This is a genomic window from Testudinibacter aquarius (assembly GCF_004342725.1).
Classification (GTDB): domain Bacteria; phylum Pseudomonadota; class Gammaproteobacteria; order Enterobacterales; family Pasteurellaceae; genus Chelonobacter; species Chelonobacter aquarius.
On sequence record NZ_SMCP01000005.1, the window covers coordinates 1 to 229,277 of the forward strand.

The 229,277-nt window shown below is 44.9% G+C and carries 246 protein-coding genes, 1 tRNA gene and 1 pseudogene (1 of these 248 running past the window's edge); 100 read left to right on the forward strand and 148 right to left on the reverse strand.

Going from position 1 to position 229,277, the window contains the following annotated elements; translation table 11 throughout:
* Window positions 1–251: 251 nt before the first annotated feature.
* Together EDC16_RS06015 and EDC16_RS06020 are read right to left on the reverse strand one after the other, a co-directional pair.
* A complete protein-coding gene (locus tag EDC16_RS06015) occupies window positions 252–941 on the reverse strand; it encodes a CidB/LrgB family autolysis modulator (protein ID WP_416069088.1) in 690 nt (229 codons plus the stop codon).
* A 47-nt stretch (window positions 942–988) separates the two neighbouring features.
* Window positions 989–1,402: a CidA/LrgA family protein gene (locus tag EDC16_RS06020; protein WP_132966438.1), complete on the reverse strand. Its 414-nt coding sequence runs from the start codon at window positions 1,400–1,402 to the stop codon at window positions 989–991.
* Window positions 1,403–1,516: 114 nt separating this feature from the next.
* Between EDC16_RS06020 and EDC16_RS06025 the strand changes: the two genes are divergently transcribed.
* From EDC16_RS06025 to EDC16_RS06040, 4 genes are all read left to right on the forward strand, one after another.
* Complete coding sequence (locus EDC16_RS06025; protein ID WP_132966441.1) at window positions 1,517–2,020, forward strand: thermonuclease family protein; 504 nt, start codon at window positions 1,517–1,519, stop codon at window positions 2,018–2,020.
* A gap of 39 nt (window positions 2,021–2,059) precedes the next feature.
* A complete protein-coding gene (locus EDC16_RS06030; RefSeq protein WP_132966443.1) occupies window positions 2,060–3,280 on the forward strand; it encodes a cysteine desulfurase in 1,221 nt (406 codons plus the stop codon).
* A 1-nt stretch (window position 3,281) separates the two neighbouring features.
* On the forward strand, window positions 3,282–3,674 hold the full coding sequence (locus EDC16_RS06035) for a SufE family protein (RefSeq protein WP_132966445.1): 393 nt from the start codon (window positions 3,282–3,284) through the stop codon (window positions 3,672–3,674).
* Between the two features lie 315 nt (window positions 3,675–3,989).
* A complete protein-coding gene (locus EDC16_RS06040) occupies window positions 3,990–4,817 on the forward strand; it encodes an SDR family NAD(P)-dependent oxidoreductase (protein WP_132966447.1) in 828 nt (275 codons plus the stop codon).
* A 38-nt stretch (window positions 4,818–4,855) separates the two neighbouring features.
* On the opposite strand, the gene EDC16_RS06045 is transcribed toward EDC16_RS06040, so the two are convergent.
* Genes EDC16_RS06045 through EDC16_RS06055 form a run of 3 tightly spaced genes read right to left on the reverse strand, consistent with a single transcriptional unit; the run spans window position 4,856 to window position 8,659 of the window.
* Window positions 4,856–5,035 carry a YnbE family lipoprotein gene (locus EDC16_RS06045; RefSeq protein ID WP_132966449.1) on the reverse strand — a complete coding sequence of 60 codons (180 nt, stop codon included), beginning with the start codon at window positions 5,033–5,035 and terminating at the stop codon, window positions 4,856–4,858.
* 17 nt (window positions 5,036–5,052) lie between these two features.
* Window positions 5,053–7,809, reverse strand: coding sequence for a YdbH family protein (locus tag EDC16_RS06050; RefSeq protein ID WP_132966451.1), 2,757 nt, complete (start codon window positions 7,807–7,809; stop codon window positions 5,053–5,055).
* A 25-nt stretch (window positions 7,810–7,834) separates the two neighbouring features.
* Window positions 7,835–8,659 (reverse strand): hypothetical protein, encoded by an 825-nt coding sequence (locus EDC16_RS06055; RefSeq protein ID WP_132966453.1) that lies wholly within the window; start codon window positions 8,657–8,659, stop codon window positions 7,835–7,837.
* A gap of 94 nt (window positions 8,660–8,753) precedes the next feature.
* Between EDC16_RS06055 and gloA the strand changes: the two genes are divergently transcribed.
* The 10 genes from gloA (at window position 8,754) to EDC16_RS06100 (ending at window position 14,595) form a co-directional block, all read left to right on the forward strand.
* A complete protein-coding gene (gene gloA, locus EDC16_RS06060; protein WP_132966455.1) occupies window positions 8,754–9,161 on the forward strand; it encodes a lactoylglutathione lyase in 408 nt (135 codons plus the stop codon).
* A 145-nt stretch (window positions 9,162–9,306) separates the two neighbouring features.
* The gene (gene rnt / locus EDC16_RS06065) at window positions 9,307–9,927 is read left to right on the forward strand and encodes a ribonuclease T (RefSeq protein WP_416069091.1); all 621 of its coding nucleotides are present in this window, start codon (window positions 9,307–9,309) and stop codon (window positions 9,925–9,927) included.
* A gap of 86 nt (window positions 9,928–10,013) precedes the next feature.
* Window positions 10,014–11,372, forward strand: coding sequence for a Na+/H+ antiporter family protein (locus EDC16_RS06070; protein WP_132966459.1), 1,359 nt, complete (start codon window positions 10,014–10,016; stop codon window positions 11,370–11,372).
* Window positions 11,373–11,849: 477 nt separating this feature from the next.
* Window positions 11,850–12,113, forward strand: a complete 264-nt coding sequence (locus EDC16_RS06075) for a hypothetical protein (protein ID WP_132966461.1) — start codon at window positions 11,850–11,852, stop codon at window positions 12,111–12,113.
* A gap of 81 nt (window positions 12,114–12,194) precedes the next feature.
* Window positions 12,195–12,470: a hypothetical protein gene (locus EDC16_RS06080; RefSeq protein WP_132966463.1), complete on the forward strand. Its 276-nt coding sequence runs from the start codon at window positions 12,195–12,197 to the stop codon at window positions 12,468–12,470.
* 12 nt (window positions 12,471–12,482) lie between these two features.
* Window positions 12,483–13,076, forward strand: a complete 594-nt coding sequence (locus tag EDC16_RS06085) for a hypothetical protein (RefSeq protein ID WP_132966465.1) — start codon at window positions 12,483–12,485, stop codon at window positions 13,074–13,076.
* A 5-nt stretch (window positions 13,077–13,081) separates the two neighbouring features.
* Window positions 13,082–13,477, forward strand: a complete 396-nt coding sequence (locus EDC16_RS06090) for a hypothetical protein (RefSeq protein WP_132966467.1) — start codon at window positions 13,082–13,084, stop codon at window positions 13,475–13,477.
* Window positions 13,478–13,654: 177 nt separating this feature from the next.
* Window positions 13,655–13,810, forward strand: coding sequence for an SMI1/KNR4 family protein (locus EDC16_RS12920; RefSeq protein ID WP_368656014.1), 156 nt, complete (start codon window positions 13,655–13,657; stop codon window positions 13,808–13,810).
* A gap of 112 nt (window positions 13,811–13,922) precedes the next feature.
* Complete coding sequence (locus EDC16_RS06095) at window positions 13,923–14,255, forward strand: hypothetical protein (RefSeq protein ID WP_132966469.1); 333 nt, start codon at window positions 13,923–13,925, stop codon at window positions 14,253–14,255.
* A gap of 61 nt (window positions 14,256–14,316) precedes the next feature.
* Window positions 14,317–14,595: an immunity protein Tsi6 family protein gene (locus EDC16_RS06100; RefSeq protein ID WP_132966471.1), complete on the forward strand. Its 279-nt coding sequence runs from the start codon at window positions 14,317–14,319 to the stop codon at window positions 14,593–14,595.
* Between the two features lie 102 nt (window positions 14,596–14,697).
* On the opposite strand, the gene cysB is transcribed toward EDC16_RS06100, so the two are convergent.
* The 9 genes from cysB to rplY form a co-directional block, all read right to left on the reverse strand.
* Window positions 14,698–15,669 carry an HTH-type transcriptional regulator CysB gene (cysB, locus tag EDC16_RS06105; protein ID WP_132966473.1) on the reverse strand — a complete coding sequence of 324 codons (972 nt, stop codon included), beginning with the start codon at window positions 15,667–15,669 and terminating at the stop codon, window positions 14,698–14,700.
* 20 nt (window positions 15,670–15,689) lie between these two features.
* Window positions 15,690–16,775 (reverse strand): 23S rRNA pseudouridine(2605) synthase RluB, encoded by a 1,086-nt coding sequence (gene rluB / locus EDC16_RS06110; RefSeq protein WP_165894201.1) that lies wholly within the window; start codon window positions 16,773–16,775, stop codon window positions 15,690–15,692.
* A 39-nt stretch (window positions 16,776–16,814) separates the two neighbouring features.
* Window positions 16,815–17,435, reverse strand: coding sequence for an L-threonylcarbamoyladenylate synthase (locus EDC16_RS06115; protein ID WP_132966475.1), 621 nt, complete (start codon window positions 17,433–17,435; stop codon window positions 16,815–16,817).
* A gap of 106 nt (window positions 17,436–17,541) precedes the next feature.
* Complete coding sequence (gene rnm, locus EDC16_RS06120) at window positions 17,542–18,420, reverse strand: RNase RNM (protein WP_132966477.1); 879 nt, start codon at window positions 18,418–18,420, stop codon at window positions 17,542–17,544.
* Between the two features lie 118 nt (window positions 18,421–18,538).
* On the reverse strand, window positions 18,539–19,096 hold the full coding sequence (locus tag EDC16_RS06125) for a cell division protein ZapC domain-containing protein (RefSeq protein WP_157330527.1): 558 nt from the start codon (window positions 19,094–19,096) through the stop codon (window positions 18,539–18,541).
* A gap of 126 nt (window positions 19,097–19,222) precedes the next feature.
* Window positions 19,223–20,575, reverse strand: a complete 1,353-nt coding sequence (folC, locus tag EDC16_RS06130; RefSeq protein WP_132966481.1) for a bifunctional tetrahydrofolate synthase/dihydrofolate synthase — start codon at window positions 20,573–20,575, stop codon at window positions 19,223–19,225.
* 3 nt (window positions 20,576–20,578) lie between these two features.
* A complete protein-coding gene (accD, locus tag EDC16_RS06135; RefSeq protein ID WP_132966483.1) occupies window positions 20,579–21,490 on the reverse strand; it encodes an acetyl-CoA carboxylase, carboxyltransferase subunit beta in 912 nt (303 codons plus the stop codon).
* A 96-nt stretch (window positions 21,491–21,586) separates the two neighbouring features.
* Complete coding sequence (truA, locus tag EDC16_RS06140; protein WP_132966485.1) at window positions 21,587–22,372, reverse strand: tRNA pseudouridine(38-40) synthase TruA; 786 nt, start codon at window positions 22,370–22,372, stop codon at window positions 21,587–21,589.
* A 102-nt stretch (window positions 22,373–22,474) separates the two neighbouring features.
* Window positions 22,475–22,759, reverse strand: coding sequence for a 50S ribosomal protein L25 (rplY, locus tag EDC16_RS06145; RefSeq protein ID WP_132966487.1), 285 nt, complete (start codon window positions 22,757–22,759; stop codon window positions 22,475–22,477).
* 326 nt (window positions 22,760–23,085) lie between these two features.
* Between rplY and EDC16_RS06150 the strand changes: the two genes are divergently transcribed.
* Window positions 23,086–23,700: a DedA family protein gene (locus EDC16_RS06150; RefSeq protein WP_132966489.1), complete on the forward strand. Its 615-nt coding sequence runs from the start codon at window positions 23,086–23,088 to the stop codon at window positions 23,698–23,700.
* A gap of 101 nt (window positions 23,701–23,801) precedes the next feature.
* On the opposite strand, the gene EDC16_RS06155 is transcribed toward EDC16_RS06150, so the two are convergent.
* Together EDC16_RS06155 and EDC16_RS06160 are read right to left on the reverse strand one after the other, a co-directional pair.
* Window positions 23,802–24,263 carry an outer membrane lipoprotein gene (locus tag EDC16_RS06155; protein ID WP_132966491.1) on the reverse strand — a complete coding sequence of 154 codons (462 nt, stop codon included), beginning with the start codon at window positions 24,261–24,263 and terminating at the stop codon, window positions 23,802–23,804.
* 32 nt (window positions 24,264–24,295) lie between these two features.
* The gene (locus EDC16_RS06160) at window positions 24,296–24,889 is read right to left on the reverse strand and encodes a VOC family protein (protein WP_132966493.1); all 594 of its coding nucleotides are present in this window, start codon (window positions 24,887–24,889) and stop codon (window positions 24,296–24,298) included.
* A gap of 82 nt (window positions 24,890–24,971) precedes the next feature.
* On the opposite strand from EDC16_RS06160, the gene argS reads away from it, so the two are divergent.
* Window positions 24,972–26,702 carry an arginine--tRNA ligase gene (gene argS, locus EDC16_RS06165; RefSeq protein ID WP_132966495.1) on the forward strand — a complete coding sequence of 577 codons (1,731 nt, stop codon included), beginning with the start codon at window positions 24,972–24,974 and terminating at the stop codon, window positions 26,700–26,702.
* Between the two features lie 109 nt (window positions 26,703–26,811).
* On the opposite strand, the gene yciH is transcribed toward argS, so the two are convergent.
* The 9 genes from yciH to rlmKL form a co-directional block, all read right to left on the reverse strand.
* Entirely contained in the window at window positions 26,812–27,129 is a 318-nt protein-coding gene (gene yciH / locus EDC16_RS06170; RefSeq protein WP_132966498.1) for a stress response translation initiation inhibitor YciH, read from the reverse strand.
* Between the two features lie 14 nt (window positions 27,130–27,143).
* Window positions 27,144–27,836, reverse strand: a complete 693-nt coding sequence (gene pyrF, locus EDC16_RS06175) for an orotidine-5'-phosphate decarboxylase (protein ID WP_132966500.1) — start codon at window positions 27,834–27,836, stop codon at window positions 27,144–27,146.
* Between the two features lie 79 nt (window positions 27,837–27,915).
* Complete coding sequence (gene lapB / locus EDC16_RS06180) at window positions 27,916–29,100, reverse strand: lipopolysaccharide assembly protein LapB (RefSeq protein WP_132966502.1); 1,185 nt, start codon at window positions 29,098–29,100, stop codon at window positions 27,916–27,918.
* 5 nt (window positions 29,101–29,105) lie between these two features.
* Complete coding sequence (locus tag EDC16_RS06185) at window positions 29,106–29,399, reverse strand: LapA family protein (protein ID WP_132966504.1); 294 nt, start codon at window positions 29,397–29,399, stop codon at window positions 29,106–29,108.
* 172 nt (window positions 29,400–29,571) lie between these two features.
* Window positions 29,572–29,856, reverse strand: coding sequence for an integration host factor subunit beta (locus EDC16_RS06190; RefSeq protein WP_132966506.1), 285 nt, complete (start codon window positions 29,854–29,856; stop codon window positions 29,572–29,574).
* 59 nt (window positions 29,857–29,915) lie between these two features.
* Window positions 29,916–31,586 (reverse strand): 30S ribosomal protein S1, encoded by a 1,671-nt coding sequence (gene rpsA, locus EDC16_RS06195; RefSeq protein WP_132966508.1) that lies wholly within the window; start codon window positions 31,584–31,586, stop codon window positions 29,916–29,918.
* A 99-nt stretch (window positions 31,587–31,685) separates the two neighbouring features.
* Window positions 31,686–32,369 carry a (d)CMP kinase gene (gene cmk, locus EDC16_RS06200; protein WP_132966510.1) on the reverse strand — a complete coding sequence of 228 codons (684 nt, stop codon included), beginning with the start codon at window positions 32,367–32,369 and terminating at the stop codon, window positions 31,686–31,688.
* Between the two features lie 191 nt (window positions 32,370–32,560).
* A complete protein-coding gene (locus tag EDC16_RS06205; protein WP_132966512.1) occupies window positions 32,561–33,313 on the reverse strand; it encodes a glycerophosphodiester phosphodiesterase family protein in 753 nt (250 codons plus the stop codon).
* A gap of 17 nt (window positions 33,314–33,330) precedes the next feature.
* Window positions 33,331–35,487 carry a bifunctional 23S rRNA (guanine(2069)-N(7))-methyltransferase RlmK/23S rRNA (guanine(2445)-N(2))-methyltransferase RlmL gene (gene rlmKL / locus EDC16_RS06210; RefSeq protein ID WP_132966514.1) on the reverse strand — a complete coding sequence of 719 codons (2,157 nt, stop codon included), beginning with the start codon at window positions 35,485–35,487 and terminating at the stop codon, window positions 33,331–33,333.
* 216 nt (window positions 35,488–35,703) lie between these two features.
* On the opposite strand from rlmKL, the gene pcnB reads away from it, so the two are divergent.
* Together pcnB and folK are read left to right on the forward strand one after the other, a co-directional pair.
* The gene (gene pcnB, locus EDC16_RS06215) at window positions 35,704–37,215 is read left to right on the forward strand and encodes a polynucleotide adenylyltransferase PcnB (protein ID WP_416069092.1); all 1,512 of its coding nucleotides are present in this window, start codon (window positions 35,704–35,706) and stop codon (window positions 37,213–37,215) included.
* A 4-nt stretch (window positions 37,216–37,219) separates the two neighbouring features.
* Window positions 37,220–37,711 (forward strand): 2-amino-4-hydroxy-6-hydroxymethyldihydropteridine diphosphokinase, encoded by a 492-nt coding sequence (gene folK, locus EDC16_RS06220; protein WP_132966516.1) that lies wholly within the window; start codon window positions 37,220–37,222, stop codon window positions 37,709–37,711.
* A gap of 59 nt (window positions 37,712–37,770) precedes the next feature.
* On the opposite strand, the gene EDC16_RS06225 is transcribed toward folK, so the two are convergent.
* From EDC16_RS06225 to metX, 4 genes are all read right to left on the reverse strand, one after another.
* Window positions 37,771–39,078, reverse strand: a complete 1,308-nt coding sequence (locus EDC16_RS06225) for an HlyD family type I secretion periplasmic adaptor subunit (protein ID WP_132966518.1) — start codon at window positions 39,076–39,078, stop codon at window positions 37,771–37,773.
* A gap of 12 nt (window positions 39,079–39,090) precedes the next feature.
* Window positions 39,091–41,340: a type I secretion system permease/ATPase gene (locus tag EDC16_RS06230; RefSeq protein WP_132966520.1), complete on the reverse strand. Its 2,250-nt coding sequence runs from the start codon at window positions 41,338–41,340 to the stop codon at window positions 39,091–39,093.
* Window positions 41,341–41,420: 80 nt separating this feature from the next.
* Window positions 41,421–42,683 (reverse strand): TolC family protein, encoded by a 1,263-nt coding sequence (locus EDC16_RS06235; protein ID WP_132966522.1) that lies wholly within the window; start codon window positions 42,681–42,683, stop codon window positions 41,421–41,423.
* A 142-nt stretch (window positions 42,684–42,825) separates the two neighbouring features.
* Window positions 42,826–43,914, reverse strand: a complete 1,089-nt coding sequence (gene metX / locus EDC16_RS06240; RefSeq protein ID WP_132966524.1) for a homoserine O-acetyltransferase MetX — start codon at window positions 43,912–43,914, stop codon at window positions 42,826–42,828.
* Between the two features lie 206 nt (window positions 43,915–44,120).
* Between metX and EDC16_RS06245 the strand changes: the two genes are divergently transcribed.
* The 9 genes from EDC16_RS06245 to nth all read left to right on the forward strand — a co-directional run bounded on the left by EDC16_RS06245 (window position 44,121) and on the right by nth (window position 52,457).
* Window positions 44,121–44,996: a DMT family transporter gene (locus tag EDC16_RS06245; protein ID WP_232517274.1), complete on the forward strand. Its 876-nt coding sequence runs from the start codon at window positions 44,121–44,123 to the stop codon at window positions 44,994–44,996.
* Between the two features lie 254 nt (window positions 44,997–45,250).
* Window positions 45,251–45,913 (forward strand): SanA/YdcF family protein, encoded by a 663-nt coding sequence (locus EDC16_RS06250; RefSeq protein WP_132966528.1) that lies wholly within the window; start codon window positions 45,251–45,253, stop codon window positions 45,911–45,913.
* 148 nt (window positions 45,914–46,061) lie between these two features.
* On the forward strand, window positions 46,062–46,643 hold the full coding sequence (gene rsxA, locus EDC16_RS06255) for an electron transport complex subunit RsxA (protein WP_132966530.1): 582 nt from the start codon (window positions 46,062–46,064) through the stop codon (window positions 46,641–46,643).
* Window positions 46,643–47,272 (forward strand): electron transport complex subunit RsxB, encoded by a 630-nt coding sequence (gene rsxB, locus EDC16_RS06260; protein WP_132966532.1) that lies wholly within the window; start codon window positions 46,643–46,645, stop codon window positions 47,270–47,272. Before rsxA ends, rsxB begins: the two co-directional genes overlap by 1 nt.
* Window positions 47,265–49,379 (forward strand): electron transport complex subunit RsxC, encoded by a 2,115-nt coding sequence (rsxC, locus tag EDC16_RS06265; protein WP_132966534.1) that lies wholly within the window; start codon window positions 47,265–47,267, stop codon window positions 49,377–49,379. The genes rsxB and rsxC overlap by 8 nt, the downstream gene beginning before the upstream one ends.
* Window positions 49,380–49,387: 8 nt before the next feature.
* On the forward strand, window positions 49,388–50,467 hold the full coding sequence (gene rsxD, locus EDC16_RS06270) for an electron transport complex subunit RsxD (RefSeq protein WP_132966536.1): 1,080 nt from the start codon (window positions 49,388–49,390) through the stop codon (window positions 50,465–50,467).
* A 9-nt stretch (window positions 50,468–50,476) separates the two neighbouring features.
* The gene (gene rsxG, locus EDC16_RS06275) at window positions 50,477–51,097 is read left to right on the forward strand and encodes an electron transport complex subunit RsxG (RefSeq protein WP_132966538.1); all 621 of its coding nucleotides are present in this window, start codon (window positions 50,477–50,479) and stop codon (window positions 51,095–51,097) included.
* An 11-nt stretch (window positions 51,098–51,108) separates the two neighbouring features.
* Complete coding sequence (locus tag EDC16_RS06280) at window positions 51,109–51,813, forward strand: electron transport complex subunit E (RefSeq protein ID WP_132966540.1); 705 nt, start codon at window positions 51,109–51,111, stop codon at window positions 51,811–51,813.
* Between the two features lie 8 nt (window positions 51,814–51,821).
* Window positions 51,822–52,457: an endonuclease III gene (gene nth / locus EDC16_RS06285; RefSeq protein WP_132966542.1), complete on the forward strand. Its 636-nt coding sequence runs from the start codon at window positions 51,822–51,824 to the stop codon at window positions 52,455–52,457.
* Window positions 52,458–52,503: 46 nt separating this feature from the next.
* Here nth and EDC16_RS06290 read toward each other — a convergent pair whose 3' ends face one another.
* On the reverse strand, window positions 52,504–53,112 hold the full coding sequence (locus EDC16_RS06290; RefSeq protein ID WP_132966544.1) for a riboflavin synthase subunit alpha: 609 nt from the start codon (window positions 53,110–53,112) through the stop codon (window positions 52,504–52,506).
* Window positions 53,113–53,192: 80 nt separating this feature from the next.
* On the opposite strand from EDC16_RS06290, the gene EDC16_RS06295 reads away from it, so the two are divergent.
* Entirely contained in the window at window positions 53,193–54,590 is a 1,398-nt protein-coding gene (locus EDC16_RS06295; protein WP_132966546.1) for an MATE family efflux transporter, read from the forward strand.
* An 11-nt stretch (window positions 54,591–54,601) separates the two neighbouring features.
* Window positions 54,602–55,642: a Gfo/Idh/MocA family oxidoreductase gene (locus tag EDC16_RS06300; RefSeq protein WP_132966548.1), complete on the forward strand. Its 1,041-nt coding sequence runs from the start codon at window positions 54,602–54,604 to the stop codon at window positions 55,640–55,642.
* Between the two features lie 53 nt (window positions 55,643–55,695).
* On the opposite strand, the gene EDC16_RS06305 is transcribed toward EDC16_RS06300, so the two are convergent.
* Window positions 55,696–56,130, reverse strand: coding sequence for a YcgN family cysteine cluster protein (locus tag EDC16_RS06305; protein ID WP_132966550.1), 435 nt, complete (start codon window positions 56,128–56,130; stop codon window positions 55,696–55,698).
* Window positions 56,131–56,230: 100 nt separating this feature from the next.
* Entirely contained in the window at window positions 56,231–57,913 is a 1,683-nt protein-coding gene (glnS, locus tag EDC16_RS06310) for a glutamine--tRNA ligase (protein ID WP_132966552.1), read from the reverse strand.
* Between the two features lie 180 nt (window positions 57,914–58,093).
* On the opposite strand from glnS, the gene EDC16_RS06315 reads away from it, so the two are divergent.
* The 3 genes from EDC16_RS06315 to tdeA are packed head-to-tail and all read left to right on the forward strand — an operon-like array spanning window position 58,094 to window position 62,620.
* Window positions 58,094–59,275, forward strand: a complete 1,182-nt coding sequence (locus EDC16_RS06315) for an efflux RND transporter periplasmic adaptor subunit (protein WP_132966554.1) — start codon at window positions 58,094–58,096, stop codon at window positions 59,273–59,275.
* A gap of 15 nt (window positions 59,276–59,290) precedes the next feature.
* Window positions 59,291–61,225: a MacB family efflux pump subunit gene (locus EDC16_RS06320; protein ID WP_132966557.1), complete on the forward strand. Its 1,935-nt coding sequence runs from the start codon at window positions 59,291–59,293 to the stop codon at window positions 61,223–61,225.
* 15 nt (window positions 61,226–61,240) lie between these two features.
* A complete protein-coding gene (gene tdeA, locus EDC16_RS06325; protein ID WP_132966559.1) occupies window positions 61,241–62,620 on the forward strand; it encodes a toxin/drug exporter TdeA in 1,380 nt (459 codons plus the stop codon).
* A gap of 57 nt (window positions 62,621–62,677) precedes the next feature.
* On the opposite strand, the gene cspD is transcribed toward tdeA, so the two are convergent.
* The 3 genes from cspD to topA form a co-directional block, all read right to left on the reverse strand.
* The gene (gene cspD, locus EDC16_RS06330) at window positions 62,678–62,905 is read right to left on the reverse strand and encodes a cold shock domain-containing protein CspD (RefSeq protein WP_132966561.1); all 228 of its coding nucleotides are present in this window, start codon (window positions 62,903–62,905) and stop codon (window positions 62,678–62,680) included.
* Between the two features lie 296 nt (window positions 62,906–63,201).
* A complete protein-coding gene (locus tag EDC16_RS06335; protein WP_132966563.1) occupies window positions 63,202–63,468 on the reverse strand; it encodes a DUF5339 domain-containing protein in 267 nt (88 codons plus the stop codon).
* A 346-nt stretch (window positions 63,469–63,814) separates the two neighbouring features.
* Window positions 63,815–66,421: a type I DNA topoisomerase gene (gene topA / locus EDC16_RS06340; protein WP_132966565.1), complete on the reverse strand. Its 2,607-nt coding sequence runs from the start codon at window positions 66,419–66,421 to the stop codon at window positions 63,815–63,817.
* Window positions 66,422–66,715: 294 nt separating this feature from the next.
* Here topA and msrA point away from each other — a divergent pair, with 294 nt between their 5' ends.
* The gene (gene msrA, locus EDC16_RS06345) at window positions 66,716–67,249 is read left to right on the forward strand and encodes a peptide-methionine (S)-S-oxide reductase MsrA (protein ID WP_198362762.1); all 534 of its coding nucleotides are present in this window, start codon (window positions 66,716–66,718) and stop codon (window positions 67,247–67,249) included.
* 93 nt (window positions 67,250–67,342) lie between these two features.
* On the opposite strand, the gene EDC16_RS12840 is transcribed toward msrA, so the two are convergent.
* The 5 genes from EDC16_RS12840 to EDC16_RS06370 form a co-directional block, all read right to left on the reverse strand.
* The gene (locus EDC16_RS12840) at window positions 67,343–67,477 is read right to left on the reverse strand and encodes a hypothetical protein (protein ID WP_269778489.1); all 135 of its coding nucleotides are present in this window, start codon (window positions 67,475–67,477) and stop codon (window positions 67,343–67,345) included.
* 4 nt (window positions 67,478–67,481) lie between these two features.
* Window positions 67,482–67,673 carry a DUF5397 family protein gene (locus EDC16_RS06355; protein WP_132966569.1) on the reverse strand — a complete coding sequence of 64 codons (192 nt, stop codon included), beginning with the start codon at window positions 67,671–67,673 and terminating at the stop codon, window positions 67,482–67,484.
* 168 nt (window positions 67,674–67,841) lie between these two features.
* Entirely contained in the window at window positions 67,842–68,492 is a 651-nt protein-coding gene (locus EDC16_RS06360; RefSeq protein WP_132966571.1) for a 3-keto-L-gulonate-6-phosphate decarboxylase UlaD, read from the reverse strand.
* Between the two features lie 23 nt (window positions 68,493–68,515).
* On the reverse strand, window positions 68,516–68,986 hold the full coding sequence (locus EDC16_RS06365; RefSeq protein WP_132966573.1) for a PTS sugar transporter subunit IIA: 471 nt from the start codon (window positions 68,984–68,986) through the stop codon (window positions 68,516–68,518).
* A 63-nt stretch (window positions 68,987–69,049) separates the two neighbouring features.
* On the reverse strand, window positions 69,050–70,957 hold the full coding sequence (locus tag EDC16_RS06370; RefSeq protein WP_416069089.1) for a PTS ascorbate-specific subunit IIBC: 1,908 nt from the start codon (window positions 70,955–70,957) through the stop codon (window positions 69,050–69,052).
* A gap of 256 nt (window positions 70,958–71,213) precedes the next feature.
* Here EDC16_RS06370 and ulaR point away from each other — a divergent pair, with 256 nt between their 5' ends.
* Window positions 71,214–71,975: an HTH-type transcriptional regulator UlaR gene (gene ulaR / locus EDC16_RS06375; protein ID WP_132966577.1), complete on the forward strand. Its 762-nt coding sequence runs from the start codon at window positions 71,214–71,216 to the stop codon at window positions 71,973–71,975.
* A 73-nt stretch (window positions 71,976–72,048) separates the two neighbouring features.
* Entirely contained in the window at window positions 72,049–73,116 is a 1,068-nt protein-coding gene (gene ulaG, locus EDC16_RS06380) for an L-ascorbate 6-phosphate lactonase (RefSeq protein WP_132966579.1), read from the forward strand.
* 332 nt (window positions 73,117–73,448) lie between these two features.
* Here the strand turns inward: ulaG and araD are convergent, their stop codons facing one another.
* The 8 genes from araD to yiaK all read right to left on the reverse strand — a co-directional run bounded on the left by araD (window position 73,449) and on the right by yiaK (window position 80,994).
* Complete coding sequence (gene araD, locus EDC16_RS06385; RefSeq protein WP_132966581.1) at window positions 73,449–74,144, reverse strand: L-ribulose-5-phosphate 4-epimerase; 696 nt, start codon at window positions 74,142–74,144, stop codon at window positions 73,449–73,451.
* Entirely contained in the window at window positions 74,138–74,998 is an 861-nt protein-coding gene (locus EDC16_RS06390; protein WP_132966583.1) for an L-ribulose-5-phosphate 3-epimerase, read from the reverse strand. The genes araD and EDC16_RS06390 overlap by 7 nt, the downstream gene beginning before the upstream one ends.
* Window positions 74,999–75,048: 50 nt before the next feature.
* Window positions 75,049–76,533, reverse strand: a complete 1,485-nt coding sequence (locus EDC16_RS06395) for an FGGY-family carbohydrate kinase (protein ID WP_132966585.1) — start codon at window positions 76,531–76,533, stop codon at window positions 75,049–75,051.
* A 176-nt stretch (window positions 76,534–76,709) separates the two neighbouring features.
* Window positions 76,710–77,687, reverse strand: coding sequence for a TRAP transporter substrate-binding protein (locus tag EDC16_RS06400; protein ID WP_132966587.1), 978 nt, complete (start codon window positions 77,685–77,687; stop codon window positions 76,710–76,712).
* A 33-nt stretch (window positions 77,688–77,720) separates the two neighbouring features.
* Entirely contained in the window at window positions 77,721–79,001 is a 1,281-nt protein-coding gene (locus tag EDC16_RS06405) for a TRAP transporter large permease subunit (RefSeq protein ID WP_132966589.1), read from the reverse strand.
* On the reverse strand, window positions 78,998–79,480 hold the full coding sequence (locus EDC16_RS06410; RefSeq protein ID WP_132966591.1) for a TRAP transporter small permease: 483 nt from the start codon (window positions 79,478–79,480) through the stop codon (window positions 78,998–79,000). The genes EDC16_RS06405 and EDC16_RS06410 overlap by 4 nt, the downstream gene beginning before the upstream one ends.
* A 20-nt stretch (window positions 79,481–79,500) precedes the next feature.
* Window positions 79,501–79,965: a NanQ anomerase/TabA/YiaL family protein gene (locus EDC16_RS06415; RefSeq protein WP_132966593.1), complete on the reverse strand. Its 465-nt coding sequence runs from the start codon at window positions 79,963–79,965 to the stop codon at window positions 79,501–79,503.
* Window positions 79,966–79,995: 30 nt separating this feature from the next.
* Window positions 79,996–80,994 (reverse strand): 3-dehydro-L-gulonate 2-dehydrogenase, encoded by a 999-nt coding sequence (gene yiaK / locus EDC16_RS06420; RefSeq protein ID WP_132966913.1) that lies wholly within the window; start codon window positions 80,992–80,994, stop codon window positions 79,996–79,998.
* Window positions 80,995–81,212: 218 nt separating this feature from the next.
* Between yiaK and EDC16_RS06425 the strand changes: the two genes are divergently transcribed.
* The 5 genes from EDC16_RS06425 (at window position 81,213) to EDC16_RS06445 (ending at window position 87,039) form a co-directional block, all read left to right on the forward strand.
* Window positions 81,213–82,019 (forward strand): IclR family transcriptional regulator, encoded by an 807-nt coding sequence (locus EDC16_RS06425; RefSeq protein ID WP_132966595.1) that lies wholly within the window; start codon window positions 81,213–81,215, stop codon window positions 82,017–82,019.
* A 285-nt stretch (window positions 82,020–82,304) separates the two neighbouring features.
* Window positions 82,305–83,849, forward strand: coding sequence for a sugar ABC transporter ATP-binding protein (locus EDC16_RS06430; protein WP_132966597.1), 1,545 nt, complete (start codon window positions 82,305–82,307; stop codon window positions 83,847–83,849).
* A gap of 11 nt (window positions 83,850–83,860) precedes the next feature.
* The gene (locus EDC16_RS06435) at window positions 83,861–84,928 is read left to right on the forward strand and encodes an ABC transporter permease (protein WP_132966599.1); all 1,068 of its coding nucleotides are present in this window, start codon (window positions 83,861–83,863) and stop codon (window positions 84,926–84,928) included.
* Between the two features lie 10 nt (window positions 84,929–84,938).
* Window positions 84,939–86,057 carry an ABC transporter substrate-binding protein gene (locus EDC16_RS06440; RefSeq protein ID WP_132966601.1) on the forward strand — a complete coding sequence of 373 codons (1,119 nt, stop codon included), beginning with the start codon at window positions 84,939–84,941 and terminating at the stop codon, window positions 86,055–86,057.
* 76 nt (window positions 86,058–86,133) lie between these two features.
* Entirely contained in the window at window positions 86,134–87,039 is a 906-nt protein-coding gene (locus EDC16_RS06445; protein ID WP_132966603.1) for an SMP-30/gluconolactonase/LRE family protein, read from the forward strand.
* A gap of 52 nt (window positions 87,040–87,091) precedes the next feature.
* On the opposite strand, the gene thiI is transcribed toward EDC16_RS06445, so the two are convergent.
* Window positions 87,092–88,540, reverse strand: a complete 1,449-nt coding sequence (gene thiI, locus EDC16_RS06450) for a tRNA uracil 4-sulfurtransferase ThiI (protein ID WP_132966605.1) — start codon at window positions 88,538–88,540, stop codon at window positions 87,092–87,094.
* A 155-nt stretch (window positions 88,541–88,695) separates the two neighbouring features.
* On the opposite strand from thiI, the gene xseB reads away from it, so the two are divergent.
* From xseB to dxs, 3 genes are all read left to right on the forward strand, one after another.
* Window positions 88,696–88,938, forward strand: coding sequence for an exodeoxyribonuclease VII small subunit (xseB, locus tag EDC16_RS06455; RefSeq protein ID WP_132966607.1), 243 nt, complete (start codon window positions 88,696–88,698; stop codon window positions 88,936–88,938).
* Window positions 88,931–89,854: a (2E,6E)-farnesyl diphosphate synthase gene (gene ispA / locus EDC16_RS06460; protein WP_416069090.1), complete on the forward strand. Its 924-nt coding sequence runs from the start codon at window positions 88,931–88,933 to the stop codon at window positions 89,852–89,854. The genes xseB and ispA overlap by 8 nt, the downstream gene beginning before the upstream one ends.
* Before the next feature lie 71 nt (window positions 89,855–89,925).
* Window positions 89,926–91,791 carry a 1-deoxy-D-xylulose-5-phosphate synthase gene (dxs, locus tag EDC16_RS06465; RefSeq protein ID WP_132966609.1) on the forward strand — a complete coding sequence of 622 codons (1,866 nt, stop codon included), beginning with the start codon at window positions 89,926–89,928 and terminating at the stop codon, window positions 91,789–91,791.
* 217 nt (window positions 91,792–92,008) lie between these two features.
* Here dxs and EDC16_RS06470 read toward each other — a convergent pair whose 3' ends face one another.
* Genes EDC16_RS06470 through ribH form a run of 5 tightly spaced genes read right to left on the reverse strand, consistent with a single transcriptional unit; the run spans window position 92,009 to window position 95,140 of the window.
* The gene (locus EDC16_RS06470) at window positions 92,009–92,647 is read right to left on the reverse strand and encodes a LysE family transporter (RefSeq protein WP_132966612.1); all 639 of its coding nucleotides are present in this window, start codon (window positions 92,645–92,647) and stop codon (window positions 92,009–92,011) included.
* Between the two features lie 12 nt (window positions 92,648–92,659).
* A complete protein-coding gene (locus tag EDC16_RS06475) occupies window positions 92,660–93,169 on the reverse strand; it encodes a phosphatidylglycerophosphatase A family protein (RefSeq protein ID WP_132966614.1) in 510 nt (169 codons plus the stop codon).
* A gap of 26 nt (window positions 93,170–93,195) precedes the next feature.
* Window positions 93,196–94,194: a thiamine-phosphate kinase gene (gene thiL / locus EDC16_RS06480; protein ID WP_132966616.1), complete on the reverse strand. Its 999-nt coding sequence runs from the start codon at window positions 94,192–94,194 to the stop codon at window positions 93,196–93,198.
* A gap of 44 nt (window positions 94,195–94,238) precedes the next feature.
* On the reverse strand, window positions 94,239–94,655 hold the full coding sequence (gene nusB, locus EDC16_RS06485) for a transcription antitermination factor NusB (RefSeq protein WP_132966618.1): 417 nt from the start codon (window positions 94,653–94,655) through the stop codon (window positions 94,239–94,241).
* Window positions 94,656–94,666: 11 nt separating this feature from the next.
* Window positions 94,667–95,140, reverse strand: a complete 474-nt coding sequence (ribH, locus tag EDC16_RS06490; protein WP_132966620.1) for a 6,7-dimethyl-8-ribityllumazine synthase — start codon at window positions 95,138–95,140, stop codon at window positions 94,667–94,669.
* A gap of 292 nt (window positions 95,141–95,432) precedes the next feature.
* Between ribH and potA the strand changes: the two genes are divergently transcribed.
* The 5 genes from potA (at window position 95,433) to cdd (ending at window position 100,314) form a co-directional block, all read left to right on the forward strand.
* Window positions 95,433–96,551 (forward strand): spermidine/putrescine ABC transporter ATP-binding protein PotA, encoded by a 1,119-nt coding sequence (potA, locus tag EDC16_RS06495; RefSeq protein ID WP_132966622.1) that lies wholly within the window; start codon window positions 95,433–95,435, stop codon window positions 96,549–96,551.
* On the forward strand, window positions 96,532–97,392 hold the full coding sequence (gene potB / locus EDC16_RS06500) for a spermidine/putrescine ABC transporter permease PotB (RefSeq protein WP_132966624.1): 861 nt from the start codon (window positions 96,532–96,534) through the stop codon (window positions 97,390–97,392). The genes potA and potB overlap by 20 nt, the downstream gene beginning before the upstream one ends.
* Window positions 97,392–98,159 carry a spermidine/putrescine ABC transporter permease PotC gene (gene potC / locus EDC16_RS06505; protein ID WP_132966627.1) on the forward strand — a complete coding sequence of 256 codons (768 nt, stop codon included), beginning with the start codon at window positions 97,392–97,394 and terminating at the stop codon, window positions 98,157–98,159. Before potB ends, potC begins: the two co-directional genes overlap by 1 nt.
* Before the next feature lie 82 nt (window positions 98,160–98,241).
* The gene (locus EDC16_RS06510; protein ID WP_132966628.1) at window positions 98,242–99,288 is read left to right on the forward strand and encodes an extracellular solute-binding protein; all 1,047 of its coding nucleotides are present in this window, start codon (window positions 98,242–98,244) and stop codon (window positions 99,286–99,288) included.
* Between the two features lie 105 nt (window positions 99,289–99,393).
* The gene (gene cdd / locus EDC16_RS06515) at window positions 99,394–100,314 is read left to right on the forward strand and encodes a cytidine deaminase (RefSeq protein ID WP_132966630.1); all 921 of its coding nucleotides are present in this window, start codon (window positions 99,394–99,396) and stop codon (window positions 100,312–100,314) included.
* A gap of 107 nt (window positions 100,315–100,421) precedes the next feature.
* On the opposite strand, the gene rplT is transcribed toward cdd, so the two are convergent.
* The 14 genes from rplT to EDC16_RS06585 form a co-directional block, all read right to left on the reverse strand.
* Entirely contained in the window at window positions 100,422–100,778 is a 357-nt protein-coding gene (rplT, locus tag EDC16_RS06520; RefSeq protein WP_084257409.1) for a 50S ribosomal protein L20, read from the reverse strand.
* A 40-nt stretch (window positions 100,779–100,818) separates the two neighbouring features.
* Entirely contained in the window at window positions 100,819–101,016 is a 198-nt protein-coding gene (gene rpmI, locus EDC16_RS06525; protein ID WP_034613912.1) for a 50S ribosomal protein L35, read from the reverse strand.
* A 100-nt stretch (window positions 101,017–101,116) separates the two neighbouring features.
* Complete coding sequence (infC, locus tag EDC16_RS06530) at window positions 101,117–101,662, reverse strand: translation initiation factor IF-3 (RefSeq protein WP_255296791.1); 546 nt, start codon at window positions 101,660–101,662, stop codon at window positions 101,117–101,119.
* A 420-nt stretch (window positions 101,663–102,082) separates the two neighbouring features.
* Window positions 102,083–102,280, reverse strand: coding sequence for a Fe-S cluster assembly protein IscX (iscX, locus tag EDC16_RS06535; RefSeq protein ID WP_132966632.1), 198 nt, complete (start codon window positions 102,278–102,280; stop codon window positions 102,083–102,085).
* A 19-nt stretch (window positions 102,281–102,299) separates the two neighbouring features.
* Complete coding sequence (fdx, locus tag EDC16_RS06540; RefSeq protein ID WP_132966634.1) at window positions 102,300–102,638, reverse strand: ISC system 2Fe-2S type ferredoxin; 339 nt, start codon at window positions 102,636–102,638, stop codon at window positions 102,300–102,302.
* 20 nt (window positions 102,639–102,658) lie between these two features.
* Window positions 102,659–104,515 carry a Fe-S protein assembly chaperone HscA gene (hscA, locus tag EDC16_RS06545; RefSeq protein ID WP_132966636.1) on the reverse strand — a complete coding sequence of 619 codons (1,857 nt, stop codon included), beginning with the start codon at window positions 104,513–104,515 and terminating at the stop codon, window positions 102,659–102,661.
* A 116-nt stretch (window positions 104,516–104,631) separates the two neighbouring features.
* Entirely contained in the window at window positions 104,632–105,147 is a 516-nt protein-coding gene (hscB, locus tag EDC16_RS06550) for a Fe-S protein assembly co-chaperone HscB (protein WP_132966638.1), read from the reverse strand.
* A gap of 27 nt (window positions 105,148–105,174) precedes the next feature.
* Window positions 105,175–105,498, reverse strand: coding sequence for an iron-sulfur cluster assembly protein IscA (gene iscA / locus EDC16_RS06555; RefSeq protein WP_132966640.1), 324 nt, complete (start codon window positions 105,496–105,498; stop codon window positions 105,175–105,177).
* A gap of 80 nt (window positions 105,499–105,578) precedes the next feature.
* Window positions 105,579–105,962 carry a Fe-S cluster assembly scaffold IscU gene (gene iscU / locus EDC16_RS06560; protein WP_132966642.1) on the reverse strand — a complete coding sequence of 128 codons (384 nt, stop codon included), beginning with the start codon at window positions 105,960–105,962 and terminating at the stop codon, window positions 105,579–105,581.
* Window positions 105,963–105,987: 25 nt separating this feature from the next.
* Entirely contained in the window at window positions 105,988–107,202 is a 1,215-nt protein-coding gene (locus tag EDC16_RS06565; protein WP_132966644.1) for an IscS subfamily cysteine desulfurase, read from the reverse strand.
* A gap of 36 nt (window positions 107,203–107,238) precedes the next feature.
* On the reverse strand, window positions 107,239–107,715 hold the full coding sequence (gene iscR / locus EDC16_RS06570; protein WP_132966646.1) for a Fe-S cluster assembly transcriptional regulator IscR: 477 nt from the start codon (window positions 107,713–107,715) through the stop codon (window positions 107,239–107,241).
* 115 nt (window positions 107,716–107,830) lie between these two features.
* Window positions 107,831–108,571, reverse strand: coding sequence for a tRNA (cytosine(32)/uridine(32)-2'-O)-methyltransferase TrmJ (gene trmJ / locus EDC16_RS06575; protein WP_132966649.1), 741 nt, complete (start codon window positions 108,569–108,571; stop codon window positions 107,831–107,833).
* 1 nt (window position 108,572) lies between these two features.
* Window positions 108,573–108,866, reverse strand: coding sequence for a type II toxin-antitoxin system RelE/ParE family toxin (locus EDC16_RS06580; protein WP_157330529.1), 294 nt, complete (start codon window positions 108,864–108,866; stop codon window positions 108,573–108,575).
* Between the two features lie 2 nt (window positions 108,867–108,868).
* Window positions 108,869–109,147: a damage-inducible protein J gene (locus EDC16_RS06585; protein ID WP_132966653.1), complete on the reverse strand. Its 279-nt coding sequence runs from the start codon at window positions 109,145–109,147 to the stop codon at window positions 108,869–108,871.
* 177 nt (window positions 109,148–109,324) lie between these two features.
* Between EDC16_RS06585 and suhB the strand changes: the two genes are divergently transcribed.
* Complete coding sequence (gene suhB / locus EDC16_RS06590; RefSeq protein WP_132966655.1) at window positions 109,325–110,128, forward strand: inositol-1-monophosphatase; 804 nt, start codon at window positions 109,325–109,327, stop codon at window positions 110,126–110,128.
* A 150-nt stretch (window positions 110,129–110,278) separates the two neighbouring features.
* Here the strand turns inward: suhB and EDC16_RS06595 are convergent, their stop codons facing one another.
* The 3 genes and pseudogenes from EDC16_RS06595 to EDC16_RS06605 form a co-directional block, all read right to left on the reverse strand.
* Window positions 110,279–110,752, reverse strand: coding sequence for a tetratricopeptide repeat protein (locus EDC16_RS06595; protein ID WP_132966657.1), 474 nt, complete (start codon window positions 110,750–110,752; stop codon window positions 110,279–110,281).
* A gap of 200 nt (window positions 110,753–110,952) precedes the next feature.
* Window positions 110,953–111,255: pseudogene (locus tag EDC16_RS06600) on the reverse strand (transposase); the annotation flags it as partial.
* A 177-nt stretch (window positions 111,256–111,432) separates the two neighbouring features.
* On the reverse strand, window positions 111,433–113,370 hold the full coding sequence (locus tag EDC16_RS06605) for an ABC transporter ATP-binding protein (RefSeq protein ID WP_132966659.1): 1,938 nt from the start codon (window positions 113,368–113,370) through the stop codon (window positions 111,433–111,435).
* A gap of 171 nt (window positions 113,371–113,541) precedes the next feature.
* Here EDC16_RS06605 and EDC16_RS06610 point away from each other — a divergent pair, with 171 nt between their 5' ends.
* Together EDC16_RS06610 and hxpB are read left to right on the forward strand one after the other, a co-directional pair.
* Window positions 113,542–114,399, forward strand: coding sequence for a fructosamine kinase family protein (locus tag EDC16_RS06610; protein WP_132966661.1), 858 nt, complete (start codon window positions 113,542–113,544; stop codon window positions 114,397–114,399).
* Window positions 114,400–114,402: 3 nt separating this feature from the next.
* A complete protein-coding gene (hxpB, locus tag EDC16_RS06615) occupies window positions 114,403–115,074 on the forward strand; it encodes a hexitol phosphatase HxpB (RefSeq protein ID WP_132966662.1) in 672 nt (223 codons plus the stop codon).
* Here the strand turns inward: hxpB and EDC16_RS06620 are convergent.
* Window positions 115,057–115,983, reverse strand: a complete 927-nt coding sequence (locus EDC16_RS06620; RefSeq protein ID WP_132966664.1) for a LysR family transcriptional regulator — start codon at window positions 115,981–115,983, stop codon at window positions 115,057–115,059. The genes hxpB and EDC16_RS06620 overlap by 18 nt on opposite strands.
* Window positions 115,984–116,115: 132 nt before the next feature.
* Here EDC16_RS06620 and metE point away from each other — a divergent pair, with 132 nt between their 5' ends.
* From metE to lysC (EDC16_RS06635), 3 genes are all read left to right on the forward strand, one after another.
* On the forward strand, window positions 116,116–118,380 hold the full coding sequence (metE, locus tag EDC16_RS06625; RefSeq protein WP_132966666.1) for a 5-methyltetrahydropteroyltriglutamate--homocysteine S-methyltransferase: 2,265 nt from the start codon (window positions 116,116–116,118) through the stop codon (window positions 118,378–118,380).
* Window positions 118,381–118,598: 218 nt separating this feature from the next.
* Window positions 118,599–119,591, forward strand: a complete 993-nt coding sequence (locus EDC16_RS06630; protein WP_132966668.1) for a virulence RhuM family protein/type II toxin-antitoxin system death-on-curing family toxin — start codon at window positions 118,599–118,601, stop codon at window positions 119,589–119,591.
* 95 nt (window positions 119,592–119,686) lie between these two features.
* Window positions 119,687–121,042 carry a lysine-sensitive aspartokinase 3 gene (lysC, locus tag EDC16_RS06635; RefSeq protein ID WP_132966670.1) on the forward strand — a complete coding sequence of 452 codons (1,356 nt, stop codon included), beginning with the start codon at window positions 119,687–119,689 and terminating at the stop codon, window positions 121,040–121,042.
* Window positions 121,043–121,168: 126 nt separating this feature from the next.
* Here lysC (EDC16_RS06635) and EDC16_RS12900 read toward each other — a convergent pair whose 3' ends face one another.
* A complete protein-coding gene (locus tag EDC16_RS12900; RefSeq protein ID WP_255296797.1) occupies window positions 121,169–121,303 on the reverse strand; it encodes a hypothetical protein in 135 nt (44 codons plus the stop codon).
* Between the two features lie 167 nt (window positions 121,304–121,470).
* Here EDC16_RS12900 and EDC16_RS06645 point away from each other — a divergent pair, with 167 nt between their 5' ends.
* Window positions 121,471–122,775, forward strand: coding sequence for an L-cysteine desulfidase family protein (locus EDC16_RS06645; RefSeq protein ID WP_132966672.1), 1,305 nt, complete (start codon window positions 121,471–121,473; stop codon window positions 122,773–122,775).
* A 7-nt stretch (window positions 122,776–122,782) separates the two neighbouring features.
* Here the strand turns inward: EDC16_RS06645 and EDC16_RS06650 are convergent, their stop codons facing one another.
* Window positions 122,783–124,393: a DUF2813 domain-containing protein gene (locus EDC16_RS06650; protein ID WP_132966674.1), complete on the reverse strand. Its 1,611-nt coding sequence runs from the start codon at window positions 124,391–124,393 to the stop codon at window positions 122,783–122,785.
* A gap of 136 nt (window positions 124,394–124,529) precedes the next feature.
* Here EDC16_RS06650 and EDC16_RS06655 point away from each other — a divergent pair, with 136 nt between their 5' ends.
* Window positions 124,530–125,432, forward strand: a complete 903-nt coding sequence (locus tag EDC16_RS06655) for a LysO family transporter (protein ID WP_132966676.1) — start codon at window positions 124,530–124,532, stop codon at window positions 125,430–125,432.
* A 65-nt stretch (window positions 125,433–125,497) separates the two neighbouring features.
* Here the strand turns inward: EDC16_RS06655 and EDC16_RS06660 are convergent, their stop codons facing one another.
* The 7 genes from EDC16_RS06660 to EDC16_RS06690 all read right to left on the reverse strand — a co-directional run bounded on the left by EDC16_RS06660 (window position 125,498) and on the right by EDC16_RS06690 (window position 133,435).
* Window positions 125,498–125,764 carry a chaperone modulator CbpM gene (locus EDC16_RS06660; RefSeq protein WP_232517288.1) on the reverse strand — a complete coding sequence of 89 codons (267 nt, stop codon included), beginning with the start codon at window positions 125,762–125,764 and terminating at the stop codon, window positions 125,498–125,500.
* Window positions 125,765–125,772: 8 nt separating this feature from the next.
* Window positions 125,773–126,723, reverse strand: a complete 951-nt coding sequence (locus tag EDC16_RS06665; protein WP_132966678.1) for a DnaJ C-terminal domain-containing protein — start codon at window positions 126,721–126,723, stop codon at window positions 125,773–125,775.
* A gap of 184 nt (window positions 126,724–126,907) precedes the next feature.
* Window positions 126,908–129,763, reverse strand: a complete 2,856-nt coding sequence (locus EDC16_RS06670) for a valine--tRNA ligase (protein WP_165894217.1) — start codon at window positions 129,761–129,763, stop codon at window positions 126,908–126,910.
* A 47-nt stretch (window positions 129,764–129,810) separates the two neighbouring features.
* The gene (locus EDC16_RS06675) at window positions 129,811–130,869 is read right to left on the reverse strand and encodes a PDDEXK nuclease domain-containing protein (protein WP_132966682.1); all 1,059 of its coding nucleotides are present in this window, start codon (window positions 130,867–130,869) and stop codon (window positions 129,811–129,813) included.
* A 31-nt stretch (window positions 130,870–130,900) separates the two neighbouring features.
* Entirely contained in the window at window positions 130,901–131,344 is a 444-nt protein-coding gene (locus EDC16_RS06680) for a DNA polymerase III subunit chi (protein ID WP_132966921.1), read from the reverse strand.
* Between the two features lie 238 nt (window positions 131,345–131,582).
* Window positions 131,583–131,816, reverse strand: a complete 234-nt coding sequence (locus EDC16_RS06685) for a hypothetical protein (RefSeq protein WP_132966684.1) — start codon at window positions 131,814–131,816, stop codon at window positions 131,583–131,585.
* Between the two features lie 125 nt (window positions 131,817–131,941).
* The gene (locus EDC16_RS06690; protein WP_132966686.1) at window positions 131,942–133,435 is read right to left on the reverse strand and encodes a leucyl aminopeptidase; all 1,494 of its coding nucleotides are present in this window, start codon (window positions 133,433–133,435) and stop codon (window positions 131,942–131,944) included.
* A 183-nt stretch (window positions 133,436–133,618) separates the two neighbouring features.
* Here EDC16_RS06690 and lptF point away from each other — a divergent pair, with 183 nt between their 5' ends.
* The 4 genes from lptF (at window position 133,619) to EDC16_RS06710 (ending at window position 137,320) form a co-directional block, all read left to right on the forward strand.
* Window positions 133,619–134,725 (forward strand): LPS export ABC transporter permease LptF, encoded by a 1,107-nt coding sequence (lptF, locus tag EDC16_RS06695; RefSeq protein ID WP_132966688.1) that lies wholly within the window; start codon window positions 133,619–133,621, stop codon window positions 134,723–134,725.
* A gap of 3 nt (window positions 134,726–134,728) precedes the next feature.
* Window positions 134,729–135,805: an LPS export ABC transporter permease LptG gene (lptG, locus tag EDC16_RS06700; RefSeq protein ID WP_132966690.1), complete on the forward strand. Its 1,077-nt coding sequence runs from the start codon at window positions 134,729–134,731 to the stop codon at window positions 135,803–135,805.
* 183 nt (window positions 135,806–135,988) lie between these two features.
* Window positions 135,989–136,073, forward strand: a tRNA-Leu gene (locus EDC16_RS06705).
* A gap of 245 nt (window positions 136,074–136,318) precedes the next feature.
* The gene (locus EDC16_RS06710; RefSeq protein ID WP_132966692.1) at window positions 136,319–137,320 is read left to right on the forward strand and encodes a tyrosine-type recombinase/integrase; all 1,002 of its coding nucleotides are present in this window, start codon (window positions 136,319–136,321) and stop codon (window positions 137,318–137,320) included.
* A gap of 46 nt (window positions 137,321–137,366) precedes the next feature.
* Here the strand turns inward: EDC16_RS06710 and EDC16_RS06715 are convergent, their stop codons facing one another.
* The 13 genes from EDC16_RS06715 to EDC16_RS06770 all read right to left on the reverse strand — a co-directional run bounded on the left by EDC16_RS06715 (window position 137,367) and on the right by EDC16_RS06770 (window position 144,003).
* Complete coding sequence (locus tag EDC16_RS06715; protein WP_132966694.1) at window positions 137,367–137,681, reverse strand: hypothetical protein; 315 nt, start codon at window positions 137,679–137,681, stop codon at window positions 137,367–137,369.
* Between the two features lie 14 nt (window positions 137,682–137,695).
* Window positions 137,696–138,094, reverse strand: a complete 399-nt coding sequence (ssb, locus tag EDC16_RS06720) for a single-stranded DNA-binding protein (RefSeq protein ID WP_132966696.1) — start codon at window positions 138,092–138,094, stop codon at window positions 137,696–137,698.
* Window positions 138,082–138,228 (reverse strand): hypothetical protein, encoded by a 147-nt coding sequence (locus EDC16_RS12680; protein WP_165894204.1) that lies wholly within the window; start codon window positions 138,226–138,228, stop codon window positions 138,082–138,084. The genes ssb and EDC16_RS12680 overlap by 13 nt, the downstream gene beginning before the upstream one ends.
* A gap of 122 nt (window positions 138,229–138,350) precedes the next feature.
* Window positions 138,351–138,785: a hypothetical protein gene (locus EDC16_RS06725; RefSeq protein ID WP_132966698.1), complete on the reverse strand. Its 435-nt coding sequence runs from the start codon at window positions 138,783–138,785 to the stop codon at window positions 138,351–138,353.
* Entirely contained in the window at window positions 138,782–139,060 is a 279-nt protein-coding gene (locus EDC16_RS06730) for a DUF6378 domain-containing protein (RefSeq protein ID WP_132966700.1), read from the reverse strand. Before EDC16_RS06730 ends, EDC16_RS06725 begins: the two co-directional genes overlap by 4 nt.
* The gene (locus EDC16_RS06735) at window positions 139,047–141,386 is read right to left on the reverse strand and encodes a replication endonuclease (RefSeq protein ID WP_132966702.1); all 2,340 of its coding nucleotides are present in this window, start codon (window positions 141,384–141,386) and stop codon (window positions 139,047–139,049) included. The genes EDC16_RS06730 and EDC16_RS06735 overlap by 14 nt, the downstream gene beginning before the upstream one ends.
* Before the next feature lie 2 nt (window positions 141,387–141,388).
* The gene (locus EDC16_RS06740; protein ID WP_132966704.1) at window positions 141,389–141,682 is read right to left on the reverse strand and encodes a hypothetical protein; all 294 of its coding nucleotides are present in this window, start codon (window positions 141,680–141,682) and stop codon (window positions 141,389–141,391) included.
* A gap of 125 nt (window positions 141,683–141,807) precedes the next feature.
* Complete coding sequence (locus EDC16_RS06745) at window positions 141,808–142,002, reverse strand: hypothetical protein (protein WP_132966707.1); 195 nt, start codon at window positions 142,000–142,002, stop codon at window positions 141,808–141,810.
* Window positions 141,999–142,271, reverse strand: a complete 273-nt coding sequence (locus tag EDC16_RS06750; RefSeq protein ID WP_132966709.1) for a hypothetical protein — start codon at window positions 142,269–142,271, stop codon at window positions 141,999–142,001. Before EDC16_RS06750 ends, EDC16_RS06745 begins: the two co-directional genes overlap by 4 nt.
* Window positions 142,272–142,287: 16 nt before the next feature.
* Window positions 142,288–142,539 (reverse strand): hypothetical protein, encoded by a 252-nt coding sequence (locus EDC16_RS06755; RefSeq protein WP_132966711.1) that lies wholly within the window; start codon window positions 142,537–142,539, stop codon window positions 142,288–142,290.
* 105 nt (window positions 142,540–142,644) lie between these two features.
* A complete protein-coding gene (locus EDC16_RS06760) occupies window positions 142,645–142,896 on the reverse strand; it encodes a hypothetical protein (protein WP_132966713.1) in 252 nt (83 codons plus the stop codon).
* Window positions 142,896–143,360 (reverse strand): hypothetical protein, encoded by a 465-nt coding sequence (locus tag EDC16_RS06765; protein WP_132966715.1) that lies wholly within the window; start codon window positions 143,358–143,360, stop codon window positions 142,896–142,898. The genes EDC16_RS06760 and EDC16_RS06765 overlap by 1 nt, the downstream gene beginning before the upstream one ends.
* Complete coding sequence (locus tag EDC16_RS06770) at window positions 143,353–144,003, reverse strand: hypothetical protein (protein WP_132966717.1); 651 nt, start codon at window positions 144,001–144,003, stop codon at window positions 143,353–143,355. Before EDC16_RS06770 ends, EDC16_RS06765 begins: the two co-directional genes overlap by 8 nt.
* Before the next feature lie 59 nt (window positions 144,004–144,062).
* On the opposite strand from EDC16_RS06770, the gene EDC16_RS06775 reads away from it, so the two are divergent.
* Window positions 144,063–144,374, forward strand: coding sequence for a hypothetical protein (locus EDC16_RS06775; RefSeq protein ID WP_132966719.1), 312 nt, complete (start codon window positions 144,063–144,065; stop codon window positions 144,372–144,374).
* Window positions 144,375–144,480: 106 nt separating this feature from the next.
* Entirely contained in the window at window positions 144,481–144,723 is a 243-nt protein-coding gene (locus EDC16_RS06780) for a hypothetical protein (RefSeq protein WP_132966721.1), read from the forward strand.
* Window positions 144,724–144,892: 169 nt separating this feature from the next.
* On the opposite strand, the gene EDC16_RS06785 is transcribed toward EDC16_RS06780, so the two are convergent.
* Window positions 144,893–145,144, reverse strand: a complete 252-nt coding sequence (locus EDC16_RS06785; RefSeq protein ID WP_132966723.1) for a hypothetical protein — start codon at window positions 145,142–145,144, stop codon at window positions 144,893–144,895.
* Between the two features lie 29 nt (window positions 145,145–145,173).
* Entirely contained in the window at window positions 145,174–145,356 is a 183-nt protein-coding gene (locus tag EDC16_RS06790; RefSeq protein WP_132966725.1) for a hypothetical protein, read from the reverse strand.
* Between the two features lie 122 nt (window positions 145,357–145,478).
* Here EDC16_RS06790 and EDC16_RS06795 point away from each other — a divergent pair, with 122 nt between their 5' ends.
* From EDC16_RS06795 to EDC16_RS06810, 4 genes are read left to right on the forward strand one after another with little or no spacing between them, the layout of a single operon-like run.
* The gene (locus EDC16_RS06795; protein ID WP_132966727.1) at window positions 145,479–145,871 is read left to right on the forward strand and encodes a helix-turn-helix domain-containing protein; all 393 of its coding nucleotides are present in this window, start codon (window positions 145,479–145,481) and stop codon (window positions 145,869–145,871) included.
* Between the two features lie 9 nt (window positions 145,872–145,880).
* Window positions 145,881–146,981, forward strand: coding sequence for a BRCT domain-containing protein (locus tag EDC16_RS06800; RefSeq protein WP_132966729.1), 1,101 nt, complete (start codon window positions 145,881–145,883; stop codon window positions 146,979–146,981).
* Between the two features lie 7 nt (window positions 146,982–146,988).
* Window positions 146,989–147,393 (forward strand): hypothetical protein, encoded by a 405-nt coding sequence (locus EDC16_RS06805; protein ID WP_132966731.1) that lies wholly within the window; start codon window positions 146,989–146,991, stop codon window positions 147,391–147,393.
* Window positions 147,390–147,761 carry a hypothetical protein gene (locus EDC16_RS06810; protein ID WP_132966733.1) on the forward strand — a complete coding sequence of 124 codons (372 nt, stop codon included), beginning with the start codon at window positions 147,390–147,392 and terminating at the stop codon, window positions 147,759–147,761. Before EDC16_RS06805 ends, EDC16_RS06810 begins: the two co-directional genes overlap by 4 nt.
* 153 nt (window positions 147,762–147,914) lie before the next feature.
* Here EDC16_RS06810 and EDC16_RS06815 read toward each other — a convergent pair whose 3' ends face one another.
* From EDC16_RS06815 to EDC16_RS06880, 14 genes are all read right to left on the reverse strand, one after another.
* Window positions 147,915–148,682 (reverse strand): putative phage abortive infection protein, encoded by a 768-nt coding sequence (locus EDC16_RS06815; RefSeq protein WP_132966735.1) that lies wholly within the window; start codon window positions 148,680–148,682, stop codon window positions 147,915–147,917.
* Between the two features lie 60 nt (window positions 148,683–148,742).
* Window positions 148,743–149,894 carry a phage late control D family protein gene (locus tag EDC16_RS06820; protein ID WP_132966737.1) on the reverse strand — a complete coding sequence of 384 codons (1,152 nt, stop codon included), beginning with the start codon at window positions 149,892–149,894 and terminating at the stop codon, window positions 148,743–148,745.
* Complete coding sequence (locus EDC16_RS06825; RefSeq protein WP_132966740.1) at window positions 149,894–150,328, reverse strand: phage tail protein; 435 nt, start codon at window positions 150,326–150,328, stop codon at window positions 149,894–149,896. The genes EDC16_RS06820 and EDC16_RS06825 overlap by 1 nt, the downstream gene beginning before the upstream one ends.
* A 38-nt stretch (window positions 150,329–150,366) precedes the next feature.
* Window positions 150,367–150,579, reverse strand: a complete 213-nt coding sequence (locus tag EDC16_RS12925; protein WP_368656016.1) for a GpE family phage tail protein — start codon at window positions 150,577–150,579, stop codon at window positions 150,367–150,369.
* Window positions 150,525–150,833, reverse strand: a complete 309-nt coding sequence (locus EDC16_RS06835) for a phage tail assembly protein (RefSeq protein WP_132966742.1) — start codon at window positions 150,831–150,833, stop codon at window positions 150,525–150,527. Before EDC16_RS06835 ends, EDC16_RS12925 begins: the two co-directional genes overlap by 55 nt.
* A gap of 99 nt (window positions 150,834–150,932) precedes the next feature.
* On the reverse strand, window positions 150,933–151,442 hold the full coding sequence (locus EDC16_RS06840) for a phage major tail tube protein (protein WP_132966744.1): 510 nt from the start codon (window positions 151,440–151,442) through the stop codon (window positions 150,933–150,935).
* A 17-nt stretch (window positions 151,443–151,459) separates the two neighbouring features.
* Window positions 151,460–152,632 (reverse strand): phage tail sheath protein, encoded by a 1,173-nt coding sequence (locus EDC16_RS06845; RefSeq protein ID WP_132966746.1) that lies wholly within the window; start codon window positions 152,630–152,632, stop codon window positions 151,460–151,462.
* 153 nt (window positions 152,633–152,785) lie between these two features.
* Window positions 152,786–153,238 (reverse strand): enoyl-CoA hydratase, encoded by a 453-nt coding sequence (locus EDC16_RS06850; RefSeq protein ID WP_132966748.1) that lies wholly within the window; start codon window positions 153,236–153,238, stop codon window positions 152,786–152,788.
* Entirely contained in the window at window positions 153,235–153,846 is a 612-nt protein-coding gene (locus EDC16_RS06855) for a hypothetical protein (RefSeq protein WP_132966750.1), read from the reverse strand. Before EDC16_RS06855 ends, EDC16_RS06850 begins: the two co-directional genes overlap by 4 nt.
* A 9-nt stretch (window positions 153,847–153,855) precedes the next feature.
* The gene (locus EDC16_RS06860) at window positions 153,856–154,764 is read right to left on the reverse strand and encodes a tail fiber protein (protein WP_132966752.1); all 909 of its coding nucleotides are present in this window, start codon (window positions 154,762–154,764) and stop codon (window positions 153,856–153,858) included.
* Window positions 154,764–155,333: a phage tail protein I gene (locus EDC16_RS06865; protein ID WP_132966754.1), complete on the reverse strand. Its 570-nt coding sequence runs from the start codon at window positions 155,331–155,333 to the stop codon at window positions 154,764–154,766. The genes EDC16_RS06860 and EDC16_RS06865 overlap by 1 nt, the downstream gene beginning before the upstream one ends.
* Entirely contained in the window at window positions 155,326–156,240 is a 915-nt protein-coding gene (locus EDC16_RS06870) for a baseplate assembly protein (RefSeq protein WP_132966756.1), read from the reverse strand. The genes EDC16_RS06865 and EDC16_RS06870 overlap by 8 nt, the downstream gene beginning before the upstream one ends.
* Before the next feature lie 5 nt (window positions 156,241–156,245).
* Window positions 156,246–156,587 (reverse strand): GPW/gp25 family protein, encoded by a 342-nt coding sequence (locus EDC16_RS06875; RefSeq protein WP_132966757.1) that lies wholly within the window; start codon window positions 156,585–156,587, stop codon window positions 156,246–156,248.
* Window positions 156,588–156,589: 2 nt separating this feature from the next.
* On the reverse strand, window positions 156,590–157,114 hold the full coding sequence (locus EDC16_RS06880; protein WP_132966759.1) for a phage baseplate assembly protein V: 525 nt from the start codon (window positions 157,112–157,114) through the stop codon (window positions 156,590–156,592).
* 162 nt (window positions 157,115–157,276) lie between these two features.
* Between EDC16_RS06880 and EDC16_RS06885 the strand changes: the two genes are divergently transcribed.
* Together EDC16_RS06885 and EDC16_RS06890 are read left to right on the forward strand one after the other, a co-directional pair.
* On the forward strand, window positions 157,277–157,453 hold the full coding sequence (locus tag EDC16_RS06885; RefSeq protein WP_132966761.1) for a type II toxin-antitoxin system HicA family toxin: 177 nt from the start codon (window positions 157,277–157,279) through the stop codon (window positions 157,451–157,453).
* 47 nt (window positions 157,454–157,500) lie between these two features.
* Window positions 157,501–157,914 (forward strand): type II toxin-antitoxin system HicB family antitoxin, encoded by a 414-nt coding sequence (locus tag EDC16_RS06890; RefSeq protein ID WP_132966764.1) that lies wholly within the window; start codon window positions 157,501–157,503, stop codon window positions 157,912–157,914.
* A 24-nt stretch (window positions 157,915–157,938) separates the two neighbouring features.
* On the opposite strand, the gene EDC16_RS06895 is transcribed toward EDC16_RS06890, so the two are convergent.
* A complete protein-coding gene (locus tag EDC16_RS06895) occupies window positions 157,939–161,001 on the reverse strand; it encodes a phage tail tape measure protein (RefSeq protein ID WP_132966766.1) in 3,063 nt (1,020 codons plus the stop codon).
* A gap of 70 nt (window positions 161,002–161,071) precedes the next feature.
* Between EDC16_RS06895 and EDC16_RS06900 the strand changes: the two genes are divergently transcribed.
* Window positions 161,072–161,323, forward strand: coding sequence for a hypothetical protein (locus EDC16_RS06900; protein WP_132966768.1), 252 nt, complete (start codon window positions 161,072–161,074; stop codon window positions 161,321–161,323).
* Here EDC16_RS06900 and EDC16_RS06905 read toward each other — a convergent pair.
* The 12 genes from EDC16_RS06905 to EDC16_RS06960 form a co-directional block, all read right to left on the reverse strand.
* Window positions 161,308–161,751, reverse strand: a complete 444-nt coding sequence (locus EDC16_RS06905; protein ID WP_132966770.1) for a phage virion morphogenesis protein — start codon at window positions 161,749–161,751, stop codon at window positions 161,308–161,310. The two genes, EDC16_RS06900 and EDC16_RS06905, sit on opposite strands and share 16 nt — an antisense overlap.
* The gene (locus EDC16_RS06910) at window positions 161,751–162,218 is read right to left on the reverse strand and encodes a phage tail protein (protein ID WP_132966772.1); all 468 of its coding nucleotides are present in this window, start codon (window positions 162,216–162,218) and stop codon (window positions 161,751–161,753) included. The genes EDC16_RS06905 and EDC16_RS06910 overlap by 1 nt, the downstream gene beginning before the upstream one ends.
* Window positions 162,215–162,430 (reverse strand): TraR/DksA family transcriptional regulator, encoded by a 216-nt coding sequence (locus EDC16_RS06915; RefSeq protein WP_132966774.1) that lies wholly within the window; start codon window positions 162,428–162,430, stop codon window positions 162,215–162,217. The genes EDC16_RS06910 and EDC16_RS06915 overlap by 4 nt, the downstream gene beginning before the upstream one ends.
* Window positions 162,423–162,695, reverse strand: coding sequence for an Rz1-like lysis system protein LysC (gene lysC, locus EDC16_RS12930; RefSeq protein WP_132966775.1), 273 nt, complete (start codon window positions 162,693–162,695; stop codon window positions 162,423–162,425). The genes EDC16_RS06915 and lysC (EDC16_RS12930) overlap by 8 nt, the downstream gene beginning before the upstream one ends.
* A complete protein-coding gene (locus EDC16_RS06925; protein ID WP_132966777.1) occupies window positions 162,619–162,978 on the reverse strand; it encodes a hypothetical protein in 360 nt (119 codons plus the stop codon). Before EDC16_RS06925 ends, lysC (EDC16_RS12930) begins: the two co-directional genes overlap by 77 nt.
* Window positions 162,963–163,487 (reverse strand): lysozyme, encoded by a 525-nt coding sequence (locus EDC16_RS06930; RefSeq protein WP_132966779.1) that lies wholly within the window; start codon window positions 163,485–163,487, stop codon window positions 162,963–162,965. The genes EDC16_RS06925 and EDC16_RS06930 overlap by 16 nt, the downstream gene beginning before the upstream one ends.
* On the reverse strand, window positions 163,471–163,698 hold the full coding sequence (locus EDC16_RS06935) for a phage holin (protein ID WP_132966781.1): 228 nt from the start codon (window positions 163,696–163,698) through the stop codon (window positions 163,471–163,473). The genes EDC16_RS06930 and EDC16_RS06935 overlap by 17 nt, the downstream gene beginning before the upstream one ends.
* A 14-nt stretch (window positions 163,699–163,712) precedes the next feature.
* Window positions 163,713–163,922 (reverse strand): tail protein X, encoded by a 210-nt coding sequence (locus EDC16_RS06940; protein ID WP_132966783.1) that lies wholly within the window; start codon window positions 163,920–163,922, stop codon window positions 163,713–163,715.
* On the reverse strand, window positions 163,922–164,425 hold the full coding sequence (locus EDC16_RS06945; RefSeq protein ID WP_165894207.1) for a head completion/stabilization protein: 504 nt from the start codon (window positions 164,423–164,425) through the stop codon (window positions 163,922–163,924). The genes EDC16_RS06940 and EDC16_RS06945 overlap by 1 nt, the downstream gene beginning before the upstream one ends.
* 103 nt (window positions 164,426–164,528) lie before the next feature.
* On the reverse strand, window positions 164,529–165,200 hold the full coding sequence (gene gpM / locus EDC16_RS06950; protein ID WP_132966785.1) for a phage terminase small subunit: 672 nt from the start codon (window positions 165,198–165,200) through the stop codon (window positions 164,529–164,531).
* 1 nt (window position 165,201) lies between these two features.
* Complete coding sequence (locus tag EDC16_RS06955) at window positions 165,202–166,245, reverse strand: phage major capsid protein, P2 family (RefSeq protein ID WP_132966787.1); 1,044 nt, start codon at window positions 166,243–166,245, stop codon at window positions 165,202–165,204.
* A gap of 27 nt (window positions 166,246–166,272) precedes the next feature.
* The gene (locus EDC16_RS06960) at window positions 166,273–167,109 is read right to left on the reverse strand and encodes a GPO family capsid scaffolding protein (protein ID WP_132966789.1); all 837 of its coding nucleotides are present in this window, start codon (window positions 167,107–167,109) and stop codon (window positions 166,273–166,275) included.
* A 170-nt stretch (window positions 167,110–167,279) separates the two neighbouring features.
* Between EDC16_RS06960 and EDC16_RS06965 the strand changes: the two genes are divergently transcribed.
* Together EDC16_RS06965 and EDC16_RS06970 are read left to right on the forward strand one after the other, a co-directional pair.
* On the forward strand, window positions 167,280–169,067 hold the full coding sequence (locus tag EDC16_RS06965; RefSeq protein ID WP_132966791.1) for a terminase large subunit domain-containing protein: 1,788 nt from the start codon (window positions 167,280–167,282) through the stop codon (window positions 169,065–169,067).
* Entirely contained in the window at window positions 169,064–170,113 is a 1,050-nt protein-coding gene (locus EDC16_RS06970) for a phage portal protein (protein WP_132966793.1), read from the forward strand. Before EDC16_RS06965 ends, EDC16_RS06970 begins: the two co-directional genes overlap by 4 nt.
* Before the next feature lie 838 nt (window positions 170,114–170,951).
* On the opposite strand, the gene EDC16_RS06975 is transcribed toward EDC16_RS06970, so the two are convergent.
* The 5 genes from EDC16_RS06975 to EDC16_RS06995 form a co-directional block, all read right to left on the reverse strand.
* Window positions 170,952–171,356 (reverse strand): type II toxin-antitoxin system HicB family antitoxin, encoded by a 405-nt coding sequence (locus EDC16_RS06975; RefSeq protein ID WP_132966795.1) that lies wholly within the window; start codon window positions 171,354–171,356, stop codon window positions 170,952–170,954.
* A gap of 25 nt (window positions 171,357–171,381) precedes the next feature.
* Window positions 171,382–171,561, reverse strand: a complete 180-nt coding sequence (locus EDC16_RS06980) for a type II toxin-antitoxin system HicA family toxin (RefSeq protein ID WP_132966797.1) — start codon at window positions 171,559–171,561, stop codon at window positions 171,382–171,384.
* 141 nt (window positions 171,562–171,702) lie between these two features.
* Window positions 171,703–174,795, reverse strand: a complete 3,093-nt coding sequence (locus EDC16_RS06985; protein ID WP_132966799.1) for a beta-galactosidase — start codon at window positions 174,793–174,795, stop codon at window positions 171,703–171,705.
* Between the two features lie 83 nt (window positions 174,796–174,878).
* Window positions 174,879–175,328, reverse strand: a complete 450-nt coding sequence (locus EDC16_RS06990; RefSeq protein WP_132966801.1) for a Z-ring associated ZapG family protein — start codon at window positions 175,326–175,328, stop codon at window positions 174,879–174,881.
* A 121-nt stretch (window positions 175,329–175,449) separates the two neighbouring features.
* Window positions 175,450–176,361: an AraC family transcriptional regulator gene (locus EDC16_RS06995; protein WP_165894209.1), complete on the reverse strand. Its 912-nt coding sequence runs from the start codon at window positions 176,359–176,361 to the stop codon at window positions 175,450–175,452.
* A 117-nt stretch (window positions 176,362–176,478) separates the two neighbouring features.
* Between EDC16_RS06995 and EDC16_RS07000 the strand changes: the two genes are divergently transcribed.
* The 4 genes from EDC16_RS07000 to rpsI all read left to right on the forward strand — a co-directional run bounded on the left by EDC16_RS07000 (window position 176,479) and on the right by rpsI (window position 180,103).
* Entirely contained in the window at window positions 176,479–177,618 is a 1,140-nt protein-coding gene (locus tag EDC16_RS07000; protein WP_232517294.1) for a carboxylesterase family protein, read from the forward strand.
* A gap of 20 nt (window positions 177,619–177,638) precedes the next feature.
* Window positions 177,639–179,048, forward strand: a complete 1,410-nt coding sequence (locus EDC16_RS07005; protein ID WP_132966807.1) for a sugar porter family MFS transporter — start codon at window positions 177,639–177,641, stop codon at window positions 179,046–179,048.
* 217 nt (window positions 179,049–179,265) lie between these two features.
* Entirely contained in the window at window positions 179,266–179,694 is a 429-nt protein-coding gene (gene rplM / locus EDC16_RS07010; RefSeq protein WP_132966809.1) for a 50S ribosomal protein L13, read from the forward strand.
* Window positions 179,695–179,710: 16 nt separating this feature from the next.
* Window positions 179,711–180,103: a 30S ribosomal protein S9 gene (gene rpsI, locus EDC16_RS07015; RefSeq protein WP_084257202.1), complete on the forward strand. Its 393-nt coding sequence runs from the start codon at window positions 179,711–179,713 to the stop codon at window positions 180,101–180,103.
* 68 nt (window positions 180,104–180,171) lie between these two features.
* Here rpsI and EDC16_RS07020 read toward each other — a convergent pair whose 3' ends face one another.
* The 5 genes from EDC16_RS07020 to EDC16_RS07040 all read right to left on the reverse strand — a co-directional run bounded on the left by EDC16_RS07020 (window position 180,172) and on the right by EDC16_RS07040 (window position 183,357).
* Complete coding sequence (locus EDC16_RS07020; RefSeq protein WP_132966811.1) at window positions 180,172–180,999, reverse strand: endonuclease/exonuclease/phosphatase family protein; 828 nt, start codon at window positions 180,997–180,999, stop codon at window positions 180,172–180,174.
* Window positions 181,000–181,100: 101 nt separating this feature from the next.
* Window positions 181,101–181,244, reverse strand: a complete 144-nt coding sequence (gene ykgO, locus EDC16_RS07025) for a type B 50S ribosomal protein L36 (RefSeq protein ID WP_132966813.1) — start codon at window positions 181,242–181,244, stop codon at window positions 181,101–181,103.
* Window positions 181,245–181,257: 13 nt separating this feature from the next.
* Complete coding sequence (locus EDC16_RS07030; RefSeq protein ID WP_132966815.1) at window positions 181,258–181,521, reverse strand: type B 50S ribosomal protein L31; 264 nt, start codon at window positions 181,519–181,521, stop codon at window positions 181,258–181,260.
* Between the two features lie 224 nt (window positions 181,522–181,745).
* Complete coding sequence (gene ypfJ, locus EDC16_RS07035) at window positions 181,746–182,588, reverse strand: KPN_02809 family neutral zinc metallopeptidase (RefSeq protein ID WP_132966817.1); 843 nt, start codon at window positions 182,586–182,588, stop codon at window positions 181,746–181,748.
* A gap of 43 nt (window positions 182,589–182,631) precedes the next feature.
* Window positions 182,632–183,357, reverse strand: a complete 726-nt coding sequence (locus tag EDC16_RS07040) for a TIGR01621 family pseudouridine synthase (RefSeq protein ID WP_132966819.1) — start codon at window positions 183,355–183,357, stop codon at window positions 182,632–182,634.
* Between the two features lie 47 nt (window positions 183,358–183,404).
* Between EDC16_RS07040 and cls the strand changes: the two genes are divergently transcribed.
* Window positions 183,405–184,865, forward strand: a complete 1,461-nt coding sequence (gene cls / locus EDC16_RS07045) for a cardiolipin synthase (protein WP_132966821.1) — start codon at window positions 183,405–183,407, stop codon at window positions 184,863–184,865.
* 52 nt (window positions 184,866–184,917) lie between these two features.
* Here cls and glnD read toward each other — a convergent pair whose 3' ends face one another.
* Both glnD and map read right to left on the reverse strand, forming a co-directional pair.
* A complete protein-coding gene (gene glnD / locus EDC16_RS07050) occupies window positions 184,918–187,548 on the reverse strand; it encodes a bifunctional uridylyltransferase/uridylyl-removing protein GlnD (protein WP_132966823.1) in 2,631 nt (876 codons plus the stop codon).
* Window positions 187,549–187,577: 29 nt separating this feature from the next.
* Entirely contained in the window at window positions 187,578–188,381 is an 804-nt protein-coding gene (gene map / locus EDC16_RS07055; protein WP_132966825.1) for a type I methionyl aminopeptidase, read from the reverse strand.
* A gap of 196 nt (window positions 188,382–188,577) precedes the next feature.
* Here map and erpA point away from each other — a divergent pair, with 196 nt between their 5' ends.
* Window positions 188,578–188,919 (forward strand): iron-sulfur cluster insertion protein ErpA, encoded by a 342-nt coding sequence (gene erpA, locus EDC16_RS07060; RefSeq protein WP_132966827.1) that lies wholly within the window; start codon window positions 188,578–188,580, stop codon window positions 188,917–188,919.
* Between the two features lie 118 nt (window positions 188,920–189,037).
* Here erpA and EDC16_RS07065 read toward each other — a convergent pair whose 3' ends face one another.
* Genes EDC16_RS07065 through EDC16_RS07075 form a run of 3 tightly spaced genes read right to left on the reverse strand, consistent with a single transcriptional unit; the run spans window position 189,038 to window position 192,501 of the window.
* Window positions 189,038–190,345 carry a sodium ion-translocating decarboxylase subunit beta gene (locus EDC16_RS07065; protein ID WP_132966829.1) on the reverse strand — a complete coding sequence of 436 codons (1,308 nt, stop codon included), beginning with the start codon at window positions 190,343–190,345 and terminating at the stop codon, window positions 189,038–189,040.
* Between the two features lie 20 nt (window positions 190,346–190,365).
* Window positions 190,366–192,174 (reverse strand): sodium-extruding oxaloacetate decarboxylase subunit alpha, encoded by a 1,809-nt coding sequence (gene oadA / locus EDC16_RS07070; protein WP_132966831.1) that lies wholly within the window; start codon window positions 192,172–192,174, stop codon window positions 190,366–190,368.
* Window positions 192,175–192,234: 60 nt separating this feature from the next.
* Window positions 192,235–192,501, reverse strand: coding sequence for an oxaloacetate decarboxylase subunit gamma (locus tag EDC16_RS07075; RefSeq protein ID WP_132966833.1), 267 nt, complete (start codon window positions 192,499–192,501; stop codon window positions 192,235–192,237).
* Window positions 192,502–192,938: 437 nt separating this feature from the next.
* Here EDC16_RS07075 and EDC16_RS07080 point away from each other — a divergent pair, with 437 nt between their 5' ends.
* From EDC16_RS07080 to EDC16_RS07115, 8 genes are all read left to right on the forward strand, one after another.
* Window positions 192,939–193,313 carry a YacL family protein gene (locus EDC16_RS07080; RefSeq protein ID WP_132966836.1) on the forward strand — a complete coding sequence of 125 codons (375 nt, stop codon included), beginning with the start codon at window positions 192,939–192,941 and terminating at the stop codon, window positions 193,311–193,313.
* Between the two features lie 340 nt (window positions 193,314–193,653).
* Complete coding sequence (locus EDC16_RS07085; RefSeq protein WP_132966838.1) at window positions 193,654–194,928, forward strand: HAAAP family serine/threonine permease; 1,275 nt, start codon at window positions 193,654–193,656, stop codon at window positions 194,926–194,928.
* 359 nt (window positions 194,929–195,287) lie between these two features.
* Entirely contained in the window at window positions 195,288–196,655 is a 1,368-nt protein-coding gene (locus EDC16_RS07090) for an L-serine ammonia-lyase (protein WP_132966840.1), read from the forward strand.
* A gap of 211 nt (window positions 196,656–196,866) precedes the next feature.
* Window positions 196,867–197,880 carry a 50S ribosomal protein L3 N(5)-glutamine methyltransferase gene (prmB, locus tag EDC16_RS07095; RefSeq protein ID WP_132966842.1) on the forward strand — a complete coding sequence of 338 codons (1,014 nt, stop codon included), beginning with the start codon at window positions 196,867–196,869 and terminating at the stop codon, window positions 197,878–197,880.
* A 57-nt stretch (window positions 197,881–197,937) separates the two neighbouring features.
* A complete protein-coding gene (locus EDC16_RS07100) occupies window positions 197,938–198,660 on the forward strand; it encodes a hypothetical protein (RefSeq protein ID WP_132966844.1) in 723 nt (240 codons plus the stop codon).
* Window positions 198,657–199,223, forward strand: coding sequence for a septation protein A (locus tag EDC16_RS07105; RefSeq protein WP_132966846.1), 567 nt, complete (start codon window positions 198,657–198,659; stop codon window positions 199,221–199,223). Before EDC16_RS07100 ends, EDC16_RS07105 begins: the two co-directional genes overlap by 4 nt.
* A gap of 3 nt (window positions 199,224–199,226) precedes the next feature.
* Window positions 199,227–199,736 carry an acyl-CoA thioester hydrolase YciA gene (gene yciA, locus EDC16_RS07110; protein WP_132966848.1) on the forward strand — a complete coding sequence of 170 codons (510 nt, stop codon included), beginning with the start codon at window positions 199,227–199,229 and terminating at the stop codon, window positions 199,734–199,736.
* A 45-nt stretch (window positions 199,737–199,781) separates the two neighbouring features.
* Window positions 199,782–200,078 (forward strand): YciI family protein, encoded by a 297-nt coding sequence (locus tag EDC16_RS07115; protein WP_132966850.1) that lies wholly within the window; start codon window positions 199,782–199,784, stop codon window positions 200,076–200,078.
* A 123-nt stretch (window positions 200,079–200,201) separates the two neighbouring features.
* Here the strand turns inward: EDC16_RS07115 and EDC16_RS07120 are convergent, their stop codons facing one another.
* Window positions 200,202–200,816 (reverse strand): OmpW family outer membrane protein, encoded by a 615-nt coding sequence (locus EDC16_RS07120; protein ID WP_132966852.1) that lies wholly within the window; start codon window positions 200,814–200,816, stop codon window positions 200,202–200,204.
* 400 nt (window positions 200,817–201,216) lie between these two features.
* On the opposite strand from EDC16_RS07120, the gene EDC16_RS07125 reads away from it, so the two are divergent.
* Window positions 201,217–203,268 carry a capsular polysaccharide biosynthesis protein gene (locus tag EDC16_RS07125; protein WP_132966854.1) on the forward strand — a complete coding sequence of 684 codons (2,052 nt, stop codon included), beginning with the start codon at window positions 201,217–201,219 and terminating at the stop codon, window positions 203,266–203,268.
* A 79-nt stretch (window positions 203,269–203,347) separates the two neighbouring features.
* Window positions 203,348–204,580, forward strand: a complete 1,233-nt coding sequence (locus EDC16_RS07130; RefSeq protein ID WP_132966856.1) for a capsule biosynthesis protein — start codon at window positions 203,348–203,350, stop codon at window positions 204,578–204,580.
* A gap of 19 nt (window positions 204,581–204,599) precedes the next feature.
* Here EDC16_RS07130 and EDC16_RS07135 read toward each other — a convergent pair whose 3' ends face one another.
* The 3 genes from EDC16_RS07135 to EDC16_RS07145 form a co-directional block, all read right to left on the reverse strand.
* Entirely contained in the window at window positions 204,600–206,078 is a 1,479-nt protein-coding gene (locus tag EDC16_RS07135) for a surface lipoprotein assembly modifier (protein ID WP_132966858.1), read from the reverse strand.
* A gap of 309 nt (window positions 206,079–206,387) precedes the next feature.
* Window positions 206,388–207,581 carry a transferrin-binding protein-like solute binding protein gene (locus EDC16_RS07140; protein ID WP_132966860.1) on the reverse strand — a complete coding sequence of 398 codons (1,194 nt, stop codon included), beginning with the start codon at window positions 207,579–207,581 and terminating at the stop codon, window positions 206,388–206,390.
* Window positions 207,582–207,620: 39 nt separating this feature from the next.
* A complete protein-coding gene (locus EDC16_RS07145) occupies window positions 207,621–210,335 on the reverse strand; it encodes a lactoferrin/transferrin family TonB-dependent receptor (RefSeq protein WP_132966862.1) in 2,715 nt (904 codons plus the stop codon).
* A 762-nt stretch (window positions 210,336–211,097) separates the two neighbouring features.
* Here EDC16_RS07145 and EDC16_RS07150 point away from each other — a divergent pair.
* From EDC16_RS07150 to EDC16_RS07200, 11 genes are all read left to right on the forward strand, one after another.
* A complete protein-coding gene (locus tag EDC16_RS07150) occupies window positions 211,098–212,645 on the forward strand; it encodes an ABC transporter substrate-binding protein (protein WP_132966928.1) in 1,548 nt (515 codons plus the stop codon).
* A gap of 72 nt (window positions 212,646–212,717) precedes the next feature.
* The gene (locus EDC16_RS07155; RefSeq protein ID WP_132966864.1) at window positions 212,718–213,671 is read left to right on the forward strand and encodes an ABC transporter permease; all 954 of its coding nucleotides are present in this window, start codon (window positions 212,718–212,720) and stop codon (window positions 213,669–213,671) included.
* Window positions 213,671–215,662 carry a dipeptide/oligopeptide/nickel ABC transporter permease/ATP-binding protein gene (locus EDC16_RS07160; RefSeq protein WP_132966930.1) on the forward strand — a complete coding sequence of 664 codons (1,992 nt, stop codon included), beginning with the start codon at window positions 213,671–213,673 and terminating at the stop codon, window positions 215,660–215,662. Before EDC16_RS07155 ends, EDC16_RS07160 begins: the two co-directional genes overlap by 1 nt.
* A complete protein-coding gene (locus tag EDC16_RS07165; protein WP_132966866.1) occupies window positions 215,659–216,471 on the forward strand; it encodes an ATP-binding cassette domain-containing protein in 813 nt (270 codons plus the stop codon). Before EDC16_RS07160 ends, EDC16_RS07165 begins: the two co-directional genes overlap by 4 nt.
* A 426-nt stretch (window positions 216,472–216,897) precedes the next feature.
* Window positions 216,898–219,273, forward strand: coding sequence for a hydrogen gas-evolving membrane-bound hydrogenase subunit E (gene mbhE / locus EDC16_RS07170; RefSeq protein WP_132966868.1), 2,376 nt, complete (start codon window positions 216,898–216,900; stop codon window positions 219,271–219,273).
* Window positions 219,260–219,688, forward strand: a complete 429-nt coding sequence (locus EDC16_RS07175) for an MnhB domain-containing protein (RefSeq protein ID WP_132966870.1) — start codon at window positions 219,260–219,262, stop codon at window positions 219,686–219,688. Before mbhE ends, EDC16_RS07175 begins: the two co-directional genes overlap by 14 nt.
* A gap of 5 nt (window positions 219,689–219,693) precedes the next feature.
* Entirely contained in the window at window positions 219,694–220,122 is a 429-nt protein-coding gene (locus tag EDC16_RS07180) for an NADH-quinone oxidoreductase subunit K (RefSeq protein ID WP_132966872.1), read from the forward strand.
* Complete coding sequence (locus tag EDC16_RS07185) at window positions 220,122–221,591, forward strand: complex I subunit 5 family protein (protein ID WP_132966874.1); 1,470 nt, start codon at window positions 220,122–220,124, stop codon at window positions 221,589–221,591. The genes EDC16_RS07180 and EDC16_RS07185 overlap by 1 nt, the downstream gene beginning before the upstream one ends.
* The gene (locus EDC16_RS07190) at window positions 221,588–221,965 is read left to right on the forward strand and encodes a Na+/H+ antiporter subunit E (RefSeq protein WP_157330456.1); all 378 of its coding nucleotides are present in this window, start codon (window positions 221,588–221,590) and stop codon (window positions 221,963–221,965) included. The genes EDC16_RS07185 and EDC16_RS07190 overlap by 4 nt, the downstream gene beginning before the upstream one ends.
* The gene (locus EDC16_RS07195) at window positions 221,952–222,236 is read left to right on the forward strand and encodes an MrpF/PhaF family protein (RefSeq protein WP_132966878.1); all 285 of its coding nucleotides are present in this window, start codon (window positions 221,952–221,954) and stop codon (window positions 222,234–222,236) included. Before EDC16_RS07190 ends, EDC16_RS07195 begins: the two co-directional genes overlap by 14 nt.
* Window position 222,237: 1 nt before the next feature.
* On the forward strand, window positions 222,238–222,582 hold the full coding sequence (locus tag EDC16_RS07200) for a cation:proton antiporter (RefSeq protein WP_157330458.1): 345 nt from the start codon (window positions 222,238–222,240) through the stop codon (window positions 222,580–222,582).
* Window positions 222,583–222,672: 90 nt separating this feature from the next.
* On the opposite strand, the gene EDC16_RS07205 is transcribed toward EDC16_RS07200, so the two are convergent.
* Complete coding sequence (locus EDC16_RS07205) at window positions 222,673–223,011, reverse strand: carboxymuconolactone decarboxylase family protein (protein WP_132966883.1); 339 nt, start codon at window positions 223,009–223,011, stop codon at window positions 222,673–222,675.
* Between the two features lie 129 nt (window positions 223,012–223,140).
* Between EDC16_RS07205 and EDC16_RS07210 the strand changes: the two genes are divergently transcribed.
* On the forward strand, window positions 223,141–224,064 hold the full coding sequence (locus EDC16_RS07210; protein ID WP_132966885.1) for a cupin domain-containing protein: 924 nt from the start codon (window positions 223,141–223,143) through the stop codon (window positions 224,062–224,064).
* 109 nt (window positions 224,065–224,173) lie between these two features.
* Here EDC16_RS07210 and EDC16_RS07215 read toward each other — a convergent pair whose 3' ends face one another.
* The 5 genes from EDC16_RS07215 to EDC16_RS07235 all read right to left on the reverse strand — a co-directional run bounded on the left by EDC16_RS07215 (window position 224,174) and on the right by EDC16_RS07235 (window position 228,884).
* On the reverse strand, window positions 224,174–224,449 hold the full coding sequence (locus EDC16_RS07215) for a type II toxin-antitoxin system RelE/ParE family toxin (RefSeq protein ID WP_132966887.1): 276 nt from the start codon (window positions 224,447–224,449) through the stop codon (window positions 224,174–224,176).
* A 1-nt stretch (window position 224,450) separates the two neighbouring features.
* Entirely contained in the window at window positions 224,451–224,705 is a 255-nt protein-coding gene (locus EDC16_RS07220; protein WP_132966889.1) for a type II toxin-antitoxin system RelB/DinJ family antitoxin, read from the reverse strand.
* A 186-nt stretch (window positions 224,706–224,891) separates the two neighbouring features.
* Window positions 224,892–225,809 (reverse strand): DmsC/YnfH family molybdoenzyme membrane anchor subunit, encoded by a 918-nt coding sequence (locus EDC16_RS07225; RefSeq protein ID WP_198362736.1) that lies wholly within the window; start codon window positions 225,807–225,809, stop codon window positions 224,892–224,894.
* A gap of 1 nt (window position 225,810) precedes the next feature.
* Window positions 225,811–226,431: a DMSO/selenate family reductase complex B subunit gene (locus EDC16_RS07230; RefSeq protein WP_132966932.1), complete on the reverse strand. Its 621-nt coding sequence runs from the start codon at window positions 226,429–226,431 to the stop codon at window positions 225,811–225,813.
* Window positions 226,431–228,884, reverse strand: coding sequence for a DmsA/YnfE/YnfF family dimethyl sulfoxide reductase (locus EDC16_RS07235; protein ID WP_132966893.1), 2,454 nt, complete (start codon window positions 228,882–228,884; stop codon window positions 226,431–226,433). Before EDC16_RS07235 ends, EDC16_RS07230 begins: the two co-directional genes overlap by 1 nt.
* A 232-nt stretch (window positions 228,885–229,116) precedes the next feature.
* On the opposite strand from EDC16_RS07235, the gene EDC16_RS07240 reads away from it, so the two are divergent.
* Window positions 229,117–229,277: the start of a DMT family transporter gene (locus EDC16_RS07240; RefSeq protein ID WP_132966895.1), read on the forward strand. The gene runs 739 nt beyond the window's last position; the window shows 161 of its 900 coding nt (coding positions 1–161); the start codon lies at window positions 229,117–229,119; its stop codon lies off the right edge, out of view.

Sequence of the window (229,277 nt, forward strand, 5' to 3'; positions counted from 1 at the left end):
AACGTAATGAGAAATGGGACGCTACACGCCATTTATCCACAGTATCTGTGGGTTAAAAATGTGTTTCCAAAAAAACAGGAAACACAGTTGCTACCAAGCCTAATCAAATATCTTTGTGAATAATCTAAAAAGCGATACTTTTTGAACGTTGCCTTTAAGCAACGACCCGTAGGGTGAACAAAATCCTTCATGCTTTTGTGAATCAAGAAAGTTGGTCGCCGCAAGGCGAAATAGCCAAGACCAAATACGGGTTATGCCGCCAACAAGACTAAACGAAAGACCAACGGCGCTAAAACCGAGCTGATGATGCCACATAAGACTAACGAAATTGAGCTGTAAATTCCGGCTTGTTTATCAATTTCTAAAGTGCGGGCTGTACCTAGTGCGTGGGAAACTGCGCCGATGGATAAACCGATGGCTTCGGGGTGTTTTAAACCGATTTTTTTCAGTAATAAGTAACCCAAAATCGAGCCTTGCAATCCAGCCAACACCACACCGACCGCAGCCACCGACGGCACACCACCGATGGTTTCTGCCACCGCCATCGCAATTGGCGTGCTGATCGATTTCGGTAAAATTGTCGCCACTATCTCCGCATTACCGCCTAATAACAGCGCCAACAACGCGCCGCTTAACATCGACAAGACTGATGCCGTCAGCGTGATCAGCAAAATGCTGCGCCAACGGCTGCTGATTTGCCGTAACTGCTCATAAAGCGGCAGCGCCAACGCCACAATCGCCGGCCCCAATAAGTTGTTGAGCGGCGCATTGCCCTGTATATATTGATCATAAGGAATATCTGCCAACAGTAAGACCCCAATCAATAATAGAATGGTCAATACAAACGAGTTAAACACAATCGACTTCCAGCGTTTACTGATCCAGATCGCTGCCATAAACGCCAAAATCGTTAACACAGAGTAGAGGTAAACTGCCATCATTTAAATATCTCCTGCTTATGCCTTACTTCATCACGGCTTACTTTATCTCAGCGTCGCTGCTTAATCCGTTTTCTTTCGATTTTACGGCGTAATTTGCGGATACTGTGCCGTTCGAACAGGTAATCTGCCATCAAACCGATCACCACCAGACTCAACATCGTGCTGATGATATTCGGAATCAGCAACTGCTTGGCATTGGCAAGCAACAGATCAGCGTATTTGATGATCCCGACACTGACCGGCACAAACAGCAGCGCCATGTAGCGAATCAGCAGGCTGGAACCAAAGGCGATCCACTCGACTTTAATCAATTGCGAGGTTAAACACAGAAACAGAATCAATAAGCCCCAGATACTGCCCGGCACACCGATTGGAATCAGATATTGTAGGAAAATACCCAGATACAAAATGGCATATAAAATGGCTAGCGAACGCAGCAGATTTATGATGTTTTGTTTCATTTTTACTTGAGATAACGTTTGCGATAACGGAATGATGTGCAATAATTCTCTCTCAAATTGTGATCAATGTCACCGAATTTTGCCTTTTTTGGGCGCAATAGATAAGGTTTTAAAGTGTCGATAACACGTTTTTTCTTTTTGTTTTCATTTCTGTTACTTTTTACGACAGTCGCTTACGCCAAGCCCAATGACGGCAACTCTCGCTCTAAGATTCAATGTCGGGTGATTCACATCAGTGATGGCGACAGTTTTACTTGCCTGAGCGGTAATAATAAACGCATCAAAGTGCGGTTGCTGGGTATCGATGCTCCTGAAAACGGACAACCTTATTCAGCAAAATCCAAACAGTTTCTGGCTGCATTGATTCTACAACAGAACGTAGACCTGCAAATTGAGGGGATTGATAAATTTGCGCGACGTTTAGCACGGGCATATGACGCACAACAGCGTGATATTAATTTACTGATGATAGAAAACGGTTGGGCTTGGGCATACCGTTTTTATAAAAAAGATCCACGCTACCCACAGGCGCAACAACGGGCAAAATGGCAAAGATTGGGCTTGTGGCAGGACAATAATCCGCAAGAACCGTATTTGTGGCGCAAGGCACAGCCTTGAGTTTATAATGTGAGCTCTTTTTTCAATGATGGCAGCGTTATGTTTAGATTAGAATCCGATTTCAACCCGGCGCTATTCCGCCAAGCCTTCCCTTATCTGCAAAGCTCCGCAACCTCAGTTTATCTGGATTCGGCGGCAACAGCATTAAAACCACAGGTGCTGATTGACAGCACACTTGATTTTTATCAAAGTGCGGGGTCGGTGCACCGCAGCCAGTACGATGCCGAGCAGACCGCACTTTACGAACAGGCACGCAATCTGGTCGCTGAGTTGATCAATGCGCCGTCACCAGCGGCTGTCATTTGGACTTCCGGTGCCACGCAAGCGATCAATAGCGTTGCACACGGGTTGGCACATTGGCTCGAGCCCGGCGATGAGATTGTGATCAGCGAAGCCGATCATCACGCCAATTTTGTGACCTGGTCAATGCTGGCACAACAATGTGCGGCAAGGTTGATTATTTTGCCAATCAATGATCAATGGCAGATTGAAAGTGCGGTGTTGCGCCAAGCACTGTCGCCACGCAGTAAGATTGTCGCTTTCAACATGGTTTCCAACGTTACCGGCACCGAACAACCGATTGCCGAGCTGATCAACACTGTACGCCAAAATGCACCACAGGCGTTGATTTTGCTGGATTGTGCGCAGGCGGTTGCCCATCTCAAATTGGATATTCAAGCGCTTGATGCCGATTTTTATGTGTTTTCGGCACACAAACTTTACGGCCCAAACGGCTTGGGCGTGTTGAGCGGCAAGCCTGAGTCGCTGGAAAAACTGACACCGTTGCTATATGGCGGCAAAATGGTGGATCGGGTCAGCAAACAGCAGATTAGCTTTAATCCTCTGCCCTATCGCTTGGAAGCCGGCACGCCGAATATCGCCGCAGTGATTGGTTTTGGCACAGTGCTGAATTGGTTAGGTCAATATGATCTTCAGCAGGCAGAAGCCTATGCGGTGGCGCTTGCCGAACAGACTAAAGTGCGGTTGCAACGCTATGATCACGTGCGCTTATTCAACTCGCCACAACCCAGTTCGATTGTCTGCTTTGTATTTGATGATATTGCCGTTTCTGATTTAAGCACCCTGCTGAGCGAGCAAGGCATTGCGCTGCGGGCTGGCGAACATTGCGCCCAGCCGTATTTAGCTCGGTTAGGACAAAAAAGCACCTTACGCCTTTCTTTTGCCCCTTATAATACATCGGCTGATGTAGAGGCTTTTTTCGCTGCGCTAGACCGCACTTTGACACTTTTAAGAGAATAATATGCAAAATTACTCCGATCTCGTCGAACAATTTAGTAGCTTGCCCAGTTGGGAAGATCGCTATCGGCTGTTGATTCAGCTCGGTAAAAAATTGCCAACAATTGAACACAGCGCACGGGAGCAGATGCCCTTGATTCAAGGCTGTGAAGCAGAAGTGCGGTTTGCGGCAGTGAAGCAAGCCGATGGTTATCACTTTGCCGCCTACAGTGAAGCACGCATTATGAACGGCTTGCTTTATCTGCTGTTGAGTGCGCTGCAACCGCTAAAATTAGAACAAATTCGGCAGCTTGACATCAGCGCTCTGTTGCAACAATGCGGTATTGCACAGCGCTTGAGCAGCACCCGTTTGAACGGTTTAAAACAGATCGAATCGTTGTTACACCACTTGGATTAGGGGCTGTTGCTATTTGTTTATATTTTGAGTTGTCGTTTAAAATGAGCACAATCTAGACGTAAGCCGAAATCAATAGTGGGACTATTGATGAGGGTTGCAACGACGAGTGTGCTCATTTTAAACTCAATCCAAAGGACTATGACACTTTTTCGCCACTACTTTTCGCTACTATTTTTCTCTACTACCGCGGCGTTAAAAGTCGTTCGTTCAGAATGACTAAACCTCACGACTTTTGCCTTATTTATTGGCGAAAAGAGGGGCGAAAAAGCGTCTATAGCTCCAATTATAAACAAATAGCAACAAACCCTTATAAACATGAAAAAAACCATTTTAATCACCGGCTGCTCCAGCGGCATTGGCTATGCAACCGCACTTTACCTTCAGCAGCACGATTGGCAAGTGATCACCAGTTGCCGTAAGGCGGAAGATGTGGCTCGTTTGCAGCAAGAGGGCTTGGAATGTGTGCAACTGGACATCACCGATTTACAACAAATCCAACAGGTTATACAACAGATCAGCGCAAACCGCACTTTAGATGCGATTTTCTGTAATGCCGGATACGGACAAACCGGTGCGGTAGAAGATATCAGCCACAGCGCATTACAACAGCAGTTTGAAACCAATGTGTTCGGCACTTGGGACTGCATTCGCTATGCGATGGCGGTTTTCCGTCAACAAGGTCACGGACGGATTATCGTCAACAGCAGTATTTTAGGCTTTGCCGCCATGCCATGGCGTGGTGCTTATAACAGTAGTAAATTTGCCCTTGAGGGCTTATGCGACACCTTACGTACTGAATTGCGCGGCAGCCGGATTTTTGTCAGCCTGTTACAACCCGGTCCGATCCGCAGCCGCTTTCGCCCGAATGCGTTGGCGAAATTTGAGCAACACATTGATTGGCAAAATAGTGTGCATCGCAACGCCTATCAGCAACAGTTACAGCGTTTAAATGCCAGCGGCAATGCCAATCCGTTTACCCTGCCGGCTGAAGCCTGTGCCCAAGCGGTTTTGCGCTGTCTTGAAAGCAATTCGCCCAAACCACGTTACCGCGTCACTTTCCCGACCAAACTGTATTGGTGGCTGCGTCGTCTGTTGCCGACCCGCACATTTGACTGGATGAATTGGAAAGGCGGCAACCAATAATTCGATACTCTTGGTATTTGACGCTATGATTCCGAACACTATTCGCCTAGAATTTTGCGAGTATTCTCATCCGTTTCAATTTGAATTTTATGCTCGACTTCCACATTCATATTAATGGTAATCCCCTCTTTTGGGGTTTCCAATTGAATTTTCGGCACGCAAGCGACGGTAAAAAATACAGCAAACAGCAGCCCCACGCACTGCTTCGGGTTTAACATAATAATTCCCTTTAATTTCATTGGTTTTGATTATCCTGATTCTGTTTTTGGTAAAGTCGATATTCCAGCTGCTGCTGTAGCTCTGAACCAAAATTAATAGAATCCCACAAATCAAATGCATTCTCTTTATGGTTATAATTCAAGAAGATCGGATTTTGCAGCGCATTGTTGGCTTTAATTTTCGCATTCATCAAACCGGTGCCGTCTGTCAATAGATTCACCTTGATATTCGAATCGTAAACATCCATGGTTTCCATCAAATTGGTCAGAATCCGTTCGGTAATGCCGCCGCCCTGCTCGATTTTACGTATTAATTCATCGCTTAAATGAATGCGCCAATCATTGCCCTGTTCAATCACACCATCGCAAATAATACAGGCCGAATTTTCGATCCAAAACGGCAACTTGGCATTCACTTTACCACGCATTTCTAACTGATTATATTGCATTAACTGCAAAATCTCAGCCAATTCAATGCCATTTAAGCGCAAATAGGCTGGATTATGCTGCGGCAACGAGAATTTGTCCACATTCAGTTCACCGCCTAACAGTCTTAGATGCAGCTGTGTCAATGACAGCGGATATTGACGGCTATAGGGATAATAGCCCTGTAATTGTAGTGACACATCATTTAACCGCACGCCGTTATCCAACTGCGCGATTTTGACCTCAACCGGCTGTTTTACGCCCAATTGGAAATGTTGATCCTGATAGCGGTACGGCAACGAAAAGCTGATACCGCTGATCGCGCCGTTGGGCAGCGAAATACTGCCGTTTTGAATCGCAATGTGCCCCCCGGCAACCAAACCACTCTCCGGTGTAATCGAAAATGCGGTTTGCCCACGAATCGTGCCACGTTGAATCAGCCAGTTCCAGCGCTTTGGAAACAGAGGTTGAAACACATCAGAGGATTGTTGCGGCCAGTAAATGTTACCACGTAACATACCGTCTTGATAACTGGAAAATAAGCGGATCGGCCCCAAACGATCGGCTTTCAACTCGCTTTTTAAATTCAGATCCGAGAAATCTTTTCCGTCGAGTGTCACGCTGATATCCGGCTGCAAAATTTGCCCGCCGTAATCCAAGCGAATATACGGTGTTTTCACCGATAACGCCCCGCTGATTTGCTGCTGTTGATAATCCCACAACAGGTTTTGTGACAAGGACAATTGCAAGGCGCCAACCTGCACTCCCGGCAATGCGAAGCGTTGTAAATCGCCGTCCAACAGCTGAATGTTCAGCAAGCTGTCCTGCCAAAAGCCGCGACCACGCAGATTGACCGCACTTTTCAGACTAGGTATTTTGGCGTTGCCCCAAAAATTCCAGTTCCAACGATTCGTTGCAGAGGTTTCCGACAGCTGGATCACTTCCTGTGCCGAGCGAATATTAAAAATAGAATGAATGCCGGCAATAAATTCATTCGCTCGCCCGTCAAGGCGCAAATCAATTTGTTCAAATTGTCGGGTTTTGCCCTTCAAAATCGCTTGCAACCGCCCTTTGATTCCATACTGCCCGACCACCACGCCTGCCAGAGGCAAACGCAGCTCTTCGATATCGATGTATTCAGTATTGCCGGTCATACGCAACAACGAGCCGCTTAAAAAACGCAACAACGGTCGGTATAACTCCCCTTCAAGCCGCATCGGCAGATTGGTATAAAAGATACTGTCGAAGGATTTCACTTCGCCATTGACTTGCAGCGGAATATCCAACGATTGTCGATCAATTTTGCCGTCTAATCCTTGAATCACAACCTGCCCTTTGCCTTTGTCACCGCTGGTCAGCAGCGACAACCGAAAATTGATATTCAGCGGGAAACTGTTCCAAAAAGCGCGGTTTTGAGCCGTTGGCTGTAGCTCTAAATCAAGGAAGCCATTGAGCGGTTGCGGCAGCTGTTTTGCCCAATTGAAACGGGCTTTACTGATGTGCAGTCGTCCGTTTTTAATATCGAACGGCAGCGCCAGCAGTTGATGTTGCTCCTGATCAACCACTTCATACAGCTGCAACTGTGCTTGCTGCTGCTTCCAGTTTAACGTTATGCCGCCCTGCGGAATAATCACGTCCGGCGAACGCCAGTGATAATCCAGATCAGCGCTGAGTGGTAGCTGCTCGACGCTGTCTGCCAAATCAGCAGTTAATGTCACTTGATGGTGTTGTTGTTCATCAGGCTGATAAACCAACAGTGCGGTTAATGTTTTATCAACTAAAATGCCATCCACATTTGCCAATGTATAAGCTTGCCCGTCTTGATATTCGCTTGCGCTCAATTGCAGACGCAGTTGATCATCTTGTCGCACCGCCTTAAGTCGAGTGCTGGCTGCAAGCAACCGTTGCAGCTGTGGATTGTGCTCGGCTTGGCTATTTTGCCACTCAACATCGGCAATTTCCACTTCGCCCAGTGGCAATAAGGCAAACAGGCGTGTGAGGGTGAAAGGCGGCCGCTCGGTTGTTGTCGCTTTTTGTGCGACCATCTGTTGCAAACAGCTATAGTCCAACCGCACTTGCTCAGAGAACAGTCTACGCTGTTGCCAAATAAACCGAATTGGCGTGGTTTCTGTCAGTTGACAGCCGTGTTTTAAACTGGTCAGTTGAATCTCCGGCAAGGTGACCGCTTGCCGATCAATTCTCAGGGGTTGATTCAGTTGAATTTGAAAATCCGGGGCAAGAAAATAGTTTGCCGTTTTTTGAATGCCGTTGCCAAACAACAACCAAGCAACCGTTGCCGCCAGCAACAGTAGTAAGGCGCAGCAGGCAATCAGACACTTTTTCCACATAACCAATGTTCACTCACAGTTAATTTTAGCGCGGTAAATAGGCCGACATCAGCAGCAACGGCAAACACAGGGTCAGCAACAGCAAGAGCGATAGCCAACGCAAATCCAGCATTTTTTGTTTTAAAATCAGCCAGAACAATAGGATGCCCAGCACTAAATGCAAGGCAAAATACCCGGCAAAGGCACTGCTGCTGATGGTCGGCAGCAGCAAATTAACATGCAACGCCAATAAAATACCAACACTGTAAATTGCGTTGAGTAACAACGTTAACAGCATCAAGCGCGGCAATAACGCCAGAAAGCCTTGCAAACGGTTGCGTGATAAGCGCAGTTGCCAGTTCGCCACAATCAACCCCAGCAGCAGTTGGCTGAACGGACTGTAAATTAACCCATCTTGCAACGGTAAATTCAGCAAAATCGCCACATAACAAAACATGCCCAATATACCGCAAACCGTACCAAACAACAGAATTCCGCGCTGCAAGCGAATATCCTCTTTTGGTTGCTGCCATACCGTGATCAAAAGCAGTAGTGCAGCACCGATCAACAGCGCCAATGGAATATAGCGTTTTGCTGCCATCGTACCAAGCAGCAATAAGCCAGCCCAATAAAGTGCCAACCACAAATTGACCTTAACCAAGCGAAAACGCTGCCCGTTGCAAATTTCTCCTTGCGTAAAAACCACTTGGATAATCAATTGGCAACTGAGCACGGCAAAGGAAAATATCGCAACAAAGCTCAACAAATGCTGTTGCAGATAAAAAAGTGCGGTCTCGCTGGCGAGCAACACCATCACCGGCAGCAGCGCTAAAAACACAATCCGTGATTTGTTGTCGGTTTGATCTGACATAAAATACCCAACATGATAGAATAAATCGAAATTATTGATAATACGGCATTATAATGCCATATTGCTTATTCTGTTAACCATTCAGGAGTGAATTATGCGAATTTTACATACTATGCTACGTGTCGGCGATTTGGATCGCTCAATCAAATTTTACACCGAAGCATTGGGCATGCGAGTGCTGCGTAAAAGCGAAAATACTGAATATCGCTATACGTTGGCATTTTTGGGTTACGATGATGAAGACAAAAGTGCGGTGTTGGAGCTGACCTATAATTGGGGTGTCACTGAATACGAATTAGGCACGGCCTATGGTCATATTGCTATCGGCACCGACGATATTTATGCCACCTGCGAAAAAGTGCGGTCTGCCGGCGGGAAGGTGACCCGTGAACCCGGTCCGGTCAAAGGCGGCACCACGGTGATTGCCTTTGTCGAAGATCCGGACGGTTACAAAGTTGAATTCATTGAAAATAAAAGTGCCAAAGCCGGTTTAGGCAATTAATTCTCTTAATTTATTCTTTCTTTGCCGGTGTGAATTCACACCGGTTTGATATTCCCGATACAGGATTTCTTTTGTGAGCACAACAGCCCAAGCCACTCCCCAATCTACCACTAAACAAACTGCTACTGAAACCGACTTTAATCTATTGAAAAATCGTTTTCGGCAATATTTTCCGGTGATTATCGATATCGAAACCGCCGGATTTAACCCTAAAACCGATGCTCTACTGGAAATTGCAGCCGTGACCTTAAAAATGGATCACAAGGGACTGTTGCAGCCGGATGAGAAATGCCATTTTCATGTTGAGCCGTTTCAAGGGGCAAACATCAACCCAGACTCACTCAAATTTAACGGCATTGATATTGAAAGCCCGTTGCGCGGCGCAGTCAGTGAAGAACATGCCTTGAGTGAAATCTTTAAGATGGTGCGCCGCACCCAAAAAGCCGCTGACTGCAAACGCTCAATTATTGTGGCGCACAATGCCGCCTTCGATCACGGCTTTCTGATGGCAGCGGCTGAGCGTTGCCAGTTGAAACGTAACCCATTCCATCCGTTCGGCACCTTTGATACCGCTACCCTCAGCGCTTTTATGTTCGGTAATAACGTATTAATCAAAGCCTGCCAAGCAGCGAATATTGCGTTTGACGCCAAACAAGCCCATTCTGCTTTATATGACACTGAAAAAACCGCAGAATTATTCTGTTTTATGGTGAATCGTTTAAAACAACTGGATGGATTTCGCTTATTTAATCTCGAAAACCAATAAATTGCAGAAATTGATTTCAGTTTGCTTTAGAATTTGATTTTGTTTTACTGTGTTATTTATATTTTTTAATTAAGGAACCAACCGTTATGTTACTCACCAACAATGTGGTGTTGTCGATTATTCTGTTATTGGCACTGAGCCTGATGCGGATTAATGTGGTCATCGCCCTGATTATTTCCGCACTGGCTGCCGGTTTGCTTGGCAGCATGGACATTCAAACTACCGTAGCCACCTTCACCAACGGTTTAGGCGGTGGTGCTTCGGTCGCAATGAACTATGCTATTTTGGGTGCTTTTGCCGTGGCAATTTCCCGTTCCGGTTTGACTGATCTGCTTGCGGTGCAGGTGATCAAAAAACTGGGTAAACAACCTAGTGAAAAGGCGTTGTTTTGGTTTAAATATTTAGTGCTACTGCTGTTGACCCTGTTTGCTGTCGCCTCACAAAACATCCTGCCGGTACACATTGCATTTATCCCTATTGTGGTGCCGCCGTTGTTGGACATCATGAACCGTCTGAAACTGGATCGCCGTGCCGTCGCCTGTGTGTTGACGTTCGGTTTAACTGCAACCTATATGATTTTGCCGGTCGGTTTCGGTAAGATTTTTATTGATAATATTCTAGTTACCAAAATTAATGAAGCCGGCGCAGCGTTAGGCTTGCACACCACGGCTGCTCAAGTTTCTGCTTCGATGCTGATTCCGGTGTTGGGTATGATTCTAGGCTTGCTGGTTGCGGTGTTCTACACCTATCGCAAACCACGCGAATATCTGGTTGCAACGCCTGAACCAACTGCAGACGATATAGAACGTCGTGTCAGCCGCATCAGTAACTTTCATGTGGCAGTGAGTCTTTTAGCCATTGTGCTCACTTTCGGTTTGCAGCTCTATACCGATTCGATTATTGTCGGCGGTTTGGTTGGCTTAATTATTTTCGCCTTAGGGGGCATTTTCAAATTAAAAGAGAGCAATGATCTGTTCCAGCAAGGCTTGAAATTGATGGCGATGATTGGCTTCGTGATGATCGCCGCTTCCGGTTTCGCCAATGTGATTCAAGAAACTCACGGCGTTGCGGCGTTGGTGCAAACCTTCAGCGAAACCATCGGCAGTGACAATAAAGGCTGGGCAGCATTGATTATGTTATTGATCGGCTTGTTTATCACCATGGGAATAGGTTCTTCTTTCTCCACCGTGCCGATTATTGCTGCTATTTATGTGCCGATTTGCATCAGTTTAGGTTTCTCTGAAATGGCGACTGTCTCGCTGGTTGCCGTATCCGCCGCCTTAGGTGACGCCGGCTCCCCGGCTTCCGACTCAACGTTGGGGCCGACATCCGGTTTGAATATTGACGGCAAACATGACCACATCTGGGATTCAGTCGTGCCAACCTTTATCCACTTTAATATTCCCTTGGTTATTTTCGGCTGGATTGCTGCAATGGTGCTGTGATAACAACGCTCCCAAAAAACGAAGGCTGTTTTAACACTAAAACAGCCTTCATCATCAATCACTGAATGACATGAGCCCAGTCGAATATAAAACCTCTACTTTGGAGTTGTGTTAGGTTAGGGGTATTTACACGTTAGATATATTAAAAGACCTTTATAATAAAAATAAAATACCGTGTAAATAAAGAAGTAATATGAACAATAGATTAATAGATACAGCAAGTTATGGATTAGCATTTTTTTCTCTTGAAAAATTGTCAGATTTCCTTGCTTTAAAAAAAGTTAAAACTAAAAATGTATTAAGTTAGAAAAAGGCATATGGATTCCAATACTCCCTATTGATTCTATTGAATATGAAATAAAAATTGGTAATAAAAATGAATCATTTAGTGATAATTGGTAACAAAAATTCGCTTATTCTGATTTTAATTTAGATGTTTCAGATAATAATTTTTGGGTTATAGATATTGGACGATTATTGGAGTTTGATAAAAATGAATTTTTAAGTCAAAATGTTATTTCATACAACACATTAGACGGAGAAATTATTAATGCAGGATTTCTGTTTGAGGTTAATTCTGGTAAATATAAATTATCCGTAACTGGTTATGAAAGAAAGGAAGAAGCGGAATACCCGCAAAGTAATTATGGATATTTATTTACACTTGAAAAAGTTGATTCATTCAAAACATATAATGACCCCAGAGAAGACGATAAGTACAATTTTAATCTTTCAGAATAAAATGAAATAAAAGGTAATGTTCCAGATGTATTGTTAATAAAATAAGATATTGAAAAAACGCAGGATTGGGTAGCTGCCGTAATGCTATTAACACCGGGTGGTAAAAAAGGTAAAGGGAACAATAATAATCATATTGCTGAACCAAACAATAAGCCAAAGGCAGAGAATAATAGTAACAAAAAAGCTGATGGTGAAGATGGGAATACTACAAAACCAAGAAGTCATGCACCGGAAAGTAATACTAAGAAAGGAAGTGATGGTAGTGCTTATGCAGAAGGTGGTGATGCTCCGATAAAACCGAAGAAAACAAAATTAGAAGCTGGTACACCAGAACATAAAGCTCAAAGATGGAAATAGTATGAAGAGCGAATGAAAGATAATCCTAAAAAATATTCGTATGAGAAATGGAGTAAGCGGTATGATACAAATATGAAAAATGTTTCATATGAACTATCTCGTGAGCAAGCTTATAGAGACCAGCTTGGTGGGAAAAGTGAAACGGTAAAAAACCCTCATACTAATAGACAGTTAGAAGAAAAATTTGAAAATTTTATTTTTAATATTGATGATTATTTAGAGAATTTTATCGAAAAAGCTCATCAAAAAGGGGATGATTTAGATTTTTCTATTGATAGTTTGCAAACTCTTAAAAAATATTTAATCAGTGAAAAAGTAGATAAAAATAGTACTGATGTAAATGATGCAGCTGCATATTTCGGTGAAGTTGTAAGAATGAACTATGGAGGGCAGTGGATATGTAATCTTGATAAAGAAAACAATTCTCTATATTATGGACTTCCTGTCATTACAGGATTGGGAAAGGTAAAAGATGTTTTATTATCACCTTTTACAAGTGTAAAATCATTATTATTACGTCCAAGAGAAAATCATTTTAAAACTATTATTGATAATCATATTTCTCCTAAATTATTAGATTTGGACGATATACCGACTGAAAAATAAAGCATATGGAATTTATAAATTTAAAATACGATTTGAAAAAATCTGTTGAACAAGCAGAAGAGTATGCCATTATTAATCTACAAAATAATGTGGAATTTTCACCATACATTTCATTAGGAGAAAAGAAAATTCAAAAAATAATTGCTGATAGCGTTGACGAAGCCATTGAAATAGCCCAAGAAGAAATTGAAAACTTGGATGAAGAGACTGTAGTTTTTGTTTATAAAGATACGATACAGCTTACTGACGAAACTTTTGATGCTATCATTACTCAATTATTTAATGAAGATGAAGAATGTGGTTACTCATATGGATTAGTTTATAAAATTGAGAATAGCAAAATAAGTTTCTTGAATAAACATATTTTCTTAGGAAACATCAGAAATTGTTTAGTATTTTAATTTCTACCGCTTTTGGGCGGTTTTTATTTTTATGGCACAGGATTTAAACGCATAGACGGGCTACCAACTGGCTAAAGGCAAAAATATTTGAGGAGGTTACTCTTCAAGTAGATAAATTCATTAATTTTAGTAACTTAAATAAATATGAAAATGATTAACTGAAGAAAGATAGATAAAATTTCAGAACTAGAAGTTAAGAATACAGAAGATAAGCTTGGTATAAAGTTGCCACAAGATTTATATACATTAATATTGAGTTATAATCATGGTAGACCAGACAAGTTCTTATTTGATACAAAAACCTCAAAAGAACATGTTTTGGGAACTTTATAAATGGAAAGAACAAATAAATTAATCAATTCAACTCTTAAAATTGCAGTAAAAAATATTGGTTCTAATATTGAATGGAATTCAATGATGCTGAATGCGTTTGTTATAAATAAAAATGGTTGAAATTACTGCGTTTTACATCACAGAAGAAAAACATAATTATTTTAACCCTAAAAATCAAGGGCAGGTTACTCGTGATGAGGATTTAACATTTTTATTTAAAGATTTAAGGGAAGAAATGTATTCTATGTCTTCTGACAAAGGTGCATGGTTTACTGCATATTTTACAGTTCAAAATAATGGACAATTTCAAACTCATTTTGAATATGGGGAAAAGCCAGAGTTTACTTATGCGCCAAGCAAAGAAAAATATATCGACGACTTAAATAAGTTTCCACGAGAAGAATCATTAATTCCGCAATGGCTAAAAGATATTGTAAACTCTTAAAACCCTAACCGTTCCCCGGCGATTTTTATTTTAACGGAACAGAATTTGGTTATAAAAAATAGTGACAAAAGATAAAGCAATAAATATTGTTGTATATACACTGGAAAAATCGTTCGAACTTTTCCAAAATAATTCAACTTGGCAGCCGATAGTTTCAGTAAGAAATCAGTTAAAATATATTCTTGAGGCACTTAGAAATGAGAATGATAGATTTAAGCTAGATAAAATAAATATTGGTCTATATGCAGTCAGAGAATTTGAAAATGACTATAATGATTTTGCAGATATGCTACACGAAGTGTCAGGAATTTGTAGACTAATGATAAAAGGCAAACTGTAATGAAATAATTGGGGTAAGAAATACCCCAATTTTAATGAACGATTTATATGCAAATGATGTTATTAGCAAAGAAAAAGTTCGCCCTGCTCTTCTCATGTTAACTTAACGCATTTCTAATTCAATATCGGCGAATAATTTTTGAATCGCATGATTATTTGGCAATCGCTCCGCCTGTTCAACCATTGGGCGGGTCAGGTGATCCGAAAAATAATTGATAAAGTCATACATATAATGGCGTAAAAAAGAGCCGCGTTTAAAGGCTATTTGCGTGCTGCTCGGTTTAAACAGATGTGAGGCATCAATCGCCACCAAATCAGTATCTTCCTGAGTATGCGCCATCGATGCCATAATGCCGACACCTAATCCCAAGCGTACATAGGTTTTGATCACATCGGCGTCGGTTGCCGTGAATACGATATTCGGCAAAATGCCGCTGCTGCTGAACGCTTGTGACAGATCGGAAGCGCCGGTGAAGCCGAAAGTATAGGTCACCAACGGATATTTGCCCAACTCTTCAATCGTCACATTGTTACAATTGACCAACGGGTGATTGCGTTTCACTATCACTGAACGGTTCCAATTGTAGCAAGGCAGCAGAACCACACCTTCAAACAGGTATTGTGCTTCGGTGGTAATCGCCAAATCCACTTCTCCCGACAGCAACGCATCATAGATTTGTGTCGGTGAGCCTTGGTGAATTTGCAGGCTGACATCCGGATAACGGCTTAAAAATCGATCAACCACTTTGGGCAATACATAACGTGCCTGAGTATTGGTGGTGGCAATCCGCAACACTCCGTGATCAGGACGGGTATATTCATCGGCAATCGCTTTAATGCTTTGGGTTTTTGCCAGCAACTCGCGTGCAATCGCAATAATTTTACTTCCTTCGGCGGTAATGCTTTTAATATGTTTACCATTACGTTCAAAAATTTCTAATCCAAGCTCTTGCTCCAATAACCGCACTTGCTTACTGATGCCCGGCTGTGAAGTATACAGTGCTTCGGCTGCATCGGTAATATTCAAATTTTGGTTGGCGATCTCAACGATATAGCGTAGTTGCTGAATTTTCATCCGCTGTTCCTTTCTTGATTTTAGCGATCATGCCGTTGACGGCGGCTTGAAGGTTGTCCTGAAAAACGTTTAACCGCTTTACGAATCTTGGCGGTTTTCATGCGACGACGTTGAGTGTGCTGCTCGATTTTGCTCTCCGTTTCTGGCGGCAAACCGACCAGATCACGCAAATAGTTAACATCTGTCAATGCCATCTCTTGCCAGCCGCCACGCGGCAATTGTTTTGACAAACTGATGTTGCCGTAGCGAATACGAATCAAACGACTGACCTGAATCCCTTGCGACTCCCATAAGCGGCGAACTTCGCGGTTACGCCCTTCAGTAAGAGTGACATCAAACCATTGGTTAATCCCCTGACCGCCACCATTTTTAATGCTTTTAAACAGTGCCGGGCCATCTTCCAGTTGCACTCCTTTGCGTAAACGGAATAACATCGCATCATTGACTTCGCCAAACACACGCACCGAATATTCCCGTTCAATCTCTCGGCTTGGGTGCATCAAACGATTTGCCAGTTCACCATCAGTAGTAAACAGCATCAAACCGGAGGTATTGATATCCAAGCGCCCGACGGCAATCCAACGAGAACCATTTAAGCGTGGTAAACGGTCAAAAACCGTTGCCCGCCCTTCCGGGTCATGCCGGGTGCACAGCTCACCTTCCGGTTTGTAATACATCAACACACGGCAAACTTGCTTTTGCACTGTAGCTAGATTGATCAAATGACCGTCAATCCGAATTTTGGTATCACTCCGCAGTTCAACCCGGTCGCCTAATGTTGCCAGTTCACCATTCACACTGACACGGTTTTCAGCGATGATCGTTTCAATTTCACGCCGCGATCCCTGCCCGGCGCGTGCCAGAATTTTTTGCAGCTTTTCACCGACTACTTTGGATTTCGTTGCGGCATTACTCGGCTTAGTATCGGTTTTAGGCTTAACATTAGGCTTAATATCGCTTTTAGGCTTTGCAGCACTTTTCGGATGTTGTAAATGCTTAGGTTTTGCTTGCGGTTTTGTCGTTGCGGAGCTGGCTTTACGCGCTGTGCGTTTCGCATCAACACCCTTGACATGTGTTGCCGTTTTGCTTTTGTTGATTGGTTTCATCTATTCCTCTGTGTCACCCTCACGGGTGTCAATTATTGCTCATTCAAACGGGATTACCGAACCGTTGCCGACTCGGATAACTTGTGGTGTATCTTCGGTCAAATCGACCACCGTGGTCGGTTTTTGCCCTAAATAACCGCCGTTAATAATTAAATCTACCTGTTTTTCCAGTTGATCACGAATCGCTTCCGGATCGTATTGGGTCTCGACTTCGCCCGGCAAAATCAATGAACAGGATAAAATCGGTTCGCCTAACTCCGACAATAAACTCAAGGCGATTTTATTATCCGGCACGCGGATACCGATGGTTTTACGTTTTGATGTCATCAAGCGACGTGGCACTTCTTTGGTTGCGCTCAAAATAAAAGTGTAATGCCCCGGCGTATTGTTTTTAATCAAGCGATACGCCACATTGCTGACGATCGAATAATTGGATAGCTCGGATAAATCACTACAAACCAGCGTAAAATTATGCCCTTCTGCTAACTGGCGGATCTCGACAATGCGATCCATTGCATGTTTTTCGCCGATCATACAACCTAGCGCATAGCCGGAATCGGTCGGATACACAATAACACCGCCACGGCGTAAAATTTCAACCGCTTGCTTGATCAATCTCGGCTGTGGATTATCGGGGTGGATATAAAAAAACTGACTCATCGACTTCTCTCTATCTTATGCCTAACGGCAATTTCTTGGCGGATTATACGCTATATAACTAAAAATAATAAGTGGTTTTCCGTTTTGAACAGCAGCAATAGTGACACTAAACCGCACTTTGCATGAAAAGCAACGCAAAATCAGGCGCTTGCCAAACGGGCTTGGCAATTGTCGGCAACCAGAGATTTTTGCCCAATTCAATCCAACCACACGGATAGTGAAAATCCGATCCTGCTGATGCCAACAGCCCCAGTTCGTCCACCCATTTTGCCAAATTGTGCCGTTGATCCGGCGATTGTCCGCTGTGCGCCACTTCCACCGCATCACCACCCCATTGTTGAAAATCGCTCAATAAACGCAACAACCATTTGCGTGTCAATGGATAACGCAGCGGATGTGCGCAAACTGACACGCCACCGGCTTGATGAATCACACGATTCGCCGTTTCAATATCGCACCATTGTGCGCTCACATAGCCCGGTTTGCCTTGGCCGAGATAGCGCTTGAACGCTTGAGTCTCATTTTTGACCTGACCGATTTGCACTAAATAACGGGCGTAATGCGCGCGCGTGACCTCCCCGCCAGCAAGAGATTTAGCGCCGGCATAAGCCTGTTCAATACCGCACTTTTCCAATTTTGCACCGATTTCCTCTGCTCTTTTCTGACGAAGTTCTGCCTGCTGTGCTAAAAGTGCGGTCATCGCCGGATGTTGGTGGTCAAAACCTAAGCCAACAATATGAATTCCACGATTTTGCCACAAGGTCGAAATTTCCACGCCGTTAATCAGTGTTATCTTATGCTGTTGTGCTGCAAGTCGAGCCTCATCTAAGCCGTCAACCGTGTCATGATCAGTCAATGCCAATAGTTGAATGCCATTCTCTGCAGCTCTGGCAACCACATCTGTCGGTGTCAACACACCGTCGGATCGGTTACTGTGACAATGCAAATCAATCGAACAGGGAGGGGTTAAATTTTCTGGCTGCATGATATTTTCTCATTATTTTTCTCAGTACCGATATGACAAAAAACGATTGCCGGCATGATAAGTTTATAGGATCTGTTGTTCTTTATTTATAGATTTAATGGTAGGTAACCGATTGAAGTTAAGCAGATTGTTGCTGAAAAATAGCCAGTGACGTCTCCAATGGTAAGACTTGCAAGCGGTTATTAAAGATTCGCAGCGGTTGCCCAAATTGTCGTTGCAGCCCCGCTAAATTCAACGCTGGGTCTAACAGCAAACAGTCAGCGACTTGCTCATCACAATTCAGTAACAGCAAGTTAATCGGCTGCCCGGTTTGTTTAACCACAGTTTGTACGATTGAGGGGATTGGTGTGCTGTTATCATCGAGCGCCAAAGCCGTCGCAGCAAACTCAAAAAACCAACTCTTTGCTTGGCTCGGCAATAAAAACTGACGAGCTCCCGTTGCGCTATAAGCGATAAACTCGTGCTGCTCCGGGTCAATCAGGTTGCTGTATTCCAACAGCTCAATCACTTGATTATAAAACAGAAAATCTTCTGCCTCACAATCATTACGACCCAATGCGCTATAATTTAGTACCTCGCATTTTAAGGCAGTCGGTATTTTTCGTCGGGTCGTTTCCGAACAAAGCATCAGGTAATCCTGCACTTTGTCATACTCCCAATAAAAAAAACCATTCATTTGCATTATTGCTACCGCCTAATTCACTGCTGCTTATTTAACTGTGGCTATATTCTATCGCTATCCTACCTGTTTTCTTTTTATACGGCTACTTTTTTATCCGCTTATTTATCCGCTTGTTGCCCGTCAAACCGCACTTTTCGGTTCCAGTAATACTAAAAATTCAGCTACAGTAAAAAACGAGCCAAAAATCAACAGCAATTCATCTGCCTGCATATTGCACAGTGCTGTTTTGACCGCGGCGGTAACACTCGCTGAGGTGATTGCCGTTTGCCGTTGTTGCGGCGTCAACACCTCAGCGACCGCACTTTGCAACTGTTCAGCGCTCTGCCCACGATAACCGTTAAGATCAGCAAAGTACCACTGCTCAATAGCAGTCGCCAATGGCTCCACCACCTGCACGGCGTCTTTATCTTTTAACATTGCAAAAACCGTAGTAACTTTGCGTTTGTGTTGCGTATTCAGTTGTTGTAGTTTCTGCGCCAAATAACGTGCTGCATGCGGGTTGTGCCCGACATCCACAATCACCTGTGGCAAATCCGCTAGCGCAAGCTGCCATTGTTCTGCCAACGGTTGTAAGCGCTGGGCTGAAATCGTTTGAAAACGCCCGCTTAATTCGACTTGCATCAAGGTGTTAACAATATTCTCGACACTGATTTGAAACGGCAAACAGCAACACACCGCTAATGCCGTTGCAGCATTGGCAAGCGGAATGTGCGGCATCGGCAACTGCTGCCAAAGTGCGGTCTGTTGTTTGTATCGTTGGCTTTGCCACTGCCATGTTTCACCCTGTTCACAGTATGACCAATCTTTATCACGGCAAAACAGCTCACAACCCATTTCAGCCGCATATTGTACGACTGAATCAGGAAGATTGGCTTCGCCGATCACTGCCCTTTTTCCGGCTCGGAAAATTCCGGCTTTTTCATAACCGATTTTTTCGCGGTTATCGCCCAAATAATCCACATGGTCAATATCAATTGAGGTGATCACACTGATGTCGCTGTCAACAATATTGGTAGCATCCAAACGTCCGCCTAGCCCGACTTCCAAAATGACCACATCTAAAGCAGCTTGTTTGAATAGATATAGTGCCGATAAGGTGCTGAATTCAAAGTAACTCAACGATTCAGTTCGGCTTTGATCCAAAAAATAAAACGATGCGCTGTGTGCGGAATCCGGCAGTTCTTGATTCTGGATTCTAACCCGCTCGTTATAGCGCAATAAGTGCGGTGAGGAATACACACCAACACGCAAACCTGCATTCAACAACAGCATTTCGAGCAGACGACAGGTTGTCCCTTTGCCATTGGTGCCGCCGACGGTGATCACAAACGGCGCCGGGCACAGCAAATCCAGCTGTTCGGCAACCCGTTTGACCCGTCCCAGCCCCATGTCAATCACTTTGCTATGGCTCTGTTCAATATAACAAAGCCACTTCTCCAATGAAGAGGTGGCTTGTAGAGATGATTTCATCATGGATTAATTTTGCGTTTCGGTTGGCACGTCCTGCTCCACCAATTCCGCTTCTTTGAACGGTGAAGGCTGGCCACAGAGTTTAGATAAAATACTGGCGAGCGTGTTGCGCATCTCCAAACGGTTGACAATCATGTCGATCGCCCCTTTTTCGATCAAAAACTCACTGCGCTGGAAACCTTCCGGCAATTTTTCGCGCACAGTCTGCTCAATCACTCGTGGACCGGCAAAACCGATCAGCGCTTTCGGCTCAGCAATATTGATGTCGCCCAGCATCGCAAAACTGGCGGAAACCCCACCCATGGTTGGATCAGTCAACACTGAAATATACGGCACACCCGCTTCTTTCATCTTCGCCAACACCGCACTGGTTTTTGCCATCTGCATTAGGGAGAACAGCGCTTCCTGCATCCGCGCGCCGCCACTGGCAGAAAAACAGATTAACGGCCAGCCGTTAGCCAAAGCAGTTTCCGCCGCTTTGACAAATTTGCCGCCGACTACGGAGCCCATTGACCCGCCCATAAAATTAAAGTTAAAGGCCGCAACCACCACCGGCAAATCATAGATTTTACCTTGCATCACAATTAACGCATCTTTTTCGCCGGTCTGTTTTTGCGCAGCACTAATCCGATCTTTATAGCGTTTTAAATCCTTGAATTTCAAGATATCTTCCGGCTCAATTTCTGCCGCCAATTCTTGAGCACTGTTTTCATCCAATAATTGCAGTAAACGCGTTCTCGGATCAATTCGCATATGATGACCGCACTTTGGACAAACTTCCAAATTGCGAACCACTTCATCACGATATAAAACTTGCTCACAAGAAGTACATTTAGTCCAAATTCCTTCCGGAACATTGGCTTTCTGGCTACTGCTGTTTACTGAAGTTTTACTAAAAATTCTTTCAATCCAACTCATTTGTTAACCTTTAATAATGATTTATCGGAGGGTTCAATGCGAGGTATTACACCACATTTATCACTTTTTTTATACATTTTTCCAAATTTAACCACATCAGTCCGCTAAAAAAAGCGGTCCGAGCGACGTTTGCGGCAGTGCAAAGCGTGGCGGATAAATCGCCTGCACCAAATACAAGCCTTCGGCTTTCGCTGTTGCCGCCGCTAAAGTGCGGTCTTTTTGTTGCTGCAACCAAGCAATCCATTCTGGCGGTTGATTGCCGTTGCCAACCTCGATCAAGCTGCCGACAATATTTCTAACCATATGATGCACAAACGCATTCGCTTGAATATCCACCATCACAAATTGCCCTAGGCGACTGACATTCAAATGCTGCACATGACGCCACGGTGAATGCGACTGGCATTGCGCTGCGCGGAATGAACTGAAGTCTAATTCACCCAATAATGCCTGTCCGGCTTGGTGCATTTTTTGCTCATCCAGCGGTTGGTGATAGTGAGTTAAGCCGTTGGCTAAAATTGCCGGGCGCAACACATTGTTATAAATCAGATAACGATAGCGACGCGCCGTCGCACTAAAACGGGCATGAAAATCGTCATCAACCGGGGTTGCCCACTTGACTTTCACATCATCCGGCAAATTAGCATTCACGCCCAGTGTCCAAGCCTGCGGCTGGCGAATGGCAGTGGTTTCAAAATGTACCACCTGACCCGTGGCATGCACCCCGGAATCTGTCCTACCGGCGCAAAAAACCGAAACCAAATGGGCGGCAACTTGACTCAGCGCCGTTTCCAATGTTTGTTGCACGCTTTTAACTGCTTGTTGGCGTTGCCAACCGAAATAGCGACTGCCGTCATATTCAATCCCCAATGCAATTTTCATGTTTGCCTCGCCATTCTTTGACTGCCATTTTTGCCTGTTTAGATATGAAAAAACACCAAACAATCCAAGATTGCTGGTGTTTTTCAGATCACACGTTAAAAATTATACGCGTTTGAAGTCCAAGTGTGCCAATTTCGGTTTGAACGGGTGACGTTGTACCGCTTGGATTTTCACTGCAACTTCTTTGCCTTCGATCACTAACGTGATGACATCACTGTAGAAATTATCGTGGGCTTGGGCGTTGTTTAATTCATCGTGGTTTAATGTGATAGAAACCGGCGCTTCGTTACCACCGTAAACGATCGCAGGAATTAAACCAGCATGACGCAGACGGCGGCTCGCACCCGTACCTTGCGCTTGACGAACTTCAGCATTAAATTTGTACATATTAACTTTCTCTTTTGCTATGAAACGCTATCACGTTTCTCAATATTAAGGATTGCAGGCGACCCAACAATCCCGACAAGTATGGCTTAAGCCGCTTGCAGCGAACTCAAGGGCGGTTATTCTAGTTAATTTTCTCTCACAACGCAAATAAAAACCGCACTTTATCGCCTATTTTCTCTATTTGGGATCAACCACTCAAGTTTCTGTTGTCAATCTCTTTTTTATGATGGTAATTATCACTAAAAAAAGGCACAATAACGTCGGTATGCAATGTTATTTCGATGAAAAACCTTCATCTTTTCGCTAACTAGAACAATGGATTAACCGTGCAATTTTTTATTGATTTCTTTACTAATTACGGCTATTTCGCCGTATTTTTCGTTTTGTTGTTGTGTGGAATGGGAGTGCCGATTCCGGAAGATATTACGCTGGTGTCCGGTGGGATTATTTCCGGCTTAGGCTATGCCAATCCGCATTGGATGGTGGTGGTTGGAATGATCGGCGTACTGTTCGGCGACTGTTTGATGTATATGTTGGGACGGTTTTACGGGGTAAAAATCCTGCGTTTTCGTCTGATCAAACGCTTTATCACCTTCAAACGGCTGAAAATGGTTAAAGATAAATTTGACCGCTACGGCAATCGGCTGCTATTTTTTGCCCGTTTCCTACCCGGTTTGCGAACGCCGGTTTATATTATTTCCGGCGTCACTCGCCGTGTGGGTTTCATCCGTTTTTTACTGATTGATTTCTTTGCAGCGATTATCTCAGTACCGTTTTGGGTTTATTTGGGGCATCACGGCGCAGAGAATATCGACTGGATTAAAGCTCAGATGCGTCATGGTCAAATGGGGATTTATCTCATTTTGGCAGCCGTTGTTATTTTTGTCGGTTTCACCTATTGGAAACGCAAACGTAAACAACGCGAAGAACAAAATTTATAATTCAATTCAAAAAATAGCTGTATCTGTATCCAAACAAAAAGTGCGGTTGAAAATAAAATTCAACCGCACTTTTTTATTTTTAATTTACAATATGATTTCAATTACAACGCAGAGACGTTCAAGGTTGAGCCGCCAACGATGCGAACTCGAGCGCCAGGCACTAGAGTTGAGTCATATTTCTGCACCACCACGATTTCTTTGCCGTCATCTTTGCGAATCACTAATTCCAACGAATCTACTTTACTGGCTTTTTGTTCTACCGTGCTGCCGAGAACAGCCCCGGCGACCGCGCCGACTGCGGTCGCAATCGCTTGCCCTGAACCACCACCGACGGTTGAGCCTAAAATACCACCGATTGCACCACCACCGACTGTACCGATTACACCTTGATTCGGTGCTTGAATATCGACCTGACGGCTGGAAACGATAGTGCCGTAGCTGATTGAACGCGCTTCTTTCGCTTGGTCACCGGTATAAACATTACCGCTATAAATATCTTTGTTGGCACAGCCGACTACAGCCAGTCCCATCATTGCCGTTAACGCTAACATCGATTTTTTCATAAGTTTTTCCTTAAATTACATTGGAGTGATGATCACCGTTCTTGCTTGACCACATCCCGGATATGGTAGGGGTGTAGCTTAATACAAGTACGGTTTTCTGTGTTGTTAGTAAATGTTATTGCCATTGAGAGGTTACAACACTTCTCGCCGACGACTTTAGGTTCGCCGACTTTGACTGTTAAAAAGGGCTTTTCGTTCAAACAAAATTGCTTATTTAGACGTTCAAGCCACTCGCTTGGCGATTCTTTAGCCAAAAAAGGCACCACGACTTCGATATGTTCCCATCCTTGCTGTGGATAGATCTTATTTTTCGGCAGCGGCAATTCAATCACCGACACTGATTGTTCGGCAAAAACCAGCGGTTGCGACAACGCCACTAAATAAATTGGTCGTCCGTTTACCTGATTATCACTCAGTAGTTGACCGCACTTTAGGAATGACGCCAGCCAGAGTTCGCCCTGCTGCTGCGTATTCACCCGTACCGCCAGATGGTCAATCAACCAGGTTTGCCGCTCTAACCCAATCGCATCAGCTAATTGTATAATATTTTGCTGAAAAATAGCCAGTGTACGACCAAGTGCGGTTTCCAGTTGCAACAGTGGATGGGCATTTGTTAAATTTGGCATTTTTAAAGACTCCGTCTTTCCTCAATCCCGATAAAACGGTATTATAGCGACCAATTTATTAATCTAAAAGGCTACAATTTCTGTGAATATTCAACACATTCTATCGCAAAAAATTAAACAGGCAATGATCGCTGCCGGTGCAGAACCACAATGCGATGCGCTCGTGCGTCAATCCGGCAAAGCGCAATTCGGTGATTATCAGGCAAACGGCGTTATGGCGGCTGCTAAAAAACGGGGAATAAATCCGCGCGAATTGGCACAAAAAACCATTGAAAATCTAGAATTAGGTGATTTATTGGAAAAAGCGGAAGTTGCCGGGCCGGGATTTATCAATCTATTTCTTAAAAATACCTGGTTAGCACAACAAAGCCAACAGTTGCTACAGCAGCAAACCCTGGTAGAAAAAGTCACACAACCACAAACTATCGTTGCCGACTATTCCGCGCCAAATGTCGCCAAACAGATGCACGTCGGACACTTGCGTTCGACCATTATCGGTGATGCGGTGGTGCGGGTTTTGCAATATTTAGGACATAATGTCATTCGTGCCAACCATGTCGGTGATTGGGGCACCCAGTTCGGAATGCTGATTGCTTATCTGGAAAAAATGGAAAATGAACATGCCGACGATTTGGCACTCAGCGATTTGGAAGCATTTTACCGTGCTGCCAAACAATGTTATGACAATGATGCCGAATTTGCTGAGAAGTCCCGTGCCTATGTGGTGAAGCTGCAAGGTGGCGATCACTATTGCCTGGCGATGTGGCGCAAATTGGTGGATATCACCATGCAGCAAAATCAACAAACCTATGACCGTTTGAATGTCACCTTAAGCAATGACGATGTGATGGGCGAAAGTCTATACAATCCGATGCTGCCGGCGATTGTTGCCGATTTGAAAAATAAAGGTCTTGCGGTGGAAGATCAAAGTGCGGTCGTGGTCTTTTTGGATGAATTCAAAAACAAAGACGGCGAGCCAATGGGCGTAATTATCCAAAAAAGTGATGGCGGTTTTCTGTACACTACCACCGATATTGCAGCAGCAAAATATCGGCATGAAGTGCTGCATGCGGATCGTGCGCTGTATTTCACCGACAGCCGTCAAAGCCAGCATTTACAGCAAGCGTGGACGATTGTGCGCAAAGCCGGCTATATTCCCGACAGCATGTCACTGGAGCATTTCAATTTCGGCATGATGTTGGGCAAAGACAACAAACCGTTTAAAACCCGCTCCGGTGATACCGTGAAACTGACCGATTTGTTAGACGAAGCGATTGAACGTGCGGAACAACTGATTAGCACCAAGAATCCAAGTCTCAGCGAACAAGAGTTGCAACAAGTGGTGGAGGCCGTAGCGATTGGTGCGGTCAAATATGCGGATCTCTCCAAAAATCGCACCACAGATTATGTGTTTGATTGGGATAATATGCTTAGTTTTGAAGGCAACACCGCACCTTATATGCAATATGCCTATACCCGCATTCATTCCATTTTCAGTCGCAGCCAAATCGATAGTGCAACATTGCAGGGCACGATTTGCTTAAACGAAGAGAAAGAACGGGCGCTTGCGATTAAGTTGTTGCAGTTTGAAGAAGCGGTGCAAACAGTTGCAAGAGAAGGCACACCACATATACTCTGTGCTTATTTATATGAACTGGCGGGTATTTTTTCCGGTTTCTATGAGAGTTGCCCGATTTTGAATAGCGAAGACGAGGCAATTAAAAACAGCCGTTTACAACTGGCTGCTTTAACCCAAAACACACTACGTCAAGGCTTAGATCTATTGGGCATTAAAACCGTTAGCAAAATGTAATCTTAAGTATCATCAGACACTAAAAAAGTAGAAGATCAATACTGCTCTCTTCTACTTTTTTGTCTACTACTATGCCACTTTTTTGTTATTGATATAAACTGAAAACGGATCAACCACCGGCGAGTTTTACCTGGTAGCCCTTTTGCTGTAATAATTGTTTTAACAGCTCACGATTTTCGCCCTGAATTTCAATCGTACCGTTTTTCACCGAACCACCGCAGCCACAGCGTTTTTTCAGTTCAGACGCAATTTTTTCCAATTCCACCGTCGGCAGCGCCAACCCCGTGATCACCGAAACACCTTTGCCTTTACGTCCGCTGACTTGGCGTTGGATTCGCACAATTCCGTCCCCTTTGATGATCTGCTCTGGTGCTTCTGTCGGTTTGATACGTCCGCTTTCGGTAGAATAAACTAAAGGATTAGACATAAAAAGCGCGGTCCTTAAGCAATAGCGGCATTGATACTTTTCAACACCGCAACCGGTTCTTCCGACAACGTAATCGGACGCCCGACCACTAAATAATCTGCGCCGGCATCAATTGCCTCCTTCGGGCTCATCACTCTGCGTTGATCACCAAACTCAGCACCTTCCGGGCGGATCCCCGGGGTAATCAGTTTGAAATCTTTACCGCAGTTGGCGCGCAGAATTTCCACTTCTTGTGGCGAACAAACCACGCCATCCAAGCCCGCACGCTGACTTAAACGCGCTAAGCGAATCACCTGCTCCATCGGCGAGGCATTCAACCCGATTTGCAACAAATCCACATCTTCCATGCTGGTCAACACCGTGACCGAAATCAAAATCGGCGCATCTTTGCCATACGGTTCTAAAATTTTCTTCGCGGTTTCCATCATGCGTAAACCGCCGCTGGCATGCACATCCACCATCCACACGCCTAAATCGGCCGCCGAGCGCACCGCTCTTGCTACAGTGTTCGGAATATCATGGAATTTCAGATCTAGAAAGACATCAAATCCACGCTGGTGCAACTGTTTGACAAAATCAGTACCTAAGGTTGTAAACATCTCTTTGCCGACCTTAACCCGGCATAGGCTCGGATCAAGCTGATCTACCAATGATAACGCTTGGCGCTCTGTTTCATAATCCAAGGCGACAATGACTCGACTATTCATGTTATTTCCCCTGTTAATTGATGTTGAAAAAATAAATAATACCTAGTTTTTAAGTGGCTTAGCGCACTTTTATATAAAATTATTGATATTGCCCATCTACCGGCTTAATCGTTTCCCACTTATTGCACGACGGACAGTTCCAAACTAAACGATGGCTACGATAGCCGCAATGTGAACAGCGGTAGGCAAAACTTTGCCCGATTTTATTTTCGACCAATTGCTGCAAACGTATCAAGCTCTCTTTGGCACGCCCATCCTCCGCCTGTTCAATATCATATTGGATTAAGCGGTTGAAAATATCCATACTGGGAATATGGTTCAGCTGTTGATATAGGCCGGCTTGTGCCGCAGCAGCACCACTGTTTTTATCGGTCAATTCCGCCAGTGCCAATTCAACAGCACCACTATTATGCCGCTGCTTGGCTTTAATCAGAAAAAGCTCGTAGTTATTTGGATCTTGCAGCTGCTGATAACACCACTTCAAGTGCGGTAGCACTTCAACGATAAATGCGGAATTTTGTTGCAGCACTGCTTGAAAATGCTCGATTGCCGTCCGAAAATCTTGTTCTCGCATATACAGATAAGCCAATTCAATCGATGCTCTGACACAAGTCGGCGACACCTCCAACGCTCGCGTTAACAATACTTTTTGCTCTTTAACGCTTAATTCTTCAGCCTCGATGTACTCACAATAATAGTGTGCCAGTTCAATATTATTAGATTGAGGAAACGCTTTTTGCCGCTTTTCAGTGACATCAACCGCTTTTTTCCACTCTTTGGTTTTTTGATAAATTTTTGCCAGCTCTTCCAAGGCATTGTCAGCAAATTCCGGTTCATCAACCAAACTAATATAAATATTTTCGGCACGATCAAAAAAACCGACTTTGCGGTAATCAAAAGCCAGTTGTTGTTTGGCAAGCAATTTTTGGTCAAAACTGAAATTCGGGTCATCCACCAAGTTTTGGTGAATACGAATCGCGCGATCCACCTCGCCACGCGAACGGAACAGATTGCCCAGCGTCAACGAGGCTTCAAATTGGGAATCACTGTGAATATCGTTTTCGTTTTCCTGTTTTTGCAACATGTCCAAAAACAGATCAACCGCTTTTTCCTGTTGATTAGACAACAAAAAATTTACCCCGGTGACATAGTCTCGGGATAATTTATTGCTGACATCGTCCTGCCCTTTTTTGGCGTTACGATAGCCCATATACCAACCGTAAAGCGCGGCGACGGGCAATAACAGAAACAGTAATTCAAGCATCGAAATTACACTGTTTTATCACGGCTGGCGGTCAATTCAGTGATCTGCTGAGTTTGACGATTGATTTGCCGAGTCAAACGAAAATTTTTGACTTTCAAGCGCAGCACGAAAAAGGCACAGATGGTCCAACCTAATAACAAGCCCAAGCCAAACAAAATCGCTGCCAGTGAGGATAACTGCAACTCGCTTTTGGCAATAATATAATTGAAGCTAATCACCTGATCATTATCAGCACCGATAGTAATCGCCACAATCACAATCGCCAGCACGATAACCAAGCCTAAAATGTATTTAATCATTTTATTCTCCTGAGTTTCATAACGAACATGCCCCATTATGCCAAAAATCACACTGGGCATATAGATAAATTCGGTATTAATCAGCGATTTATTGTTAATAATCAGAAAAGTTGTGTTTTGCCACTTTACGGGCAATAAAAAACGGCACTTAATGCGCCGTTTTCAATCAAATTTAATTGGATTCGTTCACACGTTCTCTAAGCTCTTTACCCGCCTTGAAATGAGGAACATATTTTGCATCCAAATCGACTTTGTCACCGGTTTTCGGGTTACGCCCGATTCGCGGCTGACGGTAATGTAGTGAGAAACTGCCGAATCCGCGAATCTCAATCCGATCCCCATTTTCTAGGGTTTGCGACATCGATTCAAGGATACTTTTAACCGCACTTTCTACGCTTTTTACCGGAATCGTATGATTTTGTTGAATCAAACTTTCGATAAGCTCTGATTTAGTCATAGTGTCTCCTCATTTTGGGCGGATACCGCACTTGGTATCCGCATGTGAAGTTCAATTAATTATTCGCCTTTGGAAGCAGCTTTGAAGGCTTCAGCCATTGCGTTTGGAATCGCTTCTTCTTGCTTGTTCACGTTGGCAACTGCTGCGCTGTCTTCCGCTTCGTCTTTCGCACGTACTGACAAATGCACGGTGCGGGATTTACGATCAACACCGGTGTATTTCGCTTCAACCACATCGCCGACGCTCACTACAGTCGTAGCATCTTCAATGCGCTCACGAGCCAAGTCAGCTGCACGAACATAACCTTCCGCACCGCCTTCCAGTTCTACTTTAACACCTTTAGCGTCAACTTCAACCGCTTTACCGCTTACAATCGCGCCTTTTTTAGTGGCAGCAACAAAGTTGTTGAACGGATCTTCTTCCAATTGTTTGATACCTAAAGAGATACGCTCTTTAATCGCATCAACTTGCAGAACAACGGCGGCAACTTCGTCACCTTTTTTGTAGCTACGAACTGCTTCTTCGCCGGCAACATTCCAAGAAATGTCAGACAAGTGAACCAGACCGTCAATACCACCTTCTAAACCGATGAAGATACCGAAATCAGTGATAGATTTGATTTTGCCTTCAACGCGATCACCTTTTTTATGTGTCTCGTCGAATTGTTGCCAAGGATTGGCTTTGCATTGTTTCAAACCTAAAGAAATACGGCGACGTTCTTCGTCGATTTCCAATACCATCACTTCAACTTCATCACCTACGCTAACCACTTTAGATGGGTGGATGTTTTTGTTGGTCCAATCCATTTCGGAAACGTGAACCAAACCTTCAACACCGTCTAAAATTTCAACGAAGCAGCCGTAGTCGGTCAGGTTGGTTACTTTACCGCTTAATTTGCTGTTGACCGGATGATTTTCAGCGATAGCAACCCAAGGATCTTGACCTAATTGTTTTAAGCCTAAAGATACACGGGTACGATCACGGTCGAATTTCAATACTTTAACAGTGATTTCATCACCTACGTTCACGATTTCGCTTGGGTGTTTCACACGTTTCCAAGCCATATCAGTGATGTGCAACAAACCGTCCACACCGCCCAAATCCACGAATGCACCGTAGTCGGTCAGGTTCTTAACAATACCTTTAACCACTGCATCTTCTTGCAGATTTTCCAACAGTTGTTCACGTTCTTGGCTGTTTTCGGTTTCGATAACTGCACGACGGGAAACGACAACGTTGTTGCGTTTTTGATCCAGTTTGATTACTTTGAATTCTAACTCTTTACCTTCCAAATGTAAGGTATCACGGATTGGGCGAGTATCTACCAGTGAACCCGGTAAGAACGCACGCACACCGTTTAACTCAACTGTGAAGCCGCCTTTTACTTTACCGTTGATTAAACCGATAACAGTCGCTTGTTCTTCGTATGCTTTTTCCAGTTCAATCCAAGATTCGTGGCGAACCGCTTTCTCACGAGAAAGTTTGGTTTCACCAAAACCGTCTTCAACGGCATCAAGGGCAACTTTAACGGCATCGCCGACTTTAACGTCCAGCTCGCCTTGAGCATTCAAGAACTCTTCAACAGGAATTGCGGATTCAGATTTTAAACCTGCGTCAACCAATACAAAACCTTTTTGGATAGCAACAACAGTACCGTTAACGATAGAACCTTGACGGGTTTCAAGTTCTTTTAGGGATTCTTCAAATAATTGAGCAAAAGATTCAGTCATATTTAATCTTCAAATTAATTAATAACGTCCATTCGAATTCCTTCCAAATGGGGCTGTTTCAAACGGTTTATCCATCCTTGAACAAACCATATTCAGGCGTTACGCTTCTTGTTGAATGCGTAAACCGACACATTGTAACGCTTTTTCGATCACTTCGCTAATACTTAATGCGCTCGAATCCAATAAAAATGCGTCATCCGCCGGTTTTAGCGGTGCCACTGCACGATTTCGGTCACGAAAATCGCGTTCTTTGATTTCGCTTAAGATTTGATCATAATCCGCCGCCACACCTTTTTGCTGCAATTGCTTAAACCGACGCTTGGCACGCTCTTCCGAACTGGCGTCCAAAAAGATTTTCACTTGCGCCTGCGGAAACACCACCGTGCCCATATCACGCCCGTCGGCGATCAGTCCTTTTTCAGTGCTGAAATCCCGTTGCCGCTGCAACAATGCCGACCGCACTTGCGCAAACGGGGCTACTTTTGAGGCGTTGTTGCCGGCAATTTCGGTGCGAATTTCGCTGCTGACATCTTCACCGTTTAATAATACTTTCACCACGCCGTTTTCCGGTACAAAACGAATGTCCAACTTCGCTGCCAAAGCGGCAAGTGCGGTTTCATCGTCCAGCGCTACCGCACTTTTCACCGCCGCCACGCCCAGCACACGATAAATCGCCCCCGAATCCAATAATTCAAAGCCCAACTTTTCCGCTAACGCTTGGCATAACGTTCCTTTCCCGACACCACTCGGACCATCGATGGTAATGACGATATTTTGTTGCATATTTTCTCTCAAATTTATAGCGGGAATTACGTCCCTCAGCCTGTCGAATCAAGTTCAAAAATATATTATCCTGGAGCAGGTTAGATCTCCGCCCGAACCGCACTTTACACTTTTTCTTTATCAATTAAATGATGATACCGCACTTCGCAAACGGGCGGATATCTAATCCGCCACTACTCAAGCTTATCCGCTCAATTTGTATTCACCTTCCGATATTGCGCCGCAAGCAAGTGCGGTATGTCACTGAACACGCCGAATACGCCCCAATTAAACAGTTCATTTGCTTGCATCGGGCTGTTGACCGTATAAACCGCAACTTTATAACCGGCATCATTGAAACGGGCAACGGTTTCTCGAGTCAATCCTTGCTGCGATAAATGAATATATTCTGCGCCAACCCATTCTAGCACCGTGAGCGCATCGTCCAGACAATCATAACTTTCATACAAACACGCTACCGCAAGCTGCGGACAGCGCTTTTTCAACTCGGCTAAAAACAGATGGTTAAAGCTGGAAATAATCACTTCCCGTTCCGGCTCAAGTGCGGTCAGCGCCTGTTGCAAGCCGTCCAGCAGTTTCAATGCCATTGCTTTGCCGGCTTCACAGCTTTTGATCTCGATATTGGCGTTCAATTGATAGCTATTCATCCATTGCACCACCTGCGACAGTGTCGGCAACGGCTCGCCTTGAAAATCTTCGCTAAACCATGCACCGGCATCAATTCCAGCTAAATCTGCCTGCGTTAAATCATAATAACCGCCGCTGCGATTGGTGCAACGATCCAACGTGGAATCATGGGTTAAGATCACCGTGCCGTCTGCGATCACATCAATATCGCACTCAAACCAATCGATATTGTATTTCTTACACAATTTAATCGCCGCCAGCGTGTTTTCCGGTGCTAGTGCCGACATCCCGCGATGGGCGTAAACACGGTTGTTCATTTTTTTCTCTTTCATGCTTATCTTAGTGTAATCACCCAACAATTGTGAATCTGTTTATTGCGTTCAAAATCCAGCGGTAAGGTTTTGGCGCTGATTTCGGTGGCTTGCAAGCCAAGTGCGGTTAAGCCGTCGAAATCCATTTTAAAGCCACGTTTATTATTGGAAAAAATAATCGTGCCGTGCGGACGGATAATGTTTTTCAGCAGCGTCATCAATTTCAAGTGATCACGCTGTACATCCCAACTGTCGTCCATGCGTTTCGAATTGGAAAACGTCGGCGGATCGACGAAGATCAGATCATATTGCTGTTTGCATTCCGCCAGCCATTGCAAACAATCCGCTTGGATAATTTTATGCTGGCGGCTCTCTTCAAAACCGTTCAGGATCAGATTCTGTTCCGCCCAGTTGAGGTAAGTATTGGACATATCCACCGTGGTGGTGGTTTTTGCCCCACCCAACGCCGCATGCACGGTTGCCGAGCCGGTGTAAGCAAATAAATTCAGAAAATCCTTGCCTTGCGCCATTTCGCCCACCATTTTACGGGTCAAGCGGTGATCCAAAAACAACCCGGTATCCAGATAATCGGTCAGGTTGACCCACAATTTGGCGCCGTATTCCTGCACGTCAAAATAGTCGCCCTGATTGCCCAATTTTTCATATTGGCTGCTGCCTTTCTGTTTTTGCCGCACTTTCAGCACCAATTTATTGGTATCGACCCCGGTCACTTGCAACGTAGCACTGACGGCGTCCAACAAGCGTTGCCGGGCTTTGTTCGGGTCGATATTTTTCGGTGCGGCATACTCTTGCACCACAATGTAATCCGCATAACGATCAACTGCCAAATTATATTCCGGCAGATCGGCATCATATAAACGGTAAGCATCCAGCCCTTGCTGCTGCGCCCATTTCTCAATTTTTTTGCAGTTTTTTTGTAAGCGGTTGGCAAAATCGGGCGCTAGCGTTGCGCCATTGGAAACCGCACTTTGTGAATTTTCCGCATTCGGTTGCTGAAGTGCGGTCTGGCTTGGTTGGGCTATTTGATAATTCTTTTGCAAACATTCTAACGGCCCGTTTTTGGCTTTAAATTGGCGGTGTGAACGTAAGCGAATGCAATTCAGCAGCTCCGGTTCAGCACTGAAAATCGAGGCATTCCAGCCACCAAACTGCTGTTTTAAGCGCTGGCCAAACACCGAGTACAACGCAATCAGTGCCGGCGTCGTGCCAAGCCGTTCGCCATACGGCGGATTACACACCACTGTGCCGATTTCGTCAGCTGCACACGGATTTTTCAGTGCGGCAATATCGCCCTGCTTAAAGCGAATCAAATGGGCAACCCCGGCTTGTTTGGCGTTGTGTTGTGCTTTGTGTAACACCCGATGATCCAAATCAAAACCGTAAAAGTGCGGTTGCGGATTTTTTTGTGCCTGCTGATCGGCTTGAATTTGCGCTTGTGACCGCACTTGCTGCCAACAAGCGAAATCGTGCCCTTTCCAATGGTCAAAGCCCCAATATAAGCGGTTGAGTTGCGGTGCAATACCCGCTTCCATCTGTGCGGCTTCAATCAGCAGCGTGCCGGAACCGCACATTGGATCGACCAGCGGCGTGCCTTGTTGCCAACCGGATCGTAAAATAATTGCTGCTGCCAAGGTTTCACGCAATGGCGCTTTGCCGCTCTCTTCACGATAGCCGCGCAAATGTAACGCATCGCCGCTCAAATCCAACGACACAATCAGCTCTTCCCGATTTAAATAGACGTGAATCCGAATATCCGGATACGCCTTTTCCACATTCGGACGCGCTTCGCCGTTGCGTTCAAAATAATCGACAATCCCGTCCTTGACCCGCATGGCGCCGAATTGAGTATGACGAATCGCCTGATTAGTGCCGTTGAAATCCACTAAAAAACTGCTTTTGCTGTCAAAATGGTCAGACCAATTGAAGTTGGTGATGGTGGAGTAAAGATCGACATCGTCATAAACCTTGCCCTGCGTCAGCGGCAATAAAATCCGTGAACTTAAACGGCTCCAAAGCAAAGTGCAGTACAGCGTGCTGTCATCGGCTTGATACGCCACCCCGCCCTGTTTCAATTGGCAATCTTGCGCCCCTAATGCGCTCAATTCGGTTTTTAATAATTCTTCAAAGCCACGGGCTGTGGTGGCGAACAGGTTTTTCATCTTTTGCTTGGCTCTCATCGCATCGGTTAATTGAGGCGCAGTATAGCAAAATCGGCGAAAATTCGCAGGTTATTCTCTTTTTAGCTGTACAATATGTTTCCTGAGTTAAGACTTCTTAATTTTTATATTTGCAACCCTGCTGATTTGTACTAAAATTCGCCTCAAATTTCTTACATTATTAACGTGATAGGCTATGTAGTTTCAGCGAGGTGTACCATTTTAAATTTAATCAAACAATTTTTCGGTAAAAAAAATAGTAGCGGCAAAGCAGCAAAGCCGGAAGGTGTAATCACAGAATCTTCTGTATCGAAGACTCCTAAAACTAAAGTGCGTAGTGCGCCGCTGGTGACACAAAAAACAGGTAAAAAAAACCATAAAACCCACTCTGCCAAAGAGAAATCTCATAGCAAATTTCGTTTGAAAGCCTCCGAATATGGTATTCAGCCGCGCATGATTCAACGTAATGCGTTGACTGTTGTCGAAAAATTACAACGTGGTGGTTATGAAGCCTATGTAGTCGGTGGTTGTTTGCGTGATTTATTATTGGATCAAAAACCGAAGGATTTTGATGTTGCCACCAATGCCAGCCCCGAACAAATTAAGAAAGTATTTCAACGCCAATGCCGTTTGATCGGCCGCCGTTTTCGCTTAGCGCACATTATGTTTGGTCGCGATGTGATCGAAGTGGCGACTTTTCGCGCCGAGCATCAGGCAGAGCACCATGGTGAACTCTCTCGGCAAAATTCCGATGGCATGCTGCTGCGTGATAATGTGTTCGGCAGTCTGGAAAACGATGCGCAACGGCGTGATTTTAGCGTTAATGCCCTGTATTACGACCCGAAAAATAATCTGTTGATTGACTACTTCAACGGCGTTGAAGACCTGCGCAACGGTAAATTGCGTTTGATTGGCGATGCTGAAACGCGTTATCAAGAAGATCCGGTACGAATGCTGCGTGCAGTGCGCTTTATGGCAAAACTGGACATGTTTTTGGATCGCGACAGTGAAAAACCGATTACATCCTGCGCCTCACTGTTGAAAAATATTCCGGCGGCGCGCTTGTTTGATGAATCTTTGAAGTTATTACAGAACGGTGCCGGCTTAAAAACCTACGAATTGCTGCACCGTTATGATTTGCTGCAATATCTGTTCCCGTCGTTGAGCCCGTTTTTTACCGAAAAACAGGACTCTTTAGCAGAACGGATGATCCGTACCGCACTTCAATCCACTGATGAGCGTATCCGTGATAATTTACGAGTGAATCCGGCATTTTTATTTGCCGCCTTCTTTTGGTATCCGCTGCGGGAAAAAATGGATCAATTGAAAAACGAAGCTGATCTAAATAATTTTGATGCGTTTTCAGTGGCTTGCAGTGAAATTCTGGACGGGCTTTGCCGTGCGATTGCCGTGCCGAAACGGTATACCATGGTGGTGCGTGATATATGGTCACTGCAACTGCAATTGCCGAAACGCAGTGGCAATCGTGCCGAAAAAACCGTTCTATTGCCTAAATTCCGTGCTGGTTATGATTTGCTGACCATGCGAGCTGAACTGGAAGGCGGGGATTTAGTTGAACTGGCTACTTGGTGGCACGAATATCAGTTGAGCAACCCACAGCAGCGTGAAAATTTGATGGTTGAACAAAATCAGCGTGATCCGCAAGTGAAAAAGAAACGCCGTTACCGTCGCCGCAAACCAAGTAACCGAGCCAAATCTCATGCAGAATAATACGATGCCTAAAAGTGCAGTTTATATTGCACTGGGCAGCAATCTGGATAATCCAACGGCTCAATTGCAAAGTGCGGTTAGGGCGCTTGATGCTCTGCCGAATACACAAGTTACGGCAGTTAGTGCCTTCTATCGCAGCAAACCGCTCGGCCCGCAAGACCAGCCGGATTTCATCAATGCAGTTGCAGCGATTGAAACCGCACTTTTACCACTGGATTTATTGGATCATTTACAACATATCGAGCAACAACAAGGGCGTGTGCGTCTGCGCCGTTGGGGTGAACGCACGCTGGATCTGGATATTTTGTTGTACGGCGATTTGGTTATTGAGAGCGAACGCTTGAGCGTACCGCACTATGATATGGCTAACCGGGAATTTGTGATCGTACCGCTGTATGAAATTGCACCCCGGTTGCAGTTACCGAATGGCGAAAAATTAACGGGCTTAGCCGATAAGTTTAAATCACATCATATGGAAATTATTAAGGGCTGTTAACTGAAAAAACAAAACGGGATCATGATTATCCCGTTTTTCGTTTTTTGCAACCTTATTGATTAACGCTCTTGCAACGCCTGCTTCATTCGGGTGATCGGTTTGATTAAATATTGAAAGATGGTTTTTTCACCGGTTTTAATATCAATCGTGGCAATCATACCCGGAATAATCGGCAATTCTTCACCATTTTTATCAGTCAAGGTGCTGGATTCGGTGGTCACTAAAACCCGATAGTAGGCTTCATTGGCATTTAATTTCAGATCGCTCGGGCGTTTTTGATCATGTAAGGTATCCGGGCTTAACAAGGTTACGACGCCGTCTAACCCGCCATAAATAGCGTAGTCATAGGCTGAAAGTTTCACCAGTGCTTTCATTCCCGGGCGTACATAAGCCACATCACGCGGACTGATATAAGCCTCGACCACCAGTTTTTCTTCTACCGGCACAATCTCCATAATATCCTGTCCGGCGCTGATCACTCCGCCAATGGTATTGACCCGAATATTTTTTACAATTCCTTTTAGTGGTGAGCGGATCAGAGAACGTTCTACCGGATCAGCCCGCATTGCCATATTTTCTCTGGCTTGTTGTAATTCTGACTGAACTCGCACCAATTCACTGTTGGCGTCGGTTACATATTTATTCTGCCGTTCCACAATTTGTAGTTGCAATTCACTGGATTGACGACGCATTCTCAACACTTCTACTTCGGACACTGCACCTTTGGCAACCATCGGCGTTGTCATCGCAATTTCACGATCCAATAGCTTTTTACTTTCACTCAGGCTATTGATAGATTCATTCAGCGCTTGTTTATGCGAATTATAGACCGCCGTTTCGCGTTCAATCAGTTCTTGCGGAGTATCGTCAGCAAATTTGAGATCGCGGTCATAAGCTTCAGCTTCTAAACGGGTTACAACTGCCGCTAAGTTTTGCACTTTAGCCTGGCTTTCACGCAAGCCGGCGGAACTGCGAGTATCGTCCAATTTCAGCAATACCTGTCCCTTTTCGACCAAATCCCCTTCTTTCACCATCATTTCACTTAAAATACCCGGATCGAGACTTTGAATCACCTGCTCACGGCTGCTTGGAATAATACTGCCCTGTCCGCGAGTCACCTCTTCCAAAGTGCTATTGTAAGACCAGATCACAAAAACCACTAAAAATGCAAATAGTAGGATAATACTCCAAAATAGACCTTTATGCTTCTCCTGCTGGATTGCCGCATTCAAGTCGGTCAGCAACTTTAAATCTTGCTTACTATATTGTTCACTATGCTTTGCCTGTGGCTGTGGCTTGAGCTTATCTGCCTCTGCTTTTGTCACAACGTGATTTGATTTTTCTACTTTCGTTTCATTATCAGACATAATTTCTATACCTTAAAGCGTTGTATCTATGCGTGGCGAGGCAGTTTCTGCTGCTTGCTGCACTTCTTCTTTATTTGCTTGTGCTTTGGTTACGGTAGCCGTTTGTAGTGTTTGCTCCGCTGTGGCTTGTTGCTGTTGGGCGTTTTTCTCATTTTCTGCCAGTCGTTTCAGCACTGCATCACGCGGACCGTCCATCACCACTTTGCCCTGTTCGATGATCACAATCCGATCAACAATCTGCAATACTTGTGGACGATGGGTGACGATTACCATGGTGCGATTGCGACACCAGTTTGCCAACACTCGTAACGCTTGGATTTCGCTGGCTTGATCAAGTGCGGTCGTCGGTTCGTCCAACAGTACCACTTTCGGATTGCGCAGCAACATCCGCGCCAATGCAATTACCTGTTTTTGTCCACCGGACAGACCTAGCCCATTTTCACCTAACGGCATATCCAAACCGCGTGGGTGATTACGGATTAACTTGTCCAAACCAAATACTGTCAGCGCTCGGATCAAATCTTGGTCGGTTGAAAAACCGTCCATACGCGCCAAATCCATATTTTCACGCAGACTACCCAAAAACAGGCGCGGATTTTGTTCTAATAATAAAATTTGATTACGCAAGAAACTCGGATCCAGTTGTCGTAGATCCACGCCATCCAGAGAAATGGTACCGCTATTTAAATCATATAAGCCGGATGCTGTTTTAAGTGCGGTTGATTTACCACTGCCGATGCGTCCTAGGATACCTACTTTCTCTTTTGGTCTGATTGATAAATTTAAACTACTCAGTGCCGGTGCCCCGTCTTCGGTATAAGAAAAAGAGACATTATTAAACTGAAGTTCACCGTTGACTTGATCCAAGGTGACATAGTTGCGATCACTGTCACGATCAGTTTTGCGCTCGACAATGCCATTCACACCTTTTAACGCAACCCATGCCTGTTGAAAACGCACTGCCAATCCAGCAATTTGCCCGACCGGCGCTAATGCCCGTCCGGATAAGATTACCGCAGCAATCAATGCCCCCATGGTGATTTTTGACGCTTGATCTTCGCTGTGAATCAGATACGTACCGTAAAGCACTAAAAACACAGTATTCAATTGCTGCATTGCGACTGCAAAATTGACCACAAAATTGCTGACGTCTTTTAGTTTAATCGAAGATGCCGCAGCCGTTGCCGTGTAGTGATCCCAACGTTTTTGCGCCCATTTTGCCGCATTATTGGTTTTTAAGGTTTCCAATCCCTCAATTGCTTCTACCGCCAAACCTTGACGCTGCGAAGACTCTTTCATCGATTCGTTGATATATTTCGCGAGTGGGCCTTGTGCCAAAAAGCCGACAAAAATAACTAAAGGAATAATAATGGACGGCACAATCGCTAAGCTGCCGGCGACCAACCAAATTACCGTGATAAATAAAAATAAAAACGGCAAGTCCACCAACGTTAGCAAACTGGCACTGGTCATAAAGTCGCGCACTGACTCAAAATCACGTAAATTGCTGGCATACGAGCCGGAAGATGCCGGGCGCTCTTGTAATTTTAGCCCAACTACTCGGCGAAACAACGCTGAGCTGATAATCAAATCAGCTTTTTTACCGGCAATATCGGTTAAATGCCCACGAATCATTTTTGCGATAAATTCAAAGCTGATCGCAATAAACACACCGATGCTCAACACCCACAAGGTATTGTATGCCTGATTCGGAATCACCCGATCATACACATTCATCACATACAATGAACTGACTAATGCCAAAAAATTGATGATAAACGTGGCTAAAATAACTTGATAGTAATAACGTTTAAAACGCCAGATTACTTTGAAAAACCAAGCTTTGGGCAATTTGTATTCCGGCAGTTCAGAACGCGAATCAATCCCGATCTTCGGTTTGATAAACCAACAGTAGCCTAAATAACTTTTGTTCAACTCCTGATGGCTGATAAGTTGGGTTAGACCGTCTAATTGCTGAATTTTATACACTCGGTCTTGTCCATACCCTTCGATACTGACAATGACAGCCGCTTCTTCATTTTTTAACAACACCACGACCGGCATTGCCAAGGACGGAATATCCTCCAGCGGACGTTGTGAAATCGTGTTTTCAAAGCCTTCACTTTTTAAAAACTCTTGCAGTGAGGAAAAATTAATCCCCATATTGTTATCGCGGATAACATTTGCTGCCAAGGTTGCCACCGACAGTTGTGATCCGACCAACTGGGTTGCAAGAGACAGATTTTCAATAATCAATTTCATATGAATAATTCTTCTTGAGAGAGAGAAAAGCAATAAAAGCAGATATTTCTGCTTTTATTGTTGTTCGTGGTTATATGGTGTTATTTTCTCGCATTTTTCGGGAAACCCGCCCATTCGGCAAGAGATCCTTGAGAGCGAAGATAATCCAATTTTGCTTTGCGCAAAGCCCCTTGGGTATTGACTTGCGCCATTTCAACATTAAACAGCTCGCTGTGCGCATTCAATAATTCGATTAATGTTTTACGCGCCAAATCAAACTGTAACCGGTAAAACTCTATTACTCGGGTTGATGCCTCAATTTGTTTTTTAATGGTTTTTAATTGAATGGTGTTACGTTTAATATCCAATTGTGCCAAGTTGGTGGTTTCACGTAAATTACGCTCCACCCGATCCAACCGCTCTTTGGAAGAGGCAATTAAGTTAGCCTTTTCGCGCACTTCATAACTTGACGTATGATTAAACACATCCCAATTGACATTGATGCCGGCTTCCCGATCTTCGGTGGTTACAGTTGCTGTTAAATCAACTTTAGGCAATTTTTTCAGTTTTGACAACTCGTGGTCTTTCATATTCGTTTCCAACTCAGCCATCTGTGCCTGATAAGTTGCTGTCAATTTACTGTCTTTAGCAGAATAATTTTTATACATCGCTTCAACCGACAATTTGCTAAACGGATCTTCAAGATCTTTTTCAGTGATCTGGCTACCGCTGTAACTTGCCAGCTGTGTTAAGTTTTGGTACATATCACGTTGATAATCATTGATTTCCTGCTCAACCAAAATTGCACGGGCTTCTGCCTGAGCATATTCGGATTCACGCCCTTCATCGTTGATAACAATATTGCCGATATCTGCCAGGATCTCGTTGTGGCGCTGTAGATTACGCTGCCCTACATCAATCCGTTCTTTTGCCAATAAGGCATTTAAATACAATTCGGAAATGGTATATGCTAACTCTTCACGGCTTTCATAATATTTGAAGTTGTAGTATTTTTCATTTTCTTTATTTTTTTCAACTTCTTTTTCAATTGCACCAAAGGCATATAAATTAATCGAACCACGTACTCCGGGTACGATTTTGCGATCTTTATAATCACTCTGATCTTTATGATACTGAGACAAGATTTTACTTCCGGTTAGCGATACCACCGGATAATGACCGCCTTTTGCCTGTTCAACCCGATCTTTGGCTGCGCCCAATTCAGCATCAGCTTCTTTTAATATGGGATCACTGACTAATGATTGAACTAATACATTTTTGAGTGAGTTGGTATAACCGATGGAACTGAAAAGCACTAACCCTGTGCCGACCAGAATTTGGCTGATAATCTTGCGTTTAAACATTAATAAAACTCCTGAATTTATAAAAATTCGCTATATCTTGTCAGTTTACATTAATTATAAATTTAAACTAATAGAATTTACAAATTATTATGAAAGAGAAAGATTTTGATTCAGAAGACTATCAATCGCACTTTTTAAATTTTTATAGTAATCCTTTACGAATCATCGACTCAAAAAGTTCATACTCCACCAAAAACGCATCATGTCCAAAATCGGAGTAGAATTCATGATAATCTAGCTGGACACCCGTTTCTTGCAACAATTGTTTACTTTTATGCATATCCGGTGTTTTAAATAATTGATCATTTGCCACTGCCACCAAGGTATAACGTGCCTTGATTCTGCTAAGTGCTTTTTTGATGTCGTTATTGTAGTTCATCGCCGGATCGTATAAATCGAGTGCACGAGTTAAGTGTAAGTAACTGTTGGCATCAAAACGATCAAGAAATTTTTTGCCTTGATAACTCAGATAGGATTCCACTTGAAAATAATCACCGAAATACTCCGGCGACTGTTTCTGTGCCCGTCCAAAGGCTTTATTCAATTGAATATCGGTGCGATAGGTCAGCATGCCTAACATTCTGGCAACTGCCAGTCCTTGCTCCGGTGCCTTGTCCGCGTAATAATCACCATTATTGAAATTAGGATCTGTGACAATTGCTTGGCGCATCACATGGTTAAAACCAATAGCTTCAGCACTGAAATACAAAGATGAACATAGATTCACCACCCTTGCCACCCTATCCGGATAATCTACCGCCCATTGGGTCGCCTGCATACCGCCGAATGAGCCACCAATCACCGCATGCAAGTGCGGTATTTGCAATTCATCTAATAATGCTTTTTCAGCTTTTACAATATCCTGGATGGTGATCGCCGGAAATTGGCTACCGTACGGCTTATTTGTCGAAGGATTAATAGAAGAAGGGCCAGTGCTGCCCTTGCAACCACCCAGCACATTGGAACAGATAAAAAAATAGTGATCCGTATCCAGTGCCAATCCTGCGCCCATAAAATTCTGCCACCAGCCTTTCTGTTCACTGCCTGCTTGCCGTGGCTCTATGTAGGGTTCAGCATCGCCGGTTAACGCATGGCAAATCAAAACGGCATTACTTTTTTCTGCATTCAAGCGTCCATAGGTTTGATATGCAATATCAATATACTTGAGTTGCCCACCCAAAAGTAAATTGAGCGAATTATCCGTGAAGAGCCTAACTGATTTGACCGCCATAACTACCTTAAGATCACTGTTTTTGGGTTATTTTTTTAGGTTTTTGCATAAATTACCGATCCGTAAAATAGTTGTCAAGTAATTTTAGCCATCTAAACATCTAGATTTATATCCTTCTATACTCTGCCGTTTATCACTGTCCTCGCTACTTGATTTTTTATTGCTTATCGGTATGCTTACTATAATCTTTTCTAACTTCGACGATTATGCTACATCACCCCGTTAAAGGCGCACTAGCAATGATTCTTGCTGGGTTTGTATTTGCCGTGATCAATACGTTAACTCAAATACTGGGCGCAAATAGTACCATCGACTCGGCTTCTGTTGCACTGTACCAATACCTTTTTGCGCTGCTATTTTTAGCGCCTAGCCTATTCAAAGCCGGTTTAAAACCACTAAAAACCCAACATCCGTGGTTACATATTCTGCGCGTTGGTATTTCTGTTATTGGGATTCAATGCTGGATCAGCGCTTTAATTTACCCAATTCCAATTTGGCAAGGTATCGCCTTAATTATGACTTCACCGCTGTTTGCAACCTTAGGCGCAGCACTATTTTTAAAAGAAAAAGTTGGTTTTAGCCGCATCACCGCAACCTTGTTCGGTTTCTGTGGTGCGATGATCATCTTGAAACCATGGTCGGAAGATTTTAACCCTGTTGCGCTTTTGCCGCTCGCAGCCGCACTTTGCTGGGCAATTTATTCTTTAATGGTCAAAAAATTGTCTTCATCCGAATCACCGACCACCATTGTGGTGTATCTGTTCATCCTGATAACACCGTTTAATTTACTCAGTGTATTACAATCTTCACAATTCACTTCGCCGGATATTATGCAACTAGGCTATTTGATTTTATTGGGATTCCTAACTGCGATCGCACAATTGGCCATCGCAAAAGCCTATAATTTAGCAGACGCTGCCTATTTACAGCCCTTTGATTTTTTGAAACTGCCGCTAAATGTGCTGGCGGGCTGGCTTATTTTTCAAGCACAACCGCCGGGACGATTATGGCTGGGCGCTGCCCTGATTATTTTTTCAATTTTATATATTACTTACCAAGAGAGCGGTCGTCGCAACCGATAAACTAGGGTCTGTTGCTGTTTGTTTATAATTTGAGTTGGCGCTGACCGCGCAATCTTGCTAAAATAATCGAAACGGTTTTTACTTTTCAAATGATATGCTTAAGTAGAATTCGGTATAAGCTTGTAATTATCCTGAAATGGCTGTCATTCTCGTATCCTAACGATAAAAACACATAAGGGTGAGCAATTTATATGCTATTGAAAAAAACCTCAACACCTCCACCTACAACGCTGCCCGCTCATGGACACCGTTGTATGAGCATCTGTCGGTTTTTATCACCCGCTTTAAAATATGTGGCATTTTTTCTCTCATTTTTTGCTATTCTGGTGTTATTGACCGATCAGTTGATCGGCTTTTATGTGCGAAAAAACATCTATGATGACATAAACGCCCTCCCCCACCGCCCTTATGCGCTGGTGTTGGGAACCTCACGCTATTTTAGCGATAATTCACTTAACTTGTTTTATTACAACCGATTACTGGCTGCGCAGCAGTTGATAAAGAACAATAAAGTGGATTATTTATTGTTGAGTGGAGATAATCGCACCCCACAATACAACGAGCCACGCAACATGTTTTATGATCTGCGCAAACTTGGCGTCAACAGTGAATTTATGTATTTAGATTTTGCCGGTTTCCGCACGCTAGATTCAGTGATCCGTGCCAAAACCATTTTCCACGCCAATTCCATCACCATTGTTTCACAAAAGTTCCACTGTGAAAGGGCCTTGTTTATCGCTCAATACTACAATATCGACGCTATTTGCTATGCGGCGGAATACCCCAGCGAGCATTACGGTGTCAGAGTACGCGAATTTTTCGCGCGTCTTTACATGATTTGGGATCTATTAACCGAAAAAGGCCCGTACTTCTTGGGAGAGTCAGAGCCGCTACCGCCACCACTGATGGTAGAATAGCCTCCTCATTTTCCCGCAAGGCAAGATGTATTAGCGCAGTATGGAAATGAATTTAATCCACTATAATCTGTTTTAAGTATTGTCCTGAGGCATATAAACAGGGATAATATCGCTCTTGTTTTTTCGGCTGAAATGTTAGGGTCTGTTGATGTTTGATTACCTTTTATTGATGATTGGTACCGCACTTGTCAACAACTTTGTCCTAATTAAATTTTTAGGACTTTGTCCGTTTATGGGCGTATCAAAAAAAATCGAAACCGCAATCGGTATGGGACTGGCAACAACATTTGTGTTGACGGTTGCTTCCCTTTGCTCGTATTTAATCGATCGTTATATTTTGCTGCCGCTAAGCGCTGAATTTTTACGCACTTTAGTTTTTATTTTAGTAATCGCCGTCGTCGTGCAATTCACTGAAATGGTGATCCACAAAACCAGCCCGGCACTTTATCGACTGCTCGGTATCTTTTTGCCATTGATTACCACCAACTGTGCAGTGCTCGGCGTGGCATTGCTGAATATCAATCTTGCGCATAACTTAGTGCAGTCAGTATTATATGGTTTCAGTGCCGCCTTAGGTTTTTCGTTAGTGTTGGTGCTATTTGCGGCACTGCGTGAACGCTTGAGCGCAGCTGACGTGCCAAAACCATTTCGTGGCGCTTCGATTGCGCTGATCACCGCAGGACTGATGTCGCTGGCATTTTTGGGTTTCACCGGGCTGGTGCCGAACTGATGGAACTTTTCAGTCAATTAACCGCACTTCACTGGGTGCTGATCATTATTGCTTTTCTCGCCTTAATTTTTGGTGCAGTACTCGGCTTTTCATCGGTTAAACTCAAAGTAGAAAGCGATCCGATTGTTGATCAAATTGATGCTATTTTACCGCAAAGTCAGTGCGGACAGTGTGGTTATCCCGGCTGTCGTCCCTACGCCGAAGCGATTGCCAATGGCGACATCATCACAAAATGTGTACCCGGCGGACAACCGCTTGTGGTACAACTGGCTGATATGCTGGGCGTTGAAGTGCCAAAAACCGATTTTGACGAAGGTGCGCCCGAAGTCAAAGTCGCCTTTATCCATGAAGATATGTGCATCGGCTGTACCAAATGCATTCAAGCTTGCCCGGTCGATGCCATTATCGGTGCCAATAAAACCTTGCATACCGTTATTGCCGATCTCTGCACCGGCTGTGAATTGTGTGTTGCGCCTTGTCCAACCGATTGTATTACCATGGAACCAATTAAAACCGATATCGACCATTGGAATTGGAAATTTGATCCCAAGTTAGTCATCCCTATCTTGGATGTCAGCGAAAAAAGTGCGGTTGCTGCCCCAAACAGGGCTGAGGTGCAACATGAGTGATATTATCGAACGCATCAATGCCAACCGTCTCTGGACATTCCCCGGCGGTATTCACCCCGCCGAGATGAAATCCCAATCCAATCAGAAAAAAATTGGACGGATTGCCTACGGCGAACAACGCGGTGAACGCTTTTATATTCCGCTGAAACAGCATGTCGGTGAAGCCGCGGAACTGCTGGTTAATATCGGTGACAAGGTGCTAAAGGGGCAAGCGTTGACCCACAGCCAAAATTTCAGCAAGCTGCCGGTTCATGCACCGACATCCGGGAAAATTATTGATATCGGCAATTATCCCGCTAACCACCCATCAGGCTTGTCCGAACCTATTTTAGTCTTGGAAGCCGACGGTGCCGATCAGTGGCGTGACCGCACTTTAGCTGATGATTTTATGTCATTCAGCACAGAGCAACTGCTCACCCGTCTTTATCAAGCCGGCATCGCCGGTCTTGGCGGTGCCGTTTTTCCCAGCGCCAATAAAATCCGTCATGTCACCAGCGGCATTAAATTGTTGATTATCAACGGTGCCGAATGTGAACCTTATATCACCTGTGATGATCGCCTCATGCAAGATTATACCCCGGAAATGCTGGAAGGTATCCGAATTCTGCGCTATTTGACCCGTCCGGAAAAGGTAATTTTTGCGATTGAAGATAATAAACCCGCAGCGATTCAAGCGGTCAAACACGCCTTACAAGGCGCAAATGATATCGATCTACGGGTGATTCCGACGATTTATCCCTCTGGTGCGTCTAAACAGCTGATTCAAGTTTTAACCGGGCTGGAAGTACCAAAAAATGCCCGTTCTTCTTCCCTAGGGATTTTAATGCATAATGTCGGCACTGCTTTTGCAATTAAAAGAGCGGTGCTTGACGACGAGCCATTAATTGAACGGGTTGTGACCTTAACCGGTGATAAAATCCCACAACCACGCAATTACTGGATTCGATTAGGGACGCCGATTGCTGCCTTGCTTAAACAGGTCAATTATCAGTCAGACTCTCGTCTACCAATCTTTGTTGGTGGCCCGATGATGGGCTATATTCTGCCGAATCCGCAAGCACCGGTCACCAAAATGACCAACTGCCTGATTGCACCGGATCATTTCGAATATGCGCCACCTCCGCCGGAACAGAGCTGTATCCGTTGTTCCAGCTGTTCTGATGCCTGCCCGGTACAACTGCTGCCACAGCAATTATATTGGTTTGCACGCAGTGAAGATCATGAAAAATCTGAACAATATGATCTCAGCTCCTGTATTGAATGCGGGGTCTGCGCCTATGTTTGTCCGAGCAATATTCCGCTGATTCAATATTTTCGTCAGGAAAAAGCCAAAATTGCTGAGATTAAACACAAAGAACGCTTAGCGGAAGAAGCCAAAGTGCGGTTTGAACAGCGTGAAGCCCGTTTGTTGAAAGAGAAACAGCAGCGCGAATTGCGAGCACAACAGGCGGCAGAAAAACGCCGGCAAGAAATTGCGCAACAAAAAGGGCAAGATCCGGTCAAAGCCGCTCTTGAACGTTTGAAAGCTAAAAAAGCCGCACAAGCGGACAGTGAAACCCAAACTCATCCGACACCACAATCCATTATCACCGACAATGGAGAAGTTGTACCGGACAATCGTGCCTTGATCGCACAACGTAAAGCGCTACGTCAGGCGCGGGAACAAGCGCAACAAACGAGATCTGAAAGTGCGGTTGCCAACCAGCATGGCGATCCAAAAAACGATGCAAACAGCGATAAAAAGAGCAATGAAGCACAACCAAAATCTGCCGCTGTTGCCGCCGCTATTGCCCGTGCTAAAGCCAAAAAAGTTGCCACTCAATCGGTAAACCCAACTTCAAACAGTGAAGAAAATAAACCAAGTGCGTTCAGCGAAAGCGATGACCCGCGCAAAGCGGCTGTTGCCGACGCCATTGCCCGAGCCAAAGCTAAAAAAGCGGCCACTCAATCAGTAAATCCAACTTCAAACCGCGAAGAAAATAAGCCAAGTGCGGTCAGCGAAAGCGATGACCCGCGCAAAGCCGCTGTTGCCGCTGCGATTGCCCGTGCCAAAGCCAAAAAAGTGGCGCAACAAAATAGTGCTATCAGCAATATTGAAAAATTATAGGGAAAAATATGTTTAAAATGACCAGTTCCCCGCATACACACTCCAGCAATTTGACTGCCCGTTTTATGTTGTGGGTGATTGCTGCAATGCTGCCTGCTATTGCTGTGCAGTTGTATTATTTTGGCGTGGGTGTGCTGATTCAAATCGTATTGGCAGCCAGTTTTGCCTACGCCTTAGAACTCCTGGTTACACTGTTGCGCCGCAAACCCATTTTCTTTTATGTTGCCGATTTTAGTGTGATTTTAACGGCCTTAATTTTGGCAGTCGCAATTCCGCCCTACGCCCCTTACTGGATTATTTTAATCGGTACTTTTTGTGCCGTGATTCTTGGCAAACATGTGTATGGCGGCTTAGGGCAAAACCCATTTAACCCGGCGATGGTCGGTTATGTGGTGCTATTGATCTCCTTCCCATTGCAAATGACCAGTTGGATGCCACCAATTAGCTTATTACATGAGCCTCCGACTTGGAATGACGCTATCAGCCTGATTTTCAATGACCTCAGCAGCGACGGTTATTCATTGTTGCAGCTGGTGGGCACCATTGACGGTATCAGTCAAGCAACTCCGCTGGATTCAATCAAGAGCGGTTTGCACAATCAGCAATCCCTGAACAACATTCTGCACTCACCCATTTTCAGCCACGGCCGCTGGGGCAATTTTTTGGGTAACGGCTGGTGGCAACTCAACCTAGCATTCTTGCTCGGTGGTTTGTTATTGCTTTGGAAAAAAATTATTCATTGGCAAATTCCGATCGCACTTTTACTCAGTTTAACCCTGCTTAGTGCAGCAAACTGGTTGCTGGCACCACAGCTCGCACTAAACCCGCTAGCACAACTGCTGAGCGGAGCCACTATGTTCTGCGCTTTCTTTATCGCCACCGATCCGGTGACGGCGTCAATCACCCCGAAAGGCAAGCTGGTATTTGGTGCGTTAGTGGGTTTTTTAATCTATATTATTCGCTACTATGGCAACTACCCCGACGCTGTCGCCTTTGCGATTTTGCTTGCCAATATCAGTGTGCCGTTAATCGATCACTACACCCGACCACGCGTTTACGGTTACCGGGTCAATAACCTAAACAAATAGGAACGAACGATGTTAAAAACCACGTTTCGATCTGCCGTTATTTTGGCATTTGTCGCACTGCTCTGCACCGCACTTTCAATCGGTGTTTTTCTGTTGACCCGTGATCGTATTCAAAATGCAGCATTAAACCAGCAGCGGCAGCTGCTAAGCCAAGTGATTCCGGCTGATTATTTTGATAATGCCTTAATCGACGCTTGTGTCGTGCCGGATCAAAAGCGTTACCCGTTTTTAAAAACGATTTATATCGCCCGAAAACAGGGAGAAATCAGTGCATATGCAATAAAAGCCATTACCAATCAAGGTTATTCCGGACGAATCGAGATTTTGCTCGGCATCCGCCCTGACGGAAAAGTGTTGGGTGTGCGGGTGTTAAATCACAAAGAAACCCCGGGCTTAGGCGACAAAATTGAGGCTGAGAAATCCGATTGGATCTACAATTTTGATCAGCAGCTGTTCTCTCTGGAAAACCAGCAGCAATGGGCGGTGAAAAAAGACGGTGGTAAGTTCGATCAGTTTGCCGGTGCCACCATCACCCCAAGAGCGGTTGTTAATGCGGTAAAGCAAGCGGCGCTAACGGTTATCACCGACTTCAAACAATCGCCGGTAACACAATTTCCAGCTTGTGATTAAGAGGAAGAAATATGTCTGAAACCACAGTAAAAAACAGCCTTGGCGAAATTGAAATTCATGATATTACGCCAGCCGTTAGCAACACTGATTGGCAAGGAATTTTTCGTCAAGGTTTGTGGGATAACAATTCGACCCTAGTTCAATTGCTCGGGCTTTGCCCGCTGTTGGCGGTTTCGAACAGTGTTACCCACGCACTTGGGTTAGGCTTGGCAACCATGCTGGTGCTAATCTGCACCAATTCCATCGTTTCACTGTGCCGCCGCGCGATTCCGCACGCAATCCGAATCCCGATTTATGTGATGATTATTGCTGCGACTGTCACCGGCGTGCAATTATTAATGAATGCTTTTGTCTATGACTTGTATTTAGCCTTGGGAATTTTCATCCCGTTGATTGTCACCAACTGTATCGTGATCGGGCGCGCTGAAGCTTTTGCCAGTAAAAATGCAGTATTGCCATCAATGTTTGACGGATTTTCGATGGGGCTTGGCATGACGTGCAGCCTGTTTGTACTGGGCGCAATGCGAGAAATTTTAGGCAGCGGCACGCTATTTGCCGGATTGGATCAACTGTTCGGCAGCTGGGCGAAGGCACTTCGCCTTGAGATTCTGCATGTCGATACCAGCTTTCTGTTGGCAATTCTGCCGCCGGGGGCTTTTATCGGCTTGGGCTTAATCTTGGCGCTGAAAAACCTGATCGATAATAAAAAAGGATAAAGTGCGGTATGAATCAGCAAAAACGAATTGAAATTCTGACACGCCTGCGTGACGCCAACCCCAAACCGACCACCGAACTCAACTTCAGCTCACCATTCGAGCTGTTGATTGCGGTGATTTTATCGGCGCAAGCGACCGATAAAGGGGTCAATAAAGCGACTGATAAGCTGTTTCCGGTTGCTAATACGGCACAAGCAATTTGGGATTTAGGCGTAGATGGCTTAAAGGAATACATCAAAACCATTGGGTTATATAACAGCAAAGCAGAAAATGTGATTAAAACCTGCCGCTTACTGTTGGATCTGCACCACGGCGAAGTGCCGGAGTCACGCGAAGCGCTGGAAGCACTGCCCGGTGTTGGACGGAAAACGGCAAATGTGGTGCTGAATACTGCTTTTGGTTGGCCGACTATCGCTGTCGATACCCACATTTTTCGTGTTTCAAATCGTACCAACTTTGCCCCCGGTAAAGACGTGGTAAAAGTAGAAGAAAAACTGCTGAAAGTCGTACCAAAAGAATTCAAAGTTGACGTACACCACTGGCTGATTCTGCACGGCCGCTATACCTGCATCGCCCGCAAACCCCGCTGTGGCGCCTGTATTATCGAAGATTTGTGTGAATTCAAAGACAAAACCGAATATTAATACGAATAGAAGTGCGGTCTGACCGCACTTTGAATATAAACCACAGCTACTTTCTGTCTAAATAGCGTTCCACCGTATCCACAACTGCCTGAGTTTGCGAGTCAATTTCAATATTGACTTTATCACCGATTTTTTTCTGTCCGATAATGGTTCGTTGCAGAGTTTCCGGAATTAGATTGACGCAAAAACGGCTGTCTTCCACTGCGCCAATAGTCAAACTGATGCCGTCAATCGCAACATAACCTTTGGTCAAAATATATTTAATCAACTGCGGTTGTTGCAGTTGAAACCAAATTTGATAGTTGTTCTCCGTTTCGATAATCCGTTCGATGAATACCATGCTGTACACATGACCGGAAAGCATATGCCCGCCGATTTCATCACCGATTTTCATCGCACGCTCGATATTAATTTCGTCTCCCGGCTGCAAATCCCCCAGATTGGTGATCCGCAAAGTCTCCTGCATCAGATCAAAACTCAGCAAATCGCCGTCAATTTGGGTCACGGTCAAACATACCCCGTTATGCGCTACCGAAGCGCCCAGTTTCAGCCCGTCCAATAAATCCGACGGCATTTTGATGATGTGGGTTTTAAAATCTTTTTTTGTTTCAATTGATTCAATTCGGGCTTTACCCTGTATAATGCCTGTAAACATATTTGCTCTCTTGGATTAGTCATTATTCAAATTAACGTTCAGATTATAAATCTTTTTCCTAAATTAGGCAGAATTTATTTATGCTAAAGTTCACTGCAAACGGTCAGCACCGTATAGAAATGCGACAATTAATTAAAATCGCCTTACCGATTTTGATCGCACAAATTGCGCAAAGTTCGATGGGGATGATCGATACGATTATGGCAGGGCGTGTCAGTGCCGCTGACATGGCGGCCATTTCCATCGGTGCATCCATCTGGTTTCCGTTGGTGCTGTTCGGGCATGGATTGCTGCTGGCGCTGCCGCCAACCATCGCTTATCTCAACGGTTCAGGACAACGCAAACGGATCGCCCATCAAGTGCGGCAAGGCATCTGGATCGTACTGTTGATCAGCATACCCCTGTTTGCTTTAATCTATAACAGTTATGTTATTGTTGATTTTATGGGAATGGAGCCACGCTTAGCGACAATCTCCAGCCAATATTTACAAGCAATGGCATTCGGCATCGTACCCTATTTGTTGATGATCAACTTTCGCGGTTTAAATGACGGCTTGGCAAAAACCAAACCGGCGATGGTGATCGGTTTTATTGGTTTGTTGCTAAATATTCCACTGAACTATATTTTTATCTATGGCAAATTGGGGCTGCCGGCATTTGGTGCCGTGGGTTGTGGAATCGCTACCGCACTGGTCAATTGGCTGATGATGTTGATGATTTTGATCTACTGCTACCGCGCAAAAAATCAAAAAGACTTAAAATTATTCCCAAAACTTTTAGAAAAACCCGACTGGTTGACGCTGCGTAAACTACTCAATTTAGGCGTACCGATTGCGCTGACACTATGTGCTGAAGTCACTTTGTTTACCATTGTCTCACTGTTGATTGCTCCACTGGGTGCCAATGTGGTTGCCAGCCACCAAATCACCCTGCAAACCAGTTCGTTTATCTTTATGTTGCCACTCTCAATTTCGATGGCAACGACTATTTTAGTCGGGCAGCGCTTGGGGGAACAAAATGTCGAAGGTGCGAAACAAGTCAGCTACAGCGCACTGGGGCTGGGGCTGATTGTTGCCGCTGCCACAGCGATTTTAACGTTGTTGTTCCGTAGCCAAATTTCCCAGATTTTTGTCAGCGATCAAGAGGTTATTGCGATGGCGTCTTTCTTGCTGCTGTTTGCTGCGGCTTATCAAATTCCCGACAGTATCCAAGTGATCGCTGGTGGTGCGCTGCGTGCCTATAAAGACACCAAAGCGATTTTGATAATCTCATTACTGTGCTATTGGGTGATCGGTATGCCGGTGGGCTACATCAGCGGCTTAACCGACTGGCTTGGTACTCCTTTGGCAGCGCAAGGCTTTTGGATCGGTTTTGTATTATGCTTGACCTTTGCATCGGTTTTCTTACTGCTACGTCTACGCCAAATCCAGCGCATTCCGGCAACCGCACTTTTAGCACATTTAGAACGAATTAAATAATCGGAGGAAAAATGAAACCTATCATTAACGTTGCTATTGCCGGCTTTGGTATGTCGGCGCAAGTTTTTCATGTCCCTTTTTTACTGATTGACCCACGTTTTAAGATTAAAAAGGTGTTTGAACGTAGCGGTGAAAAATCCAAACAGAAAATTCCTGATGTGGAAGTGGTACGGGATTTTGCTGAACTGTTAACCGATGAGATTGATCTGGTGATTATCACCACCCCAAATTTAACGCATTATCCGTTGGCAAAACAAGCTATTCAAGCGGGCAAGCATGTCATAGTGGAAAAACCAGTCAGTGTCACGACTGAGCAAGTTGCTGAATTAGGTCAATTGGCTGGCGAAACCGGTATTATTGTATCCCCTTACCAAAACCGCCGCTGGGATAGTGGCTTTCAAGCAGTTAAAAATATCATCGCCAATAATCTGATTGGCGATATAGTGGACTATCAAGTGCGGTATGACCGCTACAGCGCCAACAAAAATCCGAAAGCATGGAAAGAGACCGGCGAAAAAGGCACTGGCTTAGTCTACGATTTAGGGGTACATTTATTGGATCATGCGGTGGATACTTTCGGTATGCCACAAGCACTGTTTGCTGATATTCGCTATCAACACGAGGGCGCTGTGAGCGATGATAACTTCCAAATTTATCTGTATTACCCTCAATTAAAAGTGGAACTGGCCGCCAGTAAATATGTGCGGGAAAAAGCACCGCACCTTGCTCTACATGGTCGTCACGGATCATATCTGAAACAAACCATGGATATTCAAGAATCCAGATTAGCGCAAGGCATCGCACCGTGCGGCAACTGGAATCTGGAAGATGAAGCTGATTGGGGTATACTCAACACCGATCTCAACGGCATCCACTTTCGTGGCAAAATCGAATCCCCCGCCATGAGTTATGCTGCCTATTATGACAATATCTACGCTGCCATTACCGCCAATGCCCCGCTGATCGTCACCATAGCACAAGTAACAAAAGTGATGGCATTACTGGAAAAATGCTTTGAAAGTGCAACGTTACGCAAAGTGGTGGAGGTTTAAAAATTAAGCTGAAAAATAGGTTGGGTATTTTTAAAGCCTGAATTGTTAGGGTGCTAAAGATCTTCAATCACATGGTCGAACCATTCAATCACGTCTGCTTCATGAATGCCGTTTTGGATAGGAATTCCCGCGAGCTTAACAGAGTTGGGATCGCGGGAAATCAATGGGTGCCAGTCAAACAGTGGTTTGTTTTCATATAACAAGCGGTAGGCGCAAGTTTTCGGCAGCCAGCTGAAATCCGGTAGGTTTTGTTTGGTGAGTTTGGTGCAATCTTCTTCCAGTTCAAAACGGCGAGGATAATTGCAGCATTTTCCGCTGGTGAGATCCAATTGATTGCAGGCAATTCGGGTAAAATAGATGCGCTCGTGTTTGCCGTAGCCGTCAAGAATCTTGCGATAGCAGCATAAACCGCACCCGTCGCATAACGCTTCCCACTCCTGATCGTTCATTTCTAGCAAGGATTTCGTTTGCCAAAACCGCTCTTTCATTTGCTTCCTTTCTAATTTTGCCAAATTTTCTGCCAAAAAGTCAGTCAATAAAAAACAGGCATGATAACCGATGCCTGTTTGATAACTTACGATTTATCGCTTAAAAATCGGCACTCTCTTTTAAGCTGACCGTCAAATTGAACACCAGCTTACCCGGAGCGGAATCTTTGCTGTCGGCACAGAAATAGCCTTCCCGTTCAAACTGATACGCCTGTTCGGCTTTGGCATCGGCAAGGCTTGCCTCGACAACGCCGTGTACGACTTTCAATGAATTCGGATTTAACACCGCTAAAATATCTTCTGCTGCGCCCGGGTTGCTGACGCTGAACAGGCGATCGTATAAACGGAATTCAGCCGTGTGATTGTTCGCTGCCGAAACCCAATGGATTACGCCTTTCACTTTGCGCCCGTCGCTTGGGTTTTTGCCTAACGTTTGCGGATCGTAGCTGCAATACAGCGTGGTGATATTGCCGTCGGCATCTTTTTCGACACGTTCCGCCTTGATCACATACGCATTACGCAACCGCACTTCTTTGCCTAACACCAAGCGTTTATATTTTTTATTGGCTTCTTCACGGAAATCCGCTTGATCAATATAAATTTCACGACCAAATGGCAATTGGCGCTCGCCCAGTTCAGGACGGTTCGGGTGATTTGGTGCACTGATCCACTCGTTGTCAGCATCATAGTTTTCAATCACCACTTTCAACGGATTCAACACCGCCATGGCACGTGGCGCATTGATGTTGAGGTCATCACGGATACAGGCTTCCAAAGCACTGAACTCCACGGTATTGTCCTGTTTGGTCACGCCGATACGTTCGCAAAATTCACGCAGCGAAGCCGGAGTATAACCACGGCGACGCAAACCGGAAATGGTTGGCATCCGCGGGTCGTTCCAACCATCCACTACGTTATCGGTCACCAGTTGCAACAGTTTACGTTTTGAGGTCAGCGTACTTTCCAGATTCAAGCGCGAAAATTCGTATTGGTGCGGCAGTGGGCGTTCAATCGAGATATTTTCTAATACCCAGTCATACAAACGGCGGTTGTCTTGAAATTCCAAGGTACATAACGAGTGGCTGATCCGCTCAATCGCATCGGAAATGCAGTGGGTGAAATCGTACATCGGATAGATACACCATTTATCTGCAGTTTGGTGGTGGTGGGCGAATTTGATCCGATACAACACCGGATCACGCATCACCATAAACGGCGATGCCATATCAATTTTGGCACGCAAACACGCTTCACCTTCGGCAAAACCGCCATCACGCATTTTTTCAAATAAAGTGCGGTTCTCTTCAATCGAACGATCACGATACGGACTATTTTTGCCCGCTTCGGTCAACGTGCCGCGATATTCACGAATCTGCTCTGGCGACAATTCATCAACATACGCCAAGCCTTTCTCAATCAATTCAAGTGCGTAGCCATACAGTTGATCGAAATAATCCGAGGCATAGCGCACCTCGCCCTGCCATTTGAAACCGAGCCATTCCACGTCTTGTTTGATCGAATCGACATATTCCACGTCTTCTTTCACCGGATTGGTGTCATCAAAGCGCAGGTTGCATAAACCTTGATAATCTCTAGCAATACCGAAATTCAAACAAATCGATTTGGCGTGTCCGATATGCAGGTAGCCGTTCGGCTCCGGCGGAAAACGGGTGTAAACCGTTTCAACCTTACCCTGCGCCAAATCTTCATCGATAATATGGCGGATAAAATTAGACGGTCGGTGTTCTGCTTCATGCACAGCAGCAGTTTCAGGTTGGCTCATAGCACTTCCTTAAATAATAAATCTGAATAGAAAATTAGTCTATTCTACACGCTTTAGCGACGGAAAAAAACCGTTACCGCAATTCCGTCCCTCTCCGATTTTTTAAGCTCTTCTTAAGAAATTAATGCTATAGTGAGTACACTTATAAAATTCACAAAATAGTCTTGGCATAATCACCCCATGAAAGCAAAAAAAATCAAAACCATTGCCCTTGCCGCCGTGATGCTAACCGCACTTTTCGGCGGTTATTACTATTGGCACGACAGTGCCGGCAGCGATAATAAAACCACCTACATGACAGAGACGGTCAACCGCACTTCGCTTTCCGACAGCGTGATTGCCACCGGCACCGTGCGCAGCTATAACAGAGTCGAAGTCGGAGCGCAAGTATCCGGTCAGCTGCTCCGGATTCATGTCGTTTTAGGGCAAAAAGTGAAAAAGGGCGATTTAATTGCGGAAATTGATGCTAAAAATCAGAATAACGAGCTGGCAACCGCACTTGCCCAACTGTCGTCCTATCAGGCACAACTGAATGCGGCGCAAGCCAATTTAACGGCGATGCAATCCTCTTACGATCGGATAAATCGCTTGTATAAACAAAAATCCGCCACTCAAGATAGTCTTGAAACCGCACGGGTGAATCTTGCGAATGCGCAATCGACGATTGCACAATTGGAATCCTCCATCAAGCAGGCGGAAATTTCAGTTACCACGGCACAAACCAATCTGGCTTACACCAAAATTCTTGCCCCGATTGACGGCACGATTATTTCGATTCCGGTGTCTGAAGGGCAAACTGTCAATTCAAACCAAACCGCACCAACCATTGTACAAGTGGCAGATTTAAGCAAAATGTTGATCAAGGCCGAAATTTCCGAGGGTGACATCAGCAAAGTCAAAGCGGGAATGAAAGTGCGGTTTACTACGTTGGCAGAACCGAATAAAGTCTATCAATCAGAAATTGCCTCGATTGATCCGGCATTGACCACCCTGACTGATAATGATTACAGCGAATCTTCCAGCGACAGCAGCGCCGTCTATTTTTATGCCAACATTGTGATCGATAACCCTGACGAAGCGTTGCGCATCGGTATGACCACCCAAAATACGATTACGATTGTTGATGCCGAAAACGTATTGACGATTCCAACCATGGCAATTCAAAAAGTCGGTGAGCGGTATCAAGTGAGAGTATTGACTGCGGACAATAAAGCGGAAACCCGTACAATTGAGATTGGCATCAGCGATGATATGAATACCCAAGTCTTATCCGGCTTGGCAGAAGGTGAGCAAGTGATTTCCGCTGAAATGCGACAAGGCGAAGAAGTCGGTAGCAGCGGACAAATGCGGATGCGCTTTTAATCGAGCGGGGCAAATATGAATATTATTGAAGTCAGCAAACTGAACAAATATTTCGGCGCCGGCGAGAATCGGGTTCATATCTTAAAAGCGATCGATTTGACCATCAAAAAAGGCGATTTTATCGCGATTATGGGCACCTCCGGTTCGGGCAAATCAACCTTGATGAATATTCTCGGTTGCTTGGATATCGCCAGCGACGGCAGCTATAAAATTGATGGTGTAGATACCTCGCCACTGTCGCGCGATCAGCTGTCCGATCTGCGCCAGAAAAAATTCGGTTTTATCTTCCAGCGTTATAATTTGCTGTCTGCGCTAAGTGCGGTGGAAAACGTGGCACTGCCGGCGGTGTATGCCGGTTTGCCGCAACAACAACGGTTACAACAAGCGGAAGCGTTGCTGAAAAAACTGAATTTAGGCGATAAATTGGCAAACAAGCCGAATCAACTCTCCGGTGGGCAGCAACAACGGGTCAGTATTGCTCGCGCCTTGATGAATGGCGGTGAAATTATTTTGGCTGACGAACCGACCGGCGCACTCGACTCAAAGAGCGGTGCCATGGTGATGCAAATCTTGCAGGATCTGCACCATGAAGGACACACTATTATTTTAGTGACCCACGATAAAGATGTCGCCGGCTACGCCAATCGGATTATCGAACTGAAAGACGGGCGTATTATCAACGACACCCGCCGCGCCGATCAGATTATCGAAAAAGACACATCAGTTAAGATTAACAAAAACCGCTTGGCGCAATTTAAAGATCAACTGATCGAATCGTTTAAAATGTCGGTCAGTGCGATTCTGGCACACAAAATGCGCTCCTTGCTGACCATGCTCGGGATTATTATCGGTATTACTTCAGTGGTGTGCGTGGTTGCGATCGGCAACGGCTCGCAACAGAAAATCCTATCGAATATCAATTCGTTAGGCACGAATACCATGGATATTTACAACGGCACCGGTTTTGGTGATCGGCGCGCTAATCGTACCAAAAATCTGACCGTTCAAGATGCCGATATTCTGGCAAAACAGCATTATATTGAAAGTGTCACGCCGAATAGCACGCTCAACGGCACCCTGACTTACGGCAGCCAAGCGGTCAGCGCACAAGCGCGTGGTGTCGGTGATCAGTTCTTTAATGTCAAAGGCTTAACCCTGAAGCAGGGGAAAGCGTTTAACGCACAAGATGTCGCCGATAATGCACAAGTTGCGGTGATCGATGAAAATACACAAAAAGAGCTGTTTGCCGACAAATCGCCGTTAGGTCAGATTATTATGATCGACAAAAAACCGTTAAAAATTATCGGTGTGGCCGCAACCAATAACAATATGGGAATGTCCAGCAGCTCGCTGAATGTGTGGCTGCCCTACACTACCGCGATGAATAAAATTTCCGGCGAAAAAACCATTGATTCGATCACGGTTAAAGTCAACGATAATGTCAACACCCAAATTGCCGAGAAAAATTTGACCCAATTGTTGACCATGCGCCACGGCAAAAAAGATTTTTTCGTGATGAACACCGATACGATTAAACAAACGATTGAAAGCACCACCAATACCATGAAACTCCTGATTTCATCGATTGCGTTGATCTCGTTAATCGTCGGCGGCATCGGGGTGATGAACATCATGTTGGTTTCGGTGACCGAACGCACCAAAGAGATTGGTGTGCGTATGGCAATTGGCGCCCGACAATCGAATATTTTGCAGCAATTTTTGATTGAAGCCACCCTGATCTGCGTGATCGGCGGTTTGGTCGGTGTGGTGTTATCCTATTTTATCGGCTTAGTGTTTAACAGTGCCATGCAAGATTTCAATATGCTGTTTTCGCTGGATTCAATTGTCGCCGCCGTGATCTGTTCTACCTTAATCGGCTTGATTTTCGGTTTCTTACCGGCAAAAAATGCGTCACAACTGAATCCGATCACCGCACTTTCAAGAGAATAGAGAATAAAGATTAATATGATTTCAACCACCTTATTTCGTCGTTCCGTCACCGCCTTATTGCTGAGTGGTTTGCTGACGGCTTGTGTCAGCAATGAACAACAAACCGGCTATCAACAGCAAATGCAGCAATTCGGGCAGTATCAAGCGCTGACCGAGCAATATCAGATCAATCCAAACTGGTGGACGCAATATCAAGATGCCCAGTTAAACCGCCTGATTGACACCGCACTTGCTAATAATCTGGATTTGGCAAAAGCCGCAATCAGCGTCAACCGTGCTTTGTATAATGCCAATTTATTGGGTGCCGATCTGGTGCCGACATTCGGCGGTTCAATATCCGGCAGCGTGCAAAAAAATACCGAAAGCGGTGTCTCAACCAGCAGTTACGGTAGTTCATTGTCGTTAAATTATACTCTTGATCTGTGGCGCAAACTTGTTGACAGTGCCGATGCCGCCGAATGGGAACACAGCGCGACCGAAGCCGATTTAGATGCGGTGAAATTGACGCTGATTAACCAAGTGATCGACAGCTACTATCAAATTGCCTATTTGAAACAAGCTATCGCTATAGTGCAAAACAATATCAAAACCTATCAGCAAATCGCCACCTTGACCCAAAACCAAGTCAACCAAGGTGTCACCTTGCAATTAGATGCCGATCAAAGCCGACAATCGGTGTTATCGGCGGAAAACCAACTGATTAGCTATCAATCACAATTGCAAACCGTAGAAAGCACACTGCGCAATCTGCTAAACTTACAACCGCAGCAAAATCTGGGACTAAGTGCAGTCAACTTAAAAACCTTGAAATTGCTGCCGGTCAATCTGGATATTCCATTATCCACTATTGCCAACCGTCCGGATTTGAAGGCTTATCAATACCGCCTAAGCTCCGCCTTTAAGAGTTTAAACGCAATGGAAAAAAGCTGGTATCCGAGCATTACCTTAGGCGCCAGTTTAGCCACCGGCGGCGGCAGTGTCGGCAACATGTTTGATGCGCCGTTGAGTGGTGGTACGCTTGGGATTAACTTACCGTTTTTAGACTGGAATCGGGTGAAATGGAATGTAAAATTGTCGGAAGCGGCGTATGAAACCGCCAAGCTGAATTTCCAACAAGGCATCACCACCGCCCTGAATGAAATTAACAGCAACTATAAGGCGTATCAATTGGCACAAAAAAGCTACCAGAACCTAAACCAAAAATACCGCTATGATCGTAGTATCAGCAATACCTATCGCTTACAATATAACGCTGGAATTACTGGAATGAAAGATTGGTTGGCGGCGCTCGCCACTGAACAAAATTCCGAATTGAGTATTTTGCAGGCAAAATATGATTTGTTGCGCTATGAAAATGCGATTTACCAAAGTATGGCGGGAAAATACCAACATTAATCATAATAAAAAACGGACGTTAAGCATATGTCCGTTTTTTACTTTATCACCCAAGAATTAAGACGTTAAACTTTGTTCCAGTGGTACCGGGATAATTTTAGTGGCATGCGAACCTTTGTCACCGTGAATCGCCTCAAATTGTACTTTTTGACCGGCTTTCAAAGAGCGGTAGCCGTCCATCTCAATCACCGAATAGTGTGCGAAAATATCGTCAGAACTGCCCTCTTCTGCAATAAATCCAAAACCTTTGGCGTTGTTAAACCATTTTACTGTTCCTATCTGCATACCCCGACCTCACCTTGTTTGATTCTGCACCATGATCTGTTGTTTATCATTGTTTTGATAAGCAACGCATTGATAATTCTTTAATAAATCGTCAAAATACGCAATCTTTAATCCCTTAAAATTAGCGGGAGATCACAAAATTAATGCAATGTTTTCATTTACTTGATAGATTTTCGCTTGAAAATGGAGTCTACCTTCATTTACAATCGACAAAGTGCGGTCAGCGGGCAAACAAAAACCACATGCTATTTTAAAACAGCATGTGGTTTTAAGGTTGTTATTTCAACACGTAACAGTTATTTAGGCAATACAGCTTCCGTTTGTTTTAAAGCATCAATACCTTGAGTACAGCTCTGCTCTTGCACTTCTTTTGGTAATGAAGCAAGCTGTGTTTTACTGGCTTCCAGTTGATCTTTCATGCTTGCCATTGCTGGATTTTGACCGCTCTTGGCAACAAATTGATCAATTTGCTCGAAATACTTAGTACATGATTCAGAAAGATCCGCAGCTTGTGCGCCCACTGCAAAAAGTGAAACACCGACTGCTAAAAAAATTTTTTTCATAATCTCTAACCTTATATCTAGGGTGTGGTATAGGTCAACCTTTGTAAGGTTGCCCCTGGATATTATTACAAAGTAATAATATTTGATTCTACCACATGTTTTGTTTTGTAAAGATATGCTTTTTTCTCGCGTTTAGCTAGGGGCTGTTGACCTTTTGTGTTTATAAATCAAGCAAAAAGAGTGTGATTTTATCCGACAGCGACCTACGGTCGCAATCGGTTAAGCATTGATGAGAGGCTTTGCCTCTCTGAACGGCTGATCTATGCGTAACCTAGTACGGCTTTGCCGTGCTAGGCTAAAAGGATTAGTTTTAGCTCAAATAATATACTTAAAAGATCAACAGACCCTATTTCTTTCGCTCGATCCACTGTCCATTAAGATAATCGGCTATCCACTTAGTCGCTTTGCCGTCTTTTTCAGAAGTCACATACTGACGTTTTTCCTTGCGGCTGAAACGTACTATCGTTTTATTTCCTTCTGAATCAACGGTCGGCGCTTCAGTTAAATAGTGGAATTTTTCCGGTAACCGCTCTTTGAATCGTACCAGCTCCTCAACATAAGGGGCGCGAGTTTCACGGGATTTCGGGAAATTGTGCGCCGACATAAAGACACCGCTGGCGCCGTCACGCAGCACAAAATAGGCATCGGATTTTTCACACGGCAGCTCAGGGAAAGCCACCGGATCCTCTTTTGGCGGTGCCACTTCGCCGTTTTTCAAAATTTTGCGGGTATTACTGCAATTGGTGCAGCCCATATATTTACCGAAACGCCCCAGTTTCAGGTGCATCTCCGCACCGCACTTGTCACATTCGACCACCGGACCGTCATACCCCTTGATTTTATATTCGCCCTGCTCAATCAGATAGCCGTCACAATTCGGGTTGTTACCGCAAATGTGCAGTTTACGCTGCCCGTCAATCAGATAGCTGTCCATTGCGGTGTGGCATTTCGGGCAGCGTTTGCGTTTACGCAAGGCATCGGTTTCGGAATCATCGTCCAAAACATTCAACAATTCTGCTTCCGGAATCAGGTTAATCGTGGTTTTGCAGCGCTCTTTCGGCGGCAACGCATAGCCGGTACAGCCTAAAAATACGCCGGTACTGGCGGTGCGAATCGCCATATTGCGCCCACACGTCGGACATTTGATTTCAGTTTCGACCAGACTGTTCGGCGTCATCCCGCCTTCGAGTTCGTCCAATTCAGCAGTAGACAATTTTTGTGAAAAATCGCTGAAAAATTGATTTAACTCGGTTTTCCAATTGGCGTTGCCGTTGGCAATTTGATCCAAGGAATCTTCCATATTGGCGGTAAAATCGTAGTTCATCAGTTCACTGAACGACTGATTCAAACGATCAGTGACGATCTCACCCATTTTTTCGGCGTAAAAACGGCGGTTTTCAACCCGCACATAACCACGATCTTGAATCGTGGAAATAATTGAGGCATAGGTTGATGGTCGCCCGATGCCGCGTTTTTCCAATTCACGCACCAATGCCGCTTCGGTGTAACGTGCCGGTGGTTTAGTGAAGTGTTGTTGCGGAATGACTTGGCTCAAATTCAATTTTTCGTTGACCGCTACTTGCGGCAACACCTGATCTTCGGCACTTTTCCCCATAATCGGCAGCACTTTGGTCCAACCGTCAAAGCGCAAAATCCGCCCTTTGGTTTTCAACTCGTACTCACCGGCTTGCACGCTGAGTGTAGTTGAATCATATTGTGCCGGCGGCATTTGACACGCCAAGAATTGGCGCCAAATCAAGTCGTACAACCGCACCGCATCTTTATCCATGCCGTTTAGATCTTTATCTTTCACCGCCACATCTGACGGACGAATCGCTTCATGCGCCTCTTGTGCATTGTCTTTACTGGAATAAAAATTTGGCTGTTCCGGCAAATATTGTTTGCCGAACTGCTTTTCAATATAGCTGCGAGCCATATTCAACGCATCTTGGCTCAAATTGGTGGAGTCGGTACGCATATAAGTGATGTAACCGGCTTCATACAGGCGTTGTGCCATCATCATGGTTTTTTTCACGCCAAAACCTAAGCGCGTGCTGGCAGCCTGTTGTAAAGTTGAGGTGATAAACGGTGCTTTGGCACGAGAACTGGTCGGTTTGGTCTCCAAGCTGCTGACAATGTAATCGGCTTTTTGCAAGGCCGCAACCGCCACATCGGCTTGCTGTTGGTTGACCGGTTCAAACTTTTTGCCGTTAAATTGCGTCACATCTAAGCGGATGCCTTGTTGCTGTTGGGTCAAGGTGTCAACCGCCACTTCCCAAAACTCTTTCGGATCAAACGATTTGATCTCTCTTTCGCGTTCAACCAGCAGTTTCACAGCCACCGACTGCACTCGCCCGGCGGACAGCCCACGCGCCACTTTTTTCCACAGCAGCGGGGAGACCATAAAGCCGACCACGCGATCCAAAAAACGGCGAGTCTGTTGGGCGTTGACTCGATCTAAATTCAGCTGCTCCGGTTTTTCAAACGCATTTTTGATGGCATTTTTAGTAATTTCATTAAACACCACGCGGCTATAGCGGGCATCATCGCCGCCGATCACTTCACGCAAATGCCAAGCAATCGCCTCTCCCTCTCTATCCAAGTCGGTTGCCAGATAGATATGTTCCGCTTTTTTCGCCAGTGATTTCAGCTCCGCAACCACTTTTTCCTTACCCGGCAGAATCTGGTAATTGGCTTTCCAACCGTGATAAGGATCGATGCCCATGCGTTTCACCAACGCTTCTTGGTCACGTTCCGCTTTCAATGCTGCTTTTTCTTCCACGCTCATGCCTTTGGTCGAAACCGCCTTGCGTTTTTCACCGGTTGCAGACCCGGCTGTCGGCAAATCACGAATATGTCCGACACTGGACTTCACCACATAATCTTTGCCTAGATATTTATTGATTGTTTTGGCTTTCGCTGGGGACTCGACAATCACTAATGATTTACTCATTTTCTTCCTATTCTTATACGTTAATACTTTTAATGTTGCCTGACCGCACTTTACAGCTTCACAATCAGCGTGTTCCAATCAGCGTGCTCGTTAATCAAAATTAACATCAGGACATCATAAAATGCGCTGACAATATCAAGGTTTGCAGGGGATTACAATAGCTTTTCCGCCAAAGCGTACAATTCTACAAGGCTTTGCTTTTTAATCGCCTGATTTTTTTGCTTGTGCGCTACCGCACTTTCACGCAAAATATAAACAAACATCAATAGACCCTCGGGTTACGAATAAGGAGAGATGATGCAAACAGCGATTTTTGCCGGCGGATGCTTTTGGTGTATCGAAGCGGTATATAACCAAATACAAGGGGTGCAAAGTGCGGTTTCAGGCTATATCGGTGGACACCTCGCCGACCCAAGCTATCGTCAGGTTTGTGATAGCGACACCGGACACGCCGAAGCGGTAAAAATCGAGTTTGATCCACAGCAGATAAGCTATCAAACGCTGTTGGATATTTTCTTCGCTATTCACAATCCAACCGCGCTGAACCGTCAAGGTAACGATATCGGTACTCAATATCGCAGCGAAATTTTTTATTTGAACGACCAGCAAAAACAGCTTGCCGAACAAACCATCATCGAGCTGCAACCGCACTTTAGCGCCCCAATTGTGACGAAAATCAGCCCTGTCACAACATTTTATCCGGCAGAAAACTATCATCAAGGCTACTTCCTACAAAACCCCAACACCGGCTATTGCAGCATGGTGGTTGCGCCTAAATATTTAAAAGCTAAAGTCAAATTTGCGGAGTTGTGGAAAACAGATTTGTAGCTGATGAGTATTTGTTATGCAGAAAAAATTGTGATGTGCAGAAAATTGACTTCTGCACTTTTAGGGTCTGTTGATGTTTGTTTATAATTTGAGCTATAGACTTCCTTGAACCCGTTCAAATCCAAATTTTCTTAGGGTGCTACCAATATCAAAGTAAGCCTGAGCCACGCCTTTAGGATGGTTTTTTTCAGTATCTGCGACAACTAAATCAAATGAAATTGCATACATGAAACTATTTCGCCTCAGGATCTTCCAATAATTTGGATAATTTATAAATCTCTTGCTCACCACTTTCGATCAGCGTGATATTAACTAAAATATCCCCGTCCGGTAATACTTGGGCTTGCTCACCAACCTGATATGGAATGCCATAAACACCAAAGGTTTTAATTGCACCAACTGGGATTTGTGCTGTATTTTCCATTATCCTCTCCTTTAGTCAAAACGACCTTAGATGAATTCTACAGCGTTATTGGTCGATGTAAAGTCTACCATTTAAATATAAACTAACAGAAGTATAAAAAAACCTGCTGTTATTCGCAGCAGGTTTCGGGCTAGTGTCTTTTATTATTTTACTGAGTAGATTAAGCCATTACCAATATTTGGCAATTTCCGCTCTGATCGCTTCTGCAGTGGCTTTGCCCTTTTCGCCAACCAAGGCACGACCAGCGATAAAGGCTTTTGCGTTGCGAATGCCGGCAAACAGGTGAATATCTTCCGGCACAATGCCACCCGTGATTGAAAGCTCCAGCCCCAAATCAGACAGTTGCTGCATTTTCACCAGATCTTCCTCAGTCCAGCCCACGCCAGCCAATTCTGCATCACGCGAGCGGTGATAAATCGCTTGGCGAATGCCGAGATCAACCCATTTTTGTGCATCTTGCAGCGTCCAGTTGCCGTATAATTCAATTTGAATTTCACGCTTAAATTCGTCAGCCACTTTCTTACAGGCACCAATGGTGGCAATATGGGCGGCGGCAGAAACAGTGATCCAGTCAGCACCGGCTTCAAATGCCATTTTGGCTAGAATCGCGCCACCATCGGTGGTTTTCATATCGCATACCAAAATATGTTTCGGGTGATTTTTTCTCAAAGTGCTGACCGCACTCATGCCTTCAGCAAATGCTAAAATCGTGCCGACTTCAATAATATCCACATAGCCCGCTACATTATCAGCGGTTTCAACTGCGGTTGTTAAATCCAAAGAATCCAATGCAATTTGCAATAAAGGTTTGGTTGTCATAATTTCTCCTGTTTACTTTACATTTATTTATTCAACGCTTGATCAATAACTTGATAGATCTCTTCTTTAGTCTGGCAAGCTTTAATTTTCTCCAAATCCACGCCACTTTCGCTCTCTTCATCTTCCAGTATTTGGGTAATCTCCATTAATCCCTGCATATGCTGATTTGAATCACTGCCTGCCAAAGTAATCAACACATCGACCGGTGTCTCTTCGCCCTCGAAAGTGACCGGGGTGCTGAGTGTCACCAGTGCAAAGGCGGTTTTATTCACACCATCTTCCGGTCTGGCATGTGGCATTGCCAAGCCCGGCGCTAAAATAATATAAGGACCTAATTTTTTGATACTGTCCACAATAGCATTATGATACCGCACTTCGACTGCACCGGACTTCACCAGCATATCAGTACCGATTTTAATCGCAGCCTGCCAATCTGCTGCCTGCTGATTCAACTTAATCGAATCATTATCGATGAGTGATTGTTTTAAGTTCATAGCCTTCCTCTATCTTCCTTTTGTAAAATCCGGCATGACGAATTCGTCATGCCGATAGCCAGTTTATTTTGTTTTAAAATTCTGTTCAATGATAGCAATCAATTCTTCACCAAAAGAGTTTGGATTCAACATATTTTGCACGCCCAGAATATATTTTCCGTTAGGGACTTGCATCTCACCTGCCAGATGTTTGGAAGAGACGATGATATCAGTGCTGTCAATTTTCGATTTATAATCAGAAATTGCGCAAGAATCCATACTGTTCGGAATCCCTTTTTTGTCTAAGTAAGCGCCGATTTTCATTTTCATCATCATGGACGATCCCTGTCCGTTTCCACAAACCGCCAATACTCTGACCGGTTTGATACTTCCTAGTTCGTTGCTATTGTTGCTATTGTTGCTGTTGCTATTGTCATCACTACTGTCTGAGTCATCGATGCCATAACCGTCCATTTGATCCAAGGTTTTGCCTGCGGCAAGTGCTGCGGCTTCATCAGCACGCAATTTTTTAGAGGCGTATGCCATATACACAAAAGAAACCCCTAAAATCGCAAAGAAGAAGAATGGAATACTGTTGATACCCTGCAAAATTGGTGGGAATACCAGCGCCCAGTCTGCCATGCCCATCCAGCCGTTGAAAGCCGTGCCATTGTCAGCGAAAATTTGAATCGCCCAAGCAGAGCCCAGCACTTCGATAATCCCCATTACAAAACAGATTTTCATCACCGATTTCCAACCGCCGAAATGGTTGGCAAATACGCCGATGGTGGCATTGGAGAAGAACATCGGGATAAAGCCCGGAATGATCATGATCGGCGAGCTGAATAACAGCAACCCAATCACTGCCACAAATTGTCCGATTGCGCCCCACATAAAGCCGAACACCATCGCATTTGGCGAATACGCATAAATCGCAGCACAGTCAATCGCCAACACTGCATTGGGAATAATGCGCTCCGAAACCCCTTTAAACGCTTCCGACAACTCTGCCACAAACATCCGCACCCCAGCGACAATCACTTGAATCGCCACCGCAAATTTCAACCCGGTTTCAAGAATATAGATAGTCCAATGCGTTTTGCCTGCCATCTCTTGTAAATTGGTCAATCCGAACGAAAGCAAAATAATCCCGAAGAATACCGTCATCACAATCGCAGTAGCAGAAATGCTATCGTGGAAAATATGCAACCATTTTGGCAATTTTAAATGATCGACCGAATCGTTTTTATCACCCAATTTCGGTGCAATTTTAGTCGCAATCCAAGAGGCAAACTGCTGTTGGTGACCGATGGAAAATCCAGCCCCGCCAGTGACCGCTTGAGTGGCTTTATACATGATGTTGGAAGAAATCGACCAGTACAGCGCCATCAGAATCGAAGTATAGATGATGGTTTCCCACATTGAGGCGCCCAATACCATATAAAATACCGCAACCAAACCCGCTTGTTGGAACATAATGTGCCCGGTCAGCATGATGGTGCGAATACCGGTAAAGCGACGGAACACGACCAACAGAATATTCAGCGCCAACGCCATCAACACCGCATAACCAACCCAAGAGTAGTTATCCCCCATGGTTTCCATCGTTGCCATCATACTGGTGTAGGGATCAATCACCGAACCGGTCAAATGGTGATACTCTGATAATTTTTCAATCACTGGTTTGAATCCACTTACCAGTGTAGAAGCCCCAACTTGCACCAACATAAAACCGACAATCGTCTTAATTGTACCTTTTAAAACAGTGGTTGTGTCTTTGCGCAGAAGAATATAGCCAATACAGGTGACTAAACCCAGCAATAAAGGGGCTTTTGTCATAACTTGGCTATAGAAAATATAAAATATATTATATAGTGTTTCCATAATTCGACTCCATCGATTCCATAGTGATCGGGGTTGATTGATTACATCTGATGACTTACTTTGGTTTGTCAGGGCATTTGATCGTGCAACCTCATCTCCCTGATTCATTAATCATAATAAGTCATCATTTATGAAAAAATAAAGATTAATTTTGATTTTTTGTGATCTAAATCGCTTATTTTAATAATTTTATAACATTAAAAATATCCAGGTGAAATTTTAAAGTTAACTTTATTGTTATTTATCATAATATTAATTGAAGTTAGACTCTCAATGATTACTTTTGACAAATAATCATTGATAATCATAAAAATGATTGGTATAGTTAATTTCAATCACATTATGCTCATATGTGAGGTTTAATATGACGGAACTAAAAAGACAAAATGCAATCTTAGAACTGTTGCATCGGCAAGGTTCGTTAACGATCAATGAAATCGTCAATGGTTTCTCGGTGTCTCCGGCAACGGCACGCCGTGATATTACCAAGTTGGATACGCAAGGAAAGCTGAAAAAAGTCCGTAACGGTGCTTATGCTGCGGAAGAAAGTAACAAAAGTACCACTTGGTCGCCAATGAATATTCATCAAACCTCCAATTATGACGAAAAAAGCAAAATTGCTAAAAAAGCCGCTGAATTGTGTAAAAACGGCGAGAGTATTGTGATTAACTGCGGTTCCACCGCGTTTTTACTAGGACAAGAGATCAATGGAAAACCGGTACAGGTCATTACCAACTACTTTCCATTGCTGAACTACCTGATTGAACAGAACCACGATAATTTAGTGGTATTGGGCGGACAGTTTTATAAAGAAAAAAATCTTTTTCTGAGCACCGACCAAACCAGTGATGCGTTTTATGCCGGGCACTATATGTTTACCAGCGGCAGTGGCTTGAGTGAAGAGGGGTTGTTCAAAGTGGATCTGTTGTCCGCTATGGTTGAACAAAAAATGGTGAAACACGTCAACAAGCTGGTCGCGTTAGTTGATAGCTCGAAAGTCGGTGGACGAATCGGTACCATTTTTGCAACCACAGAACAGTTGGATATCGTTATTACAGGAAAGGACGCCAATCCGAAAGTGGTCGCCGCCTTGAAAGAAAAAGGTGTAGACGTGATTTTAGTCTAAAAGTGCGGTTAGCTCTCTCTTGCAATAACGCTGTGATCAATCAAATTTGTTAACCAAAATAAAGGTAAATATTATGAGTAAAGTTGATGAAATTACACGCGAATCTTGGATTTTAAGCACCTTTCCGGAGTGGGGAACTTGGCTTAATGAGCAGATTGAGCAAGAGCAAGTGCAAGCCGGCACAGTATCAATGTGGTGGTTAGGCTGCACCGGAATTTGGTTTAAAACCGCCGGTAATACCAACATTTCGGTGGATTTCTGGTGTGGAACCGGAAAACGCAGCGGTAAAAATCCATTGATGAACAAACAACACCAAATGATGCGGATGGGTGGTGTACGTAACTTGCAGCCAAATTTAAGAACCTCCGTTTTTGTGTTGGATCCGTTTGCGATCAAACAGATTGATGCGGTGATGGCAACCCATGATCACGCTGACCACATCGACCCGAATGTTGCGGCTGCCGTTCTACAAAACTGTGACGAGAAAGTTAAATTTATCGGTCCGAAAGCCTGTGTTGAGTTGTGGCAAAAATGGGGCGTGCCGGCAGATCGCTGCGTTACCGCTAAAGTCGGCGATGAAATCGAAGTTGGCGATGTCAAAATCAAAGTATTGGACGCTTTTGACCGCACCGCACTTGTCACCTTACCGGCAGGCGAATCCTCGACCGATAAAGCGATTTTAGATGGTATGGACGACAGAGCCGTCAACTACCTGTTCCAAACCAGTGGCGGAAATATCTACCATTCCGGTGACTCGCACTACTCCAACTACTACGCCAAACACGGTAACGAGCACAAAATTGATGTTGCCTTTATGTCATATGGTGAAAACCCTCGTGGCGTGACCGACAAAATGACCTCTTCCGATATTTTGCGCGCTGCCGAGTGTTTGAATACCCAAGTCGTCGTACCTATTCACCACGATATTTGGTCAAATTTCCAAAGTGATCCGCGTGAAATCGAAGTATTGTGGAATATGAAGAAAAAGCGGTTAGGCTATCAATTCCACCCGTTCTTCTGGCAAGTCGGTGGCAAATACACCTTCCCGACCGACAAAGATAAAATCTATTTCCAACACTATCGTGGCTTTGAAGACATCTTTATCGATGAACCGGAATTACCGTACAAATCGTTCCTGTAATTGAAAGCAGTCTTACAAGGGTTGTGGCGACACAGCCCTTTTTAGTGCTGAGTGCTTTTAGTTTTGAGCGATATGAAAAATAATCTGGGGCGATATAATCGCCCTAGAGTGCTGACAAAGGTTAAAATCCACGATTAATAGTGTAAAAGTAGGGGTCGATTATATATCGACCCGAACCGAATATTGCACTTTTCCTTTATTAATTAAGTACTTATTCCACACTTCGAAAATGGGCGGATATATAATCCGCCCCTACGTTGCCTCATCAAATATCTTTATCATCTGGGGCGATATAATCGCCCCTTCTATATCAGTGAACAAAAATACTTAACTTACTGTCCGTAATAAGCATTTTTGCCATGTTTACGCAGGTAATGTTTGTCTAATAAGGTTTGCTGCATTGCGCCGATGGTCGGATTCAACTGGCAGGCAAACAGATTCATGTAGGCAATCTCTTCCAATACCACCGCATTGTGCACCGCATTGTGCGGATCACTGCCCCAGGCAAAAGGTCCGTGTGAATTGACCAATACTGCCGGCACATCTTGCGGCTGAATTTGGCGTGTGGCGAAAGTTTCGACGATCACTTTGCCGGTTTCCAGCTCATATTCCCCTTGGATCTCTGCGTCCGTCATCAAACGAGTGCAGGGAATCGTACCGTAGAAGTAGTCTGCATGGGTAGTACCCAGTGCGGTCAAATCTCTCCCGGCTTGCGCCCAAGTGGTAGCATGACGCGAGTGAGTGTGCACAATACCACCGATTTGTGGAAATTGACGATATAACTCCAGATGGGTCGGGGTATCGGAAGATGGTTTTTTGCTACCTTCTACCACCGCACCGCTATAAAGATCGACTACCACCATGTCCTCAGCTTGCATCACATCATATTCCACGCCGGACGGTTTAATCACCACCAAGCCCTGTTCACGGTCAATGCCGCTGACATTGCCCCAAGTAAAAGTCACCAAACCATATTTAGGCAACGCTAAATTGGCTTCAAATACCTGTTGTTTTAACGCTTCTAACATACAAACTCCCCTTCTTTCATTTTTTGTTCAATCCAACGGCGGGCGTTGATAATTTCTGCAATCGGTTCTTCGGATTTTTCAGTCCACATTTCAATCAAGAATGCGCCACGATAATTCAGCTTTTGCAAGGTTTTGAATACATTGACAAAATCGACACAGCCTTCGCCAAACGGTACATCTCGGAACTGCCCTTTGCACGTTTCTGTCACCGCATAGGTATCTTTCAAGTGAATCGCTGCAATCCGATCGATGCCTAATTCTAATTCTTTACTGACATCATTGCCCCAAGCCGATAAGTTGCCGACATCGGGGTAAACCGTAAACCACGGCGAAGCCAACAGCTTGTCCCACTGCTTCCATTTGGTGATCGAGTTCATAAATTCGGTATCCATAATCTCGACCGCCAACATCACTTGCGATGCCGCCGCTTTTTCCACCGCCCATTGCATACCGTCGATAAAACCTTGCAGCGTGCTGTCATCTTGCTGTTCATAATAAACATCATAACCCGCCAATTGAATGGTGCGAATACCGATATCACTGGCAAGTTGAATGGCTTTTTCCATAATTACATAAGCTTCTGACCGCACTTTTTGGTCATGACTGCCGAAAGGAAAACGACGGTGACCGGACAAGCACATTGACGGAATGGTAATGCCGGTTTCCAACACTGCTTTAACGATTTCCAAACGCTGCGCTTTGCTCCAATCCAAACGAGCCAAACGTTCGTCGGTTTCATCGATTGATATTTCTACAAAATCAAAGCCACAGGCTTTGGCAATGGATAAGCGATCCTGCCAGCTTAGCTGTTTTGGCAACGCTTTTTCATAGATGCCTAATTTATGTTTTCTCATTGACTACCTCTTTGCCTTTTTAAATCAGAATAAATCATAATATATCACATTTAATCATTGCAATGATTATTAAAATGCGTCAAACTTTCAAGCAATAATTTGTATTTTTTGTATTTATTTTGATATTTGTCATACACGGTAGGATCCGGCGTAATATGTTTCATCTGCGCAGCAATGATTTGCTGTGCTTGCTTACTGTCGCTAAACACTTGGTTGCCGACCATTGCCATCAATGCCGCCCCCAAACAACCGCTCTCTTCCAGTTGCGGAATCTCCAACGGCAAACCGGTCAGATCTGCCAGCATCTGCATCCAAACGTCCGAGCGTGACGGTCCGCCGGTCACTCGTAGTACTTTAGTATTCGGAAAACGTTGACGCATTCTTTCCAAATGGTACATCAGGCTGAAAATCACGCCCTCATAGATTGCTTGCCATAGGTGTGCTTGAGTATGTATGGATTGCAGCCCGTAAAAACCGGCTTGCATTCCAAGCCCGGCATTGGAACCATACAAAAACGGCATAAACAGCACACTGCTGTCGGCTTTTGGCAATTCTGCCACCGCACGGTTAATTTCCGCATAATCATCCACTTTCCATTGCCGAGTAAACCACTCCAAATTGGCGGCTGAGGTCGGGCTGGCTTCGTGTACAATAAATTCGCCCTGCTGGGCGTAGCGTCCGTAAACAAACGGCAGGCTCTGGCTATCGTCAAGATGAGACGTGATTCCACTGACCACCGACCAGGTGCCAAGTACCGTATTGAGCTTGGTTTCATCGTCCAAACCGGCACAAAGTGCGGTCGAAACCACATCAAACAATCCGCCAACTACCGCAGTACCCTCTTTTAAGCCGGTTTGACGAGCAGCCTCTTCATGGATATAACCGGCAATTTGCGACGAACCGATAATCGGTGGCAATGCCGGCATAATCTCTTCAATATCCAGCAGTTTAGCCAATTCTGCATCGTATTCACCGCTCTGCATATTGTATAAATTCGATTCGGAAATATTGGTCTCTTCGCACGCAATCTCGCCGGTTAAACAAAAACGCAAATAATCATGCGGCATCAACACACTACCGATTTGCGCATAGCGTGCCGGTTCATGCTGCTTTAACCAACGCAAAATCGACACCGGATGCCCGGTCCATAATGTTTGACGGGTAATCGGGTATAATTTTTGCGGCATTTGTTCAGCTTGCCACTGTTTGACTATCGCCAATGCCCGTTGATCTGCTGAAATCACGCCGTAGCCTAACGGGACTTGGTTTTTATCCAATAAATACAGTCCCTTGCCTTGCGCTGAGATTCCAACGCCTTTGATATTTTCCGCCGCCACACCTGACGAGCGAATTGCGCCGGCAATCACCGCAGCACAGGCTTGCCATAATTCGCCCATATCACGTTCAGCCCAACCGGGCTTGGCACTAATAATCGCCAGATTTTGACGATAACTGCCATACTCTTTGCCGTTGCTGTCATAAATCCCGGCTTTAATGAAAGTGCCACCGCAATCTACGCCTAACCAAAAATCCATATAGACTCCCCTACCTCACTGAATATCATTGACTATGGCAAGAATGACTGCTGTCAATCAGTCTTGCCATAGCAACTCACCTTATTGAAACGATGTGAGCGCTTAAAAGTGCGGTTCTGAAACTTGAGAAAGCGGATCACCGGTTTAGTGATCCGCTTTGAGCTATTATTGTTGATTTATTGCGCTAAGGCATCCACTTGTTTAATTAAAGTATCACCATTACGTTCGATGAAATATTGACGAACCGGTTGTTCTACAATATCACGAAACGGTTTGGTATCCACTTTTTCTACCACTTCGATACCGGCTTTTCTGAATTTATCCAGAATATCCTGCTCGTTTTTGGCATTCAGTTCACGCTGATAGGCACCGGCTTCTTTTGCCGCATCCAAAATCGCCTGCTGTACTTCCGGTGCGAAGCTGTCAAATTTTTGTTTGTTCATCACCACCAACAGCGGGGTGTAACCATGGTTAGTCAAACTCAAATGTTTTTGTACTTCATACAGTTTGGTCGACCAAACGATGCCGATTGGGTGCTCCTGAGCGTCAACGGCGCGGGTTTCAAGTGCGGTATATAATTCTGACAATGGCATCGGCACCGGATTAGCCCCCAGCAATTTAAACGCTTCAACATACATTGGGTTTTGGTTGGTGCGAATTTTTAAGCCTTTGACATCATCAGGGGTGTTGATCGGATGTTTAGAGTTGGTGATAGAACGGAAACCCACTTCCCAGAAGCCTAACCCTTTCAAACCTTTATCTTCCAATTCCTTCAGCAGCCCTTGTCCGATTTCGCCGTCCAACACTCGATAAGCATGTGCTTTATCTTTAAAAATAAACGGAATATCGATTACATTCAAATTAGAAACCAAACCACTGAAATTTGGTGAGCCGGACATTTCAATATCAATAGTACCGCCACGCACTGCACTGATCATCGTTTGTGCATTACCCAGTGTGCTGTCTGGAAACAGCGATAACTTCAATTCACCTTTGGTTTTCTCTTTTAATAATTCGTCAAATTTTTTGGCAGCAATATGTTGAGTATCACTGCGTGGCGCTTCATAACCAAAACGTAACGTCGTTGCAGCTTGAGCGCTAACCGTTGCGGCAGCCAGCGTTAATCCGGTTAAAAGTGCGGTAAGTTTTTTCATAGCATTCTCCTAGTCAGAAATTAAAGTAACAAGTTAAGGTTGTAGCCAGCTGAGTGGCGTTAAAATCAACGATGGAAACAAAACAAAAGCAAACAGCAGTCCCAATAGCATGAGCATATAAGGGAAAATCCCTTTTGCTGCCTGATCAAACTGCAATTTCGCCACGCCGGTAATCACATTCAAGACATTGCCGATCGGTGGCGTAATCAAGCCAATGGATGTATTCAGGATAAACAGCACCCCGAAATAGACCGGATCAATCCCTGCTTCCTCCACCAGCGGCATCAGCACCGGGGTTAAAATCAGCACGGTCGGGGTCAAATCCATCACCATGCCGATAATGAAAACGGCGATCATAATGACAATTAGCAGCAAGGTTGGTGAATCAATCAAAGGTTCCAACAGCTCGGTGATCATTTGCGGCAATTCGGCAACGGTGATCAACCAACCGGAGACCTGAGCGGCCGCAACCAGCAGCATCACCACGGCAGTGGTTTTGCCTGCCGCCAGTAACACGCCATAAAGCTGTTTGATTTTTAATTCACGGTAAACAAACATGGAAACAATCAAGGCGTAAAATGCAGCTACCGCACCGGCTTCAGTCGGGGTGAAAATGCCCAAGCGGAAACCACCGATAATAATCACCGGTAACAACAGCGCCCAAATACTGTTTTTAAACGAAATGCACAGCTCTTGTTTAGTGGCTTTCGAGAACGTCATCAAATTCAGGCGTTTGGATTGCCATGCCCACAACGCCGCCAAACAGCAACCCATCATGATGCCCGGGAAGATCCCCGCCATAAACAATTTGGTGATCGATACACCACTGGCAACCCCAAAGATAATAAACGGAATTGAAGGCGGAATAATCGGTGCAATAATCCCTGCGGCACCAATCAAGCCGGCAGAACGTTCGACCGGATAGCCGGTAGTTTTCATCATTGGAATCAACATTGCTGCAACCGCCGCCGTATCTGCCACCGCTGAACCGGACAGGCTCGCCATAATCATCGCGGCAATAATTGCCACAAAGCCCAAACCGCCACGTTTATGCCCGACTAGCTTCATCGGTAAATCAATAATCCGTTTTGATAAACCGCCTTCATTCATCAACTCCCCGGCAAGGATAAAAAACGGAATCGCCAACAGTGAAAAACTGTCTGCGCCACTGACCAAATTTTGCGCTAAGATTTGTGGATCAAACAGATCCAGATGCAGCATCAAGGCAACGCCACATACGATCAGAGAAAAGGCAACCGGAATACCCAACGCAATCGAACCCAGTAACACGCCGAGGAAAATAATAATTGTCATGCTAATTCTCCTTTGGCTAATTGGATCGCATTAGAAACCAAGCGAATCAGTAACAATAGACCAATTAAGCCGCTCATAATCACACCCGCCAGAAAATTAACCCCGGTAGGGATTTCCGAGATCGGCGCATAATTGCTCATATTCAGTTGCATTTGGGCATAGCTGCCGACAAAAATCAGGTAGCAGCAGTACAACATCACCCCATCGGTCAGGACGGTAAGCAGCTTACGTTTAAAAGGCGACAGTTTATCGATCAATACCGACACACTGACATGCCCATTCTCTTTAAAAACTAACACCGCCCCCAAAAAAGTAACCCAAACAAACGCATAGCGGGATAACTCTTCGGCAACGGTAATACTGGTATGGAAGCTGTAACGTAGCACCACATTGGTAAACACCATGATCGCCATTGCTGACAGCAGCAACACCACGATGGTTTCCAAGATTTTGCTGGTATAGAAAATCACGTTATTCATTTGAACTCCTGACAAACTGATTAAAGTTCACTGACGGCAATTTTGACGACAACCTTACGAATTTTCGCCATTTCACCATCGAAGCATGCCGGACGGTGAATATCACTGGGGAAAAATACTGCAAAATTGCCGGGACGCATCACCAGTTCCGATTCAGCGTCAACATCTTGATAAAATAAAATATCACGTTCAGTATCGTAAGGTTTTGCCACCGTATTGCCGCCACGATCCACCGCAACACCAATCCGCTCTTGTCCGCTGTGCAGATATTGCACGTCGAGATAGCGACGATGAACTTCCGGCAAAATGTGTGTTTTCGGCTGCGTTTCCAAATCCAACACCTGCGCATAAATCAGCTCGCCCTTGATCGGATAGCGCCCTGCTGCCAATTGGTCGAAATCGGTATGCTTCAGAAAATCCAGTGCAGCAGCCACCGCACTTGGATAGAGATGTTCCTCTACTTGTGAAATATGACCAAAAAACATAATGTATTCCTTAAGATTATCTTGTTCGGATTAGAGTGATTTCAATTTTGCCCAGACAGTATCATCGACCGGAATGCCATTGGCGCGGTTGTCTGCCAAAATGGTGGTAAATTCATGCCCCGGCAACCGCACTTCAATATTGGGATCGGCACGTTCTGCGGTTTTCACATAATCCATAATCCGTTGCAACTTTTCGTCTTTGGTTTTACCATCAATCAAACGATCAACTTCGATGGCAATAAACACTTGTGAAACGCAATATTCGTCATCTTTCTCTTCGGTCACTTCCGCTACGGACAAGCCGTTGGAAAGCAAGGTTGCGATCATATCCAACACAATCGATAGTCCTGAACCTTTCCAATAGCCCATCGGCAATAGACGGCGATTTTTTTCGACCGTGCCCGGATCTTTGGTCAAATTGCCGTCATCATCAAATCCCGCATCGACAAAGGTTTGACGGCCGGCAAGACGATTGACTTCCAACATGCCGTAGGAATACATCGAGCAGGACATATCCACCATCGTGATCGGGTTACTTGGAATGGCAATAATCAACGGATTGGTACCAATACGACACTCTTTGGCGCCCCACGGCGGCATTACCGCAATCGAGTTGGTCCAACAAATGCCGATGTAGCCATTTTCTGCCGCCTGCCAGCCATAACCGCCGCCACGCATCCAATGGTTGGCATTTTTCAGCGCGACCACCCCGATTCCATGTTGATCAGCCAATGCCATTGCGCGATCCATCATCTCTTTTGCGGTTAAATTGCCGATTGCCTGATGGGCATCCCACTGTTCGATTGCGCCAAGAGAAAGCACTTTGGTCGGCTTGGCTGTCGGATCAATATCGCCCTTTTCCAACTGTTGGATAAAACGTGGGAAACGGTTAACACCATGGGAGTAAACGCCGGATTCGGTGGTGTCGGCAAACATGGTTGCACAGGCTTCCGCCGTGCCTTCTTCGACACCACGCGCCAATAAAACCCGTTTGAACTCTTGTTTTAATTCGCTGTAACTGACTTGCATAATAACCTCTACTGTTGCTTGAAATTTCATATAGTGAAATGATATTTCATATATTGTATGAATTTTAATAATTAAGCAAATTTAATTTCAAATTAAAATAACTATAAATCAAACACTTATAAAATTTTATTGATATTGTGATCCTTATCGCATTTTTAGATTGACCTTTTCGACAAGAAAGAGGAATAATAGAGTTCATCAATTATGAGAGCAGAAATATGTCAGATCACATTGAATCAGAAGGCAAAAAATCGGTTAATAATCAAAGTTTAGTTCGTGGCTTAACCCTGCTTGAAATTTTGAGTAACTTTCCTAATGGCTGTCCTTTAGCAAAATTGAGCGAACTGTCCGGTCTGAATAAAAGTACTACCCACCGTATGCTGCAAAGCCTGCAATCTTGTGGTTTTGTCAAACCGACCAACACCATGGGGACTTATCGACTGACCAGCAAATGCTTATCCATCGGGCAAAAAACGCTGTCATCATTAAATATCATCAATATTGCTTCGCCGCTGTTGGAAGAACTGAATCTTGAAACCGGGGAAACCGTTAATTTCTCATTGCGGGAAAACGGACACGCTATCATGATCTACAAACTGGAGCCGACCATGGGCATGATGCGAACCCGCTCCTACATCGGACAGCATCTGCAACTCTACTGTTCGGCGATGGGCAAGATTTTTATGGCGTACGACCAGCGTGATTACCTGCCACTGTATTGGGAAAAAAACAAAAGTCATATTAAAAAACTCACCTGCAACACCATCACCAAACTGGATGATATGAAAAATGAGTTGGCAACCATTCGTGATTTGGGTTTTGCGATGGATGCCGAAGAGAATGAAATTGGTGTCAGTTGTATTGCCTGCCCGATTTTCGATATTAACGGTAAAGTGGTTTACTCGGTGTCAATTTCGCTGTCGACCGCACGCCTCAACCAAATCGGCAAAACCGCACTTTTGCAGCATCTGAAAAAAGCCGCCAATGCTATTTCCAACGAACTAGGCTCAAGCAACAGTATTTAAATCAATCACAAACATCCCCTATTCATTGTGTGGCATCGGCGCCACACAATCAAAAATAACACTCAATGCTGCCTCCTACCTTTCATAAATTTAGGAGATGTTAACCATTCGTTTTTTGCTGTTAACCGTTTTTTAACGAATAAATTTTGATGTTGCTCACAAAATAACAATCTCACAATTTCAAATAACAAAATATTATTTCATAATTTGAAAAGACACCTCTCAAAGTCAACCCAGTGGGCAGCACTCAAGCGTGCTGTTTTTCCTCCAAACCAAGGAAACACTATGCACAATAATCACGCTGAACCCCCGCGCCTCAGTATGCAGCATATCGTGAAGCGCTTTGGCAACAATATTGCTGTCAACGATGTGAGTCTCAATATTTATCCCGGTGAAATCGTTGCCTTGCTAGGCGAAAACGGGGCGGGAAAATCCACACTGATCAAAATTCTGGCGGGTATTTACCCAAATGACGGTGGGCAAATTTTGTTTGAAAACCAAGCTATTGACTCTGCGCTGTCACTAAAAACCGATAATCTGCAACCCATCTCCTTTATCCATCAGGATCTCGGTTTAATTGAATGGATGACCGTCGCTGAAAATATGGCGTTTGTGATGGGATTTCCAAAACGTTTTAAGCTGATCAACTGGCAAAAAGTGCGGTCTCAGGCAGAAAAAGCCCTAGCAGCAGTGGGCATTAATCTTGATCCCGACACTCGTGTTTTTGATCTGTCACGCACCGAAAAAGCCTTGTTGGCCATCGCTCGAGCGATTGCGGTGAACGCTAAAATTTTGATTTTGGACGAACCGACCGCCTCACTGCCCGCCAGCGACGTTAAACATCTTTTCACTGTGCTGCGCACCTTAAAACAACAAGGGGTCGGCATGATCTATGTGACTCACCGACTGGACGAAGTGATTGAAATTGCTGACCGTATCTATGTGATGCGTGACGGTTTTCCAGTTGCAGAAGGGAAAACCAGCGACTATTCGGTGAAAGATCTGGTCGAGGTGATCGTCGGCGAACAGACCCGAGATCACCAGCGCAGTCCTCTACCGCAAAACACGCCACCGGTCATCACCCTTTCTGACGTGACCATCGGCGACACCGGTCCGGTGTCATTCTCACTACACCGTGGTGAGATGATCGCTCTCGCCGGGCTGCGTGGTGCCGGGCAAGAAGAAGTGGGGCGCTTGTTGTTCGGCTTACGCCGCGCCGATCAAGGCAGCATTACCTTATTGGAACAGGATTACCGCCCGACTTCGCCACAAGAGGCGATTCAAAAAGGAATCTCGCTGGTTGCCGGAGATCGCGCCAACGAAAGTTTGGTGATGTCGATGACCACCACCGAAAACCTATTCCTCAACCCTATCATTAAACAGAAAACCGCACTTCGATGGTATGATCGGGCACGGGAACTGAAAGAGAGCTGGTTTAAATTCCAACAATTTGATATTCGCCCTAAAAATATGTTTATCGAGGTCAGCGCCTTATCCGGCGGCAACCAGCAAAAGATCGTCATGGCACGCTGGCTACACCTCAATACCCCGGTGCTAATTCTAGAAGATCCCACTGCTGGGGTCGACGTCGGTGCCAGAGCGGAAATTTATGATGTGTTAAATAAAGCCCTGGCCAACGGCATGGCGATTATCGTAATCTCAACCGATTTTGAAGAGATCGCTCATCTTTGCAACCGTGCTTTGGTGTTCAACCGTGGCAGTGTGGTCGGCGAACTGTTTAATCAAGAGATCACCTTTGCACGATTACTACAACTGGCTTCTGCAGCAGCACCCCATCACACCTCACCCGTAACGCATTCAGCGATATAAGGATTGTTATTATGGCTCAAACTTCTGTCAAATCTACCGCACTTGAACAAGCCGTATCCCTGCGTCGGGACGGTTTTATGCCTTGGTTGTCGCAACAATCAACCCGTTATGGGCTGCTCTGGCTGTGTGTGATACTGGTATTGGTGTTTTCACTGACCACACCAACCTTTGCCTCAATGTTGACCTTGAATGCGATTTTGGAAACCAAATCCAAAATCGCGTTGTTGGCACTGGCCGCCACCACCACGATGATTGTCGGTAAAATTGATCTCAACGTCGGCTTTGGCATCGTGTTATGGCATATTTTAGCCATCAGCCTACAGGTTCAATTCGGCTTTTCGTGGCAAATGGCGGTGATCACCGTCTTGGTTATTGCGGCACTATACGGATTGTTAAACGGTATTCTAGTCGCCTTGGCCGACATTGACAGTTTTGTCGCCACGCTCGGCTCCGGCACCGTTTTGTATGCGATTGCATTGTGGCACTCCGGCGGGCGGCAAATCGTCGGTGATCTGCCAGATGCGTTCTATGATCTCAACAGCACCGCACTTTTCGGTATTCCGATCTCCGCTTTCTATGTGCTGATTGTTGCGATTATTTTATGGATTATTACCGAACACACCCCGATTGGCCGCTGCATGTATGCAGTCGGTGGCAATCCGGCTGCGGCACGCCTGAACGGCATCTCAATCAAAAAATATACCATTGTCTCCTTTATTGCCTCCAGCACCTTAACCGGCTTCACCGGTGTGTTGATTGCCGCACAGCAAGGCGTCGGACAAGCCAGTGTCGGTATGGACTATTTATTACCGGCATTAGTCGGCGCATTTTTAGGCAGCACCACGATTCGACCGGGCAGAGTCAACGTCTGGGGAACGGTGGTCGGTATTGCTATTTTAGCCATTGGTATTTCCGGCATTCAACAATTTGGCGGTGCTTTCTGGGTTGAACCGTTATTTAACGGCGCCACCCTATTGCTGTCGATTACCATCGCCGGTTACGCCCAACGCAAACGTTTGTCAAACCAAAAATTGGTTCAGAAAAAAGAACCTGTTACCCCTGAAACACAACCTCAATAAGGATAAGCTCATGAAACGCATCGCTAAAAAATCCCTTATCGCTACCGCACTTTTTGGCGTGGTCTTCAGCTTCAGCCAAGCTGCTTTTGCCGAAGATGCCTTTGTTGCCCAAGCGAAACAAACCATTGCCGCCGCCACTGCACCACAAACAGTGTGGGACGGCCCGACCAGTGGTCCGCAGCTACAAAAAGATAAATCTGTCATTTTTATTGCTTCCGACATGAAAAACGGCGGCGTGTTAGGTGTCTTGGATGGTATGAAACAAGCGGCAGCCGTTGCGGGTTGGAAACTGGATGTGCTGGACGGTGCCGGTTCGGTCAGCAATCAATTGGCATCGCTCAATCAAGCGATCGCCAAAAAACCGGATGCCATCGTCATCGGCGGTTGGAACCCGAATGTGGCACGCAATCCGTTGAAAAAAGCCCATGAACAAAACATTACCCTGATTGCTTGGCACGCATCACCACAACCTGGCCCGATTGATCAATACAATGTCTTCTATAACGTGACTTCTGACTCCGACCAAATTGCTAAATTATCAGCGCTACTCGCCGTCGCCAAATCCGAAGGCAAAGCCCAAGTAGTGATTTTAACCGACTCGCTCTATGAAATCGCATTGCGCAAAGCCAATGTGATGAAAGAGACGATTGAGCAATGCAGTGGCTGTAAAGTGCTCGAATTCGTCGATACGCCACTGGCGGACACCTCCAGCAGAATGCCGGGATTGACCTTCAGCACCTTGCAGAAATATCAGGATAATTTCCAATACACCCTTGCCATTAATGATCTGTATTTTGATTTTATGGCACCGTCACTGCGCAGTGCCGGCATCAAGGGCAATGCCGCACCTTATAACATCTCGGCAGGCGATGGCTCCGTCACCGCTTATCAACGCATTCGCGCAGGTGAGCACCAAGTGGCAACCGTGCCAGAACCGCTAAATTTGCACGGTTGGCAATTGGTTGATGAACTAAACCGCGCATTTTCCGGTGAAAAACCGTCCGGTTATGTCACCCCGGTACATTTAGTCACCAAAGAAAATATTGCCTATGATGGTGGCGACAAAAATAACTATGACCCACAAAACGGTTATCAAGATGCCTATCGTAATATCTGGGGCGTGAAATAATCTGTTTAATAATCAACGGGATATCGGCGGATATCCCGTAAACCTGATCAGTCATAATCACTAATGGGTATCAGCCATGACTATTAATATTTATGATTCAACATACGCTTATCTATTTGATCAAGATACCTCAGTAGAATGCTTGTTCACAGATGCCGTTTGGGCAGAAGGTCCGGTCTGGCTGCCTGACGAAAGTGCGGTTATCTTCAGCGATGTAAAAGGCAATAAAATGTTTAAATGGCACGAAAAAGGCACCGAGATTTTTCGCAGCCCTTCCGACTTTGCCAATGGTAATGCCCTTTGGACGGATGGCTCACTGCTAACCTGTCAACATGGCAGCCGTAGCCTCAGCCACACCGATAGACAAGGTAAGGTGTCAACCTTAGTCGATCGCTACGACGGGCGCCGTTTCAACTCCCCTAACGATCTGGTGGTGAAATCCGACGGCACGGTGTGGTTTACCGATCCCCCTTACGGTATTCTCAGCAACGAAGAGGGTTATCAAGCCGCCAGTGAGATAATCGGCTGCTATATCTACTGCTACTGCCCACAACAAAAACAGACTAAACTGGCAACATTTAACACCATGCGCCCTAATGGATTATTTTTCTCCCCTGACGAGAAAACCTTATATGTAGCAGACATGTCCGGCGTAGAATTCAGCGACGGATTACACCACTTGGTCGCCTTTGATGTCAACGGTTGCCAACTGAGCAATCGCCGCACTATTTGCGAAATCAACCCCGGTATTCCGGACGGATTTTGTGTAGATCAGCATGGATTAATCTATTGCAGTTGCGCTGATGGCGTGCTGATCATTACGCCACAAGGAAAAACCGTAGCAAAAATCACGTTGGGCAAAACCACGTCAAATTGCACCTTAGGCGGCAAGGCTCAAAATCAATTGTTTATCACCGCCAGCAACTGCCTGTTCCGAGTGAGATTAAACACCAAAGGCTTTCAATATAATGCTTTTGATTAGGCTAACTCGCTTCGATACACCATGTTACGGGTGTATCGAATAGCAATTCTGCCTATAACTTCAACACTTTAACATTGTGATAGCCCAATTGGTGTAAATACAACGCTTGCAATTGGCTCATCACCCCACGCTCGCAATACAGCAAGTACTGTTTGTTGGTATCTAGCTTGGCAAATGCGGTTGCCAGCTTATAAAACGGGATGGCTAACATGGTTTTACCACTCAGTAATAGCGGCTTTTCCTCAACTTCATCAATACTGCGCACATCAACCACCACGTCGTTCTCGCCAACCACGTTGGTGGTTTCTACCTCGTGGGTAATGTCGGAAGTTTGCTCGCCGATGTTACGAATATCCAAATATTGCGCACTGCTGACCGCACTGTCTAATATATTAAAATCAAAATGCGCCTCTTCCTGCTCAATCTTCGCTTTAATCGCTTTTACGGTCGGATTTTTTGAGATCACGCCACAAAATTCCGGCATCGATTTGGCAATATCATCGGTGCCGATTTGTTTTGCTAATTCAATAATTTGCTCTTTATCATGAGTAATCAGCGGTCGTAACATCAACGCTTCAGAGGCTTCATCAATCAAGCGTAAATTGGTCAGAGTTTGGCTGGAAACCTGCCCTAGCGCTTCCCCGGTGACGATGGCTTGAATCCCGAAACGCTCGGCAACTTTCGAAGCGGCACGCACCATCATCCGTTTTAACACCACGCCCATTTGCCCGTTATCGACTTTTTCCAAGATCTCTGCTACCACCGGCTCAAAATTGATCGCCACAAACCGCACTTTGTGCGATGAACTATAACGTTGCCAAATATGGTACGCCATCTGTTTCACGCCAATTTCATGCGCTGCACCACCCAGATTGAAAAAACAATAGTGCACTCGCGAACCCCGTCGAATTAACATATAACTGGAGACGCCGGAATCAAAACCACCGGAAATCAGCGATAACACATCTTCCTGAGTGCCAATCGGAAAGCCACCCAATCCAGCATAACGCTGTTTAACCACCATCATATGATCGTCTTCAATATCAATCCGCACGGTGATATCCGGGTTGGTCAATTTGACTTTGGCGCTGGCAATCTGTTGGTTCAAGCCACCACCGACATAGCGTTCTACATCAAGCGAACTGAATTCATGCTTGCCTTTGCGGCGCACACGTACGCAAAAAGTGCGGTTTTCCAGTAACTCACGTTTGGCTTGCAAAGTTTGTTCAAAAATGTCGTGCAGACTGCTAAACGGTTTATCTTCCACTTCTAAAATGTGGTGGATACCCGGTGTGCGCTGCAAATATTCCAACAGCAGATCGCGCTGTTGCGGATCTTTACTCCGCACTTCGATGTAATCCCAATGGCGAACCACCGCCACGGTTTCATCGTGTCTAGCCAGGGTATTACGGATATTGCCGGTTAAGATTTTGATAAAGCGTTTGCGCACCGACTCGCTTTTGATCATGATTTCAGGGAATAATTTGATGATAAATTTCATGTAGACAGACTGTTTTTAACGGTTAAAAAAAATTTAGCGACATTGTACACGAAATTTATAAAAAAACACCGACAACAAATTGAATCTGAAGTACAATGTGCGGTTTATAAAACAATATAAAGATCAACAGACCCTAATCAGTAAGGACTTGTTTCATGGACAAACTCGGCAATGCAAAAAAAACCGATTTTGAATCAACACTTTCTCAATTGGAAAGCATCGTATCTCGTTTGGAGTCAGGCGAATTGCCGTTGGAAGAGGCATTAAGCGAGTTTGAAAAAGGAATTAAATTAGCGCAACAGGGGCAACAACGCCTACAAAAAGCCGAACAGCGGGTACAAATACTGCTGGAAAAAAGCAGTGTTGCGCCGCTTGCAGACTATGATAACAATGACTAATCCACACAACGATCAAGCCATGCCGAATTACTGTTTTAGCGATGATCTGAACAGCTTGCGCCAGCGAATTAACAGCTTTTTGCAGCAACGCTTGCAACGCTTCGACAGCACTCCGGCGCCATTAGCCGATGCAATGCGTTACGGTATTCTATTGGGCGGCAAGCGTTTGCGCCCATTTCTGGTTTATGCCTGTGGTCGTATGCTGCACGCCGAACCGCAAGCATTGGATTACGCCGCAACAGCGATTGAGGCAATTCATAGTTACTCTCTGATCCACGATGATCTGCCGGCAATGGATAACGACACGCTACGCCGCGGGCAAAAAACCTGCCATATCGAATTTGACGAAGCCAGCGCTATTCTGGCAGGCGATGCGTTGCAGGCTTTTGCTTTCGAATGCCTGAGCGATATGCCGATGGTATCCGCCGAACAAAAAGTAGCGTTGATCAAAACCCTTGCCGCCGCCGCCGGTGGACAAGGGATGTGTTTGGGCCAAAGTCTGGATCTCGTTGCTGAACAAAGTGCGGTCAGCCTGGAATTTCTGCAACGAATCCATCACAATAAAACCGGTGCTTTAATTACCGCTGCCGTTGAAATGGGCTTGCTCTGCTCACCGCACTTTGACGATCTTGCTTTGCGTCAACGGCTGGTGCGTTATGCACAAGCGATTGGTTTAGCTTTTCAAGTGCAAGACGATATTTTGGATATCACCGCTGACAGCTCCACTTTAGGTAAAAATGCCGGCTCAGATCTGCTGTTAGACAAAAGCACCTATCCCAAATTATTAGGCTTGGATGGCGCCAAACAAAAAGCTGAACAATTAATTGCCAGCGCCAAAGCAGAATTACAGGATTTGAATTTTAATACTGAACCGCTAATCAATTTGGCGGATTATATTATTCAACGGCATAACTAATGCCCTTACCCGACTTTGAATAATCAATTTTAAATAATAAAGAACCATTGATTTTAACGATGCAACCTACTATGCAAAATTACCCGATTTTAGCTTTAATCAACACCCCTGACGATCTGCGCTTGTTAAATCGCGATCAACTGCCAGCACTGTGTGACGAATTGCGCCAATTTTTGTTGGAATCCGTCAGCCGCACGAGTGGGCATTTAGCCTCTGGTTTAGGCACTGTCGAGCTGACCGTTGCCTTGCACTACGTCTATCAAACCCCGTTTGACCAGCTGATTTGGGATGTAGGTCATCAAGCCTATCCACACAAAATTCTGACCGGACGCCGCAACAAAATGCACACCATTCGGCAAAAGGGCGGCTTGCATCCGTTTCCGTGGCGCGAAGAGAGCGAATACGACGTGCTGTCGGTCGGCCACTCCTCCACCTCAATCAGCGCCGGTTTGGGCATTGCGATTGCAGCGGAAAAAGAGAATGCCAACCGCAAAACCGTGTGCGTAATCGGCGACGGCGCCATCACCGCCGGCATGGCATTTGAAGCCTTGAACCATGCCGGAGCAATGCACACTGATATGCTGGTGATTTTGAACGATAACGAAATGTCGATTTCAGAAAACGTCGGCGCGTTGAACAACCATTTGGCACGACTGCTGTCTGGTTCGTTCTACTCCTCAATTCGGGAAGGCAGTAAAAAAATCTTAGAAAATCTGCCGCCGATTAAAGAGTTTATGAAAAAAACCGAAGAACATGTGAAAGGTTTTGTCTCCGGCGGTACGTTGTTTGAAGAGTTGGGTTTTAACTATATTGGTCCGATTGACGGTCATAATGTAGACGAGCTGGTTTCCACCCTGAAGAACATGCGCAACCTGAAAGGCCCGCAATTTCTGCATGTGATGACCAAAAAAGGTAAAGGTTACGCCCCGGCAGAAAACGACCCGATCGGTTTTCACGGTGTACCAAAATTTGATCCAACATTGGGTACACTACCAAAATCCAAAGCCAATATCGCCAGTTATTCGACTATTTTTGGCGATTGGCTGTGTGAAATGGCAGCACAAGATACCAAATTAATCGGTATTACGCCAGCCATGCGTGAAGGATCAGGGATGGTCGAATTTTCCAACCGCTTTCCGGAGCGCTATTTTGATGTCGCCATTGCCGAGCAGCATGCCGTTACTTTTGCTGCCGGTTTGGCTATCGGTGGCTACAAGCCGGTGGTGGCGATCTACTCCACCTTCCTGCAGCGGGCTTACGATCAACTGATTCACGATGTGGCGATTCCGAATTTGCCGGTGTTGTTTGCGATTGATCGTGCCGGTGTGGTTGGCGCCGACGGGCAAACCCATCAGGGTGCTTTCGATATCAGTTTTATGCGTTGCATTCCCAATCTGGTGATTATGACCCCAAGTGACGAAAACGAATGTCGCCAAATGCTGTACACCGGCTATCACTTGAATGCGCCTGCGGCAGTGCGTTATCCACGAGGATCCGGCATTGGCTGTGAGTTGCAGCCTCTAAATAGCTTACCAATTGGCAAAGCCAACAAAGTCCGTGACGGCAAAAATATTGCGATTTTAAATTTCGGTACATTGTTGCCACAGGCGCTAGCCGCCGCAGAGAAATTGAACGCCAGCGTGATCGATATGCGCTTTGTTAAACCGTTAGATCAGGCTTGCATCGCCGAAGCAGCGCAACAGCACGACATGTTGGTCAGCTTAGAAGACAATGCGATTCAAGGCGGTGCCGGAAGTGCGGTTGCCGAAACATTAAACCACTTGGCATTACGTGAAAAAATCACAATTCCGCCACTGCTACAATTGGGTTTCCCCGACCATTTCATTGCCCAAGGCGAACAGGCAGAAGTTTTAGCAGAATTGCAACTGGACGCTGCTGGTATTGCGCAGCAAATTAGCGCATTTTGGCAGCAATAATCACTGTCGGATAATAAAAATAAAAAATGTTGAGATTTTTATGAACTTTTCGACATATCTTTAGTCTTAATTTATGCTAGTGCACTGCAAATGCAGTTGTCTTTTTACATTTTACTTATTGTAAGACCTCCCCCGATATTTATTCATTGAATATCGGGTTTTCTTTTTTATAACCGTTATTTTTTATAACCGCTTAAGCTTAAAATGAATAGCGCACTTACACCATCAACTGAATCGCGCTGGCAATCAAAAATAATCCGAAGCCGATAAACACCAATCCCGACAGGTTATCGATATAACGACTATAATTCAGATAAAACGATTTAACCCCTTGGTGGGAAAAAACACGGGCAATAAGATAAAAGTAAATAAAACTTTCCAACAAAATCATCACTGCAATAAAACCGATTTGCCAATAATCCGTTAAGCTGCCGACTAATAAAGAAAAAATACCACTGAAATAGATAATCGCTTTAGCATTGGCCAGATTGACCAACAAACCTTGCCGAATGTTCGCCCAATCGGAAACTGGATTGACCTCATGTTGACCACTGATCTGCGCCAGACTGATATTACTTTTCACCCGTAGCATCAAGCTGCCGAGATAGCTGAGATAAGCACCGCCCAACAGCAATACCGCACTTTCAATCGGGGGATACAATTTGAAAAGTAACGCTAATCCGAGCAGGCTTGCACTCAGCCAAACCACTAAACCTAAGATAATTCCAACGACACCCAACACCGCACTACGCTGATTCTCACTGATCGCTTTACGCGCTACAAAAAAGAAATCAGGGCCGGGGCTGACCAACGCAAACAAATGCACAAAAAACAGTTTAATCACTAAAGCAAGCATGGCTAATCGACTCTACAATCCGCCTAAGGTAAACAACAATAACAAGCAAAGTGCGGTATAAATCGCCGCCAGCAGATCATCGAGCATAATACCGAGACCATTCTCAACATTTTTATCAAAATATTTGATCGGATAGGGTTTCACAATATCAAAAAAGCGAAACAGCACAAATGCTAAGCAATACCACAGCCAATTCTGCTGTGGCGCAAAAGCCAGCACCAGCCAGATCGCAATAATCTCATCCCACACAATCGCACCGTGATCGTGCACGCCCATATCGTGTGCCGTTTTTTCACACAAATAAATGCCAAGCACAAAGCCCGGTGCCGCCAGCAACAATAAAAAACACGGCGATACAAACTGTAATAAACCGATACCCAGTAACCAGCCGGCGAGAGTTCCCCAAGTGCCGGGGGCCGGTGACAATAACCCCGAACCAAAACCAAGCGCCAGAAAATGCACCGGATTACGAATGTTCAACTTATTTAAGGCACTTCTTTTATCATCTATTTTATCGTTCATTGACTGCCGCCCTTTTCTATTCAGATTTAAAAATGCTCAAAGCCTTGAACATCCGGCAGCGCCACTTTTTCAGCACCACGTTTTAACCGAATCATTTTATTGGCATTTTGGCTGCGAATCTGTCCGATGCAAGTATAATCAACCCCGATATGGGTTAATTCTCGTTCTAGTTTCGCACAGTTTTTATCTGCCACAGTAAAACACAATTCATAATCCTCCCCCCCGGCCAAAGCAAATTGTTCTGCTTTTTCGACACCAAAAACCGCGATCAGCTGTGGCGACAACGGCAGTTTGTCCAGTTTCAGGCTGGCGCTGACCGCACTTCGTTGTAAAATATGTGACAAATCTGCCAACAAACCATCAGAAATATCAATCGCTGCACTGGCATAAGGCGCAATGCTTTGTCCAAACAGCACTCTTGGCACCGGGCGCAAATGGCGTTCGATTAGGTAGGTTTCAGCTTGGCTAAGTGCGGTATCAGTGTTTTGCCCTCGTTTTTGCTGTAGTAAAGCTAAACCTGCCGCGCTGTCACCCAAACTGCCGGTAACGTAAATCCAATCGCCTTTTTCTGCGCCGTGACGACACAACGCTTTGTCACGCGGAAGTAATCCGTGCGCGGTGATCGAAATCGAAAGTGGACCTTTAGTCGTGTCGCCACCAATCAGATCGACATTATAGTGATCTAAAATTTCAAAAAAGCTGCGACTGAATGTTGCCAACCAGCGGTGATCCACCTTCGGTAGTGTTAAGGCAAGCGAAATCCATGCCGGTTCAGCCCCCATTGCCGCCAAATCGCTGAGATTGACGGCAACGGCTTTATACGCCAAATCAGCAGGATCGATGTCGCTAAAAAAATGGATGCCTTCGACCAAGGTATCTGTGGTGATCGCTAAGCGTTGGTTGGCTTTGATCTCAGTGATGGCACAGTCGTCGCCAATGGCTAACGCAACGTCCTTGCGCGGTGTTCGGGTGGAAGCATTAAAATACTGACGAATAATACTAAACTCGTTATTTTGCTGCACCATTTAATCTCCTACCGCACTTTGTGATTTTAAATTTTGACTCTAGCTTATTTTCGTCCGAGCGCCGGTGCCAGTTTATCTAACACGCCGTTAATATATTTATGGCTCTCTTCTGCGCCGAATACTTTCGCCACTTCAATCGCTTCATTAATCACGACTTTATACGGCACATCCGCTTGATATTTCAATTCGTACGCTGCCATCACCAAAACCGCCCGCTCAATCGGATCCAATTCGCCGAATGCTCTGTCCAAGTGCGGTTCCAGTGTCTGTTGCAAATCGTCGCTATGCTCGGCACTTTGGCTCAATAGCTTGCGGAAATACGGCATATCAACCCCTTTCATCTCCTGATCGGTAATGAAAGACAGTTCTACTTCGGCAATCTCATTTTTAGAAATAAACCAAGAATACAGCCCTTGCACCGCACATTCTCTGGCACGGCGACGTGGTGATACTTTACTCATTATATTCTCCGTTAGGCGTTATCAATCGCATTCAGCAAATTGATCATTTCCAATGCGACCAGTGCCGATTCAGCGCCTTTATTACCGGCTTTTGTGCCCGCTCTTTCAATCGCTTGTTCGATATTTTCCGTGGTCAATACACCAAACGCCACTGGAATTTCTGCCTGCATTGCCACTTGCCCCAAACCACTGCTGGCTTCCCCGGCAACATATTCAAAATGCGCCGTGCCGCCACGAATCACCGTACCCAGTGCCACGATCGCATCATATTTTTTGCTGTCAGCTAAACGGCGTGCCACTAATGGCAGCTCATAGGCACCCGGTGCGTACACCAAGGTGATATTCTCGTCTTTGACTTGTCCGATACGTTGCAAGGCATCGACTGCCCCTTCACGCAAACTTTCATTGATAAAACTGTTAAAACGGGCGATAACCACCGCAACTTTAGCTTCTGGCGCAGCCACGACACCTTGTAAAATTTTCATATGCTACCTTGTGAAATTGGATAAAACCATGTTGTTAAATTCGATCGCGGATTCTATCATAACATTCGATTTTATTCAGTACTAAATTCCGCTCAGTGTTGGCTTTAATTGATACACGCCCGCCCGGCTTTCCATTCTACTCAGTAAAGTGCGGTTTTTTGCCTCATTCACGCAATTTCTCTTTTTAATCTAGAAATCAACTGTGGTATTCTTAGCGCCGATTTATCCCTTTATTCAGAGACTATTGTTGATAATCGCGATAACGTGGTTATTTAGGAGGAAAACAAAGACAGTGGAAAACGTTGTTAAAACCAAACCGGTGATTGAGCTGCGTTCAATCCGTAAGGAATATGACGGCAAAGCCATCATTAACGATTTTGATTTATCTATCAATCATGGTGAATTTATTACCATTTTAGGGCCTTCCGGTTGTGGAAAAACCACGATTCTGCGCCTGATTGCCGGTTTTGAGGAACTGAACGGCGGACAAATTATTCTGGATGGACAAGACATTAGTCAAGTTCCGGCAGAACAGCGTCCGGTCAATACCGTTTTCCAAAGTTATGCGCTGTTTCCGCATTTGAGTATTTACGAAAACGTAGCGTTCGGGCTAAAAATGCAGAAAGTACCGAGCCATGACATCAAACCACGCGTGTTGGAAGCGCTGCGCATGGTGCAGCTGGAAGAATTTGCCGATCGTAAACCGGCGCAACTTTCCGGTGGGCAGCAGCAACGGGTGGCAATTGCCAGAGCGGTGGTGAATAAACCCAAAGTGTTGCTGTTGGACGAATCGTTATCGGCGCTGGATTACAATCTACGCAAACAGATGCAAAATGAGCTGAAAGCGTTACAACGTAAACTCGGTATCACCTTTATTTTTGTGACCCACGACCAAGAAGAAGCCTTAAGTATGTCGGATCGGATTATCGTGTTGCGTGCCGGCAAATTACAACAAGACGGTACGCCACGCGAAATTTACGAAGAGCCGAACAATTTGTTTGTGGCGCAATTTATCGGTGAAATCAATATTTTTGATGCCACAGTCATCGAGCGTCTGGATGAAAAACGGCTCAAAGCCAACGTCGAAGGCCGAATCTGCGATATTTTCGCTACACAATCCGTTTCCGCCGGCAGTCAACTGAAAGTGTTGCTGCGTCCGGAAGATTTACGCTTGGAAGAGGTTAACGAAACCGAGAAAGTCAACGGTATCGTCGGTTATGTGCGCGAACGCAACTACAAAGGCATGACGCTGGAATCCTCCATCGAACTGGAAAGCGGCAAAATGGTGTTGATCAGCGAATTCTTTAACGAGGATGATCCGGACGTGGATCACTCGTTGAACCAGAAAGTGGCGATCACTTGGGTTGAAAGTTGGGAAGTGGTGTTAGAAGATGAAGATAACAACGCATAAATTTCAGAATATCACCGTTGCCATTATTTTCGGCTGGCTGATTTTCTTTGTATTGGTGCCGAACGTGTTGGTGTTGGGCACCAGTTTTCTCACCCGTGACACCAGTAACCTGATCGATTTCACCTTCTCGCTTGACAGCTACAAACGCTTGTTTGATCCGTTGTATGCGCAAGTAATGTGGAATTCGCTGTATATGTCGGGTTTGGCGACCATCATCTGCCTGCTGATCGGCTATCCGTTTGCGTTTATGATTGCCAAACTGCCGAGCAAATACCGCCCGATTCTGCTGTTTATGGTGATTTTGCCGTTCTGGACCAACTCCTTGATCCGCATCTACGGCATGAAAATTTTTCTTGGTGTGCGTGGTGTGTTGAACAATACGTTGATGTCGCTAGGTATTATTGATTCGCCGATTCGGATTATCAATACTGAAATCGCGGTGATCATCGGTTTGGTGTATATCCTGCTGCCGTTTATGATTCTGCCGCTCTACTCTGCGATTGAAAAATTGGACGGCCGCTTGCTGGAAGCCGCCAAAGATTTGGGCGCCGGCACAGTGCAGCGTTTTGTACGGATTATTCTGCCGTTGACGATGCCTGGCATTATCGCCGGCTGCCTATTGGTCCTGCTGCCGGCCATGGGCATGTTCTATGTCGCTGATCTATTGGGCGGTGCAAAAGTGCTGTTAGTGGGTAATGTGATTAAGAGCGAATTTTTGGTTTCACGCAACTGGCCGTTCGGCTCGGCCATCAGCATCGGACTGACCATTCTGATGGCGTTGCTGTTATATATTTACTACCGTGCAGGTAAGTTGTTGAATAAAAAACCGGAGTTGGAATAATGGGTCGTTTACTACGCAGTGGTTTCATGTTTGTGGTATATGCCTATTTGTATATACCGATTATTATCCTGATCGTCAACTCGTTCAATGCCGACCGCTACGGCTTGAGTTGGAAAGGCTTTAGCTGGAGCTGGTACGAACGCCTGTTCAACAATGACACCTTGATTCAAGCCGCAATTCACTCGGTGACGATCGCATTTTTTGCAGCTACTTTAGCCACCATTATCGGCGGCTTGACCGCGATAGCGCTTTATCGTTATGCCTTTCGCGGCAAAAAATTCGTCGGCGGCATGCTGTTTATCGTGATGATGTCACCGGATATTGTGATGGCGGTTTCACTGTTGGCGCTATTTATGCTGTTCAGCATCAAATTAGGCTTTGCGTCTTTATTATTGGCACATATCACGTTCTGCCTGCCGTATGTAGTGGTCACCATTCTGTCACGTCTGAAAGGATTTGATGTCAAAATGTTGGAAGCCGCCAAAGATTTGGGTGCTGGCGAATTGACGATTCTCGGCAAAATCATTCTGCCATTGGCCTTGCCGGCAATTGTTTCCGGTTGGCTGCTCAGCTTCACCATTTCGCTGGATGATGTAGTCGTGTCGTCCTTTGTGACCGGCGTAAGCTATGAAGTGCTACCTCTGAAGATTTTCTCAATGGTAAAAACCGGCGTCACTCCGGAAGTCAATGCCTTGGCGACCATTATGATCTTGCTCTCGTTATTCTTGGTCACCTTAAGCCTGTTTATTGGACGCAAAAACAAGTAGTATTGGGTTACCCGCATTACAAAAGTGCGGGTATTTCTTGCTGTTATTTATCTTCCCTATTTTTTTGTTGGAGTATTTTACGATGAAAAAACTAAGCACAGTCTTTACCGTCGGCATTCTTGGCTTAGCCGTGCAAACCGCTGCAAATGCCAAAGATGAAGTGATCTACCTCTATGACTGGGCTGAGTATATTCCGCCCGGGCTACTGGAAGATTTCACCGCAGAAACCGGGATCAAAGTGATTTTTTCCAGCTTTGAATCCAACGAAACTATGTACGCCAAAATGAAGACCATGGGCGACAGCGGTGGCTACGATGTGATCGCACCGTCCAACTACTTTGTTTCCAAAATGCGCAAAGAAGGCATGCTGATGCCGTTGGATCACAGCAAGCTGCCATCGCTGCAAGAGCTGGATCCGGAAATGCTGGATAAGCCGTATGATCCGGGCAACCAATACTCTGTGCCGCAAATCTTCGGCGCCACTGCGATTGCTTACAACAGTGACATTTATCCTGCCGGTACGTTTAACTCTTGGAATGATTTATGGAAACCGGAATTTAAAGACAAACTGCAATTGACCGATGATGCCCGAGAGCTGTTTCACATGACCTTAGTCACCATGGGCGAAGATCCGAACACCACTAATCCGGAATTAATCAAAAAAGCCTACGAAAAATTGCTGACCCTACGCCCGAATGTACTGACCTTTAATTCGGACAACCCTGCCAACTCATTTATCGCCGGTGAAGTCAATGCGGGCATGTTGTGGAATGGCTCAGCGTTTATCGCACGCAAAGAAGGCATGCCGATCAATATCAGCTGGCCAAAAGAAGGCGCGATTTTCTGGATGGACACATTGGCGATTCCTGCGACCAGCAAAAATCCAGAAGCTGCCCACAAGCTGATTAACTATCTGATCAGCGCACCGGTTGCCGAAAAAGTGGCATTAGAAGTGGGTTATCCGACTCCAAATCTACTGGCACGAAAAAAACTGCCAAAAGAAATTGTGGAAGACAGCCAGTTGTATCCACCGTTGGAAGTGATGAAAAGCAGTATTTGGCAAGACGATGTCGGTGATGTTTCTGCCGTGTATGAAAACTATTTTCAGCAGTTTAAAGCAGCAAAATAACAATTACTTGATTAATCTCACAAAAAAGGTCTTCTTTAGAAGATCTTTTTTACGTTATAGCATAAGATAAAGCACCAACGGCGTGTTACTACGGAGGATTTTTTCATGCCTAATCACTATCGTTCCAACTCACATATTTCAGCCCAAGTGCGGTCAGCCTGTGCCAAATTAACCAATCAAGACTTGGCACAAACCGTATTGACCATTTTGACCGAACAACGTTTTGTTGGGCGTTTACCGCACTTTACTGTGCAGCACCTTTGCCACAAATTCGATTTGACGGCACGGGAGCTTTCGATTGCGCTGCTACCGATCGCTGCTGCCTACTCTCTCGCACCGATTTCACATTTCTATGTTGGTGCAGTTGCTATTGGTAGCAGTGGAAATTTCTACTTTGGCGCCAATATGGAGTTTATCGATACCGGTATGCAGCAGACCGTCCATGCCGAACAAAGTGCGATTGCGCATGCGTGGATGCAGGGTGAAACCGCACTTGAAGAAATTTCGGTCAATTACGCCCCTTGTGGTCACTGTCGCCAATTTATGAATGAACTCAATACCGCAGAAGGACTGATCATCAACCTGCCACAGCACGAGAATCAACGACTGAGTGAATATCTGCCGAACAGTTTCGGACCTAAAGATCTTAATATCAATGAATTACTGCTGACACCACGCCATCACGGTTTCAGCCTGCTTAACACTGAAGATTTATTGATCGATACCGCACTTGAAGGTATTAATATCAGCCATGCACCTTACAGTGGAGCCTACGCCGGTGTTGCGCTGGAAACTGAAGACAACTTCTATTTCATCGGCAGCTATGCAGAAAATGCGGCTTTCAATCCAAGCCTACCGGCGCTGCAAGTCGCCATCAACCACTTAATTCTAAGCGGATTCGAATTACAAAATATTAAAAGAGCGGTTCTGATCGAGAAAAAAGCTGAAATCAGCCAAAAAGTCATGGCAAAACAGCTGCTGGCAACCTTATGCAAACTACCGTTGCAATATCTTTCAATTGACTAATAACAAAAAAGCCGCTTGGTCGTAACCTCGCGGCTTCTATCTATATGGATTAAATTGAAAAAGGGAGCTAAGCTCCCTTTCTTTTTCTCTTTTTGCAATCGCTTAAATTAAGCTAAAGCAGATTTGGCTTTTTCAACTAAAGCGGTGAAAGCCACTTTATCGAATACAGCGATGTCGGCAAGGATCTTACGATCGATTTCAACAGACGCCTTTTTCAAACCGTTGATGAAACGGCTGTACGACAAACCGTTTTGACGGGCCGCTGCGTTGATACGCGCGATCCACAATTGACGGAATTGACGTTTGCGTTGACGACGGTCACGGTAAGCATATTGACCTGCTTTGATAACCGCTTGGAAAGCAACGCGATACACGCGTGAACGCGCACCATAATAACCTTTAGCAGCCTTAAGAACTTTCTTATGACGAGCTCTGGCAACAACACCACGTTTTACACGGGCCATAGGGATCTCCTTTGATCTATTTTAACTGGAATGAAATGAACTATGCGTACGGCAAGCAGGCTACCACTAATACTTGGTCAGCTTTCGCTACCATTGATTTGTGGCGTAAATGGCGTTTACGTTTAGTCGATTTCTTGGTCAAAATATGACGCAAGTGAGATTGTTTACGCTTAAAACCGCCGGAAGCTGTTTTTTTGAAACGCTTCGCAGCACCGCGTACTGTTTTAATTTTTGGCATAATTGGATTAACTCCGCATTGTATTATTAATCAATGTAATCAGGCGAATAAAAAGCGCTTGGCTTACACCAACCGCACTTTCATTACTTGTTGGCACTGATTACTTCTTCTTCGGTGCAAGTACCATCACCATTTGACGGCCTTCCAGTTTTGACGGAGCAGACTCCACCACGGCGATATCTGCCAGATCGTTTTTAACACGCTCCAACACATCGGCACCGATTTGCTGATGGGCCATTTCACGTCCGCGAAAACGGATTGTGATCTTGGTTTTATCCCCATCTTCCAGAAAGCGAATCAGGCTGCGTAGTTTTACCTGATAGTCACCTTCGTCTGTACCAGGACGGAATTTGATTTCCTTAACCTGAACAACCTTTTGCTTTTTCTTCTGCTCTTTAGCCGTTTTGCTCTTTTCATAGAGGAATTTGCCGTAATTCATAATTCGGCATACCGGCGGCTCTGCATTCGGGCTGATTTCAACCAAATCCAAAGTGGCGGCCTCCGCCATTTCCAGCGCTTGTTGAATACCGACAATTCCTGCCTGCTCGCCTTCAGCATCGATCAAGCGAACTTCTTTCACCTTAATCTCGTCATTAATACGATTTGGGCGTTGCGTCTGAACTCGTTTTACAGCTTTAATAGTCATCTTCCTCTATTTATTATAAGCAGGCTCACGCAATATTTTGCAGCTGAGCAGTTGAAAATTTTGCCGAATATGGCAAAAAAGTGGCGTAAATTTTAAAGAAAAACGCAGGGTTATGCAAGGGAATTTGTCAAAATCTTTGTATTTAATCGGCCTGCTAGCAACTAACAGGCCATGCTTTCGGCTTGCATAATGAAAACCTAAACTTATTGCACTCACTGCAACCATTGCAGCTTTATCTGTCTGTCCTATCAACCAGAAAAAAGTACAGATTGATTATCTAAAAACAACATCAACCAAGCTTAACTCTCCCTGTTTTGAACAGTAACTTATCGATGACCTACCCCTAACAGCAGAATCTATGACAATAAAAAATGCAGTAGCCAATTGCTCAGCTACCGCACTTTTTTTCATTAATCCCGACTAATCATCAAACTCATCTAGCCAGAGCAATAAGATCGCTTCCAAGATTTTCTCGTTAGATTTCTGCGGATCGTCATCAAATCCGTCTAGATCACAGATCCAGGCGTGCATATCGGTAAAACGTACGGTTTTAGGATCAGTATCGGGATATAACTCCGACAGTGCCCATGCAATATCTTGCGTATCCTGCCATTTCATCTTGAAAATCCTTTCAGAATTAATGCTCTTCTCTGGCGTGATTGATGGTGTAGCGCGGAATGTCGATCACTAAGTCTTGATTGCCGACCACTGCTTGACAACTTAAGCGGCTTTCGATTTCCAAACCCCAAGCTTTATCCAACATATCTTCTTCCAGATCGCTACTTTCATTTAACGAGTCAAAGCCTTCACGCACCACAACATGACATGTGGTACAGGCACATGATTTTTCACAGGCATGTTCAATTTCAATCCCTGCATTTAACGCAGCATCCAAAATGCTTTCGCCACGTTCGGCTTCTACTACCATTCCTTCCGGGCATAAACTTTCATGAGGAAGAAAAATTAACTTTGGCATTTCTAAATCCTTTTTAATAATTAATTGTTTTCAAGTTCATCGATACTGTGACCTTGCAGCACGCTACGCACCGATTGATTCATTCGGCGGGCGGCAAAATCGCGAGTCACGATATCAAGTTGTTTAATTCCCTGCTTGATCAACTCACTGTCTTGTTGTTCAAGCTGCTGCCGTAATTTATCGATTTGCGCTTCAATTTGCGCTAATTCTTCGGCAGACAGTAATGTTCGGTCTTGCTTTAATGCTTCTTCCACGCCCTCGATTACACGGCTCGCTTCAACACGCTGTTCCGTCAAACGACGTGCTTCAATATCCAGTTCAGCATTTTCGATCGAAGCATGAATCATCTCTCTGATTTCATTTTCACTTAAACCATAAGACGGTTTCACCTGAATTGATGACTGCACTTTGCTGGATTTTTCCATCGCAGTGACACTGAGTAAACCATCGGCATCAACCTGATAAGTCACCCGAATATGTGCAGCCCCGGCCACCATCGGTGGAATACCACGCAAGGTGAAACGAGCTAACGAGCGGCAATCCGCCACCATTTCTCGTTCGCCTTGCACGATGTGCACCGTCATTGCGGTTTGCCCATCTTTGAAAGTGGTGAACTCTTGTGCTCGTGCGGCCGGAATGGTGGTGTTGCGCGGAATGATTTTTTCCACCAGACCGCCCATGGTTTCTATTCCCAGTGACAACGGTGTCACGTCAAGCAACAACATATCGGCATCTGTTTTATTACCCACCAAAATATCGGCTTGAATCGCTGCGCCTAATGCCACCACTTTATCCGGATCAATCGAAGTCAACGGCGTTTTACCGAAAAATTCGCCCACTTGTTCACGGATTACCGGAACACGGGTTGAGCCACCGACCATCACCACTTGCAATACGTCCTCTTGGCTGACCTGTGCATCTTTCAACGCACGACGGCACGCCATTAGCGAGCGTTTCACCAGCGGCTGAATCAGTTGATCAAACTGGATGCGGCTGATTTCGCCCTGCCATGTTTTAAACTGCACCTTGACCGCACTTTCTGCACTTAATTGTACTTTAGTCGCAATCGCCGTTTCCAATAGCTGGCGGCGTTCAATGTTATTGGTCGCAACGATACCCGATTGTTGTTCAATCCAATCGGCAAGTAGGTGATCGAAATCATCACCGCCAAGTGCGGTATCACCACCGGTGGCCAGCACTTCAAACACACCTTTTGATAACCGCAAAATAGAAATATCAAAAGTGCCGCCGCCTAAATCATAGACGGCAATCACCCCTTCTTGTCCGGAATCTAAACCGTAGGCAATTGCCGCTGCCGTGGGTTCATTCAGCAGGCGCAATACTTGCAAGCCGGCTAAACGTGCGGCATCTTTGGTGGACTGCCGTTGGGCATCATCAAAATACGCTGGTACAGTAATCACCGCACCCGACAGTTCACCGCCTAAACGGGCCTCCGCCAGATGATTGAGTTTTTTCAAAATATCGGCTGAAATTTGTACCGGACTAAAATTGCCTTGTGCGGTTTCAATTAACGGCAAGCCGTTTTCGCTCGCTTGAAAGTGATATGGCAAATTGGAATAACGTTTTTGTACATCGACTAAACTGCGTCCGATCAAACGTTTGACCGAGATGATGGTCTGTTGCGGTTCGCTGACCGCCCTTGCTAAAGCAGCACAACCAACTAACGGTTTATCCAGTGCATAATTGACGACCGAAGGAATCAAGACGTTGCCGTCTACATCGGCTAAAATTTCGCTAGCACCATTACGCACAGTCGCCAATAACGAGTTGGTCGTACCTAAATCGATCCCCACCGCCAAACGGTGTTGGTGTGGCGCAGCAGTTTGTCCGGGTTCGGCAATTTGAAGTAATGCCATGTTATGTTTCCGTTTTTATCAGAATAAGAGTAAAAGTAAAAAACTAATAAGCGAAGTGCGGTTTTTGTGTGGCATAGATTCGCTTATCCGTATTGTAAACAGCCGCTAGTATAGCATTAGCCGTATAAGCGATCTTCGATTTGTTCTACTTCCAACAACAGTTTTTCAATAAATTTCAAACGGTCTATCTGTTGTTTTAGTTCAGCCCATCCGCTTTGTCGGATAGCCGTTTCAATCGCCTGTAATTGTTGTCGGCGTAGGGCTTCCGCTTTATCGCGCAAGGCGACAATTTCCGCTTCATCGCAACCGCAGGCAGCTGCTTCCAAATCTTCACGCAACATCAATTGTTGCAACAAAAATTCGCTGTCTTTCACTGTCTCTTCCGGATTAAGCGGCTGTGTACAATTCAGTTGTAAAATCGCTTCGGCGCGGCGAATCGGATTTTTCAGCACTTGGTAAGCGTCATTAATCTCAGCGGCATACTGCACCGCTTTCAATTGTTCTGTACTGGAGGAGCTCGCAAAATTATCCGGGTGATAAGCTTTTTGCAAACTTAAATAACGCTGAGACAAAAGTGCGGTATCGAGATTAAACTCAACGGCAAGATTAAAAAGCTCAAATGGGTTTTGCATTCTGTTTCCTAGTCGATTAACCGCACTTTATACCGTGAAGCTCTCGCCACAGCCACATTCGTCTTTTTTATTCGGATTATTAAATTTGAAGCCTTCATTCAGCCCCTCTTTGACAAAATCCAATTGTGTACCTTTTAAATAGACCAGACTTTTGCTATCGATAATCACTTTTACGCCGTGTTGTTCAAACACCTGATCATCTTCGTTCAGCGTATCGACAAATTCCAACACATAAGCCAAACCGGAACAGCCCGATGTTTTCACCCCTAAACGCAAACCAACCCCTTTGCCACGATTTTGTAAAAATGTGCGTACACGATTGGCTGCACTTTCAGTTAAATTGACACCCATATCATTTCCTTATTTTACTACTAAAGATAACCCTGAAATGGAAAGACCCACCCGGCGCAACACCGAGTGGGGGAATAGTATTATTTATTATTTTTAGCTTTATAATCAGCAATCGCCGCTTTGATCGCATCTTCTGCCAGAATTGAACAATGGACTTTCACCGGCGGCAATTCCAACTCTTCGGCGATTTGGCTATTTTTAATCGAACCGGCTTCGTCCAAAGATTTACCTTTAACCCATTCGGTGATCAATGAACTGGAGGCAATCGCAGAACCACAACCGTAGGTTTTAAAGCGTGCATCTTCGATAATGCCGTTGTCGCTGACTTTGATCTGCAACTGCATCACATCACCACAAGCCGGTGCCCCCACCATGCCACTGCCGACGTTTTGTTCTTTTTTGTCAAATGACCCCACGTTACGTGGATTTTCATAATGATCGATAACTTTTTCACTGTATGCCATTTTCTTGCTCCTATTCTTTACTTAATTAGTGGGCAGTCCACTGTACTGAATTTAAATCAACACCTTCTTTAAACATATCCCACAACGGTGACAGTTCACGCAATTTATTGACTGCTTTTTTGACCAACTCGATGGCATAATCCACTTCTTCTTCTGTGGTATAACGCCCGATAGAAAAACGAATCGAACTGTGCGCCAATTCATCATTTAAGCCCAAGGCACGCAGCACATAAGACGGCTCAAGACTGGCTGAAGTACAAGCAGAACCGGAAGAGACCGCTAAATCACTCAGCGACATCATCAACGACTCGCCTTCAACATAATTGAAACTGATGTTCAAATTGCCGGCGACACGCTGTTCCAATGAGCCGTTGACATGCACTTCTTCGATATCTTTCAAACCGTTATACAGTCTGTCACGCAGTGCTTTGATGCGTGGGATTTCTGTCGCCATCTCTTCTTTACAGATCCGATAAGCTTCACCCATTCCCACAATTTGATGTACCGGCAATGTGCCTGAACGCATCCCGCGCTCATGGCCACCGCCGTGGATCATCGCTTCAATCCGCACCCGTGGCTTACGACGTACATACAAGCCGCCGATACCTTTCGGTCCATAGAGTTTATGACCGGAAAACGACATCAAATCTACATTCAATTTGCTTAAATCAATCTCCACTTTACCGACACTTTGCGTGGCATCGGTATGGAACAGAATTTTTTTCGCACGGCACAAGTCGCCGATTTTTTCGATATCCTGAATCACACCGATTTCATTATTCACATGCATAATCGATACTAAAATAGTATCGTCACGCATTGCAGCTTCCAGTTTTGCCAAATCGACTAAACCATCCGCTTCTGGTTCCAGATAAGTGACTTCAAAGCCTTCACGTTCCAACTGACGGCAAGTGTCCAACACCGCTTTGTGTTCGGTTTTGCAAGTAATGATGTGTTTGCCTTTGGTTTGGTAAAAGTGCGCCGCCCCTTTGATCGCCAAGTTATCGGATTCAGTTGCGCCGGAAGTAAATACGATCTCTCTTGAATCTGCACCAATCAAATCCGCAACTTGATTACGCGCAATATCTACCGCCTCTTCAGCCTGCCAGCCAAAACGGTGCGAACGGGAGGCCGGATTACCGAAAATTCCGTCATAGGTCATAAATTCCATCATTTTTTTAGCAACTCGCTCGTCTGCCGGGCAAGTTGCCGCATAATCCAAATAAATTGGTAATTTCATTTTCACTCCTGAAAAATTAACACTATCAACCGCACTTTAAGCGCGACTGACAACTTGAAATGGTTGTTGATCCAAATGTTTCTTTAACGCACTGCGTTGGTTCTGCTTATTCACCAAATCGGCAATCGTAATCCCGTTCAGAAAATCCTCGATCTCCTCACTCAACTGCGCCCACAATGAGTGTGTTAAACAAGTCATTCCGCCCTGACAGTTTCCTTTGCCTTTACACTTTGTCGCCGTAATGTTTTCATTCACTGCAGCAATGATCATACCGATCGCAATTTTATCAATCGGCATTCCCAACAAATAACCACCGCCCGGTCCACGCACACTTTTTACCAGACCGTAACGGCGCAATTTTGCAAATAGCTGTTCTAAATAGGAAAGTGAAATTTGTTGACGATCTGAAATTTCAGCCAACGTAATCGGCATTTCGATTTCGCCACGTTGTGAATGGAGCGCAATATCCAACATTGCCGTCACCGCGTAACGCCCTTTAGATGTCAATTTCATAGCCTATCCTCAATCATTCTGGTATAGGCTGATTCTTTCATACCAGACTATTTTAGTCAACTTTAAATCCGACTATTTCTGTATGTTTTCATCTATCGTAGCGTTCACGATTTATTTACTCGCTTGCAACCGTGCTTTTCTTTACCGCCGCCAGCATTCCCTGCAAAATATTCAGTTCATTTTTGCGCAGATCAGCTCGGGCATACAAACCACGCAATTTCGGCATCACGCCACTATTTTGAATAAAATTCAACTGCCGATAGAGCTGCTCGGTTTGTTGGAAAAAATAGTCGAGCTCTTGCTGTGTCGGTTTGTCATGAATCTCGTTTGAAAGTGCGGTTTGCATTGGCTGCTGCCTACTCAACATTGCCATCCGCACTTCATAGCTGACTAATTGCACCGCCATCGCTAAGTTTAGTGAGCTATAATTCGGATTGGCAGGAATATTCAAGTGAAAACCGCACTTTAGCAGCTCTTCATTGGTCAATCCGACCCGTTCACGCCCAAAAACGATCGCCACCTTACTGTCCTGCTCAGCATATTGCACGGCCTGCTCACCACAACCACGCGGATCAATTTGCGGAATCGCCAAATGTCGGCTGCGCGCACTGGTGCCAATAACCAACGAGCAATCCGCCACCGCTTGATTAAAGTTTTCCACGACTACCGCACTTTCCACTATATCATTCGCCCCGGCTGATAAGGCGATTGCCTGCTCGTCCGGCAAGATTTTTGGTGCTACCAAATACAGCGACGACAATCCCATCGTCTTCATCGCCCGCGCCGCCGAGCCGATATTGCCGGTGTGTGAGGTTTCTACGAGTACAATTCGGATATTTTTTAACTCAATTTTCATTTTAATAACTACTCGCAAGTTTGCGAGCGCTATGCAGCACTCTTAAAATAATCAAACTTTCCTTTTCTAACACATAAATCAGAATAAATGGAAAGTGAGGTATAATCAGTTTGCGATATCGGCTAGAAGCCTCTTTCACTTTTTTACCAAGCTGAGGATTTTGCTTTAATAGCACCGCCATCTCTTCAAACTTTGCATCTACCTGATCGGCTAAAGCCAAACCTGCATGTTCAAAAAAATAATGGAAAATCTGTTCTCGATCTTGCTGTGCCTGCGCTTCCCAAAATAGCTTCACGACTATTTCTCAGTTAGTTGACGACGTAATTGTTGCATTTTTTGCTGGCTCTGATCGGCATCAAATAAATGTGTTTGTTGGCTTTCATAACGCTGAATAGCTTCATTTATTTGTGTTTCAAGCCAATAAGCATGCGTATTGCTCTGGTATTCCAGCTCTTCTGCTGCCAGCTGTTCCGCTCTTTCACGCATTAACTTAGTCAAATCTGTCTGCTGTCTTTTAGCCGCTTGCATTGCCAATTGCTTTGTTTGCGCATCAATTCGAAAATGGATCGTTTCCATTCTCCCCCCTAATTTATGGTGTCATTTGTGTTGTCAATTATATCTGAATATACAGCGAGAAACAAAAGCAAATTTACCTCGCAATTTCCGCTACAATTCTTTATAATCCGCTCAGTTTTTGTTTTGTCATGACAAAACAAATTTTCTTTTATTTGTTCTTTAAAATCCGGTGGAATTATGAATCCAATGTTAAATATCGCTATTCGTGCCGCACGAAAAGCAGGCAATGTGATTGCCAAAGGCTATGAGCGTCCTGACAGTCTTGAAACAACAACCAAACGTGCTAATGACTACGTCACCAATATTGATAAAGAAGCTGAGCAGGCGATTATCGAGGTGATCAAAAAATCTTATCCTGAGCACACTATCATTACTGAAGAGACTGGGGTGATTGAAGGCGAGAACAAAAATGTACAATGGATTATCGACCCACTGGATGGCACCACCAACTTTATCAAATCCTTTCCGCACTTTTCTGTTTCGATTGCTATCCGTGAAAACGGCCGTACCGAAGTCGGTGTCGTCTATGATCCGATTCGTAACGAACTGTTTACGGCGGTGCGTGGCGAAGGCGCAAAATTAAACGAAACCCGTCTGCGGGTGGAAAACAAGCGTGAGCTCGACGGCACGGTTCTGGCAACTGGTTTCCCGTTTAAAGCTAAGCACCATATGCCAACCCAACTCAATATTATGCAGTCTTTGCTGGAAAACGTTGCGGATTTCCGCCGCTCCGGTTCTGCCGCATTGGATTTAGCCTATGTTGCTGCCAACCGTGTCGACGGCTATTTTGAAATCGGGTTGAAACCTTGGGACTGCGCTGCCGGTGATTTGATTGTGCGTGAAGCCGGTGGTATTGTCAGCGACTTTGTCGGTGGGCATAACTATTTGAAATCGGGTAATATGGTTGCCGCTGCACCACGTATTGCCAAAGCGATTTTGACCAAACTGCAACCGCACTTGAGCGATGAACTGAAAAAATAATACTGTCATAAGCATTTCAAAGGCGATTTCTTCAATCGCCTCAGACTGCTGACACAAGTTAAAACTTGCGTTATCATGGGAAAAACAAAAGTGCGGTGAATTTAAAAAACTTTTTTAAATTCACCGCACTTTGAGGTTATTGTTAGCTCGTTAGTCGGTAAGCCCTGCATGCACCTTCAAAACCACCATCGCAGGCTTGTTTATATAGCGATTTGGCTTTTTTAGATCTCGTTTTACTCCTTCCCCCCATTCATACATGAACCCCAACCGAGATTGAGAGCGAACATGTCCCTGCTTGGCGGCTTTTTCAAACCATTTGGCTGCAGTGGTTTTATTTTGTTTTACTCCGCGGCCTTCGTAATACATGTTCCCCAAATTAAATTGAGCTTTAGTATCTCCCTGCTTGGCGGCTTTTTCATACCATTTGGCTGCAGTGGCATCGTTTTGTTTTACTCCCCAACCCTGATCATACAAAACCCCAAGGTTATATTGTGCATCCGAGTTGCCTTTTTGAGCATAGGTACGCCATTGTGCAATTTCTGCTTGGCTAGGTGTCTGAGCATAGCTAATTGATGTGGTGAGTGATAGCCCTAAGAAGATGAGAAGCAGTAGTTTTTTTAGCATGGTATAACTCCTTGATATTGATAGAAATGAGTGTTGTGAACTGCGATAGTATTGTATATCCAAGAAAATTTAAACTAAAATTTTTCGGCGTAAAGGACAAAATTTATTGATGAGATTTTAGGCGTTTCGAAGTGAAAATAAAAGGAGAAATCTGTTCAAATTTTCTCCTTTTTTGTTAGCATTAATTTTGTCCTTTACGCCACTTTTTCGGTAAGTGTCATTTTGAGAAACCAGCGATACGCTATATTGACTTCAATCTCTTTGACTAACTGACGTTCGCTCTTAATGCCAAAAATATAGCCGAGTAGCATAATTTTAAACAGGCGGACAGGATCTATCGCAGGGCGACCGTTATCGTGACAATAGAGATCGGCGACTTCATCACGAATAAATTCAAAGTCAATGACCTTGTCGATTTTACGCACGAGATGGTCTTTCGGTACAAGCTGTTCAAGCGAGACCATTTCGAGCTCGGATTGATGAGGTATTGGAGGATTTAGCATCGGAAACTCCTTAAAAGGCTTTTCCTTATTAGATCAAAGTCCTAGTCAAATGTCTAGGACTTTGTCAACAGTCTGAGGCGATTTCTTCAATCGCCTTTTTTATTGCAGAAAATTCAATCCCAATACCGCACTTTTAGATCAGTTGAACAAAATTTGATGAAAAGTGCGGTCGTGGCTTTACGCATTACCGCTACTAATATTTTCCAGTTCTTCCCAACGCAGTAAACTCTGTTCCAGCTGTTGTTCTTTATCGGCAAGCCGTTGTAAAGTGTTAGCTGTATATTGATGATCTTTTTGGAAAAAATCGCCGCTGCTGACTTCAGTTTGCAAGGTTTCGATTTCCGCCTCCAATTGTTCCAACAATTGTGGCAGCTGCTCTAATTCCCGCTGTTCTTTAAAGCCAAGTTTGGTTTTACGCTCCGGCGGTTTGGTTTTTGCTTTTTTGTCTTCCGTTGCTTCAACCGCACTTTGCGTTTTTGCCTGTGCGGTAGCCGCGTTTTGTTGCACGCTTTCAAAATAGTTCTGTTGCTGCTGTTTAGCGTCGCTGTAGCCGCCGACATAGTGGTTTAAAACGCCGTTGCCTTCAAAAAAGTAACATTCCGTGGCGGTGTTGTCGATAAACTGGCGATCGTGACTGACTATAATCAAGGTGCCTTGATAGTCGCTTAAAATATCCTCCAATAATTCTAAAGTTTCCACATCCAAATCATTGGTCGGTTCGTCGAGAATCAACAGGTTATTCGGTTTCAGCAACAGTTTTGCCAACAACAGGCGATTGCGCTCGCCACCAGACAACGCTTTCACCGGGCTCATCGCCCGTTTTGGTGGAAACAGGAAGTCTTGCAAATAGCCCAACACATGGCGCTTATGGCCGTTGACGTCTACATCTTGTTTGCCGTCTGCTACGTTGTCCATCACGCTTTTTTCCGGATCCAGATCAGCACGATATTGATCAAAGTAGGCAATTTCCAGTTTAGTGCCCGACCGCACTTTGCCGCTGGTCGGAGTTAATTGCTGTAACAGCAGTTTGATAAACGTGGTTTTGCCGCAGCCGTTCGGCCCGACCAAGGCAATTTTATCGCCACGCATAATGTTGTCGCTGAAATTTCTCAGCAGCACTTTGTCCTCAATTTGATAGCCTAACCCTTCCATCTCAAATACTATTTTGCCGGAGCGAATTGCACTATCTACTTGAATTTTGGCGGCTCCCAATACGTCACGTCGCTGACGACGCTCTTCGCGCAGTGCTTTTAACGCTCGCACCCGTCCTTCATTGCGTGTGCGGCGAGCTTTAATCCCTTGCCGAATCCAGACTTCCTCTTGTGCCAATTTTTTATCGAACAGCTCATTTTGTAATTCTTCAACCCGCAGATTCTCTTCCTTGGTGGTTAAATACAGATCGTAATTGCCCGGATAAGAAACCAGTTTACCGCGATCCAAATCCACAATTCGAGTTGCCATTTTGCGGATAAAAGAGCGGTCATGAGAAATAAAAATAATGCTGCCGGAAAACTCTAGCAAAAACGCCTCCAGCCAATCAATCGCATCAATATCCAAATGGTTGGTCGGTTCGTCTAGTAATAAAATTGTTGGATTGCTGACCAGTGCACGAGCCAATGCTGCTTTGCGCTGCCAGCCGCCGGACAGCGCCGACAGCAAGGTGTCTGGATTCAAATCTAAACGGCGCAATACGTCTTGAATTCGGCTTTCCACTTGCCAACCGTTGGCGTGATCCAACTCATGCTGCACTTCCGCCAGTTGCTGCATCAGTGCATCCGAATAATTGACGGTCAATTCGTGCGACAGGTGGTGATACTGTTTCAATAAATCTGCCAAATCAGCAATGCCTTCTGCCACATAATCAAACACGTTATCTTCAATATGGCGTGGCGGATCTTGCTCCAAACGTGACACTACTACGCCGCTTTCCAACTGCAACGTGCCGTCATCAAGTGCGGTTTCGCCGGCAAGAATTTTCATCAATGTCGATTTGCCTGCGCCATTGCGCCCAACCAAACAGACCCGCTCACCGGCTTCAATGTGCAAATCTGCATGATCCAATAACGGGTGATCGCTAAATGAAAGGTAAGCCTTAGTTAAATTTAATAATGCCAAAATGAATCCTTAATCCGTCAACAAACAAACTTTAAACAAAAATTATTGGCGATTTTAGCAGTTTTATAGCGGCTTTTATACCGACAATGCTAAAGTTTGACCCAAATCACAGTAAAATCAATCTGTTCCGATTAAGATAGCAACTCAAGCCGCTTTAGAGGGAGTTGAATTATGTGGAAAGCCATTTCGCAGCTTTTGGCCGATCAGTTCGGTTCTTACTACACAATTAAATCCAAAACCCCTGTGGCAGGGGGGGAAATGCACCAGTCTTGGATCATTGATGACGGCAATATTCCGGTATTTGTCAAAATCAATGATAAATCCTACCGTTCGATGTTTCGTGCCGAAGCGGATCAACTGGAACTGCTGGCAAAGAGCGGTATTGTGCGTGTGCCTCGTGTTTACGCCCTGGGGTGTGCCGAAAATGTCAGTTTTATTTTAATGGAATCCCTTGATTTGCAGCCCGTTGGGTCTGAGAAAATGGCAGAACTTGCGGCGCAGCTCGCTACGCTGCATACCAGCGGTGGTAATCAACGTTACGGTTTCGATTACGACACTTGGCTCGGTCCGGTTTATCAACCCAATTCCTGGGCGAAAAACTGGTCAACTTTTTTCAGTGAAAACCGAATCGGCTGGCAGCTTCAGTTGTGTAAAGAAAAAAATATCTATTTTGGCAATTTTGAGGATATTATCTCCTCGGTCAGTTTTCATCTGGCAAAATATCAACCGACACCCGCACTGCTGCACGGAGCGTTCTACCATAACAATATGGGGGTTTGCGGCAATGAAATTGTGCTTTACGATCCGGCTTGCTATTGGGGCGATGCCGAATGTGATCTCGCTTTAGCCGATCTATTTCATGATTTGTCACCTGAATTCTATCAGGCATATAACAGTATCAATCCGATTGATAAAGGCTACCAGCAACGCAAAACCCTGTATCAACTCTATTATTTACTCAACTTCAGCCACCGTTTCGGCGGGCAATATATTCAGCAAGCCGATGAAATCATCAGGTTAATAGGATAATAAATGACGCAAATTAAAGCGGTTATTTTTGATATGGACGGGGTGCTGATCGATTCAGAACCCTTATGGCAACAGGCAGGCATTCACTATTTTAACCAGTTAGGACTGCCGGTCAGCGCTGAAGATATGCGACAAATGGTCGGTGTGCCGTCAAAAGAGGTGATCCGCAAGTTATATCAACAATATGGTGCGGCAGATTTGAGTGTCGAACAGGCAACCGAGCAATATTGCCGCTGTGCGATAGATCTAATTTTAGACAAACAACCGCTGATGGATGGCGTAAAACCGTTGTTGGCGCGTTTGCGCCAACATAATCTAAAAATAGCCGTGGCATCGGCATCGCCACGGGAGTTATTGGAAAGTATCACGCAAAAGTGCGGTATCCGCGACTATTTTTCTGCGATTGCTTCTGCAACCGAACTGGCTTACAACAAACCGCACCCCGCGGTTTATCTGCACGCTGCACAACAGTTGGGGGTGGAACCGCACTTTGCCGTCGGCATTGAAGATTCGGTGGTAGGCATGACCGCAGTCAAAGCTGCGTCAATGTGCTGTATTGTAGTGCCTTCCGCGCAGGAAGAAAATGATCCACGCTGGGCGCTGGCAGATCATAAATTAAACTCGTTACACCAAATTGACGACAGCTTTTTGGCTCGCTTAATCCAGCACCGATAAGCCCGGCAACGTCGAGAAGCTCTGCGATTTCACCGTATGGAAGAAATCCTGCATGAACGCAGTGCGAACATCATTTTCACGCACCGCAGCATACAATTCACTTTGCAAGCCATTCGGCGTAATTTTGCGTGCCACCACATAACCCCGCTCCAAATAGGGCAACACCGCCCAATATGGCAATGCGGCGATGCCCCGTTTGCTGGCGACCAACTGAATGATTGCGATGGTCAATTCACTCGTGCGCCGAGCAGGATTAATGCCTGCCGGATACAACACCTTACGCAATAAGTCGAGCATATCATCCGGCACCGGGTAGGTGATCAGCGTTTCATCGGCAAAATCCTCTGCCTGCCACAGCTCTTTATTCGCCAACAGATGATCTTTAGAGCAAATCCCCACCATTTCATAGGCAAACAACGGCTGGTGCACAATGCCTGCGGTCTCTTCTATTTCAGACACGATCGCCCAATCGGCACGGTGAGTTAGTAGCAGTCCCAACGTATCGGTATGAAAACCGGAGACAATATCCAACTCGACCAACGGCCAGTTTTGGCGGAATGAATCCATCGCCGGCATCAGCCAGTCAAAACAGGTGTGGCATTCCACCGCAATCCGTAACTGTCCGGCATCGCCCTCTTTCACCCGTATCAGATCCAGCTCCGCTTCAATCACTCTCGGTAAAATTTCATAAGCCAACTTAATTAAGCGCTCTCCTGCCGCAGTGAAATGCAGCGGCTGGGTTTTGCGCTCAAATAGGGTTAAACCATACTGATCTTCCAACAGCTTAATTTGATGCGAAAGAGCGGATTGGGTCAAATAGATCCGTTTCGCTGCCAAAGATACGCTGCCGGTCTCTTTCAATGCAATCAAGGTTTTTAAATGGCGTAATTCTAAAAATATCGGCTTCATTAAAATTATTCATCATCTTTGTGAAAATTATGAGTTTGCATAATATACTAAAATCCGTCATTCTGCATCCCAGATAGCCATTTAGACGGCTGTTTATAAATAAATTAACATGAATAATCAGGAGATATCAGCATGACTACATTTCATTTAGCCGGCTTTCCGCGCGTAGGCGCCAAACGTGAACTCAAATTTGCTCAAGAGCGCTACTGGCGCAAAGAGTTGGCAGAACAAGATCTGCTCGACATCGCCAAAGCGTTGCGTGAAAAAAACTGGAAACACCAAGCTGCCGCTAATGCGGATTATGTTGCCGTTGCCGATTTCACCCTCTATGATCACATTCTGGATCTGCAAGTCGCTACCGGCGCGATCCCCGCCCGTTTCGGCTTCGACAGCAGCAATCTGAGTTTAGATCAATTCTTTCAACTGGCGCGCGGCAATACACAGCAACATGCCATCGAAATGACCAAATGGTTCGACACTAACTATCACTACCTCGTGCCGGAATTCCACAAAAATACCGAATTCAAAGCTAATCCGGCGCACTATGTGCAACAACTACAAGAGGCACAAGCCCTTGGTTTGCAAGCTAAACCGACTATTGTCGGCCCACTCACCTTCTTATGGTTAGGCAAAGAAAAAGGCAAACAAACATTTAACCGATTAGATTTATTAGATAAATTATTACCGGTTTATGAAGAAATCCTGACCGCACTTGTGCAAGCCGGTGCAGAATGGATCCAAATTGACGAGCCTGCCTTAACCGTCGATTTACCGGCAGAATGGGTTGCGGCTTTCAAACCGACCTATGAAAGACTGGCAAAATTGCAAGCTAAATTATTGCTTGCGACTTACTTCGGCTCAGTTGCCGAACACGCTGACTTGCTGAAAAGCTTGCCGATTGACGGCTTGCACCTTGATTTGGTGCGTGCACCGCAACAAATCAGCGCCTTTGCTGATTATGACAAAGTGCTGTCGCTCGGAGTGATCGATGGGCGCAATATCTGGCGTGCCAACTTGAACCAGGTTTTGGATGTGGTTGAACCGTTAAAAGCCAAATTGGGGGAAAACTTATGGATTGCGCCAAGCTGTTCTTTATTGCATACCCCGTTTGATTTAGAAGTGGAAACACAATTAGACAGTGATCTCTACTCTTGGTTAGCCTTTAGCCTGCAAAAAATCCAAGAATTGAATGTGATTAAACAAGCGTTAACCAACGGACGTGACAGCGTGAAAACCGAGCTTGCCGCCAGTCAGGCTGCCGCCGATGCGCGTGCCGGTTCAACGGTGATCCACCGTCCGGAAGTGGCGGCACGTTTAGCGGCTTTACCTGCCAATGCCGACCAACGTCAATCGCCGTTTGCCGAGCGGATCAAATTGCAACAAGCGTGGTTGAAACTGCCATTATTACCAACCACCAATATCGGTTCTTTCCCGCAAACCAGTGAAATCCGTCACGCCCGAGCCAGCTTCAAAAAAGGCGCCATCTCTGCTGCTGAATATGAAGCAGCGATGAAAAAAGAGATCGCCTATGTGGTCGCACAGCAAGAAAAATTGGATCTGGACGTGTTGGTGCACGGCGAAGCAGAACGTAACGACATGGTAGAGTATTTTGGCGAACTGTTAGACGGTTTTGCCTTCACCAAATTCGGTTGGGTGCAGAGCTACGGTAGCCGCTGTGTGAAACCACCGGTAATTTTCGGCGACGTGGTGCGCCCGAATCCGATGACGGTTTCTTGGTCTACTTACGCACAAAGTTTGACGCAAAAACCGATGAAAGGGATGTTAACCGGGCCGGTCACGATTCTGCAATGGTCTTTCGTGCGTAACGACATCGAACGTTCAACCGTGTGTAAACAAATTGCCTTGGCCTTAAATGATGAAGTACTGGACTTAGAAAAAGCCGGGATCAAAATTATCCAAATCGACGAGCCGGCAATCCGTGAAGGTTTACCGCTAAAACGTGCCGACTGGAATGCATATCTGAATTGGGCGTGCGAAGCGTTCCGTTTGTCCTCTTTCGGTGCGCAAGATTCCACCCAAATTCACACTCATATGTGTTATTCCGAGTTCAACGACATTCTGCCGGCAATCGCAGGTATGGATGCAGATGTGATCACCATCGAAACCTCGCGTTCCGATATGGAATTACTGACCGCATTCGGCGATTTCAAATATCCGAACGAAATAGGCCCGGGCGTGTACGATATCCACAGCCCACGGGTGCCGACAGCCGCCGAAATCGAGCATTTGTTGCGTAAAGCGTTAGACGTTATCCCGGCTGAACGCCTGTGGGTCAACCCAGATTGCGGTCTGAAAACCCGTGCCTGGCCGGAAACCAACGCGGCACTGGAAGTGATGGTCAATGTCACCAAGAAATTACGTGCCGAATTGAATTAACTCCAGCGCTGACCGCACTTTGCATCAATATTTGTATCAATATTTGTATCAATATAAGCAAAGTGCGGCTCATTCTGCCAAAACCACCCTTAATTTAGACTATGGGTGGTTTTTTAATAGATTGGATTTTAGATCGCAAAATCCGTATGATTTTCTGGGATAACATGGGTATGTTTGGATGATCCAGTATCCAAGCCAAATTTAAGAGGTCGACGCAGATGAGCAAGAATCCAATTGAAATTTACCAGACCCAAGATGGACAAACCCAAGTCGAAGTGCGGTTTGATCAGGAAACCGTATGGCTTTCGCAGGCGCAGATGGCGGAATTATTTTCTAAAGATATCCGTACAATTAACGACCACATTCGTAATGTCTTCGATGAATCTGAACTGGACAAAGCATCAACTATCCGGAAATACCGGATAGTTCGCCAAGAAGGAAAACGTACTGTTAATCGTGACATTGAACATTACAATCTGGATATGATTATCTCTATCGGATATCGAGTAAAATCTCCACAAGGTGTTGCTTTTCGTCGCTGGGCAACCCAACGCCTGAAAGAATATCTGCTGCAAGGCTACAGCATTAACCAAGTGCGGTTGCAGCAAAATGCCGCAGAACTGGCACAGGCACTGGCATTGATTCAAAAAACTGCCGATTCTTCAGCACTAACTCTCGACAGTGGGCGGGGTTTGGTCAATATCGTCAGCCGTTATACTCAGACTTTTCTGTGGTTACAGCAATATGATGAGGGCTTGCTGCAAGACCCGCAGGGAAAACCCGGCGGCATTTTGCCATCCGTTAACGATGCAAAGTCTGCACTAGCCAATTTGAAAGCCGATTTAATCGCAAAAGGTGAAGCAACGGATTTGTTTGCACGTGAACGAGAGGACGGCTTAGCTGCCATTCTCGGTAATCTGGATCAAACTGTTTTTGGCGAGCCGGCTTATCCCAGCATTGAAAGCAAAGCGGCACACCTACTGTATTTTATTATCAAAAATCATCCGTTTTTTGATGGAAATAAACGCAGTGGGGCATTTTTATTTGTAGATTTTTTACATAAAAATGGCAAACTATTAAAATCAGACAGCCAGCCGGTGATCAACGACACCGGACTGGCGGCATTGGCACTGTTGGTGGCAGAATCTGCACCACAGCAAAAAGAGACCTTAATCCGTCTGATCATGCACATGTTGCAGCAAAACGATTAGGGGTCTGTTGACCTTAGCTCAAATTATAAACTAAGGTCAACAGATTCTAAGACAAAAACAGTTATTTTATACTCTCAAATACAGGAACTAAAACTATGTCACATCTCTCCGTTGCTAAATTCGGTGGCACCAGTGTCGCCAACTTTCCTGCGATGAATGCCTGCGCCAAAATTGTGATTGCCGATCCCAATACCCGTGTAGTGGTCTTATCCGCCTCCGCCGGTGTCACCAATATTCTGGTTGCGCTGGCAAACGGTTGCGAAACCGAACAACGCAGCCAGTATCTTGCCGAATTGCGCACGATTCAATACAACATTTTAGATGAATTAAAAAATAACAAAGTGATCAGTGAAGAGATCGATCGCCTGCTCGCCAATATCGCTTCGCTTTCCGAAGCAGCAAGTTTAGCGACCTCGCCAGCACTGACCGATGAGTTGATCAGCCACGGTGAAATGATGTCCACTTTGATTTTCGTCGAAGTGTTGCGTGAATTGCAAACCAATGCCACTTGGGTTGATGTGCGTCAATTGGTTGCCACCAACAGCAACTACGGCAAAGCCGCGCCGGACGATGCCAAAACCCAAAAGAATTGCGACAACATTTTAAAACCGTTGATCAATCGTGGCGAACTGGTGATCACGCAAGGCTTTATCGGGCGAGACCCAAAAGGCAAAACTACCACGCTCGGACGCGGTGGCAGCGATTATTCAGCTGCACTCTTGGCGGAAGTGTTGGATGCCAAAGATGTACTAATCTGGACTGATGTACCGGGCATTTACACCACCGACCCGCGTGTGGTACCGGCAGCGCAAAAAATCGACACCATGAGCTTTGCCGAAGCGGCAGAAATGGCAACCTTCGGTGCCAAAGTGTTGCACCCTGCCACCTTGTTGCCTGCAGTGCGCAGCAATATTCCGGTATATGTCGGCTCCAGCAAAGATCCGGCGGCAGGCGGCACTTGGGTCACCCGCGATCCACAGCCACGCCCGATTTTCCGTGCGATTGCGCTGCGTCGCGATCAAACCCTATTAACATTATCTAGCTTAAGCATGCTGCACGCCCAAGGCTTTTTAGCCAACGTGTTTAATATTTTAGCCAAACACAAAATTTCAGTGGACACCATCACCACTTCCGAAGTCAGCATTGCCTTAACTTTGGATAAAACCGGCTCTGCTTCTTCCGGCGCCAATATGTTATCCAACGAACTGTTGACCGAACTCAGCGAAGTCTGCAATGTGAAAGTCGATACCGGCTTGTCTTTGGTTGCGCTGATCGGCAACGATCTGCATATCACTGCCGGCGTGGCGAAACGTTTGTTTGGCACGATTGAACACTATAATGTGCGCATGGTCAGCTACGGCGCCAGCACCAACAATATCTGTCTGCTAGTCCAAAGCCAGCACGCCGACGAAGTGGTGCGCTTGTTGCACGCCGAACTGTTTGAGAAATAATCGTTTTTAAACAAAGTGCGGTTTCAGCCCTTAATTTGTACGCAAGTTAAGGGCTTTTTATCGACTAAACCACACTTTATAGTCGCTCCAATTTAGATTGATACAGCGTTGCTGCGCCTTGCCGTACTATCTGTGGCAATACCCCAATTGTTCAGTCTGTTGTGCCAACAGTGTCATCGCCTCAATTGCTTGGCGACTGTCAAATCCGGCTCGCAGCGGCGCTAAATTCAATACCGAAACCGCAAATTGTTTGGTGTTCATAACATCATCCTAAACGGTGGTTTATCACAGCAGACCCTATTATACATCTTTCGAATTCAAGAGAAAAAATCTTAAAAAATCACATTTTGCACATTCGTTTCTTTATCTTAGCGATGAAGCTGTTATCATATGTGCCGTTATTTTTCTCTTTTCGATGGTAATCCGTTATGTCTCAACTCAGCCAAACGTTACAAACCCAACTCATTGAAATCGTACGCAACGACGTCGTGCCGGCGCTCGGCTGTACCGAGCCGATCTCATTGGCATTAGCCTCTGCGGTTGCAGCCAAATATCTTGCCGCCAAACCGCAGCGAATCGAAGCTAAAGTGTCGCCGAATTTAATGAAAAACGGTTTGGGGGTTGCCGTACCGGGCACCGGTATGGTCGGACTGCCGATTGCAGCAGCGATTGGCGCCTTGGGCGGTGATCCGGACGGTAAACTGGAAGTGTTAAAAAATATTACTGCGGAACAAATTTCCGAGGCTAAACAACTGTTAATCGATCAAAAAGTGACGGTCGGGATTAAAGAAACCGAACAAATTCTCTATTCCGAAGCGACGCTGTTTCACAACGATGATTGGGTCAAAGTGTGCATTCAAGATAACCACACCAATATTATTTCAATTGAAAAAAATGGCAAAATGATCTACCAAAGTGCGGGACGCCAAGCCTGTACCTCGGAAAACGAATATCTGATTTTTGAACAGCTGAATGCGCAAGATCTGTTTGATTTTTCCGTAGCCGTTGATCTGGAAAAAATCGCTTTTATTTTAGCAGCAGCACGCTTGAATACCGCACTTTCAAAAGAAGGATTGAACAAAAACTACGGACTGCATATCGGGCGCACATTACAAAAACACGTCGGCAGCGGTTTGATGTCGGACGATTTGTTAAGCCGAGTGATTATCCAAACCACCGCGGCCTCCGATGCGCGCATGGGTGGCGCCACCTTGCCGGCAATGAGCAATTCCGGTTCGGGCAATCAAGGGATTGCTGCGACCATGCCTGTGGTCGTGGTTGCCGATTACTTGAACGCTGATGAAGAAAGACTGACTCGTGCGCTGTTTTTATCGCACTTAATGGCAATTTATATCCACAGTAAGCTGCCTAAACTGTCGGCACTTTGTGCCGTCACCACAGCCTCGATGGGCAGTTGTGCCGGAATTGCCTGGTTGCTGACCGGAAAATTTGAAACCGTCAGTATGGCGATTTGCAGTATGATCGGCGACATCAGCGGGATTATCTGCGATGGTGCGGCAAACAGTTGTGCGATGAAAGTCTCGACCAGTGTTTCCAGTGGTTATAAATCAGTGCTGATGGCGATGGATAACAGCCATGTGACCGGCGATGAAGGCATTGTCGAATATGATATCGATGCCACCATCAACAACTTGTGTGCCATCGCTTCACGCAGTATGCTCTATACCGATAAACAGGTGATTGAAATTATGGTCAGCAAGCCGAAACGCTAATCAGTGTCTACACCCTTTCCTGTTGTTTTGACAGTTGCATAATTTTATAGAACATCTGTTTAAACAACAGAGGAATCGAATTGGCTCCGCGTTTTTCCATTTCATCCGACAAGGCAAGCGCTAAGTCAGGTTTGGAAGATCGTTGGATTGCCCGTTGGATAATTTTGCTTATCACTTGATTACGCTGCGGAATATGGTTGGCAAGGCGGTAAAATACATTTTCAAAGCCTTCGCTGTAGAAAAAATGTTCAATATCTCTTTTTGGTAGCGTCAGCAAGCGGCTATGCACCGATTCATTTGCTTCAAGCAGATTTTTTACCGTATCGGAATATTTCCAACCGGCACTATCGCCATCAGTCAACACAAACCATTCAATACCCATTTTTTTGCAATATTTAATCAACGGGCGTAATCCGCTTTGGGCAAATTCAATGATCCGAATCCCTTCCATTTCCAGATTAATATTCAGCAGATGTGCCAATTCAGTCAAAATCCAGACTTCAGTTTCGCCTTCAACCATCAGCCAAATGCGTGAAAACAGTGCCAAACTGCGGTTATAATGCACATGAAAGCTGAGGCGGCGCATATCTTCCTTGCCTAGATCACGGCGTGACAGTTGAAACGCTTTGGTTTGGTTTTCATAACGAACTAAGCGACAAATATGTTCCAAACGGACGTACGCCAACAGTTCCACCGAGTTGCTGGTGGTGATCCGTTGAATCGGCAAATGGCTGGCAAGTTCCCAACCGATCGCCACCATTCGAGGATGTAGGCGAGTTTCTAAATCTTCAAACAGGATAATCGGGCGAGTTTGCTTGCTGAAACGAATTCCTTTGCCACGCTCGAACATTGAGGATAGATAAAACAAGACCCGTTTTTTTAGATTACCGCTTTTATCCTGCATCAGCCGCTGCGACAACGATTTGACCTGTCCCCACATTTTGCTGGTTTCACGCATTTTTTGTTGCCACAGTAGGCGATCCTGATTATCCAAAAAATAGTATTGCAACAACAATGCTACCGAGCGGATTTCCTCTTGCAGCACATCACCTTCACATTCACCTTTGATGCAAAACGGACGAATAGTGTGATAGTGTCGCTGTAAACGGGCATCACGGAAGCGAAATACCGGATGGCGTGAAATAATCAATAAAATCAGTTTTTTGGCGTTTTTCAGCTGAATTTGATCGCCGGCGGCATTCAAAAAGGAGTATTCGGTTGTGGTTTTTCCGGCTCTCAATTCGCCGCTGATCCGCAGATAAATCCGGGCATAACCGTCTTCATGCTCGGAAAACAGCTGTCGATACTGCCGACACTGCCGCTGCTCTTTTTCACAATGCTGGCTCTCGCTGAAAGTAAACAGCACCATACAGTTGTGATTGCGTTGCGGCACAGCGCTTTCATCGGATAACTCTTGGTACTCTTCTGCTGCCAGATGAAAATCACTGGCTTTAAATTGATATAACCGCTTTTCCGGGTTGAGCACCAGGCTCAAGATATCCAATAAGCTGGATTTTCCCCACGCATTTTCGCCGATCAACACCATATTGGATCGCAGTTGCAAAGATAAGCGATTCAAACCTCTAAAACCTACCACATCAACCTGTTTCAAATACATCTTGACCTCGTTTGCGAATATCCGTCGGTTACCTACTAACTTGCTAAAAAATAGCTTACTAAAAAAAGTGCGGTCTGAATATGCGTAACGCTATCTTTTTCGCTATAATCTTCGCTCGCAGCAGAAAGAGGTGGTTATGATTGAAGGCTTATTGATCGTATTAGGACCGATGTTTTTCGGTTATTTAATTAAAACAACAAACAGAAAATGGTTGAATCGAATTAACAAAGCCGTGATGGCACTGCTGTATTTAATTTTATTGATTATGGGACTCTCTTTAGGACAAATGGATGATCTTGCGGTGCAACTGCCGATTATTGCGTTGTCCGCTTTCACGTTTATCAGCCTGATACTGGGATTAAATCTGCTGGCGCTGCTGATTTACGACAAAATCTCGCCACGTCCACTAAGCCACCATAGCGAACAGATGCCATCTCGCCTACGCTTGATGCTGGATTCACTGCTGATGTCCTCGATGGTGTTACTGGGTTTTATTTTAGGACTGTTCAGCAAAGGACATTTGAATATACCACTGAACAGCAGCACTTATGTCTTGCTTGCGCTGATTTTTTTAATCGGGATTCAATTACGCAACAACGGCATTGCACTGCGTGAGGTGCTGTTTAATAAACGGGGAATTTACACGGCGATACTGGTTACCGCCAGCGCCTTGCTCGGTGGAGTTTTGGCTGCAATAATATTGGATTTGCCGATTTCACAAGGTTTAGCGATCGCCTCCGGCATCGGTTGGTACTCTTTATCGAGTGTGATGATCAATGATGCTTGGGGCCCGGTTTTCGGCAGTATCGCCTTTTTTAATGATCTGTCACGAGAAATCCTCAGCCTGTTTTTAGTGCCGTTTTTTATGCAGCAGCACCGCTCTACTGCGGTTGGCATCACTGGCGCAACCGCACTTGACTGCACCTTACCGGTCATTCAACGTTCCGGCGGCATGCAAGTTGTACCGCTGGCGATTAGCTACGGATTTATCATCAATATCTTGGTGCCAATTTTATTAGTCTTTTTTATCAATTTATAGCCATAACAAAAGACCGCCGTTTTCCTCGACGGTCTTATCAACATCACCTTATCTAAGTCCAAGGCTTATCCACCTTTGCGCAGCGTTTCCAATTCATCCAGCAATTGCAAAATCAGTGCGGTGGCAGGAACACTGGCTTCAAAATCACGACTGATTCGGTGCGCACGGCGAATTCGCGACAGTTGAAAACCGCTATAACTCGCCTGTTGCGGCTTGCCGTGAACCGAGATGATCTCCTCTTCAATCACACTGACCACCCAATCGATATTATTGTCGCAGGCGCACACGATCTCTTCAAAAGTCAGTTGAATATCTTGTTGTTCGGTCATCATCGTCCTCCTTAAGCTTGGTAATAATCGGCTAGCTGCTGCCAAGCGGCTTTATCCGCATCACTGTCGGCAGGCGGCAACACAATATTCAGCAACAAATACAAATCACCGGCTTCTTTATTCGGAATGCCTTTGCCTTTCAAGCGCAAACTTTGTGCATTACGGCTGTTAGCAGGAATATTCAGGTTAAATTTGCCCGCGATGGTTTCCAACTCTATTTTGCCGCCGAGCGCTGCAGTCCAAGGCATAATATCAATGCGTTGATACACGTCTTTACGTTGATCCACATACAAGCGATCCGATTGATGAAAGCGAATTTTCAGGTATAAATCGCCGTGTTCGCCGCCATTAAACCCCGGCAATCCTTGCCCACGCAAACGAATTTGCTGCCCTTCAATAATCCCTTTCGGAATCTTGACTTGCAACGTTTTGCGCTCATAGCTCATCTGTCCGTCGGCGGTCAAAGTTGGCATATCCAAGCTTAAGCTACGATCACTGCCGTGATAAGCTGTACTAATATCAATGCTCAGTTCAGCATGTTGATCCTCGCCTTTGCTGGGTCCGCTCGGGCGAGAAGCCTGTCCACGCCTGCCGGCACTGCCAAAGGCTGAAAAGATGTCGTCAAAACGGAAATCGCCACTACCGAAAGGTTGCCCGTCGCCGAAATGGCTGCCTGAAAAATCATGCGATTCATATCCGTAGCGACGTGGATCAAAATTTGCACCTTGATTAGTACGCCCGGCAAATGGATTTTCCAGCATTGCATCATATTCGGCACGCTTTTCTGTATCTTTCAGAGTTTCATAAGCCACATTGATTTCGCTGGTTTTCTGGTCAGCATCTGCTTCGGTACTAATATCCGGGTGGTATTTTCGCACTAATTTGCGGTAGGCTTTCTTGATGTCGTTAGCGCTGGCATCTTTCGCCACCCCCAACACCTCATAATAATTTTTACTTGCCATTTCACTCTCCTTCAACAGTAGTAAGCACCGGTAAAAGTTTGTTTGCCAAAATAGCATAGCGCCATTTGTTTTTTGTCGCAATGGGATTATCCGACTGTGACGGCAGCTAAAATCAAGATAACTACGCGGTTAACAAAAAGGGCGAATCTAAATTGATCCGCCCTAAGCATAAAAAACTCGCTGATTATAGCGCTTCGATATTCAAATACTGCGCTTTAAGTTTTTCCATACCGTCTTGATATTCCGCCATTTTTGACCGCTCTTTGTCGATTACCGCTGCCGGGGCTTTGGCGACAAAGCCCTCGTTTGACAGTTTATTTTCGATACGGCTGATTTCACCTTGCAAGCGCTCAATCTCTTTGTATAAACGTGCTAATTCAGCGGTTTTATCAATAAAGCCCGCCATCGGTACCAGCAGCTCGCAACCGCCAACCAGCTTCGCCACCGACAATGGCGCAGCTTCGCCTTGTGCCACTAGTTGCACCGAATCCAACTTCGCCATATTTTGCAGTAAAGTGTGGTTTTTGGCTAAACAAGCCGCTTCGCACTCATTTAAATTCCGCAACAACAGATCCAACCCTTTACTCGGTGGAATATTTTTCTCGGCTCGGATATTGCGCACATTGACGATAATCTCTTTCAGCCACTCAATTTCATCCAGTGCAGTTTGATCAACTAATGCCGCATCATAACTTGGGAACGGCTGCAACATAATGGTTTCGCCAACTACCCCAACCAAGCCTTTCGCCCGTTGCCAAATCTCTTCGGTGATAAACGGAATAATCGGATGTGCTAAGCGCAGCAGACTTTCCAGCACGGTTAATAAAGTGTGGCGAGTGCCACGTTGCTGCGCGTTGCTGCCGTTGTTAAAGACCGGTTTGGTCAATTCCAGATACCAGTCGCAGAACTGATTCCAGGTGAATTCATACAGAATATTCGCTGCTAAATCAAAACGATAACTATCTAACGCCTGACGGAACGCCTGCACCGTATTGTTGTATTCGGCTAAGATCCAACGATCCGCCAGTGACAATTCTTTTTCGCCGTCGCCAAAACCGCACTCTTTGCCTTCGGCATTCATCAACACAAAACGGCTGGCATTCCATAATTTATTACAGAAATTACGGTAACCTTCCAGGCGGTTCATATCCCAATTGATATCACGTCCATTTGACGCTAGTGCGCTCAAGGTGAAGCGCAACGCATCGGTGCCGTGTTGGTTGATACCGTTCGGGAACGCTTTGCGCGTAGCGTTTTCAATTTTCTGCGCCAGCTGCGGCTGCATCATATTGCCGGTACGTTTTTCCACTAAGGCTTGCAAATCAATACCGTCGATCATATCTAACGGATCGATCACATTCCCCTTCGATTTCGACATTTTTTGTCCGCTTTCATCACGGATCAAACCGGTAACATACACGGTTTTGAACGGGACTTGCGGCTTGCCGTCTTTGTCTTTGATAAAGTGCATGGTGAACATAATCATTCTGGCAACCCAGAAGAAGATGATATCAAAGCCGGTGATCAATACACTAGTCGGGTGGAACATCGCCAAATCCGGGGTTTGCTTCGGCCAACCCAAGGTGGAAAACGTCCACAAACCGGAGGAGAACCAAGTGTCCAGCACATCATCGTCTTGGTGCAATGCAACATCAGCGCTCAAATTGTATTTCGACCGCACTTCGGCTTCATCGCGCGCCACATACACCTTACCGCTCTCGTCGTACCACGCCGGAATACGGTGTCCCCACCACAATTGGCGCGAAATACACCAATCTTGAATATCGCGCATCCACGAGAAATACAGGTTTTCATACTGTTTCGGCACAAATTGAATCTCGCCGTCTTCGACTGCACGAATCGCCTCTTTTGCCAATGGCGCCACGCTGACATACCATTGATCGGTCAGCATCGGTTCAATCGGCACGCCGCCACGGTCACCATACGGCACTTTTAAGTCATGTGGTTTAATTTGATCCAGTAAGCCCAGTTCTTCAAACTCGGCAACCAACTGTTTACGCGCCGCAAAACGCTCTAAGCCACGATAATTTTCCGGAATAAAGGCTTGGTAATCGGTATTGGCTTTACCGTCACTATTCAACACTTCCGCTTGTTCACGGATATCCGCATTCAGGGTCAATACATTCACCATCGGTAAATTATGACGTTTGCCGACTTCATAGTCGTTGAAATCGTGTGCCGGTGTGATTTTCACAACACCGGTGCCAAACTCACGATCAACATAATCATCAGCGATAATCGGAATTTCACGCTTGGCAAGCGGCAGCAACACGGTTTTACCGATTAAGGATTGATAGCGCTCGTCTTCCGGGTGCACCGCCACCGCGGTATCGCCCAATACGGTTTCAGGGCGCGTGGTCGCCACTACCAAGTAGTCCAACCCGTCCGCCGTTTTTGCGCCGTTTGCCAACGGATAACGGAAGTGCCACAAACTACCTTTACTCTCTTTGTTTTCCACTTCCAAATCGGAAATCGCGGTGTGCAGCTTCGGATCCCAATTCACCAAACGCTTGCCTCGATAAATTAAGCCCTCTTCATGCAAACGCACAAACACCTCTTTCACTGCATCGGATAAGCCGTCGTCCATCGTAAAACGTTCGCGATCCCAATCGACTGAATTACCGATACGCCGCATTTGCTGGCTGATCGTACCACCCGACTCCGCTTTCCATTGCCAAATGCGATCAATAAAGGTTTCACGCGTAAAATCATGCCGTGTTTTGCCTTCTTCCGCCGCAATTTTGCGTTCAACCACCATTTGCGTCGCAATGCCGGCGTGATCCGTCCCCGCCTGCCACAAGGTATTATCGCCCTGCATACGGTGATAACGAATCAAGGTATCCATTAATGTCTGCTGGAACGCATGTCCCATATGCAAACTGCCGGTGACATTCGGCGGCGGAATCGCAATGCTGTAACTCGGACGAGAACGATCTTCCGACGGTTTAAAATAGCCGCTTTCTTCCCAATGTTTATACAGCGTTTGTTCTACTGCCGATGCTTCGAAGCGATCCGGCATTTCAAAGGTTTTTATCATAGGTTTCTCTATCTTATTGATTAACAATATTAGGATTGTTTTCTTTTAGAATAAAAATACTCGGCTATTTTCTCTTGTACTTTTAATTCGCGTTGTTCGAAATTTTCAATTTCTTGTTTTAATTCATTAAGCAATTCTTGCTCTGATGGCAAATACATCTGATATCGACTGGCAAAAATCTGATTTTGATTTTCCGGTAAGGTAAATTTTACCATCGAATCATTTTTATCTGCACACAGCAAAATTCCAATTGTTGGATTTTCATGCCGTAATTTTTCTACACGATCAAAATAATTCACATACATCTGTAATTGCCCAATATCTTGGTGAGTTAATTTATGTGTTTTAATTTCAATAAGCACAAAGCATTGTAATAAGCGATTATAAAATACCAAATCGACAAAAAACTCATCACCGTCCAGATGTAAGCGTTTTTGACGTGCGACAAAGGAAAAACCATTTCCCATTTCTAGCAAAAAATCTTGTAGATTGCTAATAATCGCCTGTTCTAAATCTTTTTCATAATAAGCAGTTTCGCGTTTTAATCCTAAAAACTCCAAAATCATTGGATCTTTAATAATTTCTTTCGGATCAATTGGATACTGCTGATTTCGAGCAACCGCCAATACACTGTCCTTGTCGTTACTCAACAATAAACGCTCATACAACTGGCTATTAATCTGGCGTTCAAGTTGGCGTGAACTCCAGTTATTTTTGGCATATTCGGCAAGGTAATACTCACGTTTATCCGCATTTTCAAACGGCAATAATAACTTATAATGCGTCCAACTCAATTGCGTCCGCAGTGCGGACGCAATTGGAAATAAGCGGAAAAATTGGCGATAACGTTCTAGTTGGCGACGAGAAAAACCGCTTCCAAACTCCGGTTGCAGTTGCTCGGAAAGATAACGAATCAAATAACTGCCATAATCCGCTCGCTCTTGCCCAAGCTGCTCTTCTTCAAAAATACGTTTACCAATATGCCAATACATCAAGGTGCGTTGGTGATCAACAACTCGAATCGCTTGTTCGCGCGATTGATGAATGATCAGCTTAACATCGGTAATCATATTCTGTGAAATGAGCATTATTTGTCTCTACTAATTTAGATATGCAAAATCACGAAACTTGCTGTGTCGTCAATTCAAATCCCAGCTGACGATACTGTTTATAGCGCTCACGTGCTTGAATTTTGGCTTGTTCTTCAACTGGTACGAAATCAATCACCTGATTAAAGCTGTTGGCAAAATCGGGAACCGCACTTTGCAGTGAAATCAGCAGATCGCGCCGTTGGCTATTGCGTTTGCCGAGCCAACTGATTTCAATTGGGGTGGCATAAGTGGTGATTTCGCCGGACAAATTATGCGGCACGAACTGTTCCGGATCACGCTGCCATAACGCTTCGTCCAGCAGCAACGCCTGTTGTTCCGTTTCACAGGCAATCAACACCCGTTTGCCCAAGCGCCACGCATCAGCTGCCAAATCACAGCTCAGCGCTTCTTGCGCATTCAGTTCCGAATCCGCTTTTTCCGCCTGCAAAAGATAAAATTGTGCTTGTTTCACCACTCGTTGCCCTATTTTTTGTATTCAAGCTTCAGTTATAAGCTTCCGTATTCAAGATTCAAGTATTTCGATGCCTTGATTATCGCCTGAAATAAACGGTTAATTTTAGCGAAAAAAGCGTCGTAACGAAAGGAGAAAATATAAGTCGGAATATAAAACAAAAAGTGCGGTCGTAAAAAAATCGCCACCTTATCAATGACAAGATGGCGATTCTGTTCTTTTTAAATCAAATGAAGTGTCAAGCGATTGTATCTCGGATTTGCTCTAGATCATAATCACTCGGGATAACCTCCACCGGATTGACTTTCGCTAAAATCCCTTCCAGCTTTTTAGTCGGACGACATTGTGAAACTACTGCGCTTCCTAACGCAACAGAACGATATTTTGCCTTATTCAGTGCCACACAAATCTGTTCAGCATCCTGTTCCGATGCACATTCAAATTTCCGCACGACTAAAGGTGCAAGCGCCATGACAACCTCCTTTATATAATTAATTTAAAGATAATAGAAAATAGGCAACGCTAACTATACACCATTTTTTGCTTAAATTTATAGCTAAAACCGATGAAAAATTGATTTTGACCCATTTTTATCACTTATTTTGCTTTATTTAATAAATATTGTACCAATAATGCAACCGGACGCCCGGTTGCACCTTTTTCTGCACCGGATTTCCATGCCGTGCCGGCGATGTCTAAATGTGCCCAAGGATATTTTTTCGTAAAGTTAGATAAAAATGCGGCTGCGGTGCTCGCACCTCCCCAGCGACCACCAATATTGGCAAGATCGGCGAAATTGGATTTCAGCTGTTCTTGATACTCTTCACTCAACGGCAGGCGCCAAGCTTTATCCAGTGATTGTTGAGCAGCATGCTCCAGTTCCTCTGCCACCTGATCATCACTCGTAACTAAACCACTGTTGTGCTGCCCCAATGCGACCACGCAAGCGCCGGTTAACGTGGCAACATCAATTACCACTTCCGGCTCAAAACGTTCCACATAAGTCAACGCATCGCACAACACTAAACGCCCTTCTGCATCGGTATTCAATACCTCAACAGTCAAGCCGTTCATCGTGGTTAAAATATCGCCCGGACGATAAGCATTGCCGTCCGGTAAATTTTCGCAACCTGCTAAAATCGCCACAATATTTAATGGCAATTTTAATTCGGCTACCGCTTTCATCACCCCATAAACCGCAGCCGCGCCACCCATGTCATATTTCATTTCATCCATTTCTGCCGCCGGTTTTAACGAAATACCACCGGCATCAAAAGTTAGCCCCTTGCCCACCAACACAATCGGCTTCGTCTGTGGATTCGGATGATTTTTATATTCCATCACCGACATAAACGCCGGATTGTGCGAACCGCGCGACACTGCTAAATAAGCATTCATCTTGAGTTCTGCCATTTGCAATTCATCAATAATTGTGGTGTTAAGCCGCGCAGATTCGTCAGCGAGTTGTTTAGCACAGTCTGCCAAATACGCCGGATTACAAACATTCGGCGGGCAATTGGCCACATCTTTTGCCGCTTTCACGCCGTTGGCAATCGCACGCGCATGGGCAATCGCCTGTTCTGCTTTGGCAACATCATCGGCACTCACTGCAAAGGCAATGTTATTCAGTGCTAGGCGTTGTTCAGATTTTTTAGTTTTAAACGCCTCAAATTGATAACGGGCTTGCTGCACTGCTTCCAATGCAAACCGCACTTTCCAATATCCACCTCGTTTGGTGACATTAACCTCGTTTAAAAAGCTGACCGCACTTTGTGCATTGCTGTCACGCAGTGTGCTAAAGGCTTTGTATACTACTTGTTGATATTGACGTTCGCTTAAAGCTTGCGCTTGGTCACCGCAGCCGAGCAATAAAACCCGCTTTGTCGACAAATTCGGCACATGATGCAGCATCAGGCTTTGTCCGACTTTGCCCTCGATTTCCACTTGCTGCAATATTTGACTCAAATAGCCGCCACTTGCATTGTCCAGTTGTTGTGCTGCTGGGCTAAGTTGTTGTTTTTCATAGACTGCCACCATCACGCAATCGCTTGGTTGCGATGCTGCTCCAATTTGGCTCAATGTAAATTCCATTTTGTTCTCCCGATAATTTTTATTGTTGTCACGATTAAAATAAGGGTATCATTATACGATTTATCGTAGAGGATAACAGAGATTCACAAAAAAACTTTGTTTCTGAGCGATGATTATTTTCATTTTTGTTGTCTTAATAAAAGATTGATTCTGTAAGCAAACCTAAAACTACAAGGGCTGACCGTGATCTTACTTAAATATTTAACCAAAGAGATTTTCAAAAGCCAGATTGCTATTCTGTTTATTCTGCTGTTGATCTTTTTTGCTCAGCAGTTAGTGCGGGTGCTAGGCTCTGCGGTGAATGGTAGTGTGCCTTCCGACTTGGTTTTTTCTTTACTCGGGCTGGGCATGCCGACAATGGCGCAATTAATGTTGCCGCTATGCCTGTTTATCGCCATTTTAATGACACTCGGTCGCCTGTATGCCGACAGTGAAATCACAGTGATGCGCGCTTGCGGTGTCGGGCAGCGGATTTTAATGCGGGTCGCGCTGCTGCTGTCGCTGTTTACTGCCGCTCTTGCCGCCTACAATGCTTTCTGGCTTTCGCCTTGGGCTATTGAGAAGCAGGTGAATATGCTTGAACAAGCAAAAGCCAATCCAACGCTGTCCGCCTTAAGCCCCGGTCAATTTATCAGCAATAATGACGGCAATTTTGTGTTGTTTATTGATGATGTCGAAGCCAACCGTTTAGACAATATCTATCTATTCCAAATGCGTGAACGCGGTAATATCAAACCGTCGGTTTTGGTGGCGGAAAACGGGAATTTGGAAGCCCTGCCGAACGGCGATCAAATCTTAAAACTCAATAACAGCGAACGCTATGAAGGGAGTGCAATTCTGCCTGATTTTAAAATTACCCATTTTGATGATTACCAAGCCTATCTGACCTTTGCCAATGTAACATCGGAAAGTGACAAAATCGAACGCTTAAATCTCAACCAGCTACTCAACGACGGTTCTGACGCAGCACAAGCCGAATTGTGGTGGCGAATCTCGCTGGTGCTTGCCGTGCCGTTGATGGCGCTGCTTGCCGTGCCGTTAAGCAAAGTCAATCCACGCCAAGGGCGGTTTGCAAAAATGCTGCCCGCACTTTTGCTGTATTTGATCTATTTTCTGTTGCTCAGTTCATTAAAATCTGCCGGCAGCGGCGGCAAAGCTGATGCGACGATTTTGATTCCGCTAGTTCATCTGGTCTTTTTCTTGATAGCCATCATCTTAAATAGTTGGAATAGTGCCTTTATGTATAAAGTTCGCCATTTTGTCTCCCCCAACTCGGCGCTGGAGGATTAATTTATGTTTGGTGTATTAGATCGTTACATAGGCCGGACTATTTTCGGCACGATTTTAACCACGCTGTTGATGCTGGTCGGTCTGTCTGCCATCATCAAATTCGTCGAGCAATTTCGCGATGTCGGCAAAGGCAGTTATGACAGCCTGCAAGCCATTTATTATACCTTGCTGACGATGCCGCGCGATGTAGAAACGTTTTTCCCGATGGCGGCATTGTTAGGTGCGTTGATTGGACTGGGCGCACTCGCTGCCAACAGTGAGTTAGTGGTGATGCAAGCCTCCGGTTTTTCACGCCTAAAAATCGGGCTATCGGTAATCAAAACTGCTATTCCGCTCATCTTAGCGATTATGCTGTTGGGCGAATGGGGCATCCCGCAAACCGAACAATTTGCGCGCAATATGCGCTCGCAAGCGATTTCCGGTGGTTCACTGCTGTCGGTACAAAATGGCATTTGGGCAAGAGACGGAAATAGTTTTGTGTATATCCAGAATGTCACCGATAACAGCACGCTGAATAATATCTATATTTATCAATTTGATGATCAACGTCGCTTGAAAACCATGCAACACGGCAACCAAGCCACTTATCAGGAGGCGGATGGAAATTGGATCTTTAATCAATTCAGCGAAACCATTATTGAAGAGGATTCGATTCAAAACCGCAACTACCTCAATCACGTTTGGCAATCTGGGCTGACGCCGGATAAACTGCTGACGGTGAGTTTAAAAGCGACTTCACTCTCAATCAGCGGCTTAAACAGCTATGCGACCTTCCTGAAAGAGAGTGGGCAAGACGCCAAACAGTTCGAACTGCTCTACTGGCGCAAATTGGTACAGCCAGTTTCTGTCGCAGTGATGATGTTATTGGCGCTGTCTTTTATTTTCGGCCCGCTACGCAGCGTCACCACCGGCGCACGGATTGTTACCGGTATCGTGTTTGGTTTCGCTTTTTATGTGATCAACGAAACCTTTGGCCGCGTCACTATGGTGTTCAACATTCCATCGATCATCGGCGCATTACTCCCTAGCCTGCTGTTTTTACTGCTGACATGGTGGCTATTGAAGCGCAAACCGAGTTAATTTTGTTAATGTCAAACCGCACTTTGCAGCCATCCCAAAGTCTGAAAAGTGCGGTATCACTTAAGAAATAAACAAATTGTCGAAAATTAAAGCGAACAAATAAAATTTTTAAATTTACGCTTGCAAGTTATGTGGTTAGCCGTATAATGCCCACCACTGACAGCGATTATGTTTATCAGCGTTGCCTGGGTGGCGAAATTGGTAGACGCAGTTGATTCAAAATCAACCGCCTTCGGGTGTGCCGGTTCGAGTCCGGCCCTAGGCACCACTGGTAAATATAATCAAACTCGAAAGCCGCTTATTAGCGGCTTTTTTGTTATATTTTCAATAATAAAATCAATAAGTTACGCCTCTTTTAAGCCTCTTGAACACCATTTGCTATTTCTTCCGACTCCTTTCGATTCAGCCTATTTTATGTTCTAAAATGATCTGATATGATCCCAAAAACAGAAAATTGCACACGAAATTGCACACGACTGCACACGATTTTAACCCTCGTAAAAAGGACGGAAAATGGCTTCAATACTCAAACATAAAAACGGATGGCGCGTTCAAATTCGGAAAAAAGGCGTCAATAAATCAGCTATTTTTCGAACGAAACCAGAAGCGCAAGTCTGGGCGAATGAAACGGAAAAATCGATTGATGCTGGCACGTATGAGGAAATTATTGATGTTCCGTTCAGTTTTATCATTGACAAATATATCCGTGAAATCACTATACAGAAAAAAGGCGCAAAAGCAGAAACTTTACGGCTCAAATGTCTGTTAGATATGCCGATTGCCGACGTTAGCATTATTGATTTAACTGAACAAGATTTTGAAAACTGGCGTGATGAACGCTTGAAAAAAGTTAGTCCCGCTAGCGTATTAAGAGAGTGGAATACACTGTCCAATATCATGACCGTTGCGATCAATAAATGGAAATTCATCAAAGAAAATCCGCTAAAAAATATTGATAAACCGCCAACACCGAAAGAACGCACTCGCCGATATAGTGATGAAGAGATTGAAAGACTGGTTTATGTCTCGAAATATGATTTCAACTACTCACCAACGACGGGGCGTAGTCGAACTGCCGCGGCAATGCTGTTTGCAATCGAAACCGCAATGCGAGCAGGGGAGATTTGTAACGCAACTTGGCAGGATATTGATCTTAAAAAACGGATATTGCATATCCCCACATCAAAAAATGGGCACGCCCGAAACGTTCCGTTATCAGCGCTCGCCCTTAAAATTATTAATCATCTGGCGCTTGTCAAAAAAGAGGGGGAAAACCGCATTTTTAAAATCACTGCCGGCACACTGGATACCACTTTTCGCGAACTGAAAACATTAGCTGGGCTTGATGATGCCGATCTGCATTTCCACGACACCCGCCGCGAAGCGTTAAGCCGTTTATCCAAAAAAGTTGAAGTGATGACTTTGGCGAAAATCTCCGGCCATCGGGATATAAAGATTTTACTTAATACCTACTATGCGCCGGATATGTCAGAAATTGCCAAACTATTGGATTAACATTACTTAATTAACAAAAAGGGGCGTATTGCCCCCTTCACTCACTTTACCCCTGCATTCGCCGAACATAACGGACCACCTCACCGGCGAACCATAACCGTTTGCTCCCTTTTTTATTCGGGTTCCGTTGTTGCGGCAACCGTACAGCTTTCGGAAAATAAGGTGACGGCAATAAAGCACTTTGTACATGACGATAAGTTTTTTGAGTATAGTCCGCAATATCCTGAATTGTCCAAAGCTGCATACTTTTATCATCAATATTTTTAAATCTCTCGGCTTTGGCTGAATTAATCTGAGCTTTCGCCAACGCCTCAACCGCACTTAGCTTTTCAAACAGTTGTTCATTGGTAATCGTTTGCATAGTTTCCCCCTTACTTACCAAGGTGCGTCATCATACTGCGGTTGCGCAGGCTGTGTTGGTTGTGTTGTCGGTTGACTGCTACGGCCATTCAACATCTGCAACGAATCTGTGATAATTTCAGTTGTGTAGCGTTCCACGCCTTTATCATCTGTCCATTTGCGAGTTTTCAAGCGGCCCTCAATATAGACTTTTGACCCTTTATCCAAAAAATCACGGGCGATTTCGGCTAAACGACGGTATAGAACGATACGATGCCACTCGGTCACTTCCCGTTTCTCACCGCTGCGTTTATCAGTCCATACTTCGCTAGTTGCCACGCTGATTGTCGCTACACCCTCACCATTCGGCATTGTACGAAAATCCACTGCTTGCCCAAGATTACCGACAATAATTACTTTATTTACGCCTGACATACTTCCCCCTGTTTCACACTATTTGCTGACTGCTCAACCGCACTTTTACGCACTTTTGTTTTCCACCGCTGCCGCTTAGCTTTTTGTGAAGCGTTAGCTTCATAGCACGCCTTACACCAAGAATGTAGCCCCATTTACTACGCTGATACCCCGGTTGTTTATAAAAAAATTCGGTATCGGCAGGATAAAATTCCTTACAACATGAACACTGTATTTCAATACCCAGCTCCGTTTCGATAAATTTGCGCGCCATCACTCACCCCCTCGGATTCTCCGGCAAAGGTTGCCAATATGTAATTCCATCATCACTATATTCAGACCAGCCACCTAAATCGGCGTCGTAATATTCAATAAATACGCTTTTTTGAGCCGTAAATACTAAATAATAACCGCTCCCAACAGGGCGACATTTTTTATACTCGATCCAACCATGATTCAGACTAATCAATCTGTCCTCAATCACGGTTTCCACTTTTTCAGTAGACTCACCAAAATATTCAGATAAATAGCCCATGTTGCAACGAGAACCGTCACTATCACTAACTACGCCACGCCATTGAAGCGTACTTTCAGAATCTCTAAACACTTTCCCCGTCACAACAACATCACCCAGTGCGGCTTCTGTGTGATATTCTTCCCAACCATTCGGGGCTTCAGGTGATACGGCAATTTTTTCCCATTTGAAAATCATGATTTATCTCCTTCATTTTCTCCTTCATTTTTTAAATCCCCACCTAACAACGCATAACCGGCGATATCTTTCCAGTGGTCTTGCTCACTTGGATCGCCATTTAAAATTCTAGTGATTTTGACCATAATCATGGTTAACGCGTATTTCTGCGGGCTGCTTAAGCTAACACTGCTGTCATAAATAACGTCATGTAGCAGGTCGAAATCCATTGAGGCACACTCAAAATCCCCGTGTGTGCTTTCCCTTTCGCTTAATAATTGTTTAATGTTTTCCATGTTTATCACCTATAAACCTAATCTCGTTAAATTCAGCGGACAAAATCCGCCCGTTTTTCAACCGCACTTTGTTTGTTGTGTCTAACTCGTGTAGTTGTTCTGCTGTCAGTCGGATATTTTTGCGTAATAACCAACCGATTTTCTTACTCACTAAATGCTCTAGCCGATGTGAAACACCGGAAATCGGATTTAATGACAAGTCAGCCCCTGAATCGCTCAAATTTTCATCTTTTTCACGGTTACAGTTACTGACACAAGTCCAAGGGCGGGCAAGCCCGCCATTTTGTGCCTCGTTACACTCGGCAGATGGTTTAAAACCTGCCGGACGTTTTTTGATAACGTATCTTTTCTTTCTGGTAATAATCACCTCACCGGTGCGCTGATTTCGAATCCCCACAATGCGTTTAGTGATTTTGCCGTAAGCATTGGTTCCGATTTCCTCATAATGCAACACCGCCAATTGTTCGTAGCGTTTCGCCCCTGCGCCGCCTTGACGGTCAAAGAATGCCGCTGATTCGCCCATATCGGCACAAATCCGCAGCTCTTCCATTTGTTTGTCTTTCACGTCACCATTGGCTAAACGCCGCAATTCACGCCATACCCCGATGCCGTTAATGCCGAAAAACTGGAATTGCCGAATGCCCCACAATCTCGCCCACGCTGTTGCGTGTGCGCTGTTGTCATCTAGCGTCAGATTTTCTATTTCATCGGAAAAGTTTTTACTGTCGAAAAGTGACAAGCTATCTTTACTTTTACTTTTACTGTTGTCTTTTGCTTTGGCAGATTTTTTGAAACCGATAATGTTTTTCGAAACGTACTTAATGATGTAGCCTGTCGGCGTACCCTTTGTCGGGTCGCAAAATTCCACTTTTGCACGATGTGTTTTCGCGCCTTTTTCGTCGCCATGTAATTCCAGGGCTTTTTTACGGAATAATCCCGCTGCCGTTCTGGCATGGCATTTTTTGACAAAGAAAAGAATATGCCAATGCGGCGTGGCATCGTGATGTGGCTCGGCAACCCGCATTCCGCTAAATTCGATTTTTCGCTTGGCAAGCAAAGAGCGGTATTGCGACCAAACCACATTCAAATAGCTGTGCGTTTGTCTTGGATCAGCGCCGTTCCATTTCGGGTTTTGTGCGCCATTGTGCAACTGCGCATGAAATGCCGATGGTGCAGTGAGTGTCAGAAACAAACATTGCAAATCATTTTCTTCCGCCCACTCCTCGATGCCGCGCAAATGATTAATCATCTCTTTACGCCGCAATTCAGGGTTTGACGACGATTTAATATAAGATTCAAACAACTCTTTTTGTTCGGTCGGGTCTTCAATATTTTCAATAATCATCGCACGCAAGAAATCCCAGCTTTTCTTCACACTGGCTTGCCATTCATAAAAACCGCTCTTTGAGATATACGGACTAACTTTCTTCTGCACTTCACCGCACGCAATCGCAATATGTTCAATCTGACGCTTTTGCGCCTTTTTCATCGTCCGCGTCCAATATTTTTCGCAGGCAATTTCTGAAAGTGCGGTATCGACCTGTTCCGGCTTTATTTGCTTACCGTCGGCAAAACGTTCCCAATGGCGGATAGGAAAGCCTACTCCACGGCAAAATTCACCTTGTTGTTTGTATAAGTTCAAGAAAATAGCATTGCTATTTTCTGCGGCGGTTTCTGATTCAGCGGCTTGCTCGATAAAGTCGAATTGTTTTTGGCTAAGCAGCATTGCCAGTGTTTGCGCATAACTTTCCAATTTTTTGACCGGAATCAGAAAAAACGGCAATTTCGAATTCTGTTCTGTTTTGTGTGGTTTCAACTCATCGGCAATTGCCAAAATCGAACGTGGTTTAATTTTTACTTCATCATCGCTTTTCTGATCGTGCGTCTGTTTTGCTGCATAAAAATCTTCAATCCGATATTGATTCAACTCCAGCCAAGACAAACTGAAATCATACTGTTTCAGCACCAAATCAAGCCGCTTATTCAAAACATTACGCAGATATTGATTCGCGTGTTTTCGCTGTGTATTGCCACAGGCGAAAGCAATCGAACCATCATCTTTTACCGAATGGTATTCACGTAAATAAATCTTGCGGAAATGCTCACGCTGACGTTTGCGCGGCAATTTCGACAACCATTGCTCAATCAGAGGATAATCATCAGGGTTGATTTCAAACAACTCCTGTTGATAAATTGCCATTCCCGCCGGCGCAGATTTTTCCACCTGCATCGAATTGGCACGCAACGCTTGCGTTTCTGCCAAATAGGCGGCATTTGCCGCCACATTTGCGTCACGCTCCGCTTGCCATGGCATTTGCGCTTGCATAATTAGCAACCCTGTTCCAGATTCGCCAAATATTCACTGTTCAACTCATGATATTCTTTCAGCGCCCTTGCCGTATCCCGAATCACTTCCCACATTTCCAACACCGTCAATTTTTCATAAGTCGTCAAGGCGAAAATACACAACATCGCCACCAACGCTTCAAAATCAGCAATCGGCTTACAAATCTGATCACTAATTTCTTTGCCTTGCCCAAATAACACTTCTTCCGCCTGATAGTACACGCCGTTGCGTGTCACCCGCACTTGTGCGCCACAACCCAAAATAATTTCCATCATTTCCCCCGAATTTCATCAATCGTACAGCGCACAAAATACGCCAACACCAACATCCCAAAGGCGCAATACACCAAGCCCGTGATAATCAACGCCCAAATACCGATATTCATTAACAACTCCATTTTTCACCCTCTCAACTCAACCGCTAAATCGGTGTGCCGTTTCACCTCGCTCACTGCATGCACCAATTCATTAAACATCAATGCCGCTTCCTGCTGTTTCCCCGCTTTCTTCATCGCCACAAACTTGCTGAAACATTGCTGATAGCGACGGGCGAACACATCAGCACATTCCAAATGCCAAACATCATCTGATTTCATATCACTACCCCTGTTTTTAACCGGTTGCTCATACGCTCAACTTGTTGCTGTGTCCGCATTAACTTATCCAACTCTGAATAACTTAAACTACCGGCGGTGCGGATACCGGTTCGGCTGTCTTGCCATTCCAACCCAGCACGTTCACACCACCATTTCACCTCCGACGGCGTAATCTGTTTCAGTCGGCGACGAAAATTATCAATCGTGCTTGTTTGTAGCGTGGCGCGTAATCCACCCCAATCGCCGATATTCACTGGCTTAATCTCCATCACCGCCCCCGATTCGTTACTTACTCAACTTCCACAACAACCACTGCAAGAAAGTGCGGTTCTGCCGCTGTAGTAGTGCGTCGATTTTTTCTTCCAACATATCCAACAGCAAATCTGTGCTATTGTTGACTCTGATTTGATGACCGTTCACCCGACTTTGCCGCCGTGTTGACTGCTCAAGTGCGGTTACACGCTGTTCCAGCTCAAACAAATTCACCCGGCGTTTACCGAATTTCGTCACCTTTTTATAGTTCCGTTGCTTAATCATTGTTCAAATCCTTAAATTTTGGTTGCAAAAATCCCTCGGCAAAATTTCCGAAAATCGAAAAGAATCGCCGACGGTGTCGGTTTTAGTGATTTTGGCTTACTCGGGTTAGTCTTCTAAGGGTAAGCCCAATTGGTTTTCATCAATCTGCAGTAGTGGTTTGTTGATTTTCAACGCTTCCTGCCGCTCGTTATAAATCGGCGTTTCCAATTTATAAATCTCACTCAACGCATGGTTTTTCGCCCCACAATTGTTACAAATCAACAACACATCAATGGTGCGCATACCCACCTTTTGCGATGTTCTGACGCGCAAATTAGTCGAACCGCAGTTTAAGCATTTATGATCAATATTCGCCATTATTCCCCCTGTGATTTTTCTGCCTGACGGATCAGATTGCGCAATTCTTTGCTATACTCCTCACCCAATGTATGCAACTTTGCAAATGAGGAAATCGACGATGACGACTGATAAAATGAATCCGCTAAATGAAGCTGCAAGCTATGCAGAACTCCAACTGACGATTGAAGAACTTCAAGATCAACTATTTCAGCTACATACGGCGCAACTGGCAACGGATCACCAGCAAATAACGCAGCAAATTGTTTTGCGCGCAATCGTCGAGCAACTCCATTGCGCAAAAGCGATAGATGTGCACCGTTTAAGGCAAGACTGCGAGCAAATTGCCGCACAGCTTGCGCCAGAACCGGATCTGCAACAGCAATTTGCGCACACCCTTGATTTATTGCTGCCATCACATCAATAGCCACAACTTGCCCGCCACAACGCGGGCATTGGTTTTTACATTTGTTTTCATTACACATCACACACCCCTGAATATTTCACTAAAACCGCTTTCAAATCCTGCCAAATCACAGCCGTATCCGGCACAGCTGCCGATTGCCCTTTGCGCAACCGCTCTTGTATAATCATGCCCTGCATAGCCAACGCACAAAGCGACCCGAACCGCTCTCCGAAGCCAGCCAAAAGAGGAAAAATAAATGTTTGATAGAGAAGAAGATCAGTATCATCCCAAACATCGTGAGAAATACGCTCGAGAATATGAGTTAGATCAGCTAAAGAAACAGGGCAATCCAACAAGTCCGGCGCAAGCATTTCTGAATGCCCTTTGTCTTGCACTGCTCGAAAATCCGCAAACGCCAAACATCTATCGCGCTTCCATTCAGCAACTTTATGCAGTTGCGCTAAAACATCGCATGACAACTGTGCCTGACGTACAGCGTCAGCTTCGGCAGGAGTATCATCGGCTACTGGAACAGAATCAGCCCCGACAAGCGCAAGCACTTCTTCGCATAGCGCACGAAATTGACCCAACATTGCAGGTTTTTGAATAGGATTTCTTGTTTTCTCATACTCTGCGCCACAGAAACGGCATTTAAATTTCCCATGCTTTTTTGTTTCCCTAGCTGCCCAATGTCCACACATCAAACATTGATGAATACACATCACACACCACCTTAAAATTTGTTAAACTCAATTTTCCAATCAGAAAAAGGAGTTTTATTATGAATGACCTTGAATTACGTCTTGCCAAATTAGAAACTCAAATGCAGAAAAAGACCGACCGAATTAATCTGCTTTCCGAACTTATCTATCAGCACGAACAACACCAAGCCCTTAATCTTCATCTCGTAATACCGCTCTTGGCTTCAACCGCTGATTTATCTCCGCTTGTGCGATTGCTTTCGCAGCAGCTTGAGCAATACCGGACGATTCAGCAGGAATTGGCGCAAGATGATTCGGTTGGGCGTGAATATGTACAGTCACTGATAGATTGCCTTCAACAAACACAACAGACGATTGCTGAACGCCTTTAATCCCTTGTTTCGAAAACGCCTTGTGTTTCTGGCGTTTTTTTCTTTCATTACACACCACACACCACCTTAAATTTTATTAAACGACCCATTACAAAAAGGAAACCCTATGCCGAAAAAATACAACCTTGACGAACTCATTGCCCAGCAACAAGAAATTATTCAGCTTGCGAACCAACTGGAAAAATTTCCTTCTAAAGCTGAAGTAGGCTTTCGCCTTCTAGCACTGCGAGCTGTTCGTGAATTTGATTTAACAAAGCCGCAGCGTCCAAAGACAATTCAGTATCTTGCTGACTATATGCCGGAAGTTCTAACAACCTTAAAACGCGTGCTTGCTGATAAAGCAAATTAGAAATCAACCAAGCAAAATCAGGGTTATCCCTTGCAACCTTGCCAGTCGCAATAGCAATCATCAAATTGATTTCGGATAACCTGTTGAACACATCAGCAACCGTTGTTTTTTCATTACACACCACACACCACCTTATTTATTAAATCTCCACGCCGCGCCCCCGTGATATTTATAAAATTTCATTAAAATCTTTTTTTAATTTATAAATATCATCGATAAAACGGGTCATAAGAACAGCGATAAGCTTAATATCCCCTATCCGTGTATCCAAAAAATCCCCCATCGTAATGAGATTGTTTTCTTTTGCCTGAATAACCGTAAAAAGGTTTTTTTGCGTAGCTAATATTTGTTCAAGATCTCTACATTCCCTTGCAACGTTTGCGAAACGTTCTATAATTTGTTCTTTTATTAATAACGACATCACACACCCCTTAATTAACTAAATTCCCATCACTGATACATCTGTTCCAGAATCAACATCCGTGCCAGCGTGCCGGTTTTCACGCCTTTGGTTTTTGCCCGCTCGACCAGCTCGGCATGATCTGCCCATTCCAACGTCACCTGAACTTTTGGCTTATCGGTTTTTTCTGCTTGATCTAGCTCACGTTTTTTCTTTAAGTCGATTTCTTTCATAGAAAAATCTCCTCTATTTGTGTAATATTGTGTAGAAGTTACTATTTTTTGATTTGTGTAAATAATATAGATCTCATTTTGAGATATTGCAAGCTCATTTTGAGATATTGCAAGAGGTTTTTATGGAAAACTTGGACGTTAGTTCAATAATTGAACGAATGAAAGAAACCGTAAGGGCAAACAGCGATAAATCATTGGCAGAAATGATCGGTGTACCCAGTACAAATATTTCAAATTGGCGCAGTCGAAACTCACTGCCGCCAGAAATCTATATTACATTTGTGAAAAGATGGGGCTTATCGTTAGATTGGCTGCTTCTCGGTGAACGAAAAGATGAACTCGATGCTGCCGAACGTCTGGCACTGTCTGCTTTCCGCACCTTAGACGACAGCAAAAAACTGGAAGCTATCGGATTTTTAAGCGGGTTAGGCAAAAGTGCAGTGGGTGGTGGGGTGAATCAGTCTGCCGGTGGGAATGTTGCCAATATGGTGGCGGGGAATCAGAAAAGGAAATAAGGCTTTATTTTGGCTGGATGTTTGGTTCTATTTATTTTATTGCTAATTAGTGTTTGGCTCGCTGATATATTTGGTGATACGGTGGGCGGTTCTTTTTTCTGGGGGATTATCATTATTAGTGCAGTGCTTGGTAAAATTTTTTCTAAAACAGATGCTGATAACCACCAAATAAAAGCAGTCAAAAATAAAGAAGAAAATTCGACTCAAGTATCCGTTATTCAGAGTGAAGAAACACCAATGCTATTTCAAGAAAATCAACCGATACCAAAACAACCTGTTAATAAAGAACACCGTTTACCCAAAAGTTCTCAAAAAAGGTCAACGAAAGAATGGCGAGAATCCAATACTAAAACTCGTAATTTGAATACTATTTCTTTTTCCTATTCTGATGTAGATGATAATTTTAGCTATCGGACTATTGATATTCATTTAGTTGATTCAAAATACATTGAAGGCTATTGCCACGATAGAAAGGCTGAACGTACTTTTAGAATTGATCGTATATTAGGTGGAGTCACATTAAAAAGTAATGATGAATATTTATCACTTGATGACTGGTTAAAAGAAAAAGGCATTTATTCAAGATATCGAGAAACTTTTGCTAACAATAAACCTGAACAACTGGAAATTTGTTTTACAGGCTTCTTAAAAAATCAGCGAGAATATTTAGAAACATTGGCAACCATTCATGATTTTCTCGTCAGAAAAACAGTAACGATTAATTTGACTTATCTAGTTTGTGGAAAAAATGCTGGTTGGAGCAAAAAACAGCAAGCGGAATCCAATGGTGCTAGTTGTATGAACGAATCAGAATTTTTAACTATGATTGATACTGGCGAAATTCCCGATCCTGAAACCAAACAAGCTATAGACGGTGATAATCCGTTATCTGGAAAAACGTTATGCTTCGTCGGACGTTTTAAGTCATTCACTTTGTCAGAGGGAAAAGTATTGGCAGAAAAACATAATGCAATAGTGTCTAATCAAGTTGCAAGAAATACCGATTATCTTATTTGTGGTGAAAGAGCAGGAGCGAAATTAATACAAGCTCAGAATTTAGACATTCCAATTCTTGTTGAAGATGATTTTTTAGCATTAGTGAGAACATAAAATAATAATGAAGTCAGATAATATTAATCAATATTCCAACGGCAATGTAGAAAATATGGTAGCCGGTGATCAGCATAACCACTTCTACCAAGGTAATAATAAAACCGCACTTTCAATAGATGAAAGAGAAAAATTAGTCCAAACCATTACAGATCTAAAAACGTTAGCCACTCCAACATATTGGGCGATTTACAACCACTGCAAAGCGCAACATGGCCACGGCTGGTTTAAAGAGTTAAATGATGAACATCTACAACAGTTTCATGCCATGGCAAAAACATTAATACCGGTTGCATTGGTTTATAAGAACCAAATGAGTGATGATAAATTCCGTTTCAGTCACTCAATTATTTTTAAACTTTATCAATTTAAAATATGGATTTTGAGTAAGAGAAAGAGAGCTGAAAAATGAAAAAACTAACTTTTTTGTGTTTATTAATTTTATCCGCCGGTTTGTCAGCTAAAGAATGGTATGAGGAAAAGGGCACACTACATAAAGCAACGATGAAGGATTGGTGTCAGGCTGATGTTAAAAATAAGTTAGCAACGGCAGGGGATTTTGTGGCGGTAGGCTATCAAGATAAGATGCTTAAAACTGAAATCACACAAGCTATTGATAGTTATGGTATGTCTGGACTAAAAGTCATGGCGGAACAAATTATTGAGTCTTTGGATACCGCCGCCTGCAATGGAAAAAAAGTAGATCCAGATCTCGCTACAATTGAAGTGGCTGATATGGCTATGATGTCAATGATGATAATGGGGTGGACAAAAGAATAACATAAAGTAGCCGCCTCTATACTCTCTATGTGCTTGCTCTCGTACCGAACAAGTAGCGAAATAATAGTACATTACCCTGATCAGCGAATCAATGGATTTTCCTGATTCCATCAAATTATTTGAGTAACCTCACAAAAAATAAGAAACTTACACTTACCTGAATGGAGCTTCTTGCTTTTTAAATTCATTTTCAAAATATTTAAGATTAAAACCATCACCAAACACTTCTTGCCCAAACTGTTCTTTAAAATGAATCAATATGTTGATGTGGTATTCTTTATAATTACTTTTTTCAATATCCAATTCTGCGAACTCGTCATCTGTTATATCTTCAAACTCTTCCGGAGAGAAATCATAAAATAATTTAATATGTTCTAACATTGCATGCTTAGACCAAAGTTTCTTAAATTCACCAAAGTAGTTTGATTGTTCAGTTTTTTGAGTATGTAAGCAATTGATTGAAATTAGCCATAAAAAATTATTAGGAATGATGGCTCTCATGATTGCCGAAAAGTTTCTCTTATCTTCTAACTTGCTTTCATCAATCAGTTTTAATACTCTATAAACAATAAGAAAAATATTAATATAATCTGGCTTATTAATAATATATGCTTTATTTGGGTTTATAGTGCGGGTATTAACATCAAATATTTTATTTATTGTGCGAAATATTTTTTTACTTGTGACTTCATTGTTTAATTTATTTAATTCTATTCGATATTGTTCTAATAATGTATCAAAAGTGTTTTTAAATAAAATTTCAGTTTGGGAATTTCTGGCTTGTTGCAATGCCAGATAGCTTAAACGAACTGCAAAACCTGAAATTATAGCACTAAGAAGTAGTAATATATTTGATGGCTGAATCCAGCTTGAGAACGATTGAATAATCTCCCTTGTAAATTCAATGGATTGATTTGGCATTTTTATACCTATTTTGTTGACTTTTAATTTTACTATGAATTCTTATAACATTATTTATAGTCAAAGTTCAATCTCTTTATGTTGTTTATCCTCAACATCCAACTCAAACTCCACTCCACAAGTATATCCCCCGTCACCGATACTATGCGTGACTTGTGTCACTATCCAGCTTGTCGAGTCGATTTCGTCTTTAAAGCCAATCAGTGACGCAGGCAGTTCCGGTATCAATTCGGGGTTGCCGTTGGCAAGGGTCAGCGAGAAAGAGGCAACGCCGCGCTTCATTTTTGAAAATGCCGCTTTTGCGCCGGTGATGGCTTTAGCTTCATTTTGATAGATATGGCGTAGGGTTTTCATTTTGTTGGCGTCGGTTTCCACCGGTTCGGTTTGTACCAGTACATTTTTTTTCTGTCTGCTATTTTCCCCTCTTTTTGTCGTCAAATTTTTGCGCTGGACTTCGGTATTTTGATCAATAATCACTTCGCCTTTTTTACCGTTGTCCAGATTATGCCAATACGCTCGTACCGCGGTGTAATTATCGCCCTCATTCAGTGAGAAGCGGTAACTGTCGCCGCTTTTTTTAGTGATCACCATCTCCGGCAAATCTTCACCGCTGGCGGTTTTCATGCGCCCGGCTTTGATAAACATCAAACAGCCGTTTTTCACTGTGGCGATGGCGTCATATTGTTCTGCAAGCCGTGTTAATAGATTGATTGTGCTTTCGTTGGTTTGGTCTAGATGAGTGACCGCTTGCATGCCCAGTTCTTCGTCATATACTGCTTTTAAGCCGTGTTCCCGCGCCAGAAATTCAATTAATGCCCCCAAAAACATCGCTTCAAAACTGCGTTCTTGTTTTGTGTTTAAACTACCCATCAAATCGGCACTTCTGGCGCGGATGATCAATTTGTCCGGGGCACCGCTGTATTCGATTTCGTCCACGGTGTATTTGCCTTTATTGACCAAGCCGCTATCTTGCCAACCTATCCACGCCTCGACCATTGCGCCACGTGACGGGAATGCTAGTTTGCCATCGTGATCGCTTAATTCAATGTCTAACTGGTCGGCTTCAAATCCGCGATTGTCGGCTAGGCTAAGGCTGATCAAACGGTCGGAAACGACTGATGTAATATCTTTGGTTTCGCCTTTGCTCGTCACCGTGATTTTAAAAATCGGGGTTTTGTGGTTGGTTTTGGTCAGGTCCATAACGTCAAACATCAAATCATCTCCAGTAGTTGGTCGGTGTATTCCAACAGCATTGAATCGTTGGTGCGTTTCAACGTCATGCTGAATTCAATCCGTCGCGCTGCGCCGTCTGCAAACAAGAAAGAGCGGGTTTCACTAAACGACTCAATCACGAAAAAGCCGAAAAATTCAAAGTTGCCGCCGATAAGAGGGTAGCTTTTGCCCATTTCTGCCATTAATTCCAGCATTCCCAAACTCATGCGGCCGCCTGTCAGCGACGGCATTAGCACGCCGTTAATGGTGATGGTTTCGCTTTCTTTGCCTGTGAATTGCGTTTTCGGCAAACGTCCGATAACTGAGTTAGTCGGATGCCGCCAGTTCAGTTGTCGGCTTAATTCTTGATATGGGATCGTTTGTTGAGTGAAAACAAACAACCCAAAAATCATCATTGCTGACTGTTGAAACATATTTTCCCCTTATGCAAAAGGGCGGAAATCCGCCCTATTTATTCGTCAGTTTGCACCCGTTGTCGGGCTTTTTCGCGCCAGTTCATCAGCTCATCCAGTTCCATTTCATCAAACACGCTTGGCGGCCAATGGAATACGGTTGCGATGTCGGCGATTGCGTCTTCTACGCTGTGAGGGATTAATACCGCACTTTCGCTTATGCTTCTAGCGTCGCTTCCGCTTTCACGAAAAAACCGACTGTTTCCAAGCAAAGTGCGGTAAAGTCCACTGCTTCCATATTCTGCAATTCTGTTTTGGTCAGTGCAGGGGCGGTAATCCGCGGCAGCAGTTGAATGTAGGCGTCAACATCAATCTGCATGATTTCAAACATTTTTAAGCCTTTCAGCGTTAAAACATTCGGTTTTAAAATTGTGATTTCTGTCAGCTCGGTATCACCACGGCGCAACGGCTCGGTCAAGGTGATAAATTTAGCGTTTTTGGCTTCTGGTTTGGTGGTTTTGCTCATGTTGATATTCCATTCAGTATTTTAAAAAAGCGGCATTCCTGTTGCAAAAGTGCGGTGCAGAAAATGCCGCTGGGTGTGTGTTCTGTTATAAACCGATACCTATAAACCGATAGCGGCTCGATGTTCCGCCATGCGGTCATTGCCGTTGACGATATACACCATATTCACCATATCAATTTCGATGATGTCTTCACCGTTGACAGTCAGTTTGTAGTAGGTCAGCGAGGATTTCACCGTGTGTTCGGTGTCGTCGCCCATTTTGGCGTTGCCCGGGTCGATTTCAGCATGGCGACCTCGGACCACCACTTCCACCGGCTCAATGTCTCCCGTATCGTCACGCTGATAGCTGCCGGCAAAGCGCAGTAGCACGCCGTCGATTTTGATTTCGCCGAATTGTTTAAAAATCTCCGGAATAATGCCGCCGTATTTATGCTCGATTTCCAGCTTTTCCAATCCTAGATCAATATCCACTTCTCCCAACATCCCGCCTGCGCGGTAGGCTTCTGCTTTGATCGCCAGTTTCGGCACGGTGATTTCTGTTGCTTGTCCGTGATAGCTGTTGCCGTCCACGAACAGATTCATTTGTTTCAGTTTACGAGGTAATGCCATGTTTCAGCTCCTATCGTTTATGCTGCGGCAACTTTGGCGGCAAAGTCGGCTAAATAGCGGTCAGTGATGCGCTGACGGAAGTTCAGATTCTCCAACGGCGGCACCGGCGTATAGTCATAATCAATGTACAACTTGCCGTCTTTCAGCGTTTCTTTGCTGTTGATTTCGCCGTCGAACCACGCTGTTGCGTCCACGATGTAGCCTAGATTTTTCAGCTCACGGAATTTGGCATTAATGCCTTCGATAATATCTTTGACTAAAGTCGGGGTAATCGGTTTGTCTATTGCCCATGCGTGCGCTTCGGCAATCGTATCCGCCAACACTTGCGCGGTGCGGGTGTAGTTTTCAAACGCAAATAGCGGATCGTCGGAACAAGTGCGCGAACCCCACAAACGGAAACCGTTAAAGTTAATCGGTACGGTGACTTTCTTTTCGTTCAAGTAGTTAGCGTCGGTGCTGCTATCTTGCAGTTCAAAAGTAATATCTTTCGTCACACCGCTCACGCCATTAATGCCCACGTTGGAAATGGTTTTATGCCAGCCTACCGTTTTATCAATCAACGCTCGCAAGCCCAAGGCTCGTTCCACCGCATAGGTGGTTTCTTTGGCTTTGGTGGCGGTGTTGAAAGTAATAAAATCGCCAAAAATGACCATTAGTTCACGCTGGCTGAATTTTTTCTGATAGGCAACCGCCTCTTCCTTGGTTTTGCAGCCGTGTGCGGAAACGTAGGCAAAACCCCGTAATTTTTGTGCAATGCCGGCAAGCTCGGTAGCAACGTCGGCATCATCAAATTTCGGCACGCCTAAAATACGCGGTTTCACGCTTAATTTTGATTGCGCGGTCAGCAACGCTTTCAAGCCTGTGTATTTGCCCTCTTCTGTCACTGTGCCGATGATGTTGGCTTTGGTCACACTGTCGTCGCTGTCATCTTCGGTCACCCGCACAATCACGCATGGGGTGTTGACTTGGTCGGCAATCGCGTCCAACGCCTGCGCCAAGGTGCCTTTTTTACCTGCCTTGGCAATGGCAGCAAGTGGGTTGGTGATTAAAACAGGTTCATTGAGTGGGAAAGTGTCTGCGTCTGCATCGTTGGCGGTACACACCATGCCGATAATCGCTGTTGAAATCGTGCGAATCGGGCGTGTGCCGTCGTTGAGTTCGATCACTCGGATTCCGTGTAAGTATTCCATATGATTTCCTTGATTGATTAAAAATCGTCAAGGGCTATTGTGATCGCCAAAAGTGCGGTTGTCGTGTTGTGGGGGTTGTGATGTTGGGTTTGACAATCTGCGGATAAAAATTTGGAATATCCCGGCAATAATCAGGAATATTCCAAACCAAAATTATTTTTTGTGATAGATGGCGGCAAGGTCATTTGGACTAAACCGCCACGGTTCATGCAGCCCCAACATTTCCGCACACCATTCGGAACAAAAATATTTTGAGCGTGCGTTGCGGAATTTTAAGACGATGCCGATGGCGCCGAACCAGTCATAACGTTTGCCTTTAGTCAGCTCAAAAAATGCGTTAATCTCGCTTTCTGATACGTCAGTTATCGGGATTAAATCCCATTTACTCGGCGGCAAAGGCATATTTTTAAACCTTACTCCGCCGTCACGGATTGAAGATGAATAGCAATCAAAGTAACAATCGCGGATACTCGTCGCAATCTCACAATGCGAATAAATGCCTTTAGTCAGCTTGCGTGTTAGCCAATCACTGAACCGCGCGACAATATCACGTGGCTTCCAGCCTTGCTTTTTGCCCTTGTATAGAGCTAAATAAACTTTCGTCATTCGTACGCCTCCGCTAGCTGCCGCATTTGGTGGATAATATCATCGTGGATTGACTGCAAATCTGCCTCGCTCAAACCCTCTTTTTTCAGTTCATATTTGCGCATACGCTGTACTGACAGTGCCGCTTGCAGCTGTCGCAAGCCGTCGGCTTGGCGCAAAATCAAATCCGTTGCGGTTTTGTTATCGATTCCAGCAGCGCTGCTGAAACCGGTGATATAAATTCCTGCCTCGCCCTTGTAGTTGTGCTGTTTATAGACAAGTGCCGCGGCTTCTCGCTCTTTATATTCTTCCGTGAAGCGTGTCCACTGTGCCGAAATGAGGGCTGCTGTGTTGTCGATGGAGGTAATTAGCTGGTTGAGCAAATCCGCACGTTTCTGTTTTTTTGCGTCATCACTTAAAACCCATTCGCCGTTTTCAAGGGTGTGATACGCTGTCGGCTGTGGTGCAATCAATGTAATGTTTGTGCCATCAACTCTGATTTGATAGCCGTTTGATACTGCTTCAAAAAGTTGTTGATATTGTTCATCTGTTAGTGCAATTGCACCATTCGGGATTTCGTTGATTTCACTATGTAAGAACCCTTTATTGTTAATATCATAAAAATACATACATTCTCCTTAAATACCCAACGCAAACCATTTAAACTCATGTGCGTTTTCAACATCAACACTGCTAATTGTTCTTAACCAAAACCGATGATTTTCTTGGGTTTCAAGTGTTTTATGAACGCCTCCCCTTTCAGATATACCTGATAGAAAATCCCCCGCTATTGCGAATACCGACGTTGGGAATGCGATCGGAAATGTAATATACTGACCACTTGCAGCTGCTCCTAACCTTGGTACTTTAATAGTCAACCTCCCCCACTGAATGATTAACCCGTTTGGTAGTTTTGCCCACCCGGTATTATTGTAGCTTTGTGTAAATAACCGTGTTACCGCAGTATTAAAATCGGTAATATTGGCAGCAGTGTGCGTATGACTTGCATTAGCTTTTTTGCCAATTTCTGCCAGCAATGTGCTGTTTAAATTGGCATTGTTACCCAACGCGGTGGCGATTTCTTTCAAAGTGTCGAGCTGTGCCGGTGCGCCGCCGACCAGTTCCGCGATTGCTGATTTAACAAATGCCGTGGTTGCAATTTGCGTACTGTTAACGGTTTGCGCAGCGGTCGGCGCTGTTGGCGAGCCAGTGAGTGCCGGGCTGTCAAGCGGTGCTTTACCATCGGCAAGAGTGTGCGCTTCATTGGCTCTGTCCATTGCGGTTTTGACTGCTAAAGGCGTTGCCGCTTCCGCTTCGCTGCTGCTCGTGGTTGAGCTGGATAGTTTTGTTGTTCCGCTCTTTGTTGTGCTTGCCGCTTCGGTAGCGGTTTTGAGTTTGTCTTGTTCGGTTTTTAAATAATTTGTTCGGTTTGCAAGTTGTTGAGCTTGTCGGTTTGCAATGCCGTCCAATCCGGCGACAACCGGATCGGTTTTCTCGAGTTGATAGATTTCTTCTTCCCATTTTGGGTTTTCGACGAGTTTTGTCATTAGGCTACTCCGTAGGTGTATTGACCATTATAATTAATGGTATTGTTGTACAAATGACCGGCTTGTTCGTAGTGCAAGCCGGCTAAATGGCAGCGTGCTGGCGCGGTGTTGTCTAATAATCGACGTATTTGCGCGGCTTGTTCGATCGTGATTGGGCGTTTTAGGTAAATTCGGTACATTGCCCAGTGTTTGTCTTCATCGCCGTAAAAATAGTCGGCGTTATAAGTAATCGTGCCGTCATATTGCTTGGCGTTGAGATTTTCGAGGATTTCCGCATCGCCATATCCGGCAGATTGCAACACGCGGCGGATACTGGCTACCGTGCCTTTTTGCTTGTGCAGCCGTGCCGATTGTAAAATCGTGTTGCGCTTTTGCTCTTCGCTCCAGTTGTCATCCCATTCATCCACCGACAACGCCCACGCTAGCCACGGTAAAAGTGCGGTAGGGCAGTGTTCCGCGTGCCACAGCAGTGAAATCGGCACGTCAAGATTAAAAATCTGTGAGAGTTCAAACGATAGTCGTTTTTCAAGTGCGGTTTGATTTGGCGGCAGTAAGTTGCGATTATTCATTGCGTCCGCCTACGTTGATATTGATCGCCGTACAATAGCCGACTTGGGTCGGTTGGATCACTAAATCCGCTGTCGGGGCTTTCAGTTGTACATTCTGCACGCCCTCTTGGTGTAGTGAGGCGTAGATAGCGGAAAGGGTAATATCAAAACCCAATTTATGTTTATTTTCAACAAATTGGCGCACCGCACTTTGTACTTTTTCCAAAATCACCGCTTCGGCAGTGGACGGGTACAGTGTGAGTTCGGCATTGATGTTATAGCTGATAATGGTTGCGGATTTCACATTCACGGTGTCTGTCAACGGGCGCACGTCTTCCGCGTTCAGGGCGGTTTTGACGATGTTAATCAGTGCGCTATCTGCTTGTCCTTGTGTTTTTTTGGATAATACTGTGACATCAACCGTCCCCGGCTGTGGGCTGGTGATCTCCGCGTCTTTGACATCGGTTGAGGCGGTGAGGGTGTGCCAATAATAACTGTTGCGTGACCCGGCAGTTGTTTTTGACTCCAGTGATAATTGAATTCGGGTTCGGAAACGGTCATCGGTTTCATATTCGGCTTCAATCGGCGGATTTGCGGTTGGATTGGCTGCAACCTCAATCAAACGTTCCACGCCCAATAATGCGCCCAGATGATCTAAATCACTGTCGGTTGCGTAGGCAAGCATCACCGATTTTGCAGCCGCATTAATCCGCGCACGCAGTAGTGTTTCAAGATACGCATTTTCCTCCAGTAACTTGGTGACGGGGTCAGATTCCAAGGTTAACCGGCTTTGCCAGTGTGCGCGCTCGGCGCTGTCGGCAAAGCGCGCTAGAAAATTCTGTTTGCGTGCCGTCAGCAGCGTTTCAAAGTCGATTTCTTCAATCACTTTGGGGGCTGGCAGTTTGGATAGATCAACTTGTTTTGTCATAATGTTTATAACACCAAGGGCATTTGTTCAAAGGTTAATTTGGTTTGGTTTGTGTGCTGGGTTGCGTCAATATCGGCGGTGATGTGGTGTTTTTCATCAGCGGAAAACCGCACTTTAAAACCGCTGATTTCGACTCGATGTTCCCATTTTTGCAGGGCAACAATCGACGCGCTGGCAATCTGCAACGCCAAACCGTGGCTGATTGGGCGGTCAATCAGCAGCGGTAAAATGCTGCCGTAGTCACGCCGTTGAATACGGCTGCCGACGGGTGTTTGCAGGATATCGGCAATGCTTTGGCGAATATGCGCCGTTTCGTCTGTCATTTTTTTGCCGTTCGTTTTATCCATTATTATTCTGGTTTCCCTGTTTTTGCTGGACCCGGCAAAATGCCGCCATGAAGGTGATTAATCTGACTAATACCGCCTGCGATTTGGTCGCCCGTGCTTTCGATTTTTCCGTTCACCTGCACATCACCGTTAATCGTGGTTTGCGGGCAGGTGATATTTATGGTTTTAACGCCTGTCACGCTTAAATCACTGCTGGCTTGGTTGTAAACAAACCGTGCGCCATCGGCGAACTCGATAACGTGTTCATCTGGGCTTTGGCTTGGTGCGCTTCCGGCGGTGTAAATCCCGGTGATCACAATTGCCGTGGTCAATTCGCCGCTTAATGCGACAATTAAACACTGTTCGCCCACCGTCGGCGGTGACCATGTTTTTGTTGTGCCGGCACGCATCGCGGCAAACGGCAGCCAGTCAGTCAGGATTTGCCCCGACCGCACTTTACAGCGTGCATTGGCATGATCCACCGCGGCAATCAAGCCAAAGCGGTGCATATTTTCAAGTCGGCGGATAACGTCAGCGAGTGTTTTCATAAACTGCATTTTGCTGGGCGGAAGTGCGGTTGTCGTGTTGTGGGGGTTGTGATGTGTGGTTTGACAATATGGATAAAATAAATAAACATTTTTGTTTGTTTTTGGTTGACAATATAAACATTTTTGTTTATTATAAATCCATCTTAAAGCCACGGAGGAAAAATGAAGCAAAGTGAGTTTTTAAGATGGCTAATTGCTCAAGGTGTTGAGAAAAAAGAAGGTTCGAACCATATCAAACTTTATCTTAATGGCAAACAGTCGGTACTTCCCCGCCACCCCTCGAAAGAGATAAAAACAGGGACTGTGCAGGCAGTGAAAAAGCAATTAGGACTCAAGTAATCTAAAGCCCCTTTCGGGGGGCTTTCATCAGGCTAAAAGAGGTAACTATGTTCTATCCGGCAAAATTTGAAAAAGAGGGCGAGGGCTATAACGTAACATTTCGTGATATTCCCGAGGCGATTACTTGCGGCGATGACTTCGACGACGCGCTTTTTATGGCAAAAGATGCACTTTTAACCGCTATGGATTTTTACTTTGAAGATCGCCGCACCGTGCCACAGCCAAGCCAAGCGGAAGACGGTGAGCATTTAATTGAATTGCCGTTGAGCGTGTCAGCAAAAGTGCTGCTATTAAATGAAATGGTAGCGCAGAATATTTCTAACGTGGAATTGGCAAAACGTATAAAAGTGAAGCCGCAAGAAGTGCAGCGGATCACCAATCTTGAACACACCACCAAAATTGATACTTTAGCGCGCGCCTTTGCCGCGCTGGGTAAAAATCTGGATTTAAGTGTGGCATAAAAAGCGGGGCATTTGCCCCGTTTTTTAATCCCTGTCAAACAACGCACTACGGCTTTTTGCTTGCCGTTGTCGGTCTAATTTTTCCAGTTCCAAACGGACAGCACTAGCAAGTTCGGTAGGGCTTTGGTTTGTGCCGTTGATGGTGATATTGACTGTCATCGGGCCGACTTGTGCAGCTTGTGCTGACTGCGGTTTTGCCGCCAACGGCGGACGGTTGTCGATAACAAACGGTTGCGCCGCGACGCTGGTCGCCATCCCTGCCGACAATGCAAACGCACCCATGCCTTTTTTAGCATAGTTCAGCAAATTCAAGTTTTTAATCCCAATTCGGCTGGTTGCTTCTTTGGTCATCACATATTCGCCACTGTGCACAATTCCCGCCGGGCTGTATTTGTAGCCGTCTCCGGTGTAGCCGCCGCGGGCTTTGCCATTTTTTAGCACGTTTGCCATAGCGGCATTGCCGTAACTATATTGGCTGTTGATTCCTTTTGTTTGTGCCGGAAAATGATACTGCTTCGGCACTTGCTCATTCACCGCAGCAGCGGCAGCATAGCCGCTTTGCGCATTGCCATTTTTCAAGGTTTGCGTCAGTTGCTGCTGTTCCAATGTTGGCATCTCGATTTTTGGTACTTCAATTTTTGGCATATTGTCGATTAGCCAAGTGATACCATCGATCAGTAGGGTGAGCGGTTTTAATATCCACTCGATGGCGGTTGCTAATGCGCTACCAAATTTTTCTCCTGCGGTTTTGGCTTTGTCTAATTGCTCTGATGTTTGTTTTGTTGGACTTAGCAATTTGCCAAACCAATCAAACACTTTTTTCACCGCATCGGCAACCAGTCCAAATACTGTTCCCAATGGTTTGAATTTTTCCATCACCGGGGCAAGCCCTTTTTTTAACCCCTCAAAGAAGCCGCCGAAAAAGGCTTTTACTTTTTCCCAGTGTTTATAAAGCATTGTTCCCGCTAAAGCAACTCCAGCAATAGCTAACCCTATTGGGGAAAATAATACGGCGATTAATTTCAATGGTGACAATAACATTCGGACTCCCCATTTCATTGCAATAGCAAATTTATTCCATGCTCCGCCAGTCGTGCGGATTGCCCGTCCCAATACTTTAAAACGGTTGCTGATGGCTTTATTAATTCCGGTTAAATGTCCGAAACCTAAAATTAATCGTGCAATCGGATAAAGTAAAAAACTTAGTCCCATCGCTAATCCGCCGATCACTGTTAATCCTGCACCGATGCCGCCGACCCATTTCATAATTGAAGCGGTTAATTCAGGATTGGCATTAACCCATTCTTGCACTTTATCTAACGCGCCGCTGATTTTATCCATTAAATTTTCAAGTGTGACTTTTAAGCTGCCGCCGACGGTACTATTGATGTTGAATAGGCGATTTTTGAAGACTTGCCATTTTGCCGAAATGGAACGCATTCGGGTATCGAATTCCCTTCCCATACTGTTTTTGGCTTCTTCGCTGTTAGCAAGGGCTATTTGTCGTCGCCATTCTTCGGTGTTTGTCACCAATCCGGCAAGTTGCGTGTTGTAGTTTCCGCCTGCAATATCACTGATAACACCAGCTTGCAGATGTTTCGGCAGTTTTTTGATTTTTTCGACGATGGTCATTAATGTGCCTTCGGCATCCGTGACCATACCTTTTTGAATTTTTCGAGGATCAAGCCCCAATGCCGCCAAGCCCTTTTGCACCGGTTTCATACGTGTTGCTTTACTTAATCGGTTAAATGTTGCTTCAACGGCTTTTGCTGATGTGCTGGCTTCGTGTCCTGCTGTGAGCAATGTTGATCCAATGGCGGCAAGATTTTTATTGTTGATTTTGACAATTCCAGCAATACCGGAGGTATCATTCAGAAAATTGATAATATCTGTGCCTTTGGAAATCGCATTATCATCAAGGTAGTTGATCGTATCGGCTAATTCTTTTGCTTCTTTCGTGGTCATACGAAAGTTTTTCTGCACCTTACCAAATAATTCAACCAATTCATCAGGATTTTCAGCATCGAATGCCGTTGCCATTTGAGTATTCAGCCGCACAAAATCTTCTAATTGGTCAACCGGAATGTCCATTCTGGCGGCAGCCGTCACCATATCGCCCAATTGATTGGTGGTTAATGGCAATTCTTTGGATAAGTCTTGTACTTTTTTCTTCCACACGTCATATTCCGGCGTGAAGTTGCCCAGCTCATCTTTCAACCCCGGCACTTGGCGAACCACGCCAAGCATCACATCCTCAAAACTCATAAAGTCGCGCACGGAATTCACAATCGGGGCGGTGATTCCGGCTCCGGTGATCATGCTTTTTTGTCCTACATTGCGTAGCTGCTCGCTGCGAGATTTCAGTGTTTCTACATTATCATGGTAGCGTTGATTATAGGCTTTAGTTTTATTCAGTTTATCAAGTGAGGTTTTTTGTTTATTGATTGCTGCGGTTGCGGCTTCGATTTTTCCTTTCACCGTTGTTTCATGTTTGGCAAAATCTTTCGAATTGATTCCGGCTTCTTTTAATTGCGTGCGTAATTGGCGCAATGCTAAATATTGCTTAACCTTTTCTTGCTGATTGGATTTTGCTAAGCTATTTTCAGTACGAATTGATTGGTTTGTTTTCTTGATTTTGTCATTGATTTTTTGGTATTGCTCGCTCAATCCTTTAATTTTAAATTGTGATTGAATCATGGCTGCATTTGATGTTGAGATCAGTTTTCCGCTTGCAGCTTGTGAAGCGGAATATTCAGCATGACGTTTAGAGAGAAAATTAAAATTCCTTTTTTCCTCATCGAGTAAATTCTTAATATTTTGCTTATCAGTTTTTTCACTACTGATTTTAGTGCGCAAATTGGCTAATTTATTTTTATGTTTATCCAATGCCGTATTTGCAGCAGTAATATTTTCGGTGAGCTTCTGCATGGAATTCATTTTATTGTAAGTGGATTCCAATGCTTTCTTTTCTGAACGGACGGTTTTCAGCGATTCAGATAATTTCTGTGCTTGTTTTACAGTGCTTTTAAACGGTGCAGTCAATTTATCAATTGCGCTTAGGGTGACTTCCAGTTTTAAATTACTCATATTTATTGACCTCTATCATTGACAATGCTGTTTGTTTACCCAATAATTCGAATAAACCAAGGGGGAAATCATGGAAATACTCTTTTTATTGTTAGGCTTTTTCGCATTATGTGCGGTTGCCGGTGTTTTCTTCGGTGTTGCTATTCCTGCGGCAATTTCCACCATTATTCTTTCTCCGCTTATTATTGCTTACTTGCTGCTTATTGGGGCAGTGCTTTGGCTGTCTGAAATTCATTTTTTATTAGGTTTTGTTGCATGGTGTGGCTTGATCGCATTAGCTTATATCCGTTATAAACAACAAAAAAATCACAACGCAAGCTGATCAATAATCAAATCCTCAATCAGCAGCTTATCCGAATCACTAAATCCTAGCAGTTCCCGTTGGTCATACCGCACTTTGTGCGGTTTATTTTTTTGTACTCGTCCTTCCAAGCCATATTGATGCACGCTTGCCAAATGTCCGGCACTGCCGCTAAAGCCGATTTCCGCTTGTTCGCCGCTGTTTTTTCGTTTCATAAATCGGCTGCTTTTCAGCTTCACAAACATCGCTTTGCGCTTGATTTTGCCTTTCCGCTTTTGCGGTTTGCGCGGAATGTATGCGCTGCCGTCGGGGTTTTTCTGTGCGCCGATGCGTTGGCGTTGGCTTGTGCTGACTTTTTGCGCGACGTTGCGCAGTAATTTTCTACGCTCGGCAACGCTGAAACGGCTTAACAGTGCGCCGAAACGTTGTTCCAGTTGTAATGCGTCCATTATTCACTTTCCCGCACCAGTTCGCCTTTAACAAATAGCTTCCATTTTTCTACCTCTGCCCACTCGTACAGCGGCGGTTCTGCAAGATGGTTAATCAGATTTACGCCGTCTTGTTCCGCTACCCGCACGGCTTCAGTCAATCTGATTTTGATTTCAATATCGGCGGTGTCGTGGTTCAGTTGCTCAGTGGTAAATTGGATGCTTTTTTCACGTAGTGACGGATTTTCCACGATTTCGGGTTGATTACGGCGCACAAAATCCATAATTGGCACAATCAGCACGTCCAGCGGGTAAGCAAAATCGGTCAGGATAATAGTCAGCCAGTAACGATATTCAAAGCTTGCGGACTGTGCCCCGGTGCCGACAATTTGCCCGTCTTCGACAAACATCAGCAGTTTATCGGGATTGGTCTTCAATTCTGGAATGGTCTGTTCAATCGCATGGCGCAGCAGTGGCGGTTTGATCATCGGCGGTATCCTTTCGCTTTGGTTTCCGCGATTTGTTGGCAACTGACGCAGCGGGTGCAGCCGACAATCGTTTTACGGCGTAGCTCGGGAATCGGTTCGCCGCAGTCATCGCAATAAATTGCGCTGGCGGTTTTCGGTTGGCGGTGTTTGGCAATAGCTAAATCCCGTTGCAGTTGTTCGATTCGGCTGGCTTGGTCAAAAATATCAGTCATGTTTTAGGGTTTCATTATGTTGATTAATGCAGGATTGCAAGGCATGGTGCGCAATGGCGCAGATTTCCAGTTGCCCCAAGGTGCGGTCAAGTGCCATCGCAAAATCACCATTGGTGTTGAGTTTAAACCGCACTTGCGCGGTGCAAAGTGCGGTTGTGGGGCATAAAATAGGCGCTGGCGGTGTGGCTTTATAAACCGTTTGCGTTGAACAGGCGTTTAATATCATCAGGGACAGGCTGATTGCGCCAAGTTTGATTTTGTTCATTTTTCAGTGCCTCATTAAGTTGTTCGGTGCGGCTGTCGGCGTGCTGTTTTTGTTGTTGCAATGCGTTATTGAGTTGGTCAACTTGCAGTTGGTAGCGGTGCAGTTGCTGCGCTTGGTTTTTCTGCTGCTCGGCGAACAATTGATTTTCGGCTTGCAAAGTGCGGTTTTGCTCGCTCAATCGTTGGCTTTGGCGTTGAGAATAACTCAAGCAGATACTTAAACCGACGCAGATAGCCAATGCGCCGATTAACACCAGATTACGAAAATTTAAACCGTTAAACATAATTCACGCTCCTTGCGTCGTCTGATTTCAAGCCCTTTTAACTTTTTGCCGCCGGCATACACCCAGCGCAAGAACTGATCACACATTGCCGGGCTGTAGCCCTGATTCGCCATGCGGAATAGGGTCGATTGGCGCATGGCACCGCAGCCGACGTTAAAGGTTAAACTGGTCATTGCCTCAAATGCGCCTTGAGGCATTTTTGCGCCGTTGCCATAACGATTTACACAGTTTTCGGCGGTGATTAAATCGTTGACCCAGCGTTGCGCAATTTCGCTGTCGCTGTAAGTGTGGTTGTGTTGGATTTTTTCGCCGCCTGCTTCGGTGCTGCCAATTCCAACTGTCAGCACATCAGACGGGCATTGATATGGATCACGGCGGCAGCCCTCGGCGTTGCCGATGATTTCCAATCCCCGCTCTCTTGTTCTGATATCATCGCTGTGATTGGCTATCACGATGCCGATAATTGCGGCGACGGCACAAACGATGACTTTTTTAAGACTGTTTTTCATATTTTTGTTTCCGTTCGTTGATAATTCGTAGTTCCAGCTCACGCAGCCTTAATTGATATTCTTTTCGTTTGTAGTACCAATTTGTAAACCACGTCAGAAAACCAAAAGTTATCCCGAAAATTGATGCCCACTCATGCCATGAATAGCCGCTGACCGTTGCGATAAAAGCCCCCCAATATGACAAGCCTGTTGTCCCCGGATCTCTATACATTTTTAAATCCTTTTCTAATCCCAAAGCTGCAGTATGGAGCGTTCCGCCGCCTGTGTTTGTTCAACTTCCGGCAAAATAACCGCGGTTCCGATTTCTAGTGTGATGTGGTCGGCCAGCTTTGGATTCAGTTCTAAAACCCGTTCGACCAATCCGGCAGTTTTTCCAAAATAGCGGTAAACGATGGCATCTAAGCTGTCATGCTGTTGTGCGTAAACCGTTGCCATTAGATCAACTCCGCCGTCAACCGCACTTCGCCCAAGATATCGCTGATCGCAAAGCGGGCGTTGCGGCGCAATTCGCCGATGAGTGGCGTTTGTTCGCTGGCTTCTTTGCGTCCGCTGTTGGTTGCATCGTAGCTGTGGTATTGCTCGGTTAAATCCGCAACTGTCAGACAATAAACTGCTCTTTTGTAACGTTGAATTAGCACTGATTCGCCGTTGACGGTTTCCGCTTCGACTGTCGCCAGTGTGTTGCCTTGATGCCGTTGGCGGAATGGGTGTAAGTCGTAATTCACGCTTGCCATCGCTTCGATGACCGCACTTTTCAGCCGCTCGTTGGTCACAGTGCCGTCAAGTCGCATCGCGTTACGTATTGCAAGCAAGGAGATATCGGGAAAAAAACCGTTATTGGTTATGATCTCGTCCGCTATAGCATTTTCCGTCACCTGCGTTTTCAGCTTGTCCATGCTGTAATCGGTGATTTTTTTGACTGCGATTGTGCCGTTCATTTTTGCTAACCTTAAAACTGATAAAAAAAATAGCGGGGTGAGGGCTTTTGCAGATAATAAATTATCGTTTTGCCCGCCCCGCTGGTCGGCGTGATACGCTCGGTTATTCGGTTTTGTCCGTATTTTCGGACTGCAATTTATCGACGACTTTCGTTAATTTATCAATATCTTGCTTAACCCCGACATTATTATTCAACTCCATCGCACGCTTGAGATTCTCCAGTGCTGCAATTTGGTTGTTTTCCTTTTGTAGCAAGCCGATTTCTTTCAGCAGTTTGGCGCGGACTTCGTCCGGCATATCCTGCTCTTGGGTCAGCGCATTGACATTCACTAACACCGCTAAATCAAAATCAGTTTTGATGTCGCGCGAAATTTTGGCTTTATCCGCAAATTCTTCCGCAATCAGCGTGCCGGTTGTGCGGCTGAAACCGTCCGGCAATACTAAATCATGGAACAACGCATATTCACCAATTCGGATTGCCAGCGCATAATTACCACAGTCAATTGACCAAGTGAGCCACGTCATCAGCACGTTATCTTGATAACCTGTGCCTTTTTCTAATGCTCCCTCAATCCACGGCAGATATTCCGGCAAGATTTTTGCTTTAAATTCCGCTTTTGCTTCTTTTGATTGGATCTGTTGCAAGCTGCGTTTATGCACGGCTAACTGGTGCAACATCAATTCGTAAGCCGTTGCCCCGTCCAGTGTTTCCGCTTGCGCAGAACTTTCTTGCTCTGCGCTGACCCGTAGAAAATGTGCTTTAGTTGGTCGCATATTACGCCCCCGCTTTATCTTCCGGTGCGTCAATCATTTTGATGTTTTTTAACACCGCAACCAGCTCGTAATTTTCCACAACGAAATCATCGTTAGATGAAGTGTAATCTTCGATTCGGTCACGTTTGGCGTTGTCCACAATGGTACGACGCATTGCACTGTCTTGATAATAGATGGAAAGATTATCCAATCGGGTGATCAAGATTGTACCTTTTGGCATATATGGCGCTTGGATTGCACGTAAACCGCCGACCCGTTTTTGACTGACAATCGTATCGCCTGCCAGTTGCTCGGTGGCTTTTTGGTCGTTGTATAGCGGGAAGTATTTATCCGCCATCAAATCACGGCTCATAATCGCAACCAGCTTGGTGTCGTCTTGGAACTGTGGTGCAATCAAATCGCTGACGGCGGAATAAACTAATGCATCCAGCGTTTTGTAGGTTTTGCCCGTACCGACTTCAATTTTGCCGCTGCCTTGGGTTTCTTCTTTCATGGTGCGTTGTGGTACGGCTTCGTCGATTTTTTTCAACCAGCCTTTTGCTACGTCTTGCAGCAATGGTTTAGCGGTGCGGTTTGAGGTTTTGACGCGCTCTTCGCCGTTGAATGCAATCATAATGCGGTCTAACGCCATGCGTTCGGCTTTCAATTCGCCTAGACGCTTGGCAAAATCGGGGAATTTCGCCCACATATCCAGTGTGCCGTAGGTGTTGTGGGTGTCATAGTTGATTTGCTGACAGTGATATGCAATTGCTGTCAATTTGTGAATATCTTGCGTTTCACGGTCTTTGGCGGTAGTGTCGGTTGTGCCGGCAATTGTTCCCGCAATGCCTAATCCTAGCACTTCGCCTTGCTGTTCGGTGACACCGATAATGTTGATCATTTTCAGGAATTCGGAACTTTCTTGAACTGCTTTTTCTAAGCGTTGTTGAACACTCGGGGTGATCGCAAATTTCTGGCCGGCTTGAATGCCGCTGAAATCAACGCTGTTGTCTTGTGCTACGCCAGTTAGATACGCATTTAAAATAGCTCGGGTTTCTGTTCTCATGTCGGTATTCTCTTTGTTAATAATAAATTAGAAGAAGCGTCCGCCATCCGGTGTTTTTTCACCGGTGGCAACAGGGCGTTGGCTGTAATTGGCTTCCGGCTGTTTTGCCAGTCGGTTAAATTTGGTTTCCCACTCGCTCACTGTGGCTTGAAGTGCGGTCAAAGCGTGCAAATTAGCTTGGTTTTCTGCTTCAAGTGCGGTCTGTTTCTCGGTCAATTCGGCAGTGTGGCCGGATAACAATTCAATCGCTTGAGATTGATCAGCAAAGCGTACATCATCTTTTTTGCTTTTGCCTTTCAACAATTCCGCAACGCGGCTGAACAGGGAAATGCTTTCTTTTTCGGCTTCGATTTCTTCCAAATCCAAGGAAAATTCCAACGCTTCTGAAATCAGGTTATCGGCTTTCTGTTTGCGGTCAGCCAGTGGATTGACTTTTGCTCCGGCGCAGAATTGCAACATTTCCGTTCCTAAACTGGCCGGTGAATCGGTGACGGCAAGCCCGACTAAATAGGCCTCGCCCTTGTCGGCAAAATCCAAATCCACTTCGATTGAGGTGTAAATTTTTTGCCGTTCTTTGTTCAGTTGAATCAAATCTTCCGTTGGTTCGATTTGCGCCAATAATTGCAGTTTGCCGTCGTCGCGTTGCTCGGTTTTCAGTGCCAGCACATCGCCGTAGGCTTTGGCGTGCGGTTCGTCTTTCCATAGCATGCGGAATTTGATGTGTTCAATATTGATTCGTGCAGCGTAAGTATTTTTCGGGTCATAATTGGCTGCCATTTGGGTCAGCCATTCGCGTGAAATTTTGCGGCCGTCCGTGGTTGCGCCCTCGGTGGCTACAACAAACCATTTCGATTTTTTAGGCATATTGGATTCCTGCGGTTGGGTTATTGGGTTAATCGTGGTTATGTTGCTGACTTTTCAAAGTGCGGTCTATCGGTTGAGGTTGTGAGGTGGATTTTGACAAGGCGCGTGAATGTATCAAAAGCGGAATAACTTACATCATACGGCTAATAAAAAATATCCGGAATGCGTGAATGGAAGAATTAACCGACGATTTAAATAATGAACTGAATAAAATTGATATTAATGTCAAACGGCAAGCACAAATCAAATATTGGAACGGCTTTAAAATCGCTGAAATTGCGCGGCAGTTGAACATTCCGCAGTCAACAATTTCAAGCTGGAAAGAGCGGGAGAAGTGGGACGACATCGCCCCAATTGGTCGAGTGGAAGCCACGTTGGAAACGAGACTTTGCATTTTGATAATGAAAGAACCAAAGAGCGGTTCGGATTTTAAAGAAATTGATTTGCTACAACGGCAGATGGAGCGCGTGGCGCGGATTAAAAAATACTCCAACGGTGGCGGTAATGAAACGGATCTGAATCCGAAAATCAAAAATCGCAACAAGGGTGAACGCAAAACGGCAGATAAAAATCCAATTACGCAAGAACAGGAAGAATTGTTGATCAATGGTTTGCTTGAAACGATGTTTCCGTATCAGCGAGTTTGGCACGATGCAGGGCTGAAACACCGAATCCGCAATATCTTAAAAAGTCGTCAAATTGGTGCAACTTACTTTTTTGCGTTGGAATCCTTTGTTGATGCGCTAAAAACCGGACGTAATCAGATTTTTATTTCAGCGTCGAAAAAACAGGCGTTACAGTTCAGATCTTACATTATTGATTATGCGAAACGTGTTGCTGATGTCGAATTAAAAGGCGAAACCATTGTGTTGCCCAATTCGGCAGAACTGATTTTTCTCGGTACGAACAGCAAAACTGCACAATCCTATCACGGTAATCTGTATTTTGATGAAATCTTCTGGGTGCCGCGCTTTGAAGAAATCCGCAAAGTTGCCTCGGCGATGGCTTCACAGAAACAGTATCGACAAACTTATTTTTCCACTCCGTCCACACTGGCACATTCCGCTTATCCGTTTTGGAGCGGCAAACGATTTAACCGTGGACGACCAAAAGCACAACAGGGCGTGTTTGATATTTCCCACGATTTTTTAAAGTACGGTCGAGTAGGGCCGGATAACCAATGGCGGCAAATCGTGAATATTTACGACGCTGAAAATGGCGGTTGTAATCTGTTTGATATTCACGATTTGAAACTAGAATATTCTGCCGATGAATTTGAGCAGTTGTTTATGTGTCAGTTTATCGACGATAACGAAAGTGTGTTTAAATTCGCTATGTTGCAGCGGTGTCAGGTGGACAGCTTGGAAATCTGGCGAGATTTCAATCCGCTGTATTTGCGCCCATTTGGAAATCGCGAAGTATGGCTGGGTTACGACCCTGCATATACCGGTGACCGTGCAGCACTGGCAATTATTGCCCCACCGCGTGTCGAGGGTGGCACATTTCGGGTGTTGCATTATCAAACCTTTCATGGCATGGACTTTGCACAGCAAGCGGAGCGAATCCGCCATTATTGCGACAGTTATAATGTGAGCAGAATCGGTATTGATATGACAGGGCTTGGCACAGGTGTTTATCAAATCGTGAAAACGTTCCGTCCTGATGCCGTTGGTTATCAATATAACCCAGACTTAAAAAATCGCATGGTACTGAAAGCATTTGATGTGATTAGCAAAGGGCGTATGGAGTGGGATTCGCTCGGCAATGATATTCCTGCCAGTTTTATGTCAATCAAAAAACAACTCACCGCCAGCGGAAAGCAGACTACTTACTTTGCCGACCGTTCGGAAGAAGCTAGTCACGGCGATATTGCTTGGGCGATTATGCAAACGTTAATCAATGAGCCGTTCGAGGGTACTTCAACGGTCAATCAGTCATTTATGGAGATTTATTCGTGAAAAATCAAAACAGTTGTCAAAATAATAAAATTGAAGCCTTTAGCTTTGGTGAACCCGTGCCGATGTTGGATCGGGCAGAAATTTTGGATTATCTACAATCTACGATTTACAACCAAAAATATTACAATCCACCGTTGGATTTATGCGGACTGGCGAAATCCTACCGCGCTGCGTCACATCATGCGAGCGCCATTCAGGTGAAGAAAAATATTTTGTTAAGTACCTGTTTATTGGATTCGCGCTTGAGCAAAACGGAATTATCAAAATTCGTGCTGGATTATTTGGTATTCGGCAATGCTTATTTTGAACTCACGAAAAATCCGTTTGGTGAGGTGATCAAGATTAGCGCGCCAAAGGCAAAGTATGTGCGTAAAGGCGTGGAGAATGGAAAATTTTTCTATGTTCCGCAAGGTATTCTAAATGAATATGAATTTCAACCGCACTTGGTGTTTCACTTGTTTGAACCAGACGTAAATCAAGATGTGTACGGCATTCCTGAATATTTAGCGGCAATGCAATCGGCTTGGCTGAATGAATCAGCAACGTTGTTCCGTCGCAAATATTATCTGAATGGTGCACACGCTGGGTTTATCTTGTATATGTCTGACCCTGCGCATAATCAAGAAGATATTAATAATTTACGTGAACAGCTAAAAGGTGCGAAAGGGCCAGGCAATTTTAAGAACTTGTTTATGTATTCAGCGAACGGAAAAAAAGACGGTGTACAAGTGATACCGCTTGCCGATGTTGCTGCCAAAGATGAGTTTTTGAATATTAAAAATGTTAGTCGCGATGATGTACTTGCTGCCCACCGTGTGCCGCCGCAACTGATGGGGATAATCCCAAACAATACCGGCGGCTTCGGTGATGTGGCAAAAGCTGCAGAAGTATTTTTTATCAATGAAATTCAGCCGCTACAAGAACGGCTATTAGAACTGAACGAATGGCTTGGCGAAACAGTGATCACGTTTAAAGATTATGAATTGTTGAAAGAAAAAGATAGCAATAGCAACGCCCACAGAACCAACGTTGGCCAAACGGTTTAGATCCTTTCCATCAAAAAATAGCCCCTGAATAGGGGTATTTTTACGCCAGTAAAACAAGGTCTTTTCCCTTGTTTTAAATAAATATTTTGACAATTTATTATACCATAATCCGAAATTAAATCCTTTAAAATCACGATTTTTTCTTTATTTTCAATAAATAAACTTACTTTTTTACCGTAAAAACATCCAAAGCCAATCCTAAAAATCCAAGAAAAACCGACCCAAAAACGCCATCAACCCCGCGCCCGCGCGCTCGTATCCTCGCCACGCCCGCACACTTAATATGCCGCTTTCAACGCAACCTGCGTTAGCATTTAGATCCTTGCCAGTATTGGCACTAATGAGATCTTTTTATTTAGATCCTTTAACGCATTTTTACGCAAAAAAACGCAGTTTTTTTGATCTTTTTTTGTGATCAAATTCAAAATAATAAAATTTCTCTTTATTTTTATACAGTTAAAAAAGTGTGCAATATTTTGCACTATGTAACTTTTAGATCTTTGATCTAGAATTAGATCTTGTGCCGGCCCTAGGCACCACTGGTAAATATAATCCACAAGCCCTGATTTTTTAATCGGGGCTTTTTATTATCTAAAACAACCACTTAAATAATCATCACCTCTTTTTTACTGTATGCTTAAACAGTGCTTAGCTGATCCGCCGTGATCTGCTAAGATCGAAAACAACACTATTTTGCACTAAAATTGCACCAAATTTAACTTGGCAAAATTATGGCAACTTTTGGTATAAAACGAGCCCTTGTTATGAATTCAAGGGCCATGTGGTTGTAAAAAGTACGGTTGTCGTATGAGAGAGGGAGCAGCTTTGATAAAAACCGTTATGCAAACACCCTGTCAGTGGCGATTTTGGTCAAAAATTGGCTTCTATTTTTGTACTCCGGATGTGTTGCCACAAATTGATCAATCCGCTTAATCAATAAACTCGGCAGTGTAACATTAATTTTTTCTGATTTACCCAATAAGTGGGACAAATCAACTTCGACAAATGTCAAAATAAAATCTTTAAAGTCAGCATTTTGTTGATGTTGTTCAATCGGTTTCGGCTGTGGAATCTCGTCACCATCTTCTAACATACCTTCAATATGAAAAGTAATCGCTTCTTTTGCATTCATAAACGCTTCTTCCAGCGTATCTCCAGCAGAAAAGCAGCCTGGCACATCAGGCACAACCACACCATAAGCGTGTTTTTCATCACCAATAGCGATTGCGATTGGATAGAGCATAATTTTCTTCTCCTATTTCAAAGGGCTATAGCCCTGCCTGTTTTAATATTGATTTTGTCGTTTTGATGTCTAAATCCTTTTTAGGGTGTGGCACAGTCACCCGTCCTTTTCTTGCTGGGTGTTTAAATTGATGGTGACTGCCCTTAACTGCAACAAGATACCAGCCGTCCTTCTCTATCAATTTTATGATACTTTTGCTGTCCACAGATGATCCTTTTTATCCAAGAGTTATTATAACCCCAATTTTAAAGAAAACAAGTTTTATAGTTGTTTAAAGTGTATACGACGAGTACTATTTGCGACAAAATCGATATCCTGCCGCAAATAAGCCGCTGCTCTCACTCTGTTACAATGTGAAGTGTAACTGATAATGGTATTGCTTTTGTGACAGTTGATATTCTCGATGCACACTTGGGGTCCATGAATCATCACCGCCCACGCCCATGTGGAATCCATCAAGGCGAACATAGAGACAAGGATCCGCCACTAAATCACAAGTGTGACGCGCTTCAGCCAGATTGGCTTGGCTGAAGCGACTGACTGCAAAATGGAACAACCCTGTCACGTTGAGTTCTGCCACGGTTAATTCACGCACATCGCAACGCAAGCCGTTTTCGCTTGGGAAAATGTAGTTGGTGTGCAGCTCAAATTGTGACAAATCATATTGCCCAATGTGTGCCGCATCTTTGCGATCCGGATAATTTTCATGCGGTCCGCGCCCAAACCATTTCACGCGACTATCGCTGTTGACCAGCGCCAACTCAACACCCACGCGCGGCAGCGACGGCAAGCCGTCGGCAACTTCAACCTGAACAGCCAAACCCAGTTCGCCCTCTGCAGTGATACGATATACCCATTGACTTTTAAGCAGCAGCTGCTCTTGATGATAATAGCCGTGCTGCACACAAATTTGCAAACAATCGGACAGCTGCTCAAGCTTGAACGCCAAACATTTTTCACTCAACGACCACAGACCGGACTGCTGCCAACGGCTGATCCACGCATTTGGATCGGCATGATGTGCTTCGCTGGTGCCAATGTCGTTATCCAATGGGGCTCGGTAAAAATTATTGCGCAACGGTTGCGCCAATTGTTCAGCGCCATTTTTCAGCCAACTGCTGAGCAAACCACTCTTTTTATCAAACACAATCTGAAAATGCGGCTGCTGCACCGTTAATTGTGTTTCATCTTCAACAAAGTGCGGTAGCGCAGAAGGTCGCAATGGCGGCTCGCTCAGTGCAATCACCTCAGGCAGCACAAACTGTTGTTTTGCCAGGCTGAAACCATTTTCTGCCCATGTTTGAGTTTGATTTAACACCACTTCCACATCAATCAAATACAACGTATCCGGCAGCAGATGAATATCCAGCGGAATCCGGATTGTTTGGCTGCCTTGTGGCGCCAAGTTCAGCCCGCTATAGTTAAAGCGGATCGGAAAACCGTTGGCGCTGAGTTTCCAATGCAGGAAGCAATCTTTCACGGTTTTGAACTGGTATTCGCTGGTCACGGTCAACTCATAGCCCTGCTCCGCCTTTGCCAGTTTGAATTGGAAAAACTGCTGCGCTTTTTTCACTTCATACATGGCCGGATGCAAAGTGCGGTCTGGAAATAACAACCCATTGATACAAAACTGACGATCATTGATTTGATCGCCAAAATCACCGCCATACGCCCAATAGGGATTACCTTCTTGATCAAATTTGGTTAAACCTTGATCGACCCAATCCCAAATAAAACCGCCTTGCAGCCGTGGATATTGGCGGAATGCCTGCCAATATTGCGCAAAATTGCCCACGCTGTTGCCCATCGCATGCGCATATTCGCATAAAATCAGTGGTCGTTGTTCGCCAGGCATCGAAATCGCTTTTTTGATTGCCCATTTGGTGACTGCGTCGGCAGCAAAAAATTGATCCTGTTCAACACGGGCGTACATCGGACAGATAATATCAGTTGCTGAGGTCATCGAGCCGCCGCCTTCGTATTGCACCGGTCGGCTCGGGTCGCGCTGTTTCAGCCATTGATACATCGCATGGTGATTATTACCAATACCCGATTCATTGCCCAACGACCAGATGATAATACTAACGTGGTTTTTATCCCGCTCAACCATACGCACAACTCGTTCCAAATAGGCATTCAACCAATTGGGTTCATTTGACAAGCGCTGCATCGGAAACTGTCCATGGGTTTCTAAATTGGCTTCGTCCACCACATATAAACCATATTGATTGCATAATTCATACCAAGCGGGATGGTTGGGATAATGCGCACAACGCACTGCATTAAAGTTGTTTTGTTTCAGCAAGATAATATCTTGCCGCATATCTTCAAGGGTCAGCGTATGTCCACGTTCAGGATGGTGCTCGTGCCGGTTTACGCCACGAATCAGTAGCGGTTTGCCGTTTAACAGCAGTTGCCCCAGCTTAATTTCCACCTTGCGGAAACCGATATCATAGGCTTCGCAATCGAGCAGTTGATTGTTATGATCTAATAAACTGATCACACAACGATACAAGTGCGGTATCTCTGCCGACCACGGTTGCACCTGCGGTACGCCGGCGATTTGCTGAACCCGATCCTGATAGCCGCCTTTTTCATCGACCGCTGCTTGTTGTGCGATTGAATGGGTGATGTCCAACAGCGATTGATCGCCGTCAAACAGCTGCAACCGCACTTTTGACAATTCGCTGTTTTGATTCAAACGGGTTTTGACCACAAGTTGCCCGTTTTGATAAATCGCATCCAAATCCGCTTGAATTTCGACATCGGCAATATGCAACTGCGGTTTGCTAAGCAAGGTCACATCGCGGAAAATGCCACTCAGCCACCACATATCCTGATCTTCCAGATAAGAGCCGTCACTCCAGCGCAGCACCATCACCGCCAACCGGTTTTCACCCGCTTGCACAAATTCAGTTAAATCAAACTCGGCGGCAACACGGCTGTCTTGCGCATAACCGACCCAACGTCCGTTACACCACAAATGAAAAGCGCTGTTCACGCCGTCAAAATTGATCCGCACTTGGCGCTGTTGCCACTCCGGCGGCAATACAAACGAAGTGCGGTAACAGCCGGTCGGATTCACTTGCGGCACATAAGGCGGATTATCCGGGAACGGATATTGAATGTTGGTATAAATCGGGTTATCCGCCACATTCGGCTGCAACTGCCAATTGGACGGCAAGGCAATCGTCAGCCAGTCGGCATCATCAAAGTACGGTTGAATAAAGGCTTCCGGCACAGCCTCCGGCTTAGCGAACAGTTGAAATTGCCAGCTACCGTTCAGCGATTGCTGATGAGGCGATGGTGCTTTGCTGACCGCACTTTGCACATCGGGATAAGCGCACAACGGCGCATGTGCTGCCAGTCGCGATAACGAGGATGTCACTAATGGATTTTCCCAATCTCTGGCTTTAATAATTTCACTGAATTCCCGCATAATACCACTCTCCAGGTGTTAAAAAAGCAACGGAAAATCGTTGCTTTTCAATAAATTAAACTTTTTGTATTAAGACATTATCTTTAAGATTCTTTAGACTTTAACAAGCCCGAAGAGCCTTTAGAATAATCTTTAGGTTGTGCTTTTTCGTCGTTTTGTGGCTCGCTGACCGCACTTACCACATTTTCATCAAACGTTTCAGCCGTTTTGTCTGCCAACAAATCTTGAGCAAAAATTTCTTTTGCTGTGGCTTCCGGTAATAATGCCACCGAGCTTTTGGCTAAATGCTGATATAAGCGCTGATAGTCCTGCGCCAACGATTTCAACAGATCCGCACTTTCGGCAAAATGTTCCTCGATCTTGTTTTTCTGCTGTTCAACCTCAGTTTTCACCTGTTTTAATTCGGACTCGGTTTTTAACTGTTTTTTGACACTACCGCTGGTTATTCTGATAAAAAAATAAGCCAATATAAAACCAACCATGGCACCCAGCCCGGCAACAACCCAGATATTGTGTAATAATTCGTTGTTCATTCACTCCTCCTAAAATTAAGCAATAAAAAATAGAATAACTGCCTTAGAGTATAAAATGTTATGGCGATAAAGCTAAGTATTAAATCATGTTTTTTTAGATTTAGATCACAAATTTTATCACTTAGTTGCGTGCTTCTTTTTGAAATCGTTGACGATACTGTTTTGGTGTACATTGGCTTAACAGATAAAACTGCTTAGAAAAATAACTCAAATGATTAAATCCGCTACTTAATGCGATTTCGGTAATACTCAATGAAGTATTCGTTAACAGTGTTTGGCTAACCTCAATTCGATAAGCATTCAAAAATGACATCGGGCTTTGCTGCATATATTTTTTAAACAATTTGCAACAACGGCTACGGCAAATATGTGCCGAAGCAGCAATACTGTCTAATCGTAGCGGATGCATATAGTTTTGGTGGATAAAACTTGTCATTTTTTTCTGTAATATAATTTCCTCAGATTCTTCTTTGTCCTCCCCGGTGAGAGAATCTTTCACTAAATTAAACCATTTGTGCCAATATTGGTAAGCCACAGCAACGCATTCCATGTCAATACCGTTGCCTAAATGTTGAGCTTGTAAATGCAAAGCACCTAATTTTTCAATATCTTGTAAAATAGCAAGATGTGCAAGTTGTTCAGAAGATAAATAGTTCGCTTCCAGCTGTTTGGCATAGATAATAGGTTCAACAAATTTTTGGTATAAAATTTTTTCGGCACTAAAAATTACAGGGTTAATTAATACGCAAATAAAATCGCAATCTTCCCCAGATGAAGAATAGCCATAGTGCATTGCTTTCGCATTCACTATAATGCCATCACCTTTCGTTAAAACAAATGTTTTTCCATTCACATAATAATACATTTCACCGCTTAAAATTTTAACCAACTCAATATCTTCATGCCAATGGCATAATACTTTCATCTCATTAAAATCTGATAATTTATTACATTGAATACCAATACGGACATAGGGCAAATAGGATTGAATGATTTCAGCTGAATCACTCATTAATTTTAATGTGATTTTCATAGTAAACCTCTTATAAAATACGATTTTTATAAAAAATAGCGAAAATTGTGTTAGAAAGCGATATTTTTCATCTGATATTATCATACTACGATATAAAACAGAGGTAATCAATAGGTGATGGAAATGGTTAGAAAAAATCTGCTCAATTTTTATTGTGAATGCTTGCCAATAACTAAAATTGATATTCTGGGTGAACGAATTACTCAATTAATATTATCTTTTTCAATCCCAATTTCAGAAATATCATCATTCAACGTAGATACAATTTCTGTTTTCTTATCTAGTGAAAATACGAATAACCAGTGGCAAAAGCTAGCTATTGGACATATCGAACAACATAACTCCTCAAGATTAACGTTATTTATTGAACAAACACTAGATTGTATAATAACGAAAACTCTAAAATTTGACCGAGTGCGACTCCGCCAACAGCGCTGCCATATTCAATTTAAAATTGAATTCAATCACCAAATAAAAGATATTTACCACCAGGTATTAGACGATATTAAAATATTACCCATTCAGCATTTAGAATCAGACAAATTTAACTTTTATTCATTTAAAAATATTCATTATAATCTCTATACCCCCCAAGAAAACAGTACATGTCATCCATTAATTATCTATCTACACGGTGCAGGAGAGGGGGGAGATAATCAAAGTCATCTTATTGCTGATCGAGCTATTGCTATCTTTATTGAACCCGCTCTACAACGATTCTTTGATTATCCATTTATTCTTGCACCGCAATGCCCTGATTTCTGGCTGCAAGAATTTAAAGTAAATAATGTAACTTATTTAGGCTCACAAGATTATACTAAAACTTTAATTCAATTGATTGAGAATATTCTATTGCAATATTCACACATTGATCGAAATAGAATTTATATTATTGGTGTATCAATGGGAGGCTATCAAGGGTTACGATTATTAACTGATGGTCCCGCATTATTTTCTGCCGGCATTATTGCCTGTCCAGCACAAATCCCAAGTGATGATTTGCTAGATAAATTAAATAACACGCCTATCTGGTTTCTGCATAGTTTAAAAGACCAAATTGTTCCTATTGAAAATAGTGAATATATCATTAATTATCTACACAATAAAAACCCAAAAATTAAATATCAATTTTTTTCAGATATCACTATTCAAGATATTCACTTTGATCCACATTGTGTTTTTTTATACCTCTATGAAAACATTCCAAATATAGATGGTATATCTATTTTTCAATGGCTAAAACAACAAATTGGTTAAACCAATATAAGGAGCTTTTTATGAACAGTAATAAAAACACGCCAAGTGCGGTTATTTATATTTCAATTATTGCTGCGCTTGGCGGCTTTCTATTTGGGTTTGACACTGCCGTTATTAGCGGTACTGTTGAATCTATTCGTAGTGTCGAGTTTGGCTTCGGACTCACCTCAGGCGAATTAGGATTTGCGGTTGCATCGGTATTAGTCGGCTCTGCAGTTGGTGCTTGGTACGCTGGGTTTGCTGCGATGCGTTTTGGTCGGGTGAAAGTTATGCTGGTTGCTTCAGTGATGTTTTCTATTTCAGCCGTTGGCTCAGCGCTAGCCGTCAGTTTATGGGATTTCTCAATTTGGCGATTCGTTGGTGGCGTTGGTGTCGGAATTGCAGCAGTGATTGCGCCGGCTTATATTGCCGAAGTCTCACCAGCTCATCTGCGTGGTCGTTTAGGCAGCTTACAACAACTTGCTATTGCTGTTGGTTTGCTGGTATCTTTTATCTCTAATTACCTTCTTGCCAATATTCAAAACTCTCCAAATGCCGAATTATGGGGGGGATTATTAGCTTGGCGTTGGATGTTATTAGTCGAAATTTTTCCTGCGGTGTTATATGGGATTATGGCATTCAAATTACCTGAATCACCTCGTTATCTGGTCAGTAAAAATAAGCTAACCGAAGCAAAACAAGTATTAATAAAATATACAGGTGAAACGGCGGCTGATACTAAAATTCGAAACATTCAGCAAAGTTTAGGAAATTTAGATGAAATCATTTCTATTAAAAACGTATTATCATCAAAAACACTTTTTATCCCTGTCGTTTGGGTTGGTATTTGTTTTGCATTTGTTTCACAGTTTACCGGCATTAATATCATTTTATATTATGCATCTTCCCTCTGGAGTGCAGTTGGGTTCTCCCAATCGCTTTCTTTTGTTGTTCCTATTGGCACAACAATCATAGGTGTGTTAATGACAGTAATTGGGATGTTATACATTGATAAAATAGGTCGACGTAAATTACTGCTGATTGGTTCTATTGGCATGGGCGTTTCTCTTTGGATAACCGGTTTTATTTTTATGAGTGCGGATCAAAGTGCAGATGGGCTGGTGTTGCCAGCACATTTATCTTGGTTAGCCTTAATTAGTGCACATGTCTTTTATATTTTCTTTTGTGGAACTTGGGGACCTGCGATTTGGGTTGTTTTAGGGGAGATTTTTCCTAATCGTATTCGAACAACAGGGCTTGGCATTGCAATTTGTGCTAACTGGATTGGTAATGTTATTGTTACTTGGACATTTCCTCCGATGTTGCAAGCCTTTGGACTTGCACCAACCTATTTGTTTTATGGTATTTGCTGTATAGGCTCGTTCTTTATGGTCAAATGGCTTATTCCTGAAACCGCTAATCAAGAGTTGGAAGATTTACATAAAAATTAAATGAATGCGAATCTTTTGGACTATTTTTTTACTAAAAGATTCGCTTTTTGAAACCCTTTCTTATATAATCTTGCGACCCTGTATTACGAACGGTATTTCCCACCGCGTAAATTTAATTGAGTTCTCACTCGAAGGGGTGCAGCAATCAATTTAGAGGTGTGCTTGATGTTGTTATATTAAGCACAGGGTTTAAAAATTTTATTTTGGTAATCATTTAATGAAAACTTTTGTAGCAAAACCGGAAACTGTAAAACGTGACTGGTATGTAGTTGATGCGACCGGCAAAACTTTAGGTCGTTTGGCTACTGAAATCGCAAGTCGCTTACGTGGTAAACACAAAGCCGAATACACTCCACACGTCGATACCGGTGATTACATCATCGTGATTAACGCTGAAAAAGTTGCCGTAACCGGAAACAAACAAAGCGATAAAATCTACTATTGGCACACAGGTCACATCGGTGGTATCAAGCAAGCGACTTTCGCAGAGATGATCGAGCGTCGTCCTGAAAGCGTGATTGAAATTGCGGTTAAAGGTATGTTGCCTAAAGGTCCTTTAGGTCGTGCAATGTATCGCAAATTGAAAGTGTATGCCGGTGCTGAACACAGCCACGCTGCGCAACAACCACAAGTTTTAGACATTTAATCACGGGATCAAGATTATGGCAGAGAATCAAAACTACGGCACAGGCCGCCGCAAAAGCTCTTCAGCCCGTGTATTTATCAAACCGGGCAGTGGTAAAATCACTATCAACCAACGTGAGTTAGACGTTTATTTCGGTCGCGAAACTTCTCGTATGATCGTACGTCAACCGCTGGAGTTAGTTGAATTAACTGAAAAATTGGATCTGTACATCACGGTTAAAGGTGGTGGTATTTCCGGTCAAGCAGGTGCGATCCGTCACGGTATCACTCGTGCTCTGATGGAATACGATGAAACTTTACGCCCTGCACTGCGTGCAGCCGGCTTCGTCACTCGTGACGCTCGTAAAGTTGAACGTAAGAAAGTCGGCTTGCGTAAAGCACGTCGTCGTCCACAGTTCAGCAAACGTTAATTTTACCGTACAGTATTATACTGGTGGATATACAAGCCGATTGGGAAACCAATCGGCTTTTTTAATCACTATTTTTCTAGTAGGTAGTTTACTTTCACTGGGAAATGATCAGAAGCAACTTTAGTCAAATCATCTAACACAATTTGCGCACTGTTGACTTTTAATTTATCGTGATTTTTGCTGACCACATAATCAATAATCCATGGCTCATCCGGGATACTCGCCCCTTCCAACGGACTATCAATCCGCCAGTTATTTTTTATCAAATACGCCATCGTATCCAAATTATGATTATCTTCTTTTCTGATCGAAGCATTGAAATCGGCTACAAAAATGGTCGGTAGCTTAGAATCAAGGTTGTCTTCAACCATTTTCAGTGATGTCAATTGAATAGTGCTACCATTTTCAGTTTTGTTTTTGTGGGTTAAATGTGAGGCAACAAATTGAAAGGTGATGCCATCTTTATCTGTAAAGGTTGCAACACCCGCTGAACGTTGGCCATCGCCATCAGGATCCGGCAAGCGCACCACTTTATAATCATTTAAAGTTAATACATCGGATTTATAGATAATCGCATTACCATATTCACCATTTTCAAATTCGATAGCGGCTGCATTTAAGGTTTTCCAAGGCGTATTTTGCGCATTTTGCAATTGCTGCGCAATATATTTACCTTGACTGACAAATCCGGTTCTGCCGTTAGCGATATCCACTTCTTGCAAACCGACCAAATCCACGTCTAACTTATTCAATACATTCGTAATACGTTGTAAATCTAAAACCTCATCTTCACCAGCGCCGTGATGTATATTGTAAGTGGCAACATTTAATGGCGCAGCAGATAAGCCAACGCTCGATAATAATGCAATAAAACCTGACAAATGGTGTAATTTCATTATCTATTCCTTATAAAAAATAATATGGCTCACAGCCACAGAATTATAGCTGTGAGTATCGATAATAAAATTTATTAAGTTTTTTTTCAATGAAAAAAATCCTAGCGTTTTTTCTTACAGCCTCCTTGGCGGGCTTTAAAGCGTGGATTTTCTTTGCAGATCACATAAACCACGCCGTGGCGGCGTACAATTTTACAGCCTTGATGGCGAGTTTTGGCGCTTTTCAATGATGATAATACTTGCATGTTACTTTACTCCTTATTTGCTTTTTAAGCCGAATTTGGCAAAGCGATTGCTGAAGTCGCTGACACGCCCTTCAGTGCCTAATTGACGGGTTTTACCGGTGTAGTAAGGGTGTGATGCTGAAGAGGTATCACACATAAACACCGGATATTCTTTGCCGTCTTCCCATTTCATGGTGCCATTGGTGCTGGCACAAGAACGGATTAGAAAACCGGTTTTGGCGTTGGAATCATAAAATAAAACAGTACGATAGTTGCCGGGGTGAATATTTTTTTGCATGGTTTAGCCTCAATATTAGGGTTTGTTGATCTCTATTTAGGAACATTCGAGGCGTAGCATATTACATTATTGATAACAATTATCAATAGCAAAAGAGATAAAAAACCTTATTTTTTATCCTAAATGAGAATTTAGCGATAAAAAAACAATCTGTAGTGTCAAATTACAGATTGTTTTAGGCTATTTGTTTGCAGCTGACCGCACTTTAAAGCAGCAGCAACGATTTAGCCAAATGGATTACATTGCTTAATATCACCACTTTGTAATCCACGTTGAAACCAAGCTAAACGCTGTGCCGATGTGCCGTGGGTGAAGCTGTCAGGTACTGCATAACCTTGAGATTGTTTTTGCAAACGGTCATCACCGACCGCTTCGGCAGCATTGAAGGCTTCCTCCAAATCGCCTGACTCTAAAATACCGTTTTTATCGGCATAGTGCCCCCAAATACCGGCAAAGCAGTCGGCTTGCAACTCCAGTTTAACCGATAATTGATTGGCAGCGGCTTGGCTGCCGCTGCGTTGCTGAGCTTGCTGTACTTTCGGCAAAATGCCCAATAAGTTTTGCACATGATGTCCGACTTCATGCGCAATCACATAGGCAAATGCGGTATCGCCAGAGGCTTTCAGTTTGCTGCTCATATCTTTATAAAACGAAAGATCCAGATACACTCGCTGGTCATTCGGGCAATAAAACGGCCCCATTGCTGCCTGTCCGGTTCCGCATGAAGTTTGGGTTGCGTAGTTGTAAAGTACCATTGTTGGTGGTGTGTAGCGCTGACCGCTCTTGCCAAAATACTGCTCCCAAGCCACTTCAGTATCCGCCAGCACCACTCGCGAAAAGGAATTTAGTTGCTGCTCTTCTTGAGAGTTCAGTGAAGATTGGTAGCTCTGCCCCGAGCTAATGTTGCTGGCATCGACCAAACCGGACAGATCGACGCCAAAATAAGCGCCGACTAAGATAATCAGCAAACCGACAATACCTCCGCCCTTGCCCCTAAAACCACCTCCACCGGACGCGCCCCGGCGATCTTCCACATTACTGCTCTCTCTACGCCCCTGCCAACGCATATTGCTTCCCCTTAAAATGAATCAAAATCGTTGTATTATCCCCTTAATCCGTTGTGCAATCAATCGTTAACCGCAGCAATTGCTGCTGTACCTCGGCGCGTAGAAAGTATTTGCCGCTGTGCGGCAATTGTGTGATGACAATTTTCTCACCCCGATACTCAAATTTGAGCGCATAAGCGTGTAAATAAGTGCGGTCAAGTGCGGTTTTATCACCATAGCGCTGATCGCCCAAAATCGGGCTGCCGAGGCTTTTCATCGCCACACGCAATTGGTGCGTTTTACCGCTCTTTGGCATCAGATGAAATAAGCGCAAGCCAGGTTCACACAGCACACTGTGAAAACGGGTGACTGCCGGATTGGTTTGACTGCGACACAGTTTCCAACTGCCGTTACGTGTTTTCGCCATATCACCTGTCACCATGCCCTGCTTTTTCTTTGGTTTCCCGCTCGAAAGCGCGATATAATGTTTCTCTATTTTATGCGTTTGAAACAGGCGTGAAAACTCGGCGGCAGCGGCGCTATTGCGAGCTAAAATGAGTAAGCCGGAGGTGATTTTATCCAAACGATGAACCAGCCATAGCTTGGCATCACCGGTTTGCTGCGCCACCCAATCCGGCAATCCTGATAGTTGTTGATCTTTATGCACACTGATGCCGATCGGTTTGTCGATCACAATAAAATCGGGGTGGCGGTACACCACAGCAATCGGTTCAGGAATATCAGCATCAGCAATATCAGCTTTCGAGGTAATCGTTTCTTTTGGCAACATCGCGGTTATCTATCAATCATATAATTAAGGCGTTTGATAAGCATAGTATGAATATAGAACTTTCGCAAATTATCGGTTACTTGCTGCCGGCATTTGTCTGGATTTTCGGCATTGGAATCACCGCACGTTTGGCATTTAAAAAACAAGCGGTCTCCGTCACCTTGGCGTGGTTGCTGATCATCTTTATGATCCCAATTTTCGGCATTATTGCCTATCTGATTCTAGGCGAAATCAAACTCGGACGGCGTCGCGGCGAGTCCTTCAAAAAACTGGCACCGCTCTACACCGAATGGTTCAGCAGTTTTGATCAATGCTCCAATTTAACCTTAAGCAACGAAAAACTACGTTTTAAACCGTTGTTTGCCTTGAGCCGCTATCGAGTCGGCATTCCGTGCGTGTTAAATAACGAACTGCATATTTTAAACAGTGCCGAAAACATTATCCAAACCATGATTCAGGATATTGAACAGGCGCAAAAAAGCATTTACATGACATTTTATATCTGGTCGGACGGCGGCTTGGTCAATGATCTGACCAGCGCCTTAATTCGCGCTGCCAAACGTGGGGTAAGAATTCAAATTTTACTGGACTCCGTCGGCAGCAAGCATTTTTTGGGCAGCCGAAATTACCGTTACCTGCTCGACAATGGCATTCGAATCGAGGAAGCGCTGCACGCCAATCTGTTCCGTATGTTTTTCCGTCGTGTCGATTTGCGGCAACACCGTAAAATTGTGGTGATCGATGACAATATTAGTTACACCGGCAGCATGAATATGGTTGATCCGCGTTATTTCAAACAGCACGCCGAAGTCGGACAATGGATCGATATTATGGTGCGGATTGAAGGGCCGGTATCACTTATTTTGCAGGGCGTTCATAGTTGGGATTGGCAGATGGAAACCAATGAAGACGTTGCGCTGCTGCCGCAATGTCCGCTGTTACAACATAAACCTGATGATTCGCACGGCGTGCAAATTTTGCCGTCCGGTCCCGGGTTTCCACAAGATTTGATGACTCAATCGCTGCTGCTGGCGATCAGCAGCGCACGGCACAGCATCACAATCACCTCGCCCTATTTTGTGCCCAGTTCCACCATTGCCGAATCGCTGGCAACCGCTTCGATTCGTGGAGTTGAGGTCAAACTGATCCTACCAGAGAAAAATGACTCATTCTTAGTCGAATGGGCGAGCCGCACTTTCTTTGATGAATTGTTGGAAGCCGGGGTGAAAATTTACCGTTTTGAAAACGGGTTGCTGCACACCAAAAGCATTCTGATTGATTCCCGTCTGGCACTGGTTGGCACAGTAAATATGGATGCACGCAGTTTTATGCTGAATTTTGAAGTAACGATGATCGTGGATGATCTGCGTTTCGGACAAGAGGTCGAGGCGTTACAAACCGGCTATTTAGCACAATCCAGCCTGATGGATGCACACGTTTGGTACCGCCGCCCGATTTATAAACGCTTTTTTGAGCGACTGTTCTTTTTATTCAGCCCATTGCTCTAGGGTCTGTTGGTGTTTGTTTATAATTTGAGCTATAAACAAACACCAACAGACGCTAATCAAGTGCGCTCAGCAATGCCCGCTGCAACCGCTGTTTTTCACTGTCGTCCAAGGCTCTGTTTTGCGAATTGGCAAGGATAAAAAAGTCCTCCGCCCGTTCGCCGGTGGTGGTAATTTTCGCATTCAACAAATTAAGCCCCTGTTCGCTAAAGACATTACTAATCGTCACCAATAATCCCGGTTTATCCAGCACAAAAATTTCCAATTCGGTTTGATCACCTCTTTTGCTGTCGATAAACCGCACTTCAGTTGGGACATGAAAATGCTGTAACTTATTGTTGATTCTAGTATTCAGCGCCGGCTTATATTCACTTTGCAACGCAGTCAACACACTCTGTTCGATGCTGCGGCGGCGATCAAATTTCGCCAGCATGCCGGAAGTTTCGCTGATAATAAACGAATCCAGAGCATAGCCGTCATTACTGGTTAAAATTTGGGCATCGTGAATTGACAGATTTTTCGCCTCGATAGCTCGCACCACTTTGTTGAACAAGTGCGGTTGATCAGGGCAATAGACAAACAGTTCGGTGCCGCCTTGTGAAAAACGATTGCTGGATTTCACAATAGTCTGCTCGCCTGTTTGACAGATCAATTCAACATGCCAGGCCAGTTGTTGTGGATTATTGCGTAAAAAATAGTCCTGTGGACAACGCTGCCAAAAATCATTGACGGTACGTAATTTCAAGCGCTCATCTTGCAGCAATGGCTGCAATAGTGTCAACGCTCGCAGACGATGTTGCAAAATTTCATCACTGATATCCAGCAAATAGTCCGAGCCTTGTTCCAGCTGCTGCTTGGTAAATTGATAAAGCGTTTTAATCAACGAACGCTTCCAACTGTTCCACAACGTGCTGTTGGTGGCACTGATGTCCGCCACGGTCAGACACGTCAAATAATCCAGACGAATTTGATATTTCACACTATTGGCAAACGCCAACACCACTTGCGGATCATAAATATCACGCCGCTGTGCAGTGACTGACATTTTTAAATGATTGAGCACCAACCAAGCGGTCATTTCCGCATCTTGCTCATCAAAACCATGTTTTTGTGCGAAGTCATAAACATCAATGGCGCCCAACTCGGCATGATCACCGCCACGCCCTTTGGCAATATCATGGAAAAGTGCGGTCAAGTAGATCAAGGTTCGGTTTGCCAAATGCGGAAACAGTTCAACGCACAGCGGATGCTGTTCCGTATTTTGTGGATCGAGAAAGCTTTCCAACTTCAACAGCACCCGCACGGTGTGTTCGTCCACCGTATACGCATGAAACAGATCAAATTGCATTAAACCACTGATATTATTCCACTCTTCACAATAGGCATTTAACACACCGTGCTGGTGCATCGGCACAATCGCTCGGGCAATCGCTTGCGGTTGTTCCAACAGATGCACAAATTTTTGCCGTGCGGAGGGAATATCAATCAGATACTGCCCTTTTTTGTCGCTATCCTGCACCGCCAACGCTAAACGCAACCGACGCAGCGTAGTGGAATGGAGCACCGCTTGCGGCTGCTGTGTCAAATGGAAAAACAGATCCAGTATCGTATCCGGTTGCCGTAAAAAGCAGTCTGGATTGCGCAAGCGAATCGCCTGATTTTTCAGTTCAAAATGCGAATCTAATGGCTGTGCCTTGCCGCTGTCGCAAGTCTGAATAAAATGCTCTTGGTAGTGTTGCAGCAACAATTCTGTCAGCTGCATAATGTCATGGGAGGCACGAAAGAAGTGCTTCATCATCTCTTCTACTGCCCGATTACCTGCACCTTGATAGCCCAACATTTCACTGACTTTCACCTGCCGATCAAACAACAAACGGTTATCATAGCGTTTGATCACCAGATGCAACGCAAAGCGCAATTTGAATAAAAATTGCTGCGCACGATTCAAAGTGCGGTGTTCTTCCGGGTAAATAAAACCCGAATCCAAAATCTCTTGCAGGTTCTTGACGCCCAAATGGCGCAGCGCAATCCAGTATAATAAATGTAAATCGCGCAAGCCGCCGGGGCTGTATTTGATATCCGGTTCTAAATTATAGCCGGTATTATTGTAACGTTGGTAACGCTCAGCTTTTTCCTGCATTTTAGCGGCAAAAAATGCCTCGATCGACCAAAATTCAGCAGATTTAACCGCACTTTGTAACTGTCGGAACAAGGTTTGATTGCCGTCCAGAAAACGGGACTCCAATAAATTGGTGGCAATACTGATGTCCGCCTGCCCTTCGGCAATACATTGATCCAGCGTACGCACACTGTGGCCGACTTCAAAGTGACAATCCCATAAAAATTGAATCAGTGCGCTAATGTTGTCTTGCTGTGATGTATCAAGTGCGGTGTCACTGAGGATCAAAATATCCAAATCGGAGAGCGGAAACATCTCTTCGCGCCCATAACCGCCGACCGCAACCAGCGCCAACGGCTGTTGATCCAAACCGAACTGGCGCCATAACTGCTGAAACAACTGATCATAAAAGCGGCTGCGCTCAGCGATCAAGTGGTTAATATCACTGTGATTAAATTGCGCCAATTCCTGCGCTTTTAGCGCCTGCAACCGCACTTTTACTTCACTGACGTCAATTACACTATTTTCGACCACCACATCGCTGACTTGATCACGGCTAGATATCATGCTTTATGCCTTCCGACACTTATTCAAAATCAATCGTTAATCATCAAGCGTGAAATTCGTCCGGCAGCAATTTCTTCATCACGAATCGTCATCACTTCACAGCCATTTTCTGTCACCACAATCTGGTGTTCATATTGTGCCGACGGGCTGCGATCTTTGGTTTTCACCGTCCAACCGTCTTTCATCAACCGCACTTCACGTCGTCCGGCATTAACCATCGGCTCAATCGTGAACACCATGCCCGGCTTCAACACCACACCACCGTCATCTGCATAATAATGCAGCACTTGCGGATCACTGTGAAAACGGTTGCCGATGCCATGCCCGCAATATTCGCGCACCACCGAACAGCCTTTGCTCTCCACATATTGCTGAATGCTGCGCCCGATTTGATTTAAACGAATACCGGGTTTTACCGTGCGTAATCCGACATATAGTGATTCCAAAGTCACTTCACATAGCCGATTAGCTTTGATCGACGGCTCGCCAATCAGATACATTTTAGAATTGTCACCATAAAAACCGTCTTTGATCACCGTGACATCAATGTTAACAATATCGCCTTTTTTCAAGATTTTGCCGTCATCCGGAATGCCGTGACACACCACTTCATTCACTGAAATACACGTGGCTTTCGGAAAGCCGTTGTAATTCAAGCATGCCGGTATCACCTGCTGCACCTCGCGCATATATTGATGGCAAATGCGATCCAACTCGCCCGTGCTGACGCCTTCTTTGACGTAAGGTTCAATCATCACCAGCACCTCTTGCGCCAATTTGCAAGCCGTTCTGATCTTATCCAGCTCTTCTCCGCTCCAGATAGGAATATTCATCTCTTTTCTCGCCTTTTTATTATTGAAAATCGCCAAGCATTGTAGCATTTTATGCCTAAAGAAACCATTTCTGCCATCATTCCAATGATCTCTCTGTGTTTCGAAAGCGAATTTTCGCTCTTTTTTAGCCGAAAAATAGTGCTATAATGCGCAAATCTTTTTTATAGTTGGCAAAGTACACAGCGTAGGAGTACTTATGAGTGAGATGGCGATTCCTCTCGATTTTACAGACGCAGCAGCAAACAAAGTGAAAAATCTGATTGCCGATGAAGAGAATCCGGACTTGAAATTGCGGGTTTACATCACCGGTGGCGGTTGCAGCGGCTTTCAATACGGCTTCACGTTTGATGAAAAAATCAACGATGGTGATTTGACGATTGATAAAAATGGTGTGTCATTGGTGGTCGATCCAATGAGCCTGCAATATTTGATCGGCGGCACAGTGGATTACACCGAAGGCTTGGAAGGCTCACGTTTTGTGGTCAACAATCCCAATGCCACCACCACCTGCGGCTGTGGCTCGTCGTTTAGCATTTAATATTTCAGCGATAAACCGCACTTTTGATTTGACTGCACTTTTATCTGGTTATAAAAACGTAAAAAAGATGTGATGCTTTGCGGCGACACATCTTTTTTATTTACAGCCGACTTGCTTTTTACGACATCGCGGCAATGTATTTCAACATCACCCCGGCAGCAATCGCCGATCCGATTACTCCGGCAACATTGGGGCCCATTGCGTGCATTAATAGGAAGTTTTGCGAATCAGCTTGCAAACCGACTTTGTTGGCGACCCGTGCTGCCATCGGCACCGCGGAGACGCCGGCAGCGCCAATTAACGGATTGATCGGATTATTTTTAGAAAAACGATTTAACAACTTCGCCATAATCACCCCACTAGCAGTACCAATCGCAAATGCGACCATACCCAGCAGTAAAATCCCCAGCGTTTGCGGTTGCAGGAATTTATCCGCCACCAATTTTGCTCCGACCGATAAGCCCAAAATAATCGTCACAATATTGATTAAAGCATTCTGCGTGGTTTCGCTTAAACGTTCCACCACGCCACTGACCCGCATTAAATTGCCGAAACAAAACATCCCCAATAACGGTGCGGCATCCGGCAGCAACAGCGCCACCAATAACAGCAATACAATCGGAAACAGAATTTTTTCCCGATTGCTGACTTGGCGAAGCTGCACCATGCGGATTTTACGCTCTGTTTCACTGGTGAGCGCTTTCATAATCGGTGGCTGAATTAACGGCACCAACGCCATATAAGAATACGCCGCCACCGCAATCGCCCCCAGCAGTTCCGGTGCTAGTTTGCTGGCAAGATAGATTGCCGTCGGACCGTCTGCACCGCCGATAATGCCGATCGAAGCCGCTTGCGGCAGGGTAAATTCAATAACCCCCAAACTGTTTAATGCCAATGCACCGAGCACGGTGGCAAAAATACCGAATTGTGCAGCGGCGCCCAATAACAATGTTTTCGGGTTTGCCAACAGCGGCCCGAAATCCGTCATCGCCCCAACTCCCATAAAAATCACTAACGGCGCGACGCCATAACCGATAGCAACCTTATAAAACAGCGCTAAAATTCCGGTGGTATAGCCTTGATCCGTTGCATAACTTTCTAATTGCGCCAGCACGGAAGGAAGTGCGGTATTCAAGCCGGATTTAATCGAATCCAAGTTTGCTGCTACATTCAGTTTATCGGCAACAAACGCCCACTGTTCAGTGCTGCCGTGATGCAGCAGGTTATCCAATGCGGTCATCGCCATACCGGCTTCAGGAATATTAGCCAGCAACCCGCCAAAACCAATCGGCAATAATAACAGTGGTTCGAATTTGCGGGCGATCGCAAGCCACAGCAGCAACAAGCTGACTGCCAACATAATCGCTTGCCCCAGCTCAAGATGCCTGATGCCGATTCCCTGCAACAGGGCGTAAATGCTTTCCATAATCCGTTACCTTGCTCTGATCATATCAAATTCATCAGACGATCACCGACAGCAACCATCTCCCCGGCTTTCACCGCAATCCCCTGCACTGTGCCGGCCTGAGCTGCGCGAATTTCGGTTTCCATTTTCATCGCTTCCAGCAACAACAACACCTCATCTTTTTCAACTTGTTGCCCTTCCGTCACCAGCACTTTCCAAATATTGCCAGCCATTGGCGCACTGACTGTAATCGCATTCGCTGTCGGAAGTGACGTCTCATCCGGTGACGACCGCTCTTTTGCCGGACTGATATCGCCAACCTCCCCGCCCTCACTGACTTTGACCACGAAGGCTTTGCCATCGATTTCAACCGTATACACCGCCGCATCGGTAGCATTCACCGAATTTGCTGTGGTTGGTTTAACCGGCGCAGCTTTAGACATGTCTGAAGCAGCTGCTGGTGCCGCTTCAAACGCCGCCGGATTATCACGGTTTTCCAAAAATTTCCAACCGATTTGCGGAAACAGCGCTACAATCAGCGTATCATCAATCAGATTATCCGCCAGTTTGATATTCTGCTGTGCTGCTTGTTGCTTCACTTCTGCTGTCAGTTGCTGCATTTCCGGCGGTAAATGATCTGCCGGACGATCGGTCATCGGCGCTGCACCGTTTAGCACTTTGGCTTGAAGTGCGGTATCGACGGGTGCCGGTGTACGCCCGTATTCGCCTTTCAAAATACCCGCAGTCTCTTTAGCAATGGTTTGATAACGACTTCCCGTGAGCACATTGATCACCGCTTGAGTACCGACAATTTGTGAGGTCGGCGTCACCAACGGAATATAGCCTAAATCTTGACGAACTCGTGGAATTTCAGACAACACTTCGTCTAAACGTTGTGAAGCATTTTGTTGTTTTAGCTGGCTTTCCAAATTCGTCAACATACCGCCCGGCACTTGCGCCACCAAGATGCGACTGTCAGAGCCTTTTAATTGTCCTTCAAAAGCTTGATATTTTTTACGAATCTCACGGAAATAAGCCGCCACTTTTTCCAATTTATGAATATCCAAGCCGGTGTCATATTCCGTTCCCTGCAATGTTGCCACCAATGCTTCCGTTGCCGGGTGACCATAGGTTCCGCTCATGGAAGAAATTGCAGTATCCACGCCGTCGACTCCCGCTTCAATCGCTTTCAACAGTGCCATTTCTGCCATGCCGGTGGTGGAGTGGCAATGCAGATGCAACGGAATGTCATAGCGTTGTTTAATTTCGCGTACCAAGCGATGCGCTGCCATCGGCGTCAAAATCCCTGACATATCTTTGATCACCAATGAATCAACACCAATTTCCAGCAGCTGTTCACAGAGGTCTAACCAAGTTTCCAACGTATGCACCGGGCTGGTGGTATAACTGAGTGTGCCTTGCGCATGAGCACCGTTTTTCCGCACCGCTTGCAGCGCACAACGCATATTGCGCGGATCATTCATCGCATCAAATACACGGAACACATTGATTCCGTTGCTGACCGCTCTTTCGACAAAGTGTTCGACCACATCATCGGCATAATGTCGATAACCCAGCAAGTTTTGCCCACGTAGTAGCATTTGCAACGGCGTTTTCGGCATCGCTTTTTTCAGCTCTCGCAACCGAAGCCAAGGATCTTCACCTAAAAACCGAATACAGGCATCAAACGTCGCGCCTCCCCAACACTCCAGTGAGGCGTAACCCATCTGATCCAGTTCGGCTGCAATCGGCAACATATCATCCAAACGTAGCCGTGTGGCAAATAACGATTGATGGGCATCACGCAATACCACATCAGTAATCGCGATTGGGTGTGCAGATTTTGTCATGAGAATACTCCATAAAGATTCGGGACTGTTGATATTTGTTTATGATTTGATCTATGGTTGCTAACGCTGACGGCGATGGTGGGCAATTGCCGCCACAATAACCGGACGCAGAACATCAAGCTCATCTTGTGCTGTCGACAAAGTCAAATTTGCTTGCTTTGGAGCAGAAAAGTGCGGGTTGGTTGACATCGATTCAGGGAAAAACCGATTAACCAGATACGACATTAAACGGATCGCAACAATCAAAATGCAGAGAAACAGCAGAACAAACCCCATTCCCGACACCATTAAAGCGATACCTTCCGCCATTAGTTCTGCTGCTGTCATACCACCCTCCCACCGTGTTGATAAAATTAATATGCCTTAAGGTTATAGCATACTTAAAATTCAATTGGTAATTTTTGCGCCAGATCAACTCATTTTGGTGTATTTTGTGATTTGGCGTTTTCAAATAAATAGCTGTTTTTATTTACCGCAAGCCTTGCTAAAATGCAAATTAATTTTCTGTTATACATTAGGGTCTGTTGATCTTTGTTTATAATTTGAGCTATAGACTATTTTTCGCCACTATTTTCGCCAATAATAAGGCAAAAGTTGTGAAGTTTAGTCATTTTAAACGAACGGCTTTTAACGCCGCTGTAGTACGAAAAGTAGTGGCGAAAAAGAGTCATAGTCCTGCGGATTGTGTTTAAAATATAAACAAAGATCAACAGACCCTATAAACAAACATCAACAGACCCTAACTTGACATAAGATATAACATTATGGATTTTCAATTTACCTGCGACTATCTTGGCAAACCGCTAGTCCGTTGTAGCATGGATCACGAAGCGGTTGCCGCTTGGATCAATAGCGAAATTGATGGCGATTGGGCAAAGCTCGATGCTGTTTTAAACATGATTAAACAAGCAAAACAACATGCCACACCGCACTTTGAACAGCGCCTTGAAGGTCGTGAGTTTTTTATTACCGTCAATGCAGAAGAAGTGGTGGTGCAAGCCAATAATTTGAGCTTCGCCTGTGATTATATGATAGAGGACGGTTTTGGCTATTACGATCAAGAAAGTTTGGCATTCTGCGGGCTGGAAGATTTTGAACGACTGCTGCTGCAATATCGGGATTTTATCAAAATAAAATAGCGTTAATGCTATCAAAGCGAGAAAATATTTTATTTTAAGTCATATTCACACTGCTATTTCTGGATAAGCATAAAATCAATCATTTTTCAAGACCAGAATGATAAATTCGTCAAAAAACAGACAACTTTCCCTTGTTGAGTATAAAATAATCATTATTTTTAACAATTTTTGAAACATATTTAACCAAAATAAATTTATATTGTTGCCAAGATCACAAATTCAAAATTCCGCATTTGTATTTAATACCGCACTTCACTACTATTCGCGCCGTTGTAGAACAACTCTACCGATCAAACGGATTACGTTGATTGAAATTAATCTCAAACAAGGATAATAAAAAATGGATATAAGTGCTATTAAAGCCGACCAAGCCAACACAAAGAAATGGAATAAATTTGATTGTGCTTGGGTATTGAACCTTTTCGGAACTGCCGTCGGCGCCGGCGTTCTGTTTTTGCCGATCAACGCCGGTATGGGCGGGTTCTGGCCGTTAGTCGTGATGGCAGTGATCGTCGGTCCGATGACCTATTTGGCACACCGTGGCTTAAGCCGTTTTGTGCTCTCTTCCAAAAATCCCGGCAGCGACATCACTGAAGTGGTGGAAGAACATTTTGGCAATACCGCCGGAAAATTGATAACGCTATTGTATTTCTTCGCTATTTTCCCGATTTTGTTGATCTATGGTGTCGGGATCACCAATACCGTCATCTCCTTTATGGAAAACCAGCTGATGATGACGGCTCCGCCACGGGCTATTTTGTCAGTGATGCTGATCGCTGCCTTGATTGCAGTGATGTTGATGGGTGAAAAATTCATGTTGAAAGTCACTGAATGGCTGGTGTATCCATTGGTGTTGATCCTGTTTGCATTGTCGTTATATCTGATTCCGGAATGGAATACCTCTGCGCTGCAACAAATCCCGACTACTCAAGCCTTTTTGGGCACCTTATGGTTGACGATTCCGGTATTAGTCTTTTCTTTCAACCACTCACCTGCTATCTCTGCTTTTAGCTTGTCGCAACAACGGGAATATAAAGACTTCGCCAGCACCGAACAACACACCGGCAAGGTGCTGCGTGGCACTTCGGGGTTATTATTGGTTTTTGTCATGTTGTTTGTGTTTAGCTGTGTTTTAAGTCTGACGCCGGAAGATCTGGTGTTAGCCAAACAACAAAACATCTCTATTCTGTCATTCTTAGCCAATAAATTTGATAATCCGTATATCTCTTATTTCGGTCCATTGGTGGCCTTCTTAGCGATCACCAGCTCGTTCTTCGGTCACTATTTGGGCGCTCGTGAAGGTTTGGCAGGTTTGATTGTCAAAATGAACCGTGACGCCGGCAAAACTGCCATCAATCAGAAAAAACTGAACTACGGCACCGCACTTTTCTTCCTGATTTCATTGTGGATTGTGGCAACCATCAACCCAAGTATTTTAGGCTTAATCGAGTCCTTAGGCGGTCCGATTATTGCCATGATTCTGTTTATTATGCCGATGTATGCGATTCGCAAAGTGCCTGCGATGCAGCGCTATCGTGGAAAATTCAGCAATGTTTTTGTTACCGTCATGGGATTGATCGCGATTTCAGCTATCGTGTATGTCCTTTTCCGCTAACCAAAACCAGAGTATAATCACTATTTAACAAACCTCCGCTTAACTCGACTTAGGCGGAGGTTTCTAGGGTCTGTCGTTCTTTGTTTATAATTTGAGCTATAGACTATTTTTCGTCAATACAAGGCAAAAGTTGTGAAGTTTAGTCATTCTAAACGAACGACTTTTAACGCCGTAGTGGCGAAAAATAGCCATAGTCCTGCGGATTGTGTTTAAAATGAGCACACTCGTTGTTGTAATCCTCATCAATAGTCCCACTATTGATTTCGGCTTACGCCTAGATTGTGCTCATTTTAAACCACAACTCAAAATATAAACAAAGAACGACAGACCCTACATCTAAGAACAAAATTAGGTATTCTATGATTAGTGTTTTTGATATTTTTAAAATCGGTATCGGCCCGTCCAGTTCGCATACCGTCGGCCCGATGAAAGCCGGAAAACAATTCCTTGACGAATTGGCACAACAACAACTGTTGGATAAAACCGATCAAATTAAAGTCGATGTTTACGGCTCGCTGTCGCTGACCGGTCGCGGACACAGCACCGACACGGCGGTAATTATGGGGTTGGCGGGCTATTTGCCGGAAAATGTAGATATTGAAGGCATTCCCGGATTTATCGACAATTTAAAACAAACCGCCGTTTTAAGCATTGCCTGCGGACAATATCAGGTTAAATTTGATGTAGAAAAAGATTTGCTGTTTCAGCGTCACTTTTTGCCACTGCACGAAAACGGCATGACTATTCGGGCATTGCAACAAGGTGAGGTGATCTATTCACAAACCTATTATTCAATTGGCGGCGGCTTTATCGTTGATGAAGCGCATTTTGGTCAAGTGGAAGACAACCCGATTCAAGTCCCTTTTCCGTATCGCAACGCCGCCGATATTCTGCAACATTGCAAAGACAACGGGCTATCAATTGCTGGTTTAATGCTAAAAAACGAAATTGCACTACACGGCAAAAGTGCGGTCAACGACTATCTGCAACGTATCTGGCAAACCATGTGGGATTGTATGCAGCGCGGTTTGAATACCGAAGGGCTGCTGCCAGGGCCGTTGAAAGTCACGCGCCGTGCCACCGCACTTCGGCATATGCTGGAATCTAACAATAGCCTGTCGAACGATCCGATGAAAATAATCGACTGGGTCAATATGTTTGCTTTGGCAATCAATGAAGAAAATGCCGCTGGCGGCCGCGTGGTGACCGCACCAACCAACGGTGCTTGTGGTATTGTTCCGGCAGTGTTGGCGTATTATCAGCAATTTATTGCGCCACTGACCGAAGAGACGATTTCGCGCTATCTACTGACCGCAGGGATTATCGGTTCGTTGTATAAAATGAATGCCTCGATTTCCGGCGCAGAAGTCGGCTGTCAAGGCGAAGTCGGTGTTGCCTGTTCGATGGCTTCGGCAGGTTTGACCGAAATTTTGGGCGGCACGCCGGATCAAGTCTGCATTGCAGCGGAAATCGGGATGGAGCACAATTTGGGCTTGACCTGTGACCCGGTCAACGGACAAGTGCAAGTGCCGTGCATCGAACGCAATGCGATTGCGTCAGTCAAAGCAATCAATGCCAGCCGCATGGCACTGCGTCGCACCAGCAGCCCGTCGGTCAGTCTGGATAAAGTGATCGAAACCATGTATGAAACCGGCAAAGACATGAACTCTAAGTACCGCGAAACCTCTACCGGCGGCTTAGCGATCAAAATCCTGCCTTGCGATTAATCTGCTGATGAACAGCCGTAGCCCAATCTTTCAATCGGCTACGGTTTTTCTTTGGGGGTTGTTAGGAAGCCGCCATTTAAGCAAAAAATACTATTGCTCTCTTTTTAAACAAAACAAACACTTCCTCAGTCAAAGCCGATACGCTTTATGCAAAGCAGCGATAAATATGGTATAACTAGGCAATGATATTGTTTTATAAGGTACTCAATTTATGTCCGAAAAGATCAACTACAACCCCGAATTAGTCGAAGAAATGCAGCTTTCTTCCAGTCTGGAAGATCTCAAAACCATTCAAGATTTTCTGCGTTGGATGTACAGCTATTTTAATGCGTCCGATATTTTTTATGGACACGGGCAAGATAACGCTTGGGACGAGGCGGTGCAATTGACGTTGTCGGTGCTGCACCTGCCGCAAGATGTGCCGACCGCACTTTACAGCTCCAACCTGACTTATTATGAAAAACAAAAACTGTTCCATGCGGCAATTCAACGGGTCGGCACTCGCACCCCAATCGCTTATTTAACCCACAATGCGTGGTTTTGTGGGCTGGAGTTTTATGTGGACGAACGGGTCATTATTCCACGCTCACCGATCGGCGAATTGATTCAAGATGGTTTCACCGGCTTATTGAAAGACGAGCCAAAACGCATTTTGGATATGTGCACCGGCAGTGGCTGCATTGCCGTTGCCTGCGCTGCAAGATTCCCACAGGCGGAAATCGACGCTATCGATCTTTCACCCGATGCGCTACAAGTGGCCGAAATCAATATCGAACGACACAATGCGCTGCACCGTGTGTTCCCGATTCAATCCGATCTGTTTTCTGCCTTACCACCGGATCAATACAACCTGATTGTCTCTAATCCGCCCTACGTCGATGAAGAAGATCTGCAACAAATGCCGGCAGAATTTTATCATGAACCGACGATGGCTCTGGAAGCCGGACAGGACGGTTTGATTCTGGTGAAACGTATTTTGGCGCAAGCGGCAGATTATTTAACCGATAATGGTGTTTTGGTGTGCGAAGTCGGCAACAGCATGGTGCATTTGATCGAACAATTCCCGACTGTCGCCTTTAACTGGATTCAATTCAAACAAGGTGGTGATGGCGTGTTCTCGCTGACTAAAGCGCAACTGCTCGCCAATGCAGCACTGTTTGAAGCTTATAAATCGTCGGCTTTCTCCATCATCAGTAACCGGACAGCAAGTTCGGATAGAGAGTGAGTTTGCTGGAGATAATTGCTATAATCACTACCGTTTTTTCTTGTTTCAGGACGTTTTATGCCCGTTAATTTTATCAAAATTTTCCAAGACAGTTGGAATTTCATTCTGAACCAACGCCAAATGGCGCTGTTTTTTCTGGTACTGTTGGTCATTGATAATGTGTTTTTCCGCTATTTACTCAATGGTGTCGATCCCCAGTCAGAAGGCGGCGGCAGCACTTTTTTGATGTTGACCGTTGCCGGACAAGTGGTCAATTCGCTGTTGATCCTGTGGTTTCTCAGCATGATTACCTTTATCAGCCAGCAAAAACCCGCCAATCTCAGCAATGCCTTTGCCTATGCGGTGAAGAAAACGCCGATCTTTTTATTACTGAATTTTCTGATCGTGATGCCTTTTAGTTTGGCCGCTGCCAGCTATGTCGCGACCGGTGGCGGATCGCTATTCGCCCTGCCTTCGGTGCTGATCGGTTGCTATCTGTTTATTCGTTTATGTCTGGCGCCTTACTCCTATGTGTTGGAGAACAGCACTTTCTCCCAAGCTTTAAAGCTGGTCTGGCTGAATGGCAGCGGCAAACGTATCCTGCCACTGTTTTTGTTCAGCCTATTGGTCTATCTGATCCCGCTGATTATCACCTTGCAATTAGCACCGTTAGCCAGCTCGATAGTAATGACGCTGATCGTTGCTGCCGTCAGCGCTGCGATCAGCCTGTTTACCCTGGTGTTTACCTATCGCTTCTACCAGCTGTTTATTGATAAAAATATCCTACGGAAGTTTCAATGAAACAATTACTCGAATTTATCCCTTTAATTCTGTTTTTTGCCGCGTATAAACTTTACGGCATTCAGGCCGGCGCCATCACTTTGATTGCCGCCACCGTCGTTCAGATGGTTTTGCTGAAGCTCAAATTCGGCGGCATTGGAAAACAGCAAAAAATTATGGCCGCTGCGGTGATTTTCTTCGGGCTGTTGACGGTCTATTTCAATGATCTGGAATTTTTGAAATGGAAAGTCACCATCGTTTACGCTATTTTTGCCCTTGCGCTATTGATCAGCCAATACGCTTTCAAAAAACCTTTGGTCAAAAGTCTGTTAGGCAAAGAGATCAGCTTGCCGCAAACCGTGTGGAATAATCTTAACTTGGGTTGGGCGCTGTTTTTCGTGCTGTGTATGTTAGTAAATCTGTATATCAGCCACTATATGTCTGACGATGCTTGGGCAACCTTTAAAGTTTTCGGCGTCATCGGCATGACCTTAGTTGCCACCGTGATCACCGGCGTTTATCTATACCGTCATTTGCCGAAAGATCAGCAAGCACACAACACTAATCATCAGGATCAAGAATAAATTATGGGACACGAATTTGTTGAAACCGCACTTGGTGCGAATCCGGGGCGGGTATCGAAAGGGCGGCTGCTGCTGCGTACCCTTGCGATGCCCTCCGATACCAACGCCAACGGTGATATTTTTGGTGGCTGGATTATGTCGCAAATGGATATCGGTGGCGCCATTATGGCGAAAGAGATTGCGCAAGGGCGTGTGGTTACCGTATCCGTAGATAAAATTAATTTTATTCGTCCGGTGTCGGTTGGCGATGTCATTTGTTGTTACGGGCGCTGTATCAAAGTCGGCAACAGCTCGTTGAAAATCGAAGTGGAAGTTTGGGTTAAAAAGGTCTCGACTGAACCGTTTAACGAGCGTTACTGCGTCACCGATGCAGTGTTTACCTTTGTTGCGATCGACCAAAACGGCCGTCCGAAAGCCATTCCGAAAGAGAATAATGCCGAATTGGACAAAGCGATGTTTGAATTACAAGAATACTATCAACTTCAAGGCGACAATGATCTAAAGAAACAATGATCTAAAGAGACAATGATAGAAACAATACATAAAAGGAGAAAAATCATGTATTACGTTATTTTTGCACAAGACAAACCCGGCACTCTGCAACAACGTTTAGCCGTGCGCGAACAACATTTGGCGCGTCTGACCGCACTGCAAAGTGAAGATCGTCTGCTAGTCGCTGGCCCGAACCCAGCTATTGACGACGAAAATCCAGGCGAAGCCGGTTTCAGCGGTTCTACCGTGATTGCACGTTTCGACAGTTTACAGCAGGCACAACAGTGGGCGGCTGCCGATCCCTATGTTACTGCCGGCGTGTATGGCGACGTGATTGTCAAACCGTTTAAACGTGTATTCTAAACCGCACTTTGCGTAAAATATTTTACACGCAAACAAAAATACAGGTTTTGCCCCCGATGAAGCAAAACCTGTACTTTAAAAGTGCGGTTCTACCAATTCTCTTTTAGCAGAAACCCCGCAAAATTAGAATTTATAACCTAAACCAATGAAGTAAACCATTGGATCAAGAGTCACATTCACTTTATGTTCTTCACCAGCGAGCTTAAAGCTGGCTTTACTTTTGATTTTGGCATACCAAACCGAAGTATTCAGATATAAATTATCGGTTAAACCAATATCCACCCCGGCATTGACAACAGGTCCCCATGAATCTTTTAATTTCAGATCAGTTACGCCATCCAATTTAGATTGTTCACTGAAGAAAGTGGTATAGTTCACGCCGGCACCCAAGTATGGACGGGCTTTCGCATCTTTATCTAAGAAGTAATATTGCAAATACAGGCTAGGCGGTAAATGCTTGGTTTTACCGACCAAAGTGTTGCCTAATTTAATTTCATGGCTGAATGGAGTTGCCGCCAACAATTCCACCCCAAGATTGTCGGTGATCATGTAAGTGCCGGTCAATCCCAATTGGGCATTGCTGTTCACATCAAATTTAAAGATCTCGCTATTGGTAGAGGTGTCTGGCACGACCAAAATCGGACCACCACGCACAATCACATCACCAGCTTGATGTGCCAACGCCGACCCACTCACTAATACTGCTGCCGCAACTAATGCTAACGTTGTTTTTTTCATTTTGGATTCCTCTATAAATGGTTACTTTATAATTTTACTTTCGGTCTGTGCCGGAAGTGTCACCACTATACCCATAATTAGGTACGCAAACTGTGACCTAAATCAAATTTAAATTTTTTAATAAAAATAAAATATTGATTTACGCTTTTGCTAACAGGTCATTAACAAGCAAACCTTTTGATCTAACCCCAAAACACCATAAATTTGTGTATTTTTTATACTTAGATAAGATTATTCACTTTAACTATAAGATGATAAAGCAATTATATTTGCGTCAGGCGAATTGAAACTGCTGGCAGATTCAGCAAACCACTCTGACTATCCTTGACCACAACACTACTGCTTTACTCCATTCACTGTGATAAACTATTAACCATCATTATCAACTCTATAAGCGTTTATGAAACCCAAATCCCTGATTTTTTCCCGTGGCATTTTAGCGATACCGCACTTGCACTCTTTTTTGCCAGATGTTGAAATGGTGACAAAAAGTCTTTTTGGGTCATTGCAAGTGGATCAAGTGCTTGGTTGGGGGCTGCGCCCTTCAACTCAGAAAGCGTGTGCCTACGCAGTAAAGCACCAATTACCCTATGTTGCACTGGAAGATGGTTTTTTGCGTTCGTTGGGGTTAGGTGTACAGGGCTATGCGCCGTTTTCAATGGTGGTTGATGATCTTGGAATTTATTATGCCACAGAAAAATCTTCGCGCCTTGAGCAGTTAATTTTGGATAAGTCAGCTGATGATGGATTATTGCAACAAGCCGAAACCGCACTTGAGTTGATTTGTGGTTATCAACTCTCTAAATATAATCATGCGCCAGATTTCGTACCACCTACAACAAGTAAAGGCATTGTGCTGGTGATCGATCAAACCTTTGGTGATATGGCGGTGAAATATGGGCAAGCTGATGCAGCCCGTTTTCAAGATATGCTGCAAAGTGCGGTTGCTGAAAATCCGGAGGCGGAAATTTGGGTAAAAACCCACCCTGATGTGATCAGTGGCAAAAAGAAAGGTTATCTGACCGCACTTTCTGCTGAGTTTTCTCAAGTGCGGCTGTTGGCGCAAGATATTAATCCACTTTCATTGCTGAAACAGGTAGATAAAGTCTATTGTGTCACCTCACACATGGGGTTCGAGGCGCTACTCGTCGGCAAACCGGTGGTGACATTTGGTGTGCCGTGGTTTGCCGGTTGGGGGTTAACCGACGATCGCCACCCTCAAGTCCGCATTTTGCAACAACAGCAACGCCGTGCCGACCGCACTTTATTGCAGCTGTTTGCCGCCGCTTATTTGCAATACAGCCGTTATATTAATCCGAACAACGGGGAAGTTGGGACAATTTTTGAGGTGATTGATTACCTCCATCAAGCAACATTATTAAATCAACGATTGCGTGGTCATCTTTATTGTATCGGCATGTCACTCTGGAAAAGAGCGGTGATCAAACCGTTTTTTCGTTTTCCCGGCTGCCGATTACATTTCGTATCTTCGCTGGATAAACTGCGCAAGATACCCCTGAAAAAAGACAGTCGCCTGTTAATCTGGAGCCAAGGCAAACCGGAACTACTGGCTTATGCTGCACAACAACAAATTCCGCTTTTGCGCATGGAAGACGGCTTTATCCGCTCAGTCGGGCTCGGCTCCAATTTGGTAGCGCCACTTTCCTTAGTGATCGATGATTTAGGTATCTATTTTAATGCCGAGTCGCCTTCTCGCTTAGAGGATATCCTGCAAACCCAAGCGTTTTCCGAACAAGATTTGCACACCGCTGAACAGCTGCGACAGCACTTAATTGCGGCTAATATCGGCAAATATAATATTGGCGACACTGAATTGAGTATTGATACTCAAGATAAAAGAAGCATTTTAGTACCGGGACAGGTGGAAGATGATGCCTCGATCCGCTTTGGTTCGCCGCAAATAAAAAGTAATCTTGAATTATTACAACAAGTGCGGTTAAATAACCCCGACGCTTATATTGTTTATAAACCGCATCCCGATGTATTGAGTGGCAACCGTGTCGGCGCAATAAAATCTGAGATAGCGTTGCAATATGCGGATGAAATTGTTGAAAATACAAATATTTTACAGTGTATTCAACAAGTTGATGAAGTGCATACGATGACATCGCTCGCTGGTTTTGAAGCACTGCTGCGGCATAAAACCGTACATTGCTACGGATTGCCGTTTTATGCCAATTGGGGGCTAACCGTTGATCATTTATCACTGGCAAGGCGTCAGCGAAAGCTGAATTTGGCACAGCTTATTTCAGGGGTGCTCGTGTATTATCCACAATATGTTGCCCCCAATAGTGGCAAGATGATTGATGTTCAAACTGCGATTGATATATTACAACAACAAAAAAATCAGCTGCAAGGGAACGGGTTGCAACGGCATTGGATGAAAAAACAGCTAACGAAGCTAAAACATCTTTATTTAGCCCTAAAATAAGTTGTTGAAATTCTTTTTTTGCCTTAGGGTCTGTGGATATTTGATAAGATAATTGAAATAATCATGATGTTGGAGTTTTATGCTTAGCCATAACTTAGATGATTTAATCACTTCTGCCGAGCGCATCCTTTTGTTGCAAGGACCCATTGGGCATTTTTTTCAAAATTTTGCGCAATGGTTACAATCTCAAGGTAAAACGGTATATAAAATCAACTTCAATGCGGGTGATGAATATTTTTATCCCAATACACTCGAAAATACTTTTGCCTATCGTGATTCGCTCGAACAATTTTCTGGTTATTTAACCCGTTTTTGCCGTGAACATCAAATCGATGCCTTAGTCTGTTTTGGCGACAATCGACATTACCACAAAATTGCCAAAAAAATTGCTACCGCATCCAAGTTGTCGTTTTGGGTGTTTGAAGAGGGCTATTTCCGCCCGGATTACATCACGTTGGAAAAAGACGGCGTCAATGCCTTTTCAACCATTCCACACGAAGCTGATTTTTTTATCCATCGTTGTCCTCAAGCGGTCGAACCACCAAAACCACAAAAAGTGGCACAAGGCTTTGTTCCAATGGCAAAACTGGCAATCGGTTATTATCGCAAGGCGTATTTAAACCGAGCGCAATATCCACACTATCGCCATCACCGTATTCTGAACGTGTTGTATTACATTAAATTATGGCTGATTTCAGGGATTAAGCGCTTCAGTTACATGATTCGCGATCACTCCTTCGCCAAAAAAGTGGAACAAGGGCATTTTGGTAATTTCTATATTCTGCCATTGCAAGTGTATGACGATAGCCAAATAAACGTGCACAGTGACTATAGCAGCGTAGCACAATTTCTGCGTGAAGTGCTGGACTCCTTTGCCCAAACAGCACCGGATAATTTAAGTTTGATTGTGAAACACCACCCGATGGATCGCGGCTTTATTGATTACCAACAGGTGATCAATGAATATAAAGCTCGTTATTCCCATTTAAACACTCGCTTATATTATATTCACGATGTGCCGATGCCGGTTTTCTTGCGTTATGGCAAAGGCATGGTCACCCTGAATAGCACCAGCGGCATTTCCGCACTGCTTCACGCGATGCCGGTCATCACCTTGGGGCGTGCCCATTACAATATTCCCGGTTTAACCTATCAGGGAAAATTGGACAATTTTTGGCATACCCCCGAAAAACCCAATATGAAACTGTTCTCTGCCTATCGCCGTTTTCACCTTAACAAAACCCAGCTGAACGGCAGTTTTTATAACCGGGTGATTTTGCGTTATCCGTATTATCCACAAAACGAAAGCTGACTTCTGCCCTTGCTGCTCCTTAAAACTCTTTAGAGAACGTCAACCGCACTTGCTTATTCTGGTTGGTATGAATCGGGATATTCGAGCGGTTATCGCTGTAATGAAACGATAAACGTGGCGAAAAGCCTCGCCATGACCAGTCACGCTTTAAAATATCGGCACTTACATTCCAGCGTTTATCTTGGCGCTGAGTGCGAAAAAACGGATCGGCAGCAAGATAACGGGTCGTGGTATAAGACAAATGTCCGCCGAGCGTCAGTTGTTGAAAATCAAAATGGTGCCGAATACCACTTTGCCAACTCAACGTGCGGTAAGCGTAGCTCTTTTCCGCAGCCCGATTGAAGCCTTGCTGCACACCCCAATAGTAACTGGTGCGACCTTGCGAAAGATGGATTAGTTTTGCTGTTGCCCAATGTTGCCAGCCACGCATATAGTCAAACTGCGGACGGTAGTGTAACTGCTGTGATTCCCACGATAGCGCAAGTCGCCAATCCGGCTGGATACGCCAGCTGTAGTCCAAACGCAACACGCCGCCGTGGTATAACCCTTTGTGTTGATACAACACATGATGTCCGCCCAGTGCAACATCCAGCGAATGTCCTTGCTGTGTGCCGAAACTGCGCCCCAGCATCAAACGGCTGACCGTTTGATCATTCGATTTATTAGGGAAATCCGAATGTAGCAGCGCACCGCTAACGAACCATTGATATTGCTGTCCGAAACGCTTTTCAGCGTTAATTCCCCATTGCACTCCAAGCCCACGCTTTGCCTTGCTGGATTCAGTCAGAAAATACTCTTTGCCGTCTAGGATAAAAGATTGACGGCTACTGCCCTGATTAATATTACTGCTTGGTACCAGTGAAAAATGGAAGTTCAAATAAGTGGTTTGATCTTTGAGGTGTTGCAATCTTGAAAACACATTATTTTCCACCGCTTGCGGCAACTTTTGACTGAGCGCCAGATTAAATTGGTATTCTGCCGCTTTAATATCACCGGATTTTGCCAGCGCATTTGCCAGCTCTAAACGTGGGCGGTGCAAGCTACTGTCGATTGCCAACATCTTGCGGTAATAGCTGACCGCACTTTGCCATGCTTGCTGCTGCTCGGCAATTTGTCCTGCCAAAAACAGTCCATGCAGAGAGGGGGGAATATGATTTATTAGCGGTGTCAACGCTTGTTTTGCTGCCTGCCACTCGCCTTTTTTCATCTGTTGCAATACTGTCGGCAAAATGTGTTGTTCTAATTTCAAGAGCTGTTGTGTTGGCGCTGCCGTGTGTACCGCACTTGGTGTCGGCACACTGTTGTCATGCTGATATTGCTGTGGTTCAGGTAAATTGTTGAGTTGGTAAATCGGCAGATCTTGCTGATTGAGCGCCGATGATTCAGCCGCTGTCGCAGGGATAGCGCCGATAAAAAGTGCGGTAACCAAAAGTGCGGTCAAAAATCTGTTGTTACGCAAATCATAAAACAGGGCATAAAAAATTGAGGATAAACACATAATCCTATCCGGTTGAAATATCAAAATTAAATGTTGCCAGCAATTTAGAGGGGTAATGTCCCTTAGACTGCTGACAAAGGTTAAAATACACAATTAATATTGTAAAAGTAGGGACGGATTATATATCCGCCCGTTTGCAAAGTGCGACATAAGCAATTAATTAATAAAGGAAAAATGTAAAGCTCGGTTCGGGTGGATATATAATCTGCCCCTACTTTGCCTCATCAAATATCTTTGTCAATAATCTGAGGGGCAATGCCCCTCATTTGCACTCAGCTACTTTGTGGCTGTAACGCTGAAAGTGCGGTTTTATTCGCGTCTGGCACCAAAACCACCTAGGTAGTTTTCAGTTTTATCTGCATTGCTGACCCCAAACACGCCGCCGGCTTCATCGGCTTGAGGGCCATAGAAACGTCCGTCAACCTGCCCGCTCATGGTTTTGTCTGCAGTTTCAATATTGCCTTTGAAGGTGGCGCTACCACTATTCCAAACCGCTTTGCCGGATAAATCTAAATTGTCGGCGGCTGTTGCTTGATCGCTTTCCCAAGTATAAGTCTTGGTGTTGCTGGTGGCGAACTCCAGTTCACGTTTGCCAAAATCGGCTTTGATCGTCACATCGGAGGTGATCAAATCAATAGAAGCCGCTTTATGATTGGTTCCGCTGGAAATCCCTTTATACTCCGCACTGCCGCTGGTCGGTAGTTCCGCTGCTGTGGTTTGTTGTCCCAAACTTTGATAGACAGATTCCGCTTCAATGTTGCCGGTCGCTTTGAATTTGCCGTAAGTCTGGTAGTTCCAATTTGCCACTGCCGGATCACGGAAAAAGTAAGTTGGGCTGGCATTGCTGCTATAAACCGCACCATATTGTCCGCCGGCTTTCAATCCCGCATCGTACCTATCTTCGGCATCTAAATCCCCCTTCCCATATTCAGTAGTATGATGAATTTTATCACCCAGCTTATGGCTAAAGATTTCGTAAGGTCCAGTTGCCCCAGTTAGAATTGCTGACAGCTTGCCATCTGTGGTATAAAAAACTTTGCGAATACCAGCAAAAGTCTGTCGAGTACCAACTTTTTTCACACCATATTCAACTCGCATGGTCGATTCATTATCCACGGTGTCTTTGTGCAACCGGACAATTGGCGACGTATATTCGTTATACGCAAAATCTTTCGGCAAGAACTCGCCAGCCTTCGGCGTGTTTTTATTCGCCGCCGGTAGCGGGGCCACAGGTCCTTCCGGTTCTGGCTGCGGATTAGGTTCAGGCGTTGGTTCCGGTGTTGGAATCGGCTCCGGTACCGGAATTGGTTCAGGCACCGGAATTGGTGTCGGAGTTGGGGTCGGTGATGGTGTTGGTGATGGTGTTGGCTTTGGTTGCACCACCACCGGAGGTTCATTGCCTGTCACACCGCCATTACCACCACAGGCAGTCAAGGTGAACATAGCTGCGATTGCCAGTGCAACACAACTGTAAGGTGCACGGATAAACGTTATTTTTTTCATATTCTGATAATTCCTTATTTTTTATAAATTGGCATAGCGTTAAAAAGCAAATTCGACACTTAGGGCATAATTTCGTCCCGGTGCAGTCAGGCGGTCATAGCCCACCCCATCGACTTCTGCCACCACACCGGTAGTCAAGCCTGCAATACCGGTTTGGCGTAATGACTCCCAGGTCACATACTTGCTGTTGGTTAAGTTATAAATGCCACCGCGTAGCGTAACGTTTTTGCCTAGCTCTACATAGCCGACCCAATCCCAGGTATACCAAGATTTACTTAATACATTGACGACGGAAATATCCCTTGATTGACGAATATCAATATTGGGAAGTTTGCTGACCAACTCACTGGCTTTTTTGCCATCGGAGCGAGTAAAACGTATTCCGCTGCCCCACTTACCGGACGGCGCGTCGTAATCCAAGCCCAACACCGTTTTTGCCGGCTGTAACGTATCCATTGCATAGCTGGTTTCTAGCATATTGGAGCTATCACCGGACAGTTTGCCAAGCTTTTTAGGATAGACTTTGCTATAGGCAGCACTGCCACTCAGCCCTTCCGGAAGCACGCTCCACAACGCATGGAAATCAACGACCCCACGAATATTGAAACCTTCGGCATAAGCTTTGGTTTGGTTGCCGTAGTATTGCAAACCAATTTCTCGCGGTTCATTAAAATTCGCAGCCGTCTTAGCTTTTAAGGTGATAAAATTAGTGTATTCAGAACGGAAAACATTGACATTGATATAGCCTACATTGCCATGGATATCGACACCAACCTCCTGATTAAAGGCTTTTTCCGCCTGAATTTTCTCTCGGCTTAAGGGACGGCTATATTTCTTTTCAAAATGGCGCTGACCATTGGTGCCATACATTTCCTGTGCGTTAGGTACACGGAAGCCTGTGCTGGCTTTATAACTCAAACTGATATTATCGGTCAGATTTAGTCCGACACCGGCAGACCATGACAGACTGCTGTACTTATCATTGGCAAAGTAAGGCCACGAAGAGTGATATTTATATTCGTCATAACGAATCCCCCCGTTCAAATCAATATATTGATTCAGTTTCCAGTGATTGCTCAGCCCAATATAGTAATTTTTACCATTGATTGGGTGATAAATATCATCATGTAAAGTATCAACAATCTGCGTTTTCCCTTCAAATGCTGGGTTACAACCAAAACGCTTATCGGCATGGCAAGGATGGTCATCCGGTACCTTCAAGGCATATTCGCGACGTTTATAACGATCCAGTAAGCGATACTCGGAATACCCTAAGCCGGCAAGCAGATCAATTTCATGCTTAATGCCCCAATACTCCAGGCTTTTACTGCCACTGAAACGAACACGTTTATTTTGCTCAGTCAAACGGGCAACATTTTGACGCTGGTGTTGGTATTCAACAAAGCTGGAACCGATATTATCCTGACGCTGGAAAAGCTCACAGTCTCTATTCGGCTTATCGCCAATCAAAGTGCAACCTGCGGTAGTGTGGATCGAAGTAATATGCGTTTTCTCTTCATCAATCTCCAATTTTGCGGTGTCTAGCCAGCTGTTGCGATTTTCAGATTGATATTGATAAAACACGCCGACCCTGTTTTTCTCATGGATATGATCGACAAATTTATAAAATGGGAACAACATCCGATAGATGTAGCTGTGTCGAGTAGCACTTGGATCGGCATCTCGGAAATTGCGGAAGTAAGGCCGCTGACGGTTAGCACGATCATCAATTTCATATTTTTGTTGAGTATCTTCAAATACAAAACCGACGGTGTGTTCCGGTGTCAAGTCATATTGAAATTTCCCAAACCAAGAATCTGAACGATAGTCCATTGGGTTAGCGGCATTGCGGGTTGTTCCGTAAACCTCATTCGGTGATAAATCCATACTTTGAACACAAGCAGAAGGGTGCGCTCTGCCAATACAATATTCACCTTGCGGGAAATGATCCGGTCTGGTGGCATCTGTCCACCCTGCATTTCTCAAATCTTCGTATTGTTTATCGGTCGGGAACATTCTGTTCAGTGTTTGGTTCGGCGTTTTTGGATGGGATTTGATTTCATGCCCATCACGTCGGGTATATTGCAATAATGCAGAGAAGCCACCGGCACGCCCCGCAGCCGCAATCGAGTTGCCCCAACGCTCATCTTTGCTGGCATAGCTGTTTTTAATGTTGAGCCCCCAATTTTGGCCGGGCTTAATCACATCGTCAGGTTCTTTGGTCACAAACATCACCGAGCCGCCCAATGCACCATTGCCGCCCATCACCGAATTCGCACCTTGGCTAATCTCGACTGCTTTGATATTTTCAAATTCGATCTCATTTTTCGCGCCGCTAAAGCCTTCTGAATAGCTAGAACGAGGCATAAAATTTTGTGCTTGTGAAATGCCGTCGACCGAAATTGCCACCCGATCTTTGTCCACACCACGGATCGAATACCCCGCCGAAGCACCGGAACCTTGTTCATTAACGGCAATACCCGGATCATAACGCGTCAAATCCCGAATATCATTGACCTGTTCTTTTTTGAGCTGCTCTGCATTTTTAACAACACGGCTGATGCTACGCTGCGATTTACTGGTTTCGCTCAACTTTCCGACTACTTGAATTTCATCCAGTACAGCACCTTCCTCCGATTCAGCAGCATAAGCAGCAAATGGTAAAGCAAGGTGTCCGCCAAAGAGGGCTATAGCCACTATCTTTGATAGTGGCTTCATTTTAAAATGAAGTAATTTGGGTTGATTAATTTTCATTGTAATACCTAAGATTGTACAAAATGCTTAGGCTATGAATAGGTTATCAATACCGACAAATAATCTTGTCGATTTGAAATCCCACTTCATAGCCTATGCTTGCTAGTTTTAATATATTGTTTAATAGTTTCATTAATGATAACTATTAGCATTATCATAAATGATAACTAGGCTATTAACCAAATGATTTTATTATTTATTTAAAAATAGATATAAATTTGTGAAGTGGATCAAATAAAATAAATAAAATTACAAAACTTCACTCCAAATTCTCAATAAGAATAATCTTCATATAAAACAGTAAGTTAATTCTTTAACCCATTTTCTTATAATTTAAATTCTGCCTGATAATAAACCGCACTTTTCACTTTGCTACTGATATAAAATCCCTTTTGCGCTGCCGTTTTGAGCAAGCTTCAATCTTCAGTTGTGACTTAGTTCTCACTTTCTACAAAACATTTTATTTTTCTCGGGATTCTTATTGACCCTATCCGAATGGAGAATTATGATAGCTACACTTCATGATATTTTTATCATGGATAAAAACACTTCATGAATTTATGTTTCATGGAGTTTATAAATTCACATCTCTTATCTTGTATTGCATACATAAATGGTGAATCAGCCGCAGGTCGGAGATGGGCTTAACGTTTATTACGACTTATCGATAAACAGATAGAAATATTAAACAGACACTTAAGCACAAACAAAACAGGAGCGTTGCATATGACTACATCACATAACGAATCACGCCGTCATTTTATGAAACTTATGGGCGGTGTTGGTGCCGGACTGGCATTCTCAGGAACGTTAGGAACTTTCACCAACCCGGCTTTTGCTAAAGCCGCGACTTCAGGTAGTATCGAAGCCGGAATTGCTTATCCACTATCAACCGGTTTCGACCCGTTAACCTCCAGTGGTGCATCGTCTTATGCCGCTAACCTGCATATTTTTGAAGGCTTAGTGGATCTGCACCCTGCTACCCGCAAGCCTTACTTAGCGCTAGCCGGTGCTGAACCGGTGCAAGTTGACGACACCACTTGGCACATCACCTTACGTGACGGCGCAACATTCCACGACGGAAAACCGGTTACTACTGAAGATGTGGTTTACTCCTTCGAGCGTGTCTTGAACCCTGACAACAAATCCTTGTTTGCCCAGTTCATCCCATATATTGACAAAGTTACCGCTCTTGATGCCAAAACAGTGGAATTTAAACTGAAATATCCATTTGCTTTATTCAATGACCGCTTGACTATCGTTAAAATTGTACCGAAACATGTGATCGAAGCCGTTGGTGCAGCTAAATTTGATGCCGAGCCAGTTGGCTCCGGTCCATTTAAATTTGTTTCTGCGGTGAAAGATGATCGTATCGTGTTTGCAGCGCACGACAGCTATAACGGTATCTATCCGGCACAAGTGAAAGACATGACTTGGTTCTTACTGTCTGATGACTCCGCCCGTGTTACCGCACAAGAGTCTGGCCGTACCCAAGCGATGGAAAGTGTGCCATATTTGGATGTCACTCGCCTACAAAAACGCCAAACGGTTGAATCTGTGCAATCTTTCGGTTTACTGTTCCTGATGTTCAACTGCGAAAAAGCACCGTTTGATAATCCAAAAGTGCGTCAAGCATTACACTACGGTTTAGACACCCAAGCCCTAATCAATACCGCCCTGATGGGTAACGCAGAACCTGCGACCTCATTCCTGCAAACCACTCACGCCGATTATGTGAAAGCCTCAACGCAGTATGACTATGACGTGAAAAAAGCAGAAGCGTTATTGAAAGACGCCGGTGTCACCAATTTGTCATTCAAACTGTTGGCAACCGATCACTCTTGGGTGAAAGACTGCGCCCCATTAATTTTAGAGTCTTGGAATAAAATCCCGGGCGTGAAAGTTACCTTAGAACACTTACAATCCGGTGCGTTATATGGCCAAGCTATCCCATCCGGTGATTTTGGTGTGGTGATTGCCCCGGGCGATCCGTCTGTATTCGGTAACGACGTTGACTTGTTGATGAGCTGGTGGTATCGCGGTGATGTTTGGGCGAAAAACCGCTATCGTTGGAGCAATACGCCAGAATATGCCAAAGTGCAAGTGCTGTTAGACGACGCTGTTAAAGCGAAAACGAATGATGAAGCGAAGAAAATTTGGAGCGAAGCCATCAATATCATCGCTGATCAAGTTCCGCTTTATCCTCTGTTCCACCGCAAACTGCCTACCGCGTGGGATGCGAAAAAACTCAGCGACTTCCAACCATTACCAACAACCGGTTTGTCTTTCATCGGCACCGGTCGCAAATAGCCCAAAGCCATTCCGCAGGTATCGCAAGATACCTGCGTTTCTTAACTCATTGCTTTATTTGGAGATAACCATATGGAAATTGTGTTGCGTTTGCTGTTGCGGCGCTTGCTTGCCCTACCGGTCATGATGTTCGGGGTGACGGCATTAGTGTTCGTTATTCTGCAACTCAGTCCCGGTGACCCGGCAATTATTGCACTAGGAGACAGCGCGAGCGAAGCTGCCAAAGCCTTATATCGGGAAACACACGGTTTAAATGATCCTATTTTGGTTCAATACGGACGTTATATCGTCAACTTATTTCATTTTGATTTCGGTGTCACCATGCCACCGGAACAACCAATCAGTGCACTGATTGCTAAAGCCTTCCCATTAACCCTGCAATTAACTTTTATCGGTGTTTTTTTTGCTGCAATTGTTTCTTTTAGTTTAGGTGTGTTAGCCGCACTTTATCGCGATCGCTGGGTTGATCAGGTCATTCGTTTACTCTCTGTTGCCGCTGTTGCTACCCCGTCATTCTGGCTGGGGATCTTATTGATTCAATGGTTGTCACTCGACTATGACATTTTCCCGTCCGGCGGATTTGTTCCTTTCAGTGAAAGCCCGAAAGACTACATTCTTTCGATGACATTGCCTTCTTTAGCGCTTGCCGTACCGGTTTGTGCCTCGTTAATCCGGGTGGTGCGCACCACCATGGTGGAAGAGATGGATAAAGATTATGTCCGTACTGCAATTGGTAACGGCGTGCCTTATTCCACTGTCATTCGCTATAACGTGTTGCGTAACGCACTGATTACACCGGTGACGGTATTAGGTCTGCGCGTCGGCTACTTGTTAGGCGGCGCGGTGGTTATCGAACAAATTTTCGATTTACCGGGAATGGGGAAATTGATTTTCAACGGTATTGTGAATCATGATCTGCATTTAGTACAAGGGGTTGTATTAACGATTGCGTTCACCTTTATTTTGGTCAATATCATCGTTGATATATTGTATTTATTGATTAATCCAAGAATCCGGAGTTTATGATGCTACGTCAAGGTTTAAGTAAACGTTTAGCCAGCGGTGGCGCCCGCTTTCAAGCACTGCCGTTTAGCGCAAAACTCTCACTCTCATTTATCTTTCTGATTGTTTTAGTGGCTATTTTTGCCCCTTGGGTTGCAACCCATGATCCGCTCGCCAGCGGCATTCCGGCACAAGCCCCAAGCTTGAATAACTGGTTCGGCACCGATCGCTTAGGTCGCGACGTGTTCTCACGCATGGTGTACGGTTCACAAACCTCACTGATTATTGGTTTGGGTTCGGTCGGTTTAGCCATTCTTTTCGGTGCTATTTTGGGTTCCACTGCCGCCACAGCCAGCCGTTGGGGTAATGAAACCATCATGCGGTTGATGGATATCATGATGTCCTTCCCCGCAATTGCGCTAGCTGCAGTTTTATTGGTGACATTCGGCAACTCCTTGCCGATGATCATTCTGGCTATTGCCGTGGTTTATACCCCACAACTTGCCCGCGTCGTGCGTGCCAACGTGGTTTCTCAGTGGGAAGAAGACTACATCCGTGCTGAACGGGTGTTGGGTGCCAGCCGTCCTTATATTTTAATTAAGCACGTGGTTCGCAACACTGCGGCACCGGTGTTGGTGTTCGCTACCGTGATGGTGGCTGATGCCATCGTATTCGAAGCATCACTCTCCTTCTTGGGCGCCGGGGTGCAAGCACCCGCTCCGTCTTGGGGCAATGTTATCGCTTATGGTCGTAACCTCGTGTTAAACGGCGGTTGGTGGGCAACGACTTTTGCCGGCTTAACCATTTTGTTAACTGTGCTGGCATTAAATATTCTGGCAGAAGGTTTAACCGATGCGTTGGTCAATCCAAAACTGCGCAAAACCACCCGTACCGACAGCGGCGAAGAAAAACCCGCCACCATTTTGAGCACCGATGTGCAAGAAGCGATGGCAGAGGGTTTAGCACTGAAACGCTACCTATTTAACTTACACAACAAAGAGATCACCCGTACTGATCGTATGCAGTTAGATCCAACTGCCAAACCGATTTTACAGGTCAAAAACCTCTCTATCCGCTTCCCTAGCCGTTATGGAGAAACCCCGTTAGTGGATAACATCAGTTTCACCGTCAATGAAGGTGAAACCATGGGGCTGGTCGGTGAATCCGGCTGCGGCAAATCAATCACCGCTTTCTCAATTATGGGCTTGTTGCCACCATCGGCTAAAATCAGCGGCAGCATCACATTCTGTGATCGCAGCGGCAAAGAGCATGACCTGCTGACCTCGACACAACTGAATCAATTGCGCGGCACCGAAATTGCGATGATCTATCAAGATGCGTTAAGCGCCTTGAATCCTTCAATGCGAATCAAGGCACAAATGGCACAAATCATCAATCGTGGCAGCAAACACACCGCTGAAACCCTGTTGTCATGGGTAAAACTGGATCCGTCCAAAACCTTAAACCGCTATCCGCATGAACTTTCTGGCGGGCAACGGCAACGGGTGTTGATTGCGATGGCATTGGCAAGAGAGCCGAAATTGGTGATCGCCGACGAACCGACGACCGCACTTGATGTGACGGTGCAAGCGGAAGTGATCAAACTGTTGAACGAATTGCGCGAAAAACTGGGCTTTGCGATGGTATTCGTCAGTCATGACCTTGCTTTAGTAGCACAAATGGCACACCACATCACGGTGATGTATGCCGGTCAAGTGGTTGAAAGCGCACCGACTTCGCCATTGTTGGCAAATCCAATGCACGAATATACCCGAGGCTTGCTCGGCTCGGTGCTTTCCACTGAAGAACGTGCCGAACGGTTATACCAAATTCCGGGCAGCGTGCCGTCGCCTTATGATTTTGCCAAAGGTGACCGCTTTGCAGGTCGCTCCTTGCGTCCAGATGCCAACCCGCAACAAAAACTGCCGTTGGTTCCGGCAGGCGATGTGCCTAACCATTTATGGGCTTCGCACTTAGCAGAAAAACATCATACCACACAAGGGGAGAATGTATGAGCAGCAGTATCAAAGTCATCAAACCACAACATATCATCAACTTAAAAGATATCGTGGTACAGTTCCCTTCGCGTGACGGTTCGCTATTCAGCCGCAACAAAGTCACCGCAGTCGGTGGTGTGGACTTCCACGTCAGTGCCGGTGAAACCGTCGGTATCGTCGGCGAGTCCGGCTGTGGCAAATCAACGCTTGCCAATGTGATGATCGGGCTGCAACCGCCAACGTCCGGCGAAGTGAAATTCAACGGTCTGAAAATGCAATATGGCAGTGCCGCAGCGCGCAAACAGTTTGGGCGGCAAGTGTCGGTGATTTTCCAAGACCCGGCAACCGCACTTAACCCACGCATGAAGGTATTCGATATTCTACGTGATCCGTTGGATATTCATAACGTGCTGCAGCCACACGAGCGGGAGAAACGGGTATATGAACTGCTTTCTCGCGTCGGCTTGCCACGTTCTGCCGCCGCAGTGGAACCAACTCGTTTATCCGGTGGGCAAAAACAACGGGTTGCCATCGCCAGAGCATTAGCGCTGAATCCGTCCCTGATTGTGGCGGATGAACCGACATCTGCACTGGATGTTTCAGTTCGGGCGCAGGTGTTGAATTTGTTAGCGGATTTGAAAAAAGAGTTGAATTTAGCAATGGTGTTTATCTCGCACGATATTCAAACGGTACGTCAAGTATCCGATCGAATTGTGGTGATGTTTGCCGGAAAAATCGTTGAAAGCGGTTCTTCCAACCAAATCTTTGAAAACCCACAACAGGATTACACTCGTCGTCTGCTCGGCGCAGCACCATCGCTATTATAGTCCCCCTGACGGCAGGTAAAGACTGCACAAAAATAAAGCTCTCTTCTCAATAAGGGAGCTTTAGACTGCTGACAAAGGTTAAAATACACGATTAATATTGTAAAAGTAGGGGGCGATTATATATCGCCCCGAACCGCACTTTGCATTTTTCCTTTATTGATTAAGTGCTTATACCGCACTTCGCAAACGGGCGGATGCAATCCGTCCCTACCTTGCCTCATCAAATATCTACTTTGCCTCATCAAATATCTTTGTCAATAATCTGAAGCTCTCTTCTCAACAAGAGAGCTTTTTGCTTTTTGTTATCGTAAAGAGAAAAAAATACTTGTCTATCCTGTGCAAATTCCTGCAAAGGTTGACTATCGCTGTCAAAACAGATAGTTTTATAAGCCGATTTTTATTTCAGTACAAGGTGATTATTCAGACATGGCGCATATTGATCCGACATTATCCGGCAAAACTCCGACAAAAATTGAAAAAATACTTTGGAGCTTACTGCCGCTGGGCGGATTGATCGCCGTGATTTTTCTTTGGATAAGCAATTATCAACCTGCCTATCAATACCAATTGCCTTGGTTCAGTCTGCTCAACATCAATTTTTTGATCTATATTGACGGGCTTTCGCTACTGATGCTGTCGTTGATCACCGGCATCGGCTGCGCAGTATATCTGTATGCTGCCGGTTATTTTGCCGATCATCCACAACTACGACGGCTGTATGTATTGTTGAGTGTGTTTATGCTGGCGATGATTGGCTGTGTGGTTTCCGATCACCTGCTGCTATTTTTCCTGTTTTGGGAACTCACCAGCATCACCTCATTTTTATTGGTGCTGTTTAATTACCAAGCGGAAGAAAACCGCACTTCTGCCAAGCAAGCGTTGCTGGTCACCGGTAGCGGTGGTTTATGTATGTTAGCCGGATTTTTGTGGCTGTGGCAGTTAACCGGTACAGCACAAATTTCAGAAATCATCAAAATATTGCCGGATTACCTCTCACAACCGCACTTTAAGTGGATTTTGCTGCTGATCTTAATTGGGGCATTTACCAAAAGCGCTCAGTTTCCGTTCCAATTTTGGCTGCCGAATGCAATGGCGGCGCCAACCCCGGTTTCGGCGTATTTACACTCGGCAACCATGGTGAAATTAGGTATTTTCTTATTGGCACGACTGGATTATGCGCTTTCCGATTGGGCATTGTGGCAACAGATCTTACAAACCGTCGGATCGATTACTGCCGCCTGGGGTATGATGTTGGCACTGCGAGAACGGGATTTAAAGAAAATCTTGGCATGGTCCACCGTGGCGTCGCTAGGTACGATGGTGGTGCTGATCGGCTTAGACAGCAGCTCTGCCTCGATTGCGGTGGTGACATTTGTGTTGGCACATGCACTATACAAAGCGCCTCTGTTTTTTGTCGCCGGCAATATCGACCATGCCACCGGCACGCGGATTATTGATCATTTGGGCGGCTTAAAACGCTATATGCCGTGGACGGCAACGGTCGCTATCCTCGCCGCACTTTCCATGGCTGGTATGCCGACTTCATTCGGTTTTATCGCCAAAGAAGCCCTAACCGTAGCCAAAGAAGCCGACGATACTCTGCCGTTCAGCGCTTATGGCAACATCATTTTCAGTATTATCGCGGTCGCGGTTGCCGCTGTTGCTGCCATTCGGGTATTTTGGCTGCATCCCGGCAACAACATCACCCCGCATGTGCAAGAAGTGCGGATCAAAATGTTACTGGCGCCGGCACTGGTGGCGATTGTTGGCTTATTTATCGGTTTAACCCCACAATTGGCCATTCCGTTTATTAAAATTGCGGCACAAACTATCACCGCAAAACCCATCGGCGATGTCGATTTGTATTTTAACTGGGAAGCATTGCAAACCACCGGTTTAACTATTTTGGCAACCGTACTGTTCGGACTGATCGTCTTCTATTTTTGGGATCGGCTGCACTATGCTTTCGATCGCTTTTTGAAGTTGTTTCCACAATGGGGCGGCGCGGCGACGTATACCCGTATCGTTGATCAAATTCCGGCACTGACTGCCAAAGTCACCGGCAGATTTCAACATGGATTGCTTTCCGGTTATATCCGCTGGATGTTGGGTTTTACTTTAATCAGCCTGACGCTCAGCTTAATTTGGGCTATTTCGCAAGGGGTTAATATTAGCGTCAATATCACTACACTGTTGGATCCACTGCCGAGTCTTGGCTTGATCAGTGCCGCAACCTTGATCTGCATTGGGGCAATTTTTGTGATGTTGTCCGCCAAACCTTTTATCTTACTGCTCAATTCGGGCTTGGTCGGCTTTGGTTCTGCACTGCTGTTTGTGTTTGTTTCTGCCCCTGATGTGGCATTGACCCAGTTTGTGGTAGAAACCATTTTAGTGATTATTTTATCATCAATTTTGATTATTTTAATCCAAAGTAAATCAGCCGATTTCAATCGTCCGCAAGATCGGCGCAAACACCCGAAACAGCTGCTGTTCACACTACTGCTTTCTGTGCTGGTTGCCAGTATTATTCTGGTCACGCTGTTAGTGATGTTAGGGCTGGATTTCGACCATAGCGTTTCTGATTTTTATATTGAAAACAGTGTGCCCGAAGCCTATGGACGCAATATCATCAACGTGATTTTGGTTGATTTCCGCGCGCTGGATACGTTTGGCGAAGTTGCCGTGATGCTGTTCTCACTGCTTGCCGCTCGTCCACTGTTGCGTGAACTGAAACGCCAAACCGGATTGTTGAAACGCAATAAAACAGAAAAAAGCCAAGAGGTGCAAGATGAAACCCCATAAAATTCTGCTGTTAAGCAAAACCGCACTTCCGCTATATTGGATTGTATTGCTGACCTCTTTAGTGATTCTGTTGCGCGGTCATAATGAACCCGGTGGTGGTTTTATTGCCGGTTTATTGGCTGCTTCCGCCTCCATTTTATGGGCGATCGCATTTTCTGCCAAACAGGCAATGAAAAAATTACCGTTCGCTTCGCCACTCAATCTCGCAGCCTGCGGGCTGCTACTGGCCGCTGCTGCCGGATTACCTGCACTGCTCAGCGGACAGGCTTTTTTATATCACTTTTGGGCAACAATACCACTATTCTTTTTTGAGTATAAAATTTCGACGGTGTTGCTGTTTGACTTAGGCGTATATCTTTGTATCTGGGGCGTGGTCAGCGGATATGCCATTATGTTGTTGGAAACCACGGAATAGAGATTATGACATTAGTTATTTTAATTACCCTTTGGATCACCTTGGTTGCTGCGATCTATCTGCTGCTGTCCCGTCACGCACTACGGATCGTGATCGGGTTGATGCTGCTTGGCAATGCCGTCAATTTCATTATATTGCTCTCCGGTCGGGTGTATTCAACGGTGCCTGCCGTGGTGCCGCTTGGACAAAATGTTATTGAGAACCCGGCTAATCCACTGCCGCAAGCATTAATTTTAACTGCCATTGTGATCGGCTTTGCCCTCACCTGTTTTTCCGTTGTCTTAATGATCAAGCTGATTAAAAAACTGGGCACCGACGATATCAATGAATGGCGTGAAGCCGAGCCGCTGAATAACAGCGGGCATAAACCGGCAATCCATCCTGATCATGACGACGACGGCGAGTTTAAAAAATACCGTAAGGATCTGTGTTAATGAATTTTTTAGTCATTTCTCCCATTTTGCTGCCGCTGTTGGCAGCCGCTATCACGGTTATTCTGCGTTACCGCCAAAGCACACAATATTGGCTCGGACTGCTGGCAGCATTGTTGATCTTGCTCAATCACGTCATGCTGTACAGTCCGCTGCAACAGCAAACACTGTCTTCACAATTCGGTGAATGGCCACTGCCATACGGAATCGGATTTCAGATCGATGCGTTGAGCTATATCATGCTCACCATTTCTGCCTTGATTACATTCTGTTGCCTGCTGTTTATGCTGTCCGGCTTAAGTACTCGTCCGCTCAACTCACTGACACTGCCGTTAATTTTTGGCTTGATCGCCGGGGTCAACGGCAGCTTTATCACGCAGGATTTCTTCAATCTGTATGTTTGGTTCGAAGTCATCTTGATCTGCGCCATCGGCTTATTGGCCATTGGGCGCAAAATTTCTCAACTGGATGCCGCTTTCAAATATATGGTGTTAAACCTGTTCGGTACGCTGTTATTGCTAACCTCAATCGCATTGCTGTACGGCAGCACCGGCAACCTTAACTTTCAAGCCGTGCAAGCGGCTCTGAGCGCCATCAGCCCAGCAACGAAGTTGATGATGATCACGTTATTTATTGTCGCCGTGTTGATCAAAGTGGCTGCATTTCCGGTGTTCACTTGGATGCCGGCGTCATATCACACGCTGCCTATTCCGGTGATGGCGCTATTTTCAGCGCTATTGACCAAAGTGGCCGTTTATACCTTACTGCGCTCGCTTTCCCAAGCCTTCACCCCTACCATAGACATCTTGCAGCTGGTGTTGGCTTGGATTGCAATCTGTACGATGGTGGTCGGCGTACTGGGGGCGGCTTATCATTGGGATATGCGTCGAATTTTGGTATTTCATAGTATTTCGCAAATCGGCTACATCTTACTCGGCATTTCACTGGCAAGCCCTGATGGCAATACCGCCGCGATTTATTACACCTTTCATCACAGTATTGTCAAAGCCTGTCTGATTTTGATTGCTGGAGTAATCTATGTCTATGCCGGTAGTTATGATCTGCGCAAAATCGGCGGACTGTATAATATCAAGCCTTGGCTGGCAATCCTTTTCGCCATTCCGGCGCTGTCGTTGGTCGGCATTCCGCCATTTTCCGGTTTCTGGGCAAAGGTACTGCTGCTGCGTGAAACCCTTGAACAAGGTCGAGTCCTTTGGACTGCGATTGCACTCATCGTCAGCGTGCTGACGCTCTATTCGATGATGAAAATCTGGTTCGAAGCGTTCTGTAAACCACATCCGCTGGTTTGCGACAGCAGCAGCGTCTGGCAACCAACGGTGCGACAAGATGTCAAGCCGGCCGTGATTGCCATCAGTATTTTATGTATCACTATCCTATTCATCAGCTTATTGCCAAATCTGCTGTACGATTTTAGTCATCGTGCGGCACTGCAATTGGGAGGCCTGTTGTGATCGTCAAAAAAATCTGCGCCGTGTTACAGCTCAGCCTGCAATTTTTATATTTGATGCTAAAATCCGGTTTTACGACCCTGTTGCTGATCATCAAACTGCAATTCGGGTTGAAAAAATCGTTGCAAGACAGCTACACCAGCTTAACGATCCCTAATGTCAACGAAAATGGTTTAGTCGTGCTCGCTTGCCTGATCAGTCTGACGCCGGGAACCTCACTACTGGCGATCGACAGCGAAGATAATCGGCTGTTGCTACATATTTTGGACACTGAAAAAAGTGATGAAGCTATCCGTGAAATCAGACAAAAATTTGAACCTTATATTATGACCCTATTTGCCAAACAAGCTGTGCGAGGAAAAAATGCTGGAGTTTAGCCTGATTTTTGTTGTGGTCTGCGCACTGATTGCCATTTTATTGGTGATTGCTCAGATTCAAAAAGGTGCAGATGATGCCGATCGCATCGTTGCTTTGGATATTTTATTAGCTGCGGCGTTGATTCTGTGCATCATCGCCTCATTAATGATCAAACGTACCGTATTATTAGACGTTGCCATCGGACTTTCTTTAATCGGCTTTATCGGCACCGTCGGTTGGTCTGCCGTGATTCGGCGTAAAAATGACGCACAACTGCAAGAGAGCAAATAACATGAATACTATTCTTGAGATACTGGGAATTATTTTATTACTGCTCGGCGGATTAAGTCTTGTCGTATCCGCACTTGGGATTCGTATTTTGCCTAATACTTTAAGCAAACAGCACGCAGCAACCAAAGCCGGCACTTTGGCAATCACCTTGATTTCGTTGGCGGCAATTTTGCTGGCACAAGAGTGGGCATGGACACTCCGTTTAGTGATTATGAGTTTTTTCCTGATCCTCACGCTGCCACTGGCGTCACACATGCTGGCCCGTGCTGCGGTTAAAGATACTCGTCTGCTCAGCGAAAAAGACCATCCGTCGGTTACGCCCTATCAAGAAAACCCCCACAAATAAACAACACCCTGTTTATGCCACATAAACAGGGTGTTATTCAAAGTGCGGTTAAAGTGTGGCTAAATGTAGCTAAAGTGCGGTACAGCCAGACTATTTCTGCTCGTTAAATGCTTCTAACGCACGCAACGAATAAGTATAAGCGGCGCCGGCATTTAAAGCGATCGCTGTCGCCAACGCTGCCGCAACTTCCTCTTCGCTTGCTCCGACTTTAATCGCTTCAGCAGCGTGCACCCCGATACAACTTTCACAACGCGTGGTCACCGCCACAGCCAGTGCAATCAATTCCCGAGTTTTAGCATCTAATACATCTCCTTCCGCTGCCGCCGCATTCAATGCGCCGTAAGCTTGCAACATTTTGGGATATTTCTGTCCCAATTGTCCGAAAGATTTTTTGACATGGCTCACATCATTTTTCCAATCTGCAAACATTTTTTTCTCCTGATTTAAATAATAGGTAAATACGCTGGTTAACGGCGCTCATTATTGATATTATAAAACAATATAAATTGTTATATAGTATCATTTTTTATCTTATTCATCTTAAGCGGAAATATGACCATGGACTATCTCGATCGACTGATTCAACTTGCCCAAGTAGAGGGCAAAATTAACGTGCTTTGCCGCTTTCAAGGTAGTTGGCAGCTCAAACACCAACAAGAACCGGAAGCACTTGGCATTTTTCACATTATTTCAAAAGGGGAATGCCGCCTGACATTAAATGATCAACAGAGTTATCACTTAAAACCCGGTGATGTCTTTTTTCTGCCACACGGTCTCGCCCACCGTATCGACAGCAAGCATCAAAGTGCGGTTTCAACAGAGGAAAACACACCACTGACCGCACTTCAACAGCTACAACACGGTCCGTTTACCTTACGCACCAACAACCAAGCGTCCCATGATTTTGAAATGTTCTGTGGCTATTTTCACTACTCCGGGCATTCGACATTACCAGCGATTTTGCCGGAATACTGGTATTTGTCCGGCAACAACGGTTCGGTTGCCGCACTACTCGAATTGCTGCAAAAAGAAGCTTTGTTGGAAATCGGTACGGTTTCGGTGGTCAATGCACTGTGTAATGTACTGTTTACCTACCTTACACGCGATTATATCCAACGCAGCCAAGACGTGACCAACGGCGTATTAGGCGCACTGCAAGACAAACGTCTATACCACTCGGTGAATGCCATGCTGCAAAATCCGGAAAACAGCTGGAATATGGAGAATCTGGCAGAACTGAGTACCATGTCGCGCGCTAATTTCATCCGTCTTTTCAAAAGTAAAACCGGTACCTTGCCGGGAAAATTTTTAACGGGATTAAGAATGCAGAAAGCAGAATTGCTGCTGTGCAACACCAACAAATCTATTTTGGCGGTGGCACTGGAAGTCGGCTACCAATCTGAAGCCCACTTCAGCAAAGCCTTCAAACTGAAATACGGCATCTCCCCAAGCAAATACCGGGTACAGCGCATAGAAAAATAGCTGGAAATTTAGGGGCTGTTGATCTTTTGTGTTTATAAATCAAGCAAAAAGAGTGGCGAAAAATAGTCTATAGCTCAAATTATAAACAAAGATCGACAGACCCTAAGCATCACTTAAACAAATCCGCATGTGAACCGACACGATATAGCTTGATCTGTTTATTTTCAAAGTCTCGCTGATAAATCAATAACAAATCAGGTCTGCCGTGGCATTCCAGATAACCGACATAATTTCCGATCAAGGAATGCTCTTTATATTTAGCCGGTAATGGAGCGCCTATAGCGAGTAAGCTAATCACATCAAGAATAATCGATTGGGCTTTTTGATCATTTTGATACTTTTTGGCATCTTTTTTAAATTTAGCCGAGCGAACAATCGCAAACATATCACCAACCTAAATCACGCTTTAATTCATCAACCGTGCTAAATGTTGCGGTATTTATCTGATTTTCCAATTCATAAATAGCTTGCAATGTTTCTTCATTTGGCTGAAGCAATCCCTCTGGTAAGCGTTGTGTCGCCGCCAGTTGTTTTAACAACATTCTGATCGCCGTTGACAAATCTATCCCTAGCTTTTTTGCATTTTCTTGCGCTTGCTTCTTAATCCGGCTATCCACTCGAATGGTTACACTCGCATCCATAAATCCTCCATCGGATAAATGTAATAACAATATTGTCATTACTATTTTGTAATACAATTTAGTCCAAGTCTCCAAAAAAGCAATAAAAAAAGCAAGTAAAACTTATGTTGCGCGGGTTTAACTCGAAAAAAAACCGCACTTTGATTTTCAACTCAAAGTGCGGTCTGTTGGTGAGCAAAGATTAAATCAATATCCCAGTGCTGCCATGCCGACGGTCATATGCAAGCCGTAGAAAATAATTCTAGCCAGCAATTCCGCAGCGATAATCAGGAGCACGCCGATAAACGGAAGTGCGGTATTGGCTTTTTTCACAGTCAGTAACAATAAGCCGATTGCGATTAATACAAAGCGCGTGAGCATCACCGGCACGAATGACGGCACTAGATCCAATGCTTGGTGAATCGCACTGCTGATGCCGGCTAAGTAGCCGTATTGCTGATAAGTCACGATAACTGCAGCAATAAACGCCAGCCATGCGATCGTTAACAACAAGCCGTTCAGACGTTCAGCCGCTTTGACACTGTTTAGCAGTGCCAATGCCAGGGTTGAGCCCCCCAAAAGTGCGGTCAGCAGAAATGAAAGCGGCGTAAACACGGAATTCCAAGTCGGCACTGTCGGGATCATATACAGCTTAGACATCGCATAGATAAACGCTGCACCGACTATACTAACCACAATCAGTGCTAACGGGCGCCAAATCGACGGCAACTTGGCAGAAATATTCGCCAACAACCGTACCACGAAACCGACTACAGGCAGTTTTTGCCATGCTTGCGGTAATAAGCGTGCCGTCGCCAACGCCCAGTAGCCTGCACCGAGTGCAAAGAATGCCGAACCGGCGGCGATTTCGTTGCTTAAGCCGGAAGCACCGATACGATTCAGGGCATTAAAGGCACGCTGGGGTGAACCTAGGTGCAGGGTTGAAAAAATAAAGCCAATCGCCATCAAACCCCATAACACCGTCATCACATAATGCGTGCGTGTTGCGGCACGCTCGCTTTTTTCTGTTAACAATAACAGCGTGAATACCCAAAATGCGCCGACCGCACTTTGCGCCAACACGGTGAAAAACACCAGAGGCCATTCATGTAATCCCATTCCCATATTACACCTCCTTCGGGTTGGCAAGGAAACCGCTGCGGTCGTCGCTCGGTTTCGCATTGTGGTTCAAACGTAGCGCAATATTTGGATTAGTGTAGTGCGACGGCGGCAAAGGTGCCACATCTTTCAAATCCCCATATTTGGCTTTCAGCTCATCCATCGGCAGCAGATCCAAGGCACGCAGCGGACAAGACTCGACACACATCGGCTTTTTGCCCACTTCAACCCGTTCAAAACAGCCGTCGCATTTACTCATGCGCCCTTTGCTTTCGTCGTATTGCGGCGCACCGTACGGACACGCCATGCTGCAATATTTACAGCCGATACACACATCTTGATCTACTACCACAAAGCCGTCTTCTCGTTTGTGCATGGCACCACTCGGGCAAACACTGGCACAAGCCGGGTTTTCGCAGTGGTTGCAGGAGATCGAAAGATAGTAGGAGAACACGTCCTGTGTCCATGCTTCGCCTTCTTGCTTCCAACCGCCGCCGCAATATTCATAAATGCGGCGAAAACTGACATCCGGGGTTAAATCTTTGTAGTCTTTGCACGCCAGTTCACAGGTCTTGCAGCCGGTGCAGCGCTGCGAATCGATATAAAATCCATATTGTTTTGCCGTCATCATTCACCTCCCACACGGGCGACTTCAACCAAATTGGTATGTTGCGGATTGCCTTTCGAGAGTGGCGACGGGCGCTGAGTGGTCAACACGTTAAAGCTGCCGTTTTGATCGACACGCTGTCCGTCGGGCGTATACCATGCTCCCTCGCCCATCGCAATCACGCCCGGTAAAATTCGTGGCGTCACATTTGCCATCACCCGAGTTTCACCACGATCATTGAAGATTCGCACCATCTCGTTATGTTTGATCCCACGCTTTTCTGCATCAATCGGGTTGATCCACAACGATTGCAACGAAGCTTGATCCAACACATCAACATTAGCGTAAGTGGAATGCACCCGTGATTTAAAATGGAAACCGACCAGCTGCAACGGATATTTCTCTGTTAACGGATCATCAAAACCTTCCACCGCGCGAGCATAAATCGGCAGCGGACTGATAATATCGCCCTCTGCCAGTTCCCAGCTTTCAGCAATTTTTGCCAAGCGCTCTGAATACACTTCAATTTTGCCCGACGGCGTGGTCAACGGATTCGCCACCGGATCTTGGCGGAATTTTTTGAACGCCACCATATGCCCGGACGGATCTTGCTGTTTGATAATGCCGCGCTGTCTGAACTCTTCAAAGCTGATGTCTTGGAACAACGGGTTTTTCTCTTGGGTCTGTTGATACAGATAGCGCAGCCATTCTTCTTGGCTACGGCCTTCAGTAAACACCTCTTTTTTACCCATTTTTTCCGCAATACCCGCCAGAATGTCATACACTGGTTTGCATTCAAATTGCGGTTCAATCGCTTGATCGGCAAAAATCACATAACCCATATTGCCCGCCGAGCCGTCCATGCAGAAATCTGCCTGCTCGGAGGTGGTGCAGTCCGGCAGCAGAATATCAGCACATTTGGCGGTCGAAGTCATGTGGTTGTCGATCACCACCAGCATTTCACATTGGCTTTCGTCCTGTAAAATTGCTAAAGTGCGGTTGATGTCGGAATGTTGGTTGACAATACAGTTGCCGGCATAATTTAAGATAAATTTAATCGGTTTATTCAGTTTTTCCGCACCTTTTAAGCCGTCTTTCAACGCGGTCATTTCTGCACCGCGCACCACCGCATCAGTCCACATAAAGATCGGAATTTTGGCTTTGATCGGGTTTTCACCGACCGGCAAACGCACAAACGGAATACTGTAAAATCCTTCACGCGAACCGCTGTTGCCGCCATTGATACCGACATTGCCGGTCAAACACGCCAACATCGCAATTGCCCGTGCTGCCTGTTCGCCGTTGGCGTGGCGCTGCGGTCCCCACCCTTGACAGATATACGCCGGTTTAGTGGTGGCGATTTCACGTGCTAAACGGATGATTGTCTCTTTTGGAATCGCAGTAATTTTTGCTGCCCATTCCGGCGTTTTGGCGGTGTGATCGTCGCCTTCGCCCAAGATATAGGCTTTGTAGTGCGCATTCGGCTTGGCTGAAGCCGGCAAGGTTTTTTCATCGTAACCGACGCAGTAGGTGTCTAAAAATGCTTGATCGACCAAATTTTCGGTGATCATCACATATGCCATCCCCTCAACAAACGCCGCATCCGTGCCCGGACGAATCGGAACCCACTCGCCTTCCCGTCCTGAGGCTGTGTCGTTATAACGCGGATCGACCATAATCATGCGTGCATTAGAGCGCTCCATCGCTTGTTGCACTAAATAGGTTACACCACCGCCACTCATGCGGGTTTCTGCCGGATTATTACCGAAATAGACCACTAATTTCGAATTTTCAATATCCGTCGGACTGTTGCCGGCATTGCTGCCGTACATAAACGGGATGGCTTCAAAGATTTGCGAATAACTGTAAGTACCGTGATGGCCCAGGCAGCCGCCGATACTGTTCATAAAGCGGCTGGAAATACTTCTCGGCGGTGGATATGAAGCCGCAACCGTAGCGCCCAACGTGCCGGTGGCAAATGGTAGATATAGGCTTTCGTTGCCGTGTTCAGCGATGATCCGTTGCAGATTATCGGCAATTTCCGTAAAGGCTTCGTCCCACGAAATACGCTTAAATTTGCCCTCACCACGCTTACCGACTCGTTTCATCGGGTATTTCAAGCGATCGGGATTGTACACCCGACGGCGCATTGAACGCCCACGCGCACAAGCCCGCACTTGATGAAAATCACCGTAAACATCATCGCCCAGATTATCGGTTTCCACATATTTGATCACACCGTCCTGCACGTGCATCCGCAATGGACAGCGGCTGTGGCAATTTACCGTACAAGCGCTCCACACCAATTTTTCTTCCGCTTTACTACCCATCGCCGCTGTGCCACGCTCACCTGCTGACACCGGCATTGGCACCGCACTTGCAGCCAAGGCAATTCCACTTAAAGCAGCGCTACCTTTGAGCAAACTACGACGGCTGGTCGCAAAATCCGGAGCGTTTTTGGAATTTTTCTCCATAAAATTTCTCCCCACAAAATAAAAAAATCAAAAATAACCGAGGAGAATAATAGAGGATTTTATCTAACTAAAATTGATTAATATCAAATGAGAATAGTCACTACACTAAATCACAAGATCTTAAGATTTTTTATCACAAACTATTGATAAATCGATATATATTTATTTATATAACGATTCACAATAAATTTCTGTTAGAATCCTCAATCAGATCAACCAACATGCCATTATTATGAACAACGCTATTTTACTCGGATTGTTTTCCTCATTGTTTTTTGCCGCCACTTTTGTACTCAATCGCAGTATGTCGCTGTCTGGCGGCGATGCTTGGTGGTCAGCGGCGCTGCGCTTTGTGTTTATGTTGCCGATGCTGTATCTGCTGTTGGGAATGCA

Coding starts and splice junctions, on each gene's coding strand:
- EDC16_RS06015 (WP_416069088.1), bottom strand. CDS start 941: ATGATGGCAGTTTACCTCTACTCTGTGTTAACGATTTTGGCGTTTATG.
- EDC16_RS06020 (WP_132966438.1), bottom strand. CDS start 1,402: ATGAAACAAAACATCATAAATCTGCTGCGTTCGCTAGCCATTTTATAT.
- EDC16_RS06030 (WP_132966443.1), top strand. CDS start 2,060: ATGTTTAGATTAGAATCCGATTTCAACCCGGCGCTATTCCGCCAAGCC.
- EDC16_RS06035 (WP_132966445.1), top strand. CDS start 3,282: ATGCAAAATTACTCCGATCTCGTCGAACAATTTAGTAGCTTGCCCAGT.
- EDC16_RS06040 (WP_132966447.1), top strand. CDS start 3,990: ATGAAAAAAACCATTTTAATCACCGGCTGCTCCAGCGGCATTGGCTAT.
- EDC16_RS06045 (WP_132966449.1), bottom strand. CDS start 5,035: ATGTTAAACCCGAAGCAGTGCGTGGGGCTGCTGTTTGCTGTATTTTTT.
- EDC16_RS06050 (WP_132966451.1), bottom strand. CDS start 7,809: ATGTGGAAAAAGTGTCTGATTGCCTGCTGCGCCTTACTACTGTTGCTG.
- EDC16_RS06055 (WP_132966453.1), bottom strand. CDS start 8,659: ATGTCAGATCAAACCGACAACAAATCACGGATTGTGTTTTTAGCGCTG.
- gloA (WP_132966455.1), top strand. CDS start 8,754: ATGCGAATTTTACATACTATGCTACGTGTCGGCGATTTGGATCGCTCA.
- EDC16_RS06070 (WP_132966459.1), top strand. CDS start 10,014: ATGTTACTCACCAACAATGTGGTGTTGTCGATTATTCTGTTATTGGCA.
- EDC16_RS06080 (WP_132966463.1), top strand. CDS start 12,195: ATGCTATTAACACCGGGTGGTAAAAAAGGTAAAGGGAACAATAATAAT.
- EDC16_RS06085 (WP_132966465.1), top strand. CDS start 12,483: ATGAAAGATAATCCTAAAAAATATTCGTATGAGAAATGGAGTAAGCGG.
- EDC16_RS06090 (WP_132966467.1), top strand. CDS start 13,082: ATGGAATTTATAAATTTAAAATACGATTTGAAAAAATCTGTTGAACAA.
- EDC16_RS06095 (WP_132966469.1), top strand. CDS start 13,923: ATGGTTGAAATTACTGCGTTTTACATCACAGAAGAAAAACATAATTAT.
- cysB (WP_132966473.1), bottom strand. CDS start 15,669: ATGAAAATTCAGCAACTACGCTATATCGTTGAGATCGCCAACCAAAAT.
- rluB (WP_165894201.1), bottom strand. CDS start 16,775: ATGAAACCAATCAACAAAAGCAAAACGGCAACACATGTCAAGGGTGTT.
- EDC16_RS06115 (WP_132966475.1), bottom strand. CDS start 17,435: ATGAGTCAGTTTTTTTATATCCACCCCGATAATCCACAGCCGAGATTG.
- rnm (WP_132966477.1), bottom strand. CDS start 18,420: ATGCAGCCAGAAAATTTAACCCCTCCCTGTTCGATTGATTTGCATTGT.
- EDC16_RS06125 (WP_157330527.1), bottom strand. CDS start 19,096: ATGAATGGTTTTTTTTATTGGGAGTATGACAAAGTGCAGGATTACCTG.
- folC (WP_132966481.1), bottom strand. CDS start 20,575: ATGATGAAATCATCTCTACAAGCCACCTCTTCATTGGAGAAGTGGCTT.
- accD (WP_132966483.1), bottom strand. CDS start 21,490: ATGAGTTGGATTGAAAGAATTTTTAGTAAAACTTCAGTAAACAGCAGT.
- truA (WP_132966485.1), bottom strand. CDS start 22,372: ATGAAAATTGCATTGGGGATTGAATATGACGGCAGTCGCTATTTCGGT.
- rplY (WP_132966487.1), bottom strand. CDS start 22,759: ATGTACAAATTTAATGCTGAAGTTCGTCAAGCGCAAGGTACGGGTGCG.
- EDC16_RS06155 (WP_132966491.1), bottom strand. CDS start 24,263: ATGAAAAAATCGATGTTAGCGTTAACGGCAATGATGGGACTGGCTGTA.
- EDC16_RS06160 (WP_132966493.1), bottom strand. CDS start 24,889: ATGCCAAATTTAACAAATGCCCATCCACTGTTGCAACTGGAAACCGCA.
- yciH (WP_132966498.1), bottom strand. CDS start 27,129: ATGTCTAATCCTTTAGTTTATTCTACCGAAAGCGGACGTATCAAACCG.
- pyrF (WP_132966500.1), bottom strand. CDS start 27,836: ATGAATAGTCGAGTCATTGTCGCCTTGGATTATGAAACAGAGCGCCAA.
- lapB (WP_132966502.1), bottom strand. CDS start 29,100: ATGCTTGAATTACTGTTTCTGTTATTGCCCGTCGCCGCGCTTTACGGT.
- EDC16_RS06185 (WP_132966504.1), bottom strand. CDS start 29,399: ATGATTAAATACATTTTAGGCTTGGTTATCGTGCTGGCGATTGTGATT.
- EDC16_RS06190 (WP_132966506.1), bottom strand. CDS start 29,856: ATGACTAAATCAGAGCTTATCGAAAGTTTGATTCAACAAAATCATACG.
- rpsA (WP_132966508.1), bottom strand. CDS start 31,586: ATGACTGAATCTTTTGCTCAATTATTTGAAGAATCCCTAAAAGAACTT.
- cmk (WP_132966510.1), bottom strand. CDS start 32,369: ATGCAACAAAATATCGTCATTACCATCGATGGTCCGAGTGGTGTCGGG.
- EDC16_RS06205 (WP_132966512.1), bottom strand. CDS start 33,313: ATGAACAACCGTGTTTACGCCCATCGCGGGATGTCGGCACTAGCACCG.
- rlmKL (WP_132966514.1), bottom strand. CDS start 35,487: ATGAAAAACCTGTTCGCCACCACAGCCCGTGGCTTTGAAGAATTATTA.
- folK (WP_132966516.1), top strand. CDS start 37,220: ATGCCTAAAAGTGCAGTTTATATTGCACTGGGCAGCAATCTGGATAAT.
- EDC16_RS06225 (WP_132966518.1), bottom strand. CDS start 39,078: ATGTCTGATAATGAAACGAAAGTAGAAAAATCAAATCACGTTGTGACA.
- EDC16_RS06230 (WP_132966520.1), bottom strand. CDS start 41,340: ATGAAATTGATTATTGAAAATCTGTCTCTTGCAACCCAGTTGGTCGGA.
- EDC16_RS06235 (WP_132966522.1), bottom strand. CDS start 42,683: ATGTTTAAACGCAAGATTATCAGCCAAATTCTGGTCGGCACAGGGTTA.
- metX (WP_132966524.1), bottom strand. CDS start 43,914: ATGGCGGTCAAATCAGTTAGGCTCTTCACGGATAATTCGCTCAATTTA.
- EDC16_RS06245 (WP_232517274.1), top strand. CDS start 44,121: ATGCTACATCACCCCGTTAAAGGCGCACTAGCAATGATTCTTGCTGGG.
- EDC16_RS06250 (WP_132966528.1), top strand. CDS start 45,251: ATGAGCATCTGTCGGTTTTTATCACCCGCTTTAAAATATGTGGCATTT.
- rsxA (WP_132966530.1), top strand. CDS start 46,062: ATGTTTGATTACCTTTTATTGATGATTGGTACCGCACTTGTCAACAAC.
- rsxB (WP_132966532.1), top strand. CDS start 46,643: ATGGAACTTTTCAGTCAATTAACCGCACTTCACTGGGTGCTGATCATT.
- rsxC (WP_132966534.1), top strand. CDS start 47,265: ATGAGTGATATTATCGAACGCATCAATGCCAACCGTCTCTGGACATTC.
- rsxD (WP_132966536.1), top strand. CDS start 49,388: ATGTTTAAAATGACCAGTTCCCCGCATACACACTCCAGCAATTTGACT.
- rsxG (WP_132966538.1), top strand. CDS start 50,477: ATGTTAAAAACCACGTTTCGATCTGCCGTTATTTTGGCATTTGTCGCA.
- EDC16_RS06280 (WP_132966540.1), top strand. CDS start 51,109: ATGTCTGAAACCACAGTAAAAAACAGCCTTGGCGAAATTGAAATTCAT.
- nth (WP_132966542.1), top strand. CDS start 51,822: ATGAATCAGCAAAAACGAATTGAAATTCTGACACGCCTGCGTGACGCC.
- EDC16_RS06290 (WP_132966544.1), bottom strand. CDS start 53,112: ATGTTTACAGGCATTATACAGGGTAAAGCCCGAATTGAATCAATTGAA.
- EDC16_RS06295 (WP_132966546.1), top strand. CDS start 53,193: ATGCTAAAGTTCACTGCAAACGGTCAGCACCGTATAGAAATGCGACAA.
- EDC16_RS06300 (WP_132966548.1), top strand. CDS start 54,602: ATGAAACCTATCATTAACGTTGCTATTGCCGGCTTTGGTATGTCGGCG.
- EDC16_RS06305 (WP_132966550.1), bottom strand. CDS start 56,130: ATGAAAGAGCGGTTTTGGCAAACGAAATCCTTGCTAGAAATGAACGAT.
- glnS (WP_132966552.1), bottom strand. CDS start 57,913: ATGAGCCAACCTGAAACTGCTGCTGTGCATGAAGCAGAACACCGACCG.
- EDC16_RS06315 (WP_132966554.1), top strand. CDS start 58,094: ATGAAAGCAAAAAAAATCAAAACCATTGCCCTTGCCGCCGTGATGCTA.
- EDC16_RS06320 (WP_132966557.1), top strand. CDS start 59,291: ATGAATATTATTGAAGTCAGCAAACTGAACAAATATTTCGGCGCCGGC.
- tdeA (WP_132966559.1), top strand. CDS start 61,241: ATGATTTCAACCACCTTATTTCGTCGTTCCGTCACCGCCTTATTGCTG.
- cspD (WP_132966561.1), bottom strand. CDS start 62,905: ATGCAGATAGGAACAGTAAAATGGTTTAACAACGCCAAAGGTTTTGGA.
- EDC16_RS06335 (WP_132966563.1), bottom strand. CDS start 63,468: ATGAAAAAAATTTTTTTAGCAGTCGGTGTTTCACTTTTTGCAGTGGGC.
- topA (WP_132966565.1), bottom strand. CDS start 66,421: ATGAGTAAATCATTAGTGATTGTCGAGTCCCCAGCGAAAGCCAAAACA.
- msrA (WP_198362762.1), top strand. CDS start 66,716: ATGATGCAAACAGCGATTTTTGCCGGCGGATGCTTTTGGTGTATCGAA.
- EDC16_RS12840 (WP_269778489.1), bottom strand. CDS start 67,477: ATGTATGCAATTTCATTTGATTTAGTTGTCGCAGATACTGAAAAAAAC.
- EDC16_RS06355 (WP_132966569.1), bottom strand. CDS start 67,673: ATGGAAAATACAGCACAAATCCCAGTTGGTGCAATTAAAACCTTTGGT.
- EDC16_RS06360 (WP_132966571.1), bottom strand. CDS start 68,492: ATGACAACCAAACCTTTATTGCAAATTGCATTGGATTCTTTGGATTTA.
- EDC16_RS06365 (WP_132966573.1), bottom strand. CDS start 68,986: ATGAACTTAAAACAATCACTCATCGATAATGATTCGATTAAGTTGAAT.
- EDC16_RS06370 (WP_416069089.1), bottom strand. CDS start 70,957: ATGAATCAGGGAGATGAGGTTGCACGATCAAATGCCCTGACAAACCAA.
- ulaR (WP_132966577.1), top strand. CDS start 71,214: ATGACGGAACTAAAAAGACAAAATGCAATCTTAGAACTGTTGCATCGG.
- ulaG (WP_132966579.1), top strand. CDS start 72,049: ATGAGTAAAGTTGATGAAATTACACGCGAATCTTGGATTTTAAGCACC.
- araD (WP_132966581.1), bottom strand. CDS start 74,144: ATGTTAGAAGCGTTAAAACAACAGGTATTTGAAGCCAATTTAGCGTTG.
- EDC16_RS06390 (WP_132966583.1), bottom strand. CDS start 74,998: ATGAGAAAACATAAATTAGGCATCTATGAAAAAGCGTTGCCAAAACAG.
- EDC16_RS06395 (WP_132966585.1), bottom strand. CDS start 76,533: ATGGATTTTTGGTTAGGCGTAGATTGCGGTGGCACTTTCATTAAAGCC.
- EDC16_RS06400 (WP_132966587.1), bottom strand. CDS start 77,687: ATGAAAAAACTTACCGCACTTTTAACCGGATTAACGCTGGCTGCCGCA.
- EDC16_RS06405 (WP_132966589.1), bottom strand. CDS start 79,001: ATGACAATTATTATTTTCCTCGGCGTGTTACTGGGTTCGATTGCGTTG.
- EDC16_RS06410 (WP_132966591.1), bottom strand. CDS start 79,480: ATGAATAACGTGATTTTCTATACCAGCAAAATCTTGGAAACCATCGTG.
- EDC16_RS06415 (WP_132966593.1), bottom strand. CDS start 79,965: ATGTTTTTTGGTCATATTTCACAAGTAGAGGAACATCTCTATCCAAGT.
- yiaK (WP_132966913.1), bottom strand. CDS start 80,994: ATGCAAGTCAGTTACAGCGAATTAAAACAAGAGTTCAAACGGGTTTTA.
- EDC16_RS06425 (WP_132966595.1), top strand. CDS start 81,213: ATGTCAGATCACATTGAATCAGAAGGCAAAAAATCGGTTAATAATCAA.
- EDC16_RS06430 (WP_132966597.1), top strand. CDS start 82,305: ATGCACAATAATCACGCTGAACCCCCGCGCCTCAGTATGCAGCATATC.
- EDC16_RS06435 (WP_132966599.1), top strand. CDS start 83,861: ATGGCTCAAACTTCTGTCAAATCTACCGCACTTGAACAAGCCGTATCC.
- EDC16_RS06440 (WP_132966601.1), top strand. CDS start 84,939: ATGAAACGCATCGCTAAAAAATCCCTTATCGCTACCGCACTTTTTGGC.
- EDC16_RS06445 (WP_132966603.1), top strand. CDS start 86,134: ATGACTATTAATATTTATGATTCAACATACGCTTATCTATTTGATCAA.
- thiI (WP_132966605.1), bottom strand. CDS start 88,540: ATGAAATTTATCATCAAATTATTCCCTGAAATCATGATCAAAAGCGAG.
- xseB (WP_132966607.1), top strand. CDS start 88,696: ATGGACAAACTCGGCAATGCAAAAAAAACCGATTTTGAATCAACACTT.
- ispA (WP_416069090.1), top strand. CDS start 88,931: ATGACTAATCCACACAACGATCAAGCCATGCCGAATTACTGTTTTAGC.
- dxs (WP_132966609.1), top strand. CDS start 89,926: ATGCAAAATTACCCGATTTTAGCTTTAATCAACACCCCTGACGATCTG.
- EDC16_RS06470 (WP_132966612.1), bottom strand. CDS start 92,647: ATGCTTGCTTTAGTGATTAAACTGTTTTTTGTGCATTTGTTTGCGTTG.
- EDC16_RS06475 (WP_132966614.1), bottom strand. CDS start 93,169: ATGAACGATAAAATAGATGATAAAAGAAGTGCCTTAAATAAGTTGAAC.
- thiL (WP_132966616.1), bottom strand. CDS start 94,194: ATGGTGCAGCAAAATAACGAGTTTAGTATTATTCGTCAGTATTTTAAT.
- nusB (WP_132966618.1), bottom strand. CDS start 94,655: ATGAGTAAAGTATCACCACGTCGCCGTGCCAGAGAATGTGCGGTGCAA.
- ribH (WP_132966620.1), bottom strand. CDS start 95,140: ATGAAAATTTTACAAGGTGTCGTGGCTGCGCCAGAAGCTAAAGTTGCG.
- potB (WP_132966624.1), top strand. CDS start 96,532: ATGAAGATAACAACGCATAAATTTCAGAATATCACCGTTGCCATTATT.
- potC (WP_132966627.1), top strand. CDS start 97,392: ATGGGTCGTTTACTACGCAGTGGTTTCATGTTTGTGGTATATGCCTAT.
- EDC16_RS06510 (WP_132966628.1), top strand. CDS start 98,242: ATGAAAAAACTAAGCACAGTCTTTACCGTCGGCATTCTTGGCTTAGCC.
- cdd (WP_132966630.1), top strand. CDS start 99,394: ATGCCTAATCACTATCGTTCCAACTCACATATTTCAGCCCAAGTGCGG.
- rplT (WP_084257409.1), bottom strand. CDS start 100,778: ATGGCCCGTGTAAAACGTGGTGTTGTTGCCAGAGCTCGTCATAAGAAA.
- rpmI (WP_034613912.1), bottom strand. CDS start 101,016: ATGCCAAAAATTAAAACAGTACGCGGTGCTGCGAAGCGTTTCAAAAAA.
- infC (WP_255296791.1), bottom strand. CDS start 101,662: ATGACTATTAAAGCTGTAAAACGAGTTCAGACGCAACGCCCAAATCGT.
- iscX (WP_132966632.1), bottom strand. CDS start 102,280: ATGAAATGGCAGGATACGCAAGATATTGCATGGGCACTGTCGGAGTTA.
- fdx (WP_132966634.1), bottom strand. CDS start 102,638: ATGCCAAAGTTAATTTTTCTTCCTCATGAAAGTTTATGCCCGGAAGGA.
- hscA (WP_132966636.1), bottom strand. CDS start 104,515: ATGGCATTACTTCAAATTGCCGAACCCGGACAAACTGCTGCGCCACAC.
- hscB (WP_132966638.1), bottom strand. CDS start 105,147: ATGCAAAACCCATTTGAGCTTTTTAATCTTGCCGTTGAGTTTAATCTC.
- iscA (WP_132966640.1), bottom strand. CDS start 105,498: ATGGGTGTCAATTTAACTGAAAGTGCAGCCAATCGTGTACGCACATTT.
- iscU (WP_132966642.1), bottom strand. CDS start 105,962: ATGGCATACAGTGAAAAAGTTATCGATCATTATGAAAATCCACGTAAC.
- EDC16_RS06565 (WP_132966644.1), bottom strand. CDS start 107,202: ATGAAATTACCAATTTATTTGGATTATGCGGCAACTTGCCCGGCAGAC.
- iscR (WP_132966646.1), bottom strand. CDS start 107,715: ATGAAATTGACATCTAAAGGGCGTTACGCGGTGACGGCAATGTTGGAT.
- trmJ (WP_132966649.1), bottom strand. CDS start 108,571: ATGAAAATTGAGTTAAAAAATATCCGAATTGTACTCGTAGAAACCTCA.
- EDC16_RS06585 (WP_132966653.1), bottom strand. CDS start 109,147: ATGGAAACGATCCATTTTCGAATTGATGCGCAAACAAAGCAATTGGCA.
- suhB (WP_132966655.1), top strand. CDS start 109,325: ATGAATCCAATGTTAAATATCGCTATTCGTGCCGCACGAAAAGCAGGC.
- EDC16_RS06595 (WP_132966657.1), bottom strand. CDS start 110,752: ATGCTAAAAAAACTACTGCTTCTCATCTTCTTAGGGCTATCACTCACC.
- EDC16_RS06610 (WP_132966661.1), top strand. CDS start 113,542: ATGTGGAAAGCCATTTCGCAGCTTTTGGCCGATCAGTTCGGTTCTTAC.
- hxpB (WP_132966662.1), top strand. CDS start 114,403: ATGACGCAAATTAAAGCGGTTATTTTTGATATGGACGGGGTGCTGATC.
- EDC16_RS06620 (WP_132966664.1), bottom strand. CDS start 115,983: ATGAAGCCGATATTTTTAGAATTACGCCATTTAAAAACCTTGATTGCA.
- metE (WP_132966666.1), top strand. CDS start 116,116: ATGACTACATTTCATTTAGCCGGCTTTCCGCGCGTAGGCGCCAAACGT.
- EDC16_RS06630 (WP_132966668.1), top strand. CDS start 118,599: ATGAGCAAGAATCCAATTGAAATTTACCAGACCCAAGATGGACAAACC.
- lysC (WP_132966670.1), top strand. CDS start 119,687: ATGTCACATCTCTCCGTTGCTAAATTCGGTGGCACCAGTGTCGCCAAC.
- EDC16_RS12900 (WP_255296797.1), bottom strand. CDS start 121,303: ATGAACACCAAACAATTTGCGGTTTCGGTATTGAATTTAGCGCCGCTG.
- EDC16_RS06645 (WP_132966672.1), top strand. CDS start 121,471: ATGTCTCAACTCAGCCAAACGTTACAAACCCAACTCATTGAAATCGTA.
- EDC16_RS06650 (WP_132966674.1), bottom strand. CDS start 124,393: ATGTATTTGAAACAGGTTGATGTGGTAGGTTTTAGAGGTTTGAATCGC.
- EDC16_RS06655 (WP_132966676.1), top strand. CDS start 124,530: ATGATTGAAGGCTTATTGATCGTATTAGGACCGATGTTTTTCGGTTAT.
- EDC16_RS06660 (WP_232517288.1), bottom strand. CDS start 125,764: ATGATGACCGAACAACAAGATATTCAACTGACTTTTGAAGAGATCGTG.
- EDC16_RS06665 (WP_132966678.1), bottom strand. CDS start 126,723: ATGGCAAGTAAAAATTATTATGAGGTGTTGGGGGTGGCGAAAGATGCC.
- EDC16_RS06670 (WP_165894217.1), bottom strand. CDS start 129,763: ATGCCGGATCGCTTCGAAGCATCGGCAGTAGAACAAACGCTGTATAAA.
- EDC16_RS06675 (WP_132966682.1), bottom strand. CDS start 130,869: ATGCTCATTTCACAGAATATGATTACCGATGTTAAGCTGATCATTCAT.
- EDC16_RS06685 (WP_132966684.1), bottom strand. CDS start 131,816: ATGGCGCTTGCACCTTTAGTCGTGCGGAAATTTGAATGTGCATCGGAA.
- EDC16_RS06690 (WP_132966686.1), bottom strand. CDS start 133,435: ATGGAATTTACATTGAGCCAAATTGGAGCAGCATCGCAACCAAGCGAT.
- lptG (WP_132966690.1), top strand. CDS start 134,729: ATGTTTGGTGTATTAGATCGTTACATAGGCCGGACTATTTTCGGCACG.
- EDC16_RS06710 (WP_132966692.1), top strand. CDS start 136,319: ATGGCTTCAATACTCAAACATAAAAACGGATGGCGCGTTCAAATTCGG.
- EDC16_RS06715 (WP_132966694.1), bottom strand. CDS start 137,681: ATGCAAACGATTACCAATGAACAACTGTTTGAAAAGCTAAGTGCGGTT.
- ssb (WP_132966696.1), bottom strand. CDS start 138,094: ATGTCAGGCGTAAATAAAGTAATTATTGTCGGTAATCTTGGGCAAGCA.
- EDC16_RS12680 (WP_165894204.1), bottom strand. CDS start 138,228: ATGGGGCTACATTCTTGGTGTAAGGCGTGCTATGAAGCTAACGCTTCA.
- EDC16_RS06725 (WP_132966698.1), bottom strand. CDS start 138,785: ATGATTTTCAAATGGGAAAAAATTGCCGTATCACCTGAAGCCCCGAAT.
- EDC16_RS06730 (WP_132966700.1), bottom strand. CDS start 139,060: ATGGAAAACATTAAACAATTATTAAGCGAAAGGGAAAGCACACACGGG.
- EDC16_RS06735 (WP_132966702.1), bottom strand. CDS start 141,386: ATGCAAGCGCAAATGCCATGGCAAGCGGAGCGTGACGCAAATGTGGCG.
- EDC16_RS06740 (WP_132966704.1), bottom strand. CDS start 141,682: ATGATGGAAATTATTTTGGGTTGTGGCGCACAAGTGCGGGTGACACGC.
- EDC16_RS06745 (WP_132966707.1), bottom strand. CDS start 142,002: ATGAAATCAGATGATGTTTGGCATTTGGAATGTGCTGATGTGTTCGCC.
- EDC16_RS06750 (WP_132966709.1), bottom strand. CDS start 142,271: ATGGAGATTAAGCCAGTGAATATCGGCGATTGGGGTGGATTACGCGCC.
- EDC16_RS06755 (WP_132966711.1), bottom strand. CDS start 142,539: ATGATTAAGCAACGGAACTATAAAAAGGTGACGAAATTCGGTAAACGC.
- EDC16_RS06760 (WP_132966713.1), bottom strand. CDS start 142,896: ATGGCGAATATTGATCATAAATGCTTAAACTGCGGTTCGACTAATTTG.
- EDC16_RS06765 (WP_132966715.1), bottom strand. CDS start 143,360: ATGTGTAATGAAAACAAATGTAAAAACCAATGCCCGCGTTGTGGCGGG.
- EDC16_RS06770 (WP_132966717.1), bottom strand. CDS start 144,003: ATGTGTATTCATCAATGTTTGATGTGTGGACATTGGGCAGCTAGGGAA.
- EDC16_RS06775 (WP_132966719.1), top strand. CDS start 144,063: ATGAATGACCTTGAATTACGTCTTGCCAAATTAGAAACTCAAATGCAG.
- EDC16_RS06780 (WP_132966721.1), top strand. CDS start 144,481: ATGCCGAAAAAATACAACCTTGACGAACTCATTGCCCAGCAACAAGAA.
- EDC16_RS06785 (WP_132966723.1), bottom strand. CDS start 145,144: ATGTCGTTATTAATAAAAGAACAAATTATAGAACGTTTCGCAAACGTT.
- EDC16_RS06790 (WP_132966725.1), bottom strand. CDS start 145,356: ATGAAAGAAATCGACTTAAAGAAAAAACGTGAGCTAGATCAAGCAGAA.
- EDC16_RS06795 (WP_132966727.1), top strand. CDS start 145,479: ATGGAAAACTTGGACGTTAGTTCAATAATTGAACGAATGAAAGAAACC.
- EDC16_RS06805 (WP_132966731.1), top strand. CDS start 146,989: ATGAAGTCAGATAATATTAATCAATATTCCAACGGCAATGTAGAAAAT.
- EDC16_RS06810 (WP_132966733.1), top strand. CDS start 147,390: ATGAAAAAACTAACTTTTTTGTGTTTATTAATTTTATCCGCCGGTTTG.
- EDC16_RS06815 (WP_132966735.1), bottom strand. CDS start 148,682: ATGCCAAATCAATCCATTGAATTTACAAGGGAGATTATTCAATCGTTC.
- EDC16_RS06820 (WP_132966737.1), bottom strand. CDS start 149,894: ATGTTTGACGTTATGGACCTGACCAAAACCAACCACAAAACCCCGATT.
- EDC16_RS06825 (WP_132966740.1), bottom strand. CDS start 150,328: ATGTTTCAACAGTCAGCAATGATGATTTTTGGGTTGTTTGTTTTCACT.
- EDC16_RS06835 (WP_132966742.1), bottom strand. CDS start 150,833: ATGAGCAAAACCACCAAACCAGAAGCCAAAAACGCTAAATTTATCACC.
- EDC16_RS06840 (WP_132966744.1), bottom strand. CDS start 151,442: ATGGCATTACCTCGTAAACTGAAACAAATGAATCTGTTCGTGGACGGC.
- EDC16_RS06845 (WP_132966746.1), bottom strand. CDS start 152,632: ATGGAATACTTACACGGAATCCGAGTGATCGAACTCAACGACGGCACA.
- EDC16_RS06850 (WP_132966748.1), bottom strand. CDS start 153,238: ATGACGAAAGTTTATTTAGCTCTATACAAGGGCAAAAAGCAAGGCTGG.
- EDC16_RS06855 (WP_132966750.1), bottom strand. CDS start 153,846: ATGTATTTTTATGATATTAACAATAAAGGGTTCTTACATAGTGAAATC.
- EDC16_RS06860 (WP_132966752.1), bottom strand. CDS start 154,764: ATGACAAAACTCGTCGAAAACCCAAAATGGGAAGAAGAAATCTATCAA.
- EDC16_RS06865 (WP_132966754.1), bottom strand. CDS start 155,333: ATGAATAATCGCAACTTACTGCCGCCAAATCAAACCGCACTTGAAAAA.
- EDC16_RS06870 (WP_132966756.1), bottom strand. CDS start 156,240: ATGACAAAACAAGTTGATCTATCCAAACTGCCAGCCCCCAAAGTGATT.
- EDC16_RS06875 (WP_132966757.1), bottom strand. CDS start 156,587: ATGGATAAAACGAACGGCAAAAAAATGACAGACGAAACGGCGCATATT.
- EDC16_RS06880 (WP_132966759.1), bottom strand. CDS start 157,114: ATGAAAACACTCGCTGACGTTATCCGCCGACTTGAAAATATGCACCGC.
- EDC16_RS06885 (WP_132966761.1), top strand. CDS start 157,277: ATGAAGCAAAGTGAGTTTTTAAGATGGCTAATTGCTCAAGGTGTTGAG.
- EDC16_RS06890 (WP_132966764.1), top strand. CDS start 157,501: ATGTTCTATCCGGCAAAATTTGAAAAAGAGGGCGAGGGCTATAACGTA.
- EDC16_RS06895 (WP_132966766.1), bottom strand. CDS start 161,001: ATGAGTAATTTAAAACTGGAAGTCACCCTAAGCGCAATTGATAAATTG.
- EDC16_RS06900 (WP_132966768.1), top strand. CDS start 161,072: ATGGAAATACTCTTTTTATTGTTAGGCTTTTTCGCATTATGTGCGGTT.
- EDC16_RS06905 (WP_132966770.1), bottom strand. CDS start 161,751: ATGGACGCATTACAACTGGAACAACGTTTCGGCGCACTGTTAAGCCGT.
- EDC16_RS06910 (WP_132966772.1), bottom strand. CDS start 162,218: ATGATCAAACCGCCACTGCTGCGCCATGCGATTGAACAGACCATTCCA.
- EDC16_RS06915 (WP_132966774.1), bottom strand. CDS start 162,430: ATGACTGATATTTTTGACCAAGCCAGCCGAATCGAACAACTGCAACGG.
- lysC (WP_132966775.1), bottom strand. CDS start 162,695: ATGAACAAAATCAAACTTGGCGCAATCAGCCTGTCCCTGATGATATTA.
- EDC16_RS06925 (WP_132966777.1), bottom strand. CDS start 162,978: ATGTTTAACGGTTTAAATTTTCGTAATCTGGTGTTAATCGGCGCATTG.
- EDC16_RS06930 (WP_132966779.1), bottom strand. CDS start 163,487: ATGAAAAACAGTCTTAAAAAAGTCATCGTTTGTGCCGTCGCCGCAATT.
- EDC16_RS06935 (WP_132966781.1), bottom strand. CDS start 163,698: ATGTATAGAGATCCGGGGACAACAGGCTTGTCATATTGGGGGGCTTTT.
- EDC16_RS06940 (WP_132966783.1), bottom strand. CDS start 163,922: ATGGCAACGGTTTACGCACAACAGCATGACAGCTTAGATGCCATCGTT.
- EDC16_RS06945 (WP_165894207.1), bottom strand. CDS start 164,425: ATGAACGGCACAATCGCAGTCAAAAAAATCACCGATTACAGCATGGAC.
- gpM (WP_132966785.1), bottom strand. CDS start 165,200: ATGCGACCAACTAAAGCACATTTTCTACGGGTCAGCGCAGAGCAAGAA.
- EDC16_RS06955 (WP_132966787.1), bottom strand. CDS start 166,245: ATGAGAACAGAAACCCGAGCTATTTTAAATGCGTATCTAACTGGCGTA.
- EDC16_RS06960 (WP_132966789.1), bottom strand. CDS start 167,109: ATGCCTAAAAAATCGAAATGGTTTGTTGTAGCCACCGAGGGCGCAACC.
- EDC16_RS06965 (WP_132966791.1), top strand. CDS start 167,280: ATGGAAGAATTAACCGACGATTTAAATAATGAACTGAATAAAATTGAT.
- EDC16_RS06975 (WP_132966795.1), bottom strand. CDS start 171,356: ATGCTCTATCCAATCGCAATCGCTATTGGTGATGAAAAACACGCTTAT.
- EDC16_RS06985 (WP_132966799.1), bottom strand. CDS start 174,795: ATGCGGGAATTCAGTGAAATTATTAAAGCCAGAGATTGGGAAAATCCA.
- EDC16_RS06990 (WP_132966801.1), bottom strand. CDS start 175,328: ATGAACAACGAATTATTACACAATATCTGGGTTGTTGCCGGGCTGGGT.
- EDC16_RS06995 (WP_165894209.1), bottom strand. CDS start 176,361: ATGAAAATCACATTAAAATTAATGAGTGATTCAGCTGAAATCATTCAA.
- EDC16_RS07000 (WP_232517294.1), top strand. CDS start 176,479: ATGGAAATGGTTAGAAAAAATCTGCTCAATTTTTATTGTGAATGCTTG.
- EDC16_RS07005 (WP_132966807.1), top strand. CDS start 177,639: ATGAACAGTAATAAAAACACGCCAAGTGCGGTTATTTATATTTCAATT.
- rplM (WP_132966809.1), top strand. CDS start 179,266: ATGAAAACTTTTGTAGCAAAACCGGAAACTGTAAAACGTGACTGGTAT.
- rpsI (WP_084257202.1), top strand. CDS start 179,711: ATGGCAGAGAATCAAAACTACGGCACAGGCCGCCGCAAAAGCTCTTCA.
- EDC16_RS07020 (WP_132966811.1), bottom strand. CDS start 180,999: ATGAAATTACACCATTTGTCAGGTTTTATTGCATTATTATCGAGCGTT.
- ykgO (WP_132966813.1), bottom strand. CDS start 181,244: ATGCAAGTATTATCATCATTGAAAAGCGCCAAAACTCGCCATCAAGGC.
- EDC16_RS07030 (WP_132966815.1), bottom strand. CDS start 181,521: ATGCAAAAAAATATTCACCCCGGCAACTATCGTACTGTTTTATTTTAT.
- ypfJ (WP_132966817.1), bottom strand. CDS start 182,588: ATGCGTTGGCAGGGGCGTAGAGAGAGCAGTAATGTGGAAGATCGCCGG.
- EDC16_RS07040 (WP_132966819.1), bottom strand. CDS start 183,357: ATGTTGCCAAAAGAAACGATTACCTCGAAAGCTGATATTGCTGATGCT.
- cls (WP_132966821.1), top strand. CDS start 183,405: ATGAATATAGAACTTTCGCAAATTATCGGTTACTTGCTGCCGGCATTT.
- glnD (WP_132966823.1), bottom strand. CDS start 187,548: ATGATATCTAGCCGTGATCAAGTCAGCGATGTGGTGGTCGAAAATAGT.
- map (WP_132966825.1), bottom strand. CDS start 188,381: ATGAATATTCCTATCTGGAGCGGAGAAGAGCTGGATAAGATCAGAACG.
- erpA (WP_132966827.1), top strand. CDS start 188,578: ATGAGTGAGATGGCGATTCCTCTCGATTTTACAGACGCAGCAGCAAAC.
- EDC16_RS07065 (WP_132966829.1), bottom strand. CDS start 190,345: ATGGAAAGCATTTACGCCCTGTTGCAGGGAATCGGCATCAGGCATCTT.
- oadA (WP_132966831.1), bottom strand. CDS start 192,174: ATGACAAAATCTGCACACCCAATCGCGATTACTGATGTGGTATTGCGT.
- EDC16_RS07075 (WP_132966833.1), bottom strand. CDS start 192,501: ATGACAGCAGCAGAACTAATGGCGGAAGGTATCGCTTTAATGGTGTCG.
- EDC16_RS07080 (WP_132966836.1), top strand. CDS start 192,939: ATGGATTTTCAATTTACCTGCGACTATCTTGGCAAACCGCTAGTCCGT.
- EDC16_RS07085 (WP_132966838.1), top strand. CDS start 193,654: ATGGATATAAGTGCTATTAAAGCCGACCAAGCCAACACAAAGAAATGG.
- EDC16_RS07090 (WP_132966840.1), top strand. CDS start 195,288: ATGATTAGTGTTTTTGATATTTTTAAAATCGGTATCGGCCCGTCCAGT.
- prmB (WP_132966842.1), top strand. CDS start 196,867: ATGTCCGAAAAGATCAACTACAACCCCGAATTAGTCGAAGAAATGCAG.
- EDC16_RS07100 (WP_132966844.1), top strand. CDS start 197,938: ATGCCCGTTAATTTTATCAAAATTTTCCAAGACAGTTGGAATTTCATT.
- EDC16_RS07105 (WP_132966846.1), top strand. CDS start 198,657: ATGAAACAATTACTCGAATTTATCCCTTTAATTCTGTTTTTTGCCGCG.
- yciA (WP_132966848.1), top strand. CDS start 199,227: ATGGGACACGAATTTGTTGAAACCGCACTTGGTGCGAATCCGGGGCGG.
- EDC16_RS07115 (WP_132966850.1), top strand. CDS start 199,782: ATGTATTACGTTATTTTTGCACAAGACAAACCCGGCACTCTGCAACAA.
- EDC16_RS07120 (WP_132966852.1), bottom strand. CDS start 200,816: ATGAAAAAAACAACGTTAGCATTAGTTGCGGCAGCAGTATTAGTGAGT.
- EDC16_RS07125 (WP_132966854.1), top strand. CDS start 201,217: ATGAAACCCAAATCCCTGATTTTTTCCCGTGGCATTTTAGCGATACCG.
- EDC16_RS07130 (WP_132966856.1), top strand. CDS start 203,348: ATGCTTAGCCATAACTTAGATGATTTAATCACTTCTGCCGAGCGCATC.
- EDC16_RS07135 (WP_132966858.1), bottom strand. CDS start 206,078: ATGTGTTTATCCTCAATTTTTTATGCCCTGTTTTATGATTTGCGTAAC.
- EDC16_RS07140 (WP_132966860.1), bottom strand. CDS start 207,581: ATGAAAAAAATAACGTTTATCCGTGCACCTTACAGTTGTGTTGCACTG.
- EDC16_RS07145 (WP_132966862.1), bottom strand. CDS start 210,335: ATGAAAATTAATCAACCCAAATTACTTCATTTTAAAATGAAGCCACTA.
- EDC16_RS07150 (WP_132966928.1), top strand. CDS start 211,098: ATGAAACTTATGGGCGGTGTTGGTGCCGGACTGGCATTCTCAGGAACG.
- EDC16_RS07155 (WP_132966864.1), top strand. CDS start 212,718: ATGGAAATTGTGTTGCGTTTGCTGTTGCGGCGCTTGCTTGCCCTACCG.
- EDC16_RS07160 (WP_132966930.1), top strand. CDS start 213,671: ATGCTACGTCAAGGTTTAAGTAAACGTTTAGCCAGCGGTGGCGCCCGC.
- EDC16_RS07165 (WP_132966866.1), top strand. CDS start 215,659: ATGAGCAGCAGTATCAAAGTCATCAAACCACAACATATCATCAACTTA.
- mbhE (WP_132966868.1), top strand. CDS start 216,898: ATGGCGCATATTGATCCGACATTATCCGGCAAAACTCCGACAAAAATT.
- EDC16_RS07175 (WP_132966870.1), top strand. CDS start 219,260: ATGAAACCCCATAAAATTCTGCTGTTAAGCAAAACCGCACTTCCGCTA.
- EDC16_RS07180 (WP_132966872.1), top strand. CDS start 219,694: ATGACATTAGTTATTTTAATTACCCTTTGGATCACCTTGGTTGCTGCG.
- EDC16_RS07185 (WP_132966874.1), top strand. CDS start 220,122: ATGAATTTTTTAGTCATTTCTCCCATTTTGCTGCCGCTGTTGGCAGCC.
- EDC16_RS07195 (WP_132966878.1), top strand. CDS start 221,952: ATGCTGGAGTTTAGCCTGATTTTTGTTGTGGTCTGCGCACTGATTGCC.
- EDC16_RS07200 (WP_157330458.1), top strand. CDS start 222,238: ATGAATACTATTCTTGAGATACTGGGAATTATTTTATTACTGCTCGGC.
- EDC16_RS07205 (WP_132966883.1), bottom strand. CDS start 223,011: ATGTTTGCAGATTGGAAAAATGATGTGAGCCATGTCAAAAAATCTTTC.
- EDC16_RS07210 (WP_132966885.1), top strand. CDS start 223,141: ATGGACTATCTCGATCGACTGATTCAACTTGCCCAAGTAGAGGGCAAA.
- EDC16_RS07215 (WP_132966887.1), bottom strand. CDS start 224,449: ATGTTTGCGATTGTTCGCTCGGCTAAATTTAAAAAAGATGCCAAAAAG.
- EDC16_RS07220 (WP_132966889.1), bottom strand. CDS start 224,705: ATGGATGCGAGTGTAACCATTCGAGTGGATAGCCGGATTAAGAAGCAA.
- EDC16_RS07225 (WP_198362736.1), bottom strand. CDS start 225,809: ATGGGAATGGGATTACATGAATGGCCTCTGGTGTTTTTCACCGTGTTG.
- EDC16_RS07230 (WP_132966932.1), bottom strand. CDS start 226,431: ATGACGGCAAAACAATATGGATTTTATATCGATTCGCAGCGCTGCACC.
- EDC16_RS07235 (WP_132966893.1), bottom strand. CDS start 228,884: ATGGAGAAAAATTCCAAAAACGCTCCGGATTTTGCGACCAGCCGTCGT.